Origin of the sequence: Paraburkholderia sp. BR10936, assembly GCF_040965735.1 — a bacterium.
Lineage (GTDB): Bacteria > Pseudomonadota > Gammaproteobacteria > Burkholderiales > Burkholderiaceae > Paraburkholderia > Paraburkholderia nodosa_A.
Window position 1 is genome coordinate 1 of sequence record NZ_JBFRCM010000020.1, and the last position, 174,828, is coordinate 174,828.

Consider the following 174,828-nt stretch of genomic DNA (forward strand, 5'->3'; position numbering starts at 1 on the left):
TGGGTGGCCCGTGTTCGGGCCTCGTTCCTTACCGATAAAGCAGAAGCCATGCCAATCGTTGGCCGGGGATCAGGTGTGCGCAGGTCGGGAAAACCGCATGCGTGTTGCTGGTTCAGCAACAGCATGCTGCTGATTCACTGCTGGATTTGCAGCGATGCCTGAGCGATCTCGTGATGCCCGGACTGGTCACTGGCGTCATCGCTGCCCGCCTGTTTCGCGACAGTGCGCTGCCGCGCGATCGGCCATCACACATTTATCCAGTCGAGAGTGGCGTGGCGTTCAGGTCAACCGTATCTTCGGCTGCACGAGGCCGTTGATCTGCTCGGCGGTCCACAGCATCATGGCCTTGCCAAAACCGTGCAAAGCCTGCTGATGTTGCCGGTAGAGCATGGCATGACTGAGTTGCGCGAATCGGCCCTTGATGAACCCGCCTCGGAAGAACCCGAACTGCCCGAGCGTCCCAAAGGCGTTGTAGTCGCTCAGCGATACCAGCGCGCCGAAGTCGTGAAATGCAAAGTCGGGCAACGAGCCGCCGCCGAGCCAGCCCGGCAAGTGCCTGGCGAGATGTTGTGCCTGCTGCGTGGCGACTTGCGCCGTGGGTGCGAGAGGACGTTCATTGCCGGCGAGCGTCAACGTCGAGCAATCGCCGAGCGCGAATAGTGTGTCGTCGTCCTGCGCCTGCAGGGTTGGCCTGACGGCGATCTGATTGGAACGATTGATCTCGATCCCATCCAGTTTGCCTGGAAAATCAGGGGCCTTCACGCCCGCCGCCCACACCATCAAATCCGCCGGTTGGTGGCTGCCATCGCCCAACCGGAGTCCATCGGGTTCGGCGGCGATCACTCGCGTGCCCGTTCGCACCTTGAAACCAATATGCCGTAACTGTGCCTCACTGGACTCCGACACCGCCGGCGGAAACGCCGCCAGTACCCGCGGTGCGCTTTCATAAAGGGTGAGGTTCAGACGTGAGCGGATGCCGGGGTCGCCGTAACTCGACGCCACTTCGAGCAAGCGGCTCAATTCTGCTGCCAGTTCGACGCCAGTCGCTCCAGCGCCGACGATCGACACGCGCAACGCGCTATTCGTCACAACACTCTGGAATATGCGGATTCGCAATGCTTCGTTGAAGATTTCAGCCTGAGCCTGGCTGTCAATGAAATGACAATGATCGAGGACGCCTGGGGTGCCGAAGTCGTTGGCGCGACTGCCCAGCGCAAGAATCAGTACGTCGTATTCGACGGTGCGCGGACCGATCACAATTTCACCCGACTTCGAACGCAGCGCAGCCAGCTTTATGATGCGCGCATTGCGGTCCAGGCCTTCCATCTCGCCTGGCTGATAGTTGAAGCCGTGGTCGCGAGCGTGGGCGAGATAGATGACCTGCTGTTGCTGGACATCGCGCGTGCCCGCCGCGATCGTGTGCAGCATGGGCTTCCAGATGTGGGTTGCGCTTTTGTCGATCAACGTGACCTGAGCGCGGCCGCTGCGGCCAAGCGTGTTGCCCAGCCTGGTCGCAAGCAGAAGTCCAGCGATACCGCCGCCGACGATGACGATCCGGGTGGTCTGGCGCATGATTAAATATTCTACGAGTGATGAATAAATGCGATACTAAGATTTCGAAGGGTTCATGTCAAACCGGTGCCGCTGCTATTCGCGGTGCGGCACCCGCTAAAATTCTGAGCTTTCCTTGAACACGACCTGTCGTCGCCGATGAAACACGCTCACGATCAAACCCGGTCCGCCACGACGACTTCCACGCCCCGTCGGTCGCGCGGCCGTCCAGCGTGCAGCGACGCGGGCGGCGCCGACGCATTGCTTCGCAGCGCCCGAGGGGCATTCGCGAGGAGCGGCTATGAGGCGACTAGCGTGCGGGAAATCGCCAGGGCATCGGGTGTCGACCCCGCGCTGGTCGCGCATCACTACGGCTCGAAGGAAGCGCTTTGGATTGCCGTGGTGGACCAGATTGCCGACGAAGTGGCCCCCATGGTCGCGAAGACCGCCGCATTGCGGGAGATAACAGGTCCAGGACCGCTAGCGCGCGTCGAGGGTGCCGTGTCGATCCTGATCGATCAGGTGTTTCTGACGCCAGACGTTGGCATGTTTTTTTCGACTGCCGCAACTGAAACTGGAGAGCGCCTTAACCTGCTGATCGAACGGGTGGTGCGGCCGTTTCATGATGTGTTCGTGCCGTTGCTCATCGATGCGATCGACGCAGGTGAGATTTCGCGGCAAGATCCCGACATCCTGTTTACGATGCTCGCCAATGGCATCAGCAAGACTGTCGCCTATAGCCATGTACTGAGTCCGTTCTCTTCCTTACCGCGGCGTCCCAAGGCATTCAAACGCGCCGTTCTGACGACGGCTTTAGCCATGCTCGGCTGAACCGCTGCGCCCGTGACGCTCCGCTCGCAAATCTGCCGCAAAGCGTCCTTCAGATATTGTGGGTGAGCGCCCGGGTTGGGACGGCGAATTTGGGAAAAGCCAACGGGGTCGAGATTTGCCCTAGGTGCGATTATGTGTATGTCGTTCTATTATTACAATATCGCAAATCCGCTCAAACCAGGTGCAGAATGGCCGGGTTGCTTAACCGGTTATATCATTGCGGTTGGAATATGCGTACCGTCTTTGGAATTCATTCAGATCGACTTGTCGGAGGTTGTTGCCCACGGCCAATTGCCAACGGATCAAGCCGATTTACTTCCCGCTCCTTTTACAAGACTGATAACTTGTGGCAATGACCAAGAGTCGAGGGCGTTCCGGAACAGCGACTGGCTATGTATGCGGCAATGAAACGCGATCCCGAATCATTGCCGCAGCACTCACACTTTTCGGTTTGCGCGGATTTGAAGGAGCCTCGACGCGAGACATAGCGGAGCTAGCAGGTGTCAATCCACCCGCATTGCGCTACTACTTTTCGAACAAGGAAGGCGTGTATCTGGCGTGTGTCGATCACATCGCCACCACGATTTCTGATCACCTCGCCAGCCCCGTCGACGCGGCGCGGGCCGTACTTGATAAAGACGGGGACGACGATCAATTAATCCGCGCGTTCCGTGAAATCCAGAAACATCTTGCTCAATACCTGTTCACCTCGGCTGAGCCCGATAGCTGGAGGCTCTTCATGGCGCGGGAACAGGCGGCCCTGGGACCCCAGTTTCCCGAGGCTCAATTGCGCGATCGTCTTCAGACGCGCCTGATACCTGTGTGCAGCGAAATAGTTGCCCGCCTGATGGGCAGAGATGCCGGCGACGAGGAGGCTTTATTGCGCGTCCTAACCATTACCGGTCAACTCATAGCAATTCACCTCACACGGCGATCGATGATGCTTTCTCTAGGGTGGGAATCCATCGATACACATCGGCTCGGCTGGATCACATCGATCGTTGACCGGCAAACGGCTCTGCTGCTCGAAGAAGTAGTGAGAGAACGGCCCGCCAGGATTGTCAGAGCAGGGTCGAAAGCGCCCTTCCCACAACAGCCGACGCAAGGGCTTGCTCCGCGCCCTGATGCGATGACATAAGCAAACTCAGGTGAAAGCAACCCGTCAATAGTGAGTGAATGTATATCGCTTCCACAGCGTAGTCGACATGATCAGTCGCCACACGATTTGCCGCTGCGAGCCTTAGCGCAGACTCGATAGATGACTGCGCGATTCGCGCAGCTTCCCCCAGCATCGATGTGGAAACAACGGTATCTCCTTCGGATTTTGCTGTGGAGAATGCGATGGAGTACAGGCGCCGTTGTGTGCCGGAGTGAAGGACGTCGGCCAATCTCCTCTCAAGTTTTGAACGCAAGGCGCCAAGCGTTGCCCCATTAGACTTCTCGGGCGGAATTGTGAACGGGTCCAGAGGCAAAGCTGATCGCTCGAACAAAGCCGTCACGAGGGCCCATTTGTTTGAGAAGTGACCATAGATTGCGCCTCTGGTCATACCAGCCGCGTGAGCGATGTCTTCAAGAGACGTAGCACTGACGCCACGTTCAAAAAATAAAATCTCCGCGCTGTCGAGGATCTTTTCCCGCGTTACGAGTCCCTGTACTTTTCGCTTCATCATGTCCCCTCGGCCTTCCACGCGTTCTCTTGTCGCGCTGCACCTGATCCGCCCTGTTCGCCGCGAGATGTGAGGTCTTGTCCCGCGCGCCTACCCAATATTCGCGAACATCACGTCGCGCTGGCTGGATACAAGATGTTGACCTCCGTCGACGACCAAGGTCGTCCCGGTCACTCCACGTGCCTCGGCAAGATAGACGGCTGCATCGACGATGTCTTCAAGCCGCGAGCCGCGCCGAAGCGGGGTCATTCGGTGAGCCGTCTCAAACTGCTCTTGCGTTTGATCGCCGGAGACAAGCGTAAGTCCGGGAGCCAGGCCGACCACTCTGACCTTTGGCGCTAGCGCCTGCGCAAGCGCTATCGTTGCATTCGCCAACGCTGCTTTCGTTAAGGTATAGGAGATGTAGTCTGGATTCATGTTGTAAAGCTTCTGGTCCAGAACGTTGACGACAACGCCTCGCTGCGCCTCGTCGGCAACTGCACAGTCCGGTATCGCGTCGTAGAGTCCGCGCGCCAAAGCCAGCGGCGCAGCGACGTTGATCTTCATGAGCGCCAGCAGGAGATCGTAGGTAAAAGTCTGTGCCGTATCTTCCTCGAACCGCGACGCGCAATTCAGGACGCAATCGAGACGTCCGAATGCTTGCACACACGCGGGTACAAGCTGCCTCACCTGTTCCTCTTTCGAAAGATCCGCGCAAAGGGAAATTGCCCTTCCGCCTCGCACCGCGATCTGATCGACAACCTCTTGCGCTTCGCGTTTCGACTCGTGATAGTGCAAGGCAACGTCCCATCCTCGCGCGGCAAAGCCAAGGGCGAGCGCGCGACCGATTCGCCGGCCCGCTCCGGTCACAAGCACCGATCGCCTACGAGAGCCGCCGTCGTGAATTGCTGGTTCAGTCATAACGAAACGCCAATGTCAGGCAGGCGCAGGGTGCGCCTTTGAGTTGCGCTCTCGCCCTACCCTCCAGTCACCGTGGCAAGGCATAGCATCAAGGGTTCAAATCTCAAGATTGTCAATCAAGCGTGTACTGCCGAGGCGCGCTGCCGCCAGCACGACGAGCTTTCGATCGACGACATCCTGCTCCATTGGAGAGCGCAAGTCCGCCTGCTTTCGAACCGAGATGTAGTCGGGTTTCCAGCCGCGATCGACCAGCGTTGAGAACACGCGCCGTTCGATTCGCTGGATATCCTGTCGACCGCTCAAAATGTCCTCGCGCGCGCCGTTGAGGAGCCGATATAGCGTGGGGGCCTCCACGCGTTGCTCCGGCGTCAGGAAGCGATTGCGAGAGGACAGCGCAAGTCCGTCGATGTCGCGGATGGTGTCGCCGGCCACGACCTCCGTGGGCATTGCGAACTGTTTGCACATTTCCCGAACTATCATCAATTGTTGATAGTCCTTTTTTCCAAACACTGTCACGCGCGGCTGCGCGCATAACAGCAACTTCATTACGACCGTGCAAACGCCTTGAAAGAAGCCCGGCCGGAACTCCCCCTCTAGCATGTCGCCAAGCCCACCTGGAGGCTGCACGCGATATTCTTGCGGCTGCGGATAGAGGTCCCGTTCCGTAGGGGCGAAGACGACGTAGACACTCTCCTTCTGAAGCTTCTCCAGGTCCGCCTCAAGCGTTCTCGGATAACGCTCGAAATCCTCACCCGGTCCAAACTGCAGCGGATTCACGAAAATGCTGGTAATGACGGGATCTCCATGCTGTCGTGCGAGTCGAATCAGCGACAGATGTCCTTCGTGCAGATTGCCCATTGTCGGCACGAATGCCGTGCGGTTTTGCCCGCGCAATTGAGCTCGCAGTTCCTCGACAGACCGAATCAGTTTCATGCTGGATCTTGCCTCTGAGACTTAACCACGTACTGCTTACATGTTCGGATAGTTCGGCCCGCCGCCGCCTTCGGGCGTGACCCACACGATGTTCTGCGTCGGGTCCTTGATATCGCAGGTCTTGCAATGCACGCAGTTCTGCGCGTTGATCTGCAGACGATCTTCTTCCTGATCGTCTTTTACGAACTCGTACACGCCTGCGGGACAGAAGCGTGCCTCTGGGCCTGCATACGTCGCGAGGTTGATGCCGACCGGCACCGTCATGTCCTTGAGCGTGAGGTGCGCCGGCTGGTTCTCTTCGTGGTTCGTGTTCGAGATGAACACCGAGGAGAGCCGGTCGAACGTGAGCTTGCCGTCGGGCTTCGGATACTCGATCGGCTTGCACTGCGAAGCGGGTTTCAGCATCTCGTGGTCGCGATGCTGGTGATGCAGCGTCCACGGCACGTTGCCGCCCAGCAGCTTCTGCTCGATGCCCACCATCAGCGTGCCCAGGTACAGGCCCTTGCTCATCCACTGCTTGAAGTTGCGCGCCTTGTACAGTTCCGTGTGGAGCCACGACTGCTTGAACGCTTCCGGGTAAGCCGCGAGTTCATCGCTCTGGCGGCCTGCCTGCACGGCTTCGAACGCCGCATCGGCGGCCAGCATGCCGGTCTTGATCGCCGCGTGGCTGCCCTTGATGCGCGAGGCGTTCAGGAAGCCCGCGTCGTCGCCCACGAGCGCGCCGCCCGGGAACACCAGCTTGGGCAGCGACATCAGGCCGCCCGCCGTGATCGCGCGCGCGCCATACGACACGCGCTTGCCGCCTTCGAGGTACTTGCGGATTTCCGGGTGCGTCTTGTAGCGCTGGAATTCCTCGAACGGCGAGAGATACGGGTTCTGGTACGCAAGACCGACGACAAAGCCCACCATCACCTGGTTGTTGTCGATGTGGTACAGGAACGAGCCGCCGTACGTGTCCGACTCGAGCGGCCAGCCGGCGGTGTGGATCACGAGGCCGGGCTGATGCTTCGAGGGATCGATCTCCCACAGCTCCTTGATGCCGATGCCGTAGACCTGCGGATCCGAATCCTTGCCGAGCTTGAACTTCTCGTTCAGTTGACGGCCCAGATGCCCGCGGCAGCCTTCGCAGAACAGCGTGTACTTGGCGTGCAGCTCCATGCCGAGCTGGAAGTTTTCGGTGGGCTCGCCGTCCTTGCCCACACCCATGTTGCCGGTGGCAACGCCCTTGACCGAGCCGTCGTCGTTGTAGAGCACTTCGGCGGCGGGGAAGCCCGGGAAGATTTCCACGCCCAGCGCCTCGGCCTGCTGGCCCAGCCAGCGCGTGACGTTGGCGAGGCTGATGACGTAGTTGCCGTGGTTCTTGAAGTTGTCGGGCAGCGCCCAGTTCGGCACAGCCTTAGCCCCCGTTTCGGAAAGAAAAAGGAACTTGTCCTCGGTCACGGGCACGTTCAGCGGTGCGCCTTGCTCTTTCCAGTCTGGCATCAGCTCGTTCAGGGCACGCGGATCCATGACCGCGCCCGAGAGGATATGCGCCCCGATTTCCGAGCCTTTCTCCAGCACGCAGACGCCGATTTCAGTGCCTTTTTCCGCGGCCAGCTGCTTCAGGCGGATCGCAGCAGACAGCCCGGCGGGACCGCCGCCGACGATCACCACGTCGTATTCCATCGACTCGCGTGGGCCATGCACTTGCTGATTCCCTTCCGCCATCCCCGCTCTCTCCCTGGCCTCGTAACGTCGCCATGCTCGTTGGACTCTCGCCCGTCGAGGGCGCCATCAACACGGGAATCGCTTCCAGCATCTCCCGTAGGTGACAGCGAGGAGTATATATAAATGAATGACGTATAACAATATGAACGGTAGAGATGGTGAATGCGGCTCAGAGCGGCGACCACTGAAACATCTCAAGGGGACCCGACGTGTGGAGAATGTTCTCCAGGAATTTGCGCGCTCGCGGCTTTATTCGCACGAGAACTCGGCGTCCGTCCGCAGGTCCGGCGTTCGCTTCACAAGGCCCAACTGCTCCGACGTTTGCGCGCTTCGCGATGCCGCCAAGTGTCGTCGTCAGAGGCGTCTGAAGCTGCGTCGGCGACTGTATATACGGTGGCCCTGAAACCACCGGTTGGTCCGGCAGCAACAATTCGGCAGCCAGAACGCCCTGGCTTGCAGCTGCCTCTTTGAGCGCCCGGTCGATGTGCGTCGACAGTCGAAGCAGTCGTTGCCCGATAAGATAGACGCTCGCGTCTTCGGCTGGCCGCTCGCGCGCCCACGCGGTGGCCTGTGCGTCGTCTGCTTCAGGGATCGCCGGTGTATGCAACGCGGTGCACCCCGCGAGGAATTGCGCTTCGGCATGCACGCGCTTCGAACAGTGCGCCTCCCCGTTGCCGTCCTGAACCACATCGACCCAGCGTGCCTCATCAAGTGCACTCAGGTGCCTGAGCAAACTCGCGCGATATGTTCAATTCGCGCGCGCAGCACAATAAACGGCGCACGCGCCGAGCGAGTGTGTCCCAACTACTGTCCAACGAGATCGTAAGCAGCAAGTGCCGCAATCTCCGTCACTCCGCCGTCCACCGGCAGGCATGTGCCGGTAATAAACCGCGACTCGTCGCTGGCGAGAAACAGCGCGGCAGACGCAACATCCCACGCGTCTCCTTCCAGCGGAAGTGGTGCGATCTTGCGGCGCCGCTCGCGCGCCTTCTCATTGAGCATGCTCTGCACCATGGGTGTAAAGATGTGCCCCGGCGCGATGGCGTTGGCACGCACATGTTCACGGCCGTACATCACCGCTAATTCGCGCGTGAACGCAACCATGCCTGCCTTCGATGAACCGTACGCGGCTGACCCGTGACTGCGTATGCCGGCAACCGAACTGATATTGACGATTGCCCCGCCTCCGCGCGCCACGATCTTTGGCACTGCACTGCGACTCATCAGGAATGCGCTCTTCAGGTTCACGTCCATCACGCGGTCCCACGACGCCTCGTCGATATCCTGCAACCGTCCCGGTGCGCCTGAAATTCCGACGTTGTTCACGAGTATGTCCAGGCCACCATATCGCTCAACGGTCTCTTCGACGATTCGCGCGCACACGGCTGCGTCCGTGATGTCACCCGTACAGACGAACCCCTGACCGCCGGATTCGGTAATCAATGCGAGTGTCTCGGCAGCCCTTTCGTATTGCTGATCGACGAGGCATACGGATGCGCCCTCAGCCGCAAAAAGACAGGCAATAGCCTTTCCCGTGCCGTAACCTTGCCCGAGCGACCCCGCGCCAGTGACGATCGCGATCTTGCCGCTCAAACGCTGATAAAAAACTTTTGGAGAAGGCATGCTGTAGTCGAATTATGTAGTTGCTCGCCACTCAAAGTATTCGCGCGCTCCTGTGCCCTGTGCGGCTGTCCGTACGCGCGCTGGCGTCGGCATTTTCGACCAAGCTTAGTCTCACGAGACCAATAATGCAACACATAGTTGCATTATTGGCCTTTGCGATCACCCGCCCCTACTCTTGCGTGATCCACCAATGCCGCGCCAAAGCGCGCCGCGTAGGCTGTGTTCACCGCCTCCGTCTGGAAGCGAGTCTCGTTGATGGCGAAGATGAAATAGCCGTATGCGAGATCGCGTCGATAGTCTTCCCACGCTTCGTCGAACGAGGGTGCCTCGACTCCGCCAGTTGCCAATTGCGACAAGTAGTGCTCGAGCAGCGGCCGCTCCCACGCGCGACGGTCTTCGACATCGAGCGCGCAGCCTATGTGGTAGGCAACCTCCAGGCTCCACGGCGCCCGGCTTACCTGAGCATCGAAAAAGCCTGGTGTTCCGTCTGGCTCGACGAACAGGTTGCCCAGATGCGTGTCGCCATGAATGAGACACACGGGCTTTCCTTTGTGCTGGCTCGCAATGTCTGCGAGCGCTGCCACCATCCATTCACGATCGTGCAGGTACCGGCTCACGGCGGCCCCTCGCGGAAGCGAGACGTAGTGGGCCCACACATCCGGTTCCAGATAGCGATTCTGATATTCCAGCGACCAGTCGGAAAAACGCTCACCCACCCAATCAAAGCGGCCGCCCATTTCAAATTCGGCGCTGTTCCAGGTTTGCGCGTGATAGCGCGCCATGGCACTCAACCGCCGCTCCACCTCTTCGTAGCGTTGCGATCGCTGCGCCCTGCAAAAGCGAGCCTCGCGCTGCTCCAGGTCTTCCATCACGACGACAGATTGCCATCGATCGGGATCCGCGCCCGCATAAAAGCAGTTCGGCGCGTTCATATTTATGAATGGCAAAACGTCACGATAGAACCGCATTTCATTGCGGTACATGTCCTGCATTAACTCGCTGTGATCCTGAAAGCCACCTTTTACGATCATGCGCGAAGGCAGCGCCATCTCCCTGCCCACATCGTTGTACTCGAGCGCCACTCGCACTTTCGTCGACGTTCCAGGCAGCACGGCCAGGTGGTTGCACGAAGTCACTTCCACGCCCGCGAAGCGAAACGCGAGTGCCGACGTGAGCCACTCCGCGGTTACGCCTTCCACCGTGACCGGCAACGACATGTCACTCACCACAGCTAATGCAGACAAGATTTCCCCCTGGCGATTGAGATAGGCAAGCCGCGTGCGCATCGTCGCGCACAGAGTCGTTCGACCGCAACATGGGGAAAACCACACCTCGTCGAGCGTTGCATATTTTGAATGCCGTGCATATAGTTGCCTCCAGATGCAGATACTTTTTTGGCAGGCACCTGATGAATCTCCTTGACTCACCCACACTGGCCGATGACTTCGCCGGTGCCGCACCAGCAAGAATGCTCGCCCCGGAGGAATACCGAACCGAAGAGAGCGTGGCGTTCAAGATGAATCTGGTTCACCTTCTGCTGGGCAACGAAATCGACCGGAAGCTTGCCGCCAGCGGACTTTCCGCTCTCCAGTGGGGCATCCTGAAAGCGCTCTACGACGAGCGCGCACGCACGCCCACCGCTCTCTGCCGCATCCTTCTCGCGGACAGCAGCGCAATGACCCGGAAGCTCGATTCACTCGAAAAGCGCGGATTGATCGAGCGAATCCGAAGCATTTCCGATAGACGCAGCGTCGAACTCGCATTGACGGCAGACGGCCGTGGATTGCTGCGCGAGACCCTGCCGCACATCGTGGAAACGAGCAACCGCCAGCTTCACGGCTTCACGATGGACGAAGTCGCAACCGTCAAACGTCTTCTCGAGCGAATGATCGTCAACCTGAGCTGAACGGCTAGGTCCATGCCCGAATCGAGCGACGAATCCGCAAAAGCTCAGTGCTTGACTCAATTGAAAAAGGAGCAGTTCATGGAGCACACCGAAACAACCACACGACCGGCCGAGACATCGACGCAAGCGTCGGATTTTGCGCCGCTGCCGGTTGCGCATGTCTATCGCGGCCGTATGATCACCGGAAACGCGATCAAGCACGTATCGCGAGATCTCGGTCAGGGTTTCTGCACGCCCAGAATCGAACTCGATGATCTCGTCTGGCCGCGTGCGGAGTCGGGTCCTGCGTTCGATGTGCCTGTCGCGCAGATTATTGATTTTCTCGTCGAGCTCGGTCCCCGCCTGCATCTCGACGTCAATCCGCTCATGCAGGCCGCACTCGAATCGATGATCAAGGTTAGTCCCCTGGGACGCCGGATCCTCGAAAACTGCTATCGGGACATACCTAACCTGTTTTTGCGCGAGGTAATCGACGACGAGTTGCGTGTGAGCCTTGGCGACGCGAGGCTCGTCGACGGCTGGGTAGAACGCACGCTGCGCGGCCGCCCTAGCCGTCTGCGCGCCTTCCCGCCGAGGCTCGTTCATATTCTGGCGGGCAACTCACCGATGGTCGCGGCTATGACCGTCATGCGCGCCGCGCTGACGAAAGGTGTGCATCTGCTCAAGCTGCCGTCGAACGACCTGTTTACGGCCACCGCGATTCTGCGCACGATGGCCGAAATCGATCCGAACCATCCCGTCACGCAGTCCTTTTCCGCTGCCTACTGGCGCGGAGGCGACGAGAACGTCGAGTCCATTCTTTATCGCCCGCAGTACTTCGACAAGATCGTCGTTTGGGGCGGCGAGAGCGCGGTACGCCACGTCATGCGCTACGCCGGGCCGGGTCTGGAACTGGTTGCTTTTGATCCCAAGGTGTCGATCTCCCTGATCGGCCGCGAGGCCTTCAGCTCCAACGAGGTTCTGCGCGAGGTCGCGCGTGCGGGCGCCGCCGATGTGCTGTCGTTCAACCAGGATGCGTGCAACGCAAGCCGCTATCAGTTCATCGAAGGCGACGAAGACGACGCCGACCGCTACTGCGAGCAACTCGCGCTCGCACTCGGCGAGGACTACCGTTATGGCGATGGCCAGGGTCCGCTGGTGCCGAGCGACATTCGCGAAGCCGTCGACGTGCTGCGTGAAATGGAGCCGCTTTATCGCGTGTTCGGTGGCTACGACGGCAAGGGTCTCGTCGTGCGCTCGGACGAAATGGTTGACTTCCATCCGATCTGCAAGACAGTCAACGTCATTCCCGTGGGCAGCTTGCGCGACGGAGCGCGCTACGCGACTGTCGCGACGCAGACCGTCGGTATCTATCCGCCGCATCGGGTAATCGAGGTGCGCGACGCCCTTGCGTGCGCAGGCGTGCAGCGCATGGTCGCTTTGGGCGAATCGATTTCGGATGGCGTTGGCGGCTACCCCCATGACGGCATGTTTCCGATCCACCGATTCATGAAATGGATCTCGGAGGAATCGGGTCCGAACCAGCAGGAGACGCGATAATGCATGCCCTTTCCTCCCTCCTGCAATTCACGGATCTGCAGGACCCCTTTCGCAACGCGCCCGAGAACCTCCATACCGTGCAGCTGCAAGCCGTACGGGAGCGCTTCGCGCAGCGCCGTCAACAAATTCGCATTCTCGACAAACGGGCCAGCGAAGCCGGCGTCACGGAACTTCGCACGCTGGACGACGCTGTTCCGCTGTTATTCGCGGACGCCGTCTACAAGAGCTATCCCGATTCGTTCATCGAAAACGGCAAATGGCGTCACCTCACAGCATGGCTTCAGACCCTTACGACGAACAGGATCGATGGGCTCGACTACAGTAAGGTCGCCAATCTCGACGACTGGATCAACGAGTTGCGCCGCAACGGCCACTATGTGATGAGTTCGAGCGGCACCTCGGGGAAGCAGTCATTCATCTACCAGAGTGAAACCGACCGTGAGCTCGGCTGGCGCCTGCTCGACCAGGGTATTCGCTGGGCGGCAAGCGCCATGCGTGAGCGGTCGCGCCGTTATCCCGCGTACCTTTTGACGCCCTCTTCCGGTTCCTACACCGGCACCGAGCGCATGGCGAAGTTCGCCGAGTCGATTGCGTTGCCTGGCGACATTCACTACATGTCGGACGTGCCACAAAGCGCCGCCCAGACCACACGCATGGCGCGCATGCGTCGAGCGATTGCGGACGGCACCGCGTTGCCCAGCGAAATCGAAGCCTTCCAGAACGAAAATCGTGAACGCACCGAGCGTGTGCAAGCCGACTTCCGGCACTTCATCGACGAGTTGCTCGAGCGGCGCCACGAACCGATGTTCATCATGGGCATGATGGGCATGCTCTACCAGATCGTAGCCACGGCGCGCGAACGAGGCATTCCCGATGGCGACTTCCACCCCGACACGATCATCAGTATCGGCGGCGGCAAGAAGGGTGCAAATTTGCCGGGAGATTTCCAGCAGCAGTGCGAACGCTTCTTCAATTTCAACGCGACCAATTTCAACGATGGATACGGCATGGGCGAAGTATCGGGGTTCTGCCCGTGGTTCCATGAAGCGAAGGCGTGGACGGTACCGCCGTGGCTCGTTCCTCTAGTGCTCGATTCCGCCGGCGAGCAGTTGCTGAATCCGCGTGACGGAAAAGGTGTCGTCGAAGGACGGCTTGCGATGATCGATCTGCTCGCCGACGGCCGCTGGGGCGGTGTCATCAGCGGGGACAAGGTCACCATGGAGTTCGGCCATGGCATCGACGGCGTGCGAACGCCCATCATACGCGACGTGGTGCGCTACAAGGATCTGCCCGGCGGCGACGACAAGCTTTCGTGTGCCGGAACGATCGACGCCTATGTCCGCGGAGAAATTGCGGATATGACCGAAGCCCGTATTGCCAATTGAGGCAATTCTTTTCAATATCACGTAGACCTACTCCACAATGACTGAGCAAACGACAAATCCGCCCGTGTGGTTCATCACGGGAGTCTCGTCCGGCTTCGGCCGGTCCCTGGCGGAAGCGGTCCTCGCACGCGGTGACAAGGTGGTGGGCACCGTGCGTAACGACACGCAGATAGCGCCGTTCGAGAATCTCGCGCCCGGGCGCGCCTACGGCGTGTTGCTCGACGTCACCGACGCCGCTTCGGTGCCCCGCACCGTCGAGCAGGCCATTGGCCGGGCGGGCGCCATCGACGTTCTCGTGAACAATGCCGGCTACGGTCTGTTCGGCGCATTCGAAGAGGTTTCCGACAAGGAAGCGCGTCAGCTCTTCGATACCAACGTGTTCGGCACGGTCAACGTGATCCGCGCCGCACTGCCCCATTTTCGCGAGCGAAAGCGCGGGCATATCGTGAACTTTTCCTCGGTGGCCGGAGTGATCGGCATCGCGGGTTGCAGTTTCTATTGCGCGTCGAAGCACGCGATCGAAGGGCTGTCCGAATCGCTCGCGCGAGAACTGAAGCCGTTTGGAATTCACGTGACCATCGTCGAACCCGGCGGTTTTCGCACGAATTTCGCGGGTGGCTCGCTGAAATGGAGCGAGATCGAATCGCCTGCCTACGCTGAAACGGTGGGCAAGATGCGCCAGATGATGGGTGGCTACCACGGCACGCAGGCGGGAGATCCAGCCAAGGCCGCCGCCGCCGTCGTGCGCGCGGTGTCTGCGGAGAACCCGCCGTTGCGGTTGCCGCTCGGCCCGGATGCCGTCGACGTCGTCCGAAAGAAGCTCGCGTCCGTACAGGACAATCTTGAAGCGTGGCTCGACGTGTCGAGTTCCACTGACTTTGATCGCTAACGCTGCAGAAGCTCGTTGCCTGGGAGACGACATGTCCGCACTGGACTCATTTTATGCAATGCTTCGCGATAACGCCGATCCGTTCCGCAATCACCCTGAAAACCTTCGCGAGCTTCAACTCGCCGCCATGAAGGAGCGTTTCGCCGGGCGCCGCAACCAGATCAGGCTGCTGCGCCGCCGCGCGGACGATCTGGGCGTTGAAACCATCAACCGCCATGAGGACATGGTTCCTCTCCTGTTCGCGCATCAGATTTACAAGAGCTACCCCGAGCAATTCATCGACAACGGCCGCTGGAAGCATCTGGCGGCCTGGCTGCAGACGCTTTCCAGCACCCCGGTGAGCGAAGTGGATATGACGGGCGTGGAAGACGTCGACGCGTGGATGGGCCGGTTGCGCGAAGCGGGACACTACGTGTTCAGCTCGAGCGGCACATCAGGGAAATGCAGCTTCATCAACCAGACGCAAGCCGATCTCGAGAACGTCACCGAGTCGTGTGTGAAACTCGGCGTTCACGGTAACGAACTGATCCGCCGAGATTTCGGCAAGCGCCCGGTATTCCTGATGATGCCGCCTGCCGGCGCGCACCGTCACATTGAACCGGTACTCGGCGCTGCGAAACGACTTGGCGCCGAAAGCACGCTGATGTTCGACGAACCGGTGCTTGCTTCCGCCACGATCTCGATGGGCCGCATGCGTCGTGCAATCGCCGACGGCTCCGCCAAACCCAGTGAAGTCGCGGCTTTTCAGGAGCATGCGGTGGCGCGCCAGCGCCATACTGGCGCGATGATCGACAGATTTCTCGACAAGCTGGTCGCGCAACGCGACGTCCCCGTTCTCGTACAGGGCAACTGGTCGCTACACTGGACGCTCGTTGAGCGCGCCCGCCAGCGCGGCATCGCCGATGGAATCTGCCACCCCGACACGGTGATCACGACCGGCGGCGGATTGAAGGGCACCTCGGCACCCACCGACTATCGGGAGCAGATCATACGCTTCTATGGCATTCGCCCGGAGAACGTCCAGAACAGCTATGGCATGTCCGAAATGATCGGGACCGGCCCCTGGTCGGAGGTGGCACAGGGCTACGCAATCTGCCCCTGGATCGTTCCGTTCGTGCTCGACAAAGCCGGTGAGCAACTACTGAATCCGTCGGATGGGCGCGGCATTGCCGAGGGCCGTTTCGCGTTTTTCGACCTGCTTGCCGAGGGATACTGGGGCGGCTTCATCACTGGCGACAAAGTCACGGTGGACTTCTCGCCGGCGGGGAACACCGACGGCCTCCAGGGACCACTGGTCAGGCGGGTCGGCCGCTATGCCGACCTCGAAGAAGGCGAAGACAAGCTCTCTTGCGCGGGCACGATGGAGTCGTATGTGCGTGGGATGATCAACGTTTGATTTCGGCCGCGAGCAACTGCGGGGCCCAGGGGGCCAGTATTGGCACCCTCTGGCGCTCGTGAGTATACTGATGCCCTAATTCCGTCATCAAAAGCTCAACGATGTCCAAACCTATGGCAGTTCAGGCTCCCGACGGAGCCTCGCGGCTCGCTGCGGCGGGCAAACCTCGAACGGCCGGCCGGCCCACCCACGACGACGCGGTCCAGCTGCGCGAGCGCCTGCTCGACGCCGCCAAAACGGTCTTCATGAGGGAAGGTTTCGGTGCCGCCAGGGTCGATGAAATCGCGTCACTGGCCGGCGTCAGCAAAACTACCGTTTACCGCCAGTTCGGCACGAAGGAAGAGCTTTTTCGCTCTATCGTCTGGCGCGGCATGTCCGACCTGCGCGGCAAGATCGATCAGCACCTGGTGCCCGGCCGCGATTTTTCGACCAGCCTGGCATCCCTGATCGATGCGCTCGTCGAACACATGGCGATACCGGACAGCATTCACACTTCACGCATGGTCATTGGCGAGGCGATACGTTTTCCGGATGTCGCAAGGCAGTTTCTGCAGTTCGTGGTGACGATGCTGGAGCCGCTTACGGCCGTTCTGGAAGCGGCAGCGGCCAATGGAATGATCGACATCGACGATCCTGCGAACGCGGCACGTGATCTTCTCACGCTGGTCACTGGGGCCCCCGAAGTGCACCTTGCGATCCAGACTACGCGCGCTGAACGCAAGCGTAGGGCCGAGAGGATTCATCGGATCCTGTTGACCGCCTGGAAGTATCGCGCAACGCTCGATAAGGCTCGAGCGAGAGCAATGCAGTAACGTTCGCCGCGCGCCTGCCTCGCCCGCAGACTAGCTGCCGACTTCCCCCATCACCTGAAACTGCCCGGATGCCTGGGCAATGCACTTCGCATTGGCCCAGATCCGGCAGTCCGAGAAAATCACCCGTTTCCCAGAGCGCAGAACGTCGACATGGGCTTCCACCCAGTCGCCCGGTTCAGCGTTGCCCATGAAGTTGACCGTCAGGCCCGTCGTCAACACCCTTACGGCCGGTTGACGCGAATACTTGCTCGCCCACGTAATGGCCGTATCCGCCAGCATGCAAACGGCGCCGCCGTGCATCATCTGGCCGAGATTCCGATGCGCTTCGCGCACGTACATACCGACGACGTGTCCACGCTCGCTCTTGCGAAAATAAGTAGGACCGAACATCTGATGGAAGGGGCCAAACTCCGGCATCAATGCAAAGCCCTCCGGAATGGGCTTTTCTTCGCTCTCTTCAAGCGCCTCTACCGCCAGTGCGTGTGCGTGTTCCAATGCCACTCTCCTCTTCGCGCCGTAGGTGACCGGCACCAATAAATGCTTTTTCATGGGGGAGAGATAGCGTATCATTATTCGCACGCAAGTCAATTATATGAATGAATATGGACATCGGATCGCTCTTTACGCCGCTCGTTGTTCGAGGCGTCACGCTTGCCAACCGCATCGTCATGTCACCCATGACTCGCGGCTTTTCGCCCAATGGACTGCCCGGCAGTGACGTTGCCGCCTACTACAAGCGGCGCGCGCAGGGCGAGACTGGCCTTATCATCACGGAAGGTGTCGGTGTCGATCATCCGGCGGCCCTGGGCGAAGCCGGACTCGGCGAGAATTCGATTCCCGTACTCGCCGGAGCAGAATCGGTTGCCGCGTGGCGGCGAGTGACGAATGAAGTTCATGCGAGCGGCGGCGTCATCTTTCCGCAACTGTGGCACATGGGACCGATGAAAGAGGCGAACACAGGGCCCTTCCCCGCCGCCGCGCCACTACGGCCATCGGGGCTCTGGGGGCCGTCCGGACGCACGACTTCTCTCAACGCGGGCTACATGGAGCGGGTGAGGCCACCAACGCGCCCAATGACCGACACCGAGATCGCGGACGTCATCGCCGCCTACGGTCGAAGCGCGTCGTTTGCGAAGACCGCCGGATTCGACGGCATTGCCATCCACGGAGGGCACGGCTATCTGATCGATGCGTTCCTTTGGGCCGAGACCAATCAACGCACGGACAAATGGGGTAAGGATCTCGTGGCGCGCAGCCGCTTTGCCGCCGAAGTCGTGCGCGCGATACGCGAAGCGATCGGCGATACGATGCCGATTACATTCCGCTTTTCACAGTGGAAACAGCAGGATTTCCGTGCGCGCCTCGCCAACGATCCGCACGAGCTCGAACAGATCCTCGCACCGCTCGCAGATGCTGGCGTCGACATCTTCGAGGCGAGTACGCGCTATTTCAATCGCGCGGAGTTCCCGGGCTCGGAGATGAATCTCGCAGGCTGGGTAAAGAAAGTGACCGGCCGGTATGCTATGGCGGTGGGCGGAATCGGTATTAATAAGGGTTACTACGATTCCATGGCCGGAGCCGAAACATCGGTGCAACCCGACCTGACACCACTGCTGGATCGTTTCTCGCGCAACGAGTTTGACCTTGTTGGCGTAGGACGTTCGCTTCTGCACGACCCGAACTGGGCCCGGCGTGCCCGCCTGGGCGAGCCGTTTCTCGGATTCAGCAACGATTCGCTCGCGCGCCTCACCTGAAACGCAGTTTTGCAGTTGACGCCCCTGTATCAGGCGTCAACTGCTGTTGGTGGCCTGTTAATCTTCAGGTGCGCCCAGTAACCGGAATCAATGCACCGGTTACCCCCGACGCCGCTTCGGAAGCGAGAAAAAGAATCACGTTCGCGATTTCCTCGGGCCGTACCCAACGTGAAAAGTCTGCATCGGGCATGTCGTTGCGGTTTTGCGGCGTGTCGATAATACCCGGCAGGATCGCATTCACGGTAATTGACCGATCCTTGAGCTCTTCGGCTAGCGCCTCCGTCAGACGCATTACTCCCGACTTCGACGCCGTGTACGCACCCATTCCCATACCTGCCTTCAGTGCGGCACCAGCGCCAATGTTGACAATGCGACCGCCGTGCGCGCCGACAGCAAGATAGTCCAACGCCGCTTTCGATGCCGTAGCGGCCGTCCGCACGTTCATCTGATACATCAAATCCCACGTCTCGAGGGAGCCGTCCGCCAGTGTTTCCCAGCGAAATCCGCCCGCTATGTTGACGACGGCATCGAGCTTGCCAAGCTGCTCGACAGTCGCCGAAAACGCCGCGCGCGCCGCGTCCAGGTCAGTGAGTTCCACGCCGCCTCGCCACCAGGAGGCGTGTAGCTGCTCCGCGCTCGCGCCGTCCGGCGCAGGCGCCTTGTCGATCAGCGCGACCTTCCAGCCATTGTCGGCAAATACCCGGCCCACCGCGCGTCCCAATGTGCCGAAGCCACCGGTTACCACCACTACCCGTTGCATGTCCGATCACTCCCTCGCCGCGTCGGCGTGAAAAATCAACGTCCCTTGAAAACCGGCTCACGTTTCTCGCGAAACGCGTTGACCGCTTCCTGGTGGTCTTCAGTCAAATTCGACAGCGCCTCGTAGCCGATCGACGCATCGAGAATCGAATGCGCGAGTTGCTTGAGTCCGATGTTGATTGAAGCCTTGGTCCATTGAATCGCACGCGCGGCTCCGTTTGCCAGCCGCTTCGCCATGGCATCGACAACGGCATCGAGTTCGTCAGCCGGCACGGCGTGATTGATGAGCCCCAGACGCGCCGCCTCTTCCGCGGTGAGGAGGTCACCCGTCAGGAGGTATTCCTTGGCCTTCGCGTAGCCGACGAGCTGCGGCCAGATCACCGCGCCGCCATCGCCCGCTACGAAGCCGACTTTCACGTGCGGATCGCCGATCTTCGCGTGATTGGCCGCGTAGCTCAGATCCGAGAACAACGCGATCGTCGCGCCCAGACCAATTGCATGACCATTGATCTTCGCGATGACCGGCTTCGGACAATCGAGCATCGAGAAGACGATTTTTTTGGCGCGCTGCATGCCTTCCAGAAACAACGCCGGGTTGTCGATGACCTGCTGCATGTGCTCGATATCACCGCCCGCGCTGAATGCGCGCCCAGCGCCCGTCAACACGACAACACGGGTCTCGCCGTCCTCCGCGACATCGAGAAAGAGCCGCGACATCTCAATGTCCATTTGCTCGTCAAACGCATTCAGCGTTTCGGGGCGGTTGAGCGTGACGGTCAGGACGCCGCCGTCGCGTTCGAGCAATAACGCCTTATAGTCCGAAATATTCATGGCTTACCTGTTCACAAGAAGAGACAGCGCGGGACGACGGGTCGCGCCGCCGCGCAAACGCCGGATGCGATTCCCGCTGCACCGGCGCCCCGCGCGACTTCGATTACACCTGCAGCGGAATGAACCTGCGACCGTTGTCGTACATGATCTTGCGCGTGTCTTCTTCGGCAAGCCCATTGAGCGCTTCCGCAGCGAAGTCTTTCGGCTCCGGCACGCCTTCCGCGTGCGGATAGTCGGAGCCCATCAACAGAAAGTCCGACGATCCGGTTTGCGCGATGATCTGGCCAATGTCGTCCTCGGGATACGCGACCACAAACACGTTTTCCTTGAAGATCTGGCTCGGGCGCTTCTTCAGTTGACCGCACGGCCAGTAACCATTCTTCGCCATGCCCCGGCACTTGTCCATTTTCACGAGCAGCGACGGCACCCATTCGGCACCGTTTTCCGCGCTGCACAGCTTGACGCGCGGGAAACGCTCGAAGAAATTGTAGAAGATGAACGACGACAGCGTTTCCATCACCGGACGCTCGCCGTAACCGTGCATCCAGACAAAGGCGGTTTGACGCTGGCGCGACTGCTGCACCGGCTCGCCCCACACCGCCATGTGATCCTTCATGTAGATCGCTTCCGACACGTGGAACGTGACACGCACGCCCGCTTCGTTGAGGATCGACCAGAACGGATCGAAATACGGGTCCGCCGGCGCACGGCCATTGAACGGCCCCATCGGCATCAGGATTACGCGGACGCCGTTCGCGACCAGCCATTTTGCCTCGGCGACGGCGGCGTCGAGATCGTCGAGCGTGACGACCGGCGTCGTGTAGATCCGGTCCTTGTAGTTGAAGCCCCAGTCGTCGAGCATCCACTGGTTATACGCATGCAACACGGCATTTGCGGCGGCAGGCTCGTTGAGGTACGAAATGCACGCGACCATTTCGCCGATGTACATCGTGCAGGCTTCCACGCCGAATTCGTCCATCTTCTTCAGGCGGGCGTCGCGATTGAACATGTCCGGCGTCGGGGCGACACGCATGTCGACGTTGTCCTTGCCGTCCTTCATCGCGCGCAGCCATTCATGCAGCTTGCCCGGCGGCGGCACGTGCCCCTCGGCCGAGGTGTAGCCTTCGCTGATTTCCACCTTGCGGTCGCCGACATACATGCAGCGGTTGCCGTCGGCCGTGACACGGCTGGTGAACGACCAGTCCTTCTTGAACTTCTCGGGCAAATGGCGGCTGTATGCGTCCTCGACTTCGTAGAAGTGCGTGTCCGCGTCGTAGATCTTCCCTTGGTACGCTTGCATGAACTCTCTCCTGATTGTGGGGGAGCGCTGCTCAACGTGCGCCCTTGAGAGAAGTATCGGCTCAAGCCATCAGCCCAAAAACTCTCATATCGAACCCAGAAACGTCGATATCGAATTGATATCGATCGGCGCCGTCGCGATTTCCGAAGCTCGCACATGGCATCCTCCGAAAAACATCAATACGAACATCGTTCGCATATGAGTATACTCGAAACGATACATACAACCGGAGACGCTCATGCAAGTTGAAGTCCTCTCGCAGCAGGCACACCGAGCACAACCCGTAGCCGGTCCGCCGCGCGGGTTCACGATGGCGATCCTGCTGGCCGCAGTGGCCGCCTCGTCGGGAATCACCGTTATCTATACGGTGCTGGTCACACTCTACAAAGCCTTTCCCGCTTCGAACTCCGTGAGCTGGACGGTTACCGCATACTGGCTCGGCTCGGCCGTCTTTGCCGCGGTGAGCGGGCGGCTCGGTGACCTGCTGGGCTACCGTCGCATCCTGCTCGTGGTGATGTCGGTCGCTGCCGCCGGCGCGGTCGTCGCCGCCTGTGCAACCCATGTCGGCATGCTCGTCGCCGGGTGCGCGATGCAATCGATCGCGGCAGGCATTACACCGCTCTCCATCGGCCTGGTCCGCGAGAACCTGCCGCCAGCGAGGCTGCCTGGCGCCGTGGGCCTGATCAGTGCTGCAGGCATGGTATCCGCGGGGCTGGTCTACATTTGTGCGGGCGTCGTCGTGGATCACTATTCCTGGCAAGGCGGCTTTTGGTTCAAAGTCGCGCTTTGCATCATGGCAGTCGCTGCCGTACGCGCATGGACGCCGCCGTCGCCACAGCATCCCAGCGTCCGGATCGACTACCTTCGAGGCCTTGCGTTCGCTCCAGCACTTTGCGCGATGCTCTTCGCGGTGCAACAGATCCGCGCGTGGGGGCTCGGCGATGCGCGGCTTTGGGGTTTGATCGTCGGCGGCGTGATCGTGCTGGGACTATGGGCGCGGCATCAGCTCAAGGCGCGTCATCCGCTCATCAACGTGCGTCTGCTGAAGACGCGCGAGGTCGTCCTGGCGAATGCCTGCATGGCATTCCTCGCGGCAGGCGCCATGCAACTGGGACAGGTTTTCTCGCTGCTCGCCCAGCAGCCTGCCGGCACGCACGCTGGATTCGGACTGAGTGCAACAGCAGCCGGATTACTGATGTTCAGCGTCAACATCGTCGCGATGGTCGCGAGCCCGTGGAGCGGCCGCGTTGCGGCCCGCTACAAGGCGCGTCGCGCCGCCTTGATCGGCATGGTCATCCTGGCCTTTGCCTGGGCCTCACTGATCGCGCTTCATCGCAGCCTGCTGCTCTTCGTTCCAGGCGCGGTCCTGTGCTCGTTCGGGCTCGCCTTCGCGAGCACGGCGCTGTACAACCAGATCGTGGAAACGACGCCTGCGCATCAGACAGGCGAGGCAACGGGCATGCTCTACGTCTTCTTCTCGTGCTTCTTCGCGGTAGGCGCCCAGGTGGTATTCGTGCTGTTACGCGGCGCGACGGGGGGACATGACGGTGCGTCGTTTCCCGCCGACAGTGGCTATGTTTCGGTGTTCGTCTACATCGCCTGCAGTTCGATTGCCGGACTGCTGATCGCTTGCATGCTGCCGAAGCGTCACGCCCGTTGATCGTCGTTGCGAACGACCTGTTACACGCCGGTCCGACGCTTCTTCGAATTCGCCATGCGTGCCGAACATTGAAGCATGTGCTTCAATGCTCGGCACGCTGGCCGGTCACTCATCTTCGGCTTGACCCAATGCAGACGCACGCTGCGCCACCCTGATCATGTTCTGCTCGAGCTGCGGGCGTTCGCGATCGAAACGCTCGAGCGGCGCACCAATCGCCATCGCCGCAATCACGTTACCGTTCGGCCCGAAGATCGGTGACGACACACCCGCGGAGTCCGGCAGCAATTCGCCGCGGCTCACCGACAAACCGGTTTCGAGGATGTGATCGAGTTCGTCACGCAGCGCCTTCTTCGTCGCGACCGTTTGCGGCGTACGGCGCTCGAACTTGACCGTCTTCATGTAGTCGGTGACGAAAGCCTCCGGCGCATGAGCCAGCAGCACGCGCCCCGCGGCCGTGCAATAGAGCGGACGGCGCAATCCGATGTGCATCGAATAGCGCACGGATTGTTCGCTCTCGATCACATCGACATAGGTGATCTCCTTGTGCTCGTGATCAAGGACGCCGATATAAACGGTTTCATTGGTGCTCTTCGAGAGATCCACCAGGAACGGGCGCAGCATCTTCGAGAAATTCCACGCGGCCATCACGCCGGCGGACAAGCGGAAGATCGAAGGCCCCAGGCGATAGCGGCCTGCGTCGTGCATCAAAAACCCTTCCGCCACGAGAGGCCTCAGCAGATTGAGCAGGCTGCTCTTCGGCGACTCGAGGGCAACATTCAGTTCTGCCAGCGACATCCCTTCCGGAGACTTCGCCAGCACATCGAAAATTCCGAGGAGTCGGGTCAGCGAGCGCGGCCCGCTGACATCCCGGTCCGCCGGCGCTGAGGTCTCTTTCAACATGATTTTCCCCATGAATTGACTGTATCGATTATACGGGAACTATTCACATAGTTTTACAACGATCACAATTTGGCACACTTTTGCACCGCCTGAATTCGGGAATACGCCAGGGCGCCTCCGCATTCAGGTTGAGATATAGTTGAACGGCGTTCATAAAATTGCAATGCAGGAGCAACGCTTTCCGGACCATCCACGCGGCACGTTCGCGCGTCGAACTGCAGCATCAAACTTCACTTCTGGATCACACATGCACACGAAAAAACTGGCAGAAAAGGTCGTCATCGTGACCGGAGGCGGGCAAGGCGTTGGACTCGGCATTGCCCGCGCGCTTGCCACCCAGGGCGCGAGTCTGGTGCTGACTGGCCGCACGGAGAGCAAACTCAAGCACGCTGCTGACGAATTGAGTGCCCTCGGCTCGCAAGTGCTCGTCGTGCCTGGTAACACGCGCAATCGAGCCGACGCCGTGCGCACGGTCGAACTTGCCATTGAGCGTTTCGGACGCGTGGACGCGCTTATTGACAACGCACAAAGCAGCAGCCCGGGTGTGCCGCTCGAGTCCGTTACCGACGACGACTGGAGCGACACACTCGAGTCTGGCTTGTACGGCACGCTGTATTTCATGCAGGCCGTATTGCCGCACATGAAGGCACAGGGCCGCGGCACCATCGTCAACTTCGGCTCGCGCACAGGCATCGAAGGGCTCAAGGGATTCGGCGCGTACGCCGCAACCAAGGAGGGCATTCGTGGACTTTCACGTGTTGCCGCGCGCGAATGGGGTGCCTATGGCATCACCGTCAATGTCATTTGCCCGGCAGCGCTCACGCCAGCCGCTGAAGCCTATCTCGAGGCCAATCCCCAGGAACGCACGCGCTATCTCGGTGAAATCGCTCTTGGCCGCTTCGGCGATCCTGAGCTCGATATTGGACGAACAGTTGCATTTCTGTGTAGTGACGACGCTAATTTCATAACCGGGCAGACTATCAGTGTGGACGGCGGACAGTCAATGCTTTAGTGCGTCTTTTTGAACACAGTTGCAATATATGAAACGAGAAGTTGCATTTCTCAGCGGCGCAGAGAATTTAATTGAACTAACAGTTGCATTAACTGAGATACCTCGATCCGACGGCGAGTTCGCACGAGACGCCTACCAAAACGATCGAAAGTGGTCACATATTTCTCCTCCGGCACACTTCGCGAGAGCGTGTGGAGTTTGACCTTGGCTGCGGGACACCGAGCCAAGGTTTTTTTTTGCGCCGTTGTGTCAGGCGATTTTCAACGGGGGCACCGCGACGTCGAGACTCACCCGAAGCCGTAAAGCGATGAACGGATTTGGGCGACGGCGAAGAGGACGCTCACCACGACAGACCGAATCGGCCTGTGGAAATTGCGATCTCGATGCCGCTTTTCAAGAAAGCAATCAGTACCATTCCGATGTGAAGAACGGCAAGTGCACGTCCATCCAGTCGTATTCGCTGCGGCAGACCGCCCATGCCCACCGGGGTGACTTTCGACCGCCGTGGGCAGCGTCCGATCGTTGATGCAGGCTTGAATGAGTTGAAGCATCGCCGCCCGCTTCGAGATACCCGACTTCGACCTCGGTTGTGCCTGCGATACCGCTATTGCTATTCTCAGTCGTCATGATTCGTCCTTTAGCTACCGCTTACTCCACCGCCTTCACCATCTCCTCGATCACCTTCTTCGCGTCGCCGAACACCATCATGGTTTTATCCATGTAGAAGAGTTCGTTGTCGAGGCCCGCGTAGCCGGCCGCCATCGAGCGCTTGTTCACGATGATCGTGCGCGCCTTGTACGCCTCGATGATCGGCATGCCCGCGATCGGCGACTTCGGATCGTTCTTCGCCGCCGGGTTCACCACGTCGTTCGCGCCGAGCACCAGCACCACGTCGGTCTGGCCGAACTCGTTGTTGATGTCCTCCATTTCGAACACCATGTCGTACGGCACCTTGGCTTCCGCGAGCAGCACGTTCACGGCTTCTCGCTGAACAACGCCATGCTGATCATCGCGGGGTCGCTGGTGGGCTCTTCCGGCGCGATCCTCTCGTACGTCATGTGCCACGCGATGAACCGCTCGTGTCTCCGGCGTCGCGGCCACGCGGGTTTCGTTCGCCCGGTTTGTGCGGGTATTGCAATGTGCATCAAAGAACCCATGATTGCAAAAGCGTGATACGAAGCAAGCCAGTTGGCCGCCGAGGGTTCGCGCAACCCCGCAACCATCCTCGAATGTCTCGCAACGACAGTGACATTCGTTGTCCTGATTGATATGGATAGTCCGCAATAGAGCGCAGCCCCGAAGGGCTGCGCTTCGCAAGATCGTGCTTTCTAAATTACCTTCTTTTCGCGCAAGGTATCGATATCGGACTGCGACATACCCAGCACATCGTGCAGCACGGCGTCCGTGTGCTGCCCGAGCATCGGCGGCGCTCCGTACGAATCGATCGGCGTGCCCGACATCTTCACCGGATTGGCAACCATACGGACCGCCTCGTCGGTGAGCGGATGCGCGACTTCAACACACATCGCACGCGCCTGCACATGGGGATCGGCGAACACTTGTTCCAGATTGTTGATCGGCCCCGCCGGCACCCCAGCCGCGTCGAGAGCCGCCAGCAGTTCATCGCTTTGCCATTCGGCGATCAGCGGTTCGAACACTTCGCCGAGCGCGCGGCGATTCTTCACTCGCAGTGCAATCTCGCTGAATCGCGGGTCGCTGGCGAGTTCGGGATGCCCGAGGACCTGGCACATCCGCGCGTATTGTTCGTTGTTGCCCGCAACGATCATGATGTCGCGATCGGCACAGCGGAACATGCGCGACGGCATGCCGCCGTTTCCCTCCGTACCGCGCCGGACCGGAACCTGCCCCGAAACGAGGTACTGGCTCGCATAGTGCGAGGTGGCGGCGATCATCGCGTCCAGCAGCGCCAGGTCGATGTACTGCCCGTCCCCACTGCCGCCTTGCGCCGCGTCGCGATGATAGAGCGCGGCGATGATCGCGGACGCCGCGTACTGTCCACAAAGGATGTCCGCGAGACTGGGCCCGGTTTTCATCGGTCCGCCGCCTGGCACGTCGTCGCCGTTGCCCGTGACGCTCATCAGACCGCCCATCGCCTGGAAAATCGAGTCATATCCGGGGCGGGGACTGTACGGCCCGGTTTGTCCGAACCCCGTTATCGAGCAGTAGATCAAGCGAGGATTGACGGGTTTGAGGCTCTCGTAGTCGAGCCCGTAGCGTTTCAGGTCGCCAACCTTATAGTTCTCGAGCAGCACGTCGCAATGCGCAGCCAGCGAGCGGATCAGCGTCTGCCCGTCGGGCGTCGAAATATCGCACGTGATCGACTTCTTGCCACGGTTCGCGCTGATAAAGAACGTCGATTCGCGCGTAACCTTGCCCTCCCGATCCATGAGAAACGGCGGGCCGAACTGCCGCGAATCGTCCCCTTTGCCCGGACGCTCGACCTTGATGACCTCCGCGCCGAGATCCGCCAGCATCTGCGCCCCCCAGGGCCCCGCGAGAATACGGCTCAGGTCGAGTACGCGAACTCCCGTCAACGCGCCTTTTGTCATATCAAACTGTCCCCTTGAATTCATACCCGCCGCGCCGCAAGCCATGCCTCAGCGTCCGACGAACTTCGCCGTACGTTTTTCGATGAAGGACTGAACGCCTTCCTTTGCATCTTCCGTGTTGTAGAGAAACTGCTGCGTCGACTGAATCGTCGCGTAGGCATCCTGCCAGCCTTGCCCCAGTGAAACACGCGCGTTCTGCATCGTGGCCTGCACGGCGAGCGGCGCCTGCGCGGCGATTCGCTCTGCGATAGCCAGCGCGCGGTCGAATTCCTGGCCCGCCGGCACGACGTCCTGAACGAAGTTCATGCGGCGCGCCTCCTCGGCAGTGAACTCGTCGCCGGTGAGCAGCACCTTCATCGCGTTGCCCCAGCCGGCACGCTGGACCATGCGGAACGTCGCACCACAACCTGCCATGATCCCCCGCTTCACTTCAAGTTGGGAGAAACGGCAGTTATCGGCGGCCACGGCCACTTCCGATGCGAGCATCAATTCGACAGCGACCGTAAAGCAGATTCCCTTGAGAGCGATGACGACCGGCTTGGTGCGCAGCGGCGCGCGCAAATTGAACGGATCGACCTCGCCCTCCGGAAGCAAGGGTTTGCCCTCACGGCGCAGCGGCGCGATCTTCGGCATGTCGAGCCCCGCCGTAAAGTGGTCGCCTTCGGCATAGACCAGACCGCAGAACAGATCGCTGCTGTTCTCCAGCCGCGTGTAAGCGGCGGCCAGTTCCCTGAACATCTTCGGGGTAAAGCCGTTGCGCTTTTCCGGCCGGTCGATGCCTATCAAAAGCAGGTTCCCGCGTTGTTCAACGCGAATCTGTCCGTCCTCGTGACGAGTCGTCATGCACTGTCTCCTCGCGGTGTTTTCCATTAGCGAATCTGACCATTGGCTCAATTGACAAAGCCGGGTCACACATTCAGAATCATAAACGTCGTTCACAAATTTGGCAACGCGCGGCACGACCTGACGCAGTCTGCACGGGGTGCCACAGCCAATACAAGCAAGGCCGGGCAGATACCGATGCTGGCTTAAGTGTTCACCCTGATTCCCGCAAGGAAAGACCATGGCCTACGAGACGATCATCGTCGAAATTCACGGCAAGACCGGCTTGATCAAGCTGAACCGTCCGCATGCCTATAACGCGCTGAACAACCAGTTGATGGACGAGCTGACGGCCGCACTCGACGGCCTCGAGGCCGATCCTGCCATCGGCGCGATCGTGCTCACCGGCAGTGAAAAAGCATTCGCCGCCGGAGCCGACATCAAGATGATGGGCGAATGGACGTACATGGACGTCTACAAGAACCAGTTCATCACTTCGAACTGGGAGCGCACCTCGCGTTGCCGTAAACCGGTCATCGCCGCCGTCGCCGGTCTCGCGTTGGGCGGAGGCTGCGAGCTGGCCATGATGTGCGACTTCATTCTGGCCGCCGACAACGCGCGTTTCGCCCTGCCCGAAATCACGCTCGCAACCATTCCCGGCGCCGGCGGCACGCAGCGCCTCACGCGGGTGCTCGGCAAATCGAAGGCGATGGAGATGATTCTCACCGGCCGCAAGATGGACGCTGTCGAAGCCGAACGATGCGGGCTCGTGAGCCGTATCGTTCCTGTCGATACGCTCGTCGGCGAAGCGCTGAAAACAGCCGACGAAATCGCCCGATTCTCGCAACCGGTCGTGGCGATGGCGAAAGAGTGCGTCAACCGTGCTTACGAATCGAGCCTCGCCGAAGGCATCCTGTTCGAGCGGCGCATGGCCTATTCGACCTTCGCCACCCAAGACCGCAAGGAAGGCATGGCGGCCTTCGCCGAAAAACGCAAGCCGCAGTTCCGCGATTGTTGAATCGCTGAGAAACGAGAGCCAATTCTGCCTTGGCTAACCGAGCACGCCAGGCCGCGCGCATCCAGCGCCCTCCTCTGGCACCCACACTCCCTCCCCAGACTACAGGCACGTGATGAAACCCTACGTCAACCGCATTACTGAATTACTCGGCATCCAATACCCCATCATTCAAGGCGGCATGCGGTGGGTGGCGCGCGCCGAACTGGCAGCGGCCGTAGGTAACGCGGGCGGTCTTGGGTTCATCTCCGCGCATACGCATGCAAGCGCCGACGCGCTCGCGCGTGAAATCGACAAAGTGCGTTCGCTCACGGACAAGCCGTTCGGTGTGAATCTGACCGTACTCGGCGCGAATGCCGGTCTCGACTATGACGCGTATGTGCGCACCATCGTTTCGCAGGGTGTCAAGGTCGTGGAAACGGCAGGTAGCAATCCCGCGAAATACATCGCCGAATTCAAGGCGCAGGGCGTCAAGGTCGTCCACAAGTGCGTCACGGTCCGCCACGCGGTGAAGGCCGAATCGCTCGGCGCAGACGCCATCAGCATCGACGGGTTCGAATGTGCGGGGCACCCCGGTGAAGACGATATCCCGGGACTGATCCTGATTCCCGCCGCCGCCGACAAGCTGAAGGTGCCGATTCTCGCCTCCGGTGGTTTCGCCGATGGGCGCGGTCTGATGGCGGCTCTGGCGCTCGGTGCGGACGGCATCAATATGGGCACGCGCTTCATGCTCACGCAAGAATCGCAGGTCCACCCGGCGATCAAGCAACGTCTGCTGGAAGCGACGGAGCGCGATACGGTGGTGGTCGGCCGCTCGCTCGGCGATTCAAGCCGTGTGATCAAGAATAGCGTGAGCCTCGCCGCGCTCGAACTCGAGCGCAGCGGGCACGTGACGCATGCCGACCTCTACGCGCTGACCGGAGCCAAGCGTTGGATGGACGCATTCGGCACGGGAGAAGTCGAAGGCGGCGCGTTCCCCGCCGGGATCGTGACCGGTCTCATCCACGACCTGCCGACTTGTGCGGAACTGATCGAACGCATCGTGAAGGAGGCTGCCGCGATCGCGCAACGCCAGCTCGGCTTCGGAGCCGCTCTCGCATGAAACTCACCGGTCTTCGCGTCGTGGACCTGTCACAGTTCATGCCGGGTCCGTTCCTCGCCGCCAATCTCGCGGAACACGGGGCGCAGGTCATCAAGATCGAACCGGTCACCGGCGACCCCACACGCGGCGCGCCGGGCACGGATGGCGCGTTCTACGCCGCAATCAACCGCGGCAAGCGCAGCATCGCCCTCGACCTGAAGCATCCCGACGGACGCGAGGCGGCGCTCAAGCTGATGAACGAGGCCGACGTGGTGATCGAATCGTCACGACCGGGAGTGGCCGCCCGCCTTGGGATCGACTACGACACGGTGAGCCGGACGAACCCGCGACTCGTTTATTGCGCGATGACCGCATTTGGACAGAATGGCCCGCTCTCTCAACTGCCCGCCCATGATCCGGTGATTCAAGCGCTCGCGGGCACGCTGCCGCGCGATAGCCGCGGGAGGCCCGTTACCACGGGGCCGTCGCTCGCGGCGCTCGCCGGTTCGTTGACGGCGTTGGCCGCTGTGTTGATGGCACTCCTGCGCGCGCGGGAAACCGGGCGCGGCGACTATATCGACGTCTCGCTCTTCGATGCGGCGCTCACGGCGCAGCCATACCTGAGTGGCCGCTTGCTCAACACGCCGGACGTTTCACCTCAGGAAACGCCAGACGACGACAGCGGACTCGCACTGCTCAGCAGCTATGAGACCGCCGATTCGAAATGGCTTTGCCTCGGCGGCCGGGAGCGCAGTTTTGCCACTAACCTGCTTACGCCACTCGGCCGCCCGGATCTGGTCGGCGACGCCATCGGTCCGGCCGGCGACGGTCAGACGCGGGTGCGCGCATTCCTGACGCGTACCTTCCTGACCCGCACTCTCGATGAATGGCTCGACTGGTTCGAGGGCCGAAACATCAGCGTCGCGCCGGTGCTCTCGCTCGCCGAAGCGCTCGACCATCCGCATGCGCATGAGCGCGCGATGATTCAAAGCGATCCGTCCGGACGCAAACACGTTGCAAGCCCGATTCATTTCCGCATGGAGCCTGCAGCGCCGCCGCTCGCCGTTGCGCGCCTTGGCCAGCATACGGAAGACGTGCTGCGCAGCATCGGATACAGCGAAGAGCGGATCGCGGAAGTCATCGCGTCGGGCGCCGTGCGTGGGCAGCACGACGACACCTATGCCGTTGCGCCAATGACTCAAACTACGCACTGACGCGAACAACATCATGCCTTTACTGCTAGAGGCGGACTCCGTCGACTTCGCATCCATCGTTCGTCCAGGAGATACCGTCGCGTGGGGTCAATCGAACGCGGAGCCCCTCCCGCTCACGAGAAAGTTGCTAGAGCAACGGCACGGCATCGGCGCGTTTCGGATTTTTCTGGGCGCTAGTCGTTTCGACACGTGCCGGCCAGAGCACGCTGACTGCATCGATTTTGTTTCGTACTGCGGCACAGGCGCCAACCGCGCTTTGGCCAAGGCTGGCGCACTCGATATTCTTCCGTGCCACTACTCGCAGTTTCCGCAGATGATGGAGTCGGGCCAGTTTCCCATCGACGTCTTGCTGCTGCAGCTGGCGCCGCCCGATTCACTGGGTCGCTACAGCCTCTCCATTGCGCACGAGTATCTGATTCCGGCACTGAAGCACGCGCGCGTCGTCGTCGCAGAGGTGAATGAGCAGGCCCCCTGGACGTACGGCGAGCGCTACCTTCGCGACGATGAGATCGACTTCATCCTGCCGACGTCGCGCGCTCTTCCCGAAAGTTCGCCCAGCGCAGCAAGCGCAACGGATCTGGCGATCGCGCGGTACACGGCAAGTTTGATCGAAGACGGCGCCACGATTCAACTCGGTCTCGGCGCGATTCCAGAGGCGATCCTTGCGTGCCTCTCCGATCGTCGAAACCTCGGCATTCATTCCGGCGCGATCGGAGACAAAGTCGCCGACCTCATGCAAAGCGGCGTGATCAACAATACGCGCAAATCCATCGACATGGGCAAGACCATCGCCGGCGTGATGATGGGCGGCCGCCGCATTCACGAGTTCGCGCACCGCAACGACGCCATCGAGTTTCGTTCGACCCGCTACACGCACGACCCGCATGTGCTCGCGAGCATCGATCGCTTCGTCGCCGTCAACTCCGCGGTCGAAGTCGATCTGAGCGGGCAGATCAACGCCGAAATCGCGGGGGGCGTGTACGTGGGCGCGGTGGGCGGCGCGCTGGACTTCCTGCGCGGCGCGCGACGCTCTCGTGGCGGCGTTCCCGTCATCGCACTGCCCTCCACGGCTGGCAAGGGCGCCACCCGCATTGTCGCGTCGTTGACCGGGCCGGTCAGCACGCCGCGCAGCGATGCCGGAATCGTGGTGACGGAATATGGCGTTGCCGATCTGCGCGGACTAACGTTGCGGCAACGGCGCGAACGCATGCTTGCGATCGCGCATCCGGAACATCGTGGCGCTCTCGACCAGATGGCCGGCGCCCCGCCGTCCAATCGGTCCGGAAGTGCGACGCTCGTCGCCTGATTGCCATCGGGCCCGAATCAGAAACTCGAAACCCTGCAAGGAACTGTCCCATGAAACGCGCAGCAATTGTGTCCCCCGTACGAACGCCCGTCGGCACCTTTGGCGGTAGCCTGCGCGGTGTCTCCGTCGAAGAACTCGGCGCACTCGTTGCGAACGAAACGATCCGGCGAGCGAGACTCGATCCCGCTCGCATCGACGACGTCGTGTTCGCGCAATCGTATGCGAGCAGCGAAACGCCCTGCGTGGGCCGCTGGATCGCGCTGCAGGCGGGCCTGCCCGTCGAAGTGCCGGGCATGCAACTGGACCGCCGCTGCGGCGGCGGCCTGCAGGCGCTCGCCACCGCAGCGATGATGGTGCAGACTGGCGCCGCCGACGTGGTGCTGGCCGGCGGCGTGGAAAGCATGAGCAACATCGAGTACTACAGCACGGACATGCGCTGGGGCGCCCGTTCGGGCTCCGTTCAGTTTCACGACCGTCTCGCACGCGGCCGCGAGCGCTCGCAGCCCGAATCTCGCTTCGGCTATATCTCCGGCATGATCGAGACGGCGGAAAATCTCGCCACCGACTATGGCATCAGCCGCGAGGCCGCCGACGAATTCGCGTTACGCAGCCACCAGCGCGCGGCGGCGGCGTGGGAGTCGGGCCGCATGGCCGAGGAAGTCGTTGCGGTCAGCGTGCCCCAGAAGAAGGGCGAGCCGCTCCTTTTCTCCAGGGACGAAGGATTCCGGGAGGACGCCAGCATGGAAAGTCTCGGCAAGCTTCGCGCTTTGATGCCGGGCGGCACGGTGACCGCCGGCAATTCCAGCCAGCAGAATGACGCCGCGGCCGCCTGCCTCGTCGTCGCGGAAGACCGTCTCGAAGCGCTCGGGCTCGAACCCATCGCCTGGCTGACCGGCTGGGCCGCCGCCGGCTGCGAGCCTTCGCGTATGGGGATCGGACCCGTGCCTGCGGTCCAGAAGCTCATGGCGCGCACGGGCCTCTCGCTCGATCAGATGGATCTCGTCGAAGTGAACGAAGCGTTCGCATGCCAGGTGCTGGCAGTCCTCAAAGGCTGGAACTGGCACGATACCGACCGGCTCAACGTGAACGGCTCCGGCATATCGCTCGGCCACCCGATTGGCGCAACGGGCGTGCGGATCATGACGACGCTCCTGCACGAACTGACGCGTCGAAAGGGGCGTTATGCGCTCGAGACCATGTGCATCGGCGGCGGCCAGGGTATCGCCGCCGTCTTCGAGCGCGTTTGACACTGGGCGACGCAGCGCACGGCCTGGTGCCGTGCGCGTGCCCTAACCCTCAGGCCTCCACCTCGACCATCACGAAGTCGGCCCTGGTCGCGCCGCACTCGGGGCATGCCCAGTCATCCGGGATGTCTTCCCAGCGGGTACCGGGCGCGATGCCCTCCGCCGGAAGTCCCACTGCTTCGTCGTAGTAAAACCCGCAAAAAATGCATTGCCACTTTTTCATGATCGTCTATGAGTCGTTGAGGTGCGGTTGTGTCAGGGCGCTACGTCCCAGGCGAGCGGCAGATAAAGCATGCCGTTGACCGAGCCTGAGCCGCATCGTGGCTTGTCGCCCTCGCGAATGCGGAAATCGGGAATGCGTTTGAGCCATTCCTGCAGGAACACCTTGATCTCCGTGCGCGCGAGAAACGAGCCCGGGCAGCGATGCGGTCCGTTGCCGAAAGCCGCGTGCATCACCGGCTTGCGCGTGAGGTCGACGGCAAGCGGGTTGCTGAACTTGCGGTCGTCGAGGCCGAACAGAGAGTTCGGCAACTGGATCTGGTCACCCTTTTTGAACTGGACGCCTTTGTATTCCATGTCCTGAGTGATGAGTCGCGCGGTATTCGCCACGCCAAAGCGCCGGATCAATTCGTCGACCGACGACACCATCAGTTCCGGATTCTCGATGAGCTGCCGCCGGTGCGCCGGATTCTCGGCGAGGAAACGCGCGATGAAACCCATCAACGAGGCGACGGTATCCAGACCGCCGAACAGGACGACGATAAACATCCCGAACATGCGCTCGGGGCTGATCGGCTTGCCATCGATCTGCGCGTTGACGATCAGGCTGACCAGATCGCCACCCGCCTGGGCCTTGCGCTTTTCCACCCACGTGGCGATATAGCCGCCAAGACGGTGCTGGGATTCGATGCGTTCGTCGAGATTGCCGCGTACGGCCCACTCCGCCCATTCGAGCAGTTGCTCGCGATCGCTCAACGGAAGGTCTGCGAGACGCAGGAAAATCACGATCGGCAGGATCTTCGAAAACTCCGAGACGAACTCGCATTCGCCTCGCGGAGCGAGCTTTTCGATCAACTCGATTGCGAGGCTGCGCACGTCGCTCTCGAGCGACGCGATTGCCTGCGGAAGAAAAGCGGGCGTGATCAGGTTGCGGTACGCAGTGTGCTCAGGCGGGTCGAGTTCGAGCGGCACCAGCCGCGACTCGTTGAGCGGCGGAATGTTGACGCTTTGATGCGAGAAGCGCGTATGGTCCTTCTGCATCGCCTCGATATCTTCGCCTCGCGTGGCGATCCAGTGGCCGCCATAGTAAGGTGACCATACGATGTCGGGCCCCGCGTGCAGCGACTTCCATGCCAGATGAACATCGTCTTGCGCGCCAGGCGGGTTCATATAGTCGAAATCGACCACGAGTTCTCGCGGAACATGGTCCGGTACGGTCCAGTCTTTCGTATGATTCATCTTGCGTCTCCTTTCATTTCGTCGTCTTCGAATGGATGAATCGCCACACTCCGCGTCAATGGGTCAGCGTTCATATTATGCAACGTCGTTCAGTTTTGCTATTATACCGAGGCGAGCTTTTCTACATCAACGCCTGTATCGAACGGAGACAAGAGTGAGCGATTTCGTCAAGGACAAGGTGGTAGTGGTAACGGGTGCGGGTGCCGGCATCGGGCGCGACTTCGCGCTGCAATTCGCGGCGAACGGCGCCAAGGTCGTCGTCAACGACCTCGGTCGTAACGCCGAAACCGGCGAATTCGCCGCACAGCGCGTTGTCGCGGAAATCAAGGAGGCCGGCGGACAAGCGGTTGCCTCGATGGACAGCGTCGCCGAATGGGATTCGGCGCAGAAGATCGTGCAGGCCGCGCTGGACACGTTCGGCCGCATCGACTGTGTGGTCAACAACGCCGGCATCGTGCGCGACCGCATGTTCTTCAACATGAGCCTCGACGAGTGGAAGGCCGTGGTCGACGTCCACCTGAACGGGTCGTTTTTCGTGGCGCGTGCTGCGGCTCCGCACTTCAAGGCCCAAAACGGCGGCAGCTTCGTTCATATGACCTCCACGTCGGGTCTGATCGGCAATATCGGGCAAGCCAACTACTCGGCCGCCAAGATGGGTGTCGTCGGTCTGTCGAAGTCGATCGCGCTCGACATGGCCAAATTCAACGTGCGCTCTAACTGCATCGCGCCGTGGGCATGGACTGCGATGACTGCCTCGATTCCCTCGGAAACGCCCGAGCAAAAGGCACGCGTCGAGATTCTCAAGCGCATGGAATCGCGCAAGATTGCGCCGCTCGCCGTGTACCTTGCCTCCGACCAGGCCACCAAGGTTTCGGGGCAGATCTTCGGTGTGCGCGCCAACGAAATCTACTTCTTCAACCAGATCCGCATGATCCGCTCGCTGCATCGCGACGGCGGCTGGACGCCCGAAGCGATTGCCGAGCAGGTCATGCCGGCGTTCGAATCGAGCTTCTTCCCGAACGTGCCCTCCATGGCGCTGACGCCGTGGGATCCGGTGTAAATTCAATCGGACCATGCCCGCGCCACATCATGCGGTGGCGGCGCGGGCGCCCCGCAGTTCTCCTTACGCTTCTGCCGAACCGCGCACGCTTTCGGTCTTTTCGGACAAACCGACTATGCGTCTTGCCTTGAGCAAGACCGGCAAGTCCACCATCCGTCCATCCACGGACACTGCCCCGCCTTCAGCGCGCTCGTACGCCTCGACGATTCGCCGCGCCTTGGCAATTTCATCTGCGCTCGGGCTGAACGCGACATTGACCGCTTCAACCTGGCGTGGATGAATGCACAGCTTGCCGCCGAAACCCAGCGATCTTGCCTTCGATGAGTCCTCCGCAAGTTGCCGTTCGTCATTGATCGCCACGGTTACGCCATCCACCGGAGACTGAATTCCGGCTACACGCGAGGCCAGCACGATGCGCGAACGCGCGTGCAGCAACGCGTCCCATGAACCATCGCAATCGAGATCGAGTTCGAAGTCCACCGAGCCGAAAATGAGCCGCTCGATACCGGGCATGCGCGCCACTTCCAACGCGTTCCAGACGCCCTCGGCGGATTCGATGATCGGCCATATCGGCTTCTGCGTTGCCGTGGCGACAGCGGACAGCGCTGCCGAATTCTCCGCCTTGGGCAGCACGATGCCATCGATACCGTCGAGCACTGCAAGCGAGAGGTCATCCTCGAACCACTGAGTGCCAGCGCCATTGATGCGCAACAGCACGCGAACAGGCGCAGCCACAAATGTTCGCGCGGCATCGGCAACATGTTTGCGTGCTGACGCCTTATCCGCGTCAGCGACGGCGTCTTCGAGGTCCACGATCACTGCATCGGCGCCTGCCGCGAGCGCCTTGGCGAATCGCTCGGGTTTGCTCCCAGGCACAAAAAGAAACGAACGCATAAAACTCCAGTTCAGAGAACCGGGCCGCGGAAGTTAAGACACGTTGGCGGACCGGATTCAACACATCAGGCGAGCACGGCCGATGCTTCCATGCGCAACGACCCATCGCTACCCGAAATCCACAACATCACCTTGCCGGCGTCCGATTCGTCCCGCTTCCCGCAGACGTAGAAAGGTGACGTGTCCACCACCGGCTTGATCGCGCGGAACGAAAACGATCGTACGCGCGCGCCCGGCAGCTCCGATCTCAGCGAGTCCATAAGTAGCGTGGCCAGCAGAGGGCCGTGCACGACGAGCCCCTCATATCCCTCTTCGCCGGTCGCGTATGGCCGATCGTAGTGAATACGATGACCATTCAAGGTGAGCGCCGAATAGCGAAACAGCAGCACGGGATCGGGAACGACCTCGCGCGCCCACTGAGCGCTCGCGGGCGCGGCCTGTGGCGCAGCCGGCTTTTCACTCACAGCCGGATGATCGCGATAAACGATATCCTGACGTTCGACGATCGCAACGCCGGCCACGTCGCCAACCTCGTGCTTGACGTTGACGAACACCAGGTCGCCGGTGCGTCCCTGCTTGTGCGCAACGCTTTCGATGCGCGAAAGACGCGTAATCGCGCTTCCCGCCTTCAGCGGCCGCAGAAACTCGAGTTGACTGCCCGCCCACATACGCCGCGGCAAGTCGACAGGCGGCAGGAAACCTCCACGCTTTGGATGACCGTCCGACCCGACCATCGACTGACGATGAACCGGCAGAAAATAAAGCCAGTGCCACAACGGTGGCAAGTCATCGCCCGCCGCAGCAGACGGTTCGTCACGGTCGAGCAAGGCGCCGAGCGCCGCCATCGGCGTGAGAGTGACCTGGTCCCGCACTTCCTCGGTGCGTCCGGTCCATTGCTGCAAATGGGCGATTTCCATGACCATTGCGGTGATCACTCCAGATCGAGCGCTTCACGAATCGCAACAGCGATCGGGAGCAGTGGATCTTCTTCCGGCGTGGTCGGATTGAACAGCTTGTTGTGGCAGATTGCCACCGCGAGTCCCGTGTCCGGGTCCGCCCAGCCGATCGAATTGCCCTGCCCCGGATGACACAATGCGCGCGGCGAACGCGCCGCCGTCACCGGCGGATGATTGCCGCCGAACCAGAAGCCGCCGATCGTGATCGGAATCGGAAAGCCGAACATCACGGGGTCCGGCTCTTCGCTGTTGGCGCGGGGCGTATTCAGCGTGGCCACGCGTTCCTTCGAAAGGATCCTCACCCCGTCCAGCTCACCACCGCACGCAAGCATCGCCCAGAAACGCGCTTCACTACGCGCATTGAAGATCCCGCCCACGCCCGCCACCTCGGCGCGCCGTACGTCCGGGCGCTCGAACACATGCGGCGTCAGTGCGACCTGCTGCGGCATCGAGCGCAAGAACAGCGGCGGCAGGTATTCCGCGGGAACCGGCACCATTGCATCGGTAAGACGAGCAATGCGTGGCTCGACTTCATCAGGAATGCCAATCCAGAGATCGTGTATACCGAGCGGCTTCGCAATCTCCTCCTGAACGAAGCGGCCCAGCGAGCGCTTCTTCGGGTCGGCGCGTCGGACCAGTTCCCCAACGATCCAGCCGAAGGTCATCGAAAGATAAAGCGTCTTCGTGCCCGGCTCGGCGAGCGGCTCCAGGTTCGCGATGGCGCGCGTCATCCATTGCCAATCGCACATCAGTTCCGGCGTCACGCCGTCCGGCATCTGCGGCACGCAGGCGCGGTGAGTCAGCACATCGCGTACCGTCGTCTTGTCTTTCCCGTGCGCACCGTACTCCGGCCAATAGCGCGCGACCGGCGCGTCGTATTCGATGAGCCCGCGGTCTGCCAGAATGTGCAGCGCGGTTGCCGCGACTGCCTTCGTCACCGAATAGACGTTGAAGAGCGTATCGCCGTCAACGAGGCGGCCGGTGGCCGGATCGGCCACGCCGCTCCATGCGTCGATCACGAGTTTGCCATTGAGATAGGCCGCCACCTGCACGCCGATCTCGCCACCCTCCCGCGTCGCACGGTCGAGCGCCTTTTGAACGATCGCGTTTCGCTCGGTTAATGTATGCACTGCCAGGTCCATATCGTGTCTCCCATTCGTGAACATGTCGCTTTGACGGCTAGGTCTTGCCAGACTGCGCGGCAATACCGGCGAGCCCTTCGAGCGCGAGTCCGTAGCCCAGTTCGTCGGCCATGCGCCGCTTGAACGGCTGAGCAAAGACCGCGCGGGTATAGCGCAGGGTTTCGATCGGCTTCGCCGCGAGGCTGCGGGCGATCTCCCAGGCGCGATCGAGCAGCGCTTCCCGCGTGACGACTTCGCCGACCACGCCAAGCTCCCACGCGCGTTGCGCCGTCATGCGCTCGCCGGTGAGCAGAAAATGGCGTGCGCGGTTATGGCCGACCAACATCGGCCAGACGATCTGCACACCATCCGCCGGCACGACGCCGTGAACGAAGTGCGCCTGATCCGAGATTTCAGCGTGACTGGACGCGAGCACGATATCGGAGAGCACGAGCAACTCGGCGTGAATGAGCGCCGGGCCGTTGATCGCGCCGATAACGGGAACCGGAATGTCCAGCAGTTCCATGAGCAAGTCCTGCCCCTCGCGCTGAAGGCGCGGCCAGATTTGCGCAAGCGGTTCCGCCGGCAGCTCGGCGTAGTTCATGGCGTCGCAGAACGCATCGCCGGTGCCCGTCAGGATCACTACGCGATTTTCGAGGTCGCGTGCAATCTGATAGAACGCCTCGCCTAGCTGGCTGTGAATACTGCCGTCGAGCGCGCCCCACTTGAGCGGGCCGCCGTTCGTGTGCAGGCGCACCTGTAGAACGCCATCGCGCCGTTCGAATTCGATGTTCGCAAAGCGCCTGCCGTAGTCCTCGAGATGGCTCATCGTGCATCCTCGAGGATCAGGCCGGCGGCACGCCATGCCATCGCCATCATGGGGCCATTGGTGTTGCCGGAGATCATCGTGGGCGTCACGGAGAGATCCATCACGCGCAGGCCTTCAACGCCCCGCACCCGCAAGCGCGAATCGAGCACGGCAAGCGGACCGGAGCCCATCTTGCAGGTGCCGCAAGCGTGAAAGCCGGACTGCCCCTCGCGCCGGTAGAGGTCGAGGATCTCGGCGTCGGTCTGAACAGCGGAACCTGGACGCGTTTCTCCTTCCAGCAGGCTGGCTAGCGGCTCGGCGGCCAGCACGTTGCGCATGAGCCGGAATGCGCTGACGGCCATCCGCTGGTCGTACGAATCGGCAAGGTAGTTCGCAACGACTTCGGGCGGCACACGGGGGTCCGCCGACTGAATCCTCACATGTCCTTCACTGCGCGGACGCAGTGGATAGCTGAAGAGCTGCATGCCAGGGAACCTCTCGAACGCGTAGCCGGCTGCGCCGAAATCCATCGAGTACGGCGCCATCATCAGTTGAACGTCGGGGCGCTTCGCGTCGGGAGCAGTCTTGACGAAGCCGCCCACCTGATACGAGCCGAGCGACATCACGCCACGGCGGAACAGGAAATACTGCATCGCGTTGCGCCACAAGCGCAGGCCGCTGAACTGCCGGTTCTGCGAGTCGCGCCAATGCCGCAAACGCGCCTGCACCATATACAGATAGTGCTCGCGCATGTTCAGCCCGACACCCGGGATCGCTGCAACGATCGGGATGCCAAGCGACTGCAGATGACCGGGATCGCCAATGCCCGACAACTGCAAAAGCCGCGGCGACTCGATCGTTCCGGCCGACAGAATCAGTTCGCGGCGTGCACGATAGACGATCTGCTGCCCCGCGCTTTCGCATTGCACGCCTGTTGCGCGCGTGCCGTCAAAAACGATTCGCACAGCCTGCGTCGCAGTAACGACCGTGAGATTCTTGCGCGAACGAACGGGCTTCAGAAACGCTTCGGCCGAGCTTTGCCGCCGCCCGTTGCGTATCGTGTAGATCAGATAAGCGACGCCCTCGTGATCGAGCCGGTTGATATCCTCCACGCGCCGAATGCCAAGCGACCGGCACGCCTCGAGAACAGCGTCGCCAATGCGGTTGCGCTGCGCATACGGCGAGACTTTCAGTGGGCCGCCCGATCCCCGCAGTTCGTCGGCGCCCAGCGCGTGATCTTCGATCTGCCTGAAGCACGGCGCCAGGTTTTGCCAGCTCCAGCCCTCCACGCCCAGTTCGCTCCATCCGTCGTAGTCCTCGGGATGTCCGCGCATGTACACCATGCCGTTGATGCTGCTCGAACCTCCGAGCATCTTGCCGCGTAGCCAGATTTCATTGCGGTGCCCGTTGCCGTCGTCGGGCTGCACGGGGATGAACCAGGCGTGAGCCGGATCGCCCAGCAGCTTTCCGAATCCCTTTGGCATCCGGATCAAGGGACTGCGGTCCTCGGGCCCTGCTTCAATGAGCAGCACCGTATGGCGCCCGCTTTGCGAAAGACGGTTGGCGAGCACGCAACCTGCGGCGCCCGCGCCAACCACGACATAGTCAAACTCCGTCATCAATGCGTTCTCCACCGTCGGTGCGCGCCGGGCAACTCAATATGCGAGCTGGCCAGCGGCACCTGTCTTGTCGGTCGGCCTCGTAAAAAGCCCATGAGGCCGGCTTTGTTCTGATTAGCCGAAGACGACGGGAATCGAATGCGGAACGCGCATCATGATGCCGTTGATCTGCGGAGCCTGCGCGGCCGGATCGAGACGAAGATTGGGCAGTCGGTCGAGGATCGCGTTGAGCGCGCGCGTCATCTCCACACGCGCGAGATGTTGACCAATGCACACGTGCGGTCCATACGCAAACGCGAAATGGCGGTGAGCCGGTTTGCGATAGATGTCGAACTTGTCCGGATCGGGGAAGCGGCTGGGATCGCGATTGGCGCTGCCCGCCAGCACGTCCAGAAATGCGCCCGCGGGAATCTCGACGCCACCGAGCGTGACGTCACGCGTCGCCATGCGCGACTGCATCAACACCGGACCGTCCCAGCGCAGGGCCTCTTCGATCGCCTGGGCGACCAGCGTACGATCCTGGCGCACCGCTTCGAGCTGTGCCGGATCGCGCAGCAGTGCGAGCAGCAGCACGCTGGTTGCGCGATAAGTGGTGTCGCCGCCCGCATTCACGAGTTGGCGCAGGAACGAAATGACGACCTCGTCCGGCAGCAATTCGCCATCGACTTCCGCGGTGGCCAGCGCGCTGACGAGATCGTCGCCTGGATTGCCGCGGCGCGCCTCGACGAGTTGCGCGAAATAAGCGCCCAGCTTCGTCGATGCCTCCACGCCGTGCGCCACGTCGATCGAAACCAGCGTTTGCGCGATCGCCAGCTTGTGGAAGATCTTCACGTCCTCCGGCGGCAATGCGAGCTGGCGGTAGATGATATTGAACGGATAGTGAAGCGTGAACTCGTTGACGAGATCCGCATGCCCGCGATCCACGAACTTCGACATCAGTTCGTTTACCACAGGATCGACCAATGTGTCGCCCCATGCCGCCACCGTGTGCGGCAAGAACGCTTTCTGGAAAATGCGGCGGTAGCGCGGGTGCTCTGGCGCATCCATCGTCGAAATGCTGCGTCCGAAGCTGATGCCGATATTGCGCTCGTAAGACTTGTTCGAGAACGTCGCCGGATCACCCAGCACCTGCGATACCTCGTCGTATCCGAATACGCAGTAGTGCGCGACATCGGACATCGTCAGGTCCGCGGCACCGCCCATCAGCACACGATAGTCCCCTTCCTGAACCATGCCTTTTTCGCGCAGCTCGGCAATGCGCGGATACGGGTTGGCATCGGCTCCGTAAGCGAGCGAATCCTCGAAAAAGGGGTTGAACGTCGGATCGTCGAAGTCTTCAAGTCGCAGCGCGCCAGCCATGGTTCCAGTCTCCATTAGTCGTTCGATTGCAGGTGCACGGCCTTGCCGTTTGTACCTATAGTTGAACTATGTTCGATTTTGCACGATTGTGCAAGAACGTTTTATTATTCGGTTGAAGGGCCTCCGGCGCTTGACCGGTTTGCGCCTGTAATGAAAGGGAAACTATGTCGTCGAGCAATACCCAGGCCGCCAGCAGCCCGGCAGCCGATAACAGGGAACCGCGCGCTTCGGCTCGCAGCACAACGCCCGAGCGCATTCTCGATACAGCCGAAAGGCTGTTCGCGATGCATGGTTACTTTGGTACGTCGATTCGCGACATCATGCAGAGCTGCGGCATGGAGCTGAGCCTCGCGCGCTACCACTTCGGCAGCAAGGACGCCCTGTTCCAGCAGGCGATAGGCCGCCGCGCGGCCGTGATCAGCCAGCAGGTGATCGGATCGCTGGAAGCGGCGCTCGCGCCGCAACATGGCGAGCGCCCCGATGTGGAAGCCATCGTGACCGCGCTTTCCGCGCCGGCCTTCGCGCATCTGAAAAGCGGCGACCCGGGGTGGCGAAACTACCTGCGCCTGCTGACCCAGATCGGCTGCCTGCTGGAGCGCCCCGACCTCACGGCGCCGTTCTACGACCAATACGCGCCGGCCGCGGCGCGCTACCGCGACGCCTTCGCGAAGGCACTGCCCGGCACGACGCGGGAAACCGTCGAACTCGTGCAGCATTTCGTCGAGTCCGTGTTTCACCTGGTGCTCAACGAGCTGTACGCGAAAGAAGCCCGATCCGGAACGCGCGCACTGACGGCACCGCATATCGAGCGCATGCGCACCTATTTGATCCGCTTTGCGGTTGGCGGCATAGAGGCGATGGTCGACTCCGCGCGGGACCAACGGGGTGCGTGAGCGGGGTTGATGAGCATTGACAGCCGCGGCGGCCGTCGTTCACAATTTAGAACAATATTCAAAATAACTGAGGCCGCAGCGAGCGCGGCCGTGCGAGACGGAGTTCGCCTTATGACAGCTGTAGACGCAGAAAACACCGCACTGATCGTTGGAGCGGGTCACGCTGCGGGAGAATGCGCGACCGCGATCCGCGAACAGGGTTGGACGGGACGCATCGTGATGGTGGGAGAAGAACCGCATTTGCCGTACCAGCGGCCACCGCTTTCGAAGGCATTCCTGTCGGGCGAATCGACCGCCGAGCAGCTCTACCTGAAACCGCTTTCGACTTACGACAAGGCACGCGTCGAGTTCATTCCGAATACGCGCGCGGAGCGCATCGACCGTGACGCGAAACGGGTCACACTCTCCGATGGCAGCGAGATCAGCTACGCGAAGCTCGTTCTGGCCACCGGCGGCCGCGCGCGGCGACTCGCGTTGCCGGGTATCGAAGCCATCGAGAAGCTGCAGAACTTTCACTACCTTCGCACGCTCGATCACGTCGCGCGCATTCGTAACCAGTTTCATGCGGGCTCGCGCCTCGTGATCATCGGCGGCGGATATGTCGGCCTCGAAGTGGCTGCCGTGGCCGTGAAGCGCGGCTTGCACGTCACCGTGCTCGAGGCTTTGCCGCGTGTGCTCGCGCGCGTCACGGCGCCCGAGCTTTCCGCGTTCTACGAGAAAGTGCACCGCGAGGCCGGGGTCGACATCCGCACGAATGCGATCGTGAGCGGATTCGAACTCGACGCGTCCCGCGACGCCGTCGCCGCAATCTGCTGCGCGGACGGCACGCGTGTCGCGGCGGATCTCGTCATCGTCGGCGTGGGACTGGAGCCCGCCACCGAACTCGCGCAGGCCGCGGGTCTCGCCGTCGACAACGGCATTGTGGTGGACGAGCATACGCGCACCTCCGATCCGAATATTTTCGCGGTCGGCGATTGCACCAATCATCCCAATCCCGCGCTCGGCCGGCGGCTGCGCCTGGAGTCGGTGCCGAACGCACTCGAGCAGGCCCGCACCGCCGCGGCGTCGCTGTGCGGCAAGGAGCGCGTCTACAACAGCGTGCCGTGGTTCTGGTCCGATCAATACGATCTGAAGCTCAAGATGGTCGGGCTGTCCCAGGACTACGACGAACTCGTCTTGCGCGGCAGTCCCGAGAGCCGCTCGTTTTCGGCGTTTTATCTCAAGGACGGCGTGATGCTCGCAGCCGACACGGTGAGCCGCGCGCCCGAATTCATGCTGGCAAAGCGGTTCGTCGCCGAGAAAATTCCGGTTCGTGCGGCCGATCTCGCCGACGAGTCGATCCCGTTGAAAAGTCTGCTTCCCCAGTCCAACTAAATTTTCAGAGGTCCAGAAGCCATGCCGCTCATTCGATTCATCCAGCCGGACGGCAGCGAAGCCAGTGTAAGCGCCAACGTTGGCGACTCGGTCATGCAAACCGCCGTGAACAACCAGGTCCCGGGCATTCTCGGAGATTGTGGCGGCAGTTGCAGCTGCGCGACCTGTCACGCCTACGTCGACGAAGCCTGGCGCGGCCACATGCCAGCGGCCGAGTCCTACGAAGTCGACATGCTCACCTGCGCGATGGACGTGCGCGAAAACAGCCGTCTGACGTGCCAGATCTTCATGACGCCGGAACTGGACGGCCTGGTGGTGCGTCTGCCCGGCTCGGCGGCTTGAGCGTCATGACCACGACTGCCCCACGCACGACGCTAATCACCGGCGCGGCTTCCGGCATGGGCGCCGCCCTCGCCCGGCATTTGTCCGCACTCGGCGAACGGGTGATTGGCGTCGATCTGAACAATGCCGAAGTGTGTTCGGACCTCTCCGACCCGGCGGAACGTGCAGCGCTCGTCGCGCGCGTGCAGGAGATTGCGCCATCGATCGACGCGGTGGTCGCGTGCGCCGGCGTATCTCCCCCCGTGGCCGGCGATACGCTCGTGTCGGTCAACTACTTCGGCGTTGCGGACCTGCTGCCGCGCCTGTTGCCGCTCCTGCAGCGTGGAAAGCAGCCCCGCGTTGTGGTGATCTCTTCACTGGCCTCGCTTCATCCCGTCGATACGCGGCTCGTCGAGTTATGCCTCCACGGCGACGAAACCGCCGCGCGGGAACAGGCCGCGAAAATCGGCGCGCAATGCTATGCGTCGTCCAAACGCGCGCTGACCCAATGGATACGGCGCACGGCCGTGCTGCCTGGCTGGGCCGACCAAGGGGTGCTGCTGAACGGCATCGCGCCGGGCATTGTGAAAACGCCGATGGTCGCGCCGCTGCTCGAAACCGCCGAGGGCCGCGAGGCGCTTGCAGCGGGTGTACCCACCGCCGTGCGGGACTATGCGAGCGCGGAGCAGATCGTTCCGCTCCTTGCGTTCCTCGCCGGTCCGGCCAACGCCTACATGGTGGGCCAGGTACCCTTCGCGGACGGTGGCGCGGACGTGCTCCTGCGCGGGGAAGCGGCGCTTTGATGCACTCGCCGGCGCGCTAGCGCCAAAGGCACAAACACGATTACGGCGGCGCTTACGGCGCCTTCGTCAATGCGTCGATGGCGTGTTGTTCGCTCCTGCTCCAGAACGCCGCCCACGTCGGAAAGCCCTGAGGAAGACGCGGCTGGTACCGATCACCCTCATATTTGCCAGGCCAGTTCTGGAAGCGCGGCGCGCCGGGACGTGCGAGCCAGTCCGTCGAATACCAGTGCTGCTCTTCGCGCCGCTCGAAATACCACTGCCCGTCGCGCCGCACATAGTGATCGAAGTAACAGATCGCCATCACCACCCACGAGCCGTTGTCCTCGTGCTCCGCGCGGCAATATACGCTACCCGTCGCGTGGTCGGCGTCGATGAAATCGACTGCGTGGCCGCAAATCTGGTGGATACTGCGATAAAACCCGCGCAGGATATGTTCGGACCCGTAGAACGTTTTCAGCGCAGCGCGCCCCACGCCCCAGCGGCCGCAATCGACGTCCTCGGCGAACAGTTGCACGAGGCTGTCCAGATCGCGCGAATCGACCGCGAGCGCGTATCGCACCGGCAACTGCTGAATGGCGAGTTGCGCCTCGATGCGTTCGACACGCGCAAGAAGGCTGAGGTCCGTCGTCATGCCGCCCCCTTGGCCGCGATGGCCGCGTTGGCCGAACGTGCGCGGATTTCATCGGCATAGTACGGCTGGTGCGAAAGCAGTCCACCGTCAACGTTGAATACCTGGCCCGTGACGAACGCCGCTTCGTCCGAAGCGAGATACACGACCGCGTGCGCAATGTCTTCGGGCTGCCCAAGGCGAGGCGTGAGATGGTGGCTCAGCATCATTTCCCCGAGTTCGCCCACGTAGTAAGCCTCAGTCACCGGCGTGACGATCAGCCCGGGAGCAATCGCGTTGCACCGTATGCCCTCCTTGCCGTGCTGCGCGGCTAGGTAGCGCGTCAAATTCTCGATGCCTGCCTTGCAGACGCCATAGGCGCTGTACCCGAGCGCACCTGCCTGAGCCGAGCCCGAAGAGGTATTGATGATCGAACCGCCGCCGCGCAAGCGCATGAGCGGCAGCGCGCGCCGCGAAGCCAGCATCGTGCCACGAAGATTGATGCGCATCGTGTCGTCCCACACCGCGACGTCGACCGCCTCGACCGCCGCATCGACCGTACTGGAAAGCGACGTGGCCGCGGCGTTGTTGTGCAGGATATCGAGGCCGCCCCACGTCTCGAGCGTGAGATCGAACAACGCCGCGATCGAGCTTTCGTCGCCGATATCGACACGCGCCGCAATCGCCTGGCCGCCCGACTCCTTGATACGGCGAACCTGCTCCTGCGCGCCTTCGAGATTCAGATCCGCCACCACCAGCAACGCGCCTTCCTGCGCGAGCCTCGCGGCACAGGCGGCGCCGATACCCGATGCCGCCCCGGTCACAATCGCAATCTTGTCTTTCACGCGTTGCACGATCTGCTCCTCCGGGCTCACACCGTTACCGGTGTGCGGTTACTTGCCGCAACGCGGTCGAGATGAAAGTCGATATCGCCGAACATCTTTTCCATCATCGCCATCTTGCGGAAGTAATGGCCGATCGGATATTCCTCGGTCAGCCCCATGCCGCCGTGCAACTGGATGCCCTGCGCGCAAACGAAGCGATTGGCACGCGCGGCAACGGCCTTGGCCGCCGAGATGGCCCGGCTGCGTTCGGCCGCTGGACGGTCCAGGTGCGCGATCCCGCAGTACAACATCGAGCGCGCTTCCTGCGTGGCGACGAACATCTCCGCCATGCGGTGCTGCAATGCCTGGAACTTGCCGATGGGCTGGCCGAACTGCGATCGCCCCTTGATGTACTCCGAAGTGATGGCCATCACCGCCTCCATCATGCCGAGGCTCTCGGCCACGCTCGCCAGCGCGGCGAGTTCCGTTGCCTGCGTGAGCACCTCCAGCGCGCGCTCCGGTCCGACGATCAGCGCATCGTCGCCGACCTCGACGTCGTGCAAGTCGATATCCGCCGCACGGGAGCCGTCGAGCAGGCGATATGACCGGCACGTGACGCCCGCAGCACGACGGTCGACAAGAAACACGGCCACGCCTTGCGATGCGGTTTCCACTCGCGCGGTCACGAGCAGTTGATCTGCCGACTCACCGGCCACCACCAGCGTCTTCGCACCGCTGATCAGGTAACCCGAGGAGGTTTTACGAGCATGGGTTCGCCCATGGCAACCGACCTTGTAGCGGCTGCCCGCTTCACTATCCGCGAGCGAAAGCAGCAGCTTGCCTTCGATGACGGCGGGCAGCAGCGTTTCGCGCTGTGACTGCGCGTCGCCCCGCTCGATGATCGTGGCGCACAGCAGTGCCGTTTGCACGACCGGCTCGAGCGCCATGCCGCGGCCGAGCGCCTCCATCAGGATCGCCATTTCGACAAACGAACAACCCAGGCCGCCAACATCTTCCGGCATGGTCAGCCCAAGCCAGCCAAGCTCCGCGTATGCGCGCCAATGCTCGCGGCTGAAGCCCTCCTGCTGCGCCACGATGTGCGTACGCGCCTCGAATCCGTACTCCTGATGGACGTAGCGCTCGGCGCCATCCTTCAGCATCAATTGTTCTTCGGAGAAGTTGAAGTCCATGGCTACAGTCCGAATGCGAGTTTCGCAATGATGTTCTTCTGCACTTCGCGCGCACCGCCGTAAATGGTGGATGCGCGCGCGATGAGATAGCCCGACGTGCGGCCGCCCACGTAATCTGGCCAGTTTTCGTCGACCGCGGGATCGGCGTGCGCGACGCTGTGGTCGTCGAAGCGCATCACGCGAGGACCCAGCGCGTCCATCTGGAGTTGCGTCACGCGCTGCTGCATTTCCGACCCGCTGATCTTCAGCGCGGACACCACGGCGTCGAGGTTGCGCTCGCTCTTCTCTTCGGCGAGGATGCGCAGCACCGACCACTCGAGCGCCATGAGATCCGTTTCGATCTCCGCAACCTTGCGCGCGAACCCTGGCGTATCGATCAGCCGCACGCCGTCGACCATCTCCTGAGCAGCGATGTCCTTCGCGCGTTGCAACTCACGTTTGTTGAAGTACAGGAACGCGCTCGTCGTGCGCTCCTTCTCCAGCAGGTACTTCGCATAGGTCCAACCCATGCCCGCCTCACCCACGAGATGCGCCTTCGGCACACGGACGTTCTCGAGGAACACCTCGTTCAGTCCCCTGCCGCCTTCGATCGACACGATCGGACGCACGGTAATGCCCGGCGTGTCCATCTTGACGAGCAGGAACGAGATGCCACGCTGCGGCTTGACCGTCGTATCGGTCTTGACGAGAAAGAATCCCCAGTCGGCAATCGTGGCGTCGCTCGTCCAGATCTTCTGGCCGTTGATGACGTACTCGTCGCCATCGAGTACCGCCGTGGTTCTCAGTCCGGCGAGGTCGGAGCCCGCGTTCGGTTCCGAGAATCCCTGGCACCAAAATTCGTCGCCACGCAGGAGCGGCTTCAGGAAGCGCTCCTTTTGCCAGGCCGAGCCGAACGCGATGATGACGGGCGCGACCATATGCGTGGACTGCCAGCTGTAGTCCATGGCATCGGCGTTGTACAGCTCTTCCATGAAGATATGCTTGCGAAACCCGCTCCAGTCGGTGCCGCCATGCTCGACCGGCAAATGGGGCGCGCCCCAGCCACGCTCGTACAGGATGCCCTGCCACTTGCGAATGTCGTCGCGCGCAGGCGGATGCACGCCCACGCGCCACCGGCGTGAAATATCGGCGGGTGCATGCTCCTTGAAGAACTGCATCACTTCCTGGCGAAACGCTTCGTCTTCCTTGCTATAAGCGAAATTCATGTTTCCCGACTCCTGAATCTTTTACGCACCCGTATATCAGACCGGCCGGGCTCGCCCTACTCGTGGAGGAGCCCCATTTAGCGGCCACGGAAGGCAGGCGCTCGTTTTTCTCTCGCGGCCAGCCGGCCCTCCGCTGCGTCTTCTGAATTCACCGCGAGCGCTACCGCGTTCAGTTCCTGGGCCAGAAACTCTTCCATGCTTGCGGTGTTCAGCCGGAACAATTGCTTCGTCAGGCCAAGCGAAAAGGTCGGGCCGGCCGCCAGTTCGCCGGCCAGCTTCGCGGCTGCCGCGTCGAGTTCGCCGTCCTCGACGAAGTGGCTGGCAAGGCCCATATCGAGCGCTTCCTGGCCTGTCAGCCGGCGATTCAGATACATGATTTCCTTGGCGCGAAACTCGCCGCAATGACGCGCAAGCAGATGCACCATGCCGCCTTCGGGCAGCGTGGCGCGCATCAGGAACGCGGGAATGAACTGCGCCGTGTCGGAAACGACCAGCTGGTCCGCGCAAAGCGCGAAGCTCCACGCGATACCCACCGCAACGCCCCGCACAGCCGCGACCATCGGCTTGTTCAGGTTGTACAGCCTCAGCGCGATCTTCTGATAGACGGCCATCGAAGCACGAGCATGGGCAACGCTCATCTGCGGCGGCGCGGCGCCGCTGCCTTTGATATCGGCGCCCGCGCAGAAAGCGCGGCCTGCGCCGGTGAGAATGACCGCGCGAATCTCCGGGTCCTGCTCGATGCGATCGAGGTGGCCGAGAATCAGTTGCAGCATTTCCGGCGTCAGCGCATTGAGCTTCTCGGGGCGGTTCAGGCACAGCGTCGCAACCGCGCCGTTCAATGTGAGTTCAACGTCCATGATGTTCGGATCTTCGTTCGAGTTCGGTTCGTCAACTGCCACGAGCGTGCAGGCGGATCATTCCGTCGCCGAATGGCTCGTCGCGGCGCTTGAGCGCTTCCTTCAGCCCAACCGCTTCCATATCTGCCTTGAACTGCGCGCGGCGCGGTCCCTGGCTCTGGTGAGCCCGCGAGTCGTTCTCCACGGCGAGCCGCTGAAGCGTGCGCGAACCGGCCAGTTCCAAGCCGATGTTGACGATGCGCTTGTTGGCCGCCAACAGATCGGCGTCGACGAAAGACAGACGGCGCGCCAGTTCGCCCACCTCCGCCTCGAGTTGCTCCGCCGGCACCGCGTCCATGACGAGGCCGATTTTCGCCGCGTCTCTTCCTGACAGCGAATCTCCGGAAAGCAGCAGACGTTTCGCCCACTGAGGGCCGACGTGATAGAACCACATATGCGCGGGGGGGGAGCCGTTGGCGCGCGTGGCGGGAAAACCGATTCTCGCGTTGTCGGCGGCGATCACCATGTCGCATGCGAGCGCGAGATCCGTGCCGCCTGCAAGACAGTTGCCGTGAACCTGCGCGATGATCGGCTTGTGGATCTCGGCCATCAGATTGACCGTCTCTGCCTGCCGCTCCATCGACCAGCAGTCGTCGTCGAAACTGCGGATCGTGCCACGATACTCACCCGGATCGATGGCTTCCGCCGCCCGGTCCGTATACGTCGTCACGAGGTCGTATCCCGCGCAGAAGTCACGGCCCGCCCCCGAAAGCACGATCACGTTGACCGACTTCAAATCGTCGGCTTCCAGCAACGCCGCCTTGAGTTCCTGCAGCAGCGGATTGTTGATGGCATTGCGCTTGTCCGGGCGATTCAGCGTGATGCGTGCAACGCGCTCCGCGACTTCGAACTGTACGCACTCCGTACTTTTTAGCCATTTTGCCATGATCGGTTCTCTCTGAATGAAGCGATTGCCGGTTCAACTACGCAAACTGCTTGCGCAGAATCACCTTGCTGATCTTGCCTGTCGGCAACCTCGGTAGCTCGTCGACGAACGCAATGGCTTTCGGGCACTTGTAGCTCGCGATCAGGTCGCGACAAAATTCGATCAGCTCGGCTTCGCTCGCTTGTTCGCCCCGACGCAGAACGACGATCGCCTTGACGCATTCGCCCCACTTCTCATGCGGAACCCCGATCACGGCCACGTCGACGACGGCGGGATGCTGCACCAGTGCGTCCTCGACTTCACGGCTGTAAATGTTCTCCCCGCCCGAAATGATCATGTCCTTCTTGCGGTCGACGAGGAAGATGTAGCCGTCCTTGTCCTGATAGCCCATGTCGCCGGATCGATACCAGCCGTCTCGCAGTGCTTCCACCGTCGCGACGCTGTTATTCCAGTAGCCGCTCAATTGCGTCTGCGAGCGCAGCCATACCTCGCCCGTCCGGCCTTGCGGCAAGTCGTTGCCGTGGTCGTCGACGATGCGTAGTTCGATGCCGGGACACGGGCGCCCGACCGATGCGAGGCGCCGAACCTGTTCCGGCGAGCCGTGCGGCTTGACCTCGTGAGAAGGCAACCAGCATGCGTTGCTCTCGGTCATGCCGTATTGGACCGAAAACACGGGGCCGAGCACCCGAATGCCACGCGAAAGCAGCGGCGCAGGCACGGGTGCCGCCGCGGTGACGATGTTCTCGATGCTCGATACGTCGTAGCTCGACAGTTCCGGCACGTCGAGCACCGCCTGAAGCATGGCTGCCACCATGAACGTGAAGGTGATACGCTCCTCGGCGATCGTTTCCAGCATCTGCTTCGGCTCGAAGCCGCGATGCACGACCGTCGTGCCGCCCATCCAGGCCACAGAATTGACGAAGCCAATGCCGCCGACATGGAACGCCGGCGTGGTTTGCAGCACGCGCGTGTTGCCGGAAAACTCCGTGACGAGCGCGCAACTTTCCGCGGTGACGCACATGGCGTGGTGCGTGCGAACGACGCCCTTGGGACGCCCCGTGGTGCCGCTGGTGTACATCAGGTAAGCGTAGTCTTCCGGGTTCGATCGGATCGGCGGCCCTTCCAGCGGACCCTCGTCCATCACCGCTTCGAATGAAACGGCCCACTGCGGCGTGTCGCCGATGCAGATGTACTGCTCGATTTCCGGCAATTGCGAACGCAGCTCATCCACGACATCCGCGTACTGCGCCTCGAAGACAAGCGCCTTGGGGGCCGCATCCTTGAGGATATAAAGAATCTCCGCTGGCGCCAGCCGGAAGTTGACGGTTGCCAGAATGAAGCCTGCCCACTCGCATGCGCGGTAACTCTCGTAGTACTCCGCACAATTCATCGCGAGGATCGCAACCCGATCCTGACGCCGCAGGCCGCGCTCATAGAGCGCCCCAGAGAAGCGGCGCGCGCGCTCGGCCAACTGAGCGTGCGTCAAACGGCGCTCAGCGTACACGAGCGCCGTGTGGTCGGCATGCAAGCGAGCGTTTCGCTCAATCATCTCGCCAAGGGTTCTCATTTCAGTCCCGTCGTTGTTTGTCACTTCGTTCTTTTAGCCTGCGAGCGCCTGCGGATCGGCCAGCACGGTCCCGATGAATGCGGCGAAGCGCGCCGCATCGGCTCCGTTGATCACGCGATGGTCGTAGCTCAGCGAGAGGGGTAACATCTTGCGCCAGCTAATACCGCCACCGCCGTCTTCCGCGGGTGCGGCCGCCAGCCGTGTTTTGGTCACGCCGAGAATCGCCACCTCCGGCGCATTGACGATAGGCGTGAAGCCGGTGCCCCCAAAGCCGCCGAGCGAGCTGATCGAAAAGCAACCGCCAGACATCTCCGCCATCGAAAGGCCCTTTTCGCGCGCCTTCAGGGAAATCGCCGCGAGTTCGGTTGCGAGTTCCTCGACGCTCTTCTTGTCGCAATCACGCAGCACCGGCACGAGCAGTCCAAAGCGGGTGTCGACCGCGACCCCAATGTGGAAATACTTCTTGAGGACGATGTTCTTGCCATCCCCGTCGAGCGAAGCGTTGAATTGCGGAAACTCCTGCAAAGCGCGCACCACCGCCTTGATGAGAAACACGAGCGGTGTGAGCTTCACTGCCGCATTCGCCTCGTTGCGCGCCTTGCGCCAGGTTTCGAGCGATGTGATATCCGCGTCGTCGTGGTGCGTCACATGCGGAATCGTGAGCCAGTTGCGCGACAGGAAGGCGCCTGTGAGTTTCTGGATGCGCGAGACCGGCTTGATCTCCACCTCGCCGAATTCGGCGAAGTCGACCTGCGGCCAGGGCGGCAAATTGGCACCCACTGCAGGCGTTACGGGTTCGCCGGGTCCGGCATTCGCATTGGCCTGCGACCGGTTAGCAACGGATTCGACACTCATCGCGGATGCCTCTTCAAACGACCTTTGGGTACTTGACGGCGTGAAGCCGATCAGACGATTTCCGCCAGCAGCGTGCCGACGGGATACACCTCGCCAACCTGTGCGACGATGCGCAGCTTGCCCGACGCCGGCGACTCGACTTCCTGAATCGACTTGTCGCTCTCCAGCGCGTAGAGAATCTGGCCTTCGTTGACGGTCGCGCCGTCTTCGGCCAGCCATTCGGCCAGCGTGCCTTCGTTCATCGAAAAGCCCAGTTTGGGAAGCAGAACTTGTGTGGTCATGACATTGCTCTATTGATGATGAAAATCCTTGGGGTGCGCCGCTCTTATTTCAACGTGGCGCGAACCGCCGCTTCGATATCGGCCACGCCCGGAACGAAGGCGTCCTCAAGCGGCTTGGAGAACGGCACAGGGCAGAATTGCGCGCCCACGCGCTGCACCGGCGCCTTGAGTTCGCGGAAAAGGGCTTCGTAAATGCGCGAAGCGATTTCCGCGCCCACGCCGAACGGCCTGACCGCCTCGTGTACGACGACGGCACGTCCCGTTTTGGCAACCGAAGTCAATATCGTTTCGGTATCCAACGGAGAGACAGTGCGCAAATCGATCACCTCACACGCGATGCCATCTTTCGCGAGCGCCTCCGCGGCAACCATGACCTCTTGCATGCGGCGGCTGTAGCTGATCACCGTCACGTCGGTGCCTGCGCGCACCACGTTTGCCTTGCCAAGCGCAATCGCCACGCCGCGCTCCGGCGCATTGCCCGGATTCCAGTAGGACGGCATGTTCTCGATGAACAGGCAGGGGTCGTCGTCGCGGATGCAGGACAGCATCAGGCCATAGGCATCGGCCGGGTTGGAAGGCGCGACGACCTTGATGCCCGCAACGTGCGCGAACCATGCCTCCAGGTAATCGGCATGCTGTCCGCCCGTGCCGAACCCCGCGCCCGTCATGGTGCGAATGACGAGCGGCACGTTGGTCTGTCCGCCCGACATGAAGCGCAACTTCGCGGCGTGATTGACGATCATGTCCATCGCGACCGTCGTGAAGTTCATCAGCATGATTTCCGCAACGGGACGCATGCCGACCATCGACGCGCCGATCGCGGCGCCGATGATGGCCTGCTCCGAGATCGGCGTCGAACGCACGCGCGACGTGCCGTATTTCGAAGACAGTCCCTTCGTTACGCCGACAATGCCGCCCTCCTGGCCATCGGCCACGTCTTCACCCAGCACGATCACATTGGCGTCGGCCGCCATTGCGTCGTCGAGCGCGTAGTTGACGGCCTGGATAGTGTTGATGTTCGTGGGTGCCTGGCTCATGCGATCACCTCGTCCTTGAAGATGTCACGGCGAAGCTCCGCAACGTCGGGATATTCGCTCGACAACGTGAATTCGACAGCAGCATCGATCTGCGTCTCGTGATCGGATTCCATCGCGGCCAGTTGCTCTTCGGTTGCGTGCTTCGCTTCGATGAGCCACTGCCGGAAGAGCGGCACGGGATCCCTGGCCACCCAGGCGGCCTTTTCGTGCTTGTCCATGTACGCGTCCGGGTCGCCGAACACGTGCCCCTGAAAGCGGAAGGTATTCGCTTCGATGAGCGTCGGGCCGCCGCCGTTGCGAGCGCGTTCGACCGCCTCGTGTGCCGCCCTGTGCATCGCGATCGGATCGTTGCCGTTGACCGTGACGCCGGGCATCTGATACGCGACGGCTCGCTGCGCGATATTCGCCACAGACGTGCCGTAAGCGTATTTCGTGTGCTCGGCATAGCCGTTGTTCTGGCACACGAAGATCACCGGCAACTTCCAGACGGAAGCCATATTCAGCGACTCATGGAAAGCACCGATATTCGACGCGCCGTCGCCGAAATAAGCCACGGCCACCCGCGGCTCGCCACGAATCTGCGCGGCCAGCGCGAGGCCGTTTGCAATGGGCATGGAACTGCCCACGATGCCCGTCGTCACCATGACGCCGGATGCGGGATGGGTAACGTGCATCGGGCCGCCCTTGCCCTTGCAGGTGCCGGTCACGCGGCCGCCCAGTTCGGCCCACAATTCCTTGAGCGGCACACCCTTGGCGATCATGTCGTGAACGCCACGGTAGATCGTGCAGATGTAGTCGTCGTCGGTGAGGCACACCGACATCGCGGAGGGAATCACCTCCTGGCCGCGCGGCGAGTAGTACGGCATGACCAGCTTGCCGGACTTGATGACGGCACGAAAGCGCTCATCGTTCTGCTTGATGAGTGCCATGCGCCGGTAAATGTCGACCAGGACTTCACTGCTGGGCGGCTGATAGGCGTTCATTCGTATCTCTCCTGTCTCACCAGATTTTTGGCGCGCCGCTTGCATGGAGCGCCGCGATATAACCAAATACGAACGACGCGCCGATACTGCTGCCGGCGCCCGGATAGCAGCGGCCGACAACGGATGCCGTGCAGTTGCCGGTGGCGTACAGGCCGGGAATCTGCGTGCCGTCATCCCTGAGCACGCGAGCGTATTCGTCGGTCACGAGGCCGCCCGCCGTACCTACGTCGCCGGGGTACATGCGCACGGCGTAGAACGGGCCCTCTTCGATCGGCCCGAGGTTCGGGTTCGGCTTGATGGTCGGGTCGCCATGACAGCGATCGAATGCGCGCGAACCACGCCCGTAGTCTTCGTCGACGCCCGTTTCGCAGAAGCCGTTGAAGCGCTCGATCGTTTTGAGCAGACCAGCGCGGTCGATATGGCATTTCGCGGCCAGTTCTTCGAGCGTATCGGCCTTGATCATGTAGCCGCTGTCGAGCCACTTCTCAGGAATCTGCCCCGGCATGGCGGTGCCCCACGGGTAATACTTGCGCTGCCGGCTGTCCATGACGACCCACGCGGGCACGGCCTTGCCGGTCTCCTTGTGGCGCTGGTACATGCGCTGGCCGATTTCCATGTAGGCGCCCGCTTCGTCGCAGAAGCGTTCGCCATCCTGATCAACCATGATGGAAAACGGCAGCGAGAGGTCGAGGTGATGCATGAACGGCAGCGGTGAACCGTCCGGCGCGCGCGCGCCCTCGGGCAGTTCTTCGTTGGGGCCGAGCGACGTCACGACCCACCACGCCTCCTCCATGCAGTCCACGGCGCCGCCGAGCGCGATGGCGGCTTGCAGGATTTCGCCGGTATCGCCCGGATTCGCGTTCGTCCAAGCCGCCGATGAAGGCTGCGGCTGGTATTTGCGGCGCATTTCCGCGTTGTGCGAAAAGCCGCCGGTGTTGAGCAGCACGCCTTCGCGAGCCTGGATGCGCATTTCGCGGCCGCTGCGGACCGCAACGATGCCGGTCACGCGCCCGTCCTCGACAATGAGTTCGCGCACTGGCGTGTCGGTCCAGATCGGCACGTTCGCACGCAACGCCATCTGCAGCATGCGCCCCTGAATCGCCGCGCCGTTGGCAACCAGCTCTTTGCCCGTGATCTTCTGATACAGCATGCGGCCGCCAAGCTGCATCGCCTTGCGCTTGCCGCCCCACGTGCGCTTCATCAGAAAGAGTTGCGGATATTCGTCCGAATTGGCCGGCATCGAAGGGCCCTTGTAGCGCGACAGACGCGGCGCCCATTCGCCCAGCTCCTTCACGTCGAACAGCTTTGCCAGCAGCGAACGGCCACGCGGCTCGCCACCGGGCAGCGTGTCGTAGTAGTCGGACCAGCCGTCCGCGTACACGAACTGCATACCCTGCTGTTCGAGGAACTCGGCCATCTTCGGTCCGGTGCGCAGATACGCCTCGCGCCGCGCCTCCGATGTGCCCGGGCCTTGATAGGTCACCGCCGCGTCGAAGTACTGGCGCGCGCGTTCATACGAATCGCTCACGCCGTGACGCTTCATCACGTGATTGTTAGGCAACCACCACACCCCGCCCGAATAACCGGTCGAGCCGCCGACCTTCGGCAGCTTCTCGATGATGAGCGCATCCTTGCCCACGGACTTGCAGGCAAGCGCAGCGCACATCGAACCGCCACCGCTGCCGACCACCACGAAATCGTAGCTAGCGTCCCAGGTCCCCGACATCACCCCTCCTGCGCGATGAATTCGCGCAGCGCGCGATGGAAGTTCGACACCGACGTTTCCTGCAGCGGATTCGTGCGCGAACCCTTGAACCCGCGCGACTTCATGCCCTGCTGCACGTTGGTCATGTTCTGGAAGTCCTGCCACAGGATCAGGCCGAAGTTTTCCTGCGCGTTCTCTTTCCAGTCGTCCACGCCGTAATAGAACTCACGCTTCAACGGCGGCTCCGCACCCGGCGCGAAGCGCTGAAGCGACCAGATGTCGTAGATGCACGAATCGGGGTTGTCGCCGTCCGGCCGCGCACGATAGAACAGCGCGCCATCGGGGTACGGCAGAAACACGAGATTCGGAAACACGTGCCAGTCCGCACCCGCGCGACCGAGCTGCTCGAACGTAATCTCGGGCCAGCCCGCACCTTCTGCGATAGCCGCTTCGCGCTGGAACTCCATCGCCTTCCCCAAGACTTCGAACTGGTTGCCCGACGGCGACATTTCGTGCATCAAACGCTTCGCGGCTTCATAGTCGCGAGCCGTGTTGATCGCCTTGAGCGTTTCTTCCATGACGCGGAAGAAGTTCACGAGACCCTGCCGCACGTCTTCAGGCATGGGCTTGCCAGTGCGCGGCGACGGCGCGCCGATCATGCGCGTGGCCGTCGAGTACCCGAACATGCCGTGGCGGCCGTAGGCGAAGCTGCGCGTTACGTCGTCGCCGGCAACGTCGAGCAACTGCGGATGCGTTGCGGCAACGTGATAGCCTTCGTTGAACGCTTCGAGTGCGACCTTCCAGTTGCACGGCAGGCGAATCGACTTGTACCAGCGGTAGCGCATCTTCTCGAACTCGAAGCAGTTCGTGATCTCCGGCACCGGATCGAGGAATCTTGCGAGCGGTTCGGCGTTCGGATCCATGTTGATGAAAACGAAACCGCCCCACGTGTCCACCAGAACGTCGGTGAGACGCAGATCGCCATCGGCCATTTCCGGACAGCCTTCCCAGTCTTGCCGGTCGAGCACGCGCGCCACGCTGCCGTCCAGATTCCACTGCCAGCCGTGATAGGCGCAGTGAAACTTCGCGGCCTTGCCGCAACCGTTGGTCAAGCGGCGCCCGCGATGCTGGCAGACGTTGAAAAAGGCCTTGATTTCTTCAGCCGACTTGCGCACGACGATGATCGACTCGCCCGCCACATCGAAAGTCACGTAGTCGCCGACGTTGGGAATCTCCTCCAGGCGGCAGGCAACCTGCCACACGCGCGGCCACAGGCGCTCGTTCTCCCGCTCGAGAAACTGCTTCGACAGGTAACTGTCCTTCGGGACGAAATCGAGTCTGACCGTGTGCGCACCCGAATCGGGACCTCTGTTACCCATGGATATCTCCTTGATGTGGCCGGCGTAGGCGCCGGTTCCGGCTTTTTATGTCGCGGCCGCTCGTTTTGCAGCCCGGTCGGTAACCAATATGCAACTATCGGTGCAATTTTCGTGAACGGCGTTCAGATGCTAGGCCTGCGCCCGGATTGCTGTCAATCCGGATGAACGTCAATCGAACTCAATCGAGCGCCGCGGTCAGTGCGGGTACCGCTTCGAACAGATCGGCGGTGAGACCGTAATCGGCCACCTGAAAAATCGGGGCCTCGCTGTCCTTGTTGATTGCGACGATGACTTTCGAGTCCTTCATGCCCGCAAGGTGCTGAATAGCGCCGGAGATGCCGACGGCGATATACAACCGGGGCGCGACGATCTTGCCGGTCTGCCCGACTTGATAGTCGTTCGGCACGAAACCGGCATCGACGGCCGCGCGCGAAGCGCCGACGGCCGCACCAAGCTTGTCCGCGAGCGCATCGAGCAGCTTGAAGTTATCGCCGTTCTGCATGCCGCGACCGCCCGACACGACGATGTTCGCCGCGGAAAGCTCCGGGCGGCTCGACTTCGTGAGTTCCTGACCGACAAAACGGGCCCTATCGAAGGCCTGTGCCGTGGCAATCGCGCGCGCGGGCGCGGTGCCCGAACCGGTGGCCGCCGCATCGAAAGCGGTCGGGCGGATCGTGATGACCTTGATGGTATCGGACGATTGCACCGTTGCGAGTGCATTGCCCGCGTAGATCGGACGCACGAATACATCGGGCGCCCTGATGGCGACGACATCGGAAATCTGCGCGCTGTCGAGCAACGCCGCCACGCGGGGCATGAAGTTCTTGCCCACGGCCGTCGAAGCGGCAATCACATGCGTATAGCCGCTGGCAAGTGAAACAACGAGAAAGGCGAGATTTTCCGGCAGCGCGTGCGCGTACTCGGGTGCGTCCGCCACCAGCACCTCGGCGACGCCGGCAATGCTGGCCGCTTGCTCCACCACGGCCGCGGCGCCGTGGCCCGCCACCAGCACATGAATGTCGCCGCCCGCTGCGCCCGCCGCCGTGACGGCGTTGAGCGTGGCCCGCTGCAGGGTTGCGTTGTCGTGTTCGGCGATTACGAGAATAGTCATGATCAGATCACCTTCGCTTCGTTGCGAAGCTTTTCAATCAGCGCTGCAACATCCGGAACCATTACGCCGCCTTTACGCGCCGGCGGCTCAGTCACTTCGAGAACCTTCAAACGAGGCGCGACGTCAACGTTCAGCGCCTCGGGACTCAGCGTCTCCAGCGGTTTCTTCTTCGCCTTCATGATGTTGGGGAGCGTCACATAGCGCGGGCTATTCAGGCGCAGATCGGTCGTGACCACCGCTGGCAGATCGAGCGCGACACGTTCAAGACCACCGTCGATCTCACGTGTAACGAGCAGTTGCCGCTCGTCTACTTCCGTCTTGAACGCGAATGTCGCTTGCGGCCAGCCGAGCAATGCGGCGAGCTTTTGACCGGTTTGACCAGCGTCGTTGTCGATGGCCTGCTTGCCGAGCAACACCAGCTGCGGGTTTTCCCGCGACGCAACGGCGCTCAGCAGTTTGGCGACTGCGAGAGGCTGCAGGTCGGCATCGCTTTCGACGAGCACTGCGCGATCCGCCCCCATGGCGAGCGCCGTGCGCAACACCTCCTGCGATTGCGCAGTTCCCGCCGATACCACGACGACTTCACTCGCAATACCCGCTTCCTTGAGGCGCACCGCCTCCTCCACCGCGATCTCGTCGAACGGGTTCATGGCCATTTTCACGTTGGCCAGATCGACGCCCGAACCATCGGCTTTCACCCGCGGTTTCACGTTGTAGTCGATCACGCGCTTCACCGCGACCAGTATCTTCAATTTGACGCTCCGAACGCTTTGTTGAACAATGTTCTATATTCTGAACTCATCTTTTTGCGGCTGTCAACGAGAAGAATGAACAAGGCGTCATTCGGCAACGAATTTGGCGCTCTCGTTCACCACCATGGAGACAACGAATGAAGCTCTATCGATGCGAACGTTTTGAGGGAATCTCAGGCTTGGCGCTACACGAGGAACCCGATCCACCGCAGCCTGGCTCGCATGAGGTGCTGGTGCAGGTCAACGCAAGTTCACTGAATTTTCGCGAGCTCTTGCTGATGAACGGCGCATTTCGCGACTGGATGGCGCCCAACTTCATTCCTGCCTCGGACGGCGCCGGCGTCGTGCTTGCAGTCGGTTCTGGCGTTCGGCGTTTCAAGCCCGGCGACCGGGTGATGGCGAATTTCGCGGAAAACTGGCATGGCGGCGCCCGCCCGCAACACGCGGATATGCTGGGCCGCGGCGCGATAGTCGAAGGCATGCTGCGCGACAAGGCGGTGCTGAACGAGGAGGAACTGGTTAGCGTTCCGGATCATCTCTCGGACGAGGAGGCTGCAACGCTGCCTTGCGCCGCCGTCACCGCATGGAACGCGTTGTGCGGGCATGCGCCCCTTCTGCCGGGCCAGAGCGTCCTCGTGCAAGGGACGGGCGGCGTATCGATTTTCGCGCTGCAGCTTGCGCGTCTGTTCGGCGCTCGCGTGATTGCCACGTCGTCGAGCGATGCGAAGCTCAAACGCCTCGCGCAATTAGGCGCCGACGCCACCATCAACTACCGCGAAACGCCGCAATGGGACGACGCCGTGCTGCGCTTGACCGATGGACTGGGCGTCGACGTCGTCGTCGAGGTGGGAGGCGCGCAAACCTTCGGCAAGTCCGTTGCCGCCACACGGGATGGCGGCCGGATCAGCGTCGTGGGGCTGCTAACCGGCGCGCCCTCTACGGGCGAGGGATTCTTCACGCGCGGCCTGTCGATCGCGCCGATCCGCGTCGGTTCCCGTCAGGATTTCGAAGCGATGAATCGCGCGATCGGGCTGCACAAACTGCGGCCCGTAATCGACTCGGTTTATGACTTTGCACATGTACCGGATGCGCTGCGGCACCTCGAAAGCCAGCAGCATTTCGGCAAGATCGTCATTCGCCACCCGCAAGCAGCCACTGCATGATCGATGGGAGTCAGACTATGAAACTGTTTTCACTGGAAGGGCAGATTGCGCTCGTCACCGGAGCGTCACGCGGCCTCGGCTTCGCCATGGCAAGTGCGTTGGCGTCGGCGGGTGCGACCGTCATTCTTTGCGCGCGATCGCGCGAGAGTCTGGAAACTGCCGCGGAATCGATCAGGAAGACGGGCGGCAGCGTCGACGTGGAACCGTTCGATCTCACGGATCAAGACGCGATCAGAAGCGGCGTACGCAACGTCCTTGCGCGTCATGGACGCATCGACGTCCTGCTCAACAATGCCGGCATTTGCGAATGGAGCGATTTTCTTCAGTCGAACGTTGAAATGTGGCAAAGGACGATGGATACCAACGTCACGGCCGCGTATCTGCTCGCGCAGGAAGTCGCTCGTCCCATGATCGAACGCGGGCACGGACGCATCATCAACGTGGGTTCCTACGTTTCGGTGCTCGGCCGGGAGAAGCTCCAGGCATACGTGGCCAGCAAGCACGCGGTCGCCGGGCTCACGAAATCGCTCGGCGCGGAGTTGGGCCGCCACGGCATTCGTTGCAACGGTATCTGTCCCGGCTATTTCCTCACCGATATGGCCGAGCCCGTTACATCGAATCCGCAAATGAAGGAGATCGTCCGCTCGCATATCTCGGTTGGACGCTGGGGGAACCCGGAAGAACTCGGCGGCGTAGCCGTGTTTCTCGCCTCCGAGGCCAGCTCCTACATGAATGGCCAGATGCTGATGGTGGACGGCGGCGTCTCGGAGATCCTCAGCTTCTCGATGTCCGTGGTGTAGGCCTGCCCAGCACCGTCCGCCCCGACGTTTCCTGACTTGCACGCAATTCGGCCGCCATCTTCGCAGATGGCGGCCCGCCACATTCTTTCTGCGGGCAGTGCCGCGTAACGCGGCACATGCGACACGGTCACGACCGCAGGGTCACCTCGCCACTGCGGGCTTCGACCTGCGACGAACCCTTCGCCGCGGCTTTCGCCACTGCCTTGCGGGTGATCCCTTGCAACAGGAAATGCGACAGCGCCGGGATCAGGATCAGCGCACCGATCATGTTCCACAGGAACATGAACGTAAGCAGGATGCCCATATCGGCCTGAAACTTGATCGGCGAGAATGCCCACGTCACCACCCCCGCGGCCAGTGTCACACCCACCAGCGCCACCACCTTGCCCGTGAACTGCACCGCGTGGCGGTAGGCCACCTTCAGCGGCTGCCCTGTGCGCTGGTACGCGAGCTGCACGCTCAGCAGGTACAGCGCGTAGTCCACCCCGATCCCGACCCCCAGCGCAATCACCGGCAGCGTCGCCACCTTCACGCCAATACCCAGCTTGACCATGAGCGCCTCGCACAGCACCGACGTAATGCCGAGCGGAACGACCGCCACCACCACCGCGCGCCAGCTGCGGAACGTGATGAAGCACAGCAGGATCACCGCCGCGTACACCATGAACAGCATCGTGCGGTTCGCCTTCGCAACGACCACGTTCGTCACCGCGTCAATACCCGCCGAGCCCGCCGCCATCAGGAACTGGTGGTCCGCGTCACTGTGCGCCTTCGCGAACTCCTCGGCCACCTCCATCACACGCGAGAGCGTTGCCGCCTTGTGGTCCGTCAGATACGCAATGACCGGCGCCGTACCGCACGTCTGGCTGATCAGGTCCGGATGGTCCAGCAGGATCTGCCAGACCGTCTTGTTGATGATCGACGGCACACGATCGATCGTGTACCACTTCGGATAGCCCTCGTAGAAGCCCGAGGTCATCCAGCGCGTCAGGCCACCCACCGAGGTCGTCGTCTGCACGCCCGGAACGCCGCGCAGTGCGGTCTCGAGGCGGTCCGCCTCCAGCACGAGCGGGAAGTTGTTCGCGTCGCAGGTGCCGTGCGACGACTTGCCGACCACCACGAACAGATCGCTCGACAGCCCGAAGTGCGCGTTGATGTACGCGTTGTCGAGGTTGTAGCGCGAGTTCGGGCGCAGCTCCGGTGCGCCGCTATCCAGGTCGCCGATCTGCAGGTGCTGGCTGATCGACCAGCCGACTGCCGTGAGCGCCGCCGCGCACACGATCGCGCCCACCGCCCAGCGGCGCTCGGTGAACCGGTCCAGCAGGTTCCAGAGCGCACCCGCGGACGAGGTGCCGCGTTCGTCGTTCTGCTCGCCACGCACGCTGCGACGTGCCGCCGACGGACTCACACCCACATACGAGAGCAGCACCGGCAGGAGCAGCAGATTCGTGAAGACAAGCACGCCCACGCCCACGCTCGCCGTGAAGGCCAGGTCCTTGATCACCGGAATGTCGATCACCATCAGCACGGCGAAGCCGACGACGTCCGCGAGCAGCGCCGTGAGTCCGGCCAGGAAGAGCCGCCGGAACGTATAGCGCGCGGCGACGTAGCGGTGTGTGCCGCGCCCGATGTCCTGCGTGATGCCGTTCATCTTCTGCGCGCCATGCGACACGCCGATCGCGAACACGAGGAACGGCACCAGCACCGAATACGGATCAAGCACGTAGCCGAGCGTGCTGATGATGCCCAGCTGCCAGACCACGGCGATGAGCGAGCAGGCCACCACCAGCAGCGTGCTGCGATAGCAGCGGGTGTACAGAAAGATCACGGTGAGCGCAATCGCCGCGGCGATACCAAAGTACATCGCCACCTGCTTCAGACCCGCGATCAGGTCTCCGATCAGCCTGGCGAAGCCCACCACGTGCACGCGCACCTCGCCCCGGCCTTCGGTCTTGATGACCTCGTCGATCTGGCGCGAGAGCTTTGCGTAGTCAAGCGCCTTGCCCGTATCGGCGTAGTGGTCCAGCAGCGGCAGCTGGATCATGCTCGAATGCAGGTCGTTGGATACGAGGCTGCCAACGATATTGGCGCGCGCCACGTTCGTACGCAGCTGTGTAATCGCCTGAGTCGAACTGTCGAAGCCGTCCGGCATGACGGGACCGCCCGCGAAGCCCTTCTCGGTCACCACGTTCCAGCGCACGATCGGCATCCACAGCGATTTCACACCCGGGCGATCAACGCCTGGAATCAGGAACAGGGCATCGTTGATGCGACGCAGTGCCGCCAGGTACTTCGGATCGTAGATGTCGCCGGAAGGATTCTCGACGACGATACGCAGCGAGTTGCCGAGTCCCTTCAGGTCCGCCTTGTTGGCAAGATAGTTCTTGATGTACGGATGCGAGAGCGGAATCATTTTCTCGAAACTCGCATTGACATCGAGCCGCGTCGCCTGAAACCCGAGCACCGCGGTGATGATCGCGCAGATGATCATCAGCCAGGGACGCCGGTTGAAGATCAGCCGCTCGAGCGCATTGCCAGAACGCGAATCGAACTGGGCAAGATCCGCCACGACGGGCATCTTGTCGAATTGGGCATTGTTGCCGCCAGCCATGTCTGCTCCCCCTTATTGCGACTTCGCCAATGTGACGCGCGTCAGGCCTGCTGCGCCGGCCAGCACCGCGGTGTCGTCGCGCAGCGCCATGGCGAAGACCCCGCCCGGCTGGCTCGCGCCCAGTGTGTGGAACGTTGCGCCCTGATCGGTGCTCTCGAGCAGTTCGCCGGCCTGCGTGGCCAGCAGCAGACGACCATTCGGGAGCTCGGCTGAGGCGAGGATGCTCGCGCCGGTTGGCAGCGTGATCTTGCTCCAGGTGGCGCCGCCATCGGTGGAGCGGTAAGCGTTGCCGAGCAGGCCGTACACGACCATCGCGTTGCCAGCCGCGGCGAGTCCGAAGAGGCTGCCCTTCGACGGCGAGGACATCGCAACGAAGCGCTGCCTGTCGGGGTCGAGTTTGAGCAGCAGCCCCTGCTCGCCCACGATATAGAGCGTCCCGTTAATACGCCGCATCGCATGCAGGTTCAGGGCGTCCGGGTTGTCGACGCGGTCAAACCATGGAACCCAGTTCTTGCCGCCGTCTTCGGTATGGAAAATGATGTTGAACGAACCGATGACCCAGCCCGAGCGCTCGTCGTCGAACCAGACGTCGAGGAAAGGACGTCCGCCCTGGTCGGCCACGAAGCGCTGGGCCTCCTCGCGCGAGGCCTTCAAGTCCGGCGAATCGCCCCGCTGCTGCGCGTAATAGTCGGTCATCAGCTTCGCGGCCTGCTCGCCGTCAAGCTGGCGCGTCCAGGTATTGCCGCCATCGGCCGTGTGGAGCACTTCCCCATCGTGTCCGACCGCCCAGCCCAGCGTCGAGGACTTGAAGGTCACCGCAACAAGATCGGCGCTCACTGGCACGTTCACCTGGCGCCAGTGCGCCGCGTCGTCGTCCGAGACGAGAATGACGCCGCGTGGCCCCACCGCGACCAGTCGCTGGCCGGCCTGGGCAACGGCCATCACGGGTTCGTGTGCAGCGCGTGGGTTGGTGATTGCCGGCGAGTGCATCGGGTCGGCAAACCCCGCATAAACCGCACTGCTCGCGAGGCCTGCTGCCGCCACCAGGGCGAGCCAACGAAACATGGTATTGCGCATTGCGTCTCCTTCACAGTTACTGCCGATCGACTCCGCGAACTGTCCTGGGCTTTATGTAATTTTGGCGTGCAGTGCCGGGTCGAACCGGCACTGCAAGTTTGCTGCGCTTACTGCTTTACCGCCTGCTACCGGATACCGCTTGACTGCATGTGCTCCGGCGTAAAGAAGTCATGCGAAAAGCTGCTATTGAAGAAGACGCCCGGCGATTCGGCCGGATGGCTTCCGAAGATATACACACCGCTATTGAAGTCGTAGAACCAGTTGCCCAGCGAATACGGCACTTTGTAATCGTAGGCAGGCACCGTGGTCTGGAAGCCCCCACGATAGAGCTTGCCCGACTGGTCGTACGCGTCCATCATTCCGCCGCCGCCGTCCTCGTCGAAGTACATCGTCTTCTTGCTGTAGATGTGGCGCGAGCCCGGCTTGAGCGTCAATTCCACAACCCACACCCGGTGCAGTTCCCAACGCACATCGTCGGGATTCACGAAGTGCGGCGTCAGGATCTTGCTCGCAGGCGTCTCGTACTGTTGCTTGTAGTCGTTGTACGGGATGTACATCTCCTTCTTGCCGATCAGCTTCGCGTTCCAGCGATCGATCTTCCCGTAGAACAACTGAATGTCGTCCATCGTGATCGCGCCCGAGTAGCCGGGGTTCGGAGTGTCATAGGCCAGGTCTGGCGCGACTCGTACGCGACGCTGACCGGGGTTGTACTCCCACGATTGCTGGTCGTGATCCGCAGTGTCCGTGAAGAACCAGTAAAGCGTGGTATCACCAATCATTCGCGCCGGCGCTACGAAATCATTGTTGATGTACTGCCAGACGGCAGTGCCACCCTTCTTCTTGAATGCATCTTCCTGCTTGAGGTCGAAATACGGGTAGTAAATCGAACTCTTGAATTGCGCCGCGAGGATCGGCGTGCCGCTGGTGTCGACGAGCCACGTCTTTACGTTGTTGCGCTGCGCCGTACCGACGTAGCGCAGTTCCCAGTCCCACATCGCTTCCTGCCCATTGCTGGGCACAGGAAACGGTTTTCCGCCGAATGCGTCTGCCACGAACAGACCGTTCTTTTCGAGCTTCGCACTCTGCGCATTCTTTTCCGAGTTCGCCAGATACCAGTCCGGGTACGAGACGGAACGATGCGTCGGGTAAACATCCATGCGGTACGTCGGGTAGCGCTTGAACAGCTCGAGCGAACTGGCACTCAATTTGTCGGCGTATTGCTGGTAGTTTTGCGCCGTTATCTGCATCGTCGGCTTCTCACCGGCAAACGGATCCGCCCACTTTCCCGAGTCGGGCTTAAAACCCGCCGGCGCCTGCGTAATTCCGCCCGTGTACGCAGGAATCGTCCCGTCCTTGCTGCCGGCAATTTGCGCGCCGAATGGCGTCATCCCGTTCTCGAGCGCGCCAGCCATCGGCGCCATGCAAACAGCCGCTGCAAATGCGAGCGCCTTCATCAACATCAGGTGCTTCTTCAAAGCCTTCACCATCCCTTTCCTGATTAACTCAGAACCAAAAGCAACAACGCTACTTTCGATACCCAACACCCATGTAGAACTTCGTTGCCGAAGCGTCCTGCCCGGCGGGGCCACGCAGGACGCTACTAATTACCTCACTCCTACATCGGCAGGCAATTAGCGCACACCCGCAGACTGCATGCGTTCCGGTGTGTAGTAGTCGGACGGGAAGCTCACGTTAAAGAGAATCCCCGGCGTCTCGGCAGGGTGACTGCCGAAGATGTAAATGCCGCTATTGAAGTCGTAAAACCAGTTGCCGAGCGAATACGGAACCTTGTAGTCGTAGGCGGGCACCGTCGTCTCGAATCCACCGCGATAGAGCTTGCCCGACTGGTCGTAGGCGTCCATCATCCCGCCACCGCCATCTTCATCCAGGTAGAGCATCTTGCGGCCGTAGACGTGGCGCGCACCCGACTTGAGCTTCAGGTCAACGACCCACACACGGTGAAGCTCCCAGCGTACGTGATCCGGATTGACGAAATGCGGTGTGAGGATCTTGCTCGCCGGCGTTTCATACTGCTGCTTGTAGTCGTTGTACGGGATGTACATCTCCTTCTTGCCCACGAGCTTGGCGTCCCAGCGATCGATCCGTCCATAGAACAACTGGATGTCATCCATCGTGATTGCCCCCGAATACCCGGGGTTCGGCGTATCGTAGGCCAGATCCGGCGCCACCCGCACACGACGCTGCCCCGGGTTGTATTCCCAGGACTGCTGATCATGATCCGCCGTATCCATGAAGTACCAGAAGAGGGTCGTATCGCCAATCAAGCGCGCCGGTGCCGCGTAGTCGTTGTACACGTAATACCAGTTTGCGAGGCCCGCTTTTTTCCGGAATTCATCCTCCTTCTTGATATCGAAGTACGGGTAATAGAGCGAGCTCTTGAATTGCGCCGCAAGGATCGGCGTACCACTCGAGTCCACCAACCACGTTTTCACGTTATTGCGTTGGAGCGTACCGACGTAACGCAACTCCCAGTCCCACAACGCTTCCTGCCCATTCTTCGGCACCGGAAACGGCTTTCCGCCAAATGCTCCAGATAGGTAAAGGCCGTTCTTTTCAAGCTTCGCGGTTTGAGCGTTCTTGGTGGAGTTCTCCAAATACCAGTCGGGATACGAAACGCTGCGGTGAGTCGGATAGACATCCATCCTGTAAGTCGGATAGCGCTTGAATAATTCGATTTCCGACGCACTTAATTTGTCCGCGTATTGCTCGTAGTTTTGTGCCGTGATCTGGAGAATGGGTTTTTCACCGGGAAACGGATCCGCCCATTTTCCTGAGTCCGGTTTGAATGCGGCCGGAGCCTGCGTGATGCCCCCGGTATAGGCAGGAATTGTCCCGTCCTTGTTTCCTGCGATCTCGGCGCCAAACGGCGTCAATCCGCTATCGGCGGCTAGCGTGTATGGCGAAGCCCAGATTGCCGCAAGAACCGCAAGCGCCTTAAGAAGCTTTGGGAATCTTTTCACAGCTGTCTCCATTATCAAAACGTCGTCTGATACGTGATGCCGAGCCACGACTTGTCGCTGTACGGCGCGCCGAGAGCGGTTGCGGCGCCCGCCGTCGAGTACCCCTTCTTGTTCATGTAATAGGTGTAGGTGATGTCCACCTCGTGCTTGTTGTAGATTGTGAAGTCGAGCCCGACCACGAACGTATTCTGGCCTTGTGCCTCGGCGGCCGGCGAGATAACGGACGAGTAGCCCTTCAGGTTCAGATTGACGAACAGCGGCATCGTCAGGTCGACCCCAGGGAATACCTGATACCACTGCGGGCTCGCACCGATCCCGAGACCGGCCCAGAAGCGCGTCGAGCAGTTATTGAATGCAGAATTGCCCGATGCCGAACACTGGCCGGTGGTGTCATAGCTGGAATTCGCAAAATTTCCCGCATTCGACTGCACGCTCAACAACTGATTGAACGAGAATTCCGCCTGCAGGAACATGTTGTCCCACAACGGCGACTTGCCGAACGACTGCGTAACGTTCAAAAGACCATGCAGCGTACGGCCGGTCGGCGCGTCGTTGACCGTCGTCGTGTTGACTGCATTGAGCGGCATGTTCCAGCGGTATGAGACTTCCCCAGCCACGGCGGCATTGCCGATAGCACTATTGAAGCCCAGACCGATCAGGTTGACGTCGTTGCCGTATTTCGCCGTGACGCCCGGCAGATTGGTGCCCGGGAAGAGTTGCGGCCCAGCGCCCGGCACGAGCACGGCCGCCCAAGGCATCTTCATGGCGAAGTGGCGATACGTCAGTTCGTAGGTGGTTGCCAGCGAATCAACACGCCACTTGCCGTCAAGACCGATATCACCGATCTGACCTTTGGTCGGCGGTACACGCGGAATCGCGAACGTGCCCAGTCCGGGAATCGTCGTGTAACTGGCCACCGGCGGCCCATAGAGAATCGGATCCGCACCGCCGAAATAGGTGCCGCCTTCTGGCAGGCGATCGTGGTTCCACTCGAAGGTGTATTGCGCCCCGAGGGTGATCGTATCCGTAATGTTCGTCGTCACGTCAGCCTGAGCCGTCGGCAACACGATTTCCTTCAGCGATGCGCTCGGGCTCTGCGTCAGCTTCATCAGATCGAGCGGCGCCTGGCCAATCGCCACCGAGTTGGCGCCGCCCAGCGTAGCAAACGCCGACTGCCCCCAGGTTACCGCCGTACGGCCCAGCTTGACGTTGACAGAATGCCCGCCGAGGTCAAAGGTGTTGAACACGAAGGCATCACGCAACTCGGCGCTCGGTCCCTGGTAATACTTCTTGATGTAGCTTGTGTACTCGTTGTTGGGATAGTTCGGCGGAAATGCAGGATTGCTCGTGTTGTGATTCTTGAACGTCGGGTCGTACCACGCATCCATACTGATGCGAAAGCCCGACGTCTCCTTGTACTTGAAATCGAACTCGCTATAGAGGTTCAGCATCGCCTGGATCGTGCTGAACCTCGGCGTCGACAGATCACCTTCGTCGTAGGTCGGACTGTTCGTGTAGAAGTGATCCGGGTTCTGAAGCCGAATGTCGTAATCCGCACGCACCGTGTTATCCCATTCCATGTCGATGTCCGGGTTCGGCACATCGAAGTGAAATGCATTGGCGTTCGCGCTCCACAACCCGCAAGCCGCCGCGATACAGGTTGCATGCACGCCAAGGCTGATCGCACTTGGCTTCAGGCTCTTCATTTTCATGCGTCTCCTCTTTTCTTTGTCGAACTGCCGCAGAAAAGGCCAAGGCCGTTGGACTGCCGCAGACTTTTAGCTATGAAGCGAAACCGGCCTCCCTACCTCGTCAGCATCGCGTCTCGGGGTCCCCCAAGCGCATCACCAGAATGCGAATGCTGTTCGCAAAGATAAACGCTCGAAACCTGACTGTCAACGCTCGCTCACCCCTATGCGGTACATTTTCTCGAACGCCGTTCACAAACCTGGGTAAACGAGGGTTCGATTTTTGTCATCGGCTTAACTCGGTACATGCATGCCTCGGCCAAGTGGCGCCGACTGCATACGGCGCGCGCGCGTTGTGCCCACGCGTGTTGGCGGCGCTCGCATTTGCGGGGCATTCGCCTCGCCTGTGCGGGTTGGCGATGCGATCTATGGGAGCTTTCGCTGCAACAACCCGGCGGTGGTTCATCAATCGACATGCAGGCCGGACGCGGCCAGGTACCGCCGATCCAAAGCGGTACGCGGTACCGGTCATGGAAGACGCGGCGTTTAGTCTGTCGATTCAATGGTGAACGGAGGAAGAATTGCACGAGCGACCGAAGCGCTTACGGGACCAGGCCGTCTTCCTTGGCAGTCCTTCCATATATGCCGCTGTCGGCCGCGACTTTCGCGATCCGCTACCCCGTTCCTGCGCGAGAGTGCATTGCTGGTTTTCGGGGAGCAGGAGGGAACACGCGCCAGGCCCCATCGTCATGCCGAAAGAAGAAGATCGAAAGCCCCCCCTCCGAGGCGGATGACCGTGCGAGCACACACCTCGTCTGGCTCGAATTCGCGAAGTTATATCGGGTCACGTGCACCGGGGTGGTCGCAGAGGGCGCGAACCATTTTTCGATGAGCGCACGCAAAGAACTTTCTCCAAGTTTCATGCCCTGCTCCTTCAACCGCTCTGTGCGCGCCTCTGACGACCACACTCACGAGTGCAAATGGAGGCACTCACCAGTCAGCCCAGACACCCGGATTCCTCGTGCTCCGGTTGCCGTCGCGAAAGGATCCGTGTGATTGGACGCAAATGTGTCTACTGACTAAATATTAGTAGTCAGCAGACCCATTATCAAGATTCAACCGTACCAGGGGAAATGCCGGTATGGACAAGTCCACCCTATTTTCTAGTAGCATGGGTGATGCTACGGGGCGAGAGCCGCATGTGATCTGGAATCAATTAGTCGTCGGACTACCGTTTATTCGTCGCCTGACTAGCAGTATCATCAGATCAAACTTGCCGCCGTCCGAGCCGAATCGGAAGACGTACCTATCGGGGGCGGGAACAGTTGCCAGTCTTGTTCGTCTCGCCCTTACAACGCGCGCGAGAGGGACAGGAAACGCCAAGGAGAGCACAACAGATGAAAGACCTGACCATCTCATCGGCAGACCTCGACAAGCCGGCAGCAGACGCGCCTCGGCGGCGAGGGAACAGATCTACACGTGTGCCAGCCATCATTGAAGTGGCGATCGAAGTCTTCGCATCGGAAGGCAACGCTGGATTCACGCAACGCCGCATCGCCAGCGACGCAGGCATCCGGCTGAGGACCCTGCAGCACTATTTCAGCACCCGCGAAGAACTATTGCGGGCCACGATAGAGGCATTCACGAATCGCTATTTCGAACACTATCAGGCGATCACGCAGGACAAACACCGGCCACCGGAGGCCCGGCTGGACATGATCGTCGAAGAGGCATTCTCTGTGCTGACGGCACCCGGCGGCAATCGCGTTAGCGCCTTTGTGCTGGAAACCTGGAGCCTGGCTGAACACGAACCGTATCTCCATGCCCTGATGGCCAAATCCACTGCGGATTTCCAGGTTCTTCTCGCGGAACTGATCGCGGAAATCAACCCAACCTTGGCGTCCGCGGAATGTACGCTGCGTGGCGCCCTGCTTCTTTCCCATCTGCAAGGTCTGGTCGTCTTTCTTCGCCGGTCGGGGACGAATACACCCGAGCGGGATTCATTCCGTCACGCCATGAAGGTCGTCTGGCGTGCGCTGAGCAAAGCGTCTCCATGAATCTGAAGTTCAGGTGCGCGCAGCACGGGTAGCGGTCTGCGCGCACCGCCTTCTGCAGATGTGGACGCTCAGCCGGCGACTTTCCACACAAGAGGCAAGTGGTACAGCGTGCCGTTCACCCCTCCGTGGACACCCGCCTTCTCACCTGGCTTGATCTGGAAGTCAGGAATACGCTTGAGCCATTCCTGGAGGAAAACCTTCAGTTCCACGCGCGCAAGGAACGAGCCGGGACAACGATGAGCACCATTGCCGAACGTCGAATGAATCGGCGTGGGCCTGGTAAAATCGACGGTAAGCGGATCGTCGAATTTTCTCTCGTCGAGGCCATGCAGCGTGGTCGGCATGATGATCATGTCTCCCTCTTTGAGCCGCACGCCCTTATATTCGAAATCGTGAGTGATCCGCCGACCCTGGTTGACCACCGGGAAACGCCGTAATAGCTCGTCAACGGCCTTTTGGGTCAGTTCGGGATTGTCGATGAGCTGCTTGCGGTGCGCGGGACTGCCGGCCAGAAAACTGGCGATGAATCCCATTGCGGACGCAACGGTATCGAGGCCGCCGATCAGCACGAGTCCGCAAAGACCGCGAACCTCTTCGTCGGTCAAGGCACGCCCGTCGATTTTCGAATTCACGATCTTGCTGATGAGATCGTCGCCCGGATTCGCGCGCCGTTCGGCGATCTTCACGCCCAGGTACTGGAAGATTGCGCCTAGCGCGCCGAGCTTCTCCCTGGCGTCCACCGGGCGCACCATCTTGTCGGCGAGACTCAGGAGGTACTCGCGATCCTCAGCGGGCAGCGCCACCATGTTCATGAAAATGCCGATCGGCAGATGCTGCGCGAACCCAGAGACGAATTCCACTTCGCCCTTCGGGTAAAAGTCTTCGATCAACTCGATCGCCATTTCGCGCGCTTTTTCTTCGAGCTTGCTGATCGCCTGCGGCATGAACGCGGGCGCGATCAACGCACGATACGCCGTATGCTGCGGAGGATCGAAGAAGATCGGCGGCAACGGCTGATGCTCGACCAGGGGAACGGTGAGCTGCTTCGACGAGAAGTTCTCGTAGTCCTTCAGGATGTGATAGATGTCGTCGCCGCGCGTGGCGATCCAGTGCCCGCCGTTGCGAGGCGTCCAGAAAATGTCGGGAATCCCTTCGGCGTGCAGCTTCTTGAGCGAGAGATGGTAGTCCTCTTCTGCGCCGGGCGGGTGATAGATATCGATATCGAATACCCGTTCCGGCGAAACGTGCGCGGGTACCGGCGCCAGTTCCGGAGTCACGCCATGGCCAGTTGCTGACATAAGGTTGTCTCCTTTCCTCGAATTGACCGCTCTACGCGGTCGAATGAATCGTTCTTGTTGCCGTCGAGCCGCGGTTACAGGAACGCGCCGTATAGCTCGATATGGTGCTCGGTGTTTCCCCACGTCATGTCGATGCAGGTGAGGCGCTTTACATACCAACCCACCGCCAGCTCGTCCGTCATGCCCATCCCACCGTGAAGCTGCACTGCCTGCTGCGCGACGAAGCGCGCGCTGCGCCCGATCAGCGCTTTCGCGGCGGTCACAGCGCGATGAGCGGCAACGTCATCGTCTTCGCCGAGCCTGGCGGCCGCAAAATAGACGATCGATTTCGCCTGCTCCACCGCGGTCAAAATATCGGCGGCGCGGTGCTGCAGCGCCTGGAACTTGCCGATGGGCGAGCCAAACTGCTTGCGTGTGCGCAGATACTCGAAAGTCAGTTCGCTCAGCCGCGACATCGCGCCCACGGCTTCGGCGCACAGCGCGAATATGCCTTGATCGACAGCCCATTCGAGCAACGGGTAGCCTCGATCGATCGTGCCGATCACCGCCTGTTGGTCGACTCGCACCCCGTTCAGCACCACTTCCGCGACACGCTGGCCATCCAGTGCGGGAAACCCCTTGACGCTCACACCTTGCGCGCGCGCATCGACAGCGAAAAGCGTGATGCCGTGCTTGTCCGCCTGCTCGCCTGCCGTGCGCGCCGAGACCAGCAGAATGTCCGCGCAGTCGCCGTGCAGCACGACGCCCTTGCGGCCATCGAGGACGAACCCGTCGCGCGTTGCCTCGGCCCTCGTCGCGACGTTCCACAAATCGAAACGCGCGCCAGGTTCGAGCGTTGCAAGCGCCGTCTTCAGGCTGCCGTCTGCGATGCCGGCCAGCAGCTCCGCCTTGCGTGCCTCGTGTCCCGCGCGCCCGATGAGCTTCGCGCCGATCACAGCCGACGAAACGAACGGTTCCAGCACTAGTCCCCGGCCGAAGGCTTCCATTACGAGCATGGTCTCGACCGGTCCCGTGCCAAGGCCGCCGTGGTCCTGCGGCACGTTCAGCGCGAGCACGCCCATTTCGGCGAGCGTGGACCAATGCGCATCCGACCAGCCCTGCGGCGTGGCAGCGAGACGGCGCCTCGTCTCGAAGTCGTATTCCCTTTCGACGAAGCGACCGACCACGTCGGCCAGCATCTGTTCCTCTTCAACCAGCGTGAAGTCCATGGCGTGTCCTCAGATGCCGAGCGCCTGCTTGGCGATGATGTTTTTCTGCACTTCGGTCGAACCGCCGTAGATCGAAATCTTGCGCCAGTCCAGGTAGTGCGCGGCCAGCGCGTTGAGCAATTCGCCGTTCGCGGTTTCGCCCTGCCAGTCCGCCTCCAGCGCTTCGCTTACGAAGGGGACTGCATACGGGCCTGCGCATTCCATGATCAGCTCGGTGAGCTCCTGCTGAATCTCCGACCCGCGGATCTTCAGCACCGAGGCTTCCGGCCCGATGGGACGCCCTGCGGTTTCGGCGGAGACCAGGCGCAGAAGCGACCATTCGTGAGCGATCAAGTCGATTTCCACCTTGGCGATGCGATCGCGAAAGCGCACGTCCTCGATGAGCGGTTTGCCGTGCTTGCGCTCGGTGCTCGCAATCTCCTTGAGACGCCGCATGAAGCGCTTGCAGTTGCCAAGTCCGGCGATATTCGTTCGCTCATGTCCGAGCAGATACTTCGCGATCGACCAGCCGCGATGCTCCTCTCCGACGAGATTGCTCACCGGCACTTCCACGTTGTCGAAGAACACTTCGTTGACGTCGTGACCGCCGTCCAGCGTGCGGATCGGTCTGACCGTGATACCCGGCGTCGACATATCGATCAGCAGGAACGAGATGCCTTCCTGCGGGCGGCCGCTTCCGTCCGTGCGAACGAGACAGAAAATCCAGTTCGCCCATTGCGCGAACGAGGTCCAGATCTTCTGGCCGTTGACGACATAGAACGATTGGCCGTCGCGCTCGATAGGCTCCGCACGCGTTTTGAGCGAGGCCAGATCGGAACCCGCGCCCGGCTCGGAATAACCCTGGCACCACCAGTCCTCCATCGAGACGATGCGCGGCAGGAAGCGCTCGCGCTGCGCCGCAGTGCCGAACTTCTGGATCACGGGTCCGACCATCGAAAGGCCGAACGGCATCTGGCGCGGCGCGCCAGCGGTAAAGCATTCCTCGTCGAAGATATTGCGCTGCGCGGCATTCCAGGCGGCGCCGCCGAATTGCGTGGGCCATGCGGGGGCGCCCCAACCCTTTCCAGCCAGAATTCGTTGCCAGCGCACGTAGTCTTCGCGCGGCACATGGCGGAAGTTCAGCACGCGATCACGAATGTCGTCAGGCAAATGCGTCGCTACGAATTCCCGCACCGTGGCGCGAAACGCCTTCTCGGCGGGGCTTTCTCTCAGGTCCATCGTCAGGCTCCAGTCGCTGCCCGGCAAGTCGCGTTGTCGCTGCCAGGCGCGGTTTCAGGCAATTTCCACGATGCCGTTGTTCAGCACCACCACATCGCGCGCGTCAACACGCGCGCGCAAATGCAGGCGGGTGTCGCTATCCCTCCAGAACTGGAAACGCACCTCTTCGCCCGGATAAACCGGCGAAGTCAGGCGCAGGGCGAGCCGCTTCAGACGGGTGGCATCGTTGCCGGCGAAGGTGCGAATCGCGGCGTAGCCCGCCATGCCATAAGTCGCGAGGCCGTGCAGAATGGGGCGGCTGAAACCCGCCTTCGAAGCCACTTCAGGATCCGCGTGCAGCGGGTTGGCATCGCCCGAAAGGCGATAGATCAACGCGGCATGGGCGCCGGTGGAGAAGACGTATTCCGCATCCGGTGCGCGCTCCGGCACCGGCGGAAGCGCTTCGGGCGGCACGTCGCTGACCCCCGACTCCGCGCTAAACCCGCCGTCGCCACGCAGAAACGACACCTGGCGGACTTCGGCGAGTTGTTCGCCGCTCGAAACGTCGATGATGTCACGCATGAGCTCGACGATCGCGCCCTTTCCCGCGCCTTTATCGGAGATGCGGCTCACGCGCGTCTTGCTGACGATGGTCGCGGCAACCGGCATCGGCCGCACGAAACGGACGTCCTGCTCACCGTGCACGAGCTTCAGGTAGTCGATGCCCGTACGCGGATCGCGCATCCACGATTTCGGCCACGCGAACGCGGCCGCGCAAGTCGGCATTGCCTGCAGGTCCCTTTCATAGACGTAGCGCAGCTGGTCTGCGTCCAATGGGTCTCCGCCGAGGCCAAGGCCCAGCGAATACAGCATGACGTCGCGTTCGCTGTACGTCTGCGTAACATCTTCGATAGGCCAGTTCTTGACGACTTCGTAGTTCAGCATGAGGGTGTCCTGTAGGTGCTCAGTAGTCCGTGAAGTTGGGCTTGCGCTTCTCGAGGAAGCTCGCCATGCCTTCCTTGTAGTCGTCGCACTGGTTGGCGATCGGCATATCCAGACCGGCCGACATGATCGCCTCGTGGGGCGTCTGGAAAGGCACCTCCCAGATCTGTTCCTTCATGATGCGCATGGAGCGCGGCGAGCAGTAATCCGCCATTTCGCGCGCGTAGGCATAAGTCTCTTCGACCAGTTTCTCCGCCGGGATCGCACGATTCACGAGTCCCATGCGCTCGGCTTCGCGCCCTTTGATCTTGCGGCCCGACAGCAGCAGGTCGAGCGCATGCGCCTGGCCCACGTGGCGCGCGAGGATCCACGCCATGCCGTATTCGGCGGTCAGACCGCGCCGCGCGAATGCCGTGGTGATGGTGGCGTCTTCCGAAGCAAACCGGATGTCGCAAAAGAGCGCGTGAATCAGGCCAATACCGACGGTCGCGCCATTGAGCATGGCGATCACCGGCTTCGGAATGGCCGGGTAATACGAACAACGCGTCTGCCAGTCGGCGCGCTTGCGCATGTCGAACGGACGCGGCAGCTTGATCATGAGTGCGGCGGGGTCACCACCGAAGCTGTGAATATCGCCGCCCGCGCAAAACGCCTTCCCCGCGCCGGTGAATACGATGACACGCACACCGCGGTCCGCGCCCGCGGCCTGCATTGCCTCGTACACCTCCGTCGCCACCTGGTCGTTCCAGGTGTTCATGTGTTCAGGACGGTTGAGCGTGATCGTCGCGATACGGTCCTTGACGTCGTACAGAATGGTCTCGAAGCGCATGAGATCCCCTCTCGATGATCAGAATGAACGCGGCAGGTCGAGCACATGCTCGGCGACGTAGGACAGAATCAGATTCGTCGAAATCGGCGCCACCTGATAAAGCCGCGTTTCGCGGAACTTACGTTCGACGTCGTATTCGCAGGCGAAACCGAAGCCGCCATGCGTCTGCAAGCAGGCATTCGCCGCTTTCCACGAAGCCGTGGCCGCCAGATGCTTCGCCATGTTCGCTTCCGCGCCGCATGCCTGATGGTTGTCGAACAGTTCACAGGCTCTGTAGCGCATGAGATCCGCCGCGCGCACGTCGATATACGCCTCGGCGATCGGAAACTGGATACCCTGGTTCATGCCGATTGGCCGGTCAAAGACGATACGCTCGTTGGCGTATTTCGATGCGCGTTCAACAAACCAGTAGCCGTCGCCGATACACTCGGCCGCGATCAGCGCACGCTCGGCATTGAGCCCGTCGAGGATGTACTTGAAGCCCTTGCCTTCCTCGCCAATCAGGTTCTCTTCGGGAATCTCCAGATTGTCGAAGAACAGTTCATTGGTCTCGTGATTGACCATGTTGGGAATCGGCCTCACGGTCAGACCGTTGCCGATCGCCTGGTGCAGGTCCACGAGAAAGCACGACAGCCCATCCGACTTCTTCTTCACGTCAGACAAGGGCGTGGTGCGCGCGAGCAGGATCATCATGTCCGAATGCTGCACGCGCGAAATCCAAACTTTCTGGCCGTTGACCACATAGCGGCCGTCTTTCTTCACGGCGGTGGTCTTCAGCTTCGTGGTGTCCGTTCCCGTGGTCGGCTCGGTCACGCCCATCGACTGCAGGCGCAATTCGCCGCTCGCGATCTTCGGCAGATATTTGCGCTTTTGCGTTTCCGAGCCGTTGCGCAGCAGCGTGTTCATGTTGTACATCTGACCGTGGCAGAACCCCGAGTTGCCGCCGTTGCGGTTGATCTCCTCCATGATCACGGACGCCTCGGTCAACCCGAGGCCGGAACCACCGTACTCCTGAGGAATCAGCGCCGCCATCCAGCCGGCCTTCGTCAACGCGTCGACAAACGCCTCCGGGTACACGCGTTCGTGATCGATGCGGCGCCAGTACTCATCGGGATATTCCTTCGAAAGGTCACGCAGCGCGTCGCGCAGTTCCTGATATTGGTCGGGAGAGGTAATTCGGCTCATGAATGTTTCCGTATACTTGGCTGGACGCGGCTCACGCTGCTGCATCGATCAGCCCGCCGGCATTGGCGAGCTGGGTCAGATGATGTTCGGTCGAGCCGAACTGGATATCGATCACGCTCAGGCGTCGCATGTAGTGGCCGATCTTGCACTCCTCGGTCATCCCGATGCCGCCGTGCAGTTGCACACCTTGCTGGCCGACGAAGCGGCCCGAGCGTCCGATCTGCACTTTCGCGGCGGACAGGCTGCGATCGCGCTCTCCCGCATCGGGTTCCTCAATCATCATGGTCGCGAAGAGCGCCATGCTGCGCGCCTGCTCCACCATGACCAGCATGTCGACCGCCCGATGCTGGAGCGCCTGAAATGACCCGATGGGTACGCCGAACTGCTTGCGGACCTTGAGATACTCGACGGTTTCTTCGTGCGCGGCGGTCATCGCGCCTACAGCTTCCGCGCTCACCGCGGCGATTGCGTGCGCAACGACTGTTTCAATGAGCGGGAACGCGGCACCCGCGACACCCAGCACGTCGCTATCCGGAACTCGCACGCCGGAAAATTCGATGTCTGCCGCGCTCAGCCGGTCCTGTGTCGGATACACGCGGCGTGTCACGCCCGCAGCGTCGCCCTTCACCACAAACAGGCCGATGCCGTCACGCTCGCGCCTGCCGCCCGACACCCGCGCCGACACCACGAGGAGATCGGCATTGCCGCCATGCAGCACGACGTGCTTGGCGCCGTCGATCACCCATGCGTCGCCTTCGCGCCGCGCAGTGGTCGCCACGTCCGCCAGGTCGTAGCGCGACTGCGCTTCGCTGTGCGCAAAGGCCATCAGCAATTCGCCCTGCGCGATCTGCGGCAGAATCGCCGTGCGTTGCGCCGCGTTGCCGCCAAGGCGCACGAAGCCGCCGCCCAGCACGACCGTTGCGAGGTACGGCTCGACCGCGAGGCCGCGGCCGAGCGCCTCCATGACGATCATCGTCTCGACAGGACCGCAGTTGCTGCCGCCGTATTCCTCATCGAATGAAAGACCCAGCAGCCCCATCTCCGCATAGCGCGCCCATTGCTCGCGGCTGAAGCCGTCCGGCTCCACGAGGTACTTCGCACGCTGCTCGAAACCGTACTCGTCCTTGACGAGACGCTCGACGCTGTCCTTGAGCATGCGCTGCTCATCGGTGAAATCAAAGTCCATAGCCCATGCTTCTCCGCTGTTCGACCGTCGCTCAAAGTCCCAATACCGACTTGGCGAGAATGTTCTTCTGAATCTCGTTGGAGCCGCCCACAATCGAAACGTGACGCGCAAAGTAGTGGTTCGGCGCGATCGTCAGCGCCCATTCGGGCTCGCGAACCGCGTCGCCAAGACCGCGCAGGAAGTCGATATCGAGCGGCAACGCATCCGGCCCCGCCACTTCCAGCAGCAGTTCGGCGGAAAGTTGCTGGAGTTCCGAACCCTTGATCTTCAGGATCGAAGTCTTGGGGTCCGGCACATGGCTCTCTTGCGCACGGCTTTCGGCGATCACGCGCATCTGCGTCATTTCCAGCGCCTTCAACTCCACTTCCACGGCCGCGACCCGCTCCCGAAAGCGCGGGTCGTCCCACAGCACGCCGTCCCCGCAGGGCACGCGCTTCGCGAGGTCCTTCGCATGCCGCACGCGCATCTTCGAAACGCCCACGCGTGCAATGCCGCTGCGCTCGTTGCCGAGCAGATACTTGGCGTAGTCCCAGCCCTTGTTTTCCTCGCCGATGCGATTCGCAACCGGCACGCGCACGTTGTCGAAGAACACCTCGTTGGTTTCGTGGTGGCCGTCGATCGTGATGATCGGGCGCACCGTCAAGCCCGGCGTCTTCATGTCGATCAGCAGGTAGGTAATACCCTGTTGCTTCTTCCCGCTCGAATCCGTGCGCACGAGACAGAACATCCAGTCGGCGTGATGCGCCGTAGAGGTCCAGAGCTTCTGCCCGTTGATGACGTAGTGGTCGCCTTCTCGAACCGCCTGGGTGCGCAGTGCGGCCAGATCCGAACCCGCGCCCGGCTCGGAAAAGCCCTGGCAGAACCAGTATTCGAGGCTCGCGATGCGGGGCAGGAAGTGGCGCTTCTGCTCTTCGCTGCCGAACGCGATCAGCACCGGGCCGATCATGTTCACGTTGAACGACAATGTTTCGGGCGCCGGGGCCATGTGCAGCTCTTCCTTGAAGATGTATTGCTGCACGGCGCTCCAGCCGGTCCCACCCCACGCCTTGTCCCACGCGGGCGTCGCCCAGCCGCGCTCGTAGAGAATGCGTTGCCAGCGGCGCAGGTCGGCCGCCGAATAGCGCTGCCCCAGGGTGGCCTTGCGTCGAATGTCGGCGGGCAGCGCTTCCTTGAAGAAGGCTCTCACCTCATTGCGGAACGCCAGTTCTTCGTCGGTATATCGCAGATCCATGAGTGTCTCGTTTCGTTTTCTTTGGCTCGCCTGGCGTGTGCCACTCAGGCCAGCGTTCCCGCTTCTTTCAGCTCGCCAATGCGGCCCGGTTCGAGCCACGCAGCCAGCGCGGCGTCGACCGTTGCCGCGTCGGGCGCTTCAGGCGCGGTCGGTTTCGCGGGCACCGTGGCGGAAAAGCGCGGCGCCGGAGCGGGCTGCACGATGCCGTCGACTTCGATGAACGTGCCACGTGCCTTCAGGTGCGCATGCTCGGGTGCCTCGGTCCACGACAGCACCGGTGCGAAGCACGCGTCCGAATGCTCGAGCAGCGTGGTCCATTGCTCGCGTGTGCGGCTCTTGAACTTCAGCGCAAACAGGGCGCGCGCGGCAGGCCAATTGCTTTCGTCAAGCTGAGCGCCGAGGGTTCGCGTGTCGATGTCGAGCAAGCGCAGCAGTTCGAGATAGAACTTGTCCTCGATCGGGCCGATGGTAATCCACTTGCCGTCCGCACATTCGTATACGTCGTAGAAGTGTGATCCGGAGTCCGTGATATTCGTCCCGCGCCCGTCACGCCAGATACCGGCTGCCTGCATGCCGAAGAACGTGGTGGCAAGGTTGGCCGTACCGTCGACGATCGCAGCATCCACGACCTGGCCTGAGCCGCCGTTACGCGCGTGCAGAATTGCCGAGAGCAGCCCCATCGCGAGGTACAGCGAACCGCCCGCATAGTCGCCGATCAGGTTCAACGGTATCGACGGCGGCTGATCGCGGCGCCCGATCGCGTTGAGCACACCGGTGATCGCAATGTAGTTCAGGTCATGCCCCGCGTACTGCGCGAGCGGTCCGTCTTGCCCCCATCCCGTGATGCGCCCATAGGCGAGTTTCGGGTTGCGACCGAGGCAAACCTGCGGACCGAGCCCCAGGCGCTCGGTCACACCAGGGCGGAAGCCTTCGATCAAGGCGTCGGCGCGCTCCGCCAGAGAAAGCACGAGTTCGACAGCCTCCGGGTCTTTCAGGTCGAGCGCGATCGTCTTCCGGTTGCGCAGCAACAGGTTGTAGCGCAACGGGCGCTCGATACCGAGCTTGACCGGCTGGCGACGCTCGATGCGCAACACCGTCGCGCCCAGGTCGGCGAGCAACATCGCGGCCATGGGGCCCGGCCCGATGCCGGCAAGCTCAATGATTCGGACTCCCGCGAGCGGACCCATCGTTCAACCCTTGCGCGCATGGGCGCGCATGGCGTCCCATTGTTCGTCGGTCCAGTCCTGCATGGCACGGAAGGTCGGGCCGCCAACGCCCTGCATCCAGCGGCCGCCGTCGATCACGATCATGTCGCCGGTGATGTAGCCGGACCCATCCGATGCCAGATACGCGTAAAGATCGGCGAGTTCCGTGTGATCGCCGAAGCGGCGCAGCGGAACGGAGCGCTCCTGCGGTTCGACCTGCGAGCCCGGCGGATACAGTTGCTCCCAGGCGCCGGGCGTAGGGAAAAGTCCGGGCGCCACCGCGTTCAGACGGATGCCCTTCGGGCCCCACTCGACCGCAAGGCTACGGGTCATCGCAAGAACGCCCGCCTTCGCCGCGGCGGAGGGCACCGTAAAGGCCGAGCCGGTCATCGTGGGCGTAGACACCGTGCTAATCACGTTGCCCGCGTGGCCCGCGTCGATCCAGCGCTTGCCCGCCGCGATCGTGCAATAGAAGCTGCCGTGCAGCACGATGCCGAGCACCGCGTCCACCGCGCGCGGCGAAAGGCTCTCCGTGCGCGCGATGAAATTCGCCGCAGCGTTGTTCAGCAGCACATCGAGCGGGCCGTCCTGCCAGATCGTATCCATCATTGCCTCGACGGATTCCGCGCTGCGCACGTCCGCCTGCACCGTCGTGACGCGTGCGCCGGGCACCGCGCCGCGAAACTCGTCGGCGGTCGCGTCGAGCACTTCCTTGCGGCGGCCGCAGATGACAAGATCGGCACCCAGTTCGAGATAACGTCGGCCGATACTCTTGCCGAGCCCCGTGCCACCGCCGGTGATCAGGATTCGTTTGTTCTTCAGCAGGTCAGGCGTAAACATTGGCATTGAACTTCCTGTAGAGACAGCAATGAAGAACGTCGGCTTCAGGCGCCCGTGAAAACCGGCTTGCGCTTTTCCATGAAGGCCTTCACGGCTTCCGTGTGATCGCTCGTTTGACGCGCCAGCGGATTGAGATCGGTCTCCAGACGGCATGCGTCCTCGATCGAGTTGCCCGCATTGACGAGGCTCGCCTTCAGGAGCGCCAGCGTCACCGGCGGATAGCTCGCAAAGCGAGCCGCGGCCTCGATCGCCGCATCGAGCGCGTGTCCGCTCACCGTCAGCTCGCTGACGAGGCCGATGCGGCGCGCCGTGGTTGCATCGATGACATCGCCCTTCAGCATCAGTTCGCGCGCCTTGCCGCCACCCACCTTTTGCGGGAGCGTCCAGAGAATCCCGGTATCGGGCAGCAGGCCTACCTTGCCGAAGGCACATGAGTATTTCGCCGTCTCGGCGCTGACCACGACATCACAGGCAGCAGCCAGCGAGACGCCCGCTCCGTAGCACGTGCCTTCCACTGCCGCGACGACGGGCTTCGTGCCGGTATAAATCAGCTTGAACAGACGCACGCCCACCGCAATGCGCTCACGCAGCGCGAGCAATGGCGGCGTGGCCGCGTGCATTTCCGAGAGGTCGCCGCCCGCGCAAAAATGACCGCCCGCTCCCGTCAGCACGATGGCGCGCGTATCGGGGTCGTCGTTCATGAGTCGCTGAAACACCTCCGTCAGCGCGAGCCGCATCTTCATGGAGAACGCGTTGCGGCGCTCGGGATAGTTCATCGTGACAACGCTCACGTCGCCTTCACAGCGCACCTGCACGACCTCGTCGGCGCCCGCAGTCATTTCCTTCTGCTCGATACTCATCGCATGGGTCCCCGCGCTCACTCGCCGGTGAAGACCGGTGTGGTCTTTTCCATAAATGCCTTGCAGGCAGCCTGATGGTCTTTCGACTGACGCAGGATGGGCTGATAGTCGATCTCGGCTCGCAGCGCGCCTTCCATGGTCGTCGCGGCGTTGGTGAGCGACTCCTTCAACAGCGCCACGCCGAGCGGCGGCAAGGCCGCGAGGCCGAGTGCAACTTCAATCGCCCTGGCGCGCGCCGCGCCCGACTCGACCACTTCGTTTGCGAGGTCGATTGCCGCGGCCTTGTTACCGTCGATCTCCGTAGCGAGCGAAAGCATCTCGCGCGCGCGGGCCATGCCAATGCGCTTCGGAAGCGTCCACAGAACGCCGGTATCTGGAATCAGCCCCACGCGCAGAAACGCAGCGCAAAAACGCGCGCTCGACGCTGCGACGACGTAATCGGCCGCCACCGCGAGCGACAGGCCGGCGCCGAAGGCCACGCCTTCCACCGCCGCCACAACGGGCTTCGGACCCGCTTGCATTTCGCGCACCACCATGCACGATTCCGCCAGAATTTCGCGGCTTTGCAGGATCGTGCGCTTCGTCATCTCGGAGATGTCCGCACCCGCGCAGAAATGCTCGCCCGCGCCAGTGAGTACAATTGCGCGCGACTCTGGGTCGTCGACCATGAGACGATGCACCGTGTCACGCAGCAACTGGCGCATCTGGCGCCCCATCGCATTGCGGCGTCGCGGATTGTTCAACGTCACGATCGCGACCGGCCCCTCGCGGGTCACCTCGATCAGCGCCGCCGTTTCGGTTGCTGCCGTTTGTTTTTCGCTCATGTTGGCTCCCTTCAGTCGGCCACGAACACCGGCTTGCGCTTGTCCATGAAGGCGCTCACGGCTTCCTGATGTTCGCGGCTGCGGCGCAGGATGGGCTGCAGGTTGACTTCGGCTTCGATCGCCTCGTCGAGCGTGCGGATGCCCGTCGCGAGCGCGGCCTTCAGGTGCGCGGTGGCGACCGAGGGCAATTCCGCGTACTGTTGTGCCACCTTCAAGGCCGCGTTCAGCGCCTCGCCGGGCTCGACGACCTGATTCGCAAACCCGGTCTCGCCCGCTTCTACTCCGTTGAACTCGCGCGCGCTCAGCATGAGTTCACGTGCGAGGCCGCCGCCCACGCGTTGCGAGAGCGACCAGTAGAGCCCCGTATCGGGCAAAAGCCCGACTTTCACGAACGCGCTCGCATAGCGCGCCGCCGACGATGTGACGACGTAGTCGCAAGCCGCTGCGAGCGAGAGGCCTGCGCCAAACGCAAACCCTTCGACCGCGGCAACAACCGCTTTCGGGCCTTCGACCATCAGTCTGAAGATATCGAGCGGCAGTTCATTGCGTTGCCGGTACTCGAGCACCTTGCGCGTCTGCATCTCCGAGATGTCGCCGCCCGCACAAAACGTATTGCCGGCGCCGGTCAGGACAATTGCGCGGCAACTTTCCTCGTGATGCATCAGACGATAAAGTTGCGCATACAACGTCTTACGCATCTTCAATGAAAACGCGTTGCGGCGTTGGGGGTAATTCAATGTGACGATCGCGATTGCACCGTCTTGCTGGACCTGGACGATCTCTGTCGCGTCGCTGCCGATCTCTTCGCTCATCTGTCCGTCTCCTGTCGATCAGAGTTAGCGCTTCAGCGCTTACTCTGATCCCATGCAAAGCTGTTGACCGTGGCCTGGGCGGCCGCCGTGCCTTACAGCGTTTCCTCAGTTCCGAGAATCACCGTGGCCTGGCTCGAGAGCACGCCGCCGTTGCCGTGTGCGATGGCCAGCTTCGCGCCGGGAATCTGGCGTTCGCCGGCGCGCCCCGTCAGCTGCCGCATCGACTCTTCGATCAGGAAAAGCCCATACATGCCGGGGTGAACGCAGGACAACCCGCCGCCGTTGGTGTTCACCGCGAGCCGGCCGCCCGGCGCGATGGCCCCGTCCGCAACGAAGCGGCCGCCTTCGCCCTTGGGGCAGAAGCCGAGGTCTTCGAGGAACAGAATGGTGTTGATCGTGAATGCGTCGTACAGCATCGCGACGTCGATATCGCTTGCCTTCACGCCCGCCATTTCATACGCGCGCCGGCCCGATTGCGCGGCCGCCGTCACCGTGAGATCGGGCATGCTCGCAATTTCGCGGTGTGACGTGGCCGAAGCCGCGCCGAGCAGATAGACGGGCTTGTCGGTCAGATCGCGTGCGCGGTCGGCGCGCACCATGACGACGGCCGCCGCGCCATCCGTCACGAGGCAGCAATCGCGCACGGAAAGCGGGTCGGATACGAGACGCGCGCCCATCACGTCATCGATCGACAAGGGCGTGCGCATGTACGCATCCGGGTTGAGCTGCGCCCATTTGCGCGCGGCGACGGCCACCTCGGCCAGATGTTCGCGCTTCGTGCCGAACTGGTGCATATGCCGCGCCGCCGCGAGCGCATAAGACGAGACCGGATTCATCGGCTTGTACGGGCTCTCCCACGGCGAGGGACGCGACGACTGCACGAGCTTGCCCGCCGCGCTGCGCTGGTTGCTCCCATATGCGATCAGCGCGACGTCGATCTGGCCCGTAGACAAGGCCATCGCCGCAGTGTGTGCGTAAATCTCGAACGCCGAGCCGCCGCTTCGGTTGTTGTCGGTGAACTTCGGGTTAATACCGAGGTACTCGGCAAACGTGAGACCCGAGAGCATGTCGTCGGGCGTGCACACGAACAGGCCATCCACATCGCCGGGCGTGAGCCCTACCTGGGCCAGCGCGTCGACGCAAGCGCGCGCAGCAAGGTCCATTGACGACAAGCCAGGCGCTTCCCCCATCCCATAGGTGGCGCCTGCCACCAGTGCGGTACGCCCGCGCAAGTTGAATTCCATTCGATCTACCTTTCATCAGGTGCGACCGGCTCTTGACGGCCGGTTGCGGGTTAGCGGGCGTCAGGCTGGTTCGAATACGAGCAGTGCCGCATCCCCCCGGTAGACGATCTTCGCCTGCACGGGCATGCCAATGCGCACGGCCTCCGGCTCGATGCCCTCAACGCAGCTGAGCATGCGCACACCTTCTTCCAGATCGATCACTGCGACGTTGTAGCTCGGCGTGGGCGACTTCTGGCGCACGACCGTGGTGGAATAAACCGTGCCTTTCCCGCACGCGTCGACCCATTCCAGATCGCGCGCCCCGGTGACCGGCTCGGCCACGCGCGGATAGAACACATAGCGGCCGCTGCTGCGGCTGCGCTGGATCATCAAGCGGCCCTCGGCCAGAAACTTCTGATAGTCGACTTCAGGACAAAGAGAGTCCATTCCCCGCTCCTCCAAATCGTTTTTGCCTTAGGGCTCCCGCGAATCGAGCCGCTATGTCGGGCCAAAATGGAACAAATAACCGAACACTGTTCTAAATATTAAACGCATCGGAAGCGTGCTGTCAACGGTGGGAAAGCCCTGTCGTGCCCCGCCCCACAAGGCTGACACTACATCCCGGCGAAATTCCGGACGCACCTCGGACAAACCCGCGCCAGCCGGTTTCTGCGCTTGACGGCCACCTGATCCATCGTTTACTTTATCGAACATTGTTCAACATTTTGAAGAGACCGGGGTGATTCGGGAGTGGTCAGCGGGGGCAACCTGGCCCGCTCCGAAAGACGAATCCTGGCCCGATCCGGAAAACCGCCAGTAAGAGAGCTCGAAGTGACATACGAACTAACAGACGACCAGGTTCAGATCCGCGATCTCATCCGTCGCGTCGCAAGGGAGCGTGTGGCACCGCGCGCCGACGAGATCGACCGTACGGCCGAGTATCCGCATGACATGTATGCACTGCTTAAGGAACTGGGCCTCTTCACGTTGCCGTTTCCGGAAGCGTATGGCGGCGCCGGCAGTGTGATGTCGGCCTGTATCGCCGTCGAGGAGTTTGGGCGAGTTTGCTACAACACCGGCTATTTGCTGGTCGTGCAATGGACGCCCTTTGGCGCCATTCTCGAAGGAGGCACGGACGAACAGAAGGCACGCCTTCTGCCCGGACTCGCATCCGGCGAATTGCGCGGCGCGCTCTCGATTACCGAATCTCAAAGCGGCTCCGACGTATCCGGCATTCGCACCACAGCGCGCCGCAAGAACGGCGGCTATGTGCTCAACGGCTCAAAAATCTGGTGCACGAACTCCCATATTGCCGACTTCATTCTCGTCGCGGCAAAGACGCTCGATGAGGAAGGGCGGCCGCTGGGGATCAATCTCTTCGTCGTCGATCGCAACACGCACGGGCTCACCATCGGTAATGAAGAAGACAAGATGGGCGCGCGAGGCGTAGCGTCTTGCCCCCTCTATTTCGACGACGCCTTCATTCGCGCGGAAGACCGTCTCGGGCCGGAAGGCGGCCAGGGATTCAAGGTGGCCATGGAAGCGCTCAACACGAGCCGCCCCATCGTTGCCGCGCGCGCGGTCGGCATTGCGCAGGGGGCGATCGACCATGCCGTCAAATTCATTCAGGATCGCGTAGCGTTCGGCCAGACCATCAGCAACTTCCAAGGCGTGCGCTGGATGATTGCCGACATGGTCACGCAGACCGAAGCCGCGCGCCAACTTGTCTACCGCACCGCGTCGCTCGTCGACGCGGGCGTAAGCGGACGCGAACTCGCTCCAATGGCTGCGATGGCGAAGATGTTCGCATCGGATGTCGCCATGAAGGTCGCGACTGACGCCGTACAGCTTTTTGGCGCTGCCGGCATCTCCAACGAGTACCCGATAAACCGGTATTTCCGCGACGCAAAAGTTGTGCAGATCATTGAGGGCACGAATCAAATCCAGCGCAACATTGTCGCGGACAACGTGCTGGGCCGCATCAAGAAGAACTGAAAAAGACAGTTGAGCTAACAAGCGAGCGACAACAACAGAGGACAGGCAATGGAAGAAGTCGAAACGGTTGGTTTGGGTATCCACTGGGAGGACCTGCCCGTTGGACGCAAGTTCAAGACCGTGGGCCGCACAGTCACCGAAACGGACGTCGTGAATTTCGTATCCGTGACTGGCATGCTGGAAGTGCTGTTTACCAACACAGAGTTTCTAAGGGAGCAGTCCGCGATCAAGGGACGCGTCGCGCCGGGAGCACTCGTGTTTACGCTCATGGAGGGGCTGCTCACGCAGGCCACCATGCAGGGCGTCGGCTTCGCGTTCCTCAACATGGAGCTGGATATCAAGGGTCCCACCTACGTGGGCGACACGATTCATGTGGAATGCGAAGTCATCGAATGCCGGCCCAGCAACGGGCGTCCAGGACTGGGTCTCGTACGCACGCGTAATCGCGTGATCAAGCAGGACGGCACGGAAGTGATGGTGTACACGCCGCTCAGACTCGTGAAGGGCAAAGAATACAAGGCCTGAGCATGGAAAATCCACAACAACCCCTCGAACGGGCCACGGGCCCGTTAGCCGGTGTGCGCGTGATCGACCTGACCATCAACGTGCTCGGTCCGGTCGCCACGCAGCTGCTCGGCGACATGGGTGCGGACGTCATCAAGATCGAACCGCCCGAAGGCGACCAGAACCGAAAGAACGGTCCCGGCCGCAATCCCGACATGGCCGTGTTCTATACGATCATGAACCGCAACAAGCGGAGCGTGATCCTGAACCTCAAACAGGTCGAGTGCCGCGAAGCGCTGCTCAAGCTTGTCGAAACGGCCGACGTCATCGTGCACAGCATGCGTCCGAGCGCCGCCGAACGGCTCGGCATCGGCTACGAAGCCGTACGGGCGCGCAACCCGCGCATCGTCTACGCGTCGGGCGCCGGCTACCGCATCGACGGCCCCTACAAGGACCGCCCCGCCTTCGACGACGTGATCCAGGGCGAAACCGGCATTGCCGCGATGAACCGTGACGCTGACGGCTCGCCGCGCTACTTCCCCACCGTGATCGTCGACAAGTTCTGCGGTTACGTGCTGGCCTCCTCAATTGGCATGGCGCTCTATCACCGCGAGCGTACCGGCCTCGGTCAGCTCGTCCATGTGCCGATGTTCGAAACGATGCTGCAGTTCAATCTTTTCGAGCATCTCTGGGAAGGCGCGCTGGGCTCCAATGACGGCACGGGCCTCGGCTATCCGCGCATGTTCTCGCCGTATCGCCGCCCGTATGCGACGAAGGACGGCCATATCTGCCTGCTTGCGGTGAACAACGAGCAATGGCGCCGCGTGCTGTGCGCGATCGATGCGGCGCATCTGCTGGATGACCCGCGCTTTTGCCACATGACCGAGCGCATGCGCAACATCAACGAGTTGTACCGCATCGTTGGCGACGCCATCCGCAATAAGACCACGGCTGAATGGAACGCCATTTTTGCCTTGGCGGACGTTCCGCACGGTCCCGTGCGCGACCTGAAAGACCTGATGCACGACGCGTACGTCAAGGAAACCGGCTTCTTCCAGCGCTTCGATCACCCGACCGAAGGCGACATGGTCATGACCTCGATCCCGGTGCATTTCTCCGAGTCGCCCGGCAACGTTCGCTATCTGCCGCCGAATCTCGGCGAGCACAGCATCGAAGTCCTGATCGAAGCGGGCTATAGCGCAAGCGAAGCCAGCGCGCTCGTCGCCCGTGCCACGGGAAAAGGCCAAGCCGTTACGGAAGCGTTGAGCAAAGACTAACTGGCGCGAACGCGCCTCGCACATCACGGAGGGGAACCAATGAAGGGGCTCAAGGAGAAGGTCGTCATCGTAACCGGCGCCGCGGGCGGGATCGGAACCGCCATCAGCAAGCGATTCGGCGAGGAAGGCTCGACCGTCGCGCTGTTCGATCTGAACGAAGAAGGCGCAGCACGTGTCGCGGCAGAAATCGAGGCGGCGGGTGGCAAGGCGCGTGCGTACCGTGTCGACATCACGGATCACGAAGGCGTGCATGCCGCGGTGGCCAAAGTCGAGGAAGACCTCGGTCCGATTGAGGTCCTCGTCAACAACGCGGGCTGGGACATGGGTTCGTTCTTCCTGCAAACGGAGAAGCCGTTCTGGGACAAGGTCGTCGCGATCAACCTGTACGGCCCGCTGAATATGCACCACGCCGTGTTGCGCCGCATGGCTGAGCGCGGCCGTGGCCGCGTCGTGAACATCTCGTCCGATGCGGGACGCGTGGGCTCCTCGATGGAAGCCGTCTATTCGTTCTGCAAAGGCGGTCTCATCGCGTTCACGAAAACCATGGCGCGCGAAATGGCGCGCCAGCATATTCCCGTCAACGTCGTGTGCCCCGGCCCCACCGCGACCCCGCTGCTCGACAACCTCGCGCAAGGTGAGAAAGGCGAGCGCATCAAGGCGGCGCTCGTGAAGGCCGTGCCTTTCGGCCGCATGGGCGAACCGGGCGATATCCCCGGCACGGTTGCCTTCCTCGCGAGCGACGACGCCGCTTTCATCAGCGGCCAGGTCATCAGCGTGTCCGGCGGCCTGACGATGGCCGGCTAACCGGCGTCTCGAACCTGCTCAATAAACAACATCGGAATACGACATGGAATTCAGGGACATTATCTACAAGGAAGCGGATGGCGTCGCGACGATCACCATCAATCGCCCCAACGTCTATAACGCGTTCAACGCCAACACCTGTGAAGAACTGATCAAGGCCTTCGGTCTCGCGGGGTGGAACAAGGACATCGGCGTCGTGGTGCTCACCGGCGCCGGCGAAAAGGCGTTCTGCACCGGCGGCGACCAGTCCGGCGACGGCTACAACGGCCGCGGCACCGTGGGCCTGCCGATCGAGGAACTGCAAAGCATTATCCGCGACATTCCGAAGCCGGTGATCGCACGCGTGAACGGCTACGCGATCGGCGGCGGCAACGTGCTCGTGACGATCTGCGACCTCGCGATCGCTTCCGAAACCGCGATCTTCGGCCAGGTCGGCCCGAAGGTCGGTTCGGTCGATCCGGGTTTCGGCACCGCGTACCTCGCGCGCATCATCGGCGAGAAGCGCGCACGGGAAATCTGGTACATGTGCCGCAAATACAGTGCAAAACAGGCGCTCGACTGGGGCCTCATCAACGCAGTCGTGCCCCCCGAGCAACTCGATGCCGAAACGAAAAAGTGGTGCGACGAGATTCTGCAGATGAGCCCCACGGCCATCGCGCTGGCGAAGCGATCGTTCAATATCGATACCGAGAATATTCGCGGCATCGGTGCGTTCGCAATGCAAGCGCTCGCAATGTATTACGAAACCGACGAGTCCAAGGAAGGCGGCAATGCGTTCCGCGAAAAGCGCAAGCCGGAGTTCCGCAAGTACGTGAAGTAAGACGAAGCAAAAAATGCGGCGACGCGCCTGCCTGCCGTCGCCAGCCTACCTCATTTCAATTTTCGCGCGTGTACGTCGATAGTGAGGCACCCGTAAACGCTCATTGCCTCGGCCAAGACTCATGGTAAATGGAGGTCGGTGTCTGCCCGTCATTTTCCACTGCACGGCGGGCGAAGACCGGACTGGATTTCGGATAGCCATCATGCTCCATGCGCTGGGCGTCTCGCGCGATACGATCTATCGTGATTATCTGAGGAGCACACGCAATGGACTCTTGCACGAATCCGCTGCGCAAGCGATGGCTATCCATTTCGGTGCAGCACTCGATGCGTCGGTGATCGATGTTGTAGCCGGCGTCGATGCGCTCTATCTCGATGAGGTTTCTCGGCGATGGCCGCCAGCCACGGCTCGGTCGAGCGTAACCTCGAAGCGCTGCCCGACTCGACCCGTCTCAACTACATCGGTTGCGCGACGCCCTGCTGGAGTGAAGGAGAAGGTGGCTGGAACAGCGACCGCGCTGTCCCCGCGAACCTCAACGACCGCCGATCTCGATCCACCGCCCGCTACGGCCGGATTCGATCACCGCCTCCACCACCCGGTGCGCGTGCGTGGCTTCCTCGAAGCTGGGTGACGGTGCCCGTTTTTGCTCGATGGCCTGGAGCATGTCGTGAAACATCCATCCCATCGACACCATATACGAAGGCGCGTTCTCCTTCGAGAACCCAGTTCCAGGCACCTCGAAATAGCGTGCGGGCGTTTCGAGCCACTCGCCTGCCGCAGTACCGAATTCGAATGGCTCCGGCTTTCCCGCGTAAAGACGCGACGAAACCCCATCGCCAAACGTGGGATCGACATAGAGCAGGCGTCCTTTCGTTCCCCAAAGTTCTGCGCGAATGCCCGGACCGTCGGCCACGGCCCAACTCGTCTGGACCGTGCCTAGCGCGCCGTTTTCCATGCGCAGCACGCTACAGCCGAGATCGGCGGTGTCCGGCGTGAATACGCTGCCGTCCGGCAGGCGCCATTGCTTGAGGCCCGTTGTGTCCGAACCGGCGGCCGCCTTCACCCGCCCGAGCAGCGGCATGAGCAGCAGCACCATGTGGCTGCCGAAATTGCGCCATGCGCTGCCACCGCTTTGCGCGTCGGCAAGCCACTTGTAGGGCGAGACGCCGCCGCCGGGATAGGACGCGTGGGGATAGATGAAACCATCGTGGTTGCGCAGCGGCTGAAGCAGCTGAAAATTGAATCCGAGCGGTTCGCCGAGGAACCCTTCTGCGATCAGCGCCTGCATGTGCTTCGCTGCGGGCACCCAACGAAACTGTGCATCGACGACCCCAACCAATCCTTTCTTCGCCGCGAGTTCGCTCTGCGCAACGGCATGCTCCGTATCGACCGCAAAGGGCAGCGCGTCATACACGTGCTTACCGGCGTTGAGCGCCGCCATCACCATGTCATAGCGATACGCGGGCCGGCTGCCCACATCGATGATGTCGAGCGTCGGATCGGCGACGAGATCGGCGACGTTCCAATACGCGCGCGGCACGCCGAATGCCTGCGCCGCCGCTTCGGCGGTCTCGCGGTGCGCGGTGCAGACCGCCGCCACCTCCACATCCCGCAGCAGCCGCCAGGCGCTGCCGTGCACTTTCAGGCTCCAGTTGGCGCCGATGATGCCGATTCTGCGTGTCACGATCGCTTCTCCATGTCTTGCATCCGATGGGTTTATTGCACTCACGTCTGCACTCCGACATCGACGCGCAGTCGCTGCAGTTTCATGCTCTTGATAAGCCACTGGCCGTCGATCTTCTCGTAGGTCTCGACATAGTGGCCGTAGCCATGCAGTGTGCGATTCGGATACGCCGACTTCGCCCCCCAGCGCAACATGTCTTCCATTGCCCAGGTGCCGTTGGCCGTGGTGCTCGATGTGATATCGATCTCGGGGCAATGGCCGTGATGAACACTTACGCATCCGGCAAGCGGGACACTGACCGCGCGCACGATGTTCTCCCTGCCCGCAAGAATGCATCCCGGGACATCGTCGCTGATGTCGAGTTGGCCATCAGGCGCGAACACTGCGCCGAATGCTTCCCAGTGCTTCGTATCGACACAGCGCAGATAACGCGCTTTGAGCTGCTTGATTTCCTCGATTGCAAGGAGTCGTTCGATGTCGGTCACGCAGGTTCCTCCATGGATCGACGTCTTCGGCACATTGCTTTGATACCCTTGAGAAACAATAGCACCGTCGGTACCATTATTCAATACGCGGATTCTGCCGTGTTCTTCGCTCACTCACATCCCACTGAAAGGAGAAGCCGATGGAATTTCTGGATCGCAGGGGCGCGCTTGAAGGGCGCAGAGCCGTGTTGATTGGTGGTGCGGCAGGAATTGGCAAAGCGGTCGCGCTTGCGCTCGGCGAGGCCGGCGTTGACATCGCGTTTTGCGACATCGATGACGAAAGCATTGCAAGCACATCGGCGGCGCTAAGGGAGATGGGACGCCGCGTGTTCGACATGCATGCGGACGCCACACGAAGTGACCAACTCGCGCAGTTCTATAGCGAGACCGCGCGCTTCTTCGACGGTATCGATGTGCTTGTCAACGTGGTTGGCGGCACGTGCATGCAGCCATTCATGGAACGCGCGAAGCGCGATTGCGCCGACGACGTTCAGCGCAATTTCGGCTACGTAGTCGAATCGATGCGTCACGCGGTGCCGCTATTACAGCGCAGCGGGCACGGCGGATCGATCGTGAATTTCACGACCATCGAAGCACATCGCGGTGCCGGCGGTTTTGCCGTCTACGCAGGCGCGAAAGCGGCAACGACGAACTTCTCGAAAGCGATGGCATGGGAACTCGGCCCGCACGGAATACGCGTGAACCTGATCGCGCCCGATACGACGCCCAGCGCGGGCAACGCCGCAGCCATTCCCGAACCATGGCGCTCGCTCAACGCCGACGCCCCGGCCGAATGGTGGGCGAAGGCCTTTCAGATGTACATCCCGCTGCAAACGCCTCCTGCCGCGGACGACCTCGCCAATGCCGTGCTGTTCCTCGCATCCGACCTCGCGAGGTCGATCACAGGTCAGGTACTGCACGTGGACGGCGGTGCCGCAGCCGCCCTCGGCATGTTGCGCTGGCCTTACGACGAAGGCGCGACGCTCCCCATTCCCATGGGCGGCACGTTGCGCAAACTGTTTGGTTAGCGCCGCAGCGCAAGCTCTCACTTATTTCCGTGCAGACGCACGCGGCAGTATGCCGTCCAGAAACAGCGTGAGCGCAAACTCCAGCGCGCCTCGCCGCTCGTTCTCGCGAGGCGGCTCGCCGAGGAAGCTGGCGAGACCGCCGCTCGTCAGCGCGCCGAAACACGCAGCGGCCGCACGCGGCTCGGCAACAGCGATCTTTCCGTTGCGTGCCAGCGTAGCGAGATAGTCGGCGATGGGAGCCAGCGCCCTATGCTGCTGTTCTACGACGTGCCCCAGCATGTCGCCCAGTTCTTCCCTCGCCTCACTTACCGCCCGCCACATCGCGCGTATGCTCGGATCGGCGTGATAAGACTGAATGATTTCGCCGTAATCGCGCAGAACCGAGCGCGGCGAGCGGCGAGCATCGGTGGAGACCTGGGCAAGCGGATCGAGTAGCAGCGGAACGCCGCGCTCCATCGCCGCGCTCAGCAGACCGGCCTTGCTTCCATAGCGCCGGTAGATCGTGGACTTGCTCGCGCCAAACGAGGCTGCAATGCCGTCCATGGTCGCGGCTCGATAGCCCACGGCCATGAACTGCTCCAGTGTGTGATCGAGCAGTTCGTCCTGGCGCTTCGCCGCGTCGGCCTTGAATGGGCGCCCCCGCTTCGCACCTGGCAAAGCCTCGTCCTCAAGCGTGGCCTGCGGCCTTTTCACTGCGTTCATGGCGTGCCGATAGAGATTGCGTATGCATTACAGGTATTGAAGCCAGTACGCCTGAGATTGTAGCCCAGGGGCCACGTGTGCCGGACCTGCCAGACCCCTGCACGCTCTATCGTCGCCATGACAACTTTCTACGTCATCAGTTTGCCCAGCCGGTCCGACGCAGCTACGGCGTCGTCGATCATCTCGTCGAAGATGGCTTCGACGTTCCTCACCGCATCGGCAAAGACCGCCGCGTGGCCGTAGTCGATCATGCCCTTGCGGGTGTCGCCAGTCACGTAGGCATCGTGTGCGAGCGCGCCCATCACGTGAGGACGGAATTGCTCGAATTCGGTCACCTGCGCGCGATCCAGTTCCAGGACCGCCTCAGCGCTCTCGTTGCGCAGCACGCGGTGGTGATCGCGGATCGCAGACTTGACCACGACGCTCTCGCTGCCGTCGCCCGCTACCACCTTCGCCTTGACCTCGGGATGAATCCACAGCTCCTCGGCAACCATCATGCGCGTGCCCATGATGACGGCGTCGGCCCCCATCGCCAGCACGCCTGCAAGCTGGCGCCCCGTACCGATGCCGCCGCCAATCACGACAGGCAAGCCAACTTCCCGCGGCGCCTGCGCGGCCTGCACGATACTGCCGATCTGATAGATGCCGGGGTGGCCGCCGCATTCGTTGCCGACGACGATCACACCGTCGACGCCCATCCGCACGGCCGTATGTGCATAGCGCACAGCGGGAACCTTGTGCAAAACCTTGATGCCCGCCTCCTTGAGGATGGGCACGACCGCTTCCGGACTCGCACCCGCCGTTTCTACGCAAGCGACTTTCTCTTCGATCAGAATGCGGATCTGTTGCTTGACGCGCTCCACGCCACCCGCTTGCCGTGATATGTAGAGATTGACGCCGAAATTCTTCGCACCGCTGAGTTCACGGCAGGTCCGCAACTCGTTGCGAAATTCGTCGGCATCGGGAAAGCCGGCGCCGACGATGAACCCCATGCCGCCTGCGTTGACGACGGCGGCGACGTATCGAGCGTCGGACACGCGTGGCCCGAGACCGCCGCAAAGAATGGGGTGGCGAATGCCGAGCAGATCGGTGATTCGCGTCTTGAACATCTGTGGGCGCACGATGCGGTTTCCTCGCGCAAATCAGCGAAACGAAATCGTGTGGCCACCGTCCACCGCGATCGTCTGGCCATTGATATAGCCACCAGAGGGCGACGCCAGAAGCACGGCGAGCCCGGCAATCTCCTCGACTTCGCCGAAGCGTTGCGACGGATTGCGGCCACGGTACCATTCGACCATCGCCTCGTCTTCCCATTGCGAACGCGCCATCTCGGTCTTGAATGTGCCCGGCGCAATGCAGTTGGCAGTGACCCCCTTCGCTGCGAATTCCATCGCGAGGTTTCGCACCAGTTGCATATCGGCGGCCTTGGTGAGCCCGTAGGTTCCCGTCACGGCGTCGCCGAACAGACCGACCACCGATGCCACCGAAATGAAGCGGCCATAGCCGCGCTCGATCATGCCCGGCATGGTCATCTGCGCGAGCCAGATATTGCTGTGCACGTTGACTTGCATGAACTTGTTGAACGTTTCGTCCTGCAGATCGAGGGCAGATCCAATCCAGGGATGAATTGCCGCATTGGCCATCACGATATCGACTCTGCCCCACTTGCCGTTCGCAGCGTCCACGAGATTTTGCAGTTCGGCCTTGCGCCCGATGTTGCAGGCAAACGGCATGGCCACGCGGCTGCCGATCTTTTCGTTGATGGCTTGCGCGGCGGTTTCGCACGCGTCGGCGTTACGGCCGGAAATGACGACCTTTGCACCATGCTCTGCCATGCCGAGCGCGCTGGCGTACCCAATGCCGCGGCTCGATCCGGTGACAATGGCGACCTTATCGGTCAGGTCGAAAAGCGAAGAGCGCATGCATACTCCACATAAGAATGGTGTGTCGATGAACGAGCTTCACCGTGCCGAATTAGTCTTGTTTGCGTTTCTGCTGGGCGATGAACGCCGAGGCAATCTCGTGATGCTCATTGCTGAGCGTTGCCGCAAGCTGCCGCGCAAGCGTCGTGTCGAGCATCTGCGCGGCACTGCGATGGAGGTGGAGATTCATCAGCTTCTTGGTTTCGCGCAGCGCGTGGCGCGGTTGCTTGAGCAGCTTTTCGGCAAGCGCCAACGCTTCGTCCATCAGCTTGCCCGGCTCCACGACGCGGTTGGCGAGTCCGTATTCAACCGCCTGCTGCGCAGTGATGCGATCGCCCGTAAAGATCAGTTCCTTCGCCCGCAGCAGGCTCGTGTAGAGCGGCCACGCTACGGAAATACCATCGCCCACGACTAGACCGATGTTGATATGCGGTTCGGCCAGAAACGATTCCTCGGTCATCAGAACGATGTCGCACAACGTGGCCATCGTCGCGCCCCACCCCACCGCAGGGCCGTTGACCGCTGCGATAATCGGAATCGGTACGTCGATGAAACCGTGTATGGTCTGGCGTGCGTTCTCTTGAACCCGCCGGGCGAACTCGGGGTCGTCGAGCGTCTTGACGAAATGGTTCATGTCTCCGCCTGCGCTGAATGCCCGCCCCGCACCCGTGAGAATGGCCACGCGCGCCTCGGGATCGTCAGCGAGCGCCGCGAATAGCTTTGGATAGCTAAACAACATCTCCGTAGTCGACGCGTTCAGATCGTCGGGCCGGTTGAGCGTGATGATGCGCAGGCCGCCATCTGCCGTGACTTGAATATCGTCTGGAAGGCCGTATAGATTTGTCATGTTTGGCGCCGTGGGGCCAGAGTTGCTGGATGAGCCGGCGCTACCGCGCCCGGGTTACGCGCCTTGTTCGGCGAATCGATTATTTCTGCACTTGCCACGCCATGCTGCCGCGTTGCTTTCGTTCCGCTAGCGCGGCCTTCTCGATGCGCAAGGCATCCTGGAGTGTTGCCAGCGCGCCCTGATCGATCACCTGCTTGACGGTTGCGACGAGGTCGGGACGACGGCTCGCAATCGTCTTCGCAACCGCCTTTGCCCGCTCCATCAACTGATCGTGACCCACCACCTCGTTCACAAGACCAATGCGCAACGCGGTTGCCGCGTCGATCGGCTCGCTCGTCAGGCTGATCTGCTTGGCCCACCTCGGGCCCACGATATAGGGCAGCCGCGCTGTCATGCCGCCGCCTGCCAGTGCGCCGATTTTCGTATGCGTGTCGGCAAAGCGCGCTCGCTCGGACGCAAGGATGAAATCGCATCCCATTGCAAGCTCGAACCCGCCGGTAACGGCGGCGCCGTTCACCGCCGCGATCACCGGCTTGGTGAACTGCGGCCACATGTCGATCATTTCTGCGACTCGCGCGCGCGGCGCATCGGGCGCGGAGAAGTCATTGAGGTCGAGCCCCGAGCAAAAGGCCGGATCGGCGCCCGTCACAATCAGCACGCGCAGGCTTTCGTCGGCTTCGAAGCGGCGCAGTGCTTCGACCAGCGCTTCGGTCAACGCAAGGTTCAGCGCATTGCGCGCCTCGGGCCGGTTCAGTGTAAGCGTGAGAACGGCGTCCTCGCGCGTCGTGCCGAGCAGATCGGTTCCTTTTGCGTCCATGGGAGTGCCTCGATAAGGTTCAAGCCGTCGCCGCCAATGCCTCGTGCTGAATCTGGCACGCATAGCGATTCAGGTGATAGTCCATGTTGCCGAACAACGCGTCGAGCACGAGATGGCGGCGATAGTGATGACCTACCTTGTATTCGTTCGTGATGCCATAACCGCCGTGCAACTGAATGCCTTGCTGCGTGACGAACTTCGCACTGCGCGTGGTCTGCGCCTTGCAGCCTGAGATCTCCACGCTTCGCTTCGTGCTGTCCTCGCTGAGCGCAAGCAATGCACGGTGCAGTGTTGCGCGCGCCTGCATGGCATCGATCGCCATGTCGGCCATACGGTGTTGCAGCGCCTGGAAGCTGCCAATAGGAACGCCGAACTGCTTGCGTGTTTTCAGGTAGTCCGAAGCGAGTTCAATGGCGTCTTCCATATCGCCCACCAGTTCCGCGCAAATCGCAACGATGGCTTCGTCAACTGCGGCCTGTAGTCCTTCGTAAGCGCGCCCTGGCTCGCCGACGACATCGGCATCTGCCACGATCACGCCATCGAGCAGCAGATCGGCCGACGGCGTGCCGTCGAGCAGCGCGCACGTCTTGAGCGTCACGCCCGCCTGCTTCGGATCGACGAGAAAAATACCGATGCCGTCCTTGTCACCGGCCGCACCCGCGGTGCGAGCGACGACAAGCAGCCGGTCGGCAACGGGTGCACCTACCACGAGCGTTTTGTAGCCGTCCAGGCGCCAGGCGCCGTCTGCCGTCTTCTGCGCCGTGGCCGTGACGTAGTGCACCTGGCCTCGCGCCTCGCGCTCGCTGTGCGCGACCGCATAAACGGCTTCGCCGGAGACGATTTCCCCGAGCATGGTTTCGCGCTGTCCTTCGCGCCCGCAGCGCGTGACGAGCGAGGCCGGAAACACGCCACACATCACGTAGGGTTCGAGCACGAGTGCGCGCCCGATCTGCTCGGCCACGATGGCGCTCTCCACCGGCGAGAAACCGAGCCCGCCCATTTCCTCCGGCACCGCGATGCCAAGCCAGCCCATTTCTGCGAGCACGCGCCATGTCTCACGCGAGAAACCGCCGCGTTGCGATGCCAGATTGCTGCGATGTTCGAACGTATAGCTCTTTTGCACGAAGCGCTGCGCGCTTTCCTGCAGCATCCGCTGTTCGGCGCTCAACTCGAAGTCCATGCTGCACCCTCTATCTACCGGCAATTGATGCGATCACCCGTAACGGGGATCGACGGCTGTTCCTGGATCGACGCAGGCGTCACAGATCGAACATCGCCTTCGCGATGATGTTGCGCTGGATTTCGGCCGTGCCGCCGTAGATCGTGCACGCGCGCCGGTAGAAAACCTCGGCGGCGAGGCCCGGCGCGTATTCGGGCCCGATAAACGACGCGTCGCGCAGTGCACGTTCCTCGTTCGGATCGGGGTAGAACACGGCGCCGTAGTCGCCAATCACCTCCAGCAACATCTCCGTGAGCTTCTGGTGAAGTTCCGAGCCTCGCACCTTGAGCATGGACCCGATTGCCATGCCGCCGCTACGCTCGTCGATCCCTTGATGCAGAATCTTCTGCACCGCCATATCGATCGCCCGAACCTCCAGTTCATGCTGCGCGAGACGCGAGGCAAACGTGGGGTCCTGGATCAATGGCCTGCCCGCCACGCGCTCGCGCGACGCGTAGTGCCGGATCTTGCGCAGATAACGCTTGAGCGCCGGTGCTTCGGCGCCGAGGAACGCACGTTCGTTAAAGAGCAGAAACTTCGTATATCCCCAGCCTTTGTTCACTTCGCCGATCAGGTTTTCGGCGGGCACGCGCACGTTGTCGTAAAACACTTCGGCCAGGTGATGACAACCGTCGAGCGACCCGATGGGCCGCACTGTGACACCCGGCGTCGCCATGTCGAGCAGGAGGAATGAAATGCCCTTCTGCGGCTTCGCTTCGCTGTCCGTTCGTACCAGCACGAAGTTCCATTGGCCATAGGCGCCAAAGCTCGTCCAGATCTTTTGTCCGTTGACGATGTAGTGGTCTCCATCGCGAACCGCCGTCGTGCGCAGCGACGCGAGATCGGAGCCCGAACCCGGCTCCGAAAAGCCCTGCACCCAGAACACTTCGCCGCGCTGAATCGGTGGAAGAAAGCGGCGCTTCTGCTCTTCGTTTCCGAACTCGCAAATCACGGGTCCGACGAGCGATACACCCGCCTGATTCTGCGTTGGAGCGCCCGCCAGATAGCACTCTTCCTCGAAGATGTAGCGCTGCATCGCGGTCCAGCCCGTGCCGCCATCGGCGATGGGCCAATGCGGCACCGACCATCCGCGTGTTTCATGCAGAATGCGGGTCCAGCGCTGCGAATCGTCGTCGCCTGCTAGGAAGCCCTGCTGGCCGCGAAACGCCATATCCGCCGGCAGGTGCGCTTTGAGAAAAGCCCGCACTTCTTCGCGGAACGCAATGTCGGCGGGGTCTACGCGAAAGTCCATATTCTTTAGCTTCCAGCGTTTTCGATACGTTGAACAGGATCTGCTTCGGCAGCGCCGGCATTGCCGACCAGCGTGCGCGGCGTGGGCGGCATGCGATAAAGCTCCTCTACGACGCCGCGACGCCGCTCGAGCACGTTGCGCTGGCTAATCGCGCTCTTCGCGCTCAATTCACCGCTGTCGAGCGTGGGCTGCTCGCTTTCGAGCACAATGCGCGTGATACGGGCAGAACTGCCGCCGGGTCGCGCAGCGAGTTTGTCGATGCCCTTCTGGAAGAACGCCAGCACACCACGGCTGTTGACGATCTGATCGACGCTCGGCGTGAGTTCGTGAAGGTCGTCGCACAGCGCACGGCACGCTTCGATGTCGGGGAATACGAGCGCAGTCAGGTAATCGCGGTCGTGCCCCGCAATGACAATGTCGCGCGCATACGGGCCGAAAATGTTCAACGCGTGCAGACGCAACTCGGCGACGTTGACCCACGTGCCGGTGGACAGTTTAAAATTTTCCGCAATGCGGCCATCGAAGCGCAGGCCGAGTTCGATACGCTGCGGGTCGATGAACGTTGCGGCGTCACCGGAGCGGAAATAGCCCTCCTCGTCGAACGAGGCGGCGGTGCGCTCGGGATCTTTCCAGTACCCGGGCGTGACACAGTCGCCAAGGAAGCGGATTTCCAGCTTTGCGCCAACCGGCGCCACCTTCACTTTGACGCCGGGCACGGGCAATCCCGCGATCGCCTCGCGCCGCGGATCCCAGGCTGCCGACATCGGCGTGGGGCCCGCTTCCGTGCCACCGATGCCCGACATGATGAGCACGCGCTGGCCTATCGTGCGTACGGCGAGTTCGTCGAGTTCGGCCCAGATGTACTCCGGCAGACTTGCGCCGCCGTAGTAGATCAGCGCGAGCTTGCTGAAGAATTTCTCGCGCAATGCCTTGTCGGCCTGAAGATGCGGAATGAGCGAGGCCAACCCTTGGGGCGTATTGAGGTAGACCACCGGCGCGATTTCACGCAACGCCTGCACAGTCGGGCCAATTTCCTCCGGCGTTGGCTTGCCGGGGTCCAGGTAGTAAGTGCCCCCGCCGTACAGCACCATGCCGAAGTTATGCGTGCCGCCGAAGGTGTGATGCCACGGCAGCCAGTCAACGAGATCCGGCGGCCCGTCCTGAAGAAACGCGAACACCTGCGCGACCTGCTGGCGATTGCTGCACAACATGCGCTGCGGGTAGATCACACCCTTCGGTGCGCCCGTCGTACCCGAGGTGAACATGATCTTGCCCACCGTGTCCGGGCCCACTGCGTTGAACGCCTTTTCGACATCGGCGGTAACCGGCGTCTTCAGCCACTCCGCGACACGCGAACCGGCCCGGCCCTCCGGCAACGGGCCGACGACGACGCACTCCACGTCACCGAATACCTCGCGCAATGCGCGGCCATACTGCGCGCCGTCGTCCGCGAACACGAGCCCAGGTGTGCACACGGCCGCCAGTTGCTTGAGCTTCGAAAAGTCCTGCGATAAAAGCGAGTACGCGGGCGTGACCGGAATATAGGGAATGCCGACGTGCAATGCGGCAAGCGCAAAGAGCGCATGCTCGAAGCTTCGATCCGAAAGAATCATCAACGGACGCGATTGGGACAAACCGCGATCGAGCAGCGCCTGCCCCAGCGCACGCGCACCGTCGAACGCCTGCTTATAGGTGAGGGACTCCCAGGACTTGCCGTCCGGCGTGCGGCGCGCGAGCAGCGCGCGCTCGGGCGTAACACTCGCCCAGTGTTCGAGCCGCTCCGTCAAGCGGACGGGATACGGTTCGAGCGGTTCCTTCAGTGCGTACACCACGCTGCCATCGGGTCTGCGCTCGACGATCGCTTCCATGCTGCCAAGGCGAATCGGGCGAAACGGTACATCCATGAGGGCATCGTGCGAAGCCGTACCTGCATCCATCTGAATCGTCCTGTTGTTATCTGGCAGGCCATGTCCTGAGAGCGTTCGCATCATCTTCCAGCAGACGCAATTCTTGCAGCTCCATAGCAACCAATAATTGAACGTTGATCATCATGTTGAACCAGCATAACGCGAAATCGAACGGACGTCTATCCGGTTGTCACCCGCAAGGAAGGTCAGATGCGCAACTCGCATCTGACGCGAATACGCGTCTAAATGCGCGGCTCGATTGCATCCTTGCGCACTGCACAATAACGTGGACATGAAACAAGAAATGCGCTACTTTATGAATGTCATTCATATTGTTAAACGCGATGCGCAGGTCGTAGCCGAGCGCCGGATCAAGGAGCCATCATGTCGGATGAGGTTGTCGTCACCGCTGCCGTTCGCACGGCGATTGGGGATTTTGGTGGTGCCCTGGCGAGCGTTCCGCCTACGCAACTTGGCGCGACGGTCGTTCGCGCGCTGCTCGACCGCACGAATCTGCCGGGCGACGATGTCGGCCACGTGGTGTTCGGCAATGTGATCCATACGGAGCCTCGCGACATGTACCTCGCGCGCGTGGCGGCGCTCGAGGGCGGCGTGAGTGCGGACGCCCCGGCGCTGACACTCAACAGGCTGTGCGGCTCCGGCCTCCAGGCCATCATTTCCGCCGCCCAGGCCATCGCGCTCGGCGAGACCGAAATCGCCATCGGCGCAGGCGCGGAAAGCATGTCGCGCGCAGCGTACGTTGCCACTAGCGCGCGTTGGGGCTCACGCATGGGCGACATCCGCCTGATCGACATGATGGCCGGCGCGTTGACGGACCCGTTCAGCGCTTGCCATATGGGCGTGACGGCGGAGAACGTCGCGAAGAAGTACGGCGTTTCGCGCGACGACCAGGACCAGCTCGCCGTCGAGTCGCACCGGCGCGCCGCACGAGCCATACATAATGGCCACTTCCGCGAGCAAATCGTGCCTGTAGCACTCCGCACGAAAAAGGGCGACAGCGTGTTCGATACGGATGAGCATGTACGGCCCGGCACGACCGCCGCGGATCTCGCCAAGTTGCGTCCCGCATTCCAGAAGGACGGGACCGTGACGCCCGGCAACGCGTCCGGCCTCAACGACGGCGCTGCGGGAGTCCTGCTGATGGCGCGCCGCGCTGCCGAGCAGCGCGGCCTTCGTCCACTCGCGCGGCTCGTGTCCTGGGCTCACGCAGGCGTCGATCCTCAATACATGGGCATTGGCCCGGTGCCTGCAACACGCAAGGCATTGCAACGCGCGGGCTTGACCGTGGCGGATCTCGACGTGATCGAAGCGAACGAAGCATTCGCCGCGCAGGCTTGCGCCGTCGCGAAGGAGCTGGAATTCGACAGCGCCCGGGTCAATCCAAACGGCTCGGGCATCTCGCTCGGCCATCCGATCGGCGCGACCGGCGCCGTCATTGCGGTGAAAGCGATTCACGAGCTGCACCGTTGCGGCGGCCGCTATGCGCTCGTCACGATGTGCATCGGCGGCGGCCAGGGCATCGCAGCAGTCTTCGAACGCATTTAGCGCTACACGCAAGCGGCTATTCATTGAATCAGAGGGAGTGACGTGGTACGCCCCGAACAGCTGCTCCACGCGCAGCGCCAACCCGTTTCACCGCGCCCGGCGGCAACGATGCTGTTGCTGCGCGACGCTCAATACAAAGGTGCGCCTGCTATTGAAGTCCTGATGACGCGGCGCTCGGCGCAAGCGAGCTTCGCACCGGGCGCCTTTGTCTTCCCTGGTGGCGCCATCGATCCGTCCGATGCACGCATCGCCGCGTGCGCGTCACGACGCGGCACGCAAGACGAAGCGCAGGCAGTTCAGGCTGTGGCCGCCATACGCGAGACATTCGAGGAGCTAGGCGTGTTGCTCGCGCGGCGAAGCGATGGCGCGTTCGTCGACGACAGCGATATGGCGACGCTCGACCGAAGCGCGGCGATCGGGGAACATTGCGCGCAGCGAAGCCTCACGCTAGCCGCCGACTGCATTTATCCGCTTGCGCATTGGATCACCGACCGCGACCTGCCTCGGCGCTTCGACGTGCAGTTTTTCGTGGCGCGCATGCCTGCCGGACAAACCGCTGTCGCGGATGGCGCCGAGCAATTCGAACCGGTGTGGGTCAATCCCTCCGACGCCCTCGCGCGCCACGCTGCGGGCGACTTCGCCATGATCTTCCCAACCGTGCGCACGCTCGAACGCCTTCGTTCGTTCGACTCGGTCGAAGCGTTGCTTGCTGCATGCGCCGGTGAAAAACCGCTGTGGAGCAGTTGTCCGCGCGGTGGCCTGAAAGCCGGCAACGTCGTGCGTTGCATGGAAGGCGACGCGCCGTACGGGGAGCTTCGCCTCGTGCCCTGATGGCCAGGTACTTCACGCGCTCGACTGGCGATCAACCGAGGCCGTCCCGCTGCTGAAAAACGTGATGCGGCTGACCGTCGCGAACGGCGGCATGATGACGGGACCCGGCACGAATAGCTATATCGTCGGCACAGCGGCAACCGGCTTCATCGTGATCGATCCGGGGCCTGACGATCGGGCGCACCTCCAGCGCATTCTCGCCGCAACGGGTGGCGACATACGCATGATCGTCTGCACGCACTCGCACGCGGACCACGCGCCCGGCGCGCGGCCACTGCAAGCCATGTGCGCGAACAAGCCAGCGATCCTCGGCCTGCCGTCCGGGTCCTTTGCGAGGGCGAGCAGCCATTTCGTCCCGGACCGCGAACTGCGCGACGGTGAATGGCTCGCGCTTGCCTGTGACGGCGAGACACATCGATTGCTTGTCGTCCCGACACCGGGGCACGCGAGCAACCACGTGTGCCTCGTCCTCGTCGAGGACGGATTGCTGTTCAGCGGAGACCACATCCTGAATGGAAGCACGACCATCATCGATCCGCCCGACGGCAACATGACTGCGTACCTCGCGTCGCTGGACCGGCTGGACGCGATCTGCGCCGAACATGAGATCGACTTCATTCTGCCTGCACACGGCTACGTGCTCGACCGCGCGCGTGAGCAGATCGCGCGCCTCAAGGCGCACCGCATGGCGCGGGAAGCAAAGATCGCGCAGGCAGTGAAGACACTGCCGAACGGCTCGATCGATGACTGGCTACGCCATGCTTACGACGACGTACCGGCAAAGCTCTGGCCAGCCGCGGCCCGCTCGCTGCTTGCTCATCTCGAACGGTTAGACGAACAAGCCCCGCGTTGCTGAATGCAAACTGCCTGCGCGCGCCCGTTTTCAATCCGGGCACGGGCAGACGATTCGAAAGGCGCCTTAGCGCACGCTCAGTTATCTTCTGCAAATGCGGCCAGCCGGCCGTGAATGAGTGCGCGCGCCTCAGCAACCATCCGGCTCACGAGTTCCGCGCAGGTGGGAATATCCTCGATCAGCCCGATCGCAAGACCGGCAGGGAACGTCCCATCTTCCGTATCCCCCGTTTCGTACATACGCTTTCCGCGCTCGCCACTCACGAGTGGTTTGAGATCCGCGAACGTCGCGCCTTCCTTGTATTCGAGTTCCAGCACCTTCTCCGCAACTGAATTTCTGAAAATGCGCGAGGTGTTCTTCAGCGTGCGGAAAATCAGCGCCGTGTTGCGCTCGTCGTTCTCGACCAGCCTGCGCTTGACGTTCTCATGAATCGGCGCTTCCTGCGTGGCCATGAATCGCGTGCCCATGTTGATGCCGTCCGCACCGAGCGCGAGTGCGGCGACCATGCCGCGCGCGTCGGCAATACCGCCCGATGCCAGCATCGGAATACGCAGCTTCGCGGCGGCCGCGGGCAACAGAATGAGGTTGGGCACGTCGTCTTCGCCTGGGTGGCCGGCACATTCGAAGCCGTCCACGCTCACGGCGTCACACCCCAATGCCTCTGCTTTCAGCGCGTGCCGCACGGAGGTGCATTTGTGGATGACCTTGATTCCCGCAGCCTTGAACGCCGGCATGTGCGGCTCGGGATTACGCCCCGCCGTCTCGACCACCTTCACGCCGTTCTCCACGATCGCTTGCACGTACTCATCGTACGGAACCGGTTTGATCGTCGGCAGAATCGTCAGGTTCACCGCGAACGGCTGGTCCGTCAACGATCGAACGCGGCCAATCTCGTTGCTCAGCGCCTCCGGCGTGGGTTGCGTGAGCGCGGTGATGGTGCCGAGCGCACCGGCGTTCGAGACGGCAGCGGCCAGTTCCGCGCGGCCCACCCACATCATGCCGCCTTGAACGATGGGATATCGAATCCCAAGCAACTCTGTAATGCGCGTTTTCATGTACTGATCCTGTGATGTAAGTGCAACCTGCTTCTGCAGCGCGCGGCACGTCGAGCGAGGTACACGCGTTTGTATTTGCGAACACCGTGCAATTATATACACTTTATTCACGTTGCCGATACGGGTGCGCAGCACACGCGCACGCGCGTCGGATTGCACGAGGCATGAATGATCAGGAGAGTTGATGAACACGCGAGACAAAGAAATTGGCACTGAAGTAGCGTCGGCTCGCCCGACGCGAGATCAGGCGGAAGAAGCCGTGCGAACGCTTATCCGATGGGCGGGCGACGACCCCCAAAGAGAAGGTCTCACTCAAACACCCGCACGCGTCGCGCGCGCGTATCGCGAGTTCTTCTCCGGATACGAATCCGATCCGATGCAGATTCTTGCTACGACGTTCTCCGAAGTGGATGGCTACGACGAGATGGTGGTGCTAAAAGACATCCGCTTCGAAAGCTATTGCACCATATGGTGCCCATTATCGGGCGCGCACACGTTGCTTACCTGCCCGAGCATCGTGTGGTCGGCATCTCCAAGCTTGCTCGCCTCGTCGACGTGTATGCCAAGCGTCTGCAGATTCAGGAGAAGATGACCGTTCAAATCGCCGATGCGTTGAACACGGTGTTACAGCCCAAGGGAGTTGCCGTGATCCTCGAAGCCGCGCATCAGTGCATGAGCACGCGCGGCGTGCATAAACCCGGCGCTTCGCTGGTGACGAGCCGGATGCTGGGTGCGTTTCGCGACGATCCCTCAACGCGCCGTGAGTTTCTGTCGATCGTAGGCCACAGCACGATCATGCCGCTGCCCAATAGCTAAAAAGCCAACGTCGGCTCCACGCCGACGTTGGCTTGCATGAGATGCTGGTTATTCGTGACGAGCTTCGCGCGACGCTTACGCAAGCCCCTAAACCTCGCTGGGCTGACGTGTCGTGAGAGGCCGCTCGTAAGAAACGTCTTCGCGATTTCTCGAACTCACGCCATTGCTCATCAAGATTTCGCGCCAGGCTGCAGGCACTACGGCAGGCGTGAGCTCGTTGATCGCCTCCGAGATACAGACGCGGGCGGCAATCGCCCACACGCCATTGCGCTTTTCGAAACGGTCGATATAGCGCCCCACCGCAAGCGTGTCCGGCTTGACGCGATTCTCGCCGAAGAAAAGCCAGTACGTTTCCCCGTGCGCCTCGTCGCCCTGCAGTTCGACACTGTGATTGAAGACCATGTGGTGGTGCGAGAGCTGATGCTCGGCATGGTACGCAAAGGCCCAATCTACGAATTCCTTTGCATTACCAACGAATGCGCCGTGGTCATCGATCCCATCCGGATGGTACGCTGACAGCGTCAACTCACGGTCCATGCGGTCGACCCCGCGGCAATAGCGGTGCACGCATTCGAGTATGGCCTGTTTGTCCAACAGCGCTTCCACGCGTGCGCTCAGCACTTCGTTCATGGTTTCTACCGTTAGTAAGTCATAGCGACGAAAAAGACCACCGCGCCGATCACCGCGCCAATGAAGCAATACCCTTCACCTGTCGACAAATCGGTTTCCTCTTCCTGCGCGCGACTCGCAATCGCACACCCAACGAGGCCCGCGAATGCCGTTGCACCGAGCACGGCAATCGTCATCACAACGTCGAACAGCGCCGAACGGCCCAACTCTTCCATGCGCAAGTCGCGTTGCAGCAGCCAGATCGCCGCTGCCGAAATCGACAAGAGGATAAGCGGGAGCCATACCCTGCGCGCTTCTCGAGCGCGCTCGCCAGGCATCGTTTTCATCGTGCCGCCCCCTCCATGCGCAGCTTGCCGAAGATACGGTGCGCCATCGCACCCAGCGCACGCGCCGCCCAATTCGATTGTTTTGCGCGATCCGATTCGTCCGACGAGGGAGGATGGCTGCCAGCAGGCTGGCGCCGATGGTGGAAGGTGTAGTCCGCGAGAGGGCCACGTAAATCGCTGTCGAGCAGGTACATCGCATGTCTCCGATCAGGCTTGTGCCACGCGGGCGCATTCGCGGCGCCTCTATGTCGACATCGTAGGTGACGAAGTTCCGTTATGCAACAACTCGTTCAATTAACTGTGTCGGTGTTTTCACCAGCCGCCAGGGCGTAGCGTGCAGCGTATGCGCGAGCGCAAGCTACGCACACGGTCAATTGTGCGCAACGGATCGTATGCAATTTGGGCAAAGCAAAAGGCAGCCCAGGCCGCATCGCCGATGCGGCTTCGCAACGCGAAAAACGGGCCGCCGAGGGGCGATCAGGAAACCTGGAAACCGCCGTCGACAGCCAGGAGCTGGCCGGTGACATAGTCCGATGCCGGCGAGGCAAAGAACAGCACGGCGCGCGCGATATCGGAGGCGACGCCAATGCGGCCCAGGGGCATACGGCCGGGCTGCGTAATCGGGCCGCTTGCCTGATGGACCTTGGTCGATGCAGCTGCGCCCTCGGTCGCCACGCCGCCGGGCAACACTGCGTTCACACGAATTGCGTCTGCTGCAAATTCGAGAGCAGCCACTTTGGTGAGGTTATTGACGCCCGCCTTCGATGCCCCGTAATCGCCGTTGTCGAAGATTACGGGCTGCAGCGAAGCCACCGACGAGATATTGATGATGGAACCGCCGCGCTTGGCCGCTTGCATGCGCTTGATCGCTTCGCGCATGCAGAGGAAGGTGCCGCGCAGGTTCACGCCGAGAACCTTGTCCCACTTCTCGGCCGACGTTTCGACGAATTGCGTCTTCGGATAGATACCCGCATTGTTGACGAGAATGTCGAGACGCCCGAGCTTTGCCTGAACGGTTTCGTACATCGCAAGAATCGAAGATTCATTGCCGATGTCCACCTTGACGGCGATCGCCTTACCTGAAGCGCTTTCGATTTGTTTGACCGTTTCCTGCGCCGCTTCCTCGTTCAGGTCCGCCGCGACCACAGCGGCGCCGGCCGACGCCAGCAACAGCGCCGTCTCGCGGCCGATACCCGAACCTGCCCCTGTCACCACCGCCACTTTCTGATCGAGACTGAAAAGACTCGCCACATTCGTGCTCACTGCTCCTCCTTTGGCTCGCCATGCGAGCGGGTTGTTTTGTGAACGTCATTCGCAAAGATAAACACCCCATCGTGGGGTGTCAAGGTGAACGCAGAAACGAATGGCGCGAGGAGCAGCGAGAATGAATCGGTTCAACGGCGCGGCTGCGCGCGTCACACCGGAGTCGGCGACGCGATCTCGCGCATGATGTCGAGCATCGCGCGGTGCCAGGGCTTGTGGGGTCTATCCGCCCACACCAGTGACACTTCCGTTTCGCCGGAAGCCGGAACATCCTCAATGTCAACGTAAGCAACGCCTTCCACAGGCAAGTATCGCGCCGAGTCCAGCATCAAACCGACACCCAGCTCGTGAGCGACGAGGTTGAGCATCGTATAGGGGTGGCGAGCCTGCTGGGTCACTCGCGGCGACAAGCCCTCCTCGCGCCGTGCTGCTTCGAACGCGGCGAACAGCGGTTGCGACATCTGCTGAGGGAACATGATGAGGGGATATCGAGCGAGATCCGCGATGCGAATCGAACGCTGCGTCGCGACCGGCCATTTAGCGGGAACCGCAGCCACCACGCGCAGGCGCTCGATCACCACGCTTTCCAGACCCGAGACGTCCGCCGCGCTGGTTACGACCACGCCCAGGTCGATGCTGCCGTTCTTCACGCTCGCGACAGTCAGGGCACTACCACGCTCGATCAACCGGACATCGACACCCGGCCATTGCTTGCGCAGCCCCTGAATGGCGAGCGGCATGATGCGTAGGGCGCACATCGGCACGAACGCCACGCTCAAGCTCGCCAGTTCATCGGCTGCCTGACGCACCCGCCGCTCGGCCAATTCCGCCTGCGCGATGAGCGGCTTGGCTTCCGCGAGCAAGGCGGATCCCGCGGGCGTGAGGGTCACACCGCGCGGCGTGCGTTCGAGCAGCTTGATGCCAAGCTGTTCCTCCAGCCGCATGATCGACTGGCTGAGCGGCGGCTGAGCCATGCCAAGGCGTGCAGCCGCACGCCCGAAGTGCTGGGTCTCCGCAACCGCTACAAAGTGCCTGAGATGCCGCAATTCCATGGCTTGATATGACTTCGATATCGAGGGTGCCGCCAGCATATCGCCTTTGTCCTATTGCGGTGCACTGCGGATGAACCCTGGTCACATTGTTGAACGCAGGTGGTATCGGGTGCATACGGACTTGACGTAGACCTGCGTTAAACATACGTTTTTGAATATCGTTCTAAATTATGAATAAAACGGGCCGCCCGGATGATCTGGAAGAGGCATGGGGCAAGAGAACATTTCGAAGCGTGAATACGAACTGCAAGACGGTTCGTTGGTCCGGCATCCTCGAGGCGCCGAAAGCTTCGCGCCCGCGCGCGTGGCCCCATCTCCATCCACACGCGTTGCGCCACCCTGGCAGCCCTCACGGCGCGGTCGATATCGCTCACGCTGCCGAGGGGCACGACGGCTTGAGGCCGCCCTGTTGAAGGGTTGACATGTTCGACGCTGGCTGCGCCGTCAGCTTCGACGAATGCACCGCCGATATAGAGGCGCCCGGGGACGTCGAGCGGGCGCCGGTGCGATTGGGAAAGTGCCATGTGCCGTTCCATTGTGCGTTTGACTGCTACAGGCAGGAGACGCGTGCAGGAACCGGCGCCGGTCACGCGCCGTCGAGGTCAGTCGTGTCGTCTCCTGAGCATTTTCGTGGTCGGCCTGGCGCGCGCAGCGCGGGCCGCCTCTGATAAATTCGATTCTAGCGTCGGCTCATGCTCTACACTGCTTACTAAACGGAACATTTAGAGTGACTTTTTTTCATTAATCGACGATGCCAGAAATCCGGAATCTGCAGCCTTTCGTTCAGGCCGTCCGTTGCGGCAGCTTCATCGCGGCGGCAACCCGCCTACAGGTCACGCCGCCTGCCATCAGCAAGAGTATCGCGGCGCTGGAGCGTGAACTCGGCGTGCGCCTTTTCAACCGGACCACACGCAAGTTGAGCCTCACGAGCGAGGGGCGGCAGTTCTATCAACGGGTGGCGCCGTTGTTGAATCAGCTCGACGAAGCCGTCGCCGATGTGCGGCGCAGTCCCGAGCATCCGGAGGGCATGATCAAGGTATCCGTCACGCCGACGTTCGGGAGGCATTGCCTGACTCCGGTGATCGCGGAATTTCTGCAACGCTATCCGCTCGTCGAAATCGATATCAGCTATGACGAAATTGCGCCAAGCCTCGTCAACGACGGCGTCGACGTCAGTATTCAGCACGCGCGGGGACGCGGAACCAATCATGTCTCCCGTCCGCTGTGCGACTACCCCATCGTACTGGTCGCGAGCCCGGGCTATCTCGAACGCAAGAGCGTTCCTCAAACACCGGAGGAACTGGCGGAACACGAATTCGTCGGCATCCGTATGCCGTTCGGACTCGCCGCGCTTCATCTCGAACGCATGCCAGGAAGTACGCGAAAGCGCGGCGCCCGGAAGGACAGGACAGTCGTCCACCATCCCCGCGGGCGTCTAACCGTGGCAGGCCAGCCGGACACCGGCCTCGTCGCAGCGCTCAGCGGCGCAGGGATCACGCCGTCTTCCGTGCCCGTGGTGCTACCGTATCTGCGTAGCGGGGCACTCAAGATCGTGCTTCCCGAATACCGGGTGCGCGGCGACGAGGCTGATGGCACGGGGCCGCGCATTTACGTGCACTACCCCCACCGCCAGTATCTGCCCGCGAAAGTCAGGGTTTTTGTGGATTACCTGCTCGAACGGTTTCGTTCGACCGATACCGGCAAAGCGGAACTCGACGCCTTTGCCGCCTGAATGCCGGGCAGCTTCATTCTTCATTCGTGGCCGGCACCGCGCCGTCGATACGCGGAAGGACTCATCGCAACGTATTTGTGGAAGATGTTGCGAAACGCGCGCACATCTGAATAGCCCACCATGACGGCGATCTGCTCGATTGAGACCTGAGTGTTGCGCAGCATGCGCTTTGCTGCCTCGATTCGCAATGAGCTTGCATAAGTCCGCGGCGTCATGCCGAGGCTTCGTGTGAAGCGGCGCAGCAACGTAGCGTGACTGACGGCCAGCACGTCCGCCAGTTCGCTGATCTTGAAGTCCTGGGCGAAACGCTGCGCGAGCCAGAACTGCGCGCTGCTTACGAGCGGATCGTCGCTCGACAGGCGGCCTTCCTCGCGCTCGCCATCCGTGCCTGTCGTCGAGGCGAGCCATTGAGCGGTATGCGATGAAATCGCACGATCGACGAGGCGCGCCACGAGTTGCCATTCGCTTGCCGGCACGCTGCAGGTGTGCGCACCTGCGTGCTCCGCGATCGTGGCGCCTGTGTCTACGCGCACCTTGGGATAGCGCGAGCGCAGCACGCCCCTGAGCACGCGCGGGACAGCCGCAGGGCCACCGTCGAGAAGGCCTGCCTGAGCGAGCAGCAATACCCCTGTGCCGCTTGCGGCCAGTACCGCGCCCCGGGAACGTTGCCAACGCAGCCACTCCGTCACCGGCTGTGCGTGGTCGAGCAGCGTAACGAGCGCCTCTTCGCTGGCCACCGCAAAGGCCGGGACGTAGACGATGCTGTACTCGGCGTCGCCCAGCAAGTCGCCGTCACTATCCATCTTCCGGCCGCCGGCGAACTCCAGACCGCCCGCGGTGGCGCTCAACAGTCGCACCTGCGTCTTCATCGTGTGGCGGTATGGCGGCGCGAACTGCGTAAATACATGTCGCGCGATAAGCGCGAACCCATCCACCAGCGCGCCTACGCTCGACAGATAGGTGCCCGGCAGCACGAGCGCGGCAACGTCTTTCACTGGCTCAGTCGGCGTGGCGGGCCTGCGAATTTCGATCCCCTTATATGCAGAATTTGATCCTCTTTCGCGGCGATCTTAGCACGCATCATCGTCACCATTGTCAGCAAAAAGAATGGCGGGAAGAGCGGAGCCGCTACCCGCCACCCATAGCCGCGCCGCTGCGGTAAAACAGGAGACGCAAATGAAGAGCCTGGAAGAGAAACACGCCTATGGTTTAAAGGTATTCGGCGAAATCATGGGTGAGGAAAAGGCAGCCGGCCTGCGGGCCGCAAGCGAGTCCAACGGCTTCGGCGCCGATATTTCACGCCTTGCCGTCAATTACGCATTCGCGGACGTATGGGGCGACGACAAGCTCGAGCGCAAACAGCGCAGCCTCGTGACGCTCGGCATCCTGATTGCCAACCGCCAGACGCTCGAACTGAAAAACCACGTCCGCATTGCAGTACGCAACGGTCTGAGCGCACGCGAACTGGAAGGCGTGCTTATCCAGGCGCTGCCGTATGCAGGCTTCCCGGCTGTCGCCTCTGCCACCACGGCCGTACTCGAGACGCTGCGGGAACTGGGTATCGACACTACCACCCGCACTTCGGAAGAACGCGGATTGCTGTGAGACGTCGGCAAAGCGCCCCTGCGATCAGAGGAGACAATTTGTGAGCACACCAATCGTGGATATCGTGCCGACGATGCGCGAGTTCAACGTTTCGAACGATCTGCTAGGCGATCACGCCGCGCTGCAAAAACGCTGGGACGAAGACGGCTACCTGTTCTTCCGCGACGTACTGGACCACGAGCCGCTCGAACGCATGCGCGCGCTGCTCGTTGACCACCTCGATCGCAACGGTTTCGTAGACCGTAACGATCGGGACGTGCGATGGACCGGCAAGGAGCGCGAAAATTTCAGCTTCTTTCCCGTGAAGGAAATGAACGAGCAGCGCGCCGCGCGAACCGTGATGGAAGATCCCGCAACGCGCGCATTCTTCCAGCGGCTCTTCGACGTACCGCTTTATTGGGTGCCGTTTACCGAATACCGCACTTCGCCGCCCGCCATCGACAAAAGCCGCACACGCTTCGACTTCATTCACGAAGATGCGATCTACAGCGACCGCCTCGACTTCATCATTTGCTGGATTCCACTCAGCGATATCGATGCGCAAGTCGGTGGGCTGGCCGTTGCGGAAGGGCTGCACAAGCTTCCGTGCCTCCATAAGAAGGACGGCGACAAGATCATTCCCATCGATCTCGCGAGCGTGCCCGAGGACGCATGGCGCCGCACGAACTACCGCCTGGGCGACGTGCTGTTGATGAGCCGGCGCACGCCGCATTCCGGGCTCAGCAATCATTCCGACCGCTTCCGCCTATCGCTCGACACGCGGATCCTGCCGCAAGGCGGCAGTTTCCCGTTCGCACCGCGGCTGCCCTATGTGGGCACGCTGACGTCTATCGCGCCTGACCAGATCGTTGTGCGCGACGCGCATGGCGAGCATGTCTTGCGGCTCGACGAAACGAGCTATTTGCGCGGTTTCCAGGGCAACCGCGTGCGCGGCGACGAGATTGCCGACGTTTATCAGCCGGGCTGCGAAGTGATCGTCGCCCACGAAGGCGGCCTCGTTCAAACGCTGCGGCCGCAGCATTGATCGTCCATCACAGCGGAAAGACGACGCTTCGTCTTTCCGCTTCGCGTCCTTCAGCGCCCGGGCATTCACCCAACGTATTTTTCTGAACGTCGTGCTAATATTAGAATAACGGCACAATTCCAGGCCATTCTGGGATGACCTGTCGCCTGGCTAGCGACTTCGCGCGCTATGCGCCCGGCCACGACACGGCTGGCATTTCTCTGTAGTTCGACCACCGGAAAAATCATGGCCGATTCATCCGACGTGATACTCGTCATCGGCGCTACTGGCGCGCAAGGGGGAGCCACGGCTCGTCGCCTCCTTGCGGCTGGACGTACAGTGCGCTTCCTGACGCGAGATCCAGACTCGCCGACTGCCCGGGCACTCATCGAAATGAATGCGCAGGGCCTAAGGGGGGATCTGGACGACCGCGAGTCGCTCGACAAAGCGATGGAGGGCGTCCGCTCCGTCTTTTCCGTTCTCCTCCCCGATTTCGATCGCAGCGACAGGGAGCGTCGCCAGGGTTTCGCGCTCATCAACGCAGCGCGCAACGCGGGCGTCCCGCAATTCGTTCATACCTCCGTGGCGCAGGCAGGCAATCATTTGACGTTTCCAGACTGGCACGAGAAGCGCTGGAATCAAAAATACTGGACGGACAAATGGGACGTCGAAGAAGCCGTTCGCTCAGCGGGTTTCGAATCATGGACGGTCTTGCAACCGGCATTCATGATGGACAATCTCGCTGAGCCGAAAGCGGGCACGATGTTCCCGCACCTGCGCGAGGGCTTGCTGCTCAGCGCGTTGATGCCCGACTCCCGGCTCGACTGGGTCGCCGCTGACGACGTGGGTGCGCTCGCAGCCAGCGCGCTCAACGACGCGCAACGCTGGCATGGCGAGACTGTGCCGCTGGCTTCGGAGAAGCTCACGATGTCTGAAGTGGGATCTCGCCTCGGTCAGGTCCTTGGCACACAGATTCGCGTTTCGCACGTCTCGCCGGACGAAGCGCGAGCAAAGGGCCTCGCACCGGGGTGGGTGAACGCGCAGGAATGGATCAACGCGGTCGGGTATCGCGTCGACATCGATTCGCTCTCCGAACGTGGCATCCAGCTGACCTCGATGACAGACTGGATCGACGCAAATCGACAGCACATCCCGCTTGCGTGACAGGTGTGCGAAACAATCCTTGAGCAATGGAAAAGCCGCAATGAATGTCTGTGCCCCCTCCAGGTTCGATCTCGCCATGAGCCAGCCACGCCGCTCTCACTTCACCGAAGCCGGCGGGGCCGCAGTGCACTATGTCTCCTGGAACGCCGCAGACACAGGCAAACCGCCGCTCGTCTTCGCGCATGGATTTCTAGGGCACACGCACTGGTGGGACTTCATTGCGCCGTTCTTCACCGACCGCTTTCGTGTGTTCGCTCTGGATTTCAGCGGCATGGGTGAGAGCGGCTACAGGCAGGAATACAGCGCAGACATTTTCGTGCGCGACCTCGTAGCCGTCGTGGATGCAATCGGCTCCGGTCCGTGCGTCGCGGTCGGCCACAGCTTCGGCGGATCGCGTCTCCTGCAGGCGTGCGCGACTTTTCCCGATCGTCTCTCGCATGCCATCGTGCTCGATTCGTATTTCATGCTACGCGGTGACAGCTTGCCTGCCGTGGAACGACGCCCGCCTCCACGCCCCTATCCGGACTGGCAAACCGCCGTCAGCCGGTTTCGCCTCATCCCCGAGCAGGATTGCGGGCCGTGGCTTCTCGAACATCTCGCACAGACATCGCTTCGCCAAACCGCCGACGGCTGGGTGTGGCGCTTCGACCCGAAGCTTCGGGATCTCCAGCCGGTCGAAGGCGAGGAAGACCTGCTGACCCGCATCACGGTTCCCGTCAGCTACGTTCACGCCGAGTGCAGCAGCGTGGTCAGCGCGGATCGCGCGCGCCACATCGTAGCGGCAATTCCCGGCGCGAAGGGACCCATCACGATGCCGCGCGCAGGCCATCACATGATGTTAGACCAGCCGCTTGGGCTGGTCAGCCTCTTACGGGCGTTGCTGGCATGAAACCCGACACAACTGCAACCTGGTCGAGCGAGTTGCCCCTCTCGGCGCTGATAGCGCGCGCCGTCGAACGGCACGGCGCTACGCCGCTTCATTTTCATACCCAGGGCGGCGCCTATACGTGCACCACGCAGTCCCTACTGCACGACGCGAGAGAAATCGGCAAGGCGCTGCGAGCGATCGGCCTGCGTCGAGGCGATGTGATCGCGATACAGCTCCCCACGCAACGCGAGACTGCGCTTCTGTATCTGGCTGCACTCGAAATAGGCGCCGTGCTCGTACCGATCGTCCACATCTACGGTCCAGCCGAAGTCGGCTTCATCCTGCGGCAGTCGCGCGCCCGATTTCTTTGCGTACCCGACCTCTGGTGCGGCACGGACTACCTGGAGCGTGTCGCCGCGCTGGGCGACCCACCCGATCTGGAGCGCGTTATCGTCGTTGGCGATCGGGCGCCCGCGAATGGCATCACGTTCGACGCGCTGCAACGACTCGCGGCGACAACGCACGATCGGCATTCTGTGGATACGCCGATGTCGGAAGACATCTGCCTGCTGCTGTACACCTCGGGAACGACGGCTTCTCCCAAGGGCGTACAGCACTCGCATCGAACCGTTGGCGCAGAGTGGCAGATTCCGTTCATCGACGGGCCAGGGCCATACCTCACGCCCTTCCCTGCCGGGCATATCGCAGGCTTCAATTTTCTGTTGCGCCCGTTCGTCACCGGCACGGAGATGGTGTTCATGGATCGATGGGACGCCTCACTCGCCGCGCGACTCATTGAACAGCACCGGGTACGCCTTTCGGGCGGCACGCCGTTCCATCTTCAAGGACTCCTTGATGCCGCTCATCGTGACGGCCGCAGCCTGGCGTCGCTCGTGTCTTACGGTCTGGGCGGCACGGGCGTCACGCCCGAGCACGTCGCCCTCGTCGATCGTGCCGGATTTAAGGGAACACGCGCTTATGGGTTGACCGAACACTCGACGGTGAGTGTTGGCTGGGCCGATTCGCCTTTTGAAATTCGAGCCAACACGGACGGGCGCGTTCAGCCCGGCTCTCAGGTGCGCGTCGTCGACGAGTTGGATCGCGACCTGCCTGCGGGACACGACGGCGAGATTCTCATCAAGGGACCGGAGTTGTTCGTCGGCTACACCGACCCGGCACTCAATGCGGCGGCATTCACTCTCGACGGATGGTTCCGGACTGGCGATATTGGCCATCTCGACGAAAGCGGCTGCCTGACCATTACTGACCGAAAGAAGGACATCGTGATTCGCGGTGGAGAAAACATTTCGTCGCTCGAAGTGGAGCGTGTGCTTGCCGCTCATCCCGCAGTGCGCGATGTCGCCGTCGTGGCCCAACCCGACGCCCGGTACGGCGAAAGAGTCTGTGCCGTAGTCGTCCTGCACGAACACACGGCACTCGACCTGAACGCAGTTCAGACCCACTTTGCCGCCGCGGGTGTGGCGAAGCAAAAGACCCCCGAGCATCTTTGCATCGTTGCAGAACTACCCCGCACGGCATCGGGAAAAGTGCGTAAAGGCGACCTGCGCAAGCGGCTTTCTACGTAACAGCAGTTCAGTCGGCACTTATCGCGCGTGATTGTCCTGGCGGGACTTGAAAAAGCGATCTCGCTGCCTCGACACCTCTTCGGACGCGGCGAGTCGATCGTAAATCGCACGCGCGGCGGCCAGGCCCGCCTCGAAATCAGTCGACTCGGCGGCTGCAGCGATGGCATCCAGGCACTTACTCTCTATCGCATCGCCACAGGCAAGACGTGCACGCGCCTGAGCGATAACGGGAACCGGATCGTGATCCGGCAATGGCAGCCGACTTATCAATGGCAACGCCGCGCTGCCGATCTTCTCTCGCGCCAGTTCGATCGCCAGGCGCAACACGTGCTGCTCATCGCCCTCGACGATTCGGTCGAATAGTGCTGTTCCGGCGAACGTACTCGCGGTCACGATCTGCGCGCCAAGAATGAATTCGATCGATTCTGCGAGGCCCAGCAGACGCGGCAAACGCTGCGTCCCGGACAAAGGGATCACACCAAGCCTGCACTCCGGCAGCCCGATCTGCGCATTGCCCGCGACAAGCCGGTAATGGCAGACCAGCGCCGTTTCCAGCCCACCGCCAATGGCGAATCCGTGAATAGCGGCGACAACCGGCTTCTCGCTCGCCTCGATCACCGGATGAACGTGCAGCGATAACGCGGGGGCTGCCGCCGCAGCGGCCGTGCCGAATTCGCGGATGTCGCCGCCTGCCGAGAAGCCACGACCGCAGCCTTTGAGCACGATCGCTCGAACTTCCGGATCGTGCCGCGCCGCTTCGAACGCAGCGACGAGCCCGCGACGAACTCCGAGGTCCAGCCCGTTGACCGGCGGGTGGCCCATCGCGACGACGGCCACGTCGTCTTCTACGTAATACTCGACGTTCTCGAAGCGCTGAGCGTTCCGGTTGTTCATCGATCGTTCGCCAGCCAACTCGGCATATCCGTCGGCCACGGGTCCGCATATACCGCGTGCACACCCATTGCGGTCGTGTAGGCAAGATTCAGTACATTGCAAAACGCGACGAAGGCCAGCACGCGCAGCGCCGTGCGAACCGCAGAATGGCACTCGAGACGATCGACGCCTCGTTCGATCGCCGTGTAACCGTTGTTGTCGACGCTCATCAGTAGGAACGCAGAAGCCACGAAGGCGGACGGAAACAGCAGGAACTCGTAAACCGGAAACTGGTAGTAGTGACCGCCCCAGAAGGAAACACGCTGAAACGCGCCCGGCCATGCGTCGAATCCCATGAAGCGGCTGGCGGCGATATCGAGCAAACCCATCGTCATCCAGATGGCCGCAAAGCCCGCGAGCGTGAGTCCAACGTTACCTGCACGGGGCCAACGCTTGCGGACCGCACGCATCGCCCATAGCGCGACCACTGCGGTACCCGTGAAAGTGTAGAAATAGCTCGGTGCGTCTATCAGGATGGGCTCAGCAATGCGCGCATGTGGCGATTGCCAGAACGGAATGAAACGGCACCAACAGCCATAATTCAATGCATAGGCGTTATAGGTGAACATCGGACGAAGAAAGTCCAGCCACGGATCAAGCCAGTAGGCAGAGAGCCAGCCGATCATCATGAGACGCACCGCGTCGATGCGGCGGCTTTTGACGATTCCGTAGACGAACCATATTGCCACCGGAATCAACAGCAACACGCTGACCCATTGGTAATGGTCGATCGTCGCCTTCACGGATTCCGGAATCGTGTCCGTGCCCACATCGACGGGGCGAAAGTCCTCCGAACGAATCCATGCCACGTAGGCATAGATTTGCGCAAACGCGAAAAGCGCACCGAGCGCAGCCCACGCATACACCCTGTGCCAGGTCGTACTGCGTCGAGCGACCATCTCCGACATGCTTGCCTCCTCATCATCACACCATTCACATTTGTGAATAATGGTCTAAAAAATGTACCCTGCTGAGGAGGCAACGTCAAGCGCAATACGCAATGCCGGCTTCGATAGCGGCACGCCTGGCCGTGTCATTCAACGCCCCGAAGGTTGTTATCGGCCGATAAGGTCATGAATCTCGTGATCGAGCGCAGCCATTGCGAATCGCGGGGCAACTGCGCAATTGTTGACTTCCACCTGCCATTCCACCGGGTTCACGAGCCAGAAGAACAGCCCGTAGACGATGTGCCGCCGATACGCCTCGAGCGCGGTTTCAAATGACGGCGGCTCCTTCACCCCGTAAAACGCAAGCCGCTCGAGATAGTGCTCCAGCAACGCACGTTCCCATCGCGGTCGATCCGCAATGTCCAATGCCGAGATCAGGAAATACGTGACATCATGCGCCCACGGTCCGCGTCGATACGACTGCCAGTCGAGAAAACCGTGCGTGCCGTCGCGGTCGAAATAGAGATTTCCGAGGTGAACGTCGCCGTGGAGAAGCGTCATCGGCCCGATTCGGTCGAAAGCGCGCAGATCGAGCAACGCGCGCTCCATCCAGTCCCGATCGTGAAACCGCTTTGGCACGGCAGCCCCGCGCGGCAACTGCGTATAGCTTGCGAAAACATCGGGTTTCAACTGGCCCCAGTGATACGTGCCTGACTCGCCGTCGGGGAGCGGGTCCTGCGGCGCCAGCCAGGCCAGTTCACCACCACTATCGAGTTCCGGCGATTGCCAGAACTGGGCGTGCCAACGTGCCTGCGCGTCCAGATTCGCCGCGGCCTGCGCAAATGTGAGCGGCTTTTGCACGCGGCAGAATTCAACGTTCCGCGAGCGTAGATCTTCGAGGATCACGATAGACTGCCCGCTTCGAGCGTCCGTCTCAGCGTAAAAGCAGGCCGGTACGTTCGCGTGCATGTGAGGATGGACTTCCTTGAAGAACCTCGCCTCGTATTCGTATATGTAGGCGTTCAGATTCCGATATTCCGGAACGAAACCGCCCTTCACGATCAACGACTCCGGCAGGCCTAGCTCGCGCCCCCTTGCGTTGTAGCCAGGATGCACCCTGACTTTGGTAGCGGTTCCGTACATCACATCGCTCACTGCGAGTGATTCGACCGTCACGCCCTCATGACCGCGCGCGAGCGCCGACGTCAGCCACGACGTCGTGATTTCCTCGACGTGTAAGGGGAGCCTTTCGGGAGCCGGGTTCGATATGTTCGCAACAAGCATGTTGACGCGCTCCTGAGCAGTGCATGTGAGTTCGCGCATGTTGCGCGGCACCTCCAGACGCTCGCAACAGGGGAAATCCCGGCTGGCGTCATTGTTTTAAATATAGAACACCGTACACGTTTGCGTACATACTTTCACTCCGGTACCGGCCTGGCAATCGCCTCGCCGCCCTGAAGTCTCGCCGTCTCGCGCGCTCAGATTTGATGAAAATTATTCACTCTAATTGTTCCATACGGTAACCATTGTGCGTCGTGGGTTGTCGCTAGAATGCAGAAAAATCGACAAACCTTCAGGAGACAACCCGATGACCACGACCGTGCTTGAACGGCTATTCGGCATCAGCGGAAAAGTCGCTGTCGTGACCGACAAGGGACGCAATTCCAGTATCGATATTGCCCCTGTGCTGGCCGAAGCCGGCGCGAAGGTCGTGATCGCGGATCGCAGCGCGGCACACATGCAGCCTGTCGTCGACAGAATCCTTTTGGCAGGCGGGGATGCTGTCGCGATCGAGACGGACGTGGAGCGCGAAGCCTCTGTAATCGCGTTGTTCGAACAGGCGAAGGCGACTTGGGGCAGCCCCGACATCGTGGTCAATTGCGCCGCGATGACCAATAACGGACCGCTCACGGATTTCACCGAAGCGGCCTGGGACGAAGTCATGTCGATCGACCTGAAGTCCGTTTTTTTTTGCATGCGAGAAGCGATCAAGCACATGCTCGCCGCGGGCCGGGGTGGCCGCATCGTGAACGTGACCACTATGGGAGCGATGCATGCCGTCCTCAACGGCAATGGCGCTTACGGCGCCGCGCGAGCCGGCGTAACGGGCTTGGCTCGCTCCGCGGCGCTCGACTATGCCTCCGAGCAGATCCTCGTCAACTGCGTGCTTCCAGGCGCCGTGCCCGGCAAGGTTCAGTTTCATCCCGACATGCAGGCTCGCCTGAAGAAAGGAAAGCTCACGGGCCCCGGCACAGATGCAGAGCGACGCTTGCCGCTTGGATGGGGAGATCCCGCCGACATCGCGGCGGCGGTCTTGTACCTTGTGGGTCCATCGGGCCGCTATATGACGGGCCAGTCGATTACGCTCGACGGCGGATTTCTGATTAGCTGAAGGCCCGCCAGGAAGCACAACTCTGAGCGACTACTCACACGGAGCATTCCATGTTTAGCGAAAACCAGATCGGCGCGCGCCTCGCGCAGATTTTCAATCTCACGGGAAAGACTGCCGTCGTTACCGGCTCTGCGCAAGGTCTAGGCCGCGAAACAGCGCGACTGCTTGCTGAGGCGGGCGCCAACGTCGTGATCGCCGACCTGAACCCGGATGTCGCGTCCGCAACTGCGGCGGATATCGAGGCAAACGGTGGCATTGTATTGCCATGCAAGGTGGACGTTGCGGACGAAGCTTCCGTCAAGGCGCTCTTTGCAGCCATCGATGCAAAATTCGGTGCCGTAGACATTCTCGTCAACAACGCTGCCCACCGTTCGAAGGCTGAGTTTTTCGAAATGTCTGTGGAGCAGTGGGACCAGATGCAGGACGTCACGCTACGTGGCACTTTTCTGTGTTGCCGCGAGGCGATTACGCGCATGAAGGAAAAGGGCGAAGGTGGCTCGATCGTCAACATCTCCTCCGTCGGTGCGCTTCGCCCGACGTTGTGGGGTGTCAACGCCCACTACGACGCCGCGAAGGCCGGCGTGGACAGCATTACGCGAACACTGGCCAGCGAATTTACGGTCGATGGAATTCGCGTCAATTCGATCCTGCCTGGCGGTATGGCCAGCGAGGGCGGCAAAAACATCAGCACCACGTTCAGGATACGCGGGCCGATCGTGGGCGCTGGCCGCGTTCCTATGGGGCGAATGGCCGCCCCAATCGAAGTCGCCCAGAGTGTGTTCTTTCTCGCAAGCCCCGCAGCGAGCTACGTCACCGGCCAGATCATCGCTGTGGACGGCGGCTTCACGGTCAGCTAGGCAACCGCCGCAACGATGTGCGCCCAGCAGTAAAAATTTAGGATACTGAAATGCCAAGGATTACGTTCATCGAGCATGACAACACGGAGCATACCGTCGAGGCGAATGCCGGCCAGTCGTTGATGCAGGCAGCCATCGAAAACTCGGTGCCTGGCATCCTCGCCGATTGCGGGGGCTACTGCAATTGCGCGACATGTCACTGCTTTGTCGACGACATGTGGGCCGCAAGGATTCCACCCGCGAAGCACGCCGAACTGGATATGCTGAGCGGCGCCATCGATGCGAATAGCAACAGCCGGCTCGGTTGCCAGATTCAGGTGACCAATGAACTCGACGGATTAGTCGTGCGGTTACCCGCTTCGCAAACCTGATCAAAGCAACCGGTGAACACTCGTTCGCGGAGAACTCACATGTCCCATATCGCTGTCCCTCTCGTACCGGTTCCCGATCATGTACCTCAAGAACTCGTCGTAGACTGGGATTTCAGCAAGCCTCCCGGCGGCGAAGCCGACATTGTCGGCGCGTGGAAGCGCCTTCACGATGGTCCGGACATTGTCTGGACGCCGTACAACGGCGGTCACTGGATCCTCACACGAGCGGCGGATATCGAATTTGCGCAGCGCAATCACGACCCGTTCTCGATGCACGAGATCACGCTTCCCGCCAGCACGACGATGCAGATCTTGCCTCTGTCGGCCGACCCTCCCGAGCACGCAGACTATCGTGCGCTGATCAACCGCTTCTTCGCGCCGAAGGTTATCCGTGACATGGAGGGCGAAATCCGGGAACTGGCGGTCTTGCTAATCGAAGGTTTCAAGAAGAAAGGCCGCTGCGAATTCATGTCCGATTTCGCCATGAAGTTCCCGATCACCATCTTCATGCGACTCGTGAATCTCCCGCTCACCGATCTGGACGACCTACTTGCGTGGACCGAGGCAAGCGTTCGAGCGAATGACCCAGAGCGTCGTGAGTGGTCGCAGCGCATGCTGTTCGGCTACCTTGAGAATATCATTCGCGATCGCCAAAAGGAGCCGGGAGCGGATCTGATCAGTGCAATCGTGAATGGAACGGTATTCGGACGACCTCTCACTGAGCAGGAAATACGCGGCATGATGGTCAACGTCATCTTTGGCGGACTCGACACTGTCGCGTCGACCATGGGTTTTGCCGTGCTCTATCTCGCGCGCAACCCAGCACATCGTCGCCAACTGGCGGAGCACCCGGAACTGGTGGGCAACGCCGTCGAGGAACTGCTGCGCATGTTTGCACCATCCAGCACAGGCCGTGTGATGACTCGCGACTTCGAATATAAGGGTGTCCGCTTCAAGGCGGGAGACCGGGTGTACGTCCGCCCACTGTTGCATGGCATGGATGAACGCAAGTTCCAGTGCCCAATGCACGCCGATTTCGCGCGCGCGAATGCATCCCAACATGCAGCCTTTGGCAACGGCCCCCATCGCTGTGCAGGGGCGCTGCTGGCCCGAAACGAGATTCGCGTTTTCCTTGAGGAATGGTTCCGGCGCATTCCCGATTTCGAACTTGATCCCGCAGGGCAGATTGGCTTTGAAGGGGGAATGGTAAATTGTGTGACACGCGTGCCGCTCGTTTGGAACTCCGATGTCCACCAGCTCAGCGCATAACGTTCGGAGTAGCCATATGGCGCTACGCCGTCATGCCACCTCGGCCATCTCCAGCCTGTTCGCCAGCGCGTCGCGGATCAGCGCGACCGGCCGCACGAGACGCCCCGGCAGCGCCCCGTGCACGAGCCAGACATTCAGGCCCGAGCGGAAGTCGGTCGCGTCGATGATCTGCAACTGGTCGCGCAGCGGGCTGCGCGCGAGCGCCTGCGGCGCGGCGAGCCCGACGCCCATGCCGCGCGCGACCAGCGAAAGCTGCAGTTCCGAACCGAAGGCCTCGACCGCGACGTTGAACGGCAGACCCGCCATGCCCATGGCCCGGCTCAGCGCCGAGCGCATCCCGCAGCCGTCCTGATTCAGTACCCACGGATGGTGCGCGAGCGCCGCGAGCGTGGTGGGCTCGTCGGGCAAACCAAACGAGCGCGCCGCGACGACGAGGGTCGGCGTGTAGCCGAGCTGGGTCGCGACCACGCCCTCCGGCGGCATCACCGCGGCGGGCAGCAGAATCACGGCCGCATCGAGCCGTGCGCGCTCGACCTCGTCGAGCAGGCCTGGCGACCAGCCCGCCCTCACGCGCAGCGTCAGCTTGGGAAACTCGCCGCGCAATTGATCGACGGGCTGTTCGAGCGCCAGTTCCGAGAGAAACGGCGGCACACCGAGCTTGAGCTCGCCGACGGGCTCGCTCTCCGGCGAGGCGACCGACATCAGGTCGTCGACCGCACGCAGGACCGAGCGCGCGAGGCCGTATACCTCGTTACCCGCGGCCGTGGGCTTGAGGGGCTTGCTCTGGCGATCCAGAAGCTCGATGCCGAGCGTCGTCTCAAGGTTTTGCACGCGGCGCGTGAGGCCCGGCTGCGTCAGGAACAGCCGCTCCGACGCCCGCACGAGCGAGCCGCTTTCGACCACCGCCACGAAGGCTTCCAGATCTCGAGTGTTCACAACGACTCCGCATAAAGATTATCGCGATAATTCAATTGTCGCATAACGCAACGCTCCCTACGATACCTGGACCTGCCACGTTGCGGAGCCAATCGATGGAGCACCCTGCTGAAACCTGTACGCGTCCGATGGCGCGCGAGGCCGCCCCCACGAGCCACGCCAATCAGGCGACGCACACCACCCTCACACTACCGATGACGCTGTTCTTCGCCGCCGCAGTCGGCGTGATCGTCGTCAATCTGTCTGCGGCCCAGCCACTCGCCGGGCTCGTGAGCCATTCGCTGCGTTTGCGCCCGGAATTCGTCGGCGCGGTCGCCATGCTGCCGCAGCTCGGCTACGCCGCCGGTCTGCTGCTGCTCGTTCCGCTCTGCGATCTGCTGGAAAACCGGCGCCTGATTTTCCGCACGCTGCTTGCGTGCTCGGTCTTTCTGGCCCTCGCGGCACTGGCGCGCTCGGGCCCGCTCTTTCTGGCCGCGGCATTCCTTGCGGGCGCGACCTCCAGCGTGATCCAGATGCTCGTGCCGATGGCCGCCTCGATGGCGCCCGAAAGCCAGCGCGGGCGGGCCGTCGGCAACGTGATGAGCGGCCTGATGCTGGGCATCCTGCTCTCACGGCCGCTCGCGAGCCTGATTGCGGGAACGCTGGGCTGGCGTGCGTTCTACGGCATCGAGGCGGTGGCGGATGCCCTGCTCGCCGTGGTCCTCTTTCTGCGCACGCCGCGCCGCATGCCGAGCGTGACGGCGCGCTACGCCGATCTGCTTTATTCGCTCTGGACGTTGCTGCGCACCGAGCGGGTTCTGCGGCGCAGCGCCTTCCTCGCGGCACTTGCACTAGGTGCCTTCTCGGCGTTCTGGACCGCCGTCGCGCTGCTGTTGTCGCAGCCGCCGTTTTCGCTCGGCATGAACGGCATTGCGGCGTTCGCGCTGGCGGGCGCGAGCGGCGCGATCGTCACGCCGCTCGCGGGCCGGCTGGGCGATCACGGCGTGGGGCGCGCGGTTCAATACGCAGCGCACGCGACGATGCTCGGCGCAGTCCTGCTGTTAGGCGTGGCGGGCGCGGGCTGGGGCGGTTTTGCACCCGCCGCGCATCCCGCGCTGGCGCTCGGCCTGCTCGTCGTGGGCGCGGCTGCGCTCGATGCCGGCGTCATCGCCGACCAGACGCTCGGGCGGCGCGCGATCAACCTGCTCAATCCCGCCGCGCGCGGCCGGCTCAATGCGATTTTCGTGGGGATGTTCTTCATCGGCGGCGCCGCGGGCGCGCTCATGGCCGGCGCGGCGTGGGCCACGGCGCGCTGGAGCGGCGTGTGCCTCGTTGCCCTCGGCTTCACGGTTGCGGTCATCGCGCTGGGCTTCGTTTATCGCGCGTCGCCGGCTTCTGCCCGCTAGCGGCCTGCCTGGTAGGTGGTCCAACGAAAAAGCCGCGGCTGATCCGGCCGCGGCTTTCCTGTGCCTGTGTCAAACCGTCATGCGCGCAGCGATACGCTCACGTCTGCTGATCCGACCCATCCGCGGGTTGCGCGGTGTTGTCGTCGGCGGGCTTTTCGTCTTCCTTCTTCTCGACTAGCTGCTCGACTTCCTTGGCGCCCTCGAAACCGGCAACCGCGGCGGCGGCCTTGGTCAGAAAGCCTGCGTTCGGATCGAGCTTCTCGGCGCCTTCCACAGCGGCAACCGCACCGGCAATTTCACCCACCTTGTCCAGAATGCCCATTTCATCCCTCCAGTTGAAACCCGCTCCGGGCTGACGAGGCGATGTCTCGCCTCCCGTGCGCCGCACCTTCCATCCAGCGAGCGCGCCGCTTCATTGTGTGCCTGCTCGATGGCCGTATCAATCACTAACTCATTAATCTGACAATAATTAACGATGTGATACACGAACATATATTGCGATGCGTCAATTGTTTGACTATAGTGAGGTTGTCTCCTCCATGTCTCCATTGGCATGGTTCAAGCCCGCATTCGCTGCGGGCTTTTCTTTTTCCCGCCCCGCATTCTCATCACACGCCGGATCACCTCTGGCCTGCTGGCCGCGGCCAGGCTCGCGCCTTCCGCTGGCATAATCGTCCCTTCGCCGTTTTCCAGCCCTCTTTGATCTCGCCGCTGCAATGAATCTGCATACCTGGTGGCTGTTCCTCGTCACCGTCTTCGTCGTCTGCGCCATCCCCGGTCCCAACATGTTGCTCATCATGTCGCACGGCGCGCAGTACGGACTGCGCCGCACGAGCGCGACCATGGCCGGCTGCCTTTCCGCACTGGTTCTGATGCTCGCCGTTTCGGCGGCCGGGCTCGGCGTGTTCCTGCAAGCGTGGCCGACCATGTTCAACGCGCTGCGCTTCATAGGCGCCGCGTACCTCGTGTATCTGGGCGTCAAGGCGTGGGGCGCACCCGTGCCCGAGGCCGCCGCCGATGTTGCCGAACGTGTGGCCGCGCGCCCCGTGCGCTCGCCGCTCGCGCTCTATCGCAACGGCTTTCTCGTCGGCGGCAGCAACCCGAAGGCGATCCTCTTCGCGGCGGCGCTCCTGCCGCAGTTCATCGACGCGACCCGGCCGGTGCTGCCGCAGTTCGGCGTGCTCGTTGCAACCTTCGCCGTGTGCGAAGTGAGCTGGTATCTCGTCTACGCGAGTTTCGGCACGCGCATCGGCGCGACGCTCAAGAGCCGCCGTGTGGCAAAGGCGTTCAACCGCGTGACGGGCGGGGTGTTCGTCGGGTTTGGCGCGATGATGGCATTGATTCGGCAGTAGGGCTCGCGGGGCGGCGCGATGGTCGTGGCGCGCTTTCCCGAATGCAGGCACCAGGTCGACCGGCCAGTAGTCGCTGGTCCGACCTCTGGAGATGAGTAACGCTTCCACTCACGCGCAAATTAATCTGGACTACTACGGATAGGTGACTACCTGCTGCAGACCGAAGAGACTCGCACCGCACGTCGGCGAGGCCAGGGTTTTCCCACGTTATGCGAGTCTCGCATAGGGACATGCCACCTCCGCATCGTCCTTTTTTTGACCGCTTCTACCATCCGGTCTGACTCTGGTGTGACGCGTGGTCCATCCCGCTACAAATCGAATTCGGAGTCGTGGGATCGCCCGCTTTGTTCAGTTGAACCGCAACGTCGAAGTCGACGATGACAAGAGCGGATTTGTCGCGTCGCTCGATCTCAATCCTGAGAAGGCCCGTTTGCTGACCCAACAGCTGATCGCCAATGGGATCACGTCGCCCGACCAGGTACAGGCAGCGTTTTCTGCAACTTACTGATCGCAACCGATGAGGATTGCTTCTGCATTGGGTCAGTGCGGGCGCAATTCGCGTCGACACCATCGCGGACCTTCGCCAGGTCAGACGCAGTCCTCGACGCGACCTGGTGCAACGGTACCGGCGTAAGATCGGAACTTCCCGAAAACGCCATTTCACGTCCCAGAAGGCGGGCCATACGTATGGAAATCAAGTGGGTCGAGGACTTCATCGCCCTTGCTCAATACCAGAGCTTTTCACGCGCAGCGGAGTTCCGCAATGTGACCCAGTCCGGGTTCAGCCGGCGCATTCAATCGCTGGAGCAATGGGTCGGGGCGGAACTGATCGATCGCAGCAGCTTCCCTCCCGTGCTGACGCCCGCAGGTCAACTCTTCCGCGAAGTCGCTGAAGATATCCTGAACAAACTCTTCGATACACGCGCCATCATCCGGACTGAAAAACGGATCGGCGGCAAGAGCCTCCAGATTGCCGCCGGCCACACCATCGCGCTGAATTTTCTGCCTGCGTGGCTCAAGGCGCTTTCCGCCCACTTCGGGGACGTGCGCGCGCGCGTGGTACCGGCCAATGTGCACGACTCGATCCTGTCGCTCGTGAATGGCAACTGCGAACTGATGTTCGCCTACCACCACCCTGAACTGCCCTTGCATCTCGATCCCGCGAGGTATGAGCATCTCACTGTGGGTATCGACACGCTCATGCCTGCCAGCAGGCCAAACCTGCGTTCCGCGCCGACGTATCGACTGCCCGGAACAGCAAAACAGCCATTGCCTCACATTTCATACACGGAAACGAGTTATTTCGGCCGCTGCCTTGCGGTGCTGCTCGCTCGAGCGCCCTCTGCGCCTTCCTTGTTGCTTCACTATGAATCGGACATGGCCGAGGTGCTCAAAAAAATGGTCATGGAAGGCGAAGGGATGGCATGGCTGCCAAAGAGCGCGATAGCCGCGGAACTGGATGCGGGCGAACTGGTCCCCGCAGGCCCGACGCACTGGAATCTGGATATCGAGTTGCGCGTCTACCGCGACGCTTCGAATCGCAGCGAGTTTCTCGATACGCTCTGGCAGCATCTTCGCGCAGTTCTACAGACCGGCGTCCAGGGTTTTCCCGCGTTATGCAAAATTCGCATATGCACATGCAACAACAGCATCATCGCTTCCTTTGGCACCCCTAATATGCCTCCCAACGCTTGACCGAGGTCGCAGTCGATCTCGCTCCAGGCGTCTCTCAACGTACACCGGTCATGTCTCGACCACCTTGTGTCACTCAAGGACAGACGGAAATGAAAAATCGCCTCACCGTTTATATTGCCGTTGGCATGATACTGGGCGTCATTGCGGGCTACGCGTGCCACGCCAGCACATCTGACCCGGCGACACTCAAAGCCATTGCAGGATACTTCTCGATCATCACGGACATCTTCCTGCGTCTCATCAAGATGATCATCGCGCCACTGGTGTTCGTCACGCTGGTGTCGGGCCTCGCCGGCATGGACAGCGGCCAGGACGTCGGCCGCATCGGTTTGCGTTCGGTGGGCTGGTTCGTTTGCGCATCGCTGATTTCGCTTACGGTAGGCCTCGTCTTCGCCAATCTCCTGCAGCCGGGGGCCGGCCTGCACATGGTGGCGGGTACAGGTGAAGTCGATACCGGCCTGAATACCTCGGCGCTGAACTTCAGGGACGTCCTGACCCACGCCTTTCCGACCAGCCTGCTCGACGCCATGGCGCGTAACGATATCCTGCAGATCCTGGTCTTCTCTGTCTTCCTCGGCCTGGGTCTGAGCGCAACAAAGCGGGACGCGCGCGTCAAGGTCGTGATCGAGATCATTGAAGGCATGGTGCCCGTCATGCTGCGCGTGACGAACTACGTCATGCGTGCGGCGCCGTTCGGCGTGTTCGGTGCGATCGCTTCGGCGGTGACGCTGCGCGGCCTCGACGTCATCTACACGTATGGCAAGCTGATTGGCTCCTTCTATCTGGGGCTGGTCGTGCTGTGGGCGATCCTGGTTTTCGTCGGCTATCTGTTCCTCGGCCGTCGTGTCGGCGCGTTGCTCAAGGCAGTGCGTGAACCCGCGATGATCGCGTTTGCGACGGCGAGCAGCGAGGCGGCCTATCCGCGGCTGACCGAGCAGCTGGAGCGCTTTGGCGTCGACAAGAAAGTCGTCGGCTTCACGCTGCCGTTGGGCTATGCGTTCAATCTGGACGGCTCGATGATGTATCAGGCGTTTGCGGCCATCTTTATCGCCCAGGCGTTCGGGGTCAACATGCCGATCTCGCAGCAATTCTTCATGCTGCTCGTACTGATGCTCAGCAGCAAGGGCATGGCCAGCGTTCCGCGGGGCTCGGTGGTGGTGGTTGCGGCAGTGGCGCCGATGTTCCATTTGCCGGTCGAAGGGGTCGCCATGGTGCTTGCGATCGACCAGATCCTCGACATGGGCCGCACGATGACCAATGTGATCGGCAACAGCGTGGCGACCGCCGTGATCGCGAAGTGGGAAGGCGCGCGAGAGAGCAACGCTTCCGATTTCATTGAGGATGGCGAACAGATTTTCGGTCCGGCGCAAGGTGGAGCGAAATGACTTCGGATGTCGCCGGTCACAAGCCCAAGTTCGGTATTGTCGGCGGCCTGGGGCCGCTGGCAAGCGCAGATGTCTTCTTCAAACTGGTGAAGGCGACGCCCGCATCGACTGATGCCGAGCACTTCGATGCAATCTTTCAGCAGTCGCCTTTTCCCAACTCGGGCTCCGGAAGCACCGCGACGACGGAACGCAAGCTCTATATCTTCGAGATGATCCGGGACTTCGAGAAGCGCGGCGTAACAACGGTCGTGCTGCCGTGCTTTCTCAGTCACACCTTCATCGACGAACTGCGCGCGAACACGCGCTTGCAGATCGTGGACATGATCGAGGCGGTTCGCAGCCATGTTCGGCGCAAGTTCCCGGGCGCAAGCCGTATCGGCATACTCGCCTCCGACTACACGCGGGAAAAGCGCTTGTTTGAACGGTACTTTGCGCCCCCCGAGTTCGAAGTCATCCACCCCCGATGCCACGAAGAATTCGATCCGGTCACGGAAGCGGTATATGGATCGGACGGCATCAAGAGTGGCAACCTGCGCGGGCGTCCGGTCGAACTGCTGCGCGAGGCTTGCCGCGATCTGATCGCGCAAGGCGCCCAGGTGATCGTGCCCGGCATGACGGAAATCGCCCTGGTCGCGGACGAAATCGGCCCGCTGGGCGTACCGCTCGTCGATGCCAACCTCGCGTACGCGCAGTACGTCGTCTCTGGCGGTTACGGTTCGCCGTCGCACGCCTTCAAGGTTGGGGTCGTGGGCGGCGTGGGCCCCGCGGCGACGGTCGATTTTCTGCAGAAGATTGTCCGCAATACACGCGCCACGCGCGACCAGGACCACATCAAGCTGCTGGTCGAACAAAACCCGCAGATTCCGGATCGCACCGATAATCTGATTGGCGACGGCGCGGACCCAACGGTCTCGCTGTACGCGACGTGCAAGCGGCTCGAAGACGGCGGCGCGGACATCATCGCGATTCCGTGCAACACCGCGCATGCATTCGTCGAGCGGATCCAGCCGTACCTCAACATTCCGATTGTGAACATGTTGACGGTCACGGTTGGCTATCTGCGCACGACGTATCCGGCGCTTCGTGATGTCGGTGTGCTAGCGACATCGGGCACGATCGAGAGCGGGGTCTATCGAAAGGCGCTGGAATCGCAGGATCTTCGTCAGGTCGTGCCCTCCCCTGCGCTACAGGAGCGCGTGATGGAAGCCATCTACGGCAAACATGGCGTCAAGGCGGGATTGACGACGGGGCAGTGTCAGCAGGACATCGCCGCCGCGATGGAAGGACTGATTGCCGAAGGCGTTGAAGTCGTCGTCCTTGGGTGCACCGAACTCCCGCTCCTTTTGACCGGGAGTGAATTCGTGGGCAGCGGCGGCGCGCGCGTCAGGCTGGTTGATCCCACCGACGTTCTCGCGCGACGATGCATCGCGTACGCATTGTCGGCCGACGCGACCCTCGCTTGACCCGAATACTCTCCAACGGAGCAAAGCAATGTCCAATCGTTCTGAACGCATCGAACACGATCTTCTCGGCGACCTCGCCGTGCCCAATGAAGTCTATTACGGAGTCCATACGCTTCGTGCGCTCGCCAATTTCCCGATTACCGGCATTCCAATCTCGACTTGTCCGAATCTGGTCAACGCCCTGGCGTTTGTGAAAGAAGCCGCGGCGATTGCGAACTGCGAATTACGGCTGCTCCCCGAGCACAAGATGAAGGCCATCGTTCACGCGTGCCAGCAGATTCGTGAGGGGGTTGCGCACGACCAATTCGTCGTCGACGTGATTCAGGGCGGCGCCGGCACGTCGACCAACATGAACGCGAACGAGGTGATCGCCAATCTCGCGCTCGAACATCTTGGCCACGAACGAGGAGACTACGCGGTACTGCACCCAAACGAAGATGTGAATCTGGGGCAAAGCACCAACGACGTTTACCCGACTGCACTGAAAATCGCCACGTATATGGGCATCGCGCAACTGGTCGATGCGATGGGTGTCCTGCGCGCGTCGTTCGAACGGAAGGCAGTGGAGTTTCACGACGACCTGAAGATGGGGCGAACCCAGTTGCAGGACGCGGTCCCCATGACCCTGGGACAAGAGTTCAGCACCTTTGCGGTCATGCTCGAAGAAGATCAGGAACGTCTGCGGGAAGCGTCGAAACTGATTTGCGAAATCAACCTGGGCGCCACGGCGATCGGCACGGGCATCAATACGTCGCCCGACTATGCGCCGCTCGTCTGCCGCCATTTGGCCAGTGTCACCGGTATCCCTGTGACGACGTCGCCCAATCTCGTGGAGGCGACGCAGGACGTCGGCTCGTTCGTGCAACTGTCGGGCGTGCTCAAGCGCGTGGCGGTCAAGCTCTCGAAGACCTGCAATGACCTTCGCCTGCTTTCGAGCGGCCCGCGCGCAGGCCTTGGTGAAATCAACCTGCCGCCGGTTCAGGCGGGCTCCAGCATCATGCCGGGAAAGGTCAATCCGGTCATTCCGGAGGTCGTGAACCAGATCGCTTTCGAAGTCATCGGCAATGACGTGACGGTCAGCTTTGCTGCGGAGGCCGGTCAATTGCAGTTGAATGCGTTCGAGCCGGTCATTGCGCACAGCCTGTTCAAGAGCGTTGCGCACCTGCGTGCGGGATGTCTGACCCTGGCATCGAGGTGTGTCGACGGGATCACGGCCAATCGCGAGCGGCTTCGTTCGCTCGTTGAAAATTCCATCGGCATCGTGACTGCGCTGAATCCGTACATCGGCTATACGAATGCGACCCAGGTAGCCCAGGAAGCGCTCGTATCGGGAAGGAGCGTCGCCGATATTGTCATCGAGAGAGGCTTGCTCACGCGGGCGCAACTCGAAGACATTCTCAAGCCCACGATGCTGACGCAGCCGAGGCATCACCTGCCGCTTGCGTAGTTAGCGTACGCCGCCAGGCGAACACCGCCAGCGTATTCTAGTTGCGGCCTTGCGTACGGTAGAGTTCGTTGGCGCGCGTAAGATGGGCGCGCATCGCCGCCTCGGCGGCGTCGCCGTCACGGGCGGCGATCGCATCGACGATGCGTTGATGCTCGGTGAGTGTGAGTTCCTCGACGCCCGGCGCGCGCACGAGCGGCTGGTAGTATTCGCCCGCCCAGCGGAACAGCGACTCCACGATCGAGGGAAAAATCGGGTTGCCGCTGATCTTCGCAATTTCGCGGTGGAACGCCATGTCCCTCTCGATGAATTCCGCGAGATTGACCATGGACGCGCGATGCTGCGCCACGCTCAACTGAAGCCGCGCAACGTCTTCTTCCGTGGCCCGCTCGGCCGCCATGCGTGCGGTGCCGGTTTCGAGAAAAAGCCGCGCGTGCTTGAGGTGCTCGAGCATGTCCGGTTGGGTGCGCAGCAGATGCAGCGCGCCGCCAGCGATCTGGGCAATCAGGCGGTCTGCTGTCGGCACGACCACGCGGGCGCGCTCCCCATGCACGATCTCGACGATGCCGGAACGCTCCAGCGCCTGCAGTGCTTCGCGCACCGCCGGCCGCCCGACGCCGTATATCTCCATCAGCTCTCGCTCGGACGGTAACTGCGCGCCGGGCGCGATCTCGCCCGCACGAATGCGTTCCATGAGTCGATCGACGACTTCCTGATATAGCTTGCGACGTGGAATGATCTCGCCCATTGCAGTGGTACTGTAAACGTCTGGTGTAATGACAATACCACACCACGCCGCCGGCCACCACGTCACCGCTGGATCACTTCGCCTGCCCTTCGCGCACGGCGCCAAAGAAGTCGGCCTGGCCGATCTGTCCGCCCTTGAGCACGATTTCGAGGCCGTCGCGCGCAGCAGCGCTCGACCATGCTCTGCACAGCGGCGCACCGGGCGCCACGCCCGCCGTCACGCTGAGCGCGTCGATGCACAGCGCGCCGGCGACCTCGCCCGAACTGTCACCGCCCGCAACGACCACGCGCGAGACGCCGGTGCGATCGAGCATGCGTCGCATCACCGCCGCGAGCGCGCGGCCTACTTCGCGGGCGGCGTCCTGGCGCGTGCGTCCGCAGCGCCGCGCGATCTCGTCGAAGCCGCGCACGACCGGGTCGTCCGGGCCTTCCGCACTGTGGACGACGGCGCTGCTTCCGCTGATGATGGCTTGCGTAGCGGCACCTGCGGCCCGTTCGATTTCAGCGGGGCCCGCTTGCGGATCGAGGGCACGCGCGAGGTCGAGCCGATCCACGTGAAAACCGTGCTGACGCGCCCAGCCAATCTGCGCCGCGGTGACCGGCGAACAACTGCCGCTCACCACGCCGATCGCATCGACCGGGCTCGCCGCGGGCAACGACGGCGCAGCGGGCAGCCAGCCTCGCGAGCGCCAGTACGCGGCAAGCGCGTACTGGAGGCCCGATGACGAAGCCGTGAACACCCCTTCGCCGCGCGCTTCCCAAACGAGGCGGCCCGCTTCTGCCAACGTTTCGTCGTCGAGCACATCGATCAGCACGACGGGGGTATCCTCCGCCGATAGCATGCCCACGCGTGAGGCACCGTCCCCGGCGCGCAACTGAAGCATGTCGATGAGTTCGATGCGGCGCGACGTCTGCCGCGCGAGATGGCGGCGTAGATCCGCTTCGTCCATCGGCGTCACGGGGTGGCGCGACATCGTCGGATGACGGTCGAGGCGATAGCCGACGCCATCGACGGCTGCGAAGAGGTTGCCGAACACTTGATAGCGTTTCAGGCGCGGTGCGCCGATCACCATCGGCGACCAGTCTCCCGGCATGTACTGCGTGCCGATGTCGACTGCGGCGCCAATCGAACCCACCTCGGGCGACGAATCGAACGTGGAGCACACCTTGTACTGCAGCACCGGCGCGCCGAGCGCGGCGAGGCTCGCGAACGCCAGCGGCAGCGCTTCGCGCATCCACGCGGCACTGCGCCCGCGCGACGATCCCGCGATACCCACGCAGCGCGCCTCGGGAAAGCGCGCGAGCGCCTCGGGCGTTGGCGTGTCGAGAAACAGGATGGTGGGGATGCCCGCGGCCGTCATGGCCTCCATCGCATCGGTCGACCCCGTGAAGTCGTCGCCGTAATACGCGAGTAGCAGGCCCTCGGGCAGGGACGCGTTGTTTGTTTCAGCCATCCCGTTGCTCACTTCCAGAAGCCGAGCGCCGCACGCAATGACGGATGCCTCTGCGCATGCTGCTCCAGCGGCACGCCTTCGATGGCGGCGCACCAGGCTTCGCGCAACGCATCGACGCCTGCGGCCACACCCTGCGGGTGACCGAAGATGCCGCCGCCCGCCGTATGGATGAGATCGGCGCAGCCGAGTGCAGCGTAGGTATCGGCGGCCTGCAGGCCGGTCTGCCCCGAGCTGAAAACAGGCATGGCCGGCATTGGGGCGCTTTCCATCACGGGCGCGAGCACGGCGCGCGCCGCGGCGATCACGCTGTCGTCGGGTTCGCTGAACTTGTTGCGCAGGCCGTTCACGTGCATGTGGTCCGCTCCGGCGAGACGCCAGATCGTCTGCCACGGCGCGTAGTCCCAACCGAGCGCCGGACTGCGCGAGAGGTAGCCCCACCCCGCCCGATGCGCGTGGATGGGCAACTGCGAATGCCGCCGCAATTCATGCAGGCCCACGATACCCACGGAATTGAGCACGGTCATTACGCACGTTCCCCCATGCGCGAGCACGAGATCGTGGCGCCGGCGCATCTGGTCGAGATCACCCGTGAGATTGAACGCCACCATCGCCTTCTTGCCGGTATGCTCGGCGTGCTCGTTGACGACGCGCATTACGGCCTTCACGCGTTCGTCGAAGGGACAATGGGAGCCGTCGGCCTGTAGTTCGTCATCCTTGATAAAGTCGATGCCGCCCTCCACGAGCTCGCGCACCTGCTGCGCGGTTTCCTCGGGAGAAAGCCCCACGCTCGGCTTGATGATCGTGCCGATCAGCGGACCGTGCGCCACGCCCGTGAGCCGCCGCGTGCCTTCGATGCCGAACGCCGGCCCTGGATAGGCCGCCGCGAACGACTCAGGCAGTCGCAGCCCGGTGAGCCTCAGGCCCGACACCTGGCGCAGCTCGAACAGGTTGCCTGCAACGGTCGACATCAGGTTCGGCAGCGACGCGCCGAAATTCTCCATCGGCCACGAGAGTTCGAGCGTACAGCGCGTGTATGCGTCTGAGCGCATCCCGCCGGGCAGGCTCGGCGCGTCCACGGTTTCCAGCACGTCGAGGCGCTCGACCCGTGCGCCCGAGCGCGCCTTCAGCTCCGGTGTTTCGTTTGGCAGTGCGACGAAAGTGCCGCTCGACTGCTCTCCAGCGATGACGTCGGCGGCACGCCGCGGATCATCGCCGGTCTCCAGCCAGTAAGTCGCGTGAATACGTTCGGTCACGGTGCGATTCCTGTTTCGGGTCAGGTGATGCGGCGAATGCTCTCGGCGATCTCGGCGCGGTCGAATACGCCCTTCCAGTCGTCGCGCATGAGGCGCGGCTTGCCGAATTCGATCGCCTTGTTGCAGGCGTCGGAGAACGCACCGGGTATCTCGTTGAAGATCACCGCGCTCAGGATGTTCATGTGGCCGAGCAGGAAGTCGCGCGCGGCTTCCCTGGGCACACCGCGCTGGATGGTCTCGTCCATCGCTTCACGCATCACGTACAGCAGCGTCGCGCAGACCGTTTCGGAGAGACCCGGCTCGAGCATGGCCATCTGATCCACGCTCAGGCGATACGAGCGCAGGATCGGCGCGTAGATCGTTTTCGCCACATCCTCGCCGAGATCGAACGCCGAGTCCGGTCCCTGCATCAGCGCGCTCGTAATCGACTGCTTGGCGTATGCGCCGCCGAAATGATCGTGAAGCGACTTTTCATCGACATCGTAGTTAAAGATGATCGGATGGCACGGATGCGCAACGAAGTACGTGAGATCGGGCCGCTCCGGCAGATGACCCGCGAACGGCGCGGCGGCGTCGAGCGTCATCACCATCGTGCCGGCCTTCAGCATGGGCGAGATTTCGTGGCTCAGCTTGCCGATCAGCGTATCGGGCACGGCGAGGATGACGACCTGCGCGCCATCGAGCGCCGCTTCGACCGACACGCACTCTATATTCAGTTCATCCTTGAGGCGCTTGCGCCCCGCTTCGCCGACTTCCACGTGCGCCACGCGATAGTCCGACTTCTGCAAGTTGCCCGAAAGGCGAAAGCCCATCTTTCCGCCGGCGCCAAAGAGCGCAATTTTCTCTTTCATGTTCATCCTCCTTGCCAGGTCCGTGAGTCCAGCTTCGATCAATTCGCGGCGAGCGCGTGCTCGCGCTCACGCGATGCGCGCGGCTCGCGGGCAAAGGCCAGCGCGAGCACGGCGCTCAGCAGCATCAAGGCGCCGACGACGAACATCGGCGCGTGGTAAGAGCCGGTTGCATCGTGCATGGCGCCTGTCACGTAAGGCGCGACGAAGCCCGCCACGTTGCCGACCGTGTTGATGAGCGCGATGCCCGCGGCCGCGCCCGCGCCCGAGAGCGAGCGGGCCGGCAGCGTCCAGAAGCACGGCAGCGCGGCGAACACGGCGCAGGCCGTCACCGTGATGACGGCAATGCTTGCTGCCGGCGACTTCATGTAGAGCGCGACCGGAATGCTCAGCGCGCCAACAAGCGCGGGAACCCCGACGTGCCAGCCGCGCACGCCGCGGCGCGTGGCGTCGCGGCTCCAGACGAAGAGCGCGATGGCGGCGGGCAGATACGGAATTGCCGTAATGAGCCCCTTCTGGAATACGTTGAAGTGCGTGCCGAACTGCCCTTCGAATCCGCCGATGATGGTCGGCAGGAAAAACGCGAGCGCATAGAGGCCGTAGACGAGCCCGAAGTACATCAGCGAAAACATCCACACGCGAGGGCTCAGCAGGGCCGCCCCCGCATGCGCGCCGTGACGCATCGCGCCCGCTTCTTTCGTGCGCGTCTCGGCTTCGAGTTCCGCGGCGAGCCACGCCTGTTCGTCGCGTGTGAGCCAGCGCGCCTGCGAGGGACGGTCGCTCAGATAGAACCATGCGATCACGCCCACCACGATGGCCGGTAAGGCCACGCCGATGAACATCACGCGCCACCCCGCGAGCCCGAACCACCCATGCGCCCCGATGAGCAGCGCCGCGAACGGCGCACCGATCACGATGGTGAGCGGCTGCGCGAGATAGAACAGCGCGAGGATATGGCTGCGATGGCGCTGCGGCACCCAGTTGCTGAGAAAGAGGATCGCGCCGGGGAAAAAACCCGCTTCCGCCACGCCCAGCAGGAAACGCAGCACGTAGAGCGAGGTCGCGCTGTTGACCCACGCAAGCAGGAGCGCGACCACGCCCCACGTCACCATGATGCGCGCGAGCCAGCGGCGCGCGCCGTAGCGATGCAGCGCCAGGTTGCTCGGCACTTCGAGAAAGATGTAGCCGATGAAGAACACGCCCGCCGCGAATCCGAACTGCGCCGCGTCGAGACCGAGGTCGTGCGCCATGCCGTTCGGGCCGGCAAACGAGATCGCGGTGCGGTCAAGGAAGTTGATGAAGAACATCAAGGCGACGAACGGCACGAGGCGCAGCGAGACCTTGCGGATCGTCGGACGTTCGAAAGCGGATTCGGCTTTACCTGAAACGGCTTGCATGCGTTTGCTCCCGCGAGTGATCCGATGCCGATTAACAGATCATATGTGCTGGTATGATGAGTAGACCATCTTGACGGAACGACTACACCTGGTATTTCCACCGACATGCCTGTACGCCGCGGCGCTTATGCGCCGCGGACGCTACGTCAACACCGCGCGCGAAGAGGCGAACACACAGGCAAACGGCCGCAGCGTCACCGCAACGCCGGGCGACAGCGTCCATGGCCCGGGTGCGTCGGCCCCCCCGCCCAACGTGCATTCGTCGAGGCTCGTCGCCTGCAGCGATGTGGGTATCGCCTCGTCGAATTCGAGCTGAACCTCGCGTGGCTCGCTCGTCAGATTGGCCAGCACGAGTTCGATCGCGCCGTCGGCGTGGCGTCCTGCGAGGCACGCGATACGGGCGACATGGCCGCTTCGCGTGACGTGCAGGCGCGACGCTCCCGCCATACGAGCCAATGCCTTCGCGACATCGAGAACCGGATAGCGCGCGGGCGTGTGGCCTTCCACATCGGCAAGCCCGCGCGGCCCTGTCAAGGCACCGAGCGAGAGCGTTTCGATTCCCGCGCCTTCGAGCGCGGCCGCATATCCGGCGAGCCAGGCGGCACCGAATAACGCGCGCTGGCGCGGATCGTTGGCGGCCATGGCCACGCGTTCGCCTCCGGGATTCGGCATCACGCGCGAACCGTATGGGTTCTGTCGCATGCCGATCGAGACCGGTCCGATCGCGTAGGGCTGCCCACCGATCAGCGCGCGGCAAGAGCGTGTGATGTGGGGAATGGCCTCGAGCGTCTGCATCACGCTGCGGTCGTCAGCGGCGTGCACGATGGGACACGTCGCGTGGGTAACCCAGTCGACCAGGTCGAGCGGCGGCCGCTTGCGGTTCAGCTCCGTGAAGTAGCTCAGCATGCCGCCGCCAAGCCGTAGCGTGGGGAACGCACGGCGCGCCTCACGATAGACTTCGTCGAGCGCGGGACACGGCGGGCTCACGCTGCCCGGCGGGTTCGACTGCCGATGCACGGCCGGGCTCACCACGATGCCCGTCAGGGCGAGGCACGCCTGGTCGATCTGGGCGGCGAGGCACGAGAGTTCCACATGCGGCGCCTCGATACCGGGCAAGGCAAACTCCAGCACGGCTGCCACGCCGCTTTCGCGCTGCAACTGTGCAAAGCGTTCAAGCTCGGCCACGCCATCGCCCGCAAGCGGGTCGTAGCTCAGCGTCAATTGCTGCGGCCCGAGCTCTGCAAGCAACACGAGATTCGCGAGCGCCGCTGCGGCATCGTGTGTGGCAATGGCTACGCCGATCGCCGGCATGGTTTCGTGCTGCCCGAGATTGCCAGAAGCGATTTCGATCTTGTCGGCACGCGCCTCTCGTGTGGCTCCTGCTTTCCCCGTCGTCTGACGCGTACCGGCCACGCTTAGCGTCACCGTCTGCGCGAACGCTGCGCCCTTTTCCAGCGTATAGGGCCACGGCAGTTCAAGCGGGCGTGAATAGGTCTTGAACGAAGCATCGGACCAGTTGCGCTGGTCTTCCATCTCGAACACGTCGCCCGTGAAGGTGCAACGCACCGTCAATCCATTCGACAGATCATGTTCGATTGCCGCGATGTCCTTGAAGGGCTGCCACGGATCGATCAGTGCCGGGAAGGCCGCGCTTTCACGACTGCCGTCGCCGTGCTCCACGCGCGCGGGCGCACCGGCTACGCCGTCGATGGGATGGAGCACGCAAAATCCGCAGCGGGCCGCCAGAAAATCGGCATGCGCGGTGACGTCACAACGAAACGTGAGGGCGCCGTTGGCTGAACACGCCATGGCAAGCGCATAGCTGAGTGCGTGTCCTTCCGGATTCGCACAGCGCGCGTCGTACGCAACGTGAAAGCCGCCCGCCGTCTCTTCGACATCGATGCGTTCGATGTCGGGGCGGCACGTGCCCCAGTCCTTGTCCCGCACGAGAAATGACACGCCGCGTATGACTTCGGTGCCTTGATAGCGGATGTCATGCAATGCGCCGTCGATCAGCCACGCCGACCACGGTCCCGCTTCGAGGCGGCGCCCCGGGGTCACTGGCTGCTGCGTGCCGTAGTAGATCGCGTTGCTCATACCATTGCTCATGACGCCGCCTCTCCCGGCACGACGCTGCGCCGCTCGCGCGCCGAAAGATACGTGGCCTCCACAAGCTCCAGCGTGCGCAGATTATCGCTACCGCTCGTGGCCGGCTCGACGCCGCGCCGCAGGCAATCCACCCAGTGCGACTGGATGCTGAACACGCTGCCCTGGATCGCCACCCAGGGCTCGCTCGTCCACGAGAGCGCACGCGGTGCGACGTTGCGCAGCTCGGAACCTGCTCGCGTGTGGATCTGCAGCTGGTAGTCGGCAAAGAGCCGCAGAGAACCCTCGGCGCCGTCGACTTCGATGAGCGTCTGCGGAAAGAGCTCGCGCGGCAACCGCGTCGCGTAGCTGCAATCCACCACGCTGCTCATGCCGTTTTCATGCGCGAGCAGCATCGTCGCGACGTCCTCGCCGCGAATCGAGGGATTCACGCGCGCGGTCGTGGCGCTCACGCGCGCCACGTCGCCGAACAGGAAGCGCGCGACGTCGAGAATGTGGATGCCGAGATCTTCGACGATAAAGCGCTCGCCCTGTGCCAGATAGGGCTGGCCGCTAAACACATCGTATGCCGAACGAAACGACACGCGCCCCCAGAACGGCTGCCCGATCGCCCCCTCGCGCAGCACCCTTCCCACGGCCTGGATCGCGCTCTGCCAGCGAAAGTTTTCGTGAACCATGAGTGGCACGCCGGCCTCGTGGCACGTTTGAACCATAGCGCGCGCATCGGTGAGCGAGGAAGCGAACGGCTTCTGGCAAATCGTCGCCACGCCGGCCGCCGCCGCAAGCTCCACGAGCGCGCGGTGACTCGGCACGGTGGTCGCGATATCGACGAAATCGAGCCGCTCTTCACGCAGCATCGTGGCCGCGTCCGTGTAACGCCGTTCGATGCCAAACCTGTCGCCGACTTCGTCGAGGCGCGTACGGTTCGCGTCACACAGCGCGACGATCCGTGCGCCGTCGATGTCCTGCCACGCATGCAGATGATTGAGCGAGAAGAATCCGCAGCCGATCAACGCGCCCTTCAATTGCGCCGGTGCCGCACTCGTGATCACACTCATCGGTCACGCCCCCGTTGCGGCCTGCTTTTGCAGCGCAAAGCGCTGCTGCGCGCGCCGCTGGATCTGGTCGACGACCACCGCCGCCACGATGACGACGCCCTTGATCACCGTTTGCCAGAACGAACTGACACCCATCATGACGAGCCCGTCCGAAAGCATGCCGATCACGAACGCACCGACGATGGTGCCGCCGATCTTGCCGCGTCCGCCCGACATCGACGTGCCGCCCAGCACGGCCGCCGCGATCGCGTTGAGTTCGAATGTCTCGCCGCTCATGGGGTGCGAAGCGACCAGTTCCGATGAAATGATCAACCCGACGATCGCCGCGCAGAAACCGGAAAACATATACACGAACATCTTCACGCGATTCACGCGCACACCCGAGAGCTGGGCGGCGCGCTCGTTTGCGCCAACCGCATAGATCTGCCGGCCGAGCGGCGTGCGCGCGGCAATGTACGCGGCGACCACCCCCACCACGACCAGCAGCCATACCGTGAGCGGGATGCCGAGTATCGTCGCGCTGCCGAGAACCGGAAAGCCGCTGGTACCGTAGGCGGGATTGCCCGTGAGGTTCGGGAAGGTCTCGCCGCCCGAGGACAGCAACGCTGCGCCTCGCGCGATATAGAGCGTGCCGAGCGTCGCGATGAACGGCGCGACGTTCAGCCGGGTGATGAGCAAGCCGTTGATCGCGCCTACCAGCACGCCCACGACCAGCGCCACGACGATCACGGCAGGCACGCTCAGAAAGAGCGTGTACTCGCTGCCGATGGGAATGCCCTTGAGGATGAGCCCGCCCGCCACCATGCCCGTGAGCCCCACGACCGAGCCCACCGAAAGGTCGATGCCGCCCGCCACGATCACGAACGTCATGCCGATTGCGAGGAAGGCGTTGAGCGCGACGTGCCGCGACATGATGAGCAGGTTCTCGATGCTCAGAAAGTTGTGGGCAGCGAACGAAAAGAAAACCACGACCGCGAACAATGCGATGAACGTACGCAGCTTCAGCAGCAGGAGCAGCGGCGCTTCGCTGAAGCTCGCTCCGGGTGCCGTGCTCTTGATGGCCAGCGACATGAATGCTCTCCAGATGAATGCAGGCTAAACGTTGGAACCGTGACGACCGTTGAACGCGCTTGCTCAGGCCGCCTGTTCGTGCGCAGCATGGGTGGCATGCGCCGTCCTGTGCCCGACTGCGGAGGCGGCGACGAGCGCGTCCTGCGTAGCGTCGGCGGCATCGAATTCAGCAGTGACACGGCCATTCGACATCACGAGAATGCGATCGGACAAGGCCATCACCTCTTCGAGATCGGACGTCACGAACAGCACGCCCAGTCCCCGGCCGGCCAGGTCGCGCATGACCTTGAAAATGTCCGCCTTCGCGCCGACGTCGATGCCGCGGCTGGGCTCGTCCATCAGCAGCACTTTTGGCGTGGTCATCAGCGCACGCGCGATGACCACCTTCTGCTGGTTGCCGCCGGAGAGCGAACTGACCGGCAGCCGCCAATCGGCGACCTTGATCGCGAGGTTGCGAATGTAATCGAGCACCGAGCGCTGCTCGCGCCGCGGATCGATGTGGAAACCTCGCGCATGTGCCGCGAGACTCGAGAGCGTCATGTTCTCGGCAATCGACATGATGGGCAGCAGCGCGTCGGCCTTGCGGTCCTCTGGAATGAGCGCAAGGCCCTGCACGACGCGTCCCGCGATCGGCTTGCCGTCGAGCGCCTTGCCGTCGAGCACCACGCTGCCGGTTGCGTGCGCATGCACGCCCAGAATGCATTCGAACAGTTCGGAGCGCCCCGCCCCCATCAGTCCGTAGATGCCGACGATCTCGCCCGCGTGAAGCGACAGCGAGACGTGATCCACGAGCAAGCCGCTGCCCTTGCGCGGCAGCGTGACGTCGCGCAGCGTCAGCACCTCGGCGCCGCGCGTGTGGCCGACGGGGCGCGAAAAGTCCTTCGTTTCGCGGCCCACCATTTGCCGCACGATCCACGGCACGTCGATCTGCGCCATCGGCTGATGGCCCGTGATGAGGCCGTCGCGCAGCACCGTGATGTAGTCGCCGATCCTGACCAGTTCTTCGAGCCGGTGCGAGATGTAGACGATCGACACGCCCTGCGCCTTCAGCTCCGCAATCACGCGAAACAGCACGGCCACTTCCGCCGCGCTGAGCGCCGAGGTGGGTTCGTCGAGGATCAGCACGCGCGCATCGTGGGCGAGCGCCTTCGCGATCTCCACGAGCTGCTGCTGCCCGATACGCAGATCCTCGACCAGCGTGTCGGGGCTGAGGTCGAGTTCGAGCCGCGCGAGCAACTCGCGCACTTTCTCGCGCTGTGCGTCGGCGTCGATATCGATGCCGACACGCGTGATTTCGTGCGCGATGAAGATGTTCTCGGCGATCGTGAGGTTCGGAAACAGGTTGAGTTCCTGAAAGACGATGCCGATGCCGAGGCGTAGTGCCTCTGCGCTGCTAGCCGGTGCGACAGGCTTGCCGTCCAGCACGAGCTTCCCGCTGGTCGGCTGCTCCGCGCCCGCGATGATCTTCATGAGCGTGGATTTTCCCGCGCCGTTCTCGCCCACGAGCACATTGACTGCGCCCCGTCGCACCGAGAAGTTCACACCCTTCAGTGCAACCGTGCCGGGATAGACCTTGGAGACGTCCTCGACCTGGAGGATTACGTCGGCATTGCTGGCGTCGGTCATGACTTGCCCCCGACCGTGACCGCGAGCGGTACGATCTCCGGCTGGTCGCTCGACGAGTCGTACGAGAACGCACCCGTCACCGTAATCGGCTTGCCTTTGAGATCGTTGCGCGGCAGCGGCTTCATGACGTGATTCGCCGCGTACGCATTGAGCGCCGTGCCAAACTGCGCATACTCAATCTGGTTGCGGAAATTGCTGAACGAAATGAAATCGAGCGAATCGCGCAACGTGGTCCCGAGCACCGTCGGACCGATATCGACGATCACGCTCGCCTGCCCGCTGCCGTCGACGTCCACGCCCACGGTGCCCTGGCTCGACTGTGTGTCCACGTCCACGATCGTGCCGCGCAGCGTGGTCGGAAAGTTCCACGGCGCGCCATCGTCCTTGCCGCGGTAGCCGTACTTGTGGCCGGCGGCGTCGGGGTCCGCCTTGATGGCATCGCGCAGCGTCCGATAGTCCACTGCGCGCTTTTCGATGTCGGGCACGATCTTCGTACTCCACATCGACGCCACCATGGCGTTCGGGTCGTAGCCCGCCGACGCATAGTTGTCGTGCGATCCACCCGAGCCCTGCAGGTCACTGTTCTTCACCAGCTTGCAGCCATGCAGCGCACCGCTCGCCACCACGGCGATGACCGCGTACCGAAGCACTCCCATGCATAACCCCATGTGGTTACGGATGTCCTTGCGGAGCGCGCCGCGCCCCGCTCGTGCAATGCTTGTGCTACCGATGCGCGCCTTAACGCAAGGCGAACATGTCGAGCTTGCTGGCGTTCGTCTTCGTGATGAGCGAGCAGTTGATGAGCTGCTTTTCGGGCTTGCCCGTCGCGCCGGTCTTCAGATACTTGTCGGCCTGATCGACCGCGTCGTTGGCCGCTTCGGCCGCTGGCTGCAACACCGTCGCGCGGATCTCGCCACGCTTGATCGCGTCACGCACATCATTGCTGCCGTCGAAGCCCACCACGATGATGTCGTTGCGCTTCGCAGCTTTCAACGCGGCTGTTGCGCCCATCGCCATGGTGTCGTTGCCGGCTATCACGCCCTTGATGTCGGGGTGACTCTGCAGGATCGATTCCATTACCGAATAGGCTTCAGTCTGACTCCAGTTCGCCGATTGACGCTCGACCATCTTCATGTTCGAAAACTGGTCGATCACATCGTGATAGCCCTTCGAGCGGATGCCGGCATTGATATCCGCCTCGCGGCCGACGAGCTCCACGTAGTTGCCTTTCTCGCCCATCGCCTTGACGAAGGCGCGCGCGCCGAGCTGCGCACCCTGGTAGTTATTCGAAACAATCTGTGAGATCGCGATGCCAGTCGCGTTGATTTCACGATCGATCAGGAACGCGGGAATTTTTGCGTCCTTCGCCTTCTTGACTGCGGCGATGGACGCCTCCGAGCCGGCGTTGTCGAGAATGATCGCCTTCGCCCCGCGGGCGATGGCGGTGTCGATGAGTTGTGATTGCTTATTGGCGTCGTCGTCGTGGACCAGCACGATGGTGTCGTAGCCGAGCGCCTTGGCGCGCGCGTTCGCCGTGTCGGCTTCCGCCTTGAAGAAGGGATTGTCGTGAGAGGGGGTGATGATGGCGATGAGATTGGCCGCTTGCGCGACGCCCGCCGTGCCGAGAACCGCAAATGACATCAACGTCGACGCAAGCCAACGCCTGGGTGCCTTCATGATGCTGTCTCCTGTCTGGTTAAACGCCTTTGTCTGACTACAACCAGCTGACGGTCGTGGTTGCCTTTCAACACTCATCACTTATGCCGTCATGATGTCATCATACCAGTAGGCAGGAACTCCGCTATGTTTTTAGATCCAGGGTTTTCTCTCATCTCGCACAAGTGGCAGAATCGGCACTTATCTCCTGCCCAGGTTAAAGATTGATGGGTCCAGGGCCCGCTCGGCGCGCGGCCCGCTTGCGCGCCCATCGCGCGCCTTCTACGCTTTTTATTCCACTTCCTGCTTGCGGCCTGCAATGAAGTCCCATCGGCATACCATCTTCACGGCGCTCCTCGCGGCCGCCCTGTTCGGCATCACCACCCCGCTCGCCAAGGCGCTGCTCGGCAGCGTGTCGCCGTTCATGCTCGCGGGACTCTTCTATCTCGGCAGCGGCTCGGGGCTCGCGGCCGTCCTGGTGTTACGCCGCTTGTCGGCGCGCCGCAGCCATTCAGCCGCCACGCAGGAGCCCGCACAGGACCCGTTGCGCCTGGCCGAGTTGCCATGGCTTGCCGGTGCGATCGCCGCGGGCGGCGTGGCGGCGCCCGCCCTGCTCATGCTCGGCCTGAACACCACGCCCGCCGCCACGAGCGCGCTGCTGCTGAACCTCGAAGGCGTGCTGACGGCGCTCATCGCCTGGGTCTGTTTTCGCGAAAACTTCGACGCGCAGATCGCGCTAGGCATGCTGGCGATCGTGGCGGGCGGCGTGCTGCTCTCGTGGCCCGGCGCGCATGCCGGCGCCGTGTCCGGCATCGCGCCCGGCGCGCTGCTCGTCGCGCTCGCGTGCCTGTGCTGGGCCATCGACAACAACCTCACCCGCAAGGTCTCCACCAACGACGCGATGGTCGTGGCCTGCACCAAGGGGCTCGTGGCCGGGCCGGTGAATATCGGCATTGCGCTCGCCGCGGGCGCGCACTGGCCGGCCTGGCCGGCGGTCAGCGGCGCCATGGCCGTGGGTTTCGCGGGCTATGGCGTGAGCCTCGTGCTCTTCGTCGTCTCGCTGCGCCATCTCGGCACGGCGCGCACCGGCGCCTATTTCTCCGTGGCGCCGCTCTTCGGCGTGGCGCTGTCACTGCTGCTGTGGCCGGAGCGCCCGGCGCTCGCCTTCTGGCTCGCGCTCGCGTTGATGGCGTTCGGCGTATGGCTGCACGTGCGCGAACGTCACGACCACCCGCATACGCACGAACCCCTCGAGCACACCCACGCGCACCGGCACGACGAACACCACCAGCACGAGCACGATTTCGCGTGGGACGGCTCGGAGCCGCACACGCATGCGCACCGTCACGCGCCGATCACGCATAGTCACGCGCACTATCCCGACGTGCACCATCGGCACGCGCATTGAGGGCGGCACGCGTCGCGGTGCTTCCCTCGCAAACGACGTCAAGATTTCCCAGGACCGCCGCGCGTGGCACGCGCACGATGCACTCGCCACACAAAACGAAGGAGACAAGTGCGATGGCTACCGTCTACCGGGACGTTCCCGTTGAAGCCTCGGCGCAAGATGTCTGGGCCGCGCTGCGCGATCCCGCCAACGTCGACCGCGTGTTCGCCGGCGTGCTGACCGATGCGCGCATGGAAAACGACGTGCGATGGGTGACGTTCGTCGACGGCACCGTGATCGAGGAACGCGTGATCGGCGTCGACGATGCCCGCATGCGCCTCGCCTACACCGTGTGCGGCGGACGCTTCGAGCATCATCACGCGACGCTTCAGGTGATGCCGGACTCATCCGATTCGCCCCAACGTTGCCGCGTGGTCTGGATCAGCGACTTCAAGCCCGACGAGCGGATCCAGATGGTCGAGCCGCTCACGGATGCGGGCTGCGCGGCGCTCCAGCGCAATCTGGCCCGGAGTTGAGGGTGGCGGCCGGGCGGAAGTCGTCTACTGTCTGAAAAGACGCAGCACGCCCGCCCGCGCTTCTGCGCCGCGCGTCCTGGAGGCCGGTGTCGCTCATGTCAATGGTCGGATTCTTTTGCGGGCGCGCGGGCCAAATTCGATTGCGGTTGCCGGGCTTGACAGTTAGTTGCGCAAATAAGGCGCAGCCGGACTGACAAAAGGCACAACCCAGGCGCCGAGCCGCCGCGAAACACACTGTGCGACGGCGCCCATACCGGCACGCCAATTGCGGTCACAATAGTGTCAGATGAGTCGACACCGGGAGCCGCAATGCGGGTAGGTAAATTAACGTTGGCCGTGCGCTGCATCGCCGTCTGCGCGGGCCTTGCTGGAACGCCCGCGGCACACGCCGCCGGCACCTTCGACGGCGACTGGAACGTGACGCTCACGTGCCCCAAGGGCGTCGGCGACACACCGGCTTACCGATATCAATTCCCCGTCGAAATCCAGCAAAACGTCCTCCACGGAGAACACGGCGAACGGGACGCGAGTGGCTGGCTCACGCTGGACGGCAAGCTCGAACCGGACGGTTCTGCCACACTCGTCGCCCAGGGCCTGACTGCCACATCGCCGCACGCCAACAATCGAGCGCCCTATTCGTATGAGGTCAGCGCACAGTTCGACGCGACTTCAGGCAGCGGCTCGCGCACGACCGCACGCAAATGCGACTTTGTGTTCGTAAAGGAATGACTGGCGAGGATGGCTGGCGGCCTGAGCGAATTGGCGCCAGAAAAGAAAAAGCCCGCTGAGAGAGCGGGCTGAATCCATATCAGGAGGAGACATGGAGGAGACGAGCTAAGTATAGGGTTTTCCCCTAATCTGCGCAACTGCTTTTTTCACGAGCTTGCCGCGGCCTGTTTCGACCTCAATCGGCGCGCTTCTCCCGCTGAACCGCGCCGAAATGGAACGCAAGAAAAAGCCCGATGACGAGCGCGCCCGCGAGCAGCGCCGCGACGTCCTCGCGCGTTGCAGGTTGCTCGAGACGTCCAGCGCCCAGCGCGATTGCGATCGCGATATTCACGAAGCCCCAAACCACGTTCACGATGGGCGACGAGTCGCCCCGCCCTCGGGGACGGGCGAAGGGCGTGGGAAAAGGCAGCCCCTGCAGGCCGGAAGCCAGATGTGGAATCGCGTTGCAAAAGAACGCGCCAGCGAAAAAGAGCCACACGTACGGCATGTCATAACCTCGAACGTTCAAACGGGAAGGGGCAGCGTGATGGCGGCAACGGCGGCGATCGCCGCCGCGCCGAAATGCGAGGACAGCCTCGCAAATCATGGTAGTGGGTAGCCTCTCATAAGTCAATTGATCGGCGAGCGGTCGGCACACACCTTCTTGCGTCTGGCCGACAAAGGCATCCCGCGTGCTAATATGCGAGGAACTCCTCTCATATCCTCGCATTTGAAAATAACGCCATGACGTCATCCACACCCGTTGCGGAAGCCGCTCGCGGCATCGAGCCCAAACGCGAAAGGGGCCGCCAGCGCGTGGCCGCGATCCAGGACGCCGCTGTCGCCGTTTTCACGGAGAAGGGTTACGACGCCGCCACCATGACCGAAATTGCGGCGCGCGCGTCGACGGCGATCGGTTCGCTGTACCGCTTCTTCCCGACCAAGGAGGCGTTGGCCGAAGCGCTGTTGCTGCGTTACGCCCAACAGGCGAAGAACGGACTCGCCGAACTGGAGCAACAGGTTCCGGAGATGACGCTCGCGGCCGTCGCCGATGCGCTCGTCGATTTCATGCTGCTGTTGCAATCGCAACGCAGCTTTGCCGTTGCACTCGTCGACGCCCGCAGCGGCAGCGACGACCATCGCAGGCGCTTTCGCGAAGCGATGCGCGGCGGCGTTGCCGACATCCTGAGCCGCGCGATCGCGCATCTGAAGCCGGCCAAGGCAAAAGTCATGGCGATCGTGCTGATTCACATGCTCAAGGGCGTCGCCAGCATCGCCAACGAAGAGCCGTCGGCGCGCGCCGTGCTGATGGCCGAACTGCGCGATCTCGTGCGCCTGTATCTCGTTGCGGCTGCGCAGCGCGCCGACGGCAAATAGCCGCCACCGGGAAAAGCGGCTTCAGGCGCGCATGATCTTTGTGCGCTACCATCGCTGCATGTCCGAACCACCGCTACCCGCACGCGCGGCTGCCGTGCCGCTTGCCGACACGGCGCAGCCCCCAGGCCCCTATGCCACCGCATTGGCGGCTGTGATCGCGCTGCTCGCCTGGGGGGCGCTCGCCGCGCAAACCGACATTACGATCCAGCGCATGGTGCTGCGCGGTTTCGACACGTTCGAGGCCATCGGCAGGCTTTCGGCCTACCTCACCAATCTCACGGTGCTGCTCGTTGCGCTCACCTTCACCTGCATCGCACTGCGCGTGCGCACGTGGCCGGCACGCTTGCTCCGCGCTCCGGGCAGCGTGAGCGCGGTTACGGTGTATATCGTCTTCGTTGGCATTGCTTATAATCTGCTGCTGCGGCATCTCTGGACGCCGCACGGTTATCGCGCGCTGCTCAACGAGAGCCTGCATAGCCTGATCCCGCTGCTATGCGCCGCGTATTGGCTCCTGTTCGTGCCGCGCTTCACCCTGACTGCTCGCGACCGCCTCGCCTGGCTCGTCTATCCGCTGGGCTACCTTGCCGTCACCTTCTGGCGCGGCAGCGAGACTGACTTCTATCCCTATCCATTCATCGACGTCGCTCAGCTCGGCTATGCACATGTGCTCGTCAACAGCGCCTTGCTGCTTGCCGCCTTCATGGTGCTGATGACGGTCTTCGTGACGATCAACGCACGCAGGCGCCCTGCCGTCGTCGCAAACGAGGCCCTCGCCGTCACCGACTTGCGGCGCCCTGACTAACTCCTGGCTTCCCGATCGAACCCATGCCCGTCTATATCGCCCTGCTACGCGCCGTGAATGTCGGCGGAACCGGCAAGCTTCCCATGCCCGAACTTCGGGGCATGTGCGAAGCGCTCGGGTTCGCGCAAGTGCGTACCTATATCGCGAGCGGCAACGTGGTGTTCGAGAGCCGGCTGGCCGAAGCATCGGTGAAAAAGAAGCTCGAGCAGAGCCTCGAGGCTTATGCAGGCAAACCCGTCGGCGTGGTGGTGCGTACGGCTGCCGAATTGGCCGCCGTATTGCATGACAACCCCTTTCCCGCTGGCGCGCCTGATCGCACTGTCGCGATCTTTCTCGACACGCCGCCGCCCTCGGACGCGTTCGACAACGTGAGCGGTCAGCAGGCCGAAGAATTCCAGCTGGGCGAGCGCGAGATCTACGTGTTTTACAAGGACGGTATCGGGCGCTCGAAGCTCAGGATCGCTGCGGCGAAGGCCGGAACCGCGCGCAACATGAATACCGTGGCGAAGCTTCTGGAGATGGCGCAAGCGTAGGCTGCCCTTTTAAGCACGGCCCAAGCCCCTACTTCAACGACCAAAAGAGCGTTGTATCGTGAGTTACGAGCGGAGTTTTTTCAGGCCGGTGTTAGCGTAGCGTAAATGCAGCGACGCATCGCAGTCGATACAATGTGTGTCCCACTACGCGTCACCCTTTTCCAGTCGCCGGCGTCAACGTCCCCTGCCGAGCCTCCCCACTCGCCTGCGCCGGATCGCCTTCGCTCGTATCGTGCAGGCGGTCCGGGATGAACAGCGCCATCACGCCGCTCAGGAAAAACACCGCGCCGACCACAAGAAAACCCATGCCGATCGAAAACTGCGTAGCGATATAGCCGATCACAATAGGCGCCGCGCCCGAACAGAAGCGTCCCACGTTATACGAACCGCCCACCGCCGTGCCGCGAATGCGCGTTTCGAAGCTCTCCGACATGAACGTCCCGATCGTGCCCAGCGGCACGCCGTAGAGAAAACCGAATACGAGCATCAGCCACGCAATGTTCTCGCGGGTATGGAACAGCACGATCACGGGAAGAAAGACAGCAGCACCGATACAGCCCAGCACATACACGCCGCGCCGGCTCCAGATGTCACCCAGCCAGCCCGCCACGATCTTGCCGATGAACGCCACGACCCACGTCGCGGTCATGTACCCCGTCATCGAGCTGAATTTGATATGCAATTCGCTTTCCAGATACGTGGGCAACCAGTTGTTCAAGCCATAGAACCCTGAAAGCGCAAACACGGAAGCGAGCGACCAGAAAATGAACATCCTGCGTGCCTCGCGGTCCGCGAAAATCAACGCGTAGCGGTTGTCGTGCCAGCGGCGGCCGCTCGGGCGAGCCGCGGCCTCGCTCATGCGCCAGCTCGGCGGCTCGGGCACGAAGAAGTGAATCGCCAACGCGAGCAGCACGGGCGCCGCCGCGACATAAAACAACGTGCGCCAGCCGTAATGCGGCAGGATCCACGTGCTGAGCGCGATCACTGTGATATAGCCTGCGGAGATCGCCGTTTGGAGCACGCCGAGTATCAGCGAGCGTCGCGCCATGGGTACGTATTCGGCCACGAGCGTACTCACCAGCACCATGCAGCCAATGCCCATCGAGCTGAAGAAGCGCACGACCGCGAATTCCAGGAAGGTGTGCGTGAAACCGAGCAGCCCCGCGCCCACCGAGAACAGCACCATCGCCCAGACCACCACTCGCACGCGCCCGAGCGAGTCGCTCGCCCAGCCGCCAAGAATGCCGCCAATCGCCATGCCGAGCAGCGTCAGGCTGCCGAGCGCACCCGCCTCGACATTGGTCAAGCCGAATTCACTCTTGATACGCGAGAGCGTGAGGCCGTACATCATGACGTCGGCACCGTCGACGAGCAGCGCGAGATAGCCGAGCGCGAAGACAAGTAGCCAGCGATTGGCGGTTCCGGTGGATGTCGTTGTGTTCATCGACAAGGGTCCTGCGTTCAGAGACTTGCATGGGCCGCAAAAGACATGCCATGTGCGACGAGCGCGGGCGCGAGAAACGCGCCGAGCAGCAGGCCCGTTTCTTCGTGTTGCGCGGTGTACCAGCCCTCCACGTGCGTGAGGTTCATCGTCCCGACGCAGCGGCCGTCATAGGCAACCGGTATGTTCAGTATCGAGCCTAGCCCCATCGCCGTCATTACCGCGTGATCGTCGAAGGCTTCGCGCAGCCCCTCTGGCGTCGTGGCGCGAAACGGTTCGAGATCCGAAAGAATGCGCTGCGCCCAGGGCGTGCCGCTTTTCCGCTTGCGTCCGCCCGGCGGGTAGACGTCGGGCATGTTCGTGAACATGCGCTCCATTTCCTGGTTCCCGGCGTCGTAGGCCATGATCGTGAAGAGGCGAAAGCCGATGGCTTCGGCGGCGACGGCGCACACTTCGCGGAAAATCGCGTCCGGTTGCCCGGGCTGGCGAATGACGTGCGAAAGACGCTCGAGCGCGGCAAGTTCGCGTTGGAGTGCGTAGGGTTCGTTCGCGAGGGAAAGGGGCGTTTGCATGGGGCGTACGAGAGTGAGAGTGGCGCGTGCTCAGCCTCGCAGCCCGTCGCGGGCAAGCGGCTTGTGCGCATCGAACTCCGCCTGCGCGCCGCTCGCCTCGATGTCTTCGAGCGAGCGATTGCGGGTTTCGATGCCGAGGAAAAACACGACGCAAGCGCCCGCCAGCAGCACAGCGGTCGTCATGGCGAACACGCCGAAGAAGCCGAACGCCGGATACACGAGACCCACCAGAATGGGCGCGCTTACCGAGCCGATGCGACCGAACGAAGACGAAGATCCCGTGCCGGTCGTGCGTACGGCCGTCGGGAATACCTCCGGCGTATAGGCATAGACGCCCGCAAATGCGCCATTCATGAAGAACGAGAGGCACACGCCCGCCACCGTGATCTGCACGCCCGTATGCGAGAAAGCCAGCGCAATCGCGGCGAGCCCGCCAAGCGTCATGTAGGAGGCCACGACGCCCTTGCGCCCGATCCGCTCATTGAGCCACGCCGCCGAGAAATAGCCAGGAATCTGCGCACCGTAGATGGCAATCGAATAGCCGAAGCTCCTGGTGAGCGTTAGGCCTTCCTTGACGAGCAGGCTAGGAATCCACGAGAAGAACGAGTAATACGCGAAGGCCACGGAGAACCACATCAGCCAGCTCACCGCCGTCGTGCCCACGAGCCGGCGCGAAAACAGTGTCAACACGTTTTGCAGCGCACTGCCGCTGCCCTGCGCGGCGGCGGGAATCGCGCCCACCGAGCCGAGCGGCGCCAGCGCAATGCCCTCCTGCTCGTAGCGCGACTCGATCGCCCGCACGATGCTGTCGGCTTCGGCGGAGCGTCCGCGGCTTTCGAGCCAGCGCGGCGACTCTGGCAACGTCCTGCGCCACCAGAGCAGCATCACGACCGGCAGCGAGGTCAGCACGGCGAGATAGCGCCAGCCGTCCGCGAAATTGCGCACGACGGTATAGCCAAGAATCGACGAGCTTAGATATCCGAACGACATGAATCCGACCAGCGCGCCGCAGAACATGCCGCGATAGCGTCGCGGCACGAATTCCGCGAGGAACGGTGCGATGACGACCGTTTCTGCGCCCGAACCAAACCCCGCGAGCATGCGCAGCGCGAAAAACGTATGCCAGTCGTGCGACGTGGCGCTCGCCATGGATGCGGCGCAGTAGATGGCTAGCGCGCTCATCATGATGCGGCGGCGGCCAATTACGTCGGCCAGCACGCCCGAGAGAAACGCGCCGAAAAAATAGCCGATATACGTACTGCTGGCGACGAGTCCCGTTTCGGCGCTCGTCAAATGCCATAGCTTGCTCACGACCGGCAGCAAAAAGGCGAGCGACGAAGAGTCCAGCCCGTCGAACATATAGCCGAGCCCGCCGATCAACAGCAGTTTGCGATGGAAGCCCGCGAGCGGCAGTCGTTCGAGTCGGGCGGCGACGGTGGACATGGTGGGTCGGTTCCGGTTGAGCGTGGCGCGTGGTCAGCGGCCGATCGCATAGGCCTGCATCTGGCGCGGCGTGGCCGCGCCGCGCATGAGCCCGTTGCGCACGCCCACCGCGCACACGCGCCCGAGCCCCCATGGCTCGGCCACCGTGAGATCGTGGCCGCGCGCGCGCAATTCGGCGAGCGTGGCTTCGGGAAAGCGCGACTCGGCCGACATCTTGCCGAGCTGCATCGAGCGCGGATAAAACGAGCCGGGGAAATGCGCGGTCTGGAACGAGGGGGCATCCACGGCGGCCTGCAGGTTCATGCCCGCATGCACGTGCCTCAAGAACAGCTGCATCGACCATTGATCCTGCTGATCGCCGCCCGGCGTGCCGAACGCCGCATAGGGCTTGCCCTCGCGCATGACGAGCGTGGGCGAGAGTGTCGTGCGTGGACGCCGGCCCGGCCCGAGCGACGAAGGCAAGCCCTCTTCCATCCAGAACATCTGCGCGCGGGTGGTGATGTTGAAACCGAGGCCGGGGACCGCCGGCGACGCCTGCAGCCAGCCGCCCGACGGCGTGGCCGAGACCATGTTGCCCCAGCGATCGACCACGTCGAGATGAACGGTATCGCCGCGCAATTCGGGCAGCGGTGCGAACGTCGGCTCGCCCTGCCCGAAGCCGCCCGGCTGCTGGCGCCCTGCGTTGGCGAGGATGCGCGCCGCGCGCGCTTCGCTGTCGAGAAGCGGCCCGGGGCGGAATTCGAACGAGGCCTTTTGCGGATCGACGAGACGGCGGCGCGCGTCGTTGTACGCGTCGCTCAGCAGCGTTTGCATCGGCACGTCGGCAAAGTGCGGGTCGCCATAGAACACGTCGCGGTCGGCAAACGCGAGCTTCGACGTTTCGATGACCGTGTGCACGAAATCCGCACCGAACGGATCCATCGCGTCCAGATCGAAGCCCTTGAGCAGCGCGAGTTGTTGCAGGAACATCGGCCCCTGGCCCCACGGTCCTGTCTTGTGCACGCGCAGGCCCGCGTAGTCGTACGAGAGCGCTTCCTCGTAGGTGGGCTCCCAGCGTGCGAGATCGTCCGCATCGAGCAGGCCGCGATTGCGAAGACCGGAGGTGTCGAGCACGTCGGTCGAGCGGAAATACTGGTCGATCGCGTCGGCCACGAAGCCGCGGTAGAACGCCGAGCGCGCGAGTTCGCACTGCTCCGCGCGGTCGCTTTTCGCGCTCGCCTCCCGCAGGATGCGGCGGTACGTGGCGGCAATGGCGGGATTGGCGAACAACGCGTTTGGAGCGGGGGCGTCGCCGTCGCGCAGCCATTGCTCGGCGGAGGTCGTCCATTCGCTGAGGAAAAAGTCCTTGATCGCGAGAATCGACGCGCACATGCGCGGCAGCACCGGATAGCCGTTCTCCGCGTAGCCGATCGCGTAGCTCAGCACGTCTTCGAGCGGCAGTTGCCCGTAGTCACGCAGCATCATCATCCATGCACCGAACGCGCCGGGCACCACGGCGGGCAGCAGGCCGGTGCCCGGCACGACTTCGAGCCCGAGCGCGCGCATGCGTTCGATCGTCATGGTCGCCGGCGTCACTCCCTGGCCGCACAGCACGCGCACACGGTCTTCCCTTGCGCTGTAGAACACAACGGGCAACTCGCCGCCGGGGCCGTTGAGATGCGGCTCGACGATCTGCAGCACGAAGCCGGCAGCAGCAGCCGCATCGAACGCGTTACCGCCCTTCTCGAGCGCCGCCATCGCCGACGCGCTGGCGAGCCAATGCGTGGACGCCACCATCCCGAAGGTTCCGATCAGCTCCGGACGCGTTGTAAACGACATCATCCACTCCCTGGGTGAAAGGTTCGGCCTGTAGTCGAACCTTTTGAGATTGGTTCCAAAACCCTTCACGATCAGCATACGAAGGAAGATTTTTGGCTGCACCCCGTGTTAACCCTGTACATCTACGGAGAACCGTAGATTACGTCGATTTGACGAGCGCACGGTTGCGCGGCGCAGCACAACTGATAGAATCAAACCAATTCATATTGGTTCACGCTACATCATGGAAAGGTCCGTGCTCGACAGTCTGCTTGCCTACATCGCACAGCACCGCTTGAAAGACGGCGACGCGTTGCCTCCCGAACGCAAGCTCGCCGAGGACCTCGGCGTGAGCCGCCGCGAACTGCGCACGGCGCTCGCCTCGCTGGAGGCATCGGGCCGGATCTGGCGCGGCGTGGGCCGCGGCACGTATCTGGGCGCGCGGCCGCTGAAGTTCGCGCCCACGCTGCGCGGCCTGCGCTCGCGTACGAGCCCGGCCGACATCGCGGAGATGCGCCTCATGTTCGAGCCGGCATTAGCCGGGCTTGCCGCCGCCAAGGCCACGCCCGAGGATCTGGCTGAACTGGAGAAGTGCGCGAAACGGAACGCGACGGCAAAAAACGATGAGGAGTGGCAACTATGGGACCAGCGCTTTCATCTGCTGATCGCACAGGCCTCGCGCAATCCCGCGATCATTGCCCTGATGGAAGTGATCAACGGCATGCGGGTCAAGCCGACCCAACGTGAAAAGACCACGGATCAGGCCACGCGCCATCATTTCGCACAGCAGCACCAGTCCATCGTCGAGGCAATTCTCGCGCGCGACGGCGAAACCGCCGCGCGTTGCATGCGTGAGCATCTGCTGAAGGTCCAGGGGTACGGCTCGCCGCATTGACGGAAGAAGCTACGGCGTTCCGCGCGCTTACTTCACGGTGGAAGCCGCCGCCTTGCACGTGACGGCATCCTGTTCGCCCGTGCCGCCGCTGCAGCCGATCGCGCCGATCACCTTGCCGTCCTCGACGAGCGGAAAGCCGCCGGGCGAAGCCACGAGGTCCGGCACGAGCGTGGCAACGTAGGCATGACCGCTCTCGAACTGGTTATAGAAAACGCGGGTCTCGCGGCGAAAGCGTGCGGACGTGCGCGCCTTGTTCTGCGAAACCTCGACAGAGGCGTATTGCGCGCCATCCATACGCTCGAAGGCAACGAGATCGCCATGCGGATCGACCACGGCGATGTTCATTTTCCAGTCGTGCCTGCGTGCCTCGGCTTCAGCAAGCGCAAGCAGATGCTTCGCCGCATCAAGCCCGATAGGCGAACCGTAAGGAATGTCGTAAGGCATGCGCTCGGGCACGGCAGCCGCTGGCGGTGCGGAAGCTGACGTTTGAGCCTGCACAGAGGTTACAAAGACGAGACAGGCCGCGCCTGCGATCTGAACAGAGTGATGCATTGCACACCCTCCTTCATCGGCGGGCCAAGGCGTTACGCGCGTGCAGCCCTTGCCAGTCAACATACTCGCGCGATACGCCTTGTGCAAGGCCGATGAATCAGCCCTCCTTACCATCGACACGCGGCGCCACCAGCCAGCCTGCGTAGCGATAACAATAGGCTGCGAACGCAACGACCCAGCACGCGCCCGACGCTTCGATCCAGAACGCGAGCCACTGCGGCGCGAGCCAGGGTCCCGCCACGCGAATCAGCGCGGCAAGCACGAGCAACACATAACAGGCGATATCGAGGCGTCCCGCCACCAGTTTGCGACCCGTGTGTCCGCGCGCCGTGCGTGTGATCATCGCCATGATCGCGCAGCCGATAGCGCCCACCGTGAACGCGTGAATGGCGAGCGTATGCGCGACCGAACCCATTGCTGCGAGCGCGAGCAGCACAAAGCCGACGGGTATCCATGCATAGGCGATGTGCAGGATAGTCAGGATCGGCCGGTTGCCGACGCGCCACGAACGCCAACCCCAGATTCGCGTACCTTGTGCGCACGCCGCCGCGAGCGCGGCGATCGCAACGAGCACGCCGGAGCCGAGCGCGGCGTCGAGCACGAACGCCAGCGCGCTGAGCGGCATCACCACGCGCTCGACCGCGTTCCAGCGCTGTGCCGCGTAGCCGGGCACGGCATTGGCCGTGAACGACGGGATGATGCGCCCGCCGATGATCGTGATGAACAGCACGAGCATGCCCACGGCGAGATACGCGCTGTGCAGCGCCCAGTCCGCGCGGCCCGCCAGCATCGAAAGATGGAACACCACATTCAGCGCGGCGAGCATGCCGAGCGCGACCGGCAAGAAGATGTTGTGGCTGTTCCTGGCGCCGATGAGCACGCGCAGCAGCACGAGCGCGCATGCGGGGAGAAAGAGGCTGTCGACCACGGCGGCGACGCCGGACGGTGCGTAAGCGACGGTGATGCGCCCCGCGAGCCACAACAGCCACAGCGCCGCCAGCGACTTGCCCTGCGCCGGCGTGATCGACGTCCACGCGCGCACGGCGGTCAGCAGAAAACCCGCCACGATCGCCGCGCCGAAGCCGAAAATCATCTCGTGCGCGTGCCAGAACATGCCCGGCAGGTAGGAACTGAGACCCGGCAACGGATGGCCGGCATACGCGGCCATCCAGGCCAGCAGCGCCGCGCCGCCAAAGAGCGCGCCACCAAGGTAGAACGGCCGGAAGCCGAGCGCCCACAGCGCGAAACCGCCGCGGGCCGCGGGGGTGGGTTCTTCGATTCGAAAAACGGTCATGATCGCTCTCGCCAATACATTCATTTTAAATGCATCTTATATGGACTGGCTGAGAATTGCCGCTGGGAAATTGAATGGTGCGGCACAAAAGCAATTGAAAAGTCTGCGAAAAAACCCGAAAACCGGCGTCGGGCGTGGACAATCGACATGAAAAACTGAAAGAGCGGTGTAATGTCGCGCCCCATTCCCTCCTCAAAGACAGCCTGGATGGTCGTCTCCCATTTTTGTTACTCGCTGAACGCCTTCGCCCTAAAACGTCGACCGGGATCAGGTCATCCCACCCGATTCGGCGATTGCGCATCCCGGTTACAAGCTGAAGTGCTTTTTTTGCGCGATAAAGCTTGGCAGAGCTTGAAAGGGTTTTGCTCTCCCCCTCCTTCGAAGCTTCGCGCAAAAATAAATCGATCGCTGTAACCGGCCCACTGCATCGCGCGAATTAGCTGGTGTATCCGCGACGGATACCTCAAATCTCAATCACTGGAGAACGTCCATGTCCGCAAAGACCACTGTTAGTTCCGCCCTGCTTGCAGGCGCCGTTGCCAGCCTGCTGGCTTCAGTCGCACATGCCGCACCGCTCACGAAGGAAGAGATGAACGCCGCCGTCGCCGCGCACAAGGAGAAGTGCTTCGGCGTCGCGCTGAAGGGGCAAAACGACTGCGCCGCCGGTCCCGGCACGACCTGTCAGGGAACCTCGACGGTCGACTTCCAGGGCAACTCGTGGAAGTTCGTTCAGGGTGGCACCTGCGCGAGCATCGTCGTGCCAGGCGGTGGCCACGGCTCGCTCACGCCGATCAAGTCCTGATCGCTACGACCACGAAAGAGAGGGGACGGTCATGAGCACTCCCATGCAATCAGCGGCGCGGTCCGGCCGTCCCCTTCGCATGGCGCCCGGCGCGGCTGCGCTAGCAGGCACGAGCTACAAGCATGAGCATCTCGCGGCGATTCTCGAAGACGGTCTGCAGGACGGCTTCTTCGAGGTGCACGCCGAGAACTATATGGGCGCAGGCGGTCCGCCGCACCGCGCATTGAGCGCGATCCGCGAGCGCTATCCAGTCTCGCTGCATGGCGTGTGCATGTCGATCGGCGGACCGGACCGGCTCGACGCCGGCCATCTCGCGCGCTTTGGCGAGTTGGTCGCGCGCTACGAACCCGCACTCGTTTCCGAACACCTCGCGTGGTCTTCGCACGGCGGCACGTTCTTCAACGATCTGCTGCCACTGCCTTACACGAAGGCGACACTCGATAAGGTCTGCGATCACATCGATCAGATGCAGGCAGCCATTGGACGTCCTATGCTGCTCGAGAATCCGTCGACTTACGTGGCATTCGCCTCGTCGACGATGAGCGAAACGGAATTCATCCGTGCGGTCGCGCAGCGCACGGGCTGCGGGCTGCTGCTCGACGTCAACAACGTTTTCGTTTCAGCGACCAATCACGGTTATCCGGCACACGCGTACCTCGCGGACTTTCCTCTCGAATACGTCGGCGAGATTCACCTGGCCGGCTACAGCGAGCAGCACGACGACGAGCATGCGCCACTGCTCATCGACAGCCACGACCGCGCCGTCGCCGATCCGGTCTGGGCGCTCTACCGCGACGTGATCGCACGCACCGGACCCATACCGACACTGGTGGAATGGGACAGCCAGTTGCCTGCGTGGCCCGAACTGCGCGCACAAGCATTGGCGGCCCGGCGCATCGCTTCCGAATTTTTTCGCAACAATACATCGGAGTCCGATACATACCTCATGGAGCGTGCCAGCCATGAAGCCTGAGCCATCCGCGAGCGACTACGCGACGGCCTTCGCGCCGGGACTGACGAACCCCGACCTCGCCGCACCGAATGGTGTCGTGGCGGCGCACGGCAAGGGCGTCGTGAAGCGCTACAACGTCTATCGCAACAACGTCACGGTCAGCCTCATCGATGCGCTGGCCGCGATCTATCCCGCCGTGCAGCGCATCACGGGCGTCGAGTTCTTCCGCGCGATGGCGCGCTGTCACGTGCGCGCTACGCCACCGGCTTCGCCGCTCCTGTTCGAGTACGGACGCGATTTTCCGTCGTTCATCGAAACCTGGGAGTACGCGTGTGACATGCCGTGGCTTGCGGATACGGCACGCATCGAGCGCGCGTGGCTCGACGCCTATCACGCCGGGGACGCCACACCGCTTGCGGCTGACGCATTCGCGGGCGTCGATGCGGATTCGCTAGCGCAACTGCGCTTTGTCCCGCATCCGGCTACTCGCATCGTGCGCTCGCGCTACCCGGCCGCCGCGATCTTCGCGATGAACCGGACGCCCGGCCCCGTCACCCCGCTGCATTCGAGCGATGCGGAAGACGCGCTCGTCACGCGGCCCGATTACGACGTGATTGTCTCGCGCCTGCCCGCGGGCGGCGCTGCGTTTCTGCTCGCACTCATCGAGGGCATGCCGCTCGGCGCCGCCGCGCAGGCAGCCTTCGAGGGGAGCGCCGCCTTTGACCTGCCGGCCAGCCTGGCCGCAATGATTTCGGCCGGCGTGTTCGCCGCCGTTCAACCAGGAGCGTAACCATCATGCAAACTCGACAGGACTCCAGACCGTCTTTCGCGGGCAACGTCGCGCACGCGATCGGGTGCGCCCGGCGCTTCATCGAACGGCTCGCACAACCGTCGTTCGTGCAACTCGTGCTGCGCATTGCGCTTGCCGTGCCTTTCTGGAAATCGGGCATCCTCAAGTGGCACGGGTTCCTGCAGCTCAACGACACGGCCATCGATCTCTTCACCGACGAATTCAAGCTCCATCTGCCCGGCGGTCCGTATCCGTTTCCCGCGCCGGCCCTCTTCGCGTTCCTCTCCGCGTGCGGCGAGGTCGGTTTCCCGGTGCTGCTCGTGCTCGGGTTCGGCACGCGCTTCGCGGCCGCAGGATTGCTGCTGATGACCTGCATCATCGAGTTGACGGTGCCGGACGGCTGGCCGATCCACATCACGTGGGCCGCCATGGCGCTCGGCATCGCCGCCTGGGGCCCCGGCGTGATATCGATCGACTACCTGCTCGGAGACCGCGCGTACCGGTCATGAAAACGCGAGAGCTGGTCACCCGGCTCGCGAGCGACGTGTCGCCCATCGAGCGCAACGCCGGCCCAAGGCGGCTCACGCGCGCACTGCTGCACGGCCTCGCCGGTAGCGCGGCCCTGCTGGTTGCGCTGTACGGCGTGCGCAGCGACATGCCCGAGCTGATCCTCACGACGATGTTCTGGGTGCGCCTCGCGTTCCCGCTCGCGATCATCGCCGCGGCCGTGGCGCTCGCCGAGCGGCTAGGCCGCCCCGGCGCGCACCTCAGGCTCGCGGGGCTCGCGGCGGCGCTGCCGGTGGCCTCCATGCTGCTCGCCGCCGGCAGCGTTCTGCTGGCGACGCCGCCGGGCTACCGGCTCGAGTTGATGCTCGGCACGACATGGCGCACGGCGACGGCGAACGTCGTGCTGCTCTCGCTGCCCTCGCTCGCTGCGATATTGCGCGCGATGAAGCAGCTCGCGCCGACGCGCCTCGCCCTGGCCGGCGCAGGCGCGGGTCTGCTGGCAGGCGCGCAGGGCTTGCTCGTCTACTCGCTGTATTGCTCGGAGATGGCGGTCCCGTTCTGGGGAGTCTGGTACGTGCTCGCCATCGTCATCACGACTGCAGTCGGCTCGGCCGTCGCGCCGCATTGTCTGCGCTGGTGAGATTCGCGTCGACGCCGCATGCGCCGTGATGGATCGTTCGAAAGGGTGCCGTATGTTCTGGAACGCCTTCAAACCGCTGATCCGCTTCGCGCCCAAACTACGTGCGCTTTGCATGCCGTGGCTGCTTCTTGCCACTCGCGTCTGGTTTGGGCAGGTCGTGCTCGTGCATCAGATCATGACCATGGCGCAAGGCAATCAAGGCGGCACAACCGCCGCCGGATTGCATGCGCCGTCCAGCGTGGAGGCAGCGCTGCACGGTATCGTGCCGCTCCTGCTCACCGCTGGCCTGCTGACCCGGCCCATCGCGCTTGCGTTGCTCGTTGGCGGCTACGGATCGATCGCCCTCGGCCCGGACGGCACAACGCTTGTTTTGCTCGCCTGGCTGGTCGTGCTGGGTCCGGGAACATTCTCCCTCGACGCGATGTTGGCGCGAGGCCTGGCGTGGGCGCCGCTTGGGCCGGCCCGACAGGTCAGCAAATGCTATGAGCTGATCGAGCGGTATGTGTCACCTGTGCTCCTGCTCGTCTCGCGCGCAGGCATAGCGGCGTCGCTCAGTCTCGCCTCCGCATTGACGCCTACCCTATTCGGGCAGGCTGCCCATCAAGGTCTGGCGGCACTGTTCGCCTACCCCTCATGGGTCGCTGCGCTGCTCGCATTCTGCATCGCCTTCGGCTGCATGACGCGGCCGGCGATGTTCATCTATGCCGCCATGGTTCCACTCGCTGGCATCGCCATGTCCATGGACGACCGGCTGGCCATGCTTCTCCTGCTGCTTATGTTTGTCGCCACGGGGCCCGGCGTCATCTCGGTGGATGATTGGCTCGCCCGCTGGGTGCTCGACCGCCCGGACAAAGAAGAAGGCACGCTGGACGAGTGTCCGCATGTCGTGGTGGTCGGCGGCGGCTTTGGCGGGATCGAGACCGTTCGCGGCCTGCGCAATTCGCGCTGCCGGATCACCCTCATCGACCAGCGGAATCATCATCTGTTTCAACCGCTGCTCTATCAGATCGCGACAGCAGCGTTGTCGCCCGGCGAAATCGCGACGCCGATCCGGAGCCTCTTTCGTGGCCAGCGAAATGTCCAGGTCCGTCTGGGAAGCGTCACAGGCATCGACACCGCCGCCCGCGAAGTGCTGATCGGCGCAGCCAGCCTCAAATTCGACTATCTCGTACTCGCGACCGGCGCGCGTCACAGTTACTTCGGCAACGATCACTGGGCGCCTTACGCGCCCGGGCTCAAGAGCATCGAGGACGCGACCTCGATCAGGAGCCGTCTGCTGCGGGCATTTGAAGAAGCGGAAACGGCCGCCGACGAAGCAGCCCGTGCCGCGTGGCTGACGTTCATCATCGTCGGCGGAGGACCGACGGGCATCGAACTGGCCGGCGCCATCGCGGAACTGGCGCACCACGGGATGGATCAGGAATATCGCACGATCGATCCGTCGACCGCGCGCGTCATTCTTGTTCATGCCGGCCCTCGCGTTCTGCCGACGTTCCCGCCTTCCCTGTCTGCCGCCGCGGAACGTTCCCTTCGCAAGCTGGGGGTCACGATCTACCTCGATACCAGGGTGCTGGGCGTCGATCAGGAGGGCGCCGACCTCGGCAAGGATCGCATTGCATCCCGAACCATCTTGTGGGCTGCCGGAGTGGCAGCGTCTCCGGTCGCCCGATGGCTAAACCAGCCAGAGGACGCGTCCGGACGAATCAAGGTGAACGACGATCTCTCCGTTCCGGCCGCAGAAGGCATTTATGCGATTGGCGACGCCGCTGCGAGTCTGGGCTGGAACGGAGCAGCGGTGCCGGGGTTGGCGCCTGCCGCCAAACAGCAGGGAAGATATGCAGCGCGCGTGATCGACGCACAGCTTGCGGGTCGCCGTCCGCCTCCGCCGTTTCGATACAAGCATTTCGGCAGCCTGGCAACGATCGGGCGTCAGGCCGCGGTGGCAGAAATCGGCCCCATCCGCATGTGGGGTGCGCCAGCGTGGTGGTTCTGGGGCGCCGCACATATCGCGTTTCTCACCGGAGGGCCGAACAGGGTGAAGGTCATGCTGGATTGGCTCTGGGCCTATGTCACCTACCGACGCAGCACGCGACTCATTACCGATCCGGCTTCCGACAGACCGTCGAGTTGATATCCGCTGTGCGCCCACCTCGGGCGACTGGCAATCAAAGCGTCACTGGGTCGAGTGACGGTTGAGGGTGGCTCGCGGGCAGCATATGGGTTAGGCCGTAGGCGGCCATGAACAGACACTGGGCGTCGGTTCGGCGCGGACATTCTAACGGCGGCACCGGCCCAAGTAACGGACACTTGCTACCGCTTCCCAAAAAATTACCTGATGATCAGCACAACCATCCCATGCGGTTATTGCGCCAGGCGCGCGGCGTCATGCCGAAACGCCCGACGACGAACCAGTTCGTGAACGTCCCCTGATGCGCATATCCCACAAGGCCCGACATGCCCGACACTCGTCCGATCGGAAAGCACGAGTTGCTCATGAAGCGCACGGCGAGTTCGTACCGGACTGCTCACTCTCACTAGTCTTCCGTGGTGAGCGGGCGAAGCGGCAGCGAACATACGCACGCGAAGAGTCGTCGGCCACGATCTGCGGTAGACACTCGCTCGGCAACACAATGCCGGGTTCGCAAATCGGCGCCACGAAATATCCGTAGAGCGTTACGACGTTCATCGTTGCATCGCCGCGCATTCGGACCGGTCGGGAACGATACGCCTGACGAGGCAAAAGCCGATTATGCGAAATTCAATGGGTCTGCCTCCGTAGCATGACTCGAGCAAAACAGTCCCCGGAACTCCCGAGGCGATTCAATCGCAAATTTGCACGTCGCCAAGCATGCGTTTTATGAATGCTCGCCGACGAAAAATGTCGTGCAAGCTCCCTGCACCGTACCGAATCCTGCTCGGCTATCCTCATTCCCGGTTCGTATCTCAAACTTAAAAAGGAGACAACAATGTTCGACCTTTCAGGAAAGGTGGCGGTCATTACGGGTGGAGCGAGCGGCATTGGGCTCGGCATCGCTCGCGGCGTGGTTGCGGCTGGTGCGCGTGTTGTGCTGATTGGTCGCGATCGATGGAAGGGCCGTGCTGCAATTGAATCGCTGTCAGGCGGTAGTGCAAACGGCCATTTCATTCAAGCCGACATCACGAATCATGGCGAGTGCACCAAGGCAATCGAGCAGGCCGAGCAGCATTTCGGGTGTCTAAATATCCTTGTGAACAACGCTGGCATGAATATCCGCAAGCAAGGGCACGAGCTAGGCGCCGAGGAATGGCACCAGATTGTCGATACGAACCTGAGCGGCGCGCATTTCTGCGCTCAGGCTATTTATGGTGCGTTCACGCGCGCAGGTGGCGGCAAGATTATCAATATCGGCTCGATGCTCTCCCTGTTCGGCACGACCTACGGTTCGGCCTATGCGGCCAGCAAGGGCGGAATCGTGCAGCTCGGCAAAGCGTGGGCTGTTGAATGGGCACCTCATAACATTCAGGTCAACACGTTGCTGCCTGGCTGGATCGAAACCGATCTGACCGCCGAGGCGAAACGGCTTTTCCCTGACCTCGAAGCGGGCATCTTGAGCCGCACGCCTCAGGGGCGCTGGGGCAAGCCCGAGGACCTTGCCGGCATTGCAGTGGCGCTCTGTTCAAGCGAATGCGACTTCGTGACTGGCGCGGTCATTCCGGTAGACGGTGGATATTCGGTTCAAGGTTAGCCGATTCTTTTTGACGCTGCCATATCAAATACAAAGGAGACACCCAGCATGACCAGCGCTTATGCCGGGCCCGGAAAATATATCCAGCGCGCGGGTGAGATCTCGTACCTTTCACAGCACGTTGCACCGTTGGGCCGCAACGTGCTCGTTCTGATCGATCCGTTTCTGTTCGACCGCTTCGGCAGTTCACTACAGCGCGATCTCGAAGGTGCCAAGCTGTCGGTACATCTGGAGAAGTTCGACGGCGAATGTACTCTGGCTGAAATCGCGCGCGTGGCCGCAATCGCCAGAGGCAAGGAGAGCCAGATTCTCGTGGGCGTCGGCGGGGGAAAGACAGCAGACACCGTCAAGATTGCGGCATTCGAAGCCAACGCGCGGACCGTCATCGTTCCGACGATTGCGTCAACGGACGCACCGTGTAGCGCTGTCGCCGTCCGCTATACGTCTGAGGGCGTATACGAGGGGTCCGCGCGGCTTGCCTCGTAATCCCGATCTGGTCGTAGTGGACACCAGCATTGTGGCGAGTGCGCCAGTACGCTTTCTCGTCGCAGGAATCGGCGATGCGCTATCGACTTGGTTCGAGGCACGTTCGAACCTGGAGTCGCGAACGAACAACTACGTCGCGGGAGGGTTCCCTCGGACAGCTGCTGGTATTGCCACTGCGCGAGCCTGCCACGATGTGCTGATCCGAGACGGTCTGAAGGCAAAGCAGGCGGTCGAAGCCGGTCTCTGTACCACGGCAGTCGAAAACGTCATCGAAGCTAATACGCTGCTCAGCAGTATCGGCTTCAAGAACTGCGGATGCTCCGCAGCACACGGCATGCATGGTGGACTGACTGCCCTAAGCGAAACCCACGGCATGCTGCACGGCGAGAACGTCGCGTTCTGGACGCTATGCCTGCTCATGCTAGAAAATCGCCCGATCCAGGAAATCGAGGAGATGATCCGGTTCTGCGAACAGGTCGGGCTTCCTACGACACTAGCCGAACTAGGGCTGACCGGCGACCTGCGGTACTACGCGAACCGGATCGCCGAGGCATCGCTCGCTGAAGGAGAATCTACCCACGCGTGTCCCGTCGATGTTTCCGTGGCCCTCGTGAGTGATTCGA

Annotated in this window: 165 protein-coding genes and 4 pseudogenes; 69 read left to right on the forward strand and 100 right to left on the reverse strand. The window is 62.3% G+C overall.

The features are described from left to right. Positions 1 to 279: 279 nt before the first annotated feature. Positions 280 to 1,572 carry an NAD(P)/FAD-dependent oxidoreductase gene (locus AB4Y36_RS32295; RefSeq protein WP_368617243.1) on the reverse strand — a complete coding sequence of 431 codons (1,293 nt, stop codon included), beginning with the start codon at positions 1,570 to 1,572 and terminating at the stop codon, positions 280 to 282. Positions 1,573 to 1,710: 138 nt separating this feature from the next. Here AB4Y36_RS32295 and AB4Y36_RS32300 point away from each other — a divergent pair, with 138 nt between their 5' ends. Continuing rightward, positions 1,711 to 2,382: a TetR/AcrR family transcriptional regulator gene (locus AB4Y36_RS32300; RefSeq protein ID WP_368685158.1), complete on the forward strand. Its 672-nt coding sequence runs from the start codon at positions 1,711 to 1,713 to the stop codon at positions 2,380 to 2,382. A 352-nt stretch (positions 2,383 to 2,734) separates the two neighbouring features. After that, complete coding sequence (locus tag AB4Y36_RS32305) at positions 2,735 to 3,520, forward strand: CerR family C-terminal domain-containing protein (RefSeq protein ID WP_368685159.1); 786 nt, start codon at positions 2,735 to 2,737, stop codon at positions 3,518 to 3,520. Here AB4Y36_RS32305 and AB4Y36_RS32310 read toward each other — a convergent pair. From AB4Y36_RS32310 to AB4Y36_RS32340, 7 genes are all read right to left on the reverse strand, one after another. Further along, positions 3,444 to 4,052, reverse strand: coding sequence for a TetR family transcriptional regulator (locus AB4Y36_RS32310; RefSeq protein WP_368685160.1), 609 nt, complete (start codon positions 4,050 to 4,052; stop codon positions 3,444 to 3,446). The genes AB4Y36_RS32305 and AB4Y36_RS32310 overlap by 77 nt on opposite strands. Positions 4,053 to 4,139: 87 nt before the next feature. Continuing rightward, positions 4,140 to 4,949: an SDR family oxidoreductase gene (locus AB4Y36_RS32315; RefSeq protein ID WP_368685161.1), complete on the reverse strand. Its 810-nt coding sequence runs from the start codon at positions 4,947 to 4,949 to the stop codon at positions 4,140 to 4,142. 96 nt (positions 4,950 to 5,045) lie between these two features. After that, entirely contained in the window at positions 5,046 to 5,882 is an 837-nt protein-coding gene (gene panC / locus AB4Y36_RS32320) for a pantoate--beta-alanine ligase (protein WP_069268761.1), read from the reverse strand. Between the two features lie 36 nt (positions 5,883 to 5,918). After that, positions 5,919 to 7,589 carry an electron transfer flavoprotein-ubiquinone oxidoreductase gene (locus tag AB4Y36_RS32325; RefSeq protein ID WP_368685162.1) on the reverse strand — a complete coding sequence of 557 codons (1,671 nt, stop codon included), beginning with the start codon at positions 7,587 to 7,589 and terminating at the stop codon, positions 5,919 to 5,921. Positions 7,590 to 7,758: 169 nt separating this feature from the next. Beyond that, the gene (locus tag AB4Y36_RS32330; protein ID WP_368685163.1) at positions 7,759 to 8,322 is read right to left on the reverse strand and encodes a hypothetical protein; all 564 of its coding nucleotides are present in this window, start codon (positions 8,320 to 8,322) and stop codon (positions 7,759 to 7,761) included. A gap of 71 nt (positions 8,323 to 8,393) precedes the next feature. Beyond that, positions 8,394 to 9,212, reverse strand: coding sequence for an SDR family NAD(P)-dependent oxidoreductase (locus tag AB4Y36_RS32335; protein ID WP_368685164.1), 819 nt, complete (start codon positions 9,210 to 9,212; stop codon positions 8,394 to 8,396). A gap of 143 nt (positions 9,213 to 9,355) precedes the next feature. Then, positions 9,356 to 10,498, reverse strand: coding sequence for a phosphotransferase (locus AB4Y36_RS32340; RefSeq protein WP_368685165.1), 1,143 nt, complete (start codon positions 10,496 to 10,498; stop codon positions 9,356 to 9,358). A gap of 29 nt (positions 10,499 to 10,527) precedes the next feature. On the opposite strand from AB4Y36_RS32340, the gene AB4Y36_RS32345 reads away from it, so the two are divergent. From AB4Y36_RS32345 to AB4Y36_RS32370, 6 genes are all read left to right on the forward strand, one after another. Continuing rightward, positions 10,528 to 11,118, forward strand: a complete 591-nt coding sequence (locus tag AB4Y36_RS32345) for a MarR family transcriptional regulator (protein ID WP_342947407.1) — start codon at positions 10,528 to 10,530, stop codon at positions 11,116 to 11,118. Positions 11,119 to 11,196: 78 nt separating this feature from the next. Further along, positions 11,197 to 12,657 (forward strand): acyl-CoA reductase, encoded by a 1,461-nt coding sequence (locus AB4Y36_RS32350; protein WP_368685166.1) that lies wholly within the window; start codon positions 11,197 to 11,199, stop codon positions 12,655 to 12,657. After that, positions 12,657 to 14,042 (forward strand): hypothetical protein, encoded by a 1,386-nt coding sequence (locus tag AB4Y36_RS32355; protein ID WP_368685167.1) that lies wholly within the window; start codon positions 12,657 to 12,659, stop codon positions 14,040 to 14,042. Before AB4Y36_RS32350 ends, AB4Y36_RS32355 begins: the two co-directional genes overlap by 1 nt. 37 nt (positions 14,043 to 14,079) lie before the next feature. Beyond that, entirely contained in the window at positions 14,080 to 14,931 is an 852-nt protein-coding gene (locus AB4Y36_RS32360; RefSeq protein WP_368685168.1) for an oxidoreductase, read from the forward strand. Then, positions 14,885 to 16,327 (forward strand): hypothetical protein, encoded by a 1,443-nt coding sequence (locus tag AB4Y36_RS32365; protein WP_368685169.1) that lies wholly within the window; start codon positions 14,885 to 14,887, stop codon positions 16,325 to 16,327. The genes AB4Y36_RS32360 and AB4Y36_RS32365 overlap by 47 nt, the downstream gene beginning before the upstream one ends. A 101-nt stretch (positions 16,328 to 16,428) precedes the next feature. Further along, complete coding sequence (locus AB4Y36_RS32370) at positions 16,429 to 17,139, forward strand: TetR/AcrR family transcriptional regulator (RefSeq protein ID WP_069268771.1); 711 nt, start codon at positions 16,429 to 16,431, stop codon at positions 17,137 to 17,139. A gap of 30 nt (positions 17,140 to 17,169) precedes the next feature. Here the strand turns inward: AB4Y36_RS32370 and AB4Y36_RS32375 are convergent, their stop codons facing one another. After that, complete coding sequence (locus AB4Y36_RS32375; RefSeq protein WP_368685170.1) at positions 17,170 to 17,709, reverse strand: PaaI family thioesterase; 540 nt, start codon at positions 17,707 to 17,709, stop codon at positions 17,170 to 17,172. A gap of 32 nt (positions 17,710 to 17,741) precedes the next feature. Here AB4Y36_RS32375 and AB4Y36_RS32380 point away from each other — a divergent pair, with 32 nt between their 5' ends. After that, on the forward strand, positions 17,742 to 18,893 hold the full coding sequence (locus tag AB4Y36_RS32380; protein ID WP_141710899.1) for an NADH:flavin oxidoreductase: 1,152 nt from the start codon (positions 17,742 to 17,744) through the stop codon (positions 18,891 to 18,893). Between the two features lie 64 nt (positions 18,894 to 18,957). Here AB4Y36_RS32380 and AB4Y36_RS32385 read toward each other — a convergent pair whose 3' ends face one another. The 3 genes from AB4Y36_RS32385 to AB4Y36_RS32395 all read right to left on the reverse strand — a co-directional run bounded on the left by AB4Y36_RS32385 (position 18,958) and on the right by AB4Y36_RS32395 (position 21,783). Beyond that, positions 18,958 to 19,653: an SDR family NAD(P)-dependent oxidoreductase gene (locus AB4Y36_RS32385; protein ID WP_368685171.1), complete on the reverse strand. Its 696-nt coding sequence runs from the start codon at positions 19,651 to 19,653 to the stop codon at positions 18,958 to 18,960. Positions 19,654 to 19,688: 35 nt separating this feature from the next. Further along, positions 19,689 to 20,483, reverse strand: coding sequence for an enoyl-CoA hydratase/isomerase family protein (locus AB4Y36_RS32390; RefSeq protein WP_368685172.1), 795 nt, complete (start codon positions 20,481 to 20,483; stop codon positions 19,689 to 19,691). A 103-nt stretch (positions 20,484 to 20,586) separates the two neighbouring features. After that, positions 20,587 to 21,783 carry an amidohydrolase family protein gene (locus AB4Y36_RS32395; protein WP_069268775.1) on the reverse strand — a complete coding sequence of 399 codons (1,197 nt, stop codon included), beginning with the start codon at positions 21,781 to 21,783 and terminating at the stop codon, positions 20,587 to 20,589. 238 nt (positions 21,784 to 22,021) lie between these two features. Here AB4Y36_RS32395 and AB4Y36_RS32400 point away from each other — a divergent pair, with 238 nt between their 5' ends. Further along, the gene (locus AB4Y36_RS32400; RefSeq protein ID WP_368685173.1) at positions 22,022 to 23,443 is read left to right on the forward strand and encodes an MFS transporter; all 1,422 of its coding nucleotides are present in this window, start codon (positions 22,022 to 22,024) and stop codon (positions 23,441 to 23,443) included. Positions 23,444 to 23,548: 105 nt separating this feature from the next. Here AB4Y36_RS32400 and AB4Y36_RS32405 read toward each other — a convergent pair whose 3' ends face one another. Beyond that, positions 23,549 to 24,355, reverse strand: a complete 807-nt coding sequence (locus AB4Y36_RS32405; protein WP_368602309.1) for an IclR family transcriptional regulator — start codon at positions 24,353 to 24,355, stop codon at positions 23,549 to 23,551. Between the two features lie 127 nt (positions 24,356 to 24,482). On the opposite strand from AB4Y36_RS32405, the gene AB4Y36_RS32410 reads away from it, so the two are divergent. Beyond that, positions 24,483 to 25,355, forward strand: coding sequence for an SDR family NAD(P)-dependent oxidoreductase (locus tag AB4Y36_RS32410; RefSeq protein ID WP_368602308.1), 873 nt, complete (start codon positions 24,483 to 24,485; stop codon positions 25,353 to 25,355). 648 nt (positions 25,356 to 26,003) lie between these two features. Here the strand turns inward: AB4Y36_RS32410 and AB4Y36_RS32415 are convergent. Continuing rightward, positions 26,004 to 26,432 (reverse strand): annotated as a pseudogene (locus tag AB4Y36_RS32415) (NAD(P)(+) transhydrogenase (Re/Si-specific) subunit beta); the annotation flags it as partial. Between AB4Y36_RS32415 and AB4Y36_RS32420 the strand changes: the two are divergent. Beyond that, on the forward strand, positions 26,355 to 26,528 hold the full coding sequence (locus tag AB4Y36_RS32420; protein WP_368685174.1) for an NAD(P)(+) transhydrogenase (Re/Si-specific) subunit beta: 174 nt from the start codon (positions 26,355 to 26,357) through the stop codon (positions 26,526 to 26,528). The pseudogene AB4Y36_RS32415 and the gene AB4Y36_RS32420 sit on opposite strands and share 78 nt — an antisense overlap. A 155-nt stretch (positions 26,529 to 26,683) precedes the next feature. Here AB4Y36_RS32420 and AB4Y36_RS32425 read toward each other — a convergent pair whose 3' ends face one another. Together AB4Y36_RS32425 and AB4Y36_RS32430 are read right to left on the reverse strand one after the other, a co-directional pair. Continuing rightward, positions 26,684 to 27,925, reverse strand: coding sequence for a CaiB/BaiF CoA transferase family protein (locus AB4Y36_RS32425; protein WP_368685175.1), 1,242 nt, complete (start codon positions 27,923 to 27,925; stop codon positions 26,684 to 26,686). Positions 27,926 to 27,973: 48 nt separating this feature from the next. Then, entirely contained in the window at positions 27,974 to 28,768 is a 795-nt protein-coding gene (locus AB4Y36_RS32430) for a crotonase/enoyl-CoA hydratase family protein (protein ID WP_069268779.1), read from the reverse strand. Positions 28,769 to 28,988: 220 nt separating this feature from the next. On the opposite strand from AB4Y36_RS32430, the gene AB4Y36_RS32435 reads away from it, so the two are divergent. The 5 genes from AB4Y36_RS32435 to AB4Y36_RS32455 all read left to right on the forward strand — a co-directional run bounded on the left by AB4Y36_RS32435 (position 28,989) and on the right by AB4Y36_RS32455 (position 34,610). Further along, positions 28,989 to 29,765, forward strand: a complete 777-nt coding sequence (locus tag AB4Y36_RS32435; protein WP_069268780.1) for an enoyl-CoA hydratase — start codon at positions 28,989 to 28,991, stop codon at positions 29,763 to 29,765. A 112-nt stretch (positions 29,766 to 29,877) separates the two neighbouring features. Continuing rightward, positions 29,878 to 30,864, forward strand: a complete 987-nt coding sequence (locus AB4Y36_RS32440) for a nitronate monooxygenase family protein (RefSeq protein ID WP_069268781.1) — start codon at positions 29,878 to 29,880, stop codon at positions 30,862 to 30,864. Continuing rightward, positions 30,861 to 32,057, forward strand: coding sequence for a CaiB/BaiF CoA transferase family protein (locus AB4Y36_RS32445; RefSeq protein ID WP_368685176.1), 1,197 nt, complete (start codon positions 30,861 to 30,863; stop codon positions 32,055 to 32,057). The genes AB4Y36_RS32440 and AB4Y36_RS32445 overlap by 4 nt, the downstream gene beginning before the upstream one ends. 13 nt (positions 32,058 to 32,070) lie before the next feature. Next, complete coding sequence (locus AB4Y36_RS32450) at positions 32,071 to 33,363, forward strand: acetyl-CoA hydrolase/transferase family protein (protein WP_368685177.1); 1,293 nt, start codon at positions 32,071 to 32,073, stop codon at positions 33,361 to 33,363. Between the two features lie 50 nt (positions 33,364 to 33,413). Then, complete coding sequence (locus AB4Y36_RS32455; protein ID WP_368685178.1) at positions 33,414 to 34,610, forward strand: acetyl-CoA C-acetyltransferase; 1,197 nt, start codon at positions 33,414 to 33,416, stop codon at positions 34,608 to 34,610. 49 nt (positions 34,611 to 34,659) lie between these two features. On the opposite strand, the gene AB4Y36_RS32460 is transcribed toward AB4Y36_RS32455, so the two are convergent. Continuing rightward, positions 34,660 to 34,830: a rubredoxin gene (locus AB4Y36_RS32460; protein WP_069268785.1), complete on the reverse strand. Its 171-nt coding sequence runs from the start codon at positions 34,828 to 34,830 to the stop codon at positions 34,660 to 34,662. 32 nt (positions 34,831 to 34,862) lie between these two features. Further along, the gene (locus AB4Y36_RS32465; protein WP_368602303.1) at positions 34,863 to 36,065 is read right to left on the reverse strand and encodes a cytochrome P450; all 1,203 of its coding nucleotides are present in this window, start codon (positions 36,063 to 36,065) and stop codon (positions 34,863 to 34,865) included. 154 nt (positions 36,066 to 36,219) lie between these two features. Between AB4Y36_RS32465 and AB4Y36_RS32470 the strand changes: the two genes are divergently transcribed. Beyond that, positions 36,220 to 37,125, forward strand: a complete 906-nt coding sequence (locus AB4Y36_RS32470) for an SDR family NAD(P)-dependent oxidoreductase (RefSeq protein ID WP_069268787.1) — start codon at positions 36,220 to 36,222, stop codon at positions 37,123 to 37,125. A gap of 63 nt (positions 37,126 to 37,188) precedes the next feature. Here AB4Y36_RS32470 and AB4Y36_RS32475 read toward each other — a convergent pair whose 3' ends face one another. The 6 genes from AB4Y36_RS32475 to AB4Y36_RS32500 all read right to left on the reverse strand — a co-directional run bounded on the left by AB4Y36_RS32475 (position 37,189) and on the right by AB4Y36_RS32500 (position 43,882). Continuing rightward, positions 37,189 to 38,019 carry a CoA ester lyase gene (locus AB4Y36_RS32475; RefSeq protein ID WP_368685179.1) on the reverse strand — a complete coding sequence of 277 codons (831 nt, stop codon included), beginning with the start codon at positions 38,017 to 38,019 and terminating at the stop codon, positions 37,189 to 37,191. 65 nt (positions 38,020 to 38,084) lie between these two features. Further along, entirely contained in the window at positions 38,085 to 38,942 is an 858-nt protein-coding gene (locus AB4Y36_RS32480) for a MaoC family dehydratase N-terminal domain-containing protein (RefSeq protein WP_368685180.1), read from the reverse strand. Positions 38,943 to 38,950: 8 nt separating this feature from the next. Further along, entirely contained in the window at positions 38,951 to 40,105 is a 1,155-nt protein-coding gene (locus tag AB4Y36_RS32485; protein WP_368602300.1) for a serine hydrolase domain-containing protein, read from the reverse strand. 49 nt (positions 40,106 to 40,154) lie between these two features. After that, on the reverse strand, positions 40,155 to 40,925 hold the full coding sequence (locus AB4Y36_RS32490) for an enoyl-CoA hydratase/isomerase family protein (RefSeq protein WP_368685181.1): 771 nt from the start codon (positions 40,923 to 40,925) through the stop codon (positions 40,155 to 40,157). Beyond that, positions 40,922 to 42,523 (reverse strand): GMC family oxidoreductase, encoded by a 1,602-nt coding sequence (locus AB4Y36_RS32495; RefSeq protein ID WP_368685182.1) that lies wholly within the window; start codon positions 42,521 to 42,523, stop codon positions 40,922 to 40,924. The genes AB4Y36_RS32490 and AB4Y36_RS32495 overlap by 4 nt, the downstream gene beginning before the upstream one ends. A gap of 114 nt (positions 42,524 to 42,637) precedes the next feature. Then, positions 42,638 to 43,882, reverse strand: coding sequence for a cytochrome P450 (locus AB4Y36_RS32500; RefSeq protein WP_069268793.1), 1,245 nt, complete (start codon positions 43,880 to 43,882; stop codon positions 42,638 to 42,640). A 164-nt stretch (positions 43,883 to 44,046) separates the two neighbouring features. Between AB4Y36_RS32500 and AB4Y36_RS32505 the strand changes: the two genes are divergently transcribed. The 4 genes from AB4Y36_RS32505 to AB4Y36_RS32520 all read left to right on the forward strand — a co-directional run bounded on the left by AB4Y36_RS32505 (position 44,047) and on the right by AB4Y36_RS32520 (position 47,273). Beyond that, positions 44,047 to 44,775, forward strand: a complete 729-nt coding sequence (locus AB4Y36_RS32505) for a TetR/AcrR family transcriptional regulator (RefSeq protein ID WP_368685183.1) — start codon at positions 44,047 to 44,049, stop codon at positions 44,773 to 44,775. Between the two features lie 111 nt (positions 44,776 to 44,886). Further along, entirely contained in the window at positions 44,887 to 46,149 is a 1,263-nt protein-coding gene (locus AB4Y36_RS32510) for an NAD(P)/FAD-dependent oxidoreductase (RefSeq protein ID WP_368685184.1), read from the forward strand. Between the two features lie 21 nt (positions 46,150 to 46,170). Beyond that, the gene (locus AB4Y36_RS32515; RefSeq protein ID WP_069268796.1) at positions 46,171 to 46,491 is read left to right on the forward strand and encodes a 2Fe-2S iron-sulfur cluster-binding protein; all 321 of its coding nucleotides are present in this window, start codon (positions 46,171 to 46,173) and stop codon (positions 46,489 to 46,491) included. Positions 46,492 to 46,496: 5 nt separating this feature from the next. After that, the gene (locus AB4Y36_RS32520) at positions 46,497 to 47,273 is read left to right on the forward strand and encodes an SDR family NAD(P)-dependent oxidoreductase (RefSeq protein WP_342947386.1); all 777 of its coding nucleotides are present in this window, start codon (positions 46,497 to 46,499) and stop codon (positions 47,271 to 47,273) included. 52 nt (positions 47,274 to 47,325) lie between these two features. Here AB4Y36_RS32520 and AB4Y36_RS32525 read toward each other — a convergent pair whose 3' ends face one another. The 15 genes from AB4Y36_RS32525 to AB4Y36_RS32595 form a co-directional block, all read right to left on the reverse strand. Beyond that, complete coding sequence (locus AB4Y36_RS32525) at positions 47,326 to 47,904, reverse strand: nuclear transport factor 2 family protein (RefSeq protein WP_069268798.1); 579 nt, start codon at positions 47,902 to 47,904, stop codon at positions 47,326 to 47,328. Continuing rightward, positions 47,901 to 48,734, reverse strand: a complete 834-nt coding sequence (locus AB4Y36_RS32530; protein ID WP_368685185.1) for an SDR family oxidoreductase — start codon at positions 48,732 to 48,734, stop codon at positions 47,901 to 47,903. Before AB4Y36_RS32530 ends, AB4Y36_RS32525 begins: the two co-directional genes overlap by 4 nt. Positions 48,735 to 48,751: 17 nt before the next feature. Then, on the reverse strand, positions 48,752 to 49,894 hold the full coding sequence (locus AB4Y36_RS32535; protein ID WP_368685186.1) for an acyl-CoA dehydrogenase family protein: 1,143 nt from the start codon (positions 49,892 to 49,894) through the stop codon (positions 48,752 to 48,754). A 2-nt stretch (positions 49,895 to 49,896) separates the two neighbouring features. Further along, positions 49,897 to 51,099: an acyl-CoA dehydrogenase family protein gene (locus tag AB4Y36_RS32540; protein WP_069268800.1), complete on the reverse strand. Its 1,203-nt coding sequence runs from the start codon at positions 51,097 to 51,099 to the stop codon at positions 49,897 to 49,899. 77 nt (positions 51,100 to 51,176) lie between these two features. Further along, positions 51,177 to 51,956 (reverse strand): enoyl-CoA hydratase/isomerase family protein, encoded by a 780-nt coding sequence (locus tag AB4Y36_RS32545; protein ID WP_368617212.1) that lies wholly within the window; start codon positions 51,954 to 51,956, stop codon positions 51,177 to 51,179. Positions 51,957 to 51,987: 31 nt separating this feature from the next. Then, positions 51,988 to 52,881, reverse strand: a complete 894-nt coding sequence (locus tag AB4Y36_RS32550; RefSeq protein ID WP_069268801.1) for a crotonase/enoyl-CoA hydratase family protein — start codon at positions 52,879 to 52,881, stop codon at positions 51,988 to 51,990. A gap of 37 nt (positions 52,882 to 52,918) precedes the next feature. Continuing rightward, the gene (locus AB4Y36_RS32555) at positions 52,919 to 54,448 is read right to left on the reverse strand and encodes a class I adenylate-forming enzyme family protein (RefSeq protein ID WP_069268802.1); all 1,530 of its coding nucleotides are present in this window, start codon (positions 54,446 to 54,448) and stop codon (positions 52,919 to 52,921) included. Between the two features lie 33 nt (positions 54,449 to 54,481). Continuing rightward, positions 54,482 to 55,303, reverse strand: coding sequence for a 2-oxo acid dehydrogenase subunit E2 (locus AB4Y36_RS32560; protein ID WP_368685187.1), 822 nt, complete (start codon positions 55,301 to 55,303; stop codon positions 54,482 to 54,484). A gap of 50 nt (positions 55,304 to 55,353) precedes the next feature. After that, entirely contained in the window at positions 55,354 to 55,584 is a 231-nt protein-coding gene (locus AB4Y36_RS32565) for a biotin/lipoyl-containing protein (RefSeq protein ID WP_069268804.1), read from the reverse strand. A gap of 44 nt (positions 55,585 to 55,628) precedes the next feature. Continuing rightward, positions 55,629 to 56,621, reverse strand: a complete 993-nt coding sequence (locus tag AB4Y36_RS32570; protein WP_342947379.1) for an alpha-ketoacid dehydrogenase subunit beta — start codon at positions 56,619 to 56,621, stop codon at positions 55,629 to 55,631. Next, on the reverse strand, positions 56,618 to 57,604 hold the full coding sequence (locus AB4Y36_RS32575) for a thiamine pyrophosphate-dependent dehydrogenase E1 component subunit alpha (RefSeq protein ID WP_368602290.1): 987 nt from the start codon (positions 57,602 to 57,604) through the stop codon (positions 56,618 to 56,620). The genes AB4Y36_RS32570 and AB4Y36_RS32575 overlap by 4 nt, the downstream gene beginning before the upstream one ends. Before the next feature lie 16 nt (positions 57,605 to 57,620). After that, positions 57,621 to 59,330, reverse strand: a complete 1,710-nt coding sequence (locus AB4Y36_RS32580) for an FAD-binding protein (protein WP_069268807.1) — start codon at positions 59,328 to 59,330, stop codon at positions 57,621 to 57,623. Continuing rightward, positions 59,330 to 60,688, reverse strand: coding sequence for an SRPBCC family protein (locus AB4Y36_RS32585; protein ID WP_368685188.1), 1,359 nt, complete (start codon positions 60,686 to 60,688; stop codon positions 59,330 to 59,332). The genes AB4Y36_RS32580 and AB4Y36_RS32585 overlap by 1 nt, the downstream gene beginning before the upstream one ends. 178 nt (positions 60,689 to 60,866) lie before the next feature. Then, on the reverse strand, positions 60,867 to 61,799 hold the full coding sequence (locus AB4Y36_RS32590) for an electron transfer flavoprotein subunit alpha/FixB family protein (RefSeq protein ID WP_368685189.1): 933 nt from the start codon (positions 61,797 to 61,799) through the stop codon (positions 60,867 to 60,869). Between the two features lie 2 nt (positions 61,800 to 61,801). Further along, positions 61,802 to 62,551 carry an electron transfer flavoprotein subunit beta/FixA family protein gene (locus AB4Y36_RS32595; RefSeq protein WP_069268810.1) on the reverse strand — a complete coding sequence of 250 codons (750 nt, stop codon included), beginning with the start codon at positions 62,549 to 62,551 and terminating at the stop codon, positions 61,802 to 61,804. Between the two features lie 137 nt (positions 62,552 to 62,688). On the opposite strand from AB4Y36_RS32595, the gene AB4Y36_RS32600 reads away from it, so the two are divergent. Together AB4Y36_RS32600 and AB4Y36_RS32605 are read left to right on the forward strand one after the other, a co-directional pair. Next, positions 62,689 to 63,714 (forward strand): NAD(P)-dependent alcohol dehydrogenase, encoded by a 1,026-nt coding sequence (locus AB4Y36_RS32600; protein ID WP_368685190.1) that lies wholly within the window; start codon positions 62,689 to 62,691, stop codon positions 63,712 to 63,714. A gap of 17 nt (positions 63,715 to 63,731) precedes the next feature. Next, positions 63,732 to 64,514 carry an SDR family oxidoreductase gene (locus tag AB4Y36_RS32605; RefSeq protein ID WP_342947375.1) on the forward strand — a complete coding sequence of 261 codons (783 nt, stop codon included), beginning with the start codon at positions 63,732 to 63,734 and terminating at the stop codon, positions 64,512 to 64,514. A 127-nt stretch (positions 64,515 to 64,641) separates the two neighbouring features. Here the strand turns inward: AB4Y36_RS32605 and AB4Y36_RS32610 are convergent, their stop codons facing one another. From AB4Y36_RS32610 to AB4Y36_RS32630, 5 genes are all read right to left on the reverse strand, one after another. Continuing rightward, on the reverse strand, positions 64,642 to 67,125 hold the full coding sequence (locus AB4Y36_RS32610) for an RND family transporter (RefSeq protein WP_368685191.1): 2,484 nt from the start codon (positions 67,123 to 67,125) through the stop codon (positions 64,642 to 64,644). Between the two features lie 12 nt (positions 67,126 to 67,137). Further along, positions 67,138 to 68,202: a YCF48-related protein gene (locus AB4Y36_RS32615; RefSeq protein WP_342947373.1), complete on the reverse strand. Its 1,065-nt coding sequence runs from the start codon at positions 68,200 to 68,202 to the stop codon at positions 67,138 to 67,140. 125 nt (positions 68,203 to 68,327) lie between these two features. Beyond that, positions 68,328 to 69,689 (reverse strand): DUF1329 domain-containing protein, encoded by a 1,362-nt coding sequence (locus AB4Y36_RS32620; protein ID WP_176732938.1) that lies wholly within the window; start codon positions 69,687 to 69,689, stop codon positions 68,328 to 68,330. Positions 69,690 to 69,833: 144 nt separating this feature from the next. Further along, on the reverse strand, positions 69,834 to 71,183 hold the full coding sequence (locus tag AB4Y36_RS32625; RefSeq protein WP_069266532.1) for a DUF1329 domain-containing protein: 1,350 nt from the start codon (positions 71,181 to 71,183) through the stop codon (positions 69,834 to 69,836). Positions 71,184 to 71,197: 14 nt separating this feature from the next. Then, a complete protein-coding gene (locus AB4Y36_RS32630; RefSeq protein WP_368610278.1) occupies positions 71,198 to 72,889 on the reverse strand; it encodes a DUF1302 domain-containing protein in 1,692 nt (563 codons plus the stop codon). Between the two features lie 1,379 nt (positions 72,890 to 74,268). On the opposite strand from AB4Y36_RS32630, the gene AB4Y36_RS32635 reads away from it, so the two are divergent. After that, positions 74,269 to 74,928, forward strand: a complete 660-nt coding sequence (locus AB4Y36_RS32635) for a TetR/AcrR family transcriptional regulator (RefSeq protein ID WP_069266531.1) — start codon at positions 74,269 to 74,271, stop codon at positions 74,926 to 74,928. Between the two features lie 68 nt (positions 74,929 to 74,996). Here AB4Y36_RS32635 and AB4Y36_RS32640 read toward each other — a convergent pair whose 3' ends face one another. From AB4Y36_RS32640 to AB4Y36_RS32710, 15 genes are all read right to left on the reverse strand, one after another. Next, positions 74,997 to 76,226 carry a cytochrome P450 gene (locus AB4Y36_RS32640; RefSeq protein ID WP_368685192.1) on the reverse strand — a complete coding sequence of 410 codons (1,230 nt, stop codon included), beginning with the start codon at positions 76,224 to 76,226 and terminating at the stop codon, positions 74,997 to 74,999. A gap of 74 nt (positions 76,227 to 76,300) precedes the next feature. After that, positions 76,301 to 77,434 (reverse strand): acyl-CoA dehydrogenase family protein, encoded by a 1,134-nt coding sequence (locus AB4Y36_RS32645; RefSeq protein ID WP_368685193.1) that lies wholly within the window; start codon positions 77,432 to 77,434, stop codon positions 76,301 to 76,303. A gap of 9 nt (positions 77,435 to 77,443) precedes the next feature. Further along, positions 77,444 to 78,652, reverse strand: coding sequence for an acyl-CoA dehydrogenase family protein (locus AB4Y36_RS32650; protein WP_368685194.1), 1,209 nt, complete (start codon positions 78,650 to 78,652; stop codon positions 77,444 to 77,446). Positions 78,653 to 78,706: 54 nt separating this feature from the next. Then, positions 78,707 to 79,576: a MaoC/PaaZ C-terminal domain-containing protein gene (locus AB4Y36_RS32655; protein ID WP_368602282.1), complete on the reverse strand. Its 870-nt coding sequence runs from the start codon at positions 79,574 to 79,576 to the stop codon at positions 78,707 to 78,709. 19 nt (positions 79,577 to 79,595) lie between these two features. Beyond that, the gene (locus AB4Y36_RS32660; RefSeq protein WP_368685195.1) at positions 79,596 to 80,402 is read right to left on the reverse strand and encodes an enoyl-CoA hydratase; all 807 of its coding nucleotides are present in this window, start codon (positions 80,400 to 80,402) and stop codon (positions 79,596 to 79,598) included. An 18-nt stretch (positions 80,403 to 80,420) separates the two neighbouring features. Beyond that, positions 80,421 to 81,587 carry an acyl-CoA dehydrogenase family protein gene (locus AB4Y36_RS32665; RefSeq protein ID WP_368685196.1) on the reverse strand — a complete coding sequence of 389 codons (1,167 nt, stop codon included), beginning with the start codon at positions 81,585 to 81,587 and terminating at the stop codon, positions 80,421 to 80,423. 31 nt (positions 81,588 to 81,618) lie between these two features. Continuing rightward, positions 81,619 to 82,773 carry an acyl-CoA dehydrogenase family protein gene (locus tag AB4Y36_RS32670; RefSeq protein ID WP_069266525.1) on the reverse strand — a complete coding sequence of 385 codons (1,155 nt, stop codon included), beginning with the start codon at positions 82,771 to 82,773 and terminating at the stop codon, positions 81,619 to 81,621. A 31-nt stretch (positions 82,774 to 82,804) separates the two neighbouring features. Beyond that, positions 82,805 to 84,004 carry an acyl-CoA dehydrogenase family protein gene (locus AB4Y36_RS32675; protein WP_368685197.1) on the reverse strand — a complete coding sequence of 400 codons (1,200 nt, stop codon included), beginning with the start codon at positions 84,002 to 84,004 and terminating at the stop codon, positions 82,805 to 82,807. A 44-nt stretch (positions 84,005 to 84,048) separates the two neighbouring features. Then, on the reverse strand, positions 84,049 to 85,191 hold the full coding sequence (locus AB4Y36_RS32680; RefSeq protein ID WP_368685198.1) for a CaiB/BaiF CoA transferase family protein: 1,143 nt from the start codon (positions 85,189 to 85,191) through the stop codon (positions 84,049 to 84,051). Between the two features lie 3 nt (positions 85,192 to 85,194). Beyond that, positions 85,195 to 86,049 (reverse strand): SDR family oxidoreductase, encoded by an 855-nt coding sequence (locus AB4Y36_RS32685; RefSeq protein WP_069266522.1) that lies wholly within the window; start codon positions 86,047 to 86,049, stop codon positions 85,195 to 85,197. A 44-nt stretch (positions 86,050 to 86,093) separates the two neighbouring features. Further along, on the reverse strand, positions 86,094 to 86,909 hold the full coding sequence (locus tag AB4Y36_RS32690) for an enoyl-CoA hydratase/isomerase family protein (RefSeq protein WP_368685199.1): 816 nt from the start codon (positions 86,907 to 86,909) through the stop codon (positions 86,094 to 86,096). Positions 86,910 to 86,926: 17 nt separating this feature from the next. Continuing rightward, positions 86,927 to 87,733 carry an enoyl-CoA hydratase/isomerase family protein gene (locus AB4Y36_RS32695; protein ID WP_368685200.1) on the reverse strand — a complete coding sequence of 269 codons (807 nt, stop codon included), beginning with the start codon at positions 87,731 to 87,733 and terminating at the stop codon, positions 86,927 to 86,929. Positions 87,734 to 87,744: 11 nt separating this feature from the next. Next, on the reverse strand, positions 87,745 to 88,545 hold the full coding sequence (locus tag AB4Y36_RS32700) for an enoyl-CoA hydratase/isomerase family protein (protein WP_368685201.1): 801 nt from the start codon (positions 88,543 to 88,545) through the stop codon (positions 87,745 to 87,747). A gap of 92 nt (positions 88,546 to 88,637) precedes the next feature. After that, the gene (locus tag AB4Y36_RS32705; protein WP_342947360.1) at positions 88,638 to 89,789 is read right to left on the reverse strand and encodes a thiolase; all 1,152 of its coding nucleotides are present in this window, start codon (positions 89,787 to 89,789) and stop codon (positions 88,638 to 88,640) included. Positions 89,790 to 89,849: 60 nt separating this feature from the next. After that, on the reverse strand, positions 89,850 to 90,215 hold the full coding sequence (locus AB4Y36_RS32710; protein ID WP_069266517.1) for a Zn-ribbon domain-containing OB-fold protein: 366 nt from the start codon (positions 90,213 to 90,215) through the stop codon (positions 89,850 to 89,852). A 384-nt stretch (positions 90,216 to 90,599) separates the two neighbouring features. On the opposite strand from AB4Y36_RS32710, the gene AB4Y36_RS32715 reads away from it, so the two are divergent. From AB4Y36_RS32715 to AB4Y36_RS32740, 6 genes are all read left to right on the forward strand, one after another. Then, the gene (locus tag AB4Y36_RS32715) at positions 90,600 to 91,763 is read left to right on the forward strand and encodes an acyl-CoA dehydrogenase family protein (protein WP_368685202.1); all 1,164 of its coding nucleotides are present in this window, start codon (positions 90,600 to 90,602) and stop codon (positions 91,761 to 91,763) included. 48 nt (positions 91,764 to 91,811) lie between these two features. Continuing rightward, a complete protein-coding gene (locus tag AB4Y36_RS32720; protein WP_069266515.1) occupies positions 91,812 to 92,288 on the forward strand; it encodes a MaoC/PaaZ C-terminal domain-containing protein in 477 nt (158 codons plus the stop codon). Positions 92,289 to 92,290: 2 nt separating this feature from the next. Then, positions 92,291 to 93,544 (forward strand): CaiB/BaiF CoA transferase family protein, encoded by a 1,254-nt coding sequence (locus AB4Y36_RS32725; RefSeq protein ID WP_368685203.1) that lies wholly within the window; start codon positions 92,291 to 92,293, stop codon positions 93,542 to 93,544. A gap of 39 nt (positions 93,545 to 93,583) precedes the next feature. Beyond that, the gene (locus AB4Y36_RS32730; protein WP_069266513.1) at positions 93,584 to 94,348 is read left to right on the forward strand and encodes a glucose 1-dehydrogenase; all 765 of its coding nucleotides are present in this window, start codon (positions 93,584 to 93,586) and stop codon (positions 94,346 to 94,348) included. Between the two features lie 43 nt (positions 94,349 to 94,391). Continuing rightward, positions 94,392 to 95,168 carry an enoyl-CoA hydratase-related protein gene (locus AB4Y36_RS32735; protein ID WP_266228802.1) on the forward strand — a complete coding sequence of 259 codons (777 nt, stop codon included), beginning with the start codon at positions 94,392 to 94,394 and terminating at the stop codon, positions 95,166 to 95,168. A 121-nt stretch (positions 95,169 to 95,289) separates the two neighbouring features. Further along, positions 95,290 to 95,799, forward strand: a complete 510-nt coding sequence (locus AB4Y36_RS32740) for a tyrosine-protein phosphatase (RefSeq protein WP_368685204.1) — start codon at positions 95,290 to 95,292, stop codon at positions 95,797 to 95,799. Here the strand turns inward: AB4Y36_RS32740 and AB4Y36_RS32745 are convergent. Continuing rightward, positions 95,701 to 96,852, reverse strand: a complete 1,152-nt coding sequence (locus AB4Y36_RS32745; RefSeq protein WP_342947355.1) for a Gfo/Idh/MocA family oxidoreductase — start codon at positions 96,850 to 96,852, stop codon at positions 95,701 to 95,703. The genes AB4Y36_RS32740 and AB4Y36_RS32745 overlap by 99 nt on opposite strands. A gap of 41 nt (positions 96,853 to 96,893) precedes the next feature. After that, positions 96,894 to 97,451 carry a nuclear transport factor 2 family protein gene (locus tag AB4Y36_RS32750; protein ID WP_256094870.1) on the reverse strand — a complete coding sequence of 186 codons (558 nt, stop codon included), beginning with the start codon at positions 97,449 to 97,451 and terminating at the stop codon, positions 96,894 to 96,896. Between the two features lie 26 nt (positions 97,452 to 97,477). Between AB4Y36_RS32750 and AB4Y36_RS32755 the strand changes: the two genes are divergently transcribed. Beyond that, positions 97,478 to 98,365: an SDR family NAD(P)-dependent oxidoreductase gene (locus AB4Y36_RS32755; RefSeq protein WP_368685205.1), complete on the forward strand. Its 888-nt coding sequence runs from the start codon at positions 97,478 to 97,480 to the stop codon at positions 98,363 to 98,365. Between the two features lie 21 nt (positions 98,366 to 98,386). Here AB4Y36_RS32755 and AB4Y36_RS32760 read toward each other — a convergent pair whose 3' ends face one another. The 8 genes from AB4Y36_RS32760 to AB4Y36_RS32795 form a co-directional block, all read right to left on the reverse strand. Next, positions 98,387 to 99,067, reverse strand: a complete 681-nt coding sequence (locus AB4Y36_RS32760; RefSeq protein WP_368685206.1) for a TetR/AcrR family transcriptional regulator — start codon at positions 99,065 to 99,067, stop codon at positions 98,387 to 98,389. Between the two features lie 128 nt (positions 99,068 to 99,195). Further along, complete coding sequence (locus tag AB4Y36_RS32765) at positions 99,196 to 100,188, reverse strand: NAD(P)H-dependent flavin oxidoreductase (RefSeq protein WP_368610280.1); 993 nt, start codon at positions 100,186 to 100,188, stop codon at positions 99,196 to 99,198. 21 nt (positions 100,189 to 100,209) lie between these two features. Next, on the reverse strand, positions 100,210 to 100,989 hold the full coding sequence (locus tag AB4Y36_RS32770) for an SDR family NAD(P)-dependent oxidoreductase (RefSeq protein ID WP_368685207.1): 780 nt from the start codon (positions 100,987 to 100,989) through the stop codon (positions 100,210 to 100,212). Positions 100,990 to 101,041: 52 nt separating this feature from the next. After that, the gene (locus AB4Y36_RS32775; RefSeq protein WP_368685208.1) at positions 101,042 to 101,836 is read right to left on the reverse strand and encodes an enoyl-CoA hydratase/isomerase family protein; all 795 of its coding nucleotides are present in this window, start codon (positions 101,834 to 101,836) and stop codon (positions 101,042 to 101,044) included. 79 nt (positions 101,837 to 101,915) lie between these two features. Continuing rightward, positions 101,916 to 102,653, reverse strand: a complete 738-nt coding sequence (locus AB4Y36_RS32780; RefSeq protein WP_368685209.1) for an enoyl-CoA hydratase — start codon at positions 102,651 to 102,653, stop codon at positions 101,916 to 101,918. 19 nt (positions 102,654 to 102,672) lie between these two features. After that, a complete protein-coding gene (locus AB4Y36_RS32785; protein ID WP_368685210.1) occupies positions 102,673 to 103,833 on the reverse strand; it encodes an acyl-CoA dehydrogenase family protein in 1,161 nt (386 codons plus the stop codon). 79 nt (positions 103,834 to 103,912) lie between these two features. Beyond that, on the reverse strand, positions 103,913 to 105,124 hold the full coding sequence (locus AB4Y36_RS32790; RefSeq protein ID WP_368685211.1) for an acyl-CoA dehydrogenase family protein: 1,212 nt from the start codon (positions 105,122 to 105,124) through the stop codon (positions 103,913 to 103,915). Positions 105,125 to 105,129: 5 nt separating this feature from the next. Beyond that, on the reverse strand, positions 105,130 to 107,061 hold the full coding sequence (locus AB4Y36_RS32795) for an AMP-binding protein (RefSeq protein WP_368685212.1): 1,932 nt from the start codon (positions 107,059 to 107,061) through the stop codon (positions 105,130 to 105,132). A 354-nt stretch (positions 107,062 to 107,415) separates the two neighbouring features. Here AB4Y36_RS32795 and bktB point away from each other — a divergent pair, with 354 nt between their 5' ends. Both bktB and AB4Y36_RS32805 read left to right on the forward strand, forming a co-directional pair. After that, a complete protein-coding gene (gene bktB / locus AB4Y36_RS32800; protein WP_368685213.1) occupies positions 107,416 to 108,597 on the forward strand; it encodes a beta-ketothiolase BktB in 1,182 nt (393 codons plus the stop codon). A gap of 42 nt (positions 108,598 to 108,639) precedes the next feature. Continuing rightward, positions 108,640 to 110,284, forward strand: a pseudogene (locus AB4Y36_RS32805) (MBL fold metallo-hydrolase). Positions 110,285 to 110,358: 74 nt separating this feature from the next. On the opposite strand, the gene AB4Y36_RS32810 reads toward AB4Y36_RS32805, so the two are convergent. Next, on the reverse strand, positions 110,359 to 111,336 hold the full coding sequence (locus AB4Y36_RS32810; RefSeq protein ID WP_368602263.1) for an NAD(P)H-dependent flavin oxidoreductase: 978 nt from the start codon (positions 111,334 to 111,336) through the stop codon (positions 110,359 to 110,361). Positions 111,337 to 111,520: 184 nt separating this feature from the next. Between AB4Y36_RS32810 and folE the strand changes: the two are divergent. Beyond that, positions 111,521 to 112,152 (forward strand): annotated as a pseudogene (gene folE, locus AB4Y36_RS32815) (GTP cyclohydrolase I FolE). A gap of 87 nt (positions 112,153 to 112,239) precedes the next feature. On the opposite strand, the gene AB4Y36_RS32820 reads toward folE, so the two are convergent. The 6 genes from AB4Y36_RS32820 to AB4Y36_RS32845 form a co-directional block, all read right to left on the reverse strand. Beyond that, positions 112,240 to 112,782 carry a nuclear transport factor 2 family protein gene (locus tag AB4Y36_RS32820; protein ID WP_368685214.1) on the reverse strand — a complete coding sequence of 181 codons (543 nt, stop codon included), beginning with the start codon at positions 112,780 to 112,782 and terminating at the stop codon, positions 112,240 to 112,242. 11 nt (positions 112,783 to 112,793) lie between these two features. Then, positions 112,794 to 113,108: a hypothetical protein gene (locus tag AB4Y36_RS32825; protein WP_254353341.1), complete on the reverse strand. Its 315-nt coding sequence runs from the start codon at positions 113,106 to 113,108 to the stop codon at positions 112,794 to 112,796. Then, a complete protein-coding gene (locus tag AB4Y36_RS32830; protein ID WP_083245399.1) occupies positions 113,105 to 113,302 on the reverse strand; it encodes a hypothetical protein in 198 nt (65 codons plus the stop codon). Before AB4Y36_RS32830 ends, AB4Y36_RS32825 begins: the two co-directional genes overlap by 4 nt. 283 nt (positions 113,303 to 113,585) lie before the next feature. Next, a complete protein-coding gene (locus tag AB4Y36_RS32835; protein WP_254353343.1) occupies positions 113,586 to 114,371 on the reverse strand; it encodes a glucose 1-dehydrogenase in 786 nt (261 codons plus the stop codon). A 152-nt stretch (positions 114,372 to 114,523) separates the two neighbouring features. After that, positions 114,524 to 115,462 carry a LysR family transcriptional regulator gene (locus tag AB4Y36_RS32840; RefSeq protein ID WP_342947340.1) on the reverse strand — a complete coding sequence of 313 codons (939 nt, stop codon included), beginning with the start codon at positions 115,460 to 115,462 and terminating at the stop codon, positions 114,524 to 114,526. A 98-nt stretch (positions 115,463 to 115,560) separates the two neighbouring features. Further along, entirely contained in the window at positions 115,561 to 115,947 is a 387-nt protein-coding gene (locus AB4Y36_RS32845; RefSeq protein ID WP_368685215.1) for an aldehyde dehydrogenase family protein, read from the reverse strand. Between the two features lie 227 nt (positions 115,948 to 116,174). Between AB4Y36_RS32845 and AB4Y36_RS32850 the strand changes: the two genes are divergently transcribed. Further along, on the forward strand, positions 116,175 to 117,155 hold the full coding sequence (locus AB4Y36_RS32850; RefSeq protein WP_368685216.1) for a LysR family transcriptional regulator: 981 nt from the start codon (positions 116,175 to 116,177) through the stop codon (positions 117,153 to 117,155). Positions 117,156 to 117,175: 20 nt separating this feature from the next. On the opposite strand, the gene AB4Y36_RS32855 is transcribed toward AB4Y36_RS32850, so the two are convergent. Next, complete coding sequence (locus AB4Y36_RS32855) at positions 117,176 to 118,150, reverse strand: GlxA family transcriptional regulator (RefSeq protein WP_368685217.1); 975 nt, start codon at positions 118,148 to 118,150, stop codon at positions 117,176 to 117,178. Between the two features lie 181 nt (positions 118,151 to 118,331). Between AB4Y36_RS32855 and AB4Y36_RS32860 the strand changes: the two genes are divergently transcribed. From AB4Y36_RS32860 to AB4Y36_RS32880, 5 genes are all read left to right on the forward strand, one after another. Beyond that, positions 118,332 to 118,760 carry a carboxymuconolactone decarboxylase family protein gene (locus AB4Y36_RS32860; protein ID WP_069266493.1) on the forward strand — a complete coding sequence of 143 codons (429 nt, stop codon included), beginning with the start codon at positions 118,332 to 118,334 and terminating at the stop codon, positions 118,758 to 118,760. Between the two features lie 40 nt (positions 118,761 to 118,800). Further along, positions 118,801 to 119,784, forward strand: a complete 984-nt coding sequence (locus AB4Y36_RS32865; RefSeq protein WP_368685218.1) for a phytanoyl-CoA dioxygenase family protein — start codon at positions 118,801 to 118,803, stop codon at positions 119,782 to 119,784. Positions 119,785 to 119,952: 168 nt separating this feature from the next. Continuing rightward, positions 119,953 to 120,927, forward strand: coding sequence for an NmrA/HSCARG family protein (locus AB4Y36_RS32870; RefSeq protein ID WP_368685219.1), 975 nt, complete (start codon positions 119,953 to 119,955; stop codon positions 120,925 to 120,927). 76 nt (positions 120,928 to 121,003) lie between these two features. After that, entirely contained in the window at positions 121,004 to 121,816 is an 813-nt protein-coding gene (locus AB4Y36_RS32875) for an alpha/beta fold hydrolase (RefSeq protein WP_368685220.1), read from the forward strand. Further along, positions 121,813 to 123,381, forward strand: coding sequence for an AMP-binding protein (locus tag AB4Y36_RS32880; RefSeq protein ID WP_368685221.1), 1,569 nt, complete (start codon positions 121,813 to 121,815; stop codon positions 123,379 to 123,381). Before AB4Y36_RS32875 ends, AB4Y36_RS32880 begins: the two co-directional genes overlap by 4 nt. A gap of 18 nt (positions 123,382 to 123,399) precedes the next feature. Here AB4Y36_RS32880 and AB4Y36_RS32885 read toward each other — a convergent pair whose 3' ends face one another. From AB4Y36_RS32885 to AB4Y36_RS32895, 3 genes are all read right to left on the reverse strand, one after another. After that, complete coding sequence (locus tag AB4Y36_RS32885; RefSeq protein ID WP_368685222.1) at positions 123,400 to 124,275, reverse strand: enoyl-CoA hydratase-related protein; 876 nt, start codon at positions 124,273 to 124,275, stop codon at positions 123,400 to 123,402. Then, the gene (locus AB4Y36_RS32890; RefSeq protein ID WP_069266487.1) at positions 124,272 to 125,222 is read right to left on the reverse strand and encodes a spirocyclase AveC family protein; all 951 of its coding nucleotides are present in this window, start codon (positions 125,220 to 125,222) and stop codon (positions 124,272 to 124,274) included. The genes AB4Y36_RS32885 and AB4Y36_RS32890 overlap by 4 nt, the downstream gene beginning before the upstream one ends. Before the next feature lie 147 nt (positions 125,223 to 125,369). Beyond that, positions 125,370 to 126,485, reverse strand: a complete 1,116-nt coding sequence (locus tag AB4Y36_RS32895; RefSeq protein WP_368685223.1) for a phosphotransferase — start codon at positions 126,483 to 126,485, stop codon at positions 125,370 to 125,372. A gap of 304 nt (positions 126,486 to 126,789) precedes the next feature. On the opposite strand from AB4Y36_RS32895, the gene AB4Y36_RS32900 reads away from it, so the two are divergent. Genes AB4Y36_RS32900 through AB4Y36_RS32915 form a run of 4 tightly spaced genes read left to right on the forward strand, consistent with a single transcriptional unit; the run spans position 126,790 to position 130,090 of the window. Then, positions 126,790 to 127,593, forward strand: a complete 804-nt coding sequence (locus AB4Y36_RS32900; protein WP_368685224.1) for an SDR family NAD(P)-dependent oxidoreductase — start codon at positions 126,790 to 126,792, stop codon at positions 127,591 to 127,593. Positions 127,594 to 127,643: 50 nt separating this feature from the next. Beyond that, positions 127,644 to 128,450 carry an SDR family NAD(P)-dependent oxidoreductase gene (locus AB4Y36_RS32905; protein WP_368685225.1) on the forward strand — a complete coding sequence of 269 codons (807 nt, stop codon included), beginning with the start codon at positions 127,644 to 127,646 and terminating at the stop codon, positions 128,448 to 128,450. Between the two features lie 50 nt (positions 128,451 to 128,500). Then, positions 128,501 to 128,821, forward strand: a complete 321-nt coding sequence (locus AB4Y36_RS32910) for a 2Fe-2S iron-sulfur cluster-binding protein (RefSeq protein WP_342947328.1) — start codon at positions 128,501 to 128,503, stop codon at positions 128,819 to 128,821. A gap of 39 nt (positions 128,822 to 128,860) precedes the next feature. Beyond that, positions 128,861 to 130,090 carry a cytochrome P450 gene (locus AB4Y36_RS32915; protein ID WP_342947327.1) on the forward strand — a complete coding sequence of 410 codons (1,230 nt, stop codon included), beginning with the start codon at positions 128,861 to 128,863 and terminating at the stop codon, positions 130,088 to 130,090. Positions 130,091 to 130,120: 30 nt separating this feature from the next. Here the strand turns inward: AB4Y36_RS32915 and AB4Y36_RS32920 are convergent, their stop codons facing one another. Further along, entirely contained in the window at positions 130,121 to 131,026 is a 906-nt protein-coding gene (locus tag AB4Y36_RS32920; RefSeq protein WP_069266481.1) for a LysR family transcriptional regulator, read from the reverse strand. 128 nt (positions 131,027 to 131,154) lie between these two features. Between AB4Y36_RS32920 and AB4Y36_RS32925 the strand changes: the two genes are divergently transcribed. Beyond that, a complete protein-coding gene (locus tag AB4Y36_RS32925) occupies positions 131,155 to 132,411 on the forward strand; it encodes an MFS transporter (protein WP_368602344.1) in 1,257 nt (418 codons plus the stop codon). A gap of 97 nt (positions 132,412 to 132,508) precedes the next feature. On the opposite strand, the gene AB4Y36_RS32930 is transcribed toward AB4Y36_RS32925, so the two are convergent. Further along, the gene (locus AB4Y36_RS32930; protein WP_028205419.1) at positions 132,509 to 132,733 is read right to left on the reverse strand and encodes a hypothetical protein; all 225 of its coding nucleotides are present in this window, start codon (positions 132,731 to 132,733) and stop codon (positions 132,509 to 132,511) included. A gap of 394 nt (positions 132,734 to 133,127) precedes the next feature. Here AB4Y36_RS32930 and AB4Y36_RS32935 point away from each other — a divergent pair, with 394 nt between their 5' ends. From AB4Y36_RS32935 to aspA, 6 genes and pseudogenes are all read left to right on the forward strand, one after another. Further along, positions 133,128 to 133,763 (forward strand): LysE family translocator, encoded by a 636-nt coding sequence (locus tag AB4Y36_RS32935; RefSeq protein WP_368602246.1) that lies wholly within the window; start codon positions 133,128 to 133,130, stop codon positions 133,761 to 133,763. A gap of 343 nt (positions 133,764 to 134,106) precedes the next feature. Next, a pseudogene (gene ansB / locus AB4Y36_RS32940) lies at positions 134,107 to 134,271 on the forward strand (L-asparaginase 2); the annotation flags it as partial. 179 nt (positions 134,272 to 134,450) lie between these two features. Further along, positions 134,451 to 135,458 carry a LysR substrate-binding domain-containing protein gene (locus tag AB4Y36_RS32945; RefSeq protein WP_368685226.1) on the forward strand — a complete coding sequence of 336 codons (1,008 nt, stop codon included), beginning with the start codon at positions 134,451 to 134,453 and terminating at the stop codon, positions 135,456 to 135,458. 89 nt (positions 135,459 to 135,547) lie between these two features. Beyond that, positions 135,548 to 136,843, forward strand: coding sequence for a dicarboxylate/amino acid:cation symporter (locus AB4Y36_RS32950; RefSeq protein WP_368685249.1), 1,296 nt, complete (start codon positions 135,548 to 135,550; stop codon positions 136,841 to 136,843). After that, a complete protein-coding gene (locus AB4Y36_RS32955) occupies positions 136,840 to 138,306 on the forward strand; it encodes an aspartate/glutamate racemase family protein (RefSeq protein ID WP_368685227.1) in 1,467 nt (488 codons plus the stop codon). Before AB4Y36_RS32950 ends, AB4Y36_RS32955 begins: the two co-directional genes overlap by 4 nt. 28 nt (positions 138,307 to 138,334) lie before the next feature. Next, positions 138,335 to 139,753 carry an aspartate ammonia-lyase gene (aspA, locus tag AB4Y36_RS32960; RefSeq protein ID WP_368685228.1) on the forward strand — a complete coding sequence of 473 codons (1,419 nt, stop codon included), beginning with the start codon at positions 138,335 to 138,337 and terminating at the stop codon, positions 139,751 to 139,753. A gap of 37 nt (positions 139,754 to 139,790) precedes the next feature. On the opposite strand, the gene AB4Y36_RS32965 is transcribed toward aspA, so the two are convergent. From AB4Y36_RS32965 to AB4Y36_RS33015, 11 genes are all read right to left on the reverse strand, one after another. Then, positions 139,791 to 140,498: a transcriptional regulator NanR gene (locus AB4Y36_RS32965; protein WP_069266474.1), complete on the reverse strand. Its 708-nt coding sequence runs from the start codon at positions 140,496 to 140,498 to the stop codon at positions 139,791 to 139,793. Positions 140,499 to 140,571: 73 nt separating this feature from the next. Beyond that, positions 140,572 to 141,951, reverse strand: coding sequence for a 3-oxo-isoapionate kinase OiaK (oiaK, locus tag AB4Y36_RS32970; RefSeq protein WP_368685229.1), 1,380 nt, complete (start codon positions 141,949 to 141,951; stop codon positions 140,572 to 140,574). An 8-nt stretch (positions 141,952 to 141,959) separates the two neighbouring features. Next, complete coding sequence (locus AB4Y36_RS32975) at positions 141,960 to 143,204, reverse strand: ribulose-bisphosphate carboxylase large subunit family protein (protein ID WP_368685230.1); 1,245 nt, start codon at positions 143,202 to 143,204, stop codon at positions 141,960 to 141,962. 20 nt (positions 143,205 to 143,224) lie between these two features. Next, positions 143,225 to 144,055 carry a phosphogluconate dehydrogenase C-terminal domain-containing protein gene (locus tag AB4Y36_RS32980; protein WP_069266471.1) on the reverse strand — a complete coding sequence of 277 codons (831 nt, stop codon included), beginning with the start codon at positions 144,053 to 144,055 and terminating at the stop codon, positions 143,225 to 143,227. Between the two features lie 38 nt (positions 144,056 to 144,093). Then, the gene (locus tag AB4Y36_RS32985; protein WP_368685231.1) at positions 144,094 to 145,449 is read right to left on the reverse strand and encodes an MFS transporter; all 1,356 of its coding nucleotides are present in this window, start codon (positions 145,447 to 145,449) and stop codon (positions 144,094 to 144,096) included. A gap of 141 nt (positions 145,450 to 145,590) precedes the next feature. Further along, a complete protein-coding gene (locus tag AB4Y36_RS32990) occupies positions 145,591 to 147,558 on the reverse strand; it encodes a hypothetical protein (RefSeq protein WP_368685232.1) in 1,968 nt (655 codons plus the stop codon). After that, positions 147,555 to 148,613 (reverse strand): Gfo/Idh/MocA family protein, encoded by a 1,059-nt coding sequence (locus AB4Y36_RS32995; RefSeq protein ID WP_368685233.1) that lies wholly within the window; start codon positions 148,611 to 148,613, stop codon positions 147,555 to 147,557. The genes AB4Y36_RS32990 and AB4Y36_RS32995 overlap by 4 nt, the downstream gene beginning before the upstream one ends. Positions 148,614 to 148,616: 3 nt before the next feature. Beyond that, positions 148,617 to 149,684, reverse strand: coding sequence for an ABC transporter permease (locus tag AB4Y36_RS33000; protein WP_342947318.1), 1,068 nt, complete (start codon positions 149,682 to 149,684; stop codon positions 148,617 to 148,619). 63 nt (positions 149,685 to 149,747) lie between these two features. Then, positions 149,748 to 151,310, reverse strand: coding sequence for a sugar ABC transporter ATP-binding protein (locus AB4Y36_RS33005; RefSeq protein ID WP_368685234.1), 1,563 nt, complete (start codon positions 151,308 to 151,310; stop codon positions 149,748 to 149,750). Continuing rightward, complete coding sequence (locus AB4Y36_RS33010; protein WP_368685235.1) at positions 151,307 to 151,966, reverse strand: DUF2291 family protein; 660 nt, start codon at positions 151,964 to 151,966, stop codon at positions 151,307 to 151,309. Before AB4Y36_RS33010 ends, AB4Y36_RS33005 begins: the two co-directional genes overlap by 4 nt. A gap of 82 nt (positions 151,967 to 152,048) precedes the next feature. Continuing rightward, positions 152,049 to 152,987, reverse strand: coding sequence for a D-ribose ABC transporter substrate-binding protein (locus AB4Y36_RS33015; protein WP_069266464.1), 939 nt, complete (start codon positions 152,985 to 152,987; stop codon positions 152,049 to 152,051). A 298-nt stretch (positions 152,988 to 153,285) separates the two neighbouring features. Between AB4Y36_RS33015 and AB4Y36_RS33020 the strand changes: the two genes are divergently transcribed. From AB4Y36_RS33020 to AB4Y36_RS33030, 3 genes are all read left to right on the forward strand, one after another. Next, positions 153,286 to 154,374, forward strand: coding sequence for a DMT family transporter (locus tag AB4Y36_RS33020; protein ID WP_342947315.1), 1,089 nt, complete (start codon positions 153,286 to 153,288; stop codon positions 154,372 to 154,374). A 113-nt stretch (positions 154,375 to 154,487) separates the two neighbouring features. Continuing rightward, entirely contained in the window at positions 154,488 to 154,889 is a 402-nt protein-coding gene (locus AB4Y36_RS33025; protein ID WP_368685236.1) for an SRPBCC family protein, read from the forward strand. A 309-nt stretch (positions 154,890 to 155,198) separates the two neighbouring features. After that, positions 155,199 to 155,618 (forward strand): hypothetical protein, encoded by a 420-nt coding sequence (locus AB4Y36_RS33030; protein ID WP_368685237.1) that lies wholly within the window; start codon positions 155,199 to 155,201, stop codon positions 155,616 to 155,618. 175 nt (positions 155,619 to 155,793) lie between these two features. On the opposite strand, the gene AB4Y36_RS33035 is transcribed toward AB4Y36_RS33030, so the two are convergent. Further along, positions 155,794 to 156,105 carry a hypothetical protein gene (locus tag AB4Y36_RS33035; protein ID WP_342947313.1) on the reverse strand — a complete coding sequence of 104 codons (312 nt, stop codon included), beginning with the start codon at positions 156,103 to 156,105 and terminating at the stop codon, positions 155,794 to 155,796. 236 nt (positions 156,106 to 156,341) lie between these two features. Here AB4Y36_RS33035 and AB4Y36_RS33040 point away from each other — a divergent pair, with 236 nt between their 5' ends. The 3 genes from AB4Y36_RS33040 to AB4Y36_RS33050 are packed head-to-tail and all read left to right on the forward strand — an operon-like array spanning position 156,342 to position 158,309. After that, positions 156,342 to 156,974: a TetR/AcrR family transcriptional regulator gene (locus AB4Y36_RS33040; RefSeq protein ID WP_368685238.1), complete on the forward strand. Its 633-nt coding sequence runs from the start codon at positions 156,342 to 156,344 to the stop codon at positions 156,972 to 156,974. Between the two features lie 58 nt (positions 156,975 to 157,032). Next, the gene (locus AB4Y36_RS33045) at positions 157,033 to 157,776 is read left to right on the forward strand and encodes a Pr6Pr family membrane protein (protein ID WP_342947311.1); all 744 of its coding nucleotides are present in this window, start codon (positions 157,033 to 157,035) and stop codon (positions 157,774 to 157,776) included. A gap of 23 nt (positions 157,777 to 157,799) precedes the next feature. Then, a complete protein-coding gene (locus AB4Y36_RS33050) occupies positions 157,800 to 158,309 on the forward strand; it encodes a DUF1697 domain-containing protein (RefSeq protein WP_069266458.1) in 510 nt (169 codons plus the stop codon). Positions 158,310 to 158,460: 151 nt separating this feature from the next. Here the strand turns inward: AB4Y36_RS33050 and AB4Y36_RS33055 are convergent, their stop codons facing one another. The 4 genes from AB4Y36_RS33055 to AB4Y36_RS33070 are packed head-to-tail and all read right to left on the reverse strand — an operon-like array spanning position 158,461 to position 163,583. Next, the gene (locus AB4Y36_RS33055; RefSeq protein ID WP_368685239.1) at positions 158,461 to 159,753 is read right to left on the reverse strand and encodes an MFS transporter; all 1,293 of its coding nucleotides are present in this window, start codon (positions 159,751 to 159,753) and stop codon (positions 158,461 to 158,463) included. 17 nt (positions 159,754 to 159,770) lie between these two features. Continuing rightward, positions 159,771 to 160,322 (reverse strand): GAF domain-containing protein, encoded by a 552-nt coding sequence (locus AB4Y36_RS33060; RefSeq protein WP_368685240.1) that lies wholly within the window; start codon positions 160,320 to 160,322, stop codon positions 159,771 to 159,773. A 30-nt stretch (positions 160,323 to 160,352) separates the two neighbouring features. Continuing rightward, the gene (locus tag AB4Y36_RS33065; RefSeq protein WP_368685241.1) at positions 160,353 to 161,765 is read right to left on the reverse strand and encodes an MFS transporter; all 1,413 of its coding nucleotides are present in this window, start codon (positions 161,763 to 161,765) and stop codon (positions 160,353 to 160,355) included. Positions 161,766 to 161,798: 33 nt separating this feature from the next. Beyond that, positions 161,799 to 163,583: a gamma-glutamyltransferase family protein gene (locus AB4Y36_RS33070; protein WP_368685242.1), complete on the reverse strand. Its 1,785-nt coding sequence runs from the start codon at positions 163,581 to 163,583 to the stop codon at positions 161,799 to 161,801. Positions 163,584 to 163,806: 223 nt separating this feature from the next. Here AB4Y36_RS33070 and AB4Y36_RS33075 point away from each other — a divergent pair, with 223 nt between their 5' ends. Continuing rightward, positions 163,807 to 164,457 carry a FadR/GntR family transcriptional regulator gene (locus AB4Y36_RS33075; protein WP_368685243.1) on the forward strand — a complete coding sequence of 217 codons (651 nt, stop codon included), beginning with the start codon at positions 163,807 to 163,809 and terminating at the stop codon, positions 164,455 to 164,457. 27 nt (positions 164,458 to 164,484) lie between these two features. On the opposite strand, the gene AB4Y36_RS33080 is transcribed toward AB4Y36_RS33075, so the two are convergent. Beyond that, positions 164,485 to 165,009: a heme-binding protein gene (locus tag AB4Y36_RS33080; RefSeq protein WP_069266453.1), complete on the reverse strand. Its 525-nt coding sequence runs from the start codon at positions 165,007 to 165,009 to the stop codon at positions 164,485 to 164,487. A gap of 97 nt (positions 165,010 to 165,106) precedes the next feature. Beyond that, positions 165,107 to 166,303, reverse strand: a complete 1,197-nt coding sequence (locus tag AB4Y36_RS33085) for an NnrS family protein (RefSeq protein ID WP_368685244.1) — start codon at positions 166,301 to 166,303, stop codon at positions 165,107 to 165,109. Between AB4Y36_RS33085 and AB4Y36_RS33090 the strand changes: the two genes are divergently transcribed. From AB4Y36_RS33090 to AB4Y36_RS33135, 10 genes are all read left to right on the forward strand, one after another. Beyond that, positions 166,302 to 166,454, forward strand: coding sequence for a hypothetical protein (locus AB4Y36_RS33090; RefSeq protein WP_368685245.1), 153 nt, complete (start codon positions 166,302 to 166,304; stop codon positions 166,452 to 166,454). The two genes, AB4Y36_RS33085 and AB4Y36_RS33090, sit on opposite strands and share 2 nt — an antisense overlap. A gap of 339 nt (positions 166,455 to 166,793) precedes the next feature. Next, a complete protein-coding gene (locus tag AB4Y36_RS33095; RefSeq protein WP_069266451.1) occupies positions 166,794 to 167,105 on the forward strand; it encodes a DUF2282 domain-containing protein in 312 nt (103 codons plus the stop codon). A gap of 79 nt (positions 167,106 to 167,184) precedes the next feature. Next, the gene (locus tag AB4Y36_RS33100) at positions 167,185 to 168,078 is read left to right on the forward strand and encodes a DUF692 domain-containing protein (RefSeq protein ID WP_368685250.1); all 894 of its coding nucleotides are present in this window, start codon (positions 167,185 to 167,187) and stop codon (positions 168,076 to 168,078) included. Further along, positions 168,068 to 168,847 carry a putative DNA-binding domain-containing protein gene (locus AB4Y36_RS33105; RefSeq protein WP_368685246.1) on the forward strand — a complete coding sequence of 260 codons (780 nt, stop codon included), beginning with the start codon at positions 168,068 to 168,070 and terminating at the stop codon, positions 168,845 to 168,847. The genes AB4Y36_RS33100 and AB4Y36_RS33105 overlap by 11 nt, the downstream gene beginning before the upstream one ends. A gap of 5 nt (positions 168,848 to 168,852) precedes the next feature. Then, complete coding sequence (locus AB4Y36_RS33110; RefSeq protein WP_083245397.1) at positions 168,853 to 169,356, forward strand: DoxX family protein; 504 nt, start codon at positions 168,853 to 168,855, stop codon at positions 169,354 to 169,356. Next, positions 169,353 to 169,994, forward strand: coding sequence for a DUF1109 domain-containing protein (locus AB4Y36_RS33115; protein ID WP_368602221.1), 642 nt, complete (start codon positions 169,353 to 169,355; stop codon positions 169,992 to 169,994). Before AB4Y36_RS33110 ends, AB4Y36_RS33115 begins: the two co-directional genes overlap by 4 nt. 28 nt (positions 169,995 to 170,022) lie before the next feature. Beyond that, positions 170,023 to 172,125: an NAD(P)/FAD-dependent oxidoreductase gene (locus tag AB4Y36_RS33120; protein ID WP_368685247.1), complete on the forward strand. Its 2,103-nt coding sequence runs from the start codon at positions 170,023 to 170,025 to the stop codon at positions 172,123 to 172,125. A 730-nt stretch (positions 172,126 to 172,855) separates the two neighbouring features. Beyond that, the gene (locus AB4Y36_RS33125) at positions 172,856 to 173,719 is read left to right on the forward strand and encodes an SDR family NAD(P)-dependent oxidoreductase (protein ID WP_368602216.1); all 864 of its coding nucleotides are present in this window, start codon (positions 172,856 to 172,858) and stop codon (positions 173,717 to 173,719) included. 48 nt (positions 173,720 to 173,767) lie between these two features. Next, a complete protein-coding gene (locus AB4Y36_RS33130) occupies positions 173,768 to 174,205 on the forward strand; it encodes an iron-containing alcohol dehydrogenase (protein WP_368602215.1) in 438 nt (145 codons plus the stop codon). Positions 174,206 to 174,221: 16 nt separating this feature from the next. Then, positions 174,222 to 174,828, forward strand: a 607-nt coding sequence (locus AB4Y36_RS33135; RefSeq protein WP_368685248.1) for an iron-containing alcohol dehydrogenase, incomplete at its 3' end; no start/stop codon positions are given.

Excerpts from the sequence above, each read along its gene's own strand:
- AB4Y36_RS32610 (WP_368685191.1), bottom strand. The coding sequence starts at position 67,125 with ATGGCTGGCGGCAACAATGCCCAATTCGACAAGATGCCCGTCGTGGCG.
- AB4Y36_RS32540 (WP_069268800.1), bottom strand. The coding sequence starts at position 51,099 with ATGAATTTCGCTTATAGCAAGGAAGACGAAGCGTTTCGCCAGGAAGTG.
- AB4Y36_RS32525 (WP_069268798.1), bottom strand. The coding sequence starts at position 47,904 with ATGACGACGGACCTCAGCCTTCTTGCGCGTGTCGAACGCATCGAGGCG.
- AB4Y36_RS32700 (WP_368685201.1), bottom strand. The coding sequence starts at position 88,545 with ATGAGCGAAGAGATCGGCAGCGACGCGACAGAGATCGTCCAGGTCCAG.
- AB4Y36_RS32340 (WP_368685165.1), bottom strand. The coding sequence starts at position 10,498 with ATGCGCACGCGGCTTGCCTATCTCAATCGCCAGGGGGAAATCTTGTCT.
- AB4Y36_RS32850 (WP_368685216.1), top strand. The coding sequence starts at position 116,175 with ATGCCAGAAATCCGGAATCTGCAGCCTTTCGTTCAGGCCGTCCGTTGC.
- AB4Y36_RS33130 (WP_368602215.1), top strand. The coding sequence starts at position 173,768 with ATGACCAGCGCTTATGCCGGGCCCGGAAAATATATCCAGCGCGCGGGT.
- AB4Y36_RS33120 (WP_368685247.1), top strand. The coding sequence starts at position 170,023 with ATGGATCGTTCGAAAGGGTGCCGTATGTTCTGGAACGCCTTCAAACCG.
- AB4Y36_RS32615 (WP_342947373.1), bottom strand. The coding sequence starts at position 68,202 with ATGCGCAATACCATGTTTCGTTGGCTCGCCCTGGTGGCGGCAGCAGGC.
- AB4Y36_RS32585 (WP_368685188.1), bottom strand. The coding sequence starts at position 60,688 with ATGGGTAACAGAGGTCCCGATTCGGGTGCGCACACGGTCAGACTCGAT.
- AB4Y36_RS32860 (WP_069266493.1), top strand. The coding sequence starts at position 118,332 with ATGAAGAGCCTGGAAGAGAAACACGCCTATGGTTTAAAGGTATTCGGC.
- AB4Y36_RS32440 (WP_069268781.1), top strand. The coding sequence starts at position 29,878 with ATGAAACCCTACGTCAACCGCATTACTGAATTACTCGGCATCCAATAC.
- AB4Y36_RS33095 (WP_069266451.1), top strand. The coding sequence starts at position 166,794 with ATGTCCGCAAAGACCACTGTTAGTTCCGCCCTGCTTGCAGGCGCCGTT.
- AB4Y36_RS32760 (WP_368685206.1), bottom strand. The coding sequence starts at position 99,067 with ATGAACGCAGTGAAAAGGCCGCAGGCCACGCTTGAGGACGAGGCTTTG.
- AB4Y36_RS33055 (WP_368685239.1), bottom strand. The coding sequence starts at position 159,753 with ATGAACACAACGACATCCACCGGAACCGCCAATCGCTGGCTACTTGTC.
- AB4Y36_RS33015 (WP_069266464.1), bottom strand. The coding sequence starts at position 152,987 with ATGAAGGCACCCAGGCGTTGGCTTGCGTCGACGTTGATGTCATTTGCG.
- AB4Y36_RS32870 (WP_368685219.1), top strand. The coding sequence starts at position 119,953 with ATGCGCCCGGCCACGACACGGCTGGCATTTCTCTGTAGTTCGACCACC.
- bktB (WP_368685213.1), top strand. The coding sequence starts at position 107,416 with ATGTCGGATGAGGTTGTCGTCACCGCTGCCGTTCGCACGGCGATTGGG.
- AB4Y36_RS32780 (WP_368685209.1), bottom strand. The coding sequence starts at position 102,653 with ATGGACGCAAAAGGAACCGATCTGCTCGGCACGACGCGCGAGGACGCC.
- AB4Y36_RS32880 (WP_368685221.1), top strand. The coding sequence starts at position 121,813 with ATGAAACCCGACACAACTGCAACCTGGTCGAGCGAGTTGCCCCTCTCG.
- AB4Y36_RS32310 (WP_368685160.1), bottom strand. The coding sequence starts at position 4,052 with ATGATGAAGCGAAAAGTACAGGGACTCGTAACGCGGGAAAAGATCCTC.
- panC (WP_069268761.1), bottom strand. The coding sequence starts at position 5,882 with ATGAAACTGATTCGGTCTGTCGAGGAACTGCGAGCTCAATTGCGCGGG.
- AB4Y36_RS32450 (WP_368685177.1), top strand. The coding sequence starts at position 32,071 with ATGCCTTTACTGCTAGAGGCGGACTCCGTCGACTTCGCATCCATCGTT.
- AB4Y36_RS32990 (WP_368685232.1), bottom strand. The coding sequence starts at position 147,558 with ATGAGCAATGGTATGAGCAACGCGATCTACTACGGCACGCAGCAGCCA.
- AB4Y36_RS32670 (WP_069266525.1), bottom strand. The coding sequence starts at position 82,773 with ATGGACTTTGATTTCACCGATGAGCAGCGCATGCTCAAGGACAGCGTC.
- AB4Y36_RS32495 (WP_368685182.1), bottom strand. The coding sequence starts at position 42,523 with ATGACGGAGTTTGACTATGTCGTGGTTGGCGCGGGCGCCGCAGGTTGC.
- AB4Y36_RS33085 (WP_368685244.1), bottom strand. The coding sequence starts at position 166,303 with ATGACCGTTTTTCGAATCGAAGAACCCACCCCCGCGGCCCGCGGCGGT.
- AB4Y36_RS32435 (WP_069268780.1), top strand. The coding sequence starts at position 28,989 with ATGGCCTACGAGACGATCATCGTCGAAATTCACGGCAAGACCGGCTTG.
- AB4Y36_RS32680 (WP_368685198.1), bottom strand. The coding sequence starts at position 85,191 with ATGGGTCCGCTCGCGGGAGTCCGAATCATTGAGCTTGCCGGCATCGGG.
- AB4Y36_RS32810 (WP_368602263.1), bottom strand. The coding sequence starts at position 111,336 with ATGAAAACGCGCATTACAGAGTTGCTTGGGATTCGATATCCCATCGTT.
- AB4Y36_RS33060 (WP_368685240.1), bottom strand. The coding sequence starts at position 160,322 with ATGCAAACGCCCCTTTCCCTCGCGAACGAACCCTACGCACTCCAACGC.
- AB4Y36_RS32385 (WP_368685171.1), bottom strand. The coding sequence starts at position 19,653 with ATGCAACGGGTAGTGGTGGTAACCGGTGGCTTCGGCACATTGGGACGC.
- AB4Y36_RS32535 (WP_368685186.1), bottom strand. The coding sequence starts at position 49,894 with ATGGACTTCAACTTCTCCGAAGAACAATTGATGCTGAAGGATGGCGCC.
- AB4Y36_RS32910 (WP_342947328.1), top strand. The coding sequence starts at position 128,501 with ATGCCAAGGATTACGTTCATCGAGCATGACAACACGGAGCATACCGTC.
- AB4Y36_RS32690 (WP_368685199.1), bottom strand. The coding sequence starts at position 86,909 with ATGAGTATCGAGCAGAAGGAAATGACTGCGGGCGCCGACGAGGTCGTG.
- AB4Y36_RS33075 (WP_368685243.1), top strand. The coding sequence starts at position 163,807 with ATGGAAAGGTCCGTGCTCGACAGTCTGCTTGCCTACATCGCACAGCAC.
- AB4Y36_RS32445 (WP_368685176.1), top strand. The coding sequence starts at position 30,861 with ATGAAACTCACCGGTCTTCGCGTCGTGGACCTGTCACAGTTCATGCCG.
- AB4Y36_RS32710 (WP_069266517.1), bottom strand. The coding sequence starts at position 90,215 with ATGGACTCTCTTTGTCCTGAAGTCGACTATCAGAAGTTTCTGGCCGAG.
- AB4Y36_RS32660 (WP_368685195.1), bottom strand. The coding sequence starts at position 80,402 with ATGCGCTTCGAGACCATTCTGTACGACGTCAAGGACCGTATCGCGACG.
- AB4Y36_RS32640 (WP_368685192.1), bottom strand. The coding sequence starts at position 76,226 with ATGTCAGCAACTGGCCATGGCGTGACTCCGGAACTGGCGCCGGTACCC.
- AB4Y36_RS32925 (WP_368602344.1), top strand. The coding sequence starts at position 131,155 with ATGGCGCGCGAGGCCGCCCCCACGAGCCACGCCAATCAGGCGACGCAC.
- AB4Y36_RS32705 (WP_342947360.1), bottom strand. The coding sequence starts at position 89,789 with ATGGAATTCAACTTGCGCGGGCGTACCGCACTGGTGGCAGGCGCCACC.
- AB4Y36_RS32720 (WP_069266515.1), top strand. The coding sequence starts at position 91,812 with ATGGAAGAAGTCGAAACGGTTGGTTTGGGTATCCACTGGGAGGACCTG.
- AB4Y36_RS32965 (WP_069266474.1), bottom strand. The coding sequence starts at position 140,498 with ATGGGCGAGATCATTCCACGTCGCAAGCTATATCAGGAAGTCGTCGAT.
- AB4Y36_RS32455 (WP_368685178.1), top strand. The coding sequence starts at position 33,414 with ATGAAACGCGCAGCAATTGTGTCCCCCGTACGAACGCCCGTCGGCACC.
- AB4Y36_RS32545 (WP_368617212.1), bottom strand. The coding sequence starts at position 51,956 with ATGGACGTTGAACTCACATTGAACGGCGCGGTTGCGACGCTGTGCCTG.
- AB4Y36_RS32655 (WP_368602282.1), bottom strand. The coding sequence starts at position 79,576 with ATGCTGAACTACGAAGTCGTCAAGAACTGGCCTATCGAAGATGTTACG.
- AB4Y36_RS32635 (WP_069266531.1), top strand. The coding sequence starts at position 74,269 with ATGAAAGACCTGACCATCTCATCGGCAGACCTCGACAAGCCGGCAGCA.
- AB4Y36_RS32740 (WP_368685204.1), top strand. The coding sequence starts at position 95,290 with ATGGTAAATGGAGGTCGGTGTCTGCCCGTCATTTTCCACTGCACGGCG.
- AB4Y36_RS33045 (WP_342947311.1), top strand. The coding sequence starts at position 157,033 with ATGTCCGAACCACCGCTACCCGCACGCGCGGCTGCCGTGCCGCTTGCC.
- AB4Y36_RS32305 (WP_368685159.1), top strand. The coding sequence starts at position 2,735 with ATGACCAAGAGTCGAGGGCGTTCCGGAACAGCGACTGGCTATGTATGC.
- AB4Y36_RS32575 (WP_368602290.1), bottom strand. The coding sequence starts at position 57,604 with ATGAACGCCTATCAGCCGCCCAGCAGTGAAGTCCTGGTCGACATTTAC.
- AB4Y36_RS32900 (WP_368685224.1), top strand. The coding sequence starts at position 126,790 with ATGACCACGACCGTGCTTGAACGGCTATTCGGCATCAGCGGAAAAGTC.
- AB4Y36_RS32505 (WP_368685183.1), top strand. The coding sequence starts at position 44,047 with ATGTCGTCGAGCAATACCCAGGCCGCCAGCAGCCCGGCAGCCGATAAC.
- AB4Y36_RS32985 (WP_368685231.1), bottom strand. The coding sequence starts at position 145,449 with ATGCAAGCCGTTTCAGGTAAAGCCGAATCCGCTTTCGAACGTCCGACG.
- AB4Y36_RS33090 (WP_368685245.1), top strand. The coding sequence starts at position 166,302 with ATGATCGCTCTCGCCAATACATTCATTTTAAATGCATCTTATATGGAC.
- AB4Y36_RS33070 (WP_368685242.1), bottom strand. The coding sequence starts at position 163,583 with ATGTCGTTTACAACGCGTCCGGAGCTGATCGGAACCTTCGGGATGGTG.
- AB4Y36_RS32555 (WP_069268802.1), bottom strand. The coding sequence starts at position 54,448 with ATGAGAACCCTTGGCGAGATGATTGAGCGAAACGCTCGCTTGCATGCC.
- AB4Y36_RS32490 (WP_368685181.1), bottom strand. The coding sequence starts at position 40,925 with ATGAGCCATCTCGAGGACTACGGCAGGCGCTTTGCGAACATCGAATTC.
- AB4Y36_RS33030 (WP_368685237.1), top strand. The coding sequence starts at position 155,199 with ATGCGGGTAGGTAAATTAACGTTGGCCGTGCGCTGCATCGCCGTCTGC.
- AB4Y36_RS32550 (WP_069268801.1), bottom strand. The coding sequence starts at position 52,881 with ATGGCAAAATGGCTAAAAAGTACGGAGTGCGTACAGTTCGAAGTCGCG.
- AB4Y36_RS32300 (WP_368685158.1), top strand. The coding sequence starts at position 1,711 with ATGAAACACGCTCACGATCAAACCCGGTCCGCCACGACGACTTCCACG.
- AB4Y36_RS32430 (WP_069268779.1), bottom strand. The coding sequence starts at position 28,768 with ATGACGACTCGTCACGAGGACGGACAGATTCGCGTTGAACAACGCGGG.
- AB4Y36_RS33010 (WP_368685235.1), bottom strand. The coding sequence starts at position 151,966 with ATGGGAGTGCTTCGGTACGCGGTCATCGCCGTGGTGGCGAGCGGTGCG.
- AB4Y36_RS32840 (WP_342947340.1), bottom strand. The coding sequence starts at position 115,462 with ATGCTGGCGGCACCCTCGATATCGAAGTCATATCAAGCCATGGAATTG.
- AB4Y36_RS32560 (WP_368685187.1), bottom strand. The coding sequence starts at position 55,303 with ATGAGTGTCGAATCCGTTGCTAACCGGTCGCAGGCCAATGCGAATGCC.
- AB4Y36_RS32390 (WP_368685172.1), bottom strand. The coding sequence starts at position 20,483 with ATGAATATTTCGGACTATAAGGCGTTATTGCTCGAACGCGACGGCGGC.
- AB4Y36_RS32480 (WP_368685180.1), bottom strand. The coding sequence starts at position 38,942 with ATGGTCATGGAAATCGCCCATTTGCAGCAATGGACCGGACGCACCGAG.
- AB4Y36_RS33050 (WP_069266458.1), top strand. The coding sequence starts at position 157,800 with ATGCCCGTCTATATCGCCCTGCTACGCGCCGTGAATGTCGGCGGAACC.
- AB4Y36_RS32915 (WP_342947327.1), top strand. The coding sequence starts at position 128,861 with ATGTCCCATATCGCTGTCCCTCTCGTACCGGTTCCCGATCATGTACCT.
- AB4Y36_RS33040 (WP_368685238.1), top strand. The coding sequence starts at position 156,342 with ATGACGTCATCCACACCCGTTGCGGAAGCCGCTCGCGGCATCGAGCCC.
- AB4Y36_RS33005 (WP_368685234.1), bottom strand. The coding sequence starts at position 151,310 with ATGACCGACGCCAGCAATGCCGACGTAATCCTCCAGGTCGAGGACGTC.
- AB4Y36_RS33105 (WP_368685246.1), top strand. The coding sequence starts at position 168,068 with ATGAAGCCTGAGCCATCCGCGAGCGACTACGCGACGGCCTTCGCGCCG.
- AB4Y36_RS33080 (WP_069266453.1), bottom strand. The coding sequence starts at position 165,009 with ATGCATCACTCTGTTCAGATCGCAGGCGCGGCCTGTCTCGTCTTTGTA.
- AB4Y36_RS32830 (WP_083245399.1), bottom strand. The coding sequence starts at position 113,302 with ATGTACCTGCTCGACAGCGATTTACGTGGCCCTCTCGCGGACTACACC.
- AB4Y36_RS32590 (WP_368685189.1), bottom strand. The coding sequence starts at position 61,799 with ATGACTATTCTCGTAATCGCCGAACACGACAACGCAACCCTGCAGCGG.
- AB4Y36_RS32885 (WP_368685222.1), bottom strand. The coding sequence starts at position 124,275 with ATGAACAACCGGAACGCTCAGCGCTTCGAGAACGTCGAGTATTACGTA.
- AB4Y36_RS32465 (WP_368602303.1), bottom strand. The coding sequence starts at position 36,065 with ATGAATCATACGAAAGACTGGACCGTACCGGACCATGTTCCGCGAGAA.
- AB4Y36_RS32620 (WP_176732938.1), bottom strand. The coding sequence starts at position 69,689 with ATGGTGAAGGCTTTGAAGAAGCACCTGATGTTGATGAAGGCGCTCGCA.
- AB4Y36_RS32820 (WP_368685214.1), bottom strand. The coding sequence starts at position 112,782 with ATGAACGAAGTGCTGAGCGCACGCGTGGAAGCGCTGTTGGACAAACAG.
- AB4Y36_RS33000 (WP_342947318.1), bottom strand. The coding sequence starts at position 149,684 with ATGTCGCTGGCCATCAAGAGCACGGCACCCGGAGCGAGCTTCAGCGAA.
- AB4Y36_RS33100 (WP_368685250.1), top strand. The coding sequence starts at position 167,185 with ATGGCGCCCGGCGCGGCTGCGCTAGCAGGCACGAGCTACAAGCATGAG.
- AB4Y36_RS32460 (WP_069268785.1), bottom strand. The coding sequence starts at position 34,830 with ATGAAAAAGTGGCAATGCATTTTTTGCGGGTTTTACTACGACGAAGCA.
- AB4Y36_RS32355 (WP_368685167.1), top strand. The coding sequence starts at position 12,657 with ATGCATGCCCTTTCCTCCCTCCTGCAATTCACGGATCTGCAGGACCCC.
- AB4Y36_RS32360 (WP_368685168.1), top strand. The coding sequence starts at position 14,080 with ATGACTGAGCAAACGACAAATCCGCCCGTGTGGTTCATCACGGGAGTC.
- AB4Y36_RS32645 (WP_368685193.1), bottom strand. The coding sequence starts at position 77,434 with ATGGACTTCACGCTGGTTGAAGAGGAACAGATGCTGGCCGACGTGGTC.
- AB4Y36_RS32665 (WP_368685196.1), bottom strand. The coding sequence starts at position 81,587 with ATGAGCCGAATTACCTCTCCCGACCAATATCAGGAACTGCGCGACGCG.
- AB4Y36_RS32980 (WP_069266471.1), bottom strand. The coding sequence starts at position 144,055 with ATGAAAGAGAAAATTGCGCTCTTTGGCGCCGGCGGAAAGATGGGCTTT.
- AB4Y36_RS32565 (WP_069268804.1), bottom strand. The coding sequence starts at position 55,584 with ATGACCACACAAGTTCTGCTTCCCAAACTGGGCTTTTCGATGAACGAA.
- AB4Y36_RS32345 (WP_342947407.1), top strand. The coding sequence starts at position 10,528 with ATGGGGAAAACCACACCTCGTCGAGCGTTGCATATTTTGAATGCCGTG.
- AB4Y36_RS32785 (WP_368685210.1), bottom strand. The coding sequence starts at position 103,833 with ATGGACTTCGAGTTGAGCGCCGAACAGCGGATGCTGCAGGAAAGCGCG.
- AB4Y36_RS32325 (WP_368685162.1), bottom strand. The coding sequence starts at position 7,589 with ATGGCGGAAGGGAATCAGCAAGTGCATGGCCCACGCGAGTCGATGGAA.
- AB4Y36_RS32905 (WP_368685225.1), top strand. The coding sequence starts at position 127,644 with ATGTTTAGCGAAAACCAGATCGGCGCGCGCCTCGCGCAGATTTTCAAT.
- AB4Y36_RS32875 (WP_368685220.1), top strand. The coding sequence starts at position 121,004 with ATGAGCCAGCCACGCCGCTCTCACTTCACCGAAGCCGGCGGGGCCGCA.
- AB4Y36_RS32370 (WP_069268771.1), top strand. The coding sequence starts at position 16,429 with ATGTCCAAACCTATGGCAGTTCAGGCTCCCGACGGAGCCTCGCGGCTC.
- AB4Y36_RS32475 (WP_368685179.1), bottom strand. The coding sequence starts at position 38,019 with ATGCGTTCGTTTCTTTTTGTGCCTGGGAGCAAACCCGAGCGATTCGCC.
- AB4Y36_RS32500 (WP_069268793.1), bottom strand. The coding sequence starts at position 43,882 with ATGGCTGGCGCGCTGCGACTTGAAGACTTCGACGATCCGACGTTCAAC.
- AB4Y36_RS32515 (WP_069268796.1), top strand. The coding sequence starts at position 46,171 with ATGCCGCTCATTCGATTCATCCAGCCGGACGGCAGCGAAGCCAGTGTA.
- AB4Y36_RS33115 (WP_368602221.1), top strand. The coding sequence starts at position 169,353 with ATGAAAACGCGAGAGCTGGTCACCCGGCTCGCGAGCGACGTGTCGCCC.
- AB4Y36_RS32735 (WP_266228802.1), top strand. The coding sequence starts at position 94,392 with ATGGAATTCAGGGACATTATCTACAAGGAAGCGGATGGCGTCGCGACG.
- AB4Y36_RS32420 (WP_368685174.1), top strand. The coding sequence starts at position 26,355 with ATGCTGATCATCGCGGGGTCGCTGGTGGGCTCTTCCGGCGCGATCCTC.
- AB4Y36_RS32605 (WP_342947375.1), top strand. The coding sequence starts at position 63,732 with ATGAAACTGTTTTCACTGGAAGGGCAGATTGCGCTCGTCACCGGAGCG.
- AB4Y36_RS32510 (WP_368685184.1), top strand. The coding sequence starts at position 44,887 with ATGACAGCTGTAGACGCAGAAAACACCGCACTGATCGTTGGAGCGGGT.
- AB4Y36_RS32580 (WP_069268807.1), bottom strand. The coding sequence starts at position 59,330 with ATGTCGGGGACCTGGGACGCTAGCTACGATTTCGTGGTGGTCGGCAGC.
- AB4Y36_RS32995 (WP_368685233.1), bottom strand. The coding sequence starts at position 148,613 with ATGAGTGTGATCACGAGTGCGGCACCGGCGCAATTGAAGGGCGCGTTG.
- AB4Y36_RS32955 (WP_368685227.1), top strand. The coding sequence starts at position 136,840 with ATGACTTCGGATGTCGCCGGTCACAAGCCCAAGTTCGGTATTGTCGGC.
- AB4Y36_RS32730 (WP_069266513.1), top strand. The coding sequence starts at position 93,584 with ATGAAGGGGCTCAAGGAGAAGGTCGTCATCGTAACCGGCGCCGCGGGC.
- AB4Y36_RS32315 (WP_368685161.1), bottom strand. The coding sequence starts at position 4,949 with ATGACTGAACCAGCAATTCACGACGGCGGCTCTCGTAGGCGATCGGTG.
- AB4Y36_RS32675 (WP_368685197.1), bottom strand. The coding sequence starts at position 84,004 with ATGGATCTGCGATATACCGACGAAGAACTGGCGTTCCGCAATGAGGTG.
- AB4Y36_RS32935 (WP_368602246.1), top strand. The coding sequence starts at position 133,128 with ATGAATCTGCATACCTGGTGGCTGTTCCTCGTCACCGTCTTCGTCGTC.
- AB4Y36_RS32790 (WP_368685211.1), bottom strand. The coding sequence starts at position 105,124 with ATGGACTTTCGCGTAGACCCCGCCGACATTGCGTTCCGCGAAGAAGTG.
- AB4Y36_RS32350 (WP_368685166.1), top strand. The coding sequence starts at position 11,197 with ATGGAGCACACCGAAACAACCACACGACCGGCCGAGACATCGACGCAA.
- AB4Y36_RS33025 (WP_368685236.1), top strand. The coding sequence starts at position 154,488 with ATGGCTACCGTCTACCGGGACGTTCCCGTTGAAGCCTCGGCGCAAGAT.
- AB4Y36_RS33065 (WP_368685241.1), bottom strand. The coding sequence starts at position 161,765 with ATGTCCACCGTCGCCGCCCGACTCGAACGACTGCCGCTCGCGGGCTTC.
- AB4Y36_RS32630 (WP_368610278.1), bottom strand. The coding sequence starts at position 72,889 with ATGAAGAGCCTGAAGCCAAGTGCGATCAGCCTTGGCGTGCATGCAACC.
- aspA (WP_368685228.1), top strand. The coding sequence starts at position 138,335 with ATGTCCAATCGTTCTGAACGCATCGAACACGATCTTCTCGGCGACCTC.
- AB4Y36_RS32725 (WP_368685203.1), top strand. The coding sequence starts at position 92,291 with ATGGAAAATCCACAACAACCCCTCGAACGGGCCACGGGCCCGTTAGCC.
- AB4Y36_RS33125 (WP_368602216.1), top strand. The coding sequence starts at position 172,856 with ATGCTCGCCGACGAAAAATGTCGTGCAAGCTCCCTGCACCGTACCGAA.
- AB4Y36_RS32600 (WP_368685190.1), top strand. The coding sequence starts at position 62,689 with ATGAAGCTCTATCGATGCGAACGTTTTGAGGGAATCTCAGGCTTGGCG.
- AB4Y36_RS32335 (WP_368685164.1), bottom strand. The coding sequence starts at position 9,212 with ATGCCTTCTCCAAAAGTTTTTTATCAGCGTTTGAGCGGCAAGATCGCG.
- AB4Y36_RS32770 (WP_368685207.1), bottom strand. The coding sequence starts at position 100,989 with ATGCGCTCTTCGCTTTTCGACCTGACCGATAAGGTCGCCATTGTCACC.
- AB4Y36_RS33020 (WP_342947315.1), top strand. The coding sequence starts at position 153,286 with ATGAAGTCCCATCGGCATACCATCTTCACGGCGCTCCTCGCGGCCGCC.
- AB4Y36_RS33110 (WP_083245397.1), top strand. The coding sequence starts at position 168,853 with ATGCAAACTCGACAGGACTCCAGACCGTCTTTCGCGGGCAACGTCGCG.
- AB4Y36_RS32755 (WP_368685205.1), top strand. The coding sequence starts at position 97,478 with ATGGAATTTCTGGATCGCAGGGGCGCGCTTGAAGGGCGCAGAGCCGTG.
- AB4Y36_RS32295 (WP_368617243.1), bottom strand. The coding sequence starts at position 1,572 with ATGCGCCAGACCACCCGGATCGTCATCGTCGGCGGCGGTATCGCTGGA.
- AB4Y36_RS32400 (WP_368685173.1), top strand. The coding sequence starts at position 22,022 with ATGCAAGTTGAAGTCCTCTCGCAGCAGGCACACCGAGCACAACCCGTA.
- AB4Y36_RS32380 (WP_141710899.1), top strand. The coding sequence starts at position 17,742 with ATGGACATCGGATCGCTCTTTACGCCGCTCGTTGTTCGAGGCGTCACG.
- AB4Y36_RS32945 (WP_368685226.1), top strand. The coding sequence starts at position 134,451 with ATGGAAATCAAGTGGGTCGAGGACTTCATCGCCCTTGCTCAATACCAG.
- AB4Y36_RS32775 (WP_368685208.1), bottom strand. The coding sequence starts at position 101,836 with ATGACAAATCTATACGGCCTTCCAGACGATATTCAAGTCACGGCAGAT.
- AB4Y36_RS32950 (WP_368685249.1), top strand. The coding sequence starts at position 135,548 with ATGAAAAATCGCCTCACCGTTTATATTGCCGTTGGCATGATACTGGGC.
- AB4Y36_RS32650 (WP_368685194.1), bottom strand. The coding sequence starts at position 78,652 with ATGGACCTGAGAGAAAGCCCCGCCGAGAAGGCGTTTCGCGCCACGGTG.
- oiaK (WP_368685229.1), bottom strand. The coding sequence starts at position 141,951 with ATGGCTGAAACAAACAACGCGTCCCTGCCCGAGGGCCTGCTACTCGCG.
- AB4Y36_RS32405 (WP_368602309.1), bottom strand. The coding sequence starts at position 24,355 with ATGGGGAAAATCATGTTGAAAGAGACCTCAGCGCCGGCGGACCGGGAT.
- AB4Y36_RS32845 (WP_368685215.1), bottom strand. The coding sequence starts at position 115,947 with ATGGCACTTTCCCAATCGCACCGGCGCCCGCTCGACGTCCCCGGGCGC.
- AB4Y36_RS32520 (WP_342947386.1), top strand. The coding sequence starts at position 46,497 with ATGACCACGACTGCCCCACGCACGACGCTAATCACCGGCGCGGCTTCC.
- AB4Y36_RS32795 (WP_368685212.1), bottom strand. The coding sequence starts at position 107,061 with ATGGATGCAGGTACGGCTTCGCACGATGCCCTCATGGATGTACCGTTT.
- AB4Y36_RS32890 (WP_069266487.1), bottom strand. The coding sequence starts at position 125,222 with ATGTCGGAGATGGTCGCTCGACGCAGTACGACCTGGCACAGGGTGTAT.
- AB4Y36_RS32425 (WP_368685175.1), bottom strand. The coding sequence starts at position 27,925 with ATGACAAAAGGCGCGTTGACGGGAGTTCGCGTACTCGACCTGAGCCGT.
- AB4Y36_RS32375 (WP_368685170.1), bottom strand. The coding sequence starts at position 17,709 with ATGATACGCTATCTCTCCCCCATGAAAAAGCATTTATTGGTGCCGGTC.
- AB4Y36_RS32895 (WP_368685223.1), bottom strand. The coding sequence starts at position 126,485 with ATGCTTGTTGCGAACATATCGAACCCGGCTCCCGAAAGGCTCCCCTTA.
- AB4Y36_RS33035 (WP_342947313.1), bottom strand. The coding sequence starts at position 156,105 with ATGCCGTACGTGTGGCTCTTTTTCGCTGGCGCGTTCTTTTGCAACGCG.
- AB4Y36_RS32930 (WP_028205419.1), bottom strand. The coding sequence starts at position 132,733 with ATGGGCATTCTGGACAAGGTGGGTGAAATTGCCGGTGCGGTTGCCGCT.
- AB4Y36_RS32825 (WP_254353341.1), bottom strand. The coding sequence starts at position 113,108 with ATGAAAACGATGCCTGGCGAGCGCGCTCGAGAAGCGCGCAGGGTATGG.
- AB4Y36_RS32395 (WP_069268775.1), bottom strand. The coding sequence starts at position 21,783 with ATGCAAGCGTACCAAGGGAAGATCTACGACGCGGACACGCACTTCTAC.
- AB4Y36_RS32695 (WP_368685200.1), bottom strand. The coding sequence starts at position 87,733 with ATGAGCGAAAAACAAACGGCAGCAACCGAAACGGCGGCGCTGATCGAG.
- AB4Y36_RS32570 (WP_342947379.1), bottom strand. The coding sequence starts at position 56,621 with ATGAGCCAGGCACCCACGAACATCAACACTATCCAGGCCGTCAACTAC.
- AB4Y36_RS32685 (WP_069266522.1), bottom strand. The coding sequence starts at position 86,049 with ATGTTTACGCCTGACCTGCTGAAGAACAAACGAATCCTGATCACCGGC.